The organism is Aquimarina addita (genome assembly GCF_039539305.1).
Taxonomy (GTDB): Bacteria; Bacteroidota; Bacteroidia; order Flavobacteriales; family Flavobacteriaceae; genus Aquimarina; species Aquimarina addita.
In genome coordinates, this window is sequence record NZ_BAABCW010000009.1 from 1 (window position 1) to 205,501 (window position 205,501).

The 205,501-nt window shown below is 33.4% G+C and carries 153 protein-coding genes, 8 tRNA genes and 1 pseudogene; 61 read left to right on the forward strand and 101 right to left on the reverse strand.

Annotation, left to right across the window (positions count from 1 at the left end; genetic code table 11):
- The 11 genes from ABD816_RS11920 to ABD816_RS11970 form a co-directional block, all read right to left on the reverse strand.
- On the reverse strand, nt 1–119 hold a 119-nt coding region (locus ABD816_RS11920; protein WP_344926186.1), incomplete at its 3' end, for a transposase.
- Nucleotides 120–321: 202 nt separating this feature from the next.
- A complete protein-coding gene (locus ABD816_RS11925) occupies nt 322–1,110 on the reverse strand; it encodes an SDR family oxidoreductase (protein ID WP_344927628.1) in 789 nt (262 codons plus the stop codon).
- Between the two features lie 206 nt (nt 1,111–1,316).
- Nucleotides 1,317–1,538 carry a hypothetical protein gene (locus ABD816_RS11930; RefSeq protein WP_344927630.1) on the reverse strand — a complete coding sequence of 74 codons (222 nt, stop codon included), beginning with the start codon at nt 1,536–1,538 and terminating at the stop codon, nt 1,317–1,319.
- Nucleotides 1,531–2,400 carry a DUF6268 family outer membrane beta-barrel protein gene (locus ABD816_RS11935; protein WP_344927632.1) on the reverse strand — a complete coding sequence of 290 codons (870 nt, stop codon included), beginning with the start codon at nt 2,398–2,400 and terminating at the stop codon, nt 1,531–1,533. The genes ABD816_RS11930 and ABD816_RS11935 overlap by 8 nt, the downstream gene beginning before the upstream one ends.
- Nucleotides 2,397–2,768: a DUF2147 domain-containing protein gene (locus ABD816_RS11940; protein ID WP_425549117.1), complete on the reverse strand. Its 372-nt coding sequence runs from the start codon at nt 2,766–2,768 to the stop codon at nt 2,397–2,399. The genes ABD816_RS11935 and ABD816_RS11940 overlap by 4 nt, the downstream gene beginning before the upstream one ends.
- A 26-nt stretch (nt 2,769–2,794) precedes the next feature.
- Nucleotides 2,795–4,558: a CocE/NonD family hydrolase gene (locus tag ABD816_RS11945; protein ID WP_344927636.1), complete on the reverse strand. Its 1,764-nt coding sequence runs from the start codon at nt 4,556–4,558 to the stop codon at nt 2,795–2,797.
- Between the two features lie 69 nt (nt 4,559–4,627).
- Complete coding sequence (locus ABD816_RS11950; RefSeq protein WP_344927638.1) at nt 4,628–5,206, reverse strand: Crp/Fnr family transcriptional regulator; 579 nt, start codon at nt 5,204–5,206, stop codon at nt 4,628–4,630.
- Nucleotides 5,207–5,211: 5 nt separating this feature from the next.
- Nucleotides 5,212–6,126 (reverse strand): DAPG hydrolase family protein, encoded by a 915-nt coding sequence (locus ABD816_RS11955; protein WP_344927639.1) that lies wholly within the window; start codon nt 6,124–6,126, stop codon nt 5,212–5,214.
- A 187-nt stretch (nt 6,127–6,313) separates the two neighbouring features.
- Nucleotides 6,314–6,868: an HXXEE domain-containing protein gene (locus tag ABD816_RS11960; protein WP_344927642.1), complete on the reverse strand. Its 555-nt coding sequence runs from the start codon at nt 6,866–6,868 to the stop codon at nt 6,314–6,316.
- Between the two features lie 414 nt (nt 6,869–7,282).
- Nucleotides 7,283–8,122, reverse strand: coding sequence for a LytR/AlgR family response regulator transcription factor (locus ABD816_RS11965; protein ID WP_344927644.1), 840 nt, complete (start codon nt 8,120–8,122; stop codon nt 7,283–7,285).
- A gap of 178 nt (nt 8,123–8,300) precedes the next feature.
- Nucleotides 8,301–8,756 carry a GAF domain-containing protein gene (locus ABD816_RS11970; RefSeq protein WP_344927892.1) on the reverse strand — a complete coding sequence of 152 codons (456 nt, stop codon included), beginning with the start codon at nt 8,754–8,756 and terminating at the stop codon, nt 8,301–8,303.
- Between the two features lie 139 nt (nt 8,757–8,895).
- Between ABD816_RS11970 and ABD816_RS11975 the strand changes: the two genes are divergently transcribed.
- The 7 genes from ABD816_RS11975 (at nt 8,896) to ABD816_RS12005 (ending at nt 18,625) form a co-directional block, all read left to right on the forward strand.
- The gene (locus tag ABD816_RS11975; RefSeq protein ID WP_344927645.1) at nt 8,896–9,312 is read left to right on the forward strand and encodes an HYC_CC_PP family protein; all 417 of its coding nucleotides are present in this window, start codon (nt 8,896–8,898) and stop codon (nt 9,310–9,312) included.
- A gap of 124 nt (nt 9,313–9,436) precedes the next feature.
- Nucleotides 9,437–13,171, forward strand: coding sequence for an efflux RND transporter permease subunit (locus ABD816_RS11980; protein WP_344927648.1), 3,735 nt, complete (start codon nt 9,437–9,439; stop codon nt 13,169–13,171).
- Nucleotides 13,172–13,302: 131 nt separating this feature from the next.
- Entirely contained in the window at nt 13,303–14,562 is a 1,260-nt protein-coding gene (locus ABD816_RS11985; RefSeq protein ID WP_344927649.1) for a TolC family protein, read from the forward strand.
- A gap of 235 nt (nt 14,563–14,797) precedes the next feature.
- Nucleotides 14,798–15,361 carry a DUF3347 domain-containing protein gene (locus ABD816_RS11990; RefSeq protein ID WP_344927650.1) on the forward strand — a complete coding sequence of 188 codons (564 nt, stop codon included), beginning with the start codon at nt 14,798–14,800 and terminating at the stop codon, nt 15,359–15,361.
- Complete coding sequence (locus ABD816_RS11995; protein WP_344927651.1) at nt 15,358–16,092, forward strand: heavy metal translocating P-type ATPase; 735 nt, start codon at nt 15,358–15,360, stop codon at nt 16,090–16,092. The genes ABD816_RS11990 and ABD816_RS11995 overlap by 4 nt, the downstream gene beginning before the upstream one ends.
- Nucleotides 16,089–17,810, forward strand: coding sequence for an efflux RND transporter periplasmic adaptor subunit (locus ABD816_RS12000; protein WP_344927653.1), 1,722 nt, complete (start codon nt 16,089–16,091; stop codon nt 17,808–17,810). Before ABD816_RS11995 ends, ABD816_RS12000 begins: the two co-directional genes overlap by 4 nt.
- Before the next feature lie 44 nt (nt 17,811–17,854).
- A complete protein-coding gene (locus ABD816_RS12005; RefSeq protein ID WP_344927654.1) occupies nt 17,855–18,625 on the forward strand; it encodes a M15 family metallopeptidase in 771 nt (256 codons plus the stop codon).
- 236 nt (nt 18,626–18,861) lie between these two features.
- On the opposite strand, the gene aceA is transcribed toward ABD816_RS12005, so the two are convergent.
- Together aceA and aceB are read right to left on the reverse strand one after the other, a co-directional pair.
- Nucleotides 18,862–20,139, reverse strand: a complete 1,278-nt coding sequence (gene aceA, locus ABD816_RS12010; RefSeq protein ID WP_344927655.1) for an isocitrate lyase — start codon at nt 20,137–20,139, stop codon at nt 18,862–18,864.
- A gap of 142 nt (nt 20,140–20,281) precedes the next feature.
- The gene (gene aceB, locus ABD816_RS12015) at nt 20,282–21,880 is read right to left on the reverse strand and encodes a malate synthase A (RefSeq protein WP_344927657.1); all 1,599 of its coding nucleotides are present in this window, start codon (nt 21,878–21,880) and stop codon (nt 20,282–20,284) included.
- 208 nt (nt 21,881–22,088) lie between these two features.
- Here aceB and ABD816_RS12020 point away from each other — a divergent pair, with 208 nt between their 5' ends.
- Nucleotides 22,089–23,570, forward strand: a complete 1,482-nt coding sequence (locus ABD816_RS12020) for a helix-turn-helix domain-containing protein (protein ID WP_344927894.1) — start codon at nt 22,089–22,091, stop codon at nt 23,568–23,570.
- Between the two features lie 141 nt (nt 23,571–23,711).
- Here ABD816_RS12020 and groL read toward each other — a convergent pair whose 3' ends face one another.
- The 7 genes and pseudogenes from groL to miaB form a co-directional block, all read right to left on the reverse strand.
- On the reverse strand, nt 23,712–25,349 hold the full coding sequence (groL, locus tag ABD816_RS12025) for a chaperonin GroEL (RefSeq protein ID WP_344927659.1): 1,638 nt from the start codon (nt 25,347–25,349) through the stop codon (nt 23,712–23,714).
- Nucleotides 25,350–25,445: 96 nt separating this feature from the next.
- Nucleotides 25,446–25,721: a co-chaperone GroES gene (locus ABD816_RS12030; protein ID WP_344927661.1), complete on the reverse strand. Its 276-nt coding sequence runs from the start codon at nt 25,719–25,721 to the stop codon at nt 25,446–25,448.
- 223 nt (nt 25,722–25,944) lie between these two features.
- Nucleotides 25,945–26,172: pseudogene (gene secG, locus ABD816_RS12035) on the reverse strand (preprotein translocase subunit SecG); the annotation flags it as partial.
- A 4-nt stretch (nt 26,173–26,176) separates the two neighbouring features.
- Nucleotides 26,177–27,085 (reverse strand): hypothetical protein, encoded by a 909-nt coding sequence (locus ABD816_RS12040; protein ID WP_344927663.1) that lies wholly within the window; start codon nt 27,083–27,085, stop codon nt 26,177–26,179.
- An 85-nt stretch (nt 27,086–27,170) separates the two neighbouring features.
- Nucleotides 27,171–27,677, reverse strand: a complete 507-nt coding sequence (locus ABD816_RS12045; protein ID WP_344927665.1) for an LptE family protein — start codon at nt 27,675–27,677, stop codon at nt 27,171–27,173.
- A 49-nt stretch (nt 27,678–27,726) separates the two neighbouring features.
- Nucleotides 27,727–28,986, reverse strand: a complete 1,260-nt coding sequence (locus ABD816_RS12050; protein WP_344927666.1) for a sigma 54-interacting transcriptional regulator — start codon at nt 28,984–28,986, stop codon at nt 27,727–27,729.
- Between the two features lie 154 nt (nt 28,987–29,140).
- Entirely contained in the window at nt 29,141–30,586 is a 1,446-nt protein-coding gene (gene miaB / locus ABD816_RS12055; protein WP_344927668.1) for a tRNA (N6-isopentenyl adenosine(37)-C2)-methylthiotransferase MiaB, read from the reverse strand.
- A gap of 132 nt (nt 30,587–30,718) precedes the next feature.
- Between miaB and ABD816_RS12060 the strand changes: the two genes are divergently transcribed.
- The 8 genes from ABD816_RS12060 to ABD816_RS12095 all read left to right on the forward strand — a co-directional run bounded on the left by ABD816_RS12060 (nt 30,719) and on the right by ABD816_RS12095 (nt 41,113).
- Nucleotides 30,719–31,510 (forward strand): hypothetical protein, encoded by a 792-nt coding sequence (locus ABD816_RS12060; protein ID WP_344927670.1) that lies wholly within the window; start codon nt 30,719–30,721, stop codon nt 31,508–31,510.
- Nucleotides 31,511–31,617: 107 nt separating this feature from the next.
- Nucleotides 31,618–34,146: a type I DNA topoisomerase gene (gene topA / locus ABD816_RS12065; RefSeq protein ID WP_344927672.1), complete on the forward strand. Its 2,529-nt coding sequence runs from the start codon at nt 31,618–31,620 to the stop codon at nt 34,144–34,146.
- A 3-nt stretch (nt 34,147–34,149) separates the two neighbouring features.
- A complete protein-coding gene (locus tag ABD816_RS12070) occupies nt 34,150–35,313 on the forward strand; it encodes a formimidoylglutamase (RefSeq protein WP_344927673.1) in 1,164 nt (387 codons plus the stop codon).
- 110 nt (nt 35,314–35,423) lie between these two features.
- Nucleotides 35,424–36,791, forward strand: a complete 1,368-nt coding sequence (gene porK / locus ABD816_RS12075) for a T9SS ring complex lipoprotein PorK/GldK (RefSeq protein ID WP_344927675.1) — start codon at nt 35,424–35,426, stop codon at nt 36,789–36,791.
- A gap of 83 nt (nt 36,792–36,874) precedes the next feature.
- A complete protein-coding gene (porL, locus tag ABD816_RS12080; protein WP_344927678.1) occupies nt 36,875–37,501 on the forward strand; it encodes a type IX secretion system motor protein PorL/GldL in 627 nt (208 codons plus the stop codon).
- A gap of 52 nt (nt 37,502–37,553) precedes the next feature.
- On the forward strand, nt 37,554–39,101 hold the full coding sequence (gene porM, locus ABD816_RS12085) for a type IX secretion system motor protein PorM/GldM (RefSeq protein WP_344927680.1): 1,548 nt from the start codon (nt 37,554–37,556) through the stop codon (nt 39,099–39,101).
- 16 nt (nt 39,102–39,117) lie between these two features.
- Nucleotides 39,118–40,008 (forward strand): type IX secretion system ring subunit PorN/GldN, encoded by an 891-nt coding sequence (gene porN, locus ABD816_RS12090; protein ID WP_344927681.1) that lies wholly within the window; start codon nt 39,118–39,120, stop codon nt 40,006–40,008.
- 67 nt (nt 40,009–40,075) lie between these two features.
- On the forward strand, nt 40,076–41,113 hold the full coding sequence (locus tag ABD816_RS12095) for an NAD(P)/FAD-dependent oxidoreductase (RefSeq protein WP_344927684.1): 1,038 nt from the start codon (nt 40,076–40,078) through the stop codon (nt 41,111–41,113).
- Nucleotides 41,114–41,124: 11 nt separating this feature from the next.
- Here the strand turns inward: ABD816_RS12095 and ABD816_RS12100 are convergent, their stop codons facing one another.
- A complete protein-coding gene (locus tag ABD816_RS12100; protein ID WP_344927686.1) occupies nt 41,125–41,511 on the reverse strand; it encodes a DUF983 domain-containing protein in 387 nt (128 codons plus the stop codon).
- Nucleotides 41,512–41,568: 57 nt separating this feature from the next.
- On the opposite strand from ABD816_RS12100, the gene ABD816_RS12105 reads away from it, so the two are divergent.
- From ABD816_RS12105 to ABD816_RS12140, 8 genes are all read left to right on the forward strand, one after another.
- A complete protein-coding gene (locus tag ABD816_RS12105; protein ID WP_344927689.1) occupies nt 41,569–43,488 on the forward strand; it encodes an ABC transporter ATP-binding protein in 1,920 nt (639 codons plus the stop codon).
- A 267-nt stretch (nt 43,489–43,755) separates the two neighbouring features.
- Nucleotides 43,756–44,916: a hypothetical protein gene (locus ABD816_RS12110; RefSeq protein WP_344927690.1), complete on the forward strand. Its 1,161-nt coding sequence runs from the start codon at nt 43,756–43,758 to the stop codon at nt 44,914–44,916.
- 270 nt (nt 44,917–45,186) lie between these two features.
- Nucleotides 45,187–45,642 carry a MarR family winged helix-turn-helix transcriptional regulator gene (locus ABD816_RS12115; RefSeq protein ID WP_344927692.1) on the forward strand — a complete coding sequence of 152 codons (456 nt, stop codon included), beginning with the start codon at nt 45,187–45,189 and terminating at the stop codon, nt 45,640–45,642.
- A 370-nt stretch (nt 45,643–46,012) separates the two neighbouring features.
- On the forward strand, nt 46,013–47,170 hold the full coding sequence (locus tag ABD816_RS12120) for an efflux RND transporter periplasmic adaptor subunit (RefSeq protein WP_344927694.1): 1,158 nt from the start codon (nt 46,013–46,015) through the stop codon (nt 47,168–47,170).
- Complete coding sequence (locus tag ABD816_RS12125; RefSeq protein ID WP_344927696.1) at nt 47,170–50,379, forward strand: efflux RND transporter permease subunit; 3,210 nt, start codon at nt 47,170–47,172, stop codon at nt 50,377–50,379. The genes ABD816_RS12120 and ABD816_RS12125 overlap by 1 nt, the downstream gene beginning before the upstream one ends.
- Nucleotides 50,363–51,727, forward strand: coding sequence for a TolC family protein (locus tag ABD816_RS12130; protein WP_344927698.1), 1,365 nt, complete (start codon nt 50,363–50,365; stop codon nt 51,725–51,727). The genes ABD816_RS12125 and ABD816_RS12130 overlap by 17 nt, the downstream gene beginning before the upstream one ends.
- Before the next feature lie 4 nt (nt 51,728–51,731).
- The gene (locus tag ABD816_RS12135; protein WP_344927700.1) at nt 51,732–51,914 is read left to right on the forward strand and encodes a CPXCG motif-containing cysteine-rich protein; all 183 of its coding nucleotides are present in this window, start codon (nt 51,732–51,734) and stop codon (nt 51,912–51,914) included.
- 60 nt (nt 51,915–51,974) lie between these two features.
- Nucleotides 51,975–53,903, forward strand: coding sequence for a tetratricopeptide repeat-containing sensor histidine kinase (locus ABD816_RS12140; RefSeq protein ID WP_344927703.1), 1,929 nt, complete (start codon nt 51,975–51,977; stop codon nt 53,901–53,903).
- A gap of 146 nt (nt 53,904–54,049) precedes the next feature.
- Here ABD816_RS12140 and leuB read toward each other — a convergent pair whose 3' ends face one another.
- The 4 genes from leuB to leuC form a co-directional block, all read right to left on the reverse strand.
- Nucleotides 54,050–55,108: a 3-isopropylmalate dehydrogenase gene (gene leuB, locus ABD816_RS12145; protein ID WP_344927705.1), complete on the reverse strand. Its 1,059-nt coding sequence runs from the start codon at nt 55,106–55,108 to the stop codon at nt 54,050–54,052.
- A gap of 110 nt (nt 55,109–55,218) precedes the next feature.
- Nucleotides 55,219–56,742, reverse strand: a complete 1,524-nt coding sequence (locus ABD816_RS12150) for an alpha-isopropylmalate synthase regulatory domain-containing protein (RefSeq protein ID WP_344927707.1) — start codon at nt 56,740–56,742, stop codon at nt 55,219–55,221.
- A gap of 191 nt (nt 56,743–56,933) precedes the next feature.
- Nucleotides 56,934–57,530 carry a 3-isopropylmalate dehydratase small subunit gene (gene leuD / locus ABD816_RS12155; protein WP_344927708.1) on the reverse strand — a complete coding sequence of 199 codons (597 nt, stop codon included), beginning with the start codon at nt 57,528–57,530 and terminating at the stop codon, nt 56,934–56,936.
- Nucleotides 57,531–57,586: 56 nt separating this feature from the next.
- On the reverse strand, nt 57,587–58,996 hold the full coding sequence (gene leuC, locus ABD816_RS12160; RefSeq protein ID WP_344927710.1) for a 3-isopropylmalate dehydratase large subunit: 1,410 nt from the start codon (nt 58,994–58,996) through the stop codon (nt 57,587–57,589).
- A 400-nt stretch (nt 58,997–59,396) separates the two neighbouring features.
- Here leuC and ABD816_RS12165 point away from each other — a divergent pair.
- From ABD816_RS12165 to ABD816_RS12175, 3 genes are all read left to right on the forward strand, one after another.
- Nucleotides 59,397–59,469: transfer RNA gene (locus tag ABD816_RS12165), tRNA-Met, on the forward strand.
- Between the two features lie 67 nt (nt 59,470–59,536).
- On the forward strand, nt 59,537–60,097 hold the full coding sequence (locus ABD816_RS12170; protein ID WP_344927712.1) for a fused DSP-PTPase phosphatase/NAD kinase-like protein: 561 nt from the start codon (nt 59,537–59,539) through the stop codon (nt 60,095–60,097).
- A gap of 316 nt (nt 60,098–60,413) precedes the next feature.
- On the forward strand, nt 60,414–61,394 hold the full coding sequence (locus tag ABD816_RS12175) for a Gfo/Idh/MocA family protein (protein ID WP_344927714.1): 981 nt from the start codon (nt 60,414–60,416) through the stop codon (nt 61,392–61,394).
- A 45-nt stretch (nt 61,395–61,439) separates the two neighbouring features.
- On the opposite strand, the gene ABD816_RS12180 is transcribed toward ABD816_RS12175, so the two are convergent.
- The 15 genes from ABD816_RS12180 to ABD816_RS12250 all read right to left on the reverse strand — a co-directional run bounded on the left by ABD816_RS12180 (nt 61,440) and on the right by ABD816_RS12250 (nt 70,769).
- Entirely contained in the window at nt 61,440–62,201 is a 762-nt protein-coding gene (locus ABD816_RS12180; RefSeq protein WP_344927716.1) for a DUF481 domain-containing protein, read from the reverse strand.
- Nucleotides 62,202–62,264: 63 nt separating this feature from the next.
- A complete protein-coding gene (locus ABD816_RS12185) occupies nt 62,265–62,696 on the reverse strand; it encodes a hypothetical protein (protein ID WP_344927719.1) in 432 nt (143 codons plus the stop codon).
- 228 nt (nt 62,697–62,924) lie between these two features.
- Complete coding sequence (locus tag ABD816_RS12190) at nt 62,925–64,025, reverse strand: slipin family protein (protein ID WP_344927720.1); 1,101 nt, start codon at nt 64,023–64,025, stop codon at nt 62,925–62,927.
- A 709-nt stretch (nt 64,026–64,734) separates the two neighbouring features.
- Nucleotides 64,735–65,061, reverse strand: coding sequence for a DUF6331 family protein (locus ABD816_RS12195; protein WP_344927721.1), 327 nt, complete (start codon nt 65,059–65,061; stop codon nt 64,735–64,737).
- Nucleotides 65,062–65,134: 73 nt separating this feature from the next.
- Nucleotides 65,135–65,311 (reverse strand): hypothetical protein, encoded by a 177-nt coding sequence (locus ABD816_RS12200; RefSeq protein WP_344927722.1) that lies wholly within the window; start codon nt 65,309–65,311, stop codon nt 65,135–65,137.
- A 249-nt stretch (nt 65,312–65,560) separates the two neighbouring features.
- A tRNA-Gln gene (locus ABD816_RS12205) sits at nt 65,561–65,631 on the reverse strand.
- 5 nt (nt 65,632–65,636) lie between these two features.
- Nucleotides 65,637–65,708: transfer RNA gene (locus ABD816_RS12210), tRNA-Pro, on the reverse strand.
- A gap of 9 nt (nt 65,709–65,717) precedes the next feature.
- Nucleotides 65,718–65,790 (reverse strand) — tRNA-Asp (locus tag ABD816_RS12215).
- A 6-nt stretch (nt 65,791–65,796) separates the two neighbouring features.
- Nucleotides 65,797–65,880, reverse strand: a tRNA-Tyr gene (locus ABD816_RS12220).
- Between the two features lie 179 nt (nt 65,881–66,059).
- Nucleotides 66,060–66,134, reverse strand: a tRNA-Lys gene (locus ABD816_RS12225).
- A gap of 968 nt (nt 66,135–67,102) precedes the next feature.
- Nucleotides 67,103–67,174 (reverse strand) — tRNA-Cys (locus ABD816_RS12230).
- A gap of 66 nt (nt 67,175–67,240) precedes the next feature.
- A tRNA-Asp gene (locus ABD816_RS12235) sits at nt 67,241–67,313 on the reverse strand.
- Nucleotides 67,314–67,319: 6 nt separating this feature from the next.
- On the reverse strand, nt 67,320–68,690 hold the full coding sequence (locus tag ABD816_RS12240; RefSeq protein ID WP_344927724.1) for an SDR family oxidoreductase: 1,371 nt from the start codon (nt 68,688–68,690) through the stop codon (nt 67,320–67,322).
- 10 nt (nt 68,691–68,700) lie between these two features.
- Entirely contained in the window at nt 68,701–69,411 is a 711-nt protein-coding gene (locus ABD816_RS12245; RefSeq protein ID WP_344927726.1) for a hypothetical protein, read from the reverse strand.
- Entirely contained in the window at nt 69,387–70,769 is a 1,383-nt protein-coding gene (locus ABD816_RS12250; RefSeq protein ID WP_344927727.1) for an RtcB family protein, read from the reverse strand. The genes ABD816_RS12245 and ABD816_RS12250 overlap by 25 nt, the downstream gene beginning before the upstream one ends.
- A gap of 163 nt (nt 70,770–70,932) precedes the next feature.
- On the opposite strand from ABD816_RS12250, the gene ABD816_RS12255 reads away from it, so the two are divergent.
- Nucleotides 70,933–71,949 (forward strand): helix-turn-helix transcriptional regulator, encoded by a 1,017-nt coding sequence (locus ABD816_RS12255; protein WP_344927729.1) that lies wholly within the window; start codon nt 70,933–70,935, stop codon nt 71,947–71,949.
- Nucleotides 71,950–71,972: 23 nt separating this feature from the next.
- On the opposite strand, the gene ABD816_RS12260 is transcribed toward ABD816_RS12255, so the two are convergent.
- The 5 genes from ABD816_RS12260 to ABD816_RS12280 form a co-directional block, all read right to left on the reverse strand.
- Complete coding sequence (locus ABD816_RS12260; RefSeq protein ID WP_344927732.1) at nt 71,973–72,545, reverse strand: RNA polymerase sigma factor; 573 nt, start codon at nt 72,543–72,545, stop codon at nt 71,973–71,975.
- 242 nt (nt 72,546–72,787) lie between these two features.
- A complete protein-coding gene (locus tag ABD816_RS12265) occupies nt 72,788–73,456 on the reverse strand; it encodes a DNA-binding response regulator (RefSeq protein WP_344927734.1) in 669 nt (222 codons plus the stop codon).
- Nucleotides 73,457–73,468: 12 nt separating this feature from the next.
- Nucleotides 73,469–75,493, reverse strand: coding sequence for a tetratricopeptide repeat-containing sensor histidine kinase (locus ABD816_RS12270; protein WP_344927736.1), 2,025 nt, complete (start codon nt 75,491–75,493; stop codon nt 73,469–73,471).
- Between the two features lie 32 nt (nt 75,494–75,525).
- A complete protein-coding gene (locus ABD816_RS12275; RefSeq protein ID WP_344927738.1) occupies nt 75,526–75,681 on the reverse strand; it encodes a hypothetical protein in 156 nt (51 codons plus the stop codon).
- A 564-nt stretch (nt 75,682–76,245) separates the two neighbouring features.
- A complete protein-coding gene (locus ABD816_RS12280; RefSeq protein ID WP_344927740.1) occupies nt 76,246–76,482 on the reverse strand; it encodes a hypothetical protein in 237 nt (78 codons plus the stop codon).
- Nucleotides 76,483–77,339: 857 nt separating this feature from the next.
- Here ABD816_RS12280 and ABD816_RS12285 point away from each other — a divergent pair.
- Nucleotides 77,340–77,561, forward strand: coding sequence for a hypothetical protein (locus tag ABD816_RS12285; RefSeq protein WP_344927741.1), 222 nt, complete (start codon nt 77,340–77,342; stop codon nt 77,559–77,561).
- Between the two features lie 129 nt (nt 77,562–77,690).
- Here ABD816_RS12285 and ABD816_RS12290 read toward each other — a convergent pair whose 3' ends face one another.
- Nucleotides 77,691–78,512, reverse strand: coding sequence for a dolichyl-phosphate beta-glucosyltransferase (locus ABD816_RS12290; protein ID WP_344927742.1), 822 nt, complete (start codon nt 78,510–78,512; stop codon nt 77,691–77,693).
- A gap of 186 nt (nt 78,513–78,698) precedes the next feature.
- Between ABD816_RS12290 and ABD816_RS12295 the strand changes: the two genes are divergently transcribed.
- Genes ABD816_RS12295 through ABD816_RS12310 form a run of 4 tightly spaced genes read left to right on the forward strand, consistent with a single transcriptional unit; the run spans nt 78,699 to nt 85,120 of the window.
- Nucleotides 78,699–81,818: a hypothetical protein gene (locus ABD816_RS12295; RefSeq protein ID WP_344927743.1), complete on the forward strand. Its 3,120-nt coding sequence runs from the start codon at nt 78,699–78,701 to the stop codon at nt 81,816–81,818.
- A gap of 54 nt (nt 81,819–81,872) precedes the next feature.
- Nucleotides 81,873–83,051, forward strand: coding sequence for a hypothetical protein (locus tag ABD816_RS12300; RefSeq protein ID WP_344927744.1), 1,179 nt, complete (start codon nt 81,873–81,875; stop codon nt 83,049–83,051).
- Nucleotides 83,048–84,607, forward strand: a complete 1,560-nt coding sequence (locus ABD816_RS12305) for a cellulase family glycosylhydrolase (protein ID WP_344927745.1) — start codon at nt 83,048–83,050, stop codon at nt 84,605–84,607. The genes ABD816_RS12300 and ABD816_RS12305 overlap by 4 nt, the downstream gene beginning before the upstream one ends.
- Nucleotides 84,608–84,667: 60 nt before the next feature.
- Nucleotides 84,668–85,120 (forward strand): DUF1569 domain-containing protein, encoded by a 453-nt coding sequence (locus tag ABD816_RS12310; RefSeq protein WP_344927747.1) that lies wholly within the window; start codon nt 84,668–84,670, stop codon nt 85,118–85,120.
- A gap of 117 nt (nt 85,121–85,237) precedes the next feature.
- On the opposite strand, the gene ABD816_RS12315 is transcribed toward ABD816_RS12310, so the two are convergent.
- Nucleotides 85,238–86,455 carry a glycosyltransferase gene (locus ABD816_RS12315; RefSeq protein ID WP_344927749.1) on the reverse strand — a complete coding sequence of 406 codons (1,218 nt, stop codon included), beginning with the start codon at nt 86,453–86,455 and terminating at the stop codon, nt 85,238–85,240.
- 94 nt (nt 86,456–86,549) lie between these two features.
- Nucleotides 86,550–87,791 carry an MATE family efflux transporter gene (locus tag ABD816_RS12320; RefSeq protein WP_344927750.1) on the reverse strand — a complete coding sequence of 414 codons (1,242 nt, stop codon included), beginning with the start codon at nt 87,789–87,791 and terminating at the stop codon, nt 86,550–86,552.
- A gap of 1,237 nt (nt 87,792–89,028) precedes the next feature.
- Between ABD816_RS12320 and ABD816_RS12325 the strand changes: the two genes are divergently transcribed.
- Nucleotides 89,029–91,107: a tetratricopeptide repeat protein gene (locus tag ABD816_RS12325; RefSeq protein WP_344927752.1), complete on the forward strand. Its 2,079-nt coding sequence runs from the start codon at nt 89,029–89,031 to the stop codon at nt 91,105–91,107.
- Nucleotides 91,108–91,156: 49 nt separating this feature from the next.
- On the opposite strand, the gene ABD816_RS12330 is transcribed toward ABD816_RS12325, so the two are convergent.
- From ABD816_RS12330 to bluB, 13 genes are all read right to left on the reverse strand, one after another.
- Nucleotides 91,157–95,119 (reverse strand): DUF6923 family protein, encoded by a 3,963-nt coding sequence (locus ABD816_RS12330; protein WP_344927754.1) that lies wholly within the window; start codon nt 95,117–95,119, stop codon nt 91,157–91,159.
- A 151-nt stretch (nt 95,120–95,270) separates the two neighbouring features.
- Nucleotides 95,271–96,074: a dolichyl-phosphate beta-glucosyltransferase gene (locus ABD816_RS12335; protein WP_344927756.1), complete on the reverse strand. Its 804-nt coding sequence runs from the start codon at nt 96,072–96,074 to the stop codon at nt 95,271–95,273.
- A 1,035-nt stretch (nt 96,075–97,109) separates the two neighbouring features.
- Nucleotides 97,110–98,483, reverse strand: a complete 1,374-nt coding sequence (locus tag ABD816_RS12340) for a glycoside hydrolase family 99 protein (RefSeq protein WP_344927758.1) — start codon at nt 98,481–98,483, stop codon at nt 97,110–97,112.
- 690 nt (nt 98,484–99,173) lie between these two features.
- Complete coding sequence (locus ABD816_RS12345) at nt 99,174–99,884, reverse strand: LytR/AlgR family response regulator transcription factor (protein WP_344927760.1); 711 nt, start codon at nt 99,882–99,884, stop codon at nt 99,174–99,176.
- Nucleotides 99,885–99,897: 13 nt separating this feature from the next.
- Nucleotides 99,898–100,218, reverse strand: a complete 321-nt coding sequence (locus tag ABD816_RS12350; RefSeq protein ID WP_344927762.1) for an Hpt domain-containing protein — start codon at nt 100,216–100,218, stop codon at nt 99,898–99,900.
- A 3-nt stretch (nt 100,219–100,221) separates the two neighbouring features.
- Complete coding sequence (locus ABD816_RS12355) at nt 100,222–101,277, reverse strand: sensor histidine kinase (protein ID WP_344927763.1); 1,056 nt, start codon at nt 101,275–101,277, stop codon at nt 100,222–100,224.
- A 2-nt stretch (nt 101,278–101,279) separates the two neighbouring features.
- On the reverse strand, nt 101,280–102,413 hold the full coding sequence (locus ABD816_RS12360) for an FIST signal transduction protein (protein ID WP_344927765.1): 1,134 nt from the start codon (nt 102,411–102,413) through the stop codon (nt 101,280–101,282).
- Nucleotides 102,410–103,633 carry a sensor histidine kinase gene (locus tag ABD816_RS12365; RefSeq protein WP_344927767.1) on the reverse strand — a complete coding sequence of 408 codons (1,224 nt, stop codon included), beginning with the start codon at nt 103,631–103,633 and terminating at the stop codon, nt 102,410–102,412. The genes ABD816_RS12360 and ABD816_RS12365 overlap by 4 nt, the downstream gene beginning before the upstream one ends.
- The gene (locus tag ABD816_RS12370; protein ID WP_344927769.1) at nt 103,633–104,172 is read right to left on the reverse strand and encodes a heme NO-binding domain-containing protein; all 540 of its coding nucleotides are present in this window, start codon (nt 104,170–104,172) and stop codon (nt 103,633–103,635) included. Before ABD816_RS12370 ends, ABD816_RS12365 begins: the two co-directional genes overlap by 1 nt.
- A gap of 8 nt (nt 104,173–104,180) precedes the next feature.
- A complete protein-coding gene (locus ABD816_RS12375) occupies nt 104,181–104,597 on the reverse strand; it encodes a response regulator (RefSeq protein WP_344927771.1) in 417 nt (138 codons plus the stop codon).
- Nucleotides 104,598–104,876: 279 nt separating this feature from the next.
- Nucleotides 104,877–105,692 carry an SDR family NAD(P)-dependent oxidoreductase gene (locus tag ABD816_RS12380; protein WP_344927773.1) on the reverse strand — a complete coding sequence of 272 codons (816 nt, stop codon included), beginning with the start codon at nt 105,690–105,692 and terminating at the stop codon, nt 104,877–104,879.
- 121 nt (nt 105,693–105,813) lie between these two features.
- Nucleotides 105,814–106,395: a hypothetical protein gene (locus ABD816_RS12385; RefSeq protein WP_344927775.1), complete on the reverse strand. Its 582-nt coding sequence runs from the start codon at nt 106,393–106,395 to the stop codon at nt 105,814–105,816.
- Between the two features lie 36 nt (nt 106,396–106,431).
- Entirely contained in the window at nt 106,432–107,088 is a 657-nt protein-coding gene (bluB, locus tag ABD816_RS12390) for a 5,6-dimethylbenzimidazole synthase (RefSeq protein WP_344927777.1), read from the reverse strand.
- Nucleotides 107,089–107,355: 267 nt separating this feature from the next.
- Between bluB and ABD816_RS12395 the strand changes: the two genes are divergently transcribed.
- Nucleotides 107,356–107,856 (forward strand): rhodanese-like domain-containing protein, encoded by a 501-nt coding sequence (locus tag ABD816_RS12395; RefSeq protein ID WP_344927779.1) that lies wholly within the window; start codon nt 107,356–107,358, stop codon nt 107,854–107,856.
- Nucleotides 107,857–107,992: 136 nt separating this feature from the next.
- On the opposite strand, the gene ABD816_RS12400 is transcribed toward ABD816_RS12395, so the two are convergent.
- Entirely contained in the window at nt 107,993–109,150 is a 1,158-nt protein-coding gene (locus tag ABD816_RS12400) for an SIS domain-containing protein (protein WP_344927780.1), read from the reverse strand.
- A gap of 200 nt (nt 109,151–109,350) precedes the next feature.
- Here ABD816_RS12400 and agaR point away from each other — a divergent pair, with 200 nt between their 5' ends.
- Nucleotides 109,351–110,136 (forward strand): transcriptional repressor AgaR, encoded by a 786-nt coding sequence (gene agaR, locus ABD816_RS12405; protein WP_344927782.1) that lies wholly within the window; start codon nt 109,351–109,353, stop codon nt 110,134–110,136.
- Between the two features lie 340 nt (nt 110,137–110,476).
- Here agaR and ABD816_RS12410 read toward each other — a convergent pair whose 3' ends face one another.
- From ABD816_RS12410 to ABD816_RS12435, 6 genes are all read right to left on the reverse strand, one after another.
- Entirely contained in the window at nt 110,477–111,355 is an 879-nt protein-coding gene (locus tag ABD816_RS12410; protein WP_344927784.1) for an EamA family transporter, read from the reverse strand.
- 141 nt (nt 111,356–111,496) lie between these two features.
- Nucleotides 111,497–112,864: a vanadium-dependent haloperoxidase gene (locus ABD816_RS12415; protein WP_344927785.1), complete on the reverse strand. Its 1,368-nt coding sequence runs from the start codon at nt 112,862–112,864 to the stop codon at nt 111,497–111,499.
- The gene (locus ABD816_RS12420) at nt 112,857–116,156 is read right to left on the reverse strand and encodes a VCBS repeat-containing protein (RefSeq protein WP_344927787.1); all 3,300 of its coding nucleotides are present in this window, start codon (nt 116,154–116,156) and stop codon (nt 112,857–112,859) included. Before ABD816_RS12420 ends, ABD816_RS12415 begins: the two co-directional genes overlap by 8 nt.
- Complete coding sequence (locus ABD816_RS12425) at nt 116,153–119,683, reverse strand: VCBS repeat-containing protein (protein WP_344927789.1); 3,531 nt, start codon at nt 119,681–119,683, stop codon at nt 116,153–116,155. The genes ABD816_RS12420 and ABD816_RS12425 overlap by 4 nt, the downstream gene beginning before the upstream one ends.
- A gap of 337 nt (nt 119,684–120,020) precedes the next feature.
- The gene (locus tag ABD816_RS12430) at nt 120,021–121,595 is read right to left on the reverse strand and encodes a RagB/SusD family nutrient uptake outer membrane protein (protein WP_344927791.1); all 1,575 of its coding nucleotides are present in this window, start codon (nt 121,593–121,595) and stop codon (nt 120,021–120,023) included.
- Nucleotides 121,596–121,607: 12 nt separating this feature from the next.
- Complete coding sequence (locus ABD816_RS12435; RefSeq protein WP_344927793.1) at nt 121,608–124,730, reverse strand: SusC/RagA family TonB-linked outer membrane protein; 3,123 nt, start codon at nt 124,728–124,730, stop codon at nt 121,608–121,610.
- 544 nt (nt 124,731–125,274) lie between these two features.
- Between ABD816_RS12435 and ABD816_RS12440 the strand changes: the two genes are divergently transcribed.
- The 7 genes from ABD816_RS12440 (at nt 125,275) to ABD816_RS12470 (ending at nt 135,385) form a co-directional block, all read left to right on the forward strand.
- The gene (locus tag ABD816_RS12440; RefSeq protein ID WP_344927795.1) at nt 125,275–126,546 is read left to right on the forward strand and encodes a class II D-tagatose-bisphosphate aldolase non-catalytic subunit; all 1,272 of its coding nucleotides are present in this window, start codon (nt 125,275–125,277) and stop codon (nt 126,544–126,546) included.
- A gap of 33 nt (nt 126,547–126,579) precedes the next feature.
- On the forward strand, nt 126,580–127,524 hold the full coding sequence (locus ABD816_RS12445) for a carbohydrate kinase family protein (RefSeq protein WP_344927797.1): 945 nt from the start codon (nt 126,580–126,582) through the stop codon (nt 127,522–127,524).
- A 3-nt stretch (nt 127,525–127,527) separates the two neighbouring features.
- The gene (locus ABD816_RS12450) at nt 127,528–128,400 is read left to right on the forward strand and encodes a class II fructose-bisphosphate aldolase (protein WP_344927799.1); all 873 of its coding nucleotides are present in this window, start codon (nt 127,528–127,530) and stop codon (nt 128,398–128,400) included.
- 4 nt (nt 128,401–128,404) lie between these two features.
- Complete coding sequence (locus ABD816_RS12455; RefSeq protein ID WP_344927801.1) at nt 128,405–129,466, forward strand: amidohydrolase family protein; 1,062 nt, start codon at nt 128,405–128,407, stop codon at nt 129,464–129,466.
- Nucleotides 129,444–131,549 (forward strand): glycoside hydrolase family 36 protein, encoded by a 2,106-nt coding sequence (locus ABD816_RS12460; RefSeq protein ID WP_344927803.1) that lies wholly within the window; start codon nt 129,444–129,446, stop codon nt 131,547–131,549. Before ABD816_RS12455 ends, ABD816_RS12460 begins: the two co-directional genes overlap by 23 nt.
- A gap of 478 nt (nt 131,550–132,027) precedes the next feature.
- Complete coding sequence (locus ABD816_RS12465; protein ID WP_344927805.1) at nt 132,028–133,377, forward strand: Gfo/Idh/MocA family protein; 1,350 nt, start codon at nt 132,028–132,030, stop codon at nt 133,375–133,377.
- A 169-nt stretch (nt 133,378–133,546) separates the two neighbouring features.
- Nucleotides 133,547–135,385 (forward strand): sodium:solute symporter family protein, encoded by a 1,839-nt coding sequence (locus ABD816_RS12470; protein ID WP_344927806.1) that lies wholly within the window; start codon nt 133,547–133,549, stop codon nt 135,383–135,385.
- A gap of 144 nt (nt 135,386–135,529) precedes the next feature.
- Here ABD816_RS12470 and ABD816_RS12475 read toward each other — a convergent pair whose 3' ends face one another.
- The 6 genes from ABD816_RS12475 to ABD816_RS12500 form a co-directional block, all read right to left on the reverse strand.
- Complete coding sequence (locus ABD816_RS12475) at nt 135,530–136,522, reverse strand: amidohydrolase family protein (protein WP_344927807.1); 993 nt, start codon at nt 136,520–136,522, stop codon at nt 135,530–135,532.
- A 599-nt stretch (nt 136,523–137,121) separates the two neighbouring features.
- Nucleotides 137,122–138,120 (reverse strand): aldo/keto reductase, encoded by a 999-nt coding sequence (locus ABD816_RS12480; RefSeq protein WP_344927808.1) that lies wholly within the window; start codon nt 138,118–138,120, stop codon nt 137,122–137,124.
- A gap of 90 nt (nt 138,121–138,210) precedes the next feature.
- Nucleotides 138,211–138,777: a Crp/Fnr family transcriptional regulator gene (locus ABD816_RS12485; protein WP_344927810.1), complete on the reverse strand. Its 567-nt coding sequence runs from the start codon at nt 138,775–138,777 to the stop codon at nt 138,211–138,213.
- A gap of 88 nt (nt 138,778–138,865) precedes the next feature.
- Complete coding sequence (locus tag ABD816_RS12490; RefSeq protein ID WP_344927811.1) at nt 138,866–139,615, reverse strand: LytR/AlgR family response regulator transcription factor; 750 nt, start codon at nt 139,613–139,615, stop codon at nt 138,866–138,868.
- Nucleotides 139,616–139,624: 9 nt separating this feature from the next.
- Entirely contained in the window at nt 139,625–142,663 is a 3,039-nt protein-coding gene (locus ABD816_RS12495; protein WP_344927812.1) for a sensor histidine kinase, read from the reverse strand.
- 398 nt (nt 142,664–143,061) lie between these two features.
- A complete protein-coding gene (locus ABD816_RS12500; RefSeq protein ID WP_344927814.1) occupies nt 143,062–143,628 on the reverse strand; it encodes a hypothetical protein in 567 nt (188 codons plus the stop codon).
- Between the two features lie 351 nt (nt 143,629–143,979).
- Here ABD816_RS12500 and ABD816_RS12505 point away from each other — a divergent pair, with 351 nt between their 5' ends.
- The 4 genes from ABD816_RS12505 (at nt 143,980) to der (ending at nt 151,925) form a co-directional block, all read left to right on the forward strand.
- Nucleotides 143,980–145,341, forward strand: coding sequence for an alanine/glycine:cation symporter family protein (locus tag ABD816_RS12505; protein ID WP_344927816.1), 1,362 nt, complete (start codon nt 143,980–143,982; stop codon nt 145,339–145,341).
- 161 nt (nt 145,342–145,502) lie between these two features.
- Complete coding sequence (era, locus tag ABD816_RS12510) at nt 145,503–146,384, forward strand: GTPase Era (RefSeq protein ID WP_344927817.1); 882 nt, start codon at nt 145,503–145,505, stop codon at nt 146,382–146,384.
- 364 nt (nt 146,385–146,748) lie between these two features.
- Nucleotides 146,749–150,246: a collagen-binding domain-containing protein gene (locus ABD816_RS12515; RefSeq protein ID WP_344927818.1), complete on the forward strand. Its 3,498-nt coding sequence runs from the start codon at nt 146,749–146,751 to the stop codon at nt 150,244–150,246.
- Between the two features lie 371 nt (nt 150,247–150,617).
- Nucleotides 150,618–151,925 (forward strand): ribosome biogenesis GTPase Der, encoded by a 1,308-nt coding sequence (gene der, locus ABD816_RS12520; RefSeq protein ID WP_344927819.1) that lies wholly within the window; start codon nt 150,618–150,620, stop codon nt 151,923–151,925.
- Nucleotides 151,926–152,195: 270 nt separating this feature from the next.
- Here der and ABD816_RS12525 read toward each other — a convergent pair whose 3' ends face one another.
- A complete protein-coding gene (locus ABD816_RS12525) occupies nt 152,196–152,345 on the reverse strand; it encodes a hypothetical protein (RefSeq protein WP_344927820.1) in 150 nt (49 codons plus the stop codon).
- Between the two features lie 435 nt (nt 152,346–152,780).
- Here ABD816_RS12525 and ABD816_RS12530 point away from each other — a divergent pair, with 435 nt between their 5' ends.
- A complete protein-coding gene (locus ABD816_RS12530) occupies nt 152,781–153,293 on the forward strand; it encodes a hypothetical protein (RefSeq protein ID WP_344927821.1) in 513 nt (170 codons plus the stop codon).
- 119 nt (nt 153,294–153,412) lie between these two features.
- On the opposite strand, the gene ABD816_RS12535 is transcribed toward ABD816_RS12530, so the two are convergent.
- From ABD816_RS12535 to ABD816_RS12545, 3 genes are read right to left on the reverse strand one after another with little or no spacing between them, the layout of a single operon-like run.
- The gene (locus tag ABD816_RS12535) at nt 153,413–153,742 is read right to left on the reverse strand and encodes a MerR family transcriptional regulator (RefSeq protein ID WP_344927822.1); all 330 of its coding nucleotides are present in this window, start codon (nt 153,740–153,742) and stop codon (nt 153,413–153,415) included.
- Between the two features lie 2 nt (nt 153,743–153,744).
- Nucleotides 153,745–154,863, reverse strand: a complete 1,119-nt coding sequence (locus ABD816_RS12540) for a CapA family protein (protein ID WP_344927823.1) — start codon at nt 154,861–154,863, stop codon at nt 153,745–153,747.
- 5 nt (nt 154,864–154,868) lie between these two features.
- Nucleotides 154,869–155,846: a peptidoglycan DD-metalloendopeptidase family protein gene (locus ABD816_RS12545; RefSeq protein WP_344927825.1), complete on the reverse strand. Its 978-nt coding sequence runs from the start codon at nt 155,844–155,846 to the stop codon at nt 154,869–154,871.
- A 190-nt stretch (nt 155,847–156,036) separates the two neighbouring features.
- Here ABD816_RS12545 and alaS point away from each other — a divergent pair, with 190 nt between their 5' ends.
- The 4 genes from alaS to ABD816_RS12565 all read left to right on the forward strand — a co-directional run bounded on the left by alaS (nt 156,037) and on the right by ABD816_RS12565 (nt 161,160).
- A complete protein-coding gene (gene alaS, locus ABD816_RS12550; protein ID WP_344927827.1) occupies nt 156,037–158,673 on the forward strand; it encodes an alanine--tRNA ligase in 2,637 nt (878 codons plus the stop codon).
- Nucleotides 158,674–158,726: 53 nt separating this feature from the next.
- Entirely contained in the window at nt 158,727–159,674 is a 948-nt protein-coding gene (locus ABD816_RS12555; RefSeq protein ID WP_344927829.1) for a GSCFA domain-containing protein, read from the forward strand.
- Between the two features lie 222 nt (nt 159,675–159,896).
- Nucleotides 159,897–160,415, forward strand: coding sequence for a GNAT family N-acetyltransferase (locus ABD816_RS12560; RefSeq protein ID WP_344927830.1), 519 nt, complete (start codon nt 159,897–159,899; stop codon nt 160,413–160,415).
- 82 nt (nt 160,416–160,497) lie between these two features.
- A complete protein-coding gene (locus tag ABD816_RS12565; RefSeq protein ID WP_344927832.1) occupies nt 160,498–161,160 on the forward strand; it encodes a haloacid dehalogenase type II in 663 nt (220 codons plus the stop codon).
- A 562-nt stretch (nt 161,161–161,722) separates the two neighbouring features.
- On the opposite strand, the gene ABD816_RS12570 is transcribed toward ABD816_RS12565, so the two are convergent.
- From ABD816_RS12570 to ABD816_RS12580, 3 genes are all read right to left on the reverse strand, one after another.
- Entirely contained in the window at nt 161,723–162,262 is a 540-nt protein-coding gene (locus tag ABD816_RS12570) for a hypothetical protein (RefSeq protein WP_344927834.1), read from the reverse strand.
- 191 nt (nt 162,263–162,453) lie between these two features.
- Complete coding sequence (locus tag ABD816_RS12575; RefSeq protein ID WP_344927836.1) at nt 162,454–163,149, reverse strand: hypothetical protein; 696 nt, start codon at nt 163,147–163,149, stop codon at nt 162,454–162,456.
- A gap of 1,040 nt (nt 163,150–164,189) precedes the next feature.
- Nucleotides 164,190–165,932 (reverse strand): LuxR C-terminal-related transcriptional regulator, encoded by a 1,743-nt coding sequence (locus tag ABD816_RS12580; protein ID WP_344927837.1) that lies wholly within the window; start codon nt 165,930–165,932, stop codon nt 164,190–164,192.
- A 429-nt stretch (nt 165,933–166,361) separates the two neighbouring features.
- Here ABD816_RS12580 and ABD816_RS12585 point away from each other — a divergent pair, with 429 nt between their 5' ends.
- A complete protein-coding gene (locus tag ABD816_RS12585) occupies nt 166,362–166,913 on the forward strand; it encodes a hypothetical protein (protein ID WP_344927839.1) in 552 nt (183 codons plus the stop codon).
- 597 nt (nt 166,914–167,510) lie between these two features.
- Here ABD816_RS12585 and ABD816_RS12590 read toward each other — a convergent pair.
- On the reverse strand, nt 167,511–169,271 hold the full coding sequence (locus ABD816_RS12590) for an aromatic amino acid hydroxylase (protein WP_344927841.1): 1,761 nt from the start codon (nt 169,269–169,271) through the stop codon (nt 167,511–167,513).
- Nucleotides 169,272–169,791: 520 nt separating this feature from the next.
- On the opposite strand from ABD816_RS12590, the gene ABD816_RS12595 reads away from it, so the two are divergent.
- On the forward strand, nt 169,792–170,361 hold the full coding sequence (locus ABD816_RS12595) for a TetR/AcrR family transcriptional regulator (protein WP_344927843.1): 570 nt from the start codon (nt 169,792–169,794) through the stop codon (nt 170,359–170,361).
- A 118-nt stretch (nt 170,362–170,479) separates the two neighbouring features.
- Here ABD816_RS12595 and pckA read toward each other — a convergent pair whose 3' ends face one another.
- The 4 genes from pckA to ABD816_RS12615 all read right to left on the reverse strand — a co-directional run bounded on the left by pckA (nt 170,480) and on the right by ABD816_RS12615 (nt 180,796).
- A complete protein-coding gene (gene pckA / locus ABD816_RS12600) occupies nt 170,480–172,099 on the reverse strand; it encodes a phosphoenolpyruvate carboxykinase (ATP) (RefSeq protein WP_344927845.1) in 1,620 nt (539 codons plus the stop codon).
- 390 nt (nt 172,100–172,489) lie between these two features.
- The gene (locus tag ABD816_RS12605) at nt 172,490–177,070 is read right to left on the reverse strand and encodes a TonB-dependent receptor plug domain-containing protein (protein WP_344927847.1); all 4,581 of its coding nucleotides are present in this window, start codon (nt 177,068–177,070) and stop codon (nt 172,490–172,492) included.
- Between the two features lie 3 nt (nt 177,071–177,073).
- A complete protein-coding gene (locus ABD816_RS12610; RefSeq protein WP_344927849.1) occupies nt 177,074–179,929 on the reverse strand; it encodes a hypothetical protein in 2,856 nt (951 codons plus the stop codon).
- 186 nt (nt 179,930–180,115) lie between these two features.
- Complete coding sequence (locus ABD816_RS12615) at nt 180,116–180,796, reverse strand: tellurite resistance TerB family protein (RefSeq protein WP_344927851.1); 681 nt, start codon at nt 180,794–180,796, stop codon at nt 180,116–180,118.
- Between the two features lie 398 nt (nt 180,797–181,194).
- Here ABD816_RS12615 and ABD816_RS12620 point away from each other — a divergent pair, with 398 nt between their 5' ends.
- Nucleotides 181,195–182,058, forward strand: a complete 864-nt coding sequence (locus ABD816_RS12620) for a bile acid:sodium symporter family protein (RefSeq protein ID WP_344927852.1) — start codon at nt 181,195–181,197, stop codon at nt 182,056–182,058.
- Between the two features lie 16 nt (nt 182,059–182,074).
- On the opposite strand, the gene ABD816_RS12625 is transcribed toward ABD816_RS12620, so the two are convergent.
- From ABD816_RS12625 to ABD816_RS12660, 8 genes are all read right to left on the reverse strand, one after another.
- A complete protein-coding gene (locus ABD816_RS12625) occupies nt 182,075–182,902 on the reverse strand; it encodes an ATP-binding cassette domain-containing protein (RefSeq protein ID WP_344927853.1) in 828 nt (275 codons plus the stop codon).
- A 5-nt stretch (nt 182,903–182,907) separates the two neighbouring features.
- Nucleotides 182,908–183,678 (reverse strand): ABC transporter permease, encoded by a 771-nt coding sequence (locus ABD816_RS12630; RefSeq protein ID WP_344927855.1) that lies wholly within the window; start codon nt 183,676–183,678, stop codon nt 182,908–182,910.
- A gap of 98 nt (nt 183,679–183,776) precedes the next feature.
- The gene (locus ABD816_RS12635; RefSeq protein WP_344927856.1) at nt 183,777–185,591 is read right to left on the reverse strand and encodes an OmpA family protein; all 1,815 of its coding nucleotides are present in this window, start codon (nt 185,589–185,591) and stop codon (nt 183,777–183,779) included.
- Between the two features lie 31 nt (nt 185,592–185,622).
- The gene (locus tag ABD816_RS12640; RefSeq protein ID WP_344927858.1) at nt 185,623–186,741 is read right to left on the reverse strand and encodes a TMEM70/TMEM186/TMEM223 family protein; all 1,119 of its coding nucleotides are present in this window, start codon (nt 186,739–186,741) and stop codon (nt 185,623–185,625) included.
- Nucleotides 186,742–186,751: 10 nt separating this feature from the next.
- On the reverse strand, nt 186,752–187,495 hold the full coding sequence (locus ABD816_RS12645; protein WP_344927860.1) for a hypothetical protein: 744 nt from the start codon (nt 187,493–187,495) through the stop codon (nt 186,752–186,754).
- Between the two features lie 221 nt (nt 187,496–187,716).
- A complete protein-coding gene (locus ABD816_RS12650) occupies nt 187,717–188,217 on the reverse strand; it encodes a hypothetical protein (RefSeq protein ID WP_344927862.1) in 501 nt (166 codons plus the stop codon).
- A 47-nt stretch (nt 188,218–188,264) separates the two neighbouring features.
- Nucleotides 188,265–189,755 carry an AAA family ATPase gene (locus ABD816_RS12655; RefSeq protein WP_344927864.1) on the reverse strand — a complete coding sequence of 497 codons (1,491 nt, stop codon included), beginning with the start codon at nt 189,753–189,755 and terminating at the stop codon, nt 188,265–188,267.
- 82 nt (nt 189,756–189,837) lie between these two features.
- On the reverse strand, nt 189,838–191,199 hold the full coding sequence (locus ABD816_RS12660; RefSeq protein WP_344927866.1) for an acyl-CoA dehydrogenase family protein: 1,362 nt from the start codon (nt 191,197–191,199) through the stop codon (nt 189,838–189,840).
- A gap of 205 nt (nt 191,200–191,404) precedes the next feature.
- Here ABD816_RS12660 and ABD816_RS12665 point away from each other — a divergent pair, with 205 nt between their 5' ends.
- From ABD816_RS12665 to ABD816_RS12685, 5 genes are read left to right on the forward strand one after another with little or no spacing between them, the layout of a single operon-like run.
- A complete protein-coding gene (locus ABD816_RS12665) occupies nt 191,405–194,167 on the forward strand; it encodes a DEAD/DEAH box helicase (RefSeq protein WP_344927869.1) in 2,763 nt (920 codons plus the stop codon).
- A 12-nt stretch (nt 194,168–194,179) separates the two neighbouring features.
- Nucleotides 194,180–194,671, forward strand: a complete 492-nt coding sequence (locus ABD816_RS12670) for a hypothetical protein (RefSeq protein WP_344927872.1) — start codon at nt 194,180–194,182, stop codon at nt 194,669–194,671.
- Nucleotides 194,668–195,222 carry a hypothetical protein gene (locus ABD816_RS12675; protein ID WP_344927874.1) on the forward strand — a complete coding sequence of 185 codons (555 nt, stop codon included), beginning with the start codon at nt 194,668–194,670 and terminating at the stop codon, nt 195,220–195,222. Before ABD816_RS12670 ends, ABD816_RS12675 begins: the two co-directional genes overlap by 4 nt.
- Before the next feature lie 38 nt (nt 195,223–195,260).
- Entirely contained in the window at nt 195,261–196,232 is a 972-nt protein-coding gene (locus ABD816_RS12680) for an MFS transporter (protein ID WP_344927876.1), read from the forward strand.
- A 35-nt stretch (nt 196,233–196,267) separates the two neighbouring features.
- On the forward strand, nt 196,268–196,999 hold the full coding sequence (locus tag ABD816_RS12685) for a hypothetical protein (protein ID WP_344927878.1): 732 nt from the start codon (nt 196,268–196,270) through the stop codon (nt 196,997–196,999).
- Nucleotides 197,000–197,076: 77 nt separating this feature from the next.
- Here the strand turns inward: ABD816_RS12685 and ABD816_RS12690 are convergent, their stop codons facing one another.
- From ABD816_RS12690 to ABD816_RS12720, 7 genes are all read right to left on the reverse strand, one after another.
- Entirely contained in the window at nt 197,077–197,628 is a 552-nt protein-coding gene (locus ABD816_RS12690) for a 3'-5' exonuclease (protein WP_344927879.1), read from the reverse strand.
- Between the two features lie 65 nt (nt 197,629–197,693).
- Nucleotides 197,694–198,239, reverse strand: coding sequence for a hypothetical protein (locus tag ABD816_RS12695; RefSeq protein ID WP_344927881.1), 546 nt, complete (start codon nt 198,237–198,239; stop codon nt 197,694–197,696).
- Nucleotides 198,240–198,325: 86 nt separating this feature from the next.
- Nucleotides 198,326–198,859, reverse strand: coding sequence for a tetratricopeptide repeat protein (locus ABD816_RS12700; protein ID WP_344927883.1), 534 nt, complete (start codon nt 198,857–198,859; stop codon nt 198,326–198,328).
- A 4-nt stretch (nt 198,860–198,863) separates the two neighbouring features.
- Nucleotides 198,864–199,559, reverse strand: coding sequence for a peptide chain release factor H (gene prfH / locus ABD816_RS12705; RefSeq protein ID WP_344927885.1), 696 nt, complete (start codon nt 199,557–199,559; stop codon nt 198,864–198,866).
- A gap of 77 nt (nt 199,560–199,636) precedes the next feature.
- Nucleotides 199,637–201,028: an RtcB family protein gene (locus tag ABD816_RS12710; protein ID WP_344927887.1), complete on the reverse strand. Its 1,392-nt coding sequence runs from the start codon at nt 201,026–201,028 to the stop codon at nt 199,637–199,639.
- Nucleotides 201,013–201,702, reverse strand: a complete 690-nt coding sequence (locus ABD816_RS12715; protein WP_344927888.1) for a hypothetical protein — start codon at nt 201,700–201,702, stop codon at nt 201,013–201,015. Before ABD816_RS12715 ends, ABD816_RS12710 begins: the two co-directional genes overlap by 16 nt.
- Nucleotides 201,703–202,614: 912 nt before the next feature.
- Nucleotides 202,615–203,490: an aldose 1-epimerase family protein gene (locus tag ABD816_RS12720; protein ID WP_344927889.1), complete on the reverse strand. Its 876-nt coding sequence runs from the start codon at nt 203,488–203,490 to the stop codon at nt 202,615–202,617.
- Between the two features lie 957 nt (nt 203,491–204,447).
- On the opposite strand from ABD816_RS12720, the gene ypfJ reads away from it, so the two are divergent.
- Nucleotides 204,448–205,347: a KPN_02809 family neutral zinc metallopeptidase gene (gene ypfJ, locus ABD816_RS12725; RefSeq protein WP_344927891.1), complete on the forward strand. Its 900-nt coding sequence runs from the start codon at nt 204,448–204,450 to the stop codon at nt 205,345–205,347.
- Nucleotides 205,348–205,501: the final 154 nt, after the last annotated feature.

Here is a 205,501-nt window from a genome sequence, read left to right on the forward strand (position 1 = left end):
TGGGAAGGATGAATGTCAAACTTTGAGGCGATTTCCTGCAGAGTAAGTTGATCTTTGATAGCTTCCAAAGCAACCTTTGCTTTGAATGCAGAACTAAATTTTCTTCTCGATTTTTTCATATGTACAGTTTTAAATTTACAATTTAAATAGCTGTCTTAAAAATGGGGAGTATTATACTCTTTGGATTTACATTCATTGATTCTCATCTAATCTGTTGTAAAGAAAGATATAGAGTAGGCTAGGCTGGTTTATTAATTTTAGATGCACGTTAACTTTATATAAGCTTCTATAACGGTTACTTTTTTTAATCTTGCATTCCCATTAGGTAACCTTTTGGTTCACAATAATCTTGTCAAATAAAGAAGGAGACAATCGCTTCAATAACATAGCCATTTTTTCTTTATATCCTCCAATATATACGTAGGCTTTACGCTTATGAATAGAAGCCAGTGCTTTTTTTGCAAATACGTCCGGTTGAAGTCCTAAATTGTTTTGACTGTTATGTGTGATTTTATAAGTGGTTCCTATGGCATTTTTAACAATATTAGTAGCAATAAATCCAGGTAAAATAGTCAACACATTGACTCCCTCTTCCATCATTTCTAACCGTAAAGATTCAAAGTAGCCTATTACGCCATGTTTAGCCGCTGCATATGCAGTACGATATTTAGTGTTGATTTTACCCATCACACTACTAATAACCACAATTTGTCCTTTCTGTTTAATGATTTCTGTAAGAACAGCTTTAGTCAGAGCAATGGTCCCAATTAAATCCACTTCAATCACTGTGAGTTCGTCTTTAAAGGAGGTGTCTTTGGCAAGGCTACGTTGGCTTATACCAGCATTGTTTACCAATATGTCTATTCTGCCAAAAGCTTTAATGGCAATTTGAGCAATAGTTTCTGCTTCATTATATTTTTGAACGTCAAAAGGTATTATTATGGATTGGGCATCACTATTTGTAAAAGAATTTTTTACTCTTTCTAATTCTTTTACATTTCTAGCGGATAAAATAACATTTGCTCCCTCAGCATTGAAAGCTCGTGCCATAGATTCACCGAGGCCAGAAGAAGCTCCTGTTATCCATATAACTTTGCCTTTAAATCTCATTTGATGGTTACTTTTCTAATTATTTATTGCTATAACATAATGAATTCTTCGCTATTCATCAAATTGATGATCATCTTTTACTTACCCTTGTGTGGGTTGTATACATTTTTTACTAATAAAATCAATCAAGTGTAATATAAAAACTTAAATTTTTACTAAGAAATATAAACCTATGTAGCTCGATCTTAATTCCTTTAATTTTTACATTAGTCTAGCAATTCTTCAACAAAAAATCCTATCCCACTGAGAAGTTTTATAACTTTATCGGCAATAATTGCTTCACTTTCAATTCTAAGAATATTATCGCAATCTTCTAAATCCGTATTCCAATTAATTATAGAATCAATTTGATTCAAAACCGATGACAGTTTTATTAGCTCCTTTTCACATATAGAAGTCTTAAATACAGAAATTACTATATCAGTCATTTATATCAGGTTTAATCACTAATCCAAGATTAAAGAAAGCTTGAGTAGGCAATGTTGTCTCTATCACATCCTCATTTTCCTGTACCAGATTGTATCTACGGTTAGTACTAATGCCTCCTGTAAGTTCAAGAGTTATTTTTTTTTTTGGTTTGTAATATATCACAGGCCCTATATTAGCTCTGGTGTAATTAACTTTATTAACATCATCAATTTGATTTGAAAACCCTGTAAGATTAAAGTTCGCTCCATTCACAGCGGCTTTTATCCCGATATCAAAATTATGTGTTGCTTCATAGGCATATAATACTCTTGTAGGAAGCAAGGCATTTATTCTATGCTTATTTGAATTGAACTTTATCGGCATAACAGGAATCACCATAGGTTGTCCAAACCTCGTACTATAGAGAAGACCGGCACCTACGTTAAGTTTTGTGTTTATTGTTTTAGAGGCTATTGCCATAGACTGAAGAACCAAATCATCAGAAGATAACGAAGATTCAAAATCAGAAGCTAAAGTAGGTTCTAATACTCCAATAAAAGCCCATTTTTTATTAAATTTATGTAGCAACATAAATCGATAACTAATTGAGTGTAGTACTAATTCCTGGTCTATGATGGATATGTGATTTTTTAGATCATTGATCCGAACTTGCCCATAAAAGAGACCATTGATTAATATCGTTTTATCATTTTTAAGCTTAGTGGGGATGTTTATAAAAGCTCCAAATTCTTGTATAGAAAAGTCGTTGCTATCAATAGCAGGATAATTTAGATATTTAATTCCTGCTAACTCAAAATCTTGACTGAAGATGGTTGAAACAAAAATAAATAGAGAATACAGAGTAAGTCTTAACGATTTCATCCTTTTGTTTTTTTCCATATTAAAGTCTTACTAAGAAAACCAACACTTACTTTTAATTGAAGCACGTTGTCTTGAGGAGAAATCTCAACATCATACCATTCTTTACGTTGGTGAGCATAGATGCTGCCTACCCACGTATTATCTTCTTTTTTCAGGTCTTTTAGTATAACTTTACCTAATTCAATATCCTTTTTATCAGAGGATTTTATTTTTCCTACGATTGTTCCGTTTGATTCTGTGACCTCAATCATAGTGTTATCTTTACCTGAATTCCAAATGCCTTGTAAAGTGTACTGAGAGAAAAGTTCAGTGGAAACAAACAGTAAGGATATTATACATATCAAGTTAATTGAATTTTTGTCGAACATATTTTTGAAATTTTATAATGAAATAATTAGTTAGGAATAACCGGAATCAATATGTGTGAATCAAATTTATTTCCTGTATGAATCATATGTGTTCCTTTGTTAACCGAAGAGTTATGGCCTAAAGAAGGATGGCTAAAGAAGTCTTTTCCCTGAATAACTACCTGAAAGGATTCTCCTTTTTTGAATAAAGTACTACTTGGCAAGATTTCAATCTCTACAGGTACAATCTCGTTTCTATTTATTTTTTGAGTGTTTTGATGGGTTAAAACAGGTTGCCAGGGAGTAGATTTTATTGGATCTAACTCACGCTCCGAAACGCGCAACCAGCCCAAAGAAACAGGGCTTTTATTATGACCAAGTTTTCCATAGAAATGAACTTCTTTACCTAAGGTATTAAGTTTTTTTATAGCAACAAATAGATCCATATCAGAACCTTTGCTTGTAGAAACCCAAAGTTTTAGTTTCATATTGCCACTTAATTCTGTGTCTTTATCAAATGTATATGTAAAACTTACATTACTTTCAAAGGGTTGGTAATCAACAGTTTTGTTATTGCTTACAGGTTCAGTTTGAAGCATATTAGAGTTTCCGTCTAAATACATTTTTCTATATTCAGTTCCCTCAATTGGCCAGGAATCTTCGTAGCGCACTTGATACTTTTCTAAGTTTTCTCTTACTTCCAGACGAACTGCAGGAGTACTATCAAAGCCATTATCAATACCTTTTAAGAAATAATCAAAAAAGTTTTTTTGATACGTAAGTGCATCTTCACTATAATAAACTGCCCATTTAGAACGTCCGTGAGTATACATCCATTTATTTTTTGAAGAAATCTTTTTATATGCTTCAAAAGAACCGCGCGAATGCAATCCTTGATCAGACCAAGTAGCACAAACCAAAGCAGGGACTTCAACAGTATTTAAATGAATGAATGACCTAGACGAAATCTTTTTTAAGAGCTTTGGTGTTTTTTGTGCCTGTTTAAAAATAAAATATGAAGGAAGAGGCTTTTTTTTATTAGCCCAATTATTAGCTCTTTTCATCCAGAATTCAGTAAACACTGTTTCAGGAATTCCACCATGATATAGTACTTCTCGGTAGGGATCTGTATTACCTTCCCACGGTATGATAGCTTTTAGATAAGAAGGAGGATTTTTACTGGCAGCAACCCATTGAGCAATCGATAAATACGATACGCCATTTAGTCCCACATTGCCATTACTCCAGGGCTGTGTTCCTGCCCAAGTAATAGCTTCATGGAAATCCTTAACATTTTGGTCATCAAATAGAGTAGCCGCTCCTTCAGATTGATGATACCCGCGAGAATCTACCTGAATTACGGCATATCCATGTTTTAACCAAAACGCTGGATCGGGTGCTTCCCACATGGTCCAGGGACTAACTTCAAAAGGCCCTAGGGTAAAATCATCTGTATATTCAGCTTTTAATACAGCTGGATACTCCTCGGGACCTCTGTCTTTGCCGCGTGCTGTAAATGACATTACAACGGGATAACGTCCTTCTGTTTTAGGACGGAATACATTTGCATATAAGGATACACCATCACTCATAGTAATAGGAATGCCTTGCTCTACAATGGTCACCTCTTCTAAAGAATCAATATTTAGTATGGATACGGGATATACATCCGAATCAGAAGGTTCAAAATCTTCAAATGAAATTTTTTTATTTGATTTCACATTTTCATAAGGATGTAATAGAGCGCATGCATTCATTGTAATTGTTAAGATGATCAACGACAACAGCGTTCTTACTTTTGTTTTTTTCATTATTCTCCTTTTTTGTAGAGACAAAACTAATGTCGAGATATTAGAAAAATCTCGACATTTGTTGAGAAATCAGTTTTTTATATTTTTCCTTACGCGGCTTAATTGTGTAGGAGTGATTCCAATCATAGAGGCAATCAAACGAAGAGGAAATTTTTTCATCAAAGTCGGATAATTATTAAGAATAAATTGGTATCGTTCTCTGGAGTCACTTGTGAGGAATAATAAGTGTCTTTTACCTAATGCTACCACTATTTCTGAAATATGCTCTCTAATTAAGATATTAAAAGTTAAGTTTTGTTTCAGTAACCTATCCATAGCAACTACTGAAGTAACAAGAACAGAAGATGTCTCCAAAAACTCTATACTCACTGCAGTTGGTTTGTGTGTTTTTATACTGATCAAATCAATCATAAATTTATTTTCCTGAAGAATATTTGCAGTCGTAATACTTCCATTTTTATGCGTTATCAAAACCTTTACACTACCACTTGTAATGAATCCAAGTTTTTTGCTAATTGTATAGCTCTGTTTAAAAACATCCCCTTTTTCAAATACTTTTGTCTCAAAAATATTTAGTATTGCTCCAATTTCCTTTTCATTATGATTGAAAACAACTGACCGGATAAAGTGTTCTAAGAGATGTTTCATATGTGTTAATTTTTTGGACCATATACTGCATAAAGCTCTGGTAAAAAACCGGCTAATTGACTATACTCAGTAGCACAATGAAATGCAAGTTCTTTTGGAGCGTAAGAAGGCATTGCTCTCCGTTTTATAAATTGATTATCCGCTAAAAAAGCAGCTAGCCCCAATCCTCCAGACATAGGTTCTAAATCACGAGCCATCCAAAACCTGCTTCGCATTTCAACTCCACCTTTAACCGGACGTATGTAATGTATCATATCTGTATGCTTAAATAACCCATTAGCCAATCCAACTCTAACTGTCACAATTGATGTAGAATCAGGTTCTTCATTGAAACCAAACTCATCAGGAGGTACAAAATCCAATCTTATTTGACTTACACCAAGCCCGACATCCTCTACAGGAAACCTGCTTTTGCCCCAATTTTCTTTTCCATTAGGATGTTTTAATGTATTCGGTGTATCAATTTCAGCCATTGAATAATGAGCTCCGGGATACCAAATTTTATATCTTATATTTTCTTTTTGTTGAGCCCAGACAAACCACCAGTCAAGCATTTTGGCAGTAGCATTTGGAAAAAATGTTTTGACAGCAACGTATCCGGATCCATCTTCTAATAAACACCAACCATTTTCAACTTTTTGATAACCAGGATTTGATAATTCTAAGCGATTTTCCCATGCTAACATATCCGATGGAATGATAGGACCCTTACGAAGACTCTCTAATACCACTGAATCTGGTTTAGTGATTTTATACCAGTATTTTGCAAGTGGATGTTGTTGCTCACGTTCTGTAAGGTAAGCATGCCAGTTTTCTGATGGCGAAGCAGGGGGTTTACGATAATCAAATAAATAGATAATAACGCAAACCAATAGTATTCCGGTTCCAAATACAACTGCTATTTTACCAATTAATTTCATCTTTATTTTTCTTTTTCTATGATTCATTAAAGGAATAGTATACATCGGTTAAGGATTATAATCTAGATTAAAATCGTTTGTAATCTTGTTGATTGTTATCTGTTCATAACTTTTATTCAATTTTAATAACAAGAGTATTTGATTTATAACATTGCATAGTACTCTACCTAAGAAAAATCTTTTGTGGTTATTGATTTTTTGAAATTCTGGTTTCATGAATTATCAGATATATTAAAACCATTATAAACAATCCCGGAATTGCTAATCCACCAACTAATTCAAAGATGCTAAAGCCTATTAAACCTAATGTTATAAGAATATATGCGGTTTTTTTAGAGATCCAATTTTCTGTTCTTGCTTTATGTAAAATTAATAAGTTGATGGGTATATACAACAGTATTGCTGTTACTGTTCCAGGGCTATAGTCCATAAAAAAAATACCTGCACCAATATGAAAAAAGGCATTTATAAACTGTGACATCATAAAAAATATAACTACGACATTTGCAGTAGGCTTGCTTTTTCGAATTGAAAATAAAAAAATAAATAATATTGATATAAAGGTGATTACAATAAAAACGTATTCTGTAGTAAGTGGATTATTATTAAGAAAGTATTTTGCTCTCCAAGTTCTAAAGTTTCCTTCTTTTTCTTCAAAATGATGAATACTATAGGCTAAAGGAGCCAAAAGTAAACTAGATGAAAAAGTTAATTTTTCTAGTTGATTTTTTATAATACTCATATAAAAATGATTTTAATCTAATAGATGAATTAATTTATAATACATTATTTGTCAATAAAATAAGTTGATTGCTCTATAAAATCTCGATTATAAGAAATATGGCGTCTCATCGAATTCATATACATTTTTATTTTTACTGTTTTATAACATATGGTGAAAAGACATAAACTCGACAAAATAAAAACTAGGTAGTTTTTTTGCCTTCCATCTTCTTAGTGATATGGAATACAAGTATCCGAATAATTATAATTAGGAAAGCAAATTAAATTTTGAATTGAAAAAAATTATGAATGAGTGGTACGTTAAAAAAATGAATGGTACATTATCATAGTTGAATAGTACTCTAACATCGCTTGTATGGAAAAGTGTATAGTGTTTTAAACTATTTGAAGTTTGATAATCTAATTTGGGTTATTAGGTATTAGAGTTATACCATTCTATGAAATCATTGACATTTGATCGGCTAACAATAATATCAAAATCTGTCGGGATATTTACAAGTATCTTTAGTCTTCTGTCATCTAACCTTATCATCTCTACCACGCTTTTTCTATGAATAATACTTTGTCTATTTATTCTAAAAAAATTAGAAGGGTCAAGTTCTTTCTCTAGTTTATTTAGTTTTTTTTGGAAAAGAAATTTTTTGTCATCAAAAGTAAATAAGAATAAATTTCCGTGTTCTAAATGGAAAAAGGCAATGTTTTCTGAAGCAATTGGAATGATCTTATTACGAAACAAGACAAGAAAGTTATATGTATACTTTTTAGTCGTCTTATTTTCTAAAATATGGTTAGAATTATGTACCGTGGCATCCAGAAATTGATTCTGTAGTTTATTGTATTTGTTTTGAAGATCCTGGTTTATTGTCCTGTAATTCAGGTAATTTAAAACGATTAATGTAGGGATGATGACAAAAAGATGTCTTAAGACAAGATAGAGACCATTTTCACTTGCAATAACACCAAATTTTGGAAACAAAAACATTCCAAGCCAATATGCAACTATCGTATTTAATCCATTCAGTATGATAAAAATAAAAATGAATGTTAGCGTACTACTAATTTTTGGTTTAACAATATATAGAAGGTAATAATTGGTAATCCAAACCAGAAAAGCCTTAATAAAAGTCGCTAAAAAATGGGCAACAATTTCCCAGAACTCAAATGAACTCGTTTTATCACCCATAATAATGGAGAAGAAACCAAGTAGCATGGAATAATTAATCCCAATTAATGAATATTTTATAAGATTCATTGACAATTATAATTATTTCTTGTTCTTAAGTTATTATTATTTTTTAATAATAACTATTCTAATATAGTACTACTATCTACAAAAAAAACAGTAATTCACAGAAAATTATAATAGTTGTCAATAGTTTAAAATATCCAATTTAATTAAAAAACCGGATGCTTACTATTGAGTTTTGAATCTATAAGATCGTTGCTACTTCTTGATTCACAAATTCCAAGAATCTTTCATCTTCTTCTGTAAATGGATCGCGTGAATTCGAGTCGATATCAATCTGGCCAATGTTTTCACCATCCTTGAATAAAGGAATTACAATTTCTGATTTAACACTTATACTGCAAGCTATATAGTTATCTTGTGCCTGCACATCAGGTACGACAAAGTTTTTATTGGAGACTGCTACTTGACCACAGATTCCAGCTCCAAAAGGAATAATCTCATGAGATGTTTCCTCTCCTACATAGGTGCGAAGTTTAAGTTCTTCTTTATCCCCATTTTTAAAGTAAAATCCAACCCAGTCGTAATAAGTAATAGTATCTTTAAGTAATTGACAAACCTCATGTAACCTATCAGTTATGGATGTGTCATTCTTGCCAAGGATTTTTACAACCTCGGGCTTTAATTTTTCAAATAGCATTCCTAACAATTTTTCGAGTAAAAGTATTTATTTTTTTTTGAATAGGCTTGTTTTTAAAATGGTATTGTTTTGTTAAAAATCCTGAAGCAATACGGTAATAATTAACTAAGTTCTATTTATTGTTTACTTTTGTATACCTATGCAATCCACGTTTCAGAAAATAGCATCTTTACTTTTGGCATTTTTGCTGGTGTTTTCTACTGTATCCTTTACAGTAAAAAAACATTATTGCGGTAGATTTTTAGTTGATATAGCTGTGTTTTCTTCGGCTAAAGATTGCGGAATGAATAAGATGAATTCTTCAGATCATCTGGAGATGGATTTTGAAAAAGCATCTTGTTGCAAGGATGAGGTACAAACTATAGAAGGTCAGAATGAATGTAAGTTTTCATTTGATCAGTTAGAAATACCTCAACAGCAGTTTCTAGCCGTTTTTTGTAATTCTTATACTATTGCATGTTTAACACGGGAACGAATAGCTTTTGGTTATGAAGAATATGCACCTCCCGAACGAATTCTTGACATACAAGTTCTTTACGAGACTTTCCTTATTTGATGCAGTGACTCTTGATCACTTTATCTCATAGATATTATATGTCTATTAGATATAAAACCTTTGCGTGTTTTCGCTAGAAAATATACAAATTAACTTTGATTAATAGTACATAAGTTTAGATATCATGCTCAATAAAAGCATCAGGTTTTTAATAGAAAACAAGCTCGTTGCAGTCCTTCTTTTATTTTTTTTAACAGGATGGGGACTGATACATGCGCCGTTCAAATGGGATATTAATTTTCTTCCCACAAACCCGGTTGCGGTAGATGCCATTCCGGATATAGGGGAGAATCAACAAATTGTTTTTACTAAATGGGATGGCAGGTCTCCTCAGGATATAGAAGATCAAATTACCTATCCGTTAACCACCTCTTTATTAGGAATACCCGGAGTAAAAACCATTAGAAGTTCTTCTATGTTTGGGTTTTCTAGTATTTATATCATTTTTGAAGAAGATATTGAATTCTATTGGAGTCGTAGCAGGATTCTTGAAAAAATAAATGCTTTACCCGCTGGATTATTACCGGATGGAATACGTCCTTCTTTAGGCCCGGATGGTACTGGATTAGGACAAATTTTCTGGTATACCTTAGAAGGACGGGATGCGGATGGACATGTAACCGGAGGGTGGGATCTGCAGGAATTGAGAAGTATTCAGGATTATTATGTTAAAAATTCATTAGCTGCTTCAGGTGGAGTTGCTGAAGTAGCATCTATTGGAGGGTATGTTAAAGAATATCAAATAGATGTAGACCCGCTGGTGATGAAGGAGTATGGTGTCGATTTACAACAAGTAGTAAAAGCGGTAAAAGAAAGTAATCGAGATATTGGAGCACAAACCTTAGAAATTAATCGGGCAGAGTATGTAGTTCGCGGTTTGGGATATATACAATCAATAAAGGATATCGAACAGTCAGTGGTTGTATCCCAGCAATATACTCCTATTAGGATACAGGATATAGCAAAGGTATCATTGGGTCCTGCGGTAAGACGTGGTATTCTGGATAAAGAAGGAGCAGAAGTAGTTGGAGGGGTTGTAGTAGCACGCTATGGTGCAAATCCTATGGAAGTAATTACGAATATAAAAAATAAGATCAATGAAATAAAAGAAGGATTACCTTCTAAAATATTAAAAGATGGCAGGAACTCTCAACTCACCATTGTACCCTTTTATGATCGTACAGAATTAATACAAGAAACATTAGGAACGCTTAATGAAGCTCTGATGCTAGAGATTCTGATTACCATACTTGTGATCATTTTAATGGTTTTTAATCTTAGGGCATCTGTATTGATTTCTGGATCATTACCCGTAGCGGTTGTCATGGTTTTTATAGCAATGAAACTTTTTGATGTAGATGCTAATATTGTAGCATTATCAGGAATTGCAATCGCTATTGGTACGATGGTAGATGTAGGAGTTATTCTTTCCGAAAATATTATACGACATCTGGATGAGTATAAGGATAAAGCATCTATTAACACGCTGGTGTATAATGCAACAACAGAGGTGTCAGCAGCTATTATCACAGCCGTATGCACAACTATTATAAGCTTTATTCCTGTTTTTACGTTAACTGGAGCAGAAGGAAAATTATTTCGTCCGTTAGCATTTACAAAAACAGCAGCACTCATAGCTGCTCTGATCGTTGCCTTATTTTTAATTCCTCCTTTTGCAGCGTATTTGTTTAAAAAACGAGATGTCAGAAAAAGGATGGCATACCTTATTAGCTTGTTGCTTATTATATCCGGAATAGTAGCTGTCTATTTGGGGGTTCTTATTGGAGTAGTTCTTATCATTTTTGGGAGTGTTCAAGTATTGAAAGTAAGAGGTAAAATTTCAGAGCATAGAACAAAAATTATATACATCAGTGTTTCAGCGTTTACACTACTTTTACTACTAGCATCATATTGGAGGCCGCTTGGCATAGATGTGGCTATGGGGTGGAACTTTCTTTTTGTAAGTACTATTTGTTTAGCATTACTAGGAATTTTTATGCTATTCAGAACTTATTATGGGCAGATATTAGCGTGGGCATTGACTTATAAAATGGTATTTCTATCTATACCTGTTACCATTATAATATTGGGCTTTCTGATTATGAGAAATACAGGTAAGGAGTTTATGCCTTCACTAAATGAAGGTTCCTTTTTATTGATGCCTACCTCTTTGCCACACGCAGGAATACAAGAAAATAAAAGAATTTTACAACAATTGGATATGGCCGTAGCTACCATTCCAGAAATAAAAACAGTTGTAGGTAAAGCAGGACGGATAGAATCGGCATTAGATCCTGCACCATTATCAATGTATGAGAATATCATACAGTACCAACCAGAATATATGCTGAATGAAAAAGGGGTTCGACAACGATTTAGAGTAAATGATCAAGGTCTTTATATAACTAAAAATGGTGATTTTGTTGCGAACCCAAATACTACCAGGATTAATAAGAACGCTGTCGAGAATTCCATGGGATCTAAACTGGAGAAGGGTAATAGTTTAATTCCTGATGATACCGGTGAATATTATAGAAATTGGAGACCTCATATAAAAACTCCAGATGATATATGGCAGGAAATAGTAAGTGTAACTAAATTACCAGGAATTACAGCTGCACCAAAATTACAACCAATAGAAACCAGGCTTATTATGTTGCAAACTGGTATGAGGGCACCTATGGGGATCAAAGTAAAAGGTCAGAATTTAGAAGAAATAGAAACTTTTGGACTTCAGTTAGAAACCGTTTTGAAACAAGTGAAGGGTATAAAAAAAGAGGCCGTTTTTGCAGATAGGATTGTAGGAAAGCCATATCTCATAATTGATATAGACAGAGATAAAATTGCACGTTATGGAGTATCTATAGAAGATGTTCAACAGGTGTTACAGGTAGCTCTGGGGGGAATAGAGTTAACCCAAACAGTAGAGGGACGAGAACGATATGGGGTTAGAGTACGATATCCCAGGGAACTTCGTGATAGTCTGGAGGATATCAAAGATATTTATGTTCCGGTGTCAAACGGAAATTCAGTCCCATTAAGTGAATTGGTGACCATTAAATATGAAGAAGGACCACAGGTAATCAAAAGCGAAGATACCTTTTTAACAGGGTATGTATTATTCGATAAGTTAAATGGTTTTGCCGAAATGGAGGTGATAGAAAATGCACAAGTGTTAATAGATCAGAAAATTAAAAATGGAGGATTAGTACTTCCTAAAGGGGTCAATTACCAATTTACCGGAACTTACGAAAATCAAGTAAGAGCAGAAAAAACGCTTTCTGTAGTAATCCCGTTAGCAGTATTCATTATTTTTTTGATTTTATATTTTCAGTTTAAGTCCGTGGCTACATCTGTCATGGTTTTTAGTGGGATAGCAGTAGCCTTTGCAGGTGGGTTTATAATGATTTGGTTATATGGTCAGGATTGGTTCTTGAACATTACATTCTTTGGAGAAAATTTACGAACTCTTTTCCAGATACATACAATTAACCTAAGTGTAGCTGTATGGGTCGGTTTTATAGCTTTATTTGGTATTGCGACAGATGATGGGGTTGTAATGGCAACGTATCTGACTCAAAATTTTGAAAGAAATCAACCAAAAACAGTAAAAGAAATCCGAACTTCTGTAATAGAAGCAGGTGAAAAAAGAATTCGTCCTTGTCTAATGACAACAGCAACTACATTATTAGCTTTGTTACCTGTGCTAACAGCTACAGGAAGAGGTAGTGATATTATGATCCCTATGGCAATACCTGGTTTTGGAGGAATGTGCGTTGCATTGATAACCTTGTTTGTAGTTCCTGTATTATTTAGTTGGAAAGCAGAGTTGGTATTAGGGAGAAATGGTACTAGGTAATGGTGGCTAAGTAGTATGTTTGTAAATAAACAAAGTAGTGTCTTTTGCAAAAAGAAATTATAAAAGTCGAAGACGATTAAAAATTAGTGGATACAATGATTGGTATAGAAAAATCAAATACTAAAAGGACAATGAAGTTACAAAATGATACAGGTATACAATGGTTTAGTTTTATGTACGGTAAAAAAGTGTTTTTTATAGCTTCCTTTTTGTTTTCGACACTGGTTCATAGCCAAACGTTAGCAGATTATATAAATGAGGCAGAGCAAAATAACCCTGAGCTTAAGGCAAAAAAGTATGAATATGAAGCTTCACTAGAAAAAGCGGAAGAAGTGAGAAGCTATGAGAATACTTCTTTTGGAGCAGGTTATTTTATAAGTGAAGCAGAAACAAGAACAGGTGCACAGAAAGCAATGTTTAGCGCGAATCAAGCCATCCCTTGGTTCGGAACGCTAAAAGCCAGAAAAAATAAAGAAATATCTACTAGCGAAATTTATAAAAATGAACTCGATGTTTTAAGTAGAAAAATAGCATTGGGCGTCAAACAAAAGTATTATGAATTATATGGATATAGAGCTAAAGAAAAAATTCTAAAAGAACAAAAACAACTCATAGAGAATTATAAAGAAATCCTACTGTCTGAAGTGTCAAATAATAAAACTTCTGCGGTAGACGTCCTTAAAATAGAGATTGCTTTAAATGAGCTGGATAATACGATAGAAATACTAAAAGGTACAATGCTTAATACAGAGACAGGTTTTAATACGATTTTAGATAGAGACGGTTTTGAAGATTTAATCGTACCAGATAACCTAATTATCCCTGATGAAGAACCTACAATGGTTATAGACGATATTTTATATCACCCGGAATTATTAAAGTATGATACACTTGATGAAATGATGAATGCACAGAAGAAAGTAAATACAAAAGAGCGTATGCCGGGATTAAGTATAGGATTAGATTATGTAATTGTAGAAGAGCGTCCGGATTTGACCTTTGATGATAATGGAAAAGATATAATTATGCCAAAGGTTTCTGTTTCCATCCCTTTGTTTTCCAGAAAATATACATCCAGAGATAAACAGTTCGAATTACAACAGGAAAGTTATGTGCTACAACGTGAATCCGCACAAAATGAGTTAGGAGAAACCTTAGAAAAGGCAATAAATAATAGAATAACAGCAAGAATAAATTTTGATACACAATTGAAAAATAAAATTCAGGCAAAACAAGCTGAAGAGATTGCACTATCAGGATACCAAACAGGACAAGCAGCATTTGGCGACCTTTTGGAAATTCAGAAGATGTTACTGGATTTTGAAATAAAACAAGTAGAAGCAATTCAAGAATATTTTATTCAGACAGCAATTATTAATTATCTGAATTAAAGAGGAATCCCAGTTCTATTTTTATAATAGGCTCAAATAACTTGAATAATTTTTCGCTAATTTGAATTATAAAATTTTAACATAATCATAATAACGGTCTAATTTTCTAATGAAAAATAATAGAAAAAGAGTTGAGTTATTAGTCCGGTATAAAGGTGAAAACAGTATTAGTGTCATGTATAGAGTGATTAGAAAACGAATTAAAAAAATATAAACGATTATAAACAATAAGAAGATGAGAACAACAATAATTAAGACAGCAGTATGTGTAATAGCTATAACAACACTCCTTTCATGTGGGAAAGAGAAGAAAGCAAAAGAAACCACTCTCAATGAAATGGAGCAATCAGTAGATAAAAGTATCGATATTAATAAGACGGATACTAAAAGCGAAGTGCTTTTTACCAATGATACTATTAATGCTATATATCATCAATATCTTGCTATAAAAGCTGGTTTAGTGAATTCTAATAATGAAATAACCAGAGCAGAAGCAAAGAAAATGGAGACGCTTATACCAAATGAAGAAAAATATAAGCAGCTAGGTGGAGTAACTAAACTCATTGCACTGAATAAGAATATCGATAAACAACGTGATTTTTTAGTGACCCTTACAGAAGAGACAGAAAAATTAATCAGTGATGCAGCGATCACATCAGGAGAAGTGTACAAGCAGTTTTGTCCTATGGCTTTTGATGGTGCTGGGGGATATTGGTTATCTGATTCTAAAGAAGTTCGTAATCCATATTATGGAGATAAAATGTTGACCTGTGGTAGTGTAGAAAAGACAATAAAATGACACATAGTTATAAAATTTCAGATATGACCTGTAATGGCTGCAGGGCTCAGGTAGAACAAAAACTAAATGAGATTTCTGGAGTAGTAAAGGCTACAGTAAATCTGGAGGAAAAAGAGGCAAGTATCCAAATGGAAGAACACCTTGCCATTGAAACGTTACAACAAGCATTGCCAGAAAAATATACGATTACTCCAAAAGCAGAAAAAAATATCTTTTCTGATGGGATCACCAATGCTGTTACAGACGAAAAAGGTGAACTGCAACAATTAATTCCTTTGTTTCTGATATTCGGGTATATCAGCATAGCATCCGTATTGTTGAACTATGATCCTTGGCAAACTGATAGTTTTATGTTAGATTTCATGGGCTTGTTCTATATCGTATTTAGCTTTTTTAAAATGTTGGATTTAAAGGGGTTTCCGCAATCTTTTGCAATGTACGATCCATTAGCAAAAATAATCCCTGCTTATGGATGGATCTACCCTTTTATAGAGACAGCACTAGGTATTTTATTTTTAATGCGGATTCAAATTGAACTGGCATTAATTACTACGATTATAGTACTCGGAATTACTACTATTGGAGTAACAAGGTCTTTAATAGGTAAAAAAACAATTCAATGTGCTTGTTTGGGTACTGCGTTAAAACTTCCTATGACTAAGGCAACATTTATTGAGAATTCAGTGATGTTAGTGATGTCCATCTATATGTTAATAACAATGAGTGTATGAAAAAATATAGTGTATATCTAGGTTTGGTAGCAGTGGGTTTTTTTATCGGATACCTCATATTTGCGACAAAGAATACAGGAAAGAAAGCAGATAGTATTCTTAAAGTTGAGCAATCTGATACGCAATGGACTTGCGCAATGCATCCCCAGATTATGATGCCCGAACCCGGGGATTGCCCTTTATGTGGTATGGATTTAATTCCGGTAGATGCACAAACAGAAGGCCTCAGTACAGACGAATTTAGAATGACAGATAATGCAATGGCACTTGCCAATATACAAACGACGGTTGTAGGAGGAGAGCAAATAGGAGAAACAAATTCATTAACCCTTACAGGTAAGATTGTTGAAAATGCGGATGCCACAGCAACGCAACCTGCCCATTTTAATGGTAGGATAGAAAAGTTGTATGTCACTTCATTAGGAGAAGAGGTAAGGAGAGGACAAGCGATTGCACAGATATATGCTCCAGAATTAGTTGCTGCTCAGCAAGAGTTATTAACGGCTTATAAAACCAGAGCAAGTCAGCCTGCACTATATAATGCAGTCAAAAATAAATTTAAAAACTGGAAAATTACAGAAAAACAGCTTGAGGAAATAGAAAAAACCAGAGAGATAAAGACAAATTTGACTGTGTTTTCACATGTTTCTGGTGTTATTACAGAAATTTTGGTGAATGAAGGGGCACACATTATGGATGGTTATCCTATTTTTAAAGTTAGTAACCTCAATACTGTTTGGGCTTCATTTGATATGTATGAAAATCAAATCTCTCAAGTAGAAAAAGGTCAAAAATTAATTATTAGAACAAATGCATATCCCGATAAAGAGATTGATGCAGTAATTTCATTTATAGATCCGATAGTAAATACCACAACCAGAACAATTTCTATTCGTGCGGTGTTAGATAATAAAAAGAGCATCTTTAAACCAGGAATGTTTGTAGAAGGTATCGTAGTAGGAATTAATAACAAATCAGAAGGTAGTATTTCTATTCCTAAAAGTGCAGTCTTATGGACAGGAGAACGGTCTGTAGTATATGTAAAAAAACAAGGAGCACCTATTTTTGAAATGAAGGAGGTTATGTTAGGGAATTCAGAAAGAGATATGTATCAAATATTAGAAGGATTAAATATTGGAGATGAAATCGTTACTAATGGAACATTTACGGTAGATGCTGCTGCTCAGTTGCAAGGTAAAAAATCTATGATGCATCAGGATAAAAACAAATGGTCAGGTTCAAATATTGATGACAAGAATCAAAATGTGAGCTTGAAGCTACCTGAAGGTTTTCAACATAGTCTTGTAAAAATATTACCAACATATTTTTTATTAAAAGAAGAATTACTCTCAGCTGATATAGCAGGAGTAGTGGATTTTTCTGAAAAGATGGAACGCCAAATGGATGCATTGAAAACTCCGGATGTAGGTAAAGCAGAAAAAGAATTAGTGGATAAGAGTATACAAGTCCTAAAGGCACTCGTTAAAAATAAATCATTAAAAGAGCAACAACTTAATTTTATAAGTTTAAATGAATATTTAATTACACTTGTTAAAAATATAGATAACATTGCTCATCCTTTGTATGTTCAGAAGTGTCCTATGGTTCATACTAATGGTGCCAGTTGGCTCAGTGAAGAGAAAGAAATTAGAAATCCTTATTTTGGTGGTAATATGATTGCTTGCGGCAGTGTAATAGACACATTACGAACTCACTAAAAGAAGTGTTGTTAACGGAGAGGTATAAATGTAAATAGATTTTTATGAAAAAATATCAATGCTTTTATTGTGTATGGCTAATGATGTTGTTTTTTTATTCTTGTAAAGATACTGCTGTCATTCAAAGAAGTGAACCTGCAGATCAGAAGGTGGTTGAAGAACGATTACAAATAGAGGAAAATCTTCTGAAGGAAAAAGAAATTGCTCAGAAAAAGAAAGATCTGGAAGAGCGATATCGAATCAAGATTGCAGGATTAGATACAATCTCAGATAGTGATTTTGTAAATATAGAAGAGTATTCGGGTGATTTTATGTTAGATATGAAATATGCTACACCAGATAATTTTTTAAAAGAAGCGGTATATGACTGTGCAAAATGTTATATACGTGTTCCGGTAGCTAAGGCATTACTAAAAGCAAACGACACATTAATGAAGCTGGGCTATCGCCTTCGTTTTTTTGATTGTTATCGCCCTTATAGCGTTCAGAAAAAGATGTGGAAAATATTTCCTAATCCAGGGTATGTAGCAGATCCAAAAGGAGGCTCTATTCATAATAAAGGAGCAGCAGTTGATATTTCTTTGGTAACATTAGACGGCAGCAGCATAGATATGGGAACTGAATTTGATTTTTTTGGAAAAGAAGCACATCACTCCTATACCAAGTTATCAGCAGAAGTATTGGCACATCGAAAATTATTAAAAACAATCATGGAGAATCATGGTTTTAAAACGATTAGAACCGAATGGTGGCATTACAATTTTACAGCTGGCAGAAAATTTAGAATATCAGATTTCAGGTGGGAGTGTGAATAAAAAATGACACCCCATTGTAATAGGGTGTCATTAAGAGCACAATTGTAAAAATCGGAAAAAAATTAGAATTGTGAAGTATAGACTCGTCAGGTTTTTTAAAAGCCCAACAGGTCTTATTGAATTAGCCTTTATAATGAACTACCTTGACCTAAGGGAGTGAAGGTAATAGAAACAAGACTTCCTATATCTGGGTTCTATTCACTACACCCGAGGTAAAGGCTGGAGAATGCTATTGATCAGAACTGTTCAACCTCTGTACTGCCTTCCATAGCTACTGTAGAAGATCTCCCGGCAGTTACGGTATTTTGTACCGCATCAAAGTAGGTAGTACCTACAAAGCCCTGATGTTTTACAGCACGGAATCCATCTTTTTGTAACGCGAATTCTCTTTCTTGCAACTCAGAATATCCTGCCATACCTCGCTCTTTATATGCTTTTGATAGTTCAAACATACTGGTGTTTAAAGCATGGAATCCTGCTAGCGTAATAAATTGAAATTTATATCCCATGGATGCCAGTTCTTCTCGAAATGTTTCCATTTCAGTTACTGAAAGTTTTGCCGCCCAATTAAAAGAAGGGGAGCAATTATAGGCTAACATCTGATCAGGATATTTAGCATGGATTGCACTTGCAAATCTACGCGCTTGTTCCAGATCAGGGTTGCTGGTTTCCATCCAGATGAGGTCTGCATAAGGAGCATATGATAATCCACGATCAATTCCTTGTTCAATTCCATTATTTACATGAAAGAATCCCTCATCGGTGCGTTCTCCAGTAATAAATTTTCTGTCCCGTTCATCTACATCACTGGTTAATAAATTAGCAGCATCTGCATCTGTACGTGCTACAATTAAGGTAGGTGTTCCCATTACATCCGCAGCCAGACGGGCAGCAACTAATTTATTAATAGCTTCCTGAGTGGGAACCAATACTTTTCCGCCCAGATGACCACATTTTTTAGCAGAACTCAACTGATCTTCAAAATGTACACCACTGGCACCTGCCTCAATCATAGCTTTCATTAATTCAAAAGCATTTAGATTACCCCCAAAACCAGCTTCTGCATCTGCCACAATAGGAACTAAATAGTCTTTTTGATCAGGTGCGCCATTTACTACCTGAATTTGGTCAGAACGTAATAAGGCATTATTAATCCTTTTTACTACTAATGGAACACTGTTTACAGGATACAGAGATTGATCCGGATACATTTGTCCGGCAACATTGGCATCTGCTGCTACCTGCCATCCGCTTAGATAAATAGCCTCTAATCCCGCTTCAACCTCCTGTACCGCTTGGTTTCCGGTTAAGGCGCCTAATCCTGCTACAAATTGCTGAGTGCGCAGTTTCATCCATAGTTTTTCTGCACCTTGTCGTGCAATGCTATGTTCAATTTTATAGGATCCCTGTAGTTTAATTACTTCTTCTGCCGTGTAAGGACGTTCTATATTTTTCCATCTGGGATTGGTAGTCCAATCAATGATTAACTCTTCTATTCTCTGTTCTGTATTCATGGCGTTTGTATTTTAAAAATTTATGTTAATTGATGATACGTGTGTATAGTAATCAGTCAATATTGTGAATAGAAAACCGGATAATATCTTTGATTTAAAAGCAGTAATCTCGATTTTCTAACTCGTTATATTTTACTATTGTTTATAAATATGGATATGCTTTTGTTGTCAAGAATTCTTCAAATTCTTCTGCGATGACTAATTCTTTAAAAATGTTAATCGCATTTTGATAGTTTTCAGTGATAAAGAGCTTGTTTCCTACCTGTTTTTTGATGATTTTTAATTCATTAGCAAATAAAACATCAAATAATTCCTGAGTCATGATACGATCGTCCTCCAGAGTTGCTTCTACCTTTAACCATTGCCATAATTGTGTACGACTAATCTCTGCGGTAGCGGCATCTTCCATTAGATTGTATAATGCTACAGCACCATGTCCGTTTAGCCAGTTTGCAATGTAGTGGATGCCAACATTGATGTTTTTTCGAATCCCTGTTTCGGTAATCGTTCCTTTAGGTATTTCTAAAAGATCTTCCTCTGTCACCAGAATATCATTTCTTTTGACATCCATTTGGTTAGGTTCCTGCATATGCATGTCAAAAACTTGCATGGCTAGTGGTACCAACCCTGGATGTGCTACCCACGTGCCGTCATGACCATTTTTTACCTCACGTTCTTTATCCGCTTTTACCTTAGCATAAGCGATAGCATTTTTACCTACATCATCTTTAATAGGAATCTGAGCTGCCATACCACCAATAGCTAAAATGTTTCTTTTGTGACATCGTTGGATAACACGTTTACTATATGCATCCATAAATGGACTTGCCATTGTTACCTGATCCCGATCAGGTACTACAAAACCTTTGTGGTTTCTAAGTTTTTTGATGTAACTAAATATATAGTCCCATCTTCCGCAATTAAGACCTACGATATGATCTTTTAGTGCATAAATGATTTCATCCAATTGGAAACTCGCAGTAATCGTTTCTATTAAGACAGTTACTTTTATAGCACCGTGATCCATACCTAGATAAGATTCTGTAAAATCAATTACATCATTCCACCAGATAGCTTCTGTAAAATGCTCTAACTTAGGAATATAGTAATAGGCACCAGTTTCATTTTCCTCTAATTTTTTGTGATTATGGTAGGCGTATAAAGCAAAATCAAATATAGAAGCGCTGATTTCTTTATCGTCTATGAATAGATGTTTCTCTTCAAGATGTAAACCTCTGGGACGTACGATGAGGGTAGCGACCTCTTCTTGAAGCAGGTACATTTTGTCTTTTTTAGCATCGTAGTGCGAAATCGTTTTATTGATGGCATCTTTGAGGTTTTGTTGACCCTGTAGACAATTTTCCCATAGAGGAGCATTACTGTCTTCAAAATCTGCCATAAATGTTTTGGCGCCAGAGTTTAATGCATTAATGACCATTTTTCTATCAACAGGTCCTGTAATCTCTACTCTGCGATCTTGTAGATCCAGTGGGATAGGAGCGGCTGCCCATTCGCTATTGCGAATTTCTTTTGTGTTTTCTGGGAATACCGGGCTGGTTTCCATATCAAACAAATGTTGTTGTTGCTCTCTGTTTCGCAACAATGCTAATCGCCTTTCTTCAAAACGATTGTGTAAAGCTTCTAGAAAAATTAAGGCACCATCCGTAAGAATCTCTGGATGATAATTTTTAACCCCTTTTGCAAAGCTAATTTTTTGACTAAGAACTGTTTTGGTTTCCATCGAGTTAAGATTTAAGTGATTCATAAATTGCAATACTGAGGATTGCTTAGCAAGGATGTAGTATGAAGTATTTGATCAGAATTCTTAGAACTATATCGTTTGAGTGTACAAACCTATAAAAAAGTTTTTTACAAAACAAGCGAACGTTCGCTAAATTTGATAATTTTTTATTTTGGGGAATTACGCGAAAAATATTATTTTTGATATTATGGCAATAGCAGAAGAATATATTAGGTTAATTTTTGGTCTGAAAATCAAGCAGATACGTACCGAAAAAGATTTATCGCTTTTTGGGTTATCTAAGTTAAGTGGACTTTCGAAATCGTATTTAAACGAAATAGAAAAAGGAAAAAAATATCCAAAAACGGATAAAATTATCAAATTAGCAGAAACATTTGAGGTGCCGTATGATAGTTTGGTCTCCTTAAAACTGGATAAAAATCTGGCTCCTATTGGTGAAATTTTGCAATCGGGCATATTGGATGAGATTCCGTTAGAGCTGTTTGGGATTCAACAGAGTGATTTGATTGATATCATTGCGAATGCACCTTCTAAGGTTAATGCTTTTATTAGTACCATTATAGAGATTGCTCAGCATTATAATATGAGTAGAGAAGGTTTTTATCTGGCATCATTGCGATCTTATCAAGAGGCTCAGAATAATTATTTTAAAGATCTGGAGGAAGCTGCAGTTCGTTTTGCTAATTCATATCAATTAGACTTGTCTGGCACTATCAAAGCAGACGAATTAGAAGAGATTCTTAAAGAAGAATATGGATATACCATTAATGAAGCAGGAATACCAAATCAGGAAGAATTAGAGAATCTGCGTTGTGTTTTTGTGCCTTCTACAAAAACGCTATTATTGTCAGATCGAGTAGATGAAGCTCAGAAAACATTTATCTATGCTAAGGAATTAGGGTATCAATATTTAAAAATAAAAGAACGACCCTATACTTTTTCATGGATTAAGTATGATAACTTTGAAGAGGTGTTACATAATTTTTATGCTTCATATTTTGCTGGAGCACTTATTATTCCGAGAAATCATCTAAAAGAAAATTTAAAAAATCTTTTCACAACCAAACGTTTTTCTGAAAAAGCATTTCATAAGATTATGAAATCCTATAATGCTTCTCCAGAATCTTTTTATCAACGATTGACTAATATTCTGCCTAAGGATTTTGGTATGCAAAATGTATTCTTCTTAAGATTTACACATAAAAAAGGAATGGATAAATTTAGTTTGGTCAAAGAGCTGCATATTACGCATCAGCAACAACCTAGAGCTAATGAACTGAATGAGCACTATTGTAGGCGATGGATGGCAGTTAAAACATTGCAACGAACTGCTACTAATGATCTGGACTATTCATTTGATATACAAATTTCGGATTATGCAGATACTGATCAACAGTATCTGGTGTTTACATCGGCAACAAAAGATCCTTTTAGAAAAGAATATTATCGCAGTATAGGAATTGGTTTTTTAATTTCACCTTCGCTAGAAAAAAAGATCAGCTTTGTCAATGATGCAAAAATACCTACGGTTAAAGTAGGAGTCACTTGTGAGTCGTGCTCGATTACAGATTGTGAGGTAAGAATGGCACCTCCAAAAAGACTACTAGTCAAGCAAAAATATAAGAAAACAGCGGCACTGGTTGCTAATATTGTGAAGGAGTATTCTTAAATTGAAGAGATCGGTGTGAATTTTTAATAACACCTGGGTCAAAAACAAAACCCATTTCGGAGAATCCGAAATGGGTTTTTTATAACTTCTGATATAATTTTATTTACAATAAGCTATATTAATTAGCTATTGTGATACGACTTACATCATACCTGGCATACCTCCCATTGGTGGGTGTGCGTGGTCTGCACCGCCGCCAGCTTCTTTAATATCAATTAGAGCACATTCTGTAGTAAGGATCATTCCTGATACAGAAGCAGCATTTTCTAGTGCGATACGTGTTACTTTTTTAGGATCAATAATTCCTGCTTTCAGCATATCGACATATTCTTCAGTCTTAGCATCATATCCAAAATCATTTTTCCCTTCCAGTACCTTAGAAATTACAACAGAACCTTCTCCTCCAGCATTTTCTACGATAGTTCTTAGTGGAGATTCTATAGCACGGTTTACGATTTGTACACCCGTTGCTTCATCTGCATTCTCAGTTTTTACTTTATTTAATGCGGCTTTAGCTCTTACAAGAGCAACACCTCCACCAGCAACAATACCTTCTTCTACCGCGGCACGTGTAGCATGAAGTGCATCATCCACACGATCTTTCTTTTCCTTCATTTCTACCTCAGAGGCAGCACCTACATATAATACAGCAACACCACCGGCTAATTTAGCCAGACGCTCCTGTAATTTTTCTTTATCGTAGTCAGATGTTGTAGTTTCAATCTGCGCTTTGATCTGATTCACTCTGTTTTTGATTAGATCATCTTCACCTGCACCGTTAACCACAGTTGTGTTATCCTTATCAATTGCAACTTTTTCTGCGGTACCCAGTAATTCGATTGTAGCATTTTCTAATGTAAATCCTCTTTCCTCAGAAATAACAGTACCTCCTGTAAGGATAGCAAGATCTTCTAACATTGCTTTACGTCTGTCACCAAAACCAGGAGCTTTTACCGCTGCTATTTTTAAAGCACCACGTAATTTATTAACTACTAATGTGGCTAATGCTTCTCCATCTACATCCTCTGCAATGATCAAAAGGGGCTTTCCTGTTTGAGCTACCGGCTCTAAAACAGGTAATAAATCTTTCATAGCAGAAATCTTCTTATCGTATAATAAGATATATGGATTCTCCAGATCCGATGTCATTTTTTCACTATTAGTAACAAAATAAGGAGAAAGGTATCCTCTGTCAAACTGCATTCCTTCAACTACGTCTACATGAGTATCTGTACCCTTAGCTTCTTCTACAGTGATTACACCTTCTTTACCTACTTTCCCAAAAGCTTTGGCAATTAAGTCTCCAATAGTTTCATCATTATTAGCAGAAATAGACGCTACTTGCTTGATTTTATCAGAAGAACTTCCTACTTCTTTCGTTTGCTTTTCTAGATCTTTGGTAATGGTTTTTACTGCTTTATCAATACCACGTTTAAGATCCATTGGATTAGCACCAGCAGCAACATTTTTAAGTCCTTCTTTAACAATAGCCTGTGCTAATACAGTAGCGGTAGTCGTACCATCACCAGCAAGGTCATTAGTTTTAGAAGCTACTTCTTTTACCATCTGAGCACCCATATTCTCTAAGGTGTCTTCTAGTTCTATTTCTTTAGCAACAGAAACTCCATCTTTAGTCACCACAGGTGCTCCAAAAGATTTACCAATAATCACGTTACGACCTTTTGGTCCTAAAGTTACTTTTACTGCATTTGCTAATGCATCCACACCGCGTTTGATTCCATCACGTGCTTCTATATCAAATTTTATGTCTTTAGCCATAATAAATTATTTTTTTGATTTTCGCATACCTATACATAGCAGTAGCGAAATTTTTTAAATTAAGGGTGAATTAACTTGTGTTTTGTAAGCGTGGTATTAAACAATTGCAAGAATCGTTTCTTCTCGCATGATTAGATAATCTTTACCATCTAATCGTAATTCGTCTGGACCATATTTCGCATAAAGTACGGTGTCACCAACTTTAACAGTCATTTTTTGGTCTGCTTTACCGCCACCAACTGCTACTACTTTACCTTTTTGTTGTTTTTCCTGAGCTGAATCAGGAATGAATAATCCTGATGCTGTTTGAGTTTCTGCAGGAAGTGGTTCTACAACCACGCGATCTGAAAGAGGCTTAATATTTACTCCCATTATGATTAGTTTTTATTTTTTAAGTTAAAATGAATTATATGTAGGATGCTATTTCAGAAATTATGCCAGTGGAAAGATACTGACAAATTGAAACAAAAAATGCCGACTTTATGACAAGTCGACATTTTTACAGTATATTTTAGAATAAATTAATAAAGTAATGTCATCATGAACTTATAGTAGCACTACTTTAAAAATTTGATAGAATTCTTTATGCAACTTATATTAGCATATTAGATAATAGTATCAATACTAATAAAAGTGTAGCAAGTGCCCAGGTACTTTTATCTAAAAAGTCTGTTGTTTTCTTAACACCTCCTAATTGTTGAGATCCACCACCGCCAAAAGAAGATGATAATCCGCCACCTTTAGGATTTTGAACCATAATTACTACAATCAGTAAAAATGATACGATTACGATAAGTATTAAAAATATTGAGAATGTAGTCATTATATTAGTGTTTATTTTCTTGTAATTTTTTTATTGCTCTAATTTGGTCTGCAAAGAAACCACTTTTTTCGGGATTTTTCAAAATTAATATTTTGTATGCCTGAATTGCATTTTTGTATTTCTTTTGAGTCAGATATACGCGAGCTAGTGTTTCTGTCATCAATTCATCTGGAGCCACAGCATGTTCTTTAGCTAAATTGCGAGAAGAGGTGCTTTTATCTGCTGGTTTAATTTTTGGGTTTTCTTTGATAAACTTACTGATTAAATCAAATTTATGTTCTTTTTCAGAGGGAAGTTCGTTTTCCTCTTTGAGGCTTTCAATAGAAGATGAAGTAGTAGGAGTAGGAGTTTCTTTTTTAGCGATCCTGTCAATAGGTTGTATGTTAGATAGTTGAAGCCATTCTTTAAACGAGTGCCTTTCTTTTTTGTCAAAATTTAATGGTTTGTCAATTTGCAATACTATTGCTGGATCATTTTCGGTATCGGTTACTTTTATAGCCTCCGGATGATTCTTTTCTGCTTGTTCGATAATAGTTTCAGCAATAGTAATATTTCTGGGAGTCTCATTTTTTTCTTTTGTATGGAACAAACCAGGATTTAGAACATCTTCTGCTTCTTTAATTTTCATGGCAATAGCATCTTCCATTGACATTCTTTCGAGCACATTTATTTCTTCTGCGCCAATGACTTCTATATCATTTTTATTCTTTTTCTCGTGAGTATATTGATCTGTACTCTTATCAAAAACGGGAGAGGTAATAAAGTCGAATAAGACACTTCTATCTGCAGTATAGGCAGCCGTTGTCTTAAGCTCTTGATTGTATCTAAAGCTTTCCTGATCTTTTAACCCTTTTAATAATAAGGCTTTAATAGGTTGAAAATAAGGGAATTCCTTACTGAGTTTTTCTAGCATATCAGTATGTTTCCTTTGTATTTCAGAAGGAGTTTTGAGTAGATATGTTAGCTCTTTAGAAGTCAAAATAAGAATGAGTTAAAGGTTACCATTTTGCTAATGTAGCATTAAAAATATCTTGAGTAATTCTTTCAAAAATTTCATCTAATGCAGTATCACGAACATCAGATTCTGATTGCGTTGATGCAAAATCATAAAAGAATGAAAATCGCTGTTCTAAATCTTGTGTGGGATCTTTACTGTCATAAAATCTCACGTTGACCGATATAGTTAGTCGGTTTTGTGCAGCTTCATTATCAGAAGTAGCGGTTGTAGGAGCGACACGATCCTCCGTAATCTCTCCCTCATACACAAGGTCTCCATTAGAAGTTACTAGATCAAGATTAGTCTGATTAAGAATTAAATCCTGTAGCTCATTAGTAAATGTTTGGTCAACACCCGGATTGACAAGAGGGGCTTGATTTTGAAAAAAGTTGACCTGAAAAGTTTTGGTTTCTGGAGAAATAGATATTCCACTAAAAGAATATGCTCCACATCCTTCTAATATAAATATCCCTATAATTGTTATTAATATATATTTTAAATTTCTCATGAATTATTAAATTTTATTCCCAATTATACAAACATCAGTTGAAAAGTGATTAAAGCTCGTATAATTTGATTTTTCTGTATAAAGTGCGCTCGCTGATTCCCAGTTCATCCGCGGCCGCTTTTCGTTTACCTCTGTGTCGCTCTAATGATTTTTTAATCAATTCGAGTTCTTTATCTTGCAATGATAGTGTTTCTTCTTCTTCAATTTCTTCAGCAAAATGGTATTTATCATCTTCGTTTAGCGAAGTAGAAGAGGGACCATCTATTTGTAAGACTTCTCTACTGGAGGTTTCTGGTTCATCAAAACCAATTTCATCTTCCTCATCTTCTCGATAAATTTTACGAATTAATCCTTCGTGTTCTTTTTGTACTTCTGTTGAGTTTCCACTTTGCATTAACTCCATAGTGAGCTTTTTAAGATCATTAAGATCATTTTTCATGTCAAAAAGAACCTTATATAAAATTTCTCTTTCATTACTAAAATCGCTATCCTTTTTATCCGAAATTACAGCAGGCAAATTAGATCCTGTATTTGGTAAATAGCCTTTTAGAGCCATAGAAGAGATATTTCTATTTTGTTCAAGGACTGAGATTTGCTCTGCAATGTTGCGCAATTGTCTAATGTTACCACTCCATCGATATTTTTCTAACAATAAAACAGCATCATCGCTGAGTCTGATGGTTGGCATTTTATATTTAATGGCAAAATCCGAAGCAAATTTTCTGAATAATAAATGGATATCGTCCTTACGATCACGTAAAGGCGGTAAGAAAATTTCTACAGTACTTAAGCGGTAATATAGATCCTCACGAAATTTTTCTTTCTTAATGGCCTCAAACATATTGACGTTTGTAGCGGCTACAATTCGGACATCAGTCTTTTGTACCTTAGAAGACCCTACTTTGATAAATTCTCCATTTTCTAATACCCTAAGTAATCTTACCTGAGTGGTTAATGGTAGTTCTCCTACTTCATCTAAAAAAATGGTCCCGCCATCAGCTACTTCAAAGTACCCGTTTCTGGTCTGAGTAGCGCCAGTAAAAGCACCTTTTTCGTGTCCAAAAAGTTCACTATCGATAGTTCCTTCCGGAATAGCCCCACAGTTAACAGCAATGTATTTACCATGTTTACGATGTGATAAAGAATGGATGATTTTTGGTATACTTTCTTTACCTACACCACTTTCACCAGTAACCAAAACAGATATATCTGTAGGAGCTACCTGAATTGCTTTTTCTATAGAACGGTTAAGAATGGGGTCATTACCAATAATCCCAAATCGTTGTTTTGTAGCTTGTACTGATTCCATAAGCCCCGGACCCTAAAGAGGGAGATTTAAATGGTTGAACAATATTGTTTTTATGTATAAAATCATTTTAATATATCTTTTCCTCATTGAATTTCTAATATTCTATCGAATTGTTTTTTAGCTATTCAAAATTTTGCTTTAAAATTAAAAAGCTTTAGTTATTGTCTGAAAACCCTACTGCTTCTCCTAATAGCGTAGCACTGGTACACTGATCAATTCTAACAAGTACAAAATCACCTATTTTATAGTCACCTTTTGGAAAAATTGCTACTATGTTTTTTGTTGTTCTTCCGCTCCAATGCTGATCTGATTTTTTAGATTCTTTTTCTATAAGCACTTCAAAAGTTTGTCCGATATAGGATTCATGCCAGTATGCACAATGTTCACGTTGTAAGGTGATCACTTCTGCCAATCTTCTCTTTTTAACTTTTTCCGGAACATCATCATCTAGTTTTCTTTCTGCCAGTGTTCCAGGGCGTTCTGAGTACGCATACATGTAACCATGTTGATATTTGATGTGTGCTAAAAGGGATAGTGTATCTTGATGATCTTCTTCAGTTTCTGTAGGAAAACCAATAATCATATCCTGAGTAATTGAGCAATCAGGAATAATTTTTTTAATATTATCGACTAGTGTTATATATTCTTGTCTCGTATGTAATCGGTTCATTTTTTTTAGAATACGATCACTTCCACTTTGAATAGGTAAATGAATATGTTTGCAAATATTTTTATGATTTGCCATAATCTTAATTACATCCAGAGTCATGTCCTGTGGGTTGGATGTAGAAAAGCGGATGCGGAGTTTAGGGTGTTTTAGAGCTACCATATCCAGTAATTTTGCAAAGTCTGTAGCTGTTGCTTTCTGAAAATCACTAGCATTGATAAAATCCTTCTTTAAACCACCACCATACCATAAATAACTATCTACGTTTTGGCCTAATAAAGTAATCTCCTTATAATTTTGAGATACTAGGTCATCGATTTCTTGTAAAATACTTTGAGGGTCACGACTACGCTCCCTTCCTCTCGTAAAGGGGACAACACAAAAAGTACACATATTGTCACAACCTCGGGTAATGGATACAAAAGCAGACACTCCATTAGTTTGTAAACGTACAGGAGAGATGTCACCATACGTTTCCTCTTTAGAAAGAATGACATTTACAGCATTTCTTCCAGCATCGACTTCCTGTAATAAATTAGGGAGATCTTTATAAGCATCTGGACCAACAACCAAGTCTACAATTTTTTCTTCTTCAAGAAATTTACTTTTTAGTCGTTCTGCCATACAACCCAAAACACCCACTTTCATTGTAGGGTTGATTCTTTTTACAGCATTGTACTTCTCTAAACGTTTTCTTACAGTTAATTCTGCTTTTTCACGAATAGAACATGTATTTACCAGCACTAAATCTGCATCTTCTAAATGCTGAGTAGTATTAAATCCTTCATTGGCTAAAATGGAAGCAACGATTTCACTGTCACTGAAATTCATCTGGCATCCATAACTTTCTATAAAAAGTTTTCGCTGATTTCCAGCTTTTTGATCAAGATCAAGTGATTGTCCTTGTTTACTTTCATCTATTGTCTTCTCCATGTATCGTAATATCCTTACTGTTTTAATTCAAATAGTGTGCAAAGATACACTTTATCAGGGTATATGACAAAGTGGCAGAGTGATATTTAGCTATTTTTTTTACCTTTATCATTTTGTTAACGAATCAAGTATATGAACAATACAGATGCTAATCAACTCTTTAAGAAAATAGAAAACAGCAAAGCCGTAGATTTTGGAGATATCTTTACTAAGAGTATAGAGCTTTTTAAAAAAGTTTGGGTACAGGGATTTGTTCATTTATTAATCACCTTTGCTGCTGCGATTCCATTACTACTAATTATCTATATCCCGCTTTTCGCAATGTTGGGTATGGAAGGGTTGGAAAACGATTTTGATGGATCTCCGCATCCAATCGAAGAATTATCTATTGGTTTTCTTATTCTATTTGTGCTATTGGTCATAGTGGTTATGATCGGTATGATGATGCTTCAATTTGCTGTTACTGCTCATTTTTATAGAGTTTGTTATCAAGTGGATATGGAGGAGCCTGGGAACTCCGGTTATTTTATGTTCTTCAATAAACAATATTTTGTAAAAACCTTTGTGTTATCAATATCAATGGTCGGAATTTCATTATTAGCAATACTTTTATGTGTTTTTCCTTTGTACTATGTGATGGTGCCAATGCAGTTGCTATGGGTGATTTTTGCCTTTAATCCTGATCTAAGTGCTTCTGACTTGATAAAAGCAAGTTTTAAATACGGAAATAAAATTTGGTTAATCGCTTTTGGGTTAATCTTTATCTCCTCTATGTTGGCTCAATTTGCAGGGTTGATTTTGTGTTATGTTGGTTTGTTTTTTACGGCTTCTTTTGCAAGAATACCAGTCTATTTTTTATATAAAGATGGCTTAGGTTTTGAAAGTGAAGATTCTTTAGATGAAAAAGAATTATTTATTGAATAATGAGCTTGAAAACCCAAAGATGTGTAGGTTTTTTTTAGATTATTTCCTACAATGAATTTTGTTATCAAAAAAATCGCATACTTTTGTTGTCTGATAAAAATAGGATTATGGCTAAGAATTTAGTGATCGTAGAGTCACCGGCAAAAGCTAAAACGATAGAAAAATTTCTTGGAAAAGAATATACTGTCGCCTCTAGTTTTGGACATATAGCGGATTTGCCATCCAAAGAATTGGGTGTTGATGTAGAAAATGGTTTTAAGCCAAACTATATAGTCTCCAGTGATAAGAAAGATGTTGTTAAAAAGCTGAAAAGCCTTTCCAAAAAAGCGGAAATGGTTTGGTTAGCTAGTGATGAGGATCGAGAAGGAGAAGCAATTGCTTGGCACTTGGCAGAAGAATTAGAACTTGATAAGGATAAAACCCGTAGAATTGTTTTTCACGAGATTACTAAGAAAGCAATTCTCAAAGCAATAGAGAGTCCAAGAAGTATTGATTACAATCTGGTAAATGCTCAGCAAGCGAGACGTGTGTTGGATCGTTTAGTAGGGTACGAATTGTCACCGGTACTTTGGCGTAAGGTAAAAGGAGGTCTTTCTGCAGGACGGGTGCAATCAGTTTCTGTGCGTTTGATTGTAGAAAGGGAACGAGAAATTTTAAATTTTAAATCCGTCCCATCGTATAGAATTGATGCTGAGTTTGCGAATGAAAAAGGAAAATCTTTTAAAGCAAAGCTTCCTAAGAATTTTAGCACTAAAGCAGAAGCAGAAGCTTTTTTAAAGAAAAGCATGGGAGCTATTTTTAAAGTAGCAGATCTTACAACTAAACCTGCAAAAAAATCTCCGGCACCACCATTTACAACTTCGACTTTACAGCAGGAAGCATCCAGAAAATTATATTTTTCTGTGAGTAAGACCATGACTATGGCGCAACGTTTATATGAAGCGGGATTGATTACTTATATGAGAACTGATAGTGTAAATCTATCAACAGAAGCACAAAATGGAGCAAAGGCTGAGATTCTCTCTGCTTATGGAGAAGAATACAGTCATCAAAGACAATACAAAGGAAAAGCTAAAGGAGCGCAAGAAGCACACGAAGCAATCAGACCAACTGATTTTTCTAACCATACGGTGAATGTAGAGTATGATCAACAGCGATTATACGAGCTAATTTGGAAAAGAGCTATTGCTTCACAAATGAGTGATGCAAAATTGGAGCGAACCAATGTAAAAATTGAAGCAAATACTTACAAAGAACAATTTACTGCAAATGGAGAGGTAATAAAGTTTGAAGGATTTTTGAAAGTCTACCTGGAAGGAACAGATGATGAAGATGAAGAGCAGGAAGGTATTTTACCAGCTATGAAAAAAGCAGAAAACTTATTTAATAATTACATTTCTGCAACAGAAAGATTTACCAGACCACCCAGCAGATATTCTGAGGCAGCGTTAGTAAAGAAACTAGAAGAATTAGGGATAGGAAGACCTTCTACATACGCACCTACAATTTCTACGATACAAAATAGAAAATATGTGGATAAAGGAGCAACAGAAGGCGAAGAACGATCATATATTCAGATGATTCTTACCGGAGATGATCTTAAAGAAAATAAACTTACTGAAAAAGTAGGTAGTGATAAAGGAAAATTGATTCCTACAGATGTAGGAATGGTTGTTAATGATTTTTTAGTAAATCATTTTTCCTCGGTGCTTGATTATAATTTTACTGCAAAAGTAGAGCAGGATTTTGATGAAATAGCAGAAGGTTCTGAGGATTGGTCACAGGTGATGAAGGGGTTTTATGATGAATTCCATCCTAAAGTAATAGATGTAGCAGAAAATGCAGAACGTGAAGTAGGAGAGAGAATCTTAGGGGAAGATCCTGAGTCCGGAAAACCTGTAAGTGTTCGATTAGGAAAATTTGGCCCCATGGTTCAGATTGGTTCTGTAGAAGATGAAGAAAAGCCTAAGTTTGCAAGTTTAGGACCAGGGCAGACCTTAGCGAATATTACCTATGAAGAGGCGATGGATTTATTTCAATTGCCAAAAGAATTAGGAGTGTATAAAGGAGAGACTGTTGTAGTAAGTAATGGACGTTTTGGACCTTACGTTCGCTTTGGTGAGAAATTTGTTTCTTTAGATAAAGGAGAAGATCCTTTAGGAACATCGCTTGAAAGGGCTATAGAGCTCATCGATGCAAAAGAAAAAGCAGATGCTCCTATCTACACATATGAAGATTTACCAGTACAAAAAGGTACTGGGCGGTTTGGTCCATTTATTAAATGGAAAGGAATGTTTATCAATGTCAATAAGAAATATGATTTTGATAACCTTTCTGATGAGGATATTATTCAGCTTATAGAGGATAAGAAACAGAAAGAAATCGATAAGGTATTGCATAATTGGGAAGAAGAAGGAATTAGGGTAGAAAAAGCCAGATGGGGAAGGAGTAATGTGATCAAAGGTAAAATCAAAATAGAGTTGCCCAAGACTGTTGATGCTACCAAACTGACGTTAGAAAAAGTGCAGGCTATTATTGAGAAAAATGCACCTAAGAAGAAAGCAACTGCGAAAAAGAAAACTACGGCTAAAAAGAAAACGGCTACAAAAAAGAAAACTACAGCTAAAAAGAAATAATATATGTCTTTTGAATTTCTTTCACCGGTTTCAGACGCAGTAGTAGAACATGCGATATCACTTTCAGACCACACTATTGGTAAGCAAATAAAAATTCATACATTACAACAAGGCGTTCCGGATTTAGATGAAGTTGATATTGCTGTTATTGGTGTCAGAGAAAATAGAAACGGGGTTGATTATGTAGATGAAAAACTCAGCTTTGATAGTGTTAGGAAATCTTTTTATGAACTGTTTCCAGGAAACTGGAGTACCACTCTTGTAGATCTTGGTGATATTCTTCCTGGTGAAGAAGTGAGTGATACTTATTACTTAATGCAGGAGATTTTGTCCACATTGGCACAGAAAAATATTATTCCGCTCATATTGGGAGGTACTCAGGATCTGGTATATGCTCAATACCGTGCTTTTGATATTTTAGAAAAGATGGTCAACCTTGTCAATGTAGATAGTAAGTTTGATTTAGGCAATTCTACAGAGCCAATAACAAATACTTCGTTTGTAGGTAAAATTATAGTAGAAGAACCGTATAACTTATTTAATTATAGTAATATAGGATATCAAACCTATTTTAATGCGCAGGAAGAGATTGATCTTATGGAGAAGTTGTATTTTGATGCATACAGATTAGGAAATGTAACGTCAGATGTCACCATTGTAGAACCAATAATGAGGGATGCAGATATCGTTACAGTAGATCTTAGTGCTGTAAATGCGACTTGTGTAAATTACGATAATGCTTCACCTAATGGATTTGATGGACGCGAAATATGTGCCATAGCCAGATATGCGGGAATCAGCGATAAAGTTAATAGTTTTGGAGTTTATGAGTTCAGGAATTCCAGATATGAAAAGACAACCTCATTGTTAATCGCAGAGATTTTATGGTATTTTATTGAAGGAGTTAATTTCAGATCAAATGAATTAAATATAAAGAATGATAATGGTACGCTTCATTATAATGTACCCGTTGAAGATGAAGTTCTGTCATTTTATAAGAGCCATAAAACGGGGAGATGGTGGATTGAAATACCTTTTATTTCATCAGGTAATAATAAATTGAAAAGACATACGTTATTACCTTGCACATACAGCGATTATGAGAAAGCTTGTAATCAGGAAATACCTGAAAGATGGTATAAAGCGAAACGAAAAAACGAAGTTTAACATTTTAATTAAGAAGATTTAAGGTTTTTTTTGGAAAAAAATTGTTTTTCTGGAAATAAATAAATAGGTTTACCAACTTGAATCTTAAAGATCTTAACCTAAAACACGTTATGAAGAAATTTGTATCACTCTTTGCTATTTTAGCAATGCTCTATAGTTGTGGTGGTGGAAGCCGCGGAGAACTAGTAGGAGTCAAGGGTAAAAAATGGCATCCGGAAAAACCGTATGGAATGGCACTCATCCCAGGAGGGTCTTTTATTATGGGAAAATCCGATGATGACAAAGCTGCAATTGCAGATGCCCCTACCAAAACAGTAACTGTTCGATCCTTTTATATGGATGAAACGGAAGTTACAAACAGTGAATATAGGCAGTTCGTACATTGGGTTCGTGATTCTGTGATCAGAATGCGATTAGCAATTATGGCGGATGAATTGGGTAAAGCACCCGGTGATGATGGTATCGGAGAATACGCATTTCTTGATGCTAATACCGAAGACATGTCTGTGTATGAGAAGTATATGTATGACAACTATAGCGGAATCGGTGAAACTGGTTACGAAGGTAGACGTTTAAACAGAGATGTTGACATCGAGTGGGATGTGGAGGATTATCCAGATGAATTCTATACAGAGGTAATGGATACGTTATATATTCCTTTAGAGGAATCTTATAATGGTAGACGTACTTTTGATGTAAGTAAATTTCAATTCAGATTTACTTGGATGGATATTCAGGCTGCAGCTCGTGCTCGAAAAGGAGGAAGAAAAGAATTTGTAAGAGAAGAAGTTATTCCTGTATATCCTGATACTACTGTGTGGATTAAGGATTTTAATTATTCCTATAACGAACCAATGCATAATGATTATTTCTGGCACAGTGCTTATGATGATTATCCTGTAGTTGGAGTATCGTGGGAACAGGCAAAAGCATTTTGTACTTGGAGAACTATTGAGAAGAATACACACCAGAAGGAAAAAGGTAAAGAATTTGTAAATTACTTCAGATTACCTACAGAAGCTGAGTGGGAATATGCTGCCAGAGGTGGTTTAGAATCAGGAACATATCCATGGGGAGGACCTTATGCATTAAATGACAGAGGTTGTTTCTTGGCTAATTTTAAACCTTTAAGAGGAAACTATGCAGCGGATAATTTCTTGTATACAGTAGAAGCTAAGACATTTGATCCTAATGATTATAACCTGTATAATATGGCAGGAAATGTTTCAGAATGGGTGCAGTCTTCATACGATCCAGCAGCATATGAGCGTGTTTCATCGATGAACCCAAATGTTAATGACGATCAAAATAAACGAAAAGTTGTGCGAGGAGGATCTTGGAAAGATGTTGCTTATTTCCTACAGGTAAGTACCAGAGATTATGAATACGCAGATTCAGCTAGAAGTTATATTGGATTCAGATCCGTACAGGATTACATGGGTACAGATGTGACAGGAGAAAATAACACTCAAAATTAGAATAAGTCCCAAAATTTTCTATCAAACTTAATTACTAACCTTTTTTAAATTACTATTTTTAAGAAAAACTAAACACATTTATTATGGCAAATTCAAAATCAAGTAAAAAGTTAATGAACATGGTATACGGTCTGGGAGCAGCCGTTGTAATCCTTGGAGCATTATTTAAAATTATGCACTGGCCTTTTGGTAATGAGATGCTAATTGCTGGTCTGGTAACAGAAGCATTGGTATTTACGGTGTCTGCATTCGAACCAGTAGATGATGATCTAGATTGGTCTTTGGTATATCCAGAATTAGCTGGAGGAACCAGTTCAGGAAAAAAAGAAGTATTAACTCCAGATGGTATGTTATCTAAAAAATTAGATGAAATGCTTAAAGATGCTAGAGTTGATGCTAATTTAATGAGTAGTCTGGGTGATAGTATCCGTAACTTTGAAGGAGCAGCAAAAGGAATCGCACCTACAATAGATTCTATCCAAGGACAGAAAAAGTATAGTGAAGAGATGACAAAAGCGGCAACGTCATTAGAATCTCTTAATAGTCTGTACAAAGTACAATTAGAATCTTCTAGCAAGCAAGCTGAAGCAAATGCTGCAATAGCAGAAAATGCAACGAAGCTTAAAGAACAAATGCAAAGTCTTGCTAGTAATTTGTCTTCTCTTAATGGAGTATATGGTGGTATGTTAAGTGCTATGAATAAAAGCTAGTATTTAACCAAAATTAATTAATTTAATTATTTAACTACCAAAATATAACAATATGGCTGGAGGAAAATTATCACCAAGGCAGAAGATGATTAATCTTATGTACTTGGTATTTATAGCAATGATGGCATTAAACATGTCAAAAGAAGTATTATCCGCTTTCGGTTTAATGAACGAAAAGTTGGTTGCTTCTAATACAATTGCAACAGAAAGAAATAGTGCTTTTATGACTGGTCTCGAAGCAAAAGTAGGTGAGCAGCCTGCAAAATATGGACCCCTAAAGGCTAAAGCAGATACTATAAGTGCATTATCTGATGAATTTAATGCATATGTAGAATCAATAAAAGCAGATATTATTAAATCTGCAGATGATCCTGAGGATTATGAGACTATGGATAAACCTGACGCGTTAGACACTAAATTCTTTGTTAGTGGTAAACCTACTGCTGCTGCTGGTGAGTTCTTAGAAAAAATCGCTACCTATAGAGAAGGAGTGGTTGGAGCAATCAGATCTGTAAAAGAAGTAGATGGACAAGTTGCTACAAATGTAGAAACGATATTCAATACAGAAGACGTTAAGGACAGAGATGGAGTTTCTAAAAATTGGCTGAACTATAATTTTGAAGGTTTTCCATTAGTTGCTTCTTTAACAAAGTTGACACAAATGCAAGCTGATGTTAAGACAACGGAAAGTAAAGTTTTATCTGCTTTATTAGCAGGACAACAGACTTTAGATGCTTCTGCAACAAATTATAAGGCAGTTGTAGTTCCGGATAAAACAGCTTTCTTTAGTGGAGAAAAATTTACTGGAAAAATTGTATTAGCTCGTTTTGATGCAGGTTTAAAACCTACAGCTGTAGAGGTGAATGGAAAAAGTGAATTTGAAGTTCAGAATGGTCAGATTGTATTGGATTTCCCTGCAGGAAATGTTGGGGAAAGAGAGATCAAAGGAGAATTACAATTTAAAGAAGGAGATTCTATTGTAAAGATTCCAATTGAAAGTTCTTATGCAGTTATTCCTAAACCAAACTCGGCAGTAATATCAGCTGATAAAATGAATGTTGTCTATCGTGGGGTAAAGAATCCTATGACAATTTCGATTCCTGGTGTACCTTCTGTGAGTGCTAAAGCTCCGGGATTAAAGAGTGTCGGTGGAGCAGGAAAGTACGTTATGGATGTAACAACTGTTAGAGCTCGTGAAGTTAATATCAGCGTAAGCGGAAAATTACCAAACGGTACTAGCGTTAGTGATAGTAAGAAATTTAGAATTAAAGATATTCCTAGACCAATTGGTACGGTTAGAGGAGAAGATGGTGCAATAAAAATGTCTAAAAGTGGTTTAGATAAAGCATCAATCGGAGCAATATTACCAGATTTTGAATTTGATATTAAATTAAAAGTAACAAACTTTAAGTTTAAAGTGGAAGGTCAACCTACAATTCCTGTTAATGGAGGTAGATTGAATTCGAGAGCTAAATCTGCGCTTAAGAAAGCTAAGAGAGGATCTTCTGTTCAGATAATTGATATTAAAGCAAGTCTGGCTGGCAATAGCGGATATAAATTGAAAAAGATTTCTCCGGTAATTGTCGAGTTAACAAATTAAAAATAAAGTAATGATTATGAATTTGAGAAATGTAGGATTAACCATTTTTGGTCTATTCATAGCTGTATCTTCTTTTGGTCAGGATAACATTTTAAATGCTGGTAGTCCTGATGATATTGGAAAAAAGACGTTAGAACAGATTACTGCTGATAATGATCGCCCATTAGAGTATGGGTATGTAGATAAGCGTGATGTACTTTGGGCAAAAACAACCTGGGAGACAATCGATCTTGATGAACGTATTAATTTTCCATTATACTATCCTATAGATACTGTAAATATAGGTTCAGAGAGACGTGCACTTTATGATGTTTTATTGAGCAACGTAAAAAATGGTAGAATTGAGAAAATTTACTCAGATTCATATTTCACAGAAACACGTACGTTATCAGATCTTGAGTCGACTTTATCAAAAATTGATACCTTAGATTTAGGATATGAGCAATATAATGCTGGTGAAGTTGTAGATCCACAGTATATTGAAATAACTACTATTAGTGCAGCTGATATTTCTGAATATAAAATTCGAGGATATTGGTACTTTGATAAGCGTCAGGGAGAATTAAGATACCGTTTATTAGGGATCGCTCCAGTGGCACCAGATGTTAATTTCCTTACAGATGATGAGCCGGATATGGTTCCTTTGTTCTGGGTATGGTATCCGGATGTGAGAGAAATTCTTCATAATGCTCAGGCATTTAATAGAAAAAATACATCGATGCCATTTACGTATGATCACATATTAAATGCTAGAAGATTTAGTTCGATTATTTATAAAGAAGATAACATACAAGGAGATAGAACTATTGCAGATTATGTAATTGACAATGCCCTTATGCAACTTCTCGAAAGTGAAAGAATTAAAGAAAGTATTAGAAATTTCGAAATGGATATGTGGAGTTATTAAAACTCGCACTTATAATAAATTCTTCAAAACGCTCAACAATAGTTGGGCGTTTTGTTATTTTTGAGATATGCTAGATTATATGATCGTTGGTTTTGGATTGGCTGGACTTTCTTTTGCAGAGCAATTGGAGACAAACAAAAAATCCTATATTGTTTTTGAAGATGCTTCCCAAAAGTCATCCAGAGTTGCAGGTGGCTTATTTAATCCCGTTATTTTAAAGAGATTTACAGCTGCTTGGAGAGCAACAGAACAGCTTGATGCTGCCATACTTTTCTACACTGCTTTAGAGCGTAAATTAAATCAATCGTTTATTCATAAATTTCCAATATTAAGAAGGTTTAATTCAATTGAGGAGCAAAATACTTGGTTTCAGGCTTGTGATAAGCCAATTTTGAATAAATTTCTTTCTTTTGATATAGTTAAAAATACATATGTAGGTTTAGATATTCCTTTTCATTTTGGAAAGGTAAATCATACTGGGAGAATTGATATAACAAAAATGTTAGCAGCTTACAGCAAACATTTAATTGAACATCAACAGTTAATTACGACTTCTTTCATACACGACAAGCTTAGAATAGAAGATACATATGTCGAATATGAAGGGATTAAAGCAAAGAATGTCATTTTTACTGAAGGTTTTGGAATGATAAATAATCCTTTTTTTGAATATTTACCATTACGAGGTAATAAGGGAGAGTATGTGCTGATCAAATGTCATCAGTTAGATTTAAAAGAAGCAATTAAATCTTCTATATTTATTATACCTTTAGGTGATAATATATATAAAGTTGGAGCAACTTACAATAATAAAGACTCTACTGCTAATCATACGCAATCAGCCAAAGAAGAGTTAATAGAAAAGTTAGATACATTTTTAAAATTTCCTTATGAAATTGTAGATCAGGTTGCCGGAATTCGACCGACAACAAAAGACAGAAAACCTTTTATAGGGACGCATCCTGAATATGCAAATATGCATTTATTGAATGGATTAGGCAGTAGAGGTGTTTTAATAGGACCTTATGTTGCTAAAAAGTTATTTGAATACCTAGAGTATCAACAACCTTTAGATCGCGAGATAGATATTCAACGTTTTGAATAAAGCTAATAGAGCTAAGTGGTTTCTTTCTCTTTTTTATAACTCATAAAAAAGTTGATCCATATATTTCTGGAGAGACGAAGAATAATTGGCAAAAATAGAATCATGGTTGCCGAAATAATAAAAAAAGTGGTTAATAGACTTAATTTGAATAATAAATAGCTAAATACAAAAGCAGCAACTGCAAAAGCAATCCCAACAGGATAACTTACGTACATAGCTCCATAAAAGAATGAAGGCTCAATTTTGTATTTTGTGTTGCAGTGACTACAACGTTCATTCATTTTTAGAGTTTCGCTTAATTTATAAGGATTAGATTCTTTGTACATAGATTCTTCGTGACAAACAGGACAACTGCCAGTAATCATACTATAAATTTTGTTTCCTTTTAAGAAGTTCATAGTTCCTTTTATTCTAACACAAAATTAATCATCTTTGCACAAAATATTCAAAAGTACATGTTAAACATACATAACTTATCAATTTCATTTGGAGGAGAGTATCTTTTTGAAGAGATTGCTTTTAGATTAGATGCAGGAAACCGAGTAGGTCTCGTAGGGAAAAATGGTGCAGGGAAATCTACCATGCTCAAAATTTTATCAAGGGAGCAGGAGCCGGATTCAGGGCATATTGCGATGGATAAAGAATTAAAAATCGGCTTTTTAAAGCAAGATATTGATTTTGTGCAGGGACGCACGGTATTAGAAGAGGCATACGAAGCCTTTACCGAAATTAAAAAGGCAGAGCGAGAAATTGATACTATTAATACACAGTTAGCAGAACGAACGGATTATGAGAGTCAATCTTATAGTCAATTAATCACTGATTTGAGTGATATTACTCATCATTATGAAATTTTAGGAGGATATAATTATCAGGGAGAAGCAGAGCGTGTATTACAAGGACTTGGTTTTGAAAGAGAAGCCTTTAATAATCTCACAGATACTTTCTCTGGAGGTTGGCGTATGAGGATTGAATTAGCTAAGTTATTATTACAAAATAATGATATTTTACTACTGGATGAGCCTACAAACCACTTGGATATAGAATCAATTATCTGGTTAGAAAGTTTTCTGAAAACCTATACAGGTGTAATCGTAATTGTTTCTCACGATAAAATGTTTTTGGATAATGTAACCAATAGAACCATAGAGATTTCTTTAGGACGGATCTACGATTATAATAAGCCGTATTCTAAATATCTGATTCTTCGTAAGGAGTTACGTGAACAGCAATTAGCAACCCAAAAAAATCAATCGAAGCAGATCGAACAAACGGAAAAACTGATTGAAAAATTTAGAGCCAAAGCATCTAAAGCGTCTATGGCACAATCACTGATCAAAAAATTAGATAAAATTGATAGAATTGAGGTAGATGAGGATGATAATGCCGTGATGAACATTAGTTTTCCAATAAGTGTACAGCCTGGTAAGGTAGTAATTGAGGCAATAGACACAGGAAAAAGTTATGGGGAAAAAGAAATTCTAAAAGGGATCAATTTGTTGATAGAACGTGGTTCTAAAACCGCCTTTGTTGGTCAGAATGGTCAAGGGAAATCGACCTTGGCAAAAATGATTCATAATGAAATCCCTTACACAGGAGAACTTAAATTGGGGCATAATGTGCAGATTGGTTATTTTGCTCAGAATCAATCAGAATATCTGGATGGAGAATTGACAGTACATGATACAATGATTCATGCGGCTAATGAAAAAACACGAAGTAGAGTACGTGATATGCTAGGTTCCTTTTTGTTTAGAGGAGAAGAGGTAGATAAAAAAGTTAAAGTGCTATCTGGTGGAGAGCGAAACCGATTGGCATTATGTAAATTGCTTTTGCAGCCTTTTAATGTACTTGTGATGGATGAGCCTACCAATCATTTAGATATTAAATCCAAAAATGTATTAAAGAAAGCTTTGAAAAATTTTGAAGGAACACTTATTATGGTATCTCATGATAGGGATTTTCTACAAGGGTTGACGAATACAGTGTATGAGTTTAAAAACAAACAGATTAAAGAATATCTTGGAGATATTGATTTTTATTTAGAACAAAGAAAAGTTGATGATCTCCGTGATCTGGAGAAAAAAGAAAAACAGATTAAGGATGTTTCTACTACCAAGGAAACAGCAAAACAATCTTACGAAAATCAAAAAAAGCTAAAATCTCTTAATAATAAGCTAAGCAATGTAGAGTCTAAAATCAATAAATTGGAGCGGGAAATCAAAGAGATTGATGTAGAGTTAGCCATAAATTACGATCAAACGATAGCACAACCTAATTTTTTTGATACTTATCAAGGTAAAAAAGATACGTTAGCAAAATTAATGGAGGATTGGGAGCAAGTGCAAGAAGAGCTAGAGAAATTTTCTTCTTAATTTGCCAGTTAATTAATACGTTTAACTTCTCTAAATCTATATAAAATTTATTTTTATAGGGACTTATTCTTGTCTACAGAACTCTATGTTGAGAACATTAGACAGGTGTGACATAGATTGTTGTTTCTTATTTTTTTAAATATTCCTTCTGATTGGGTTTCATTCCTATTTTAGATATCATTTTCACTGAAAACAGGGTATTATAATCCTTGGACCATTTTTAATTTTACTTTTTAAATAACCGGTAACATAAAAAGAGATTGTGATATGGCTTGGATGGAAGAAACAGAGAAAGAATTAACAGAGGTGTGTAAAAATTTTGTTTTAGCAAAGGGCAAAAAAATTCACGGATTAATTTTATTTTTCTCACAGGATAACTTTAGTATTTATTGTGATTATCAGATAAAAAGCAACCTCGCTTTATGGGAGACTGATGATTGGTCTGAAGGCGAAGAATGCTATATAGATTACGAAAATGAAGATATTTATTTTTATTTAGAGGAATATGAAGAAGAGGAAGACGAAGTGCTGGATTTAGGATGGTTACTACTCTCAATTATATTGAGTAAAGTATTAGTTAATCTTAAAAATGATCCGGAATTGAAAAATAGTTTTTCTGAAGATCTTAAGATAGGTATGGATCTGGATGAAACGAATCAAAAACCAACCTTCCACGGTAATTATTTTGGAGGGTATAAGCCCAATGCTAAAATTGTAGCAAGTATTGTTGAAGAGTATGTGGAAGATGAACATAACAAAGAATTGATTCTGGACCTATTAAAAGAAGAACCTACCGGAGCCGGATTGGAACTGTGGACAAAACTACATGGACAACATAGTACGGCGCCATCAGAGAAAAAGCTCATCACTTGGTTTAATAAATCGTTAAAATGGTATAAAAAAGAAAAATATCAGAAGATTATTGATAAGATAGAACCCGGAATTTTAGTCATGGCTAGTGAACAAAACGATTCGTTAGCGTTAGTACAATCAGATTGCTGCAGTCAGGTTGGGCTTGCTTATCTAGAAATAGGCAATATAGATAAAGCTTTTTTTTGGTTCAAAAGAAGTTATAAGCTAAAAGACTTTAGTTATGGAGGGGTTAACCTTGGTAGAGTGTATCTTGATTATCATAAAGATTATAAGGCAGGATTAGAATTAGCTACTACTTTAAAAAAACATATGAATAAGTTAGCTCTTGTAGGGTATCCTTATAAATTTTGGAATTTAACCAATCTTTTAAAAGGAAATCTAGGTGTAGGTAATAAAGAGGAAGCAAAATTAGTGGCTAAGGAATTTTCTGAATTTTTGAAAGAAAATAATGATGGTGAAGGAATGGCTAAGACAATAGCGTTTATTTTCGCTTATCAACAAGATGGTATAGTGTCACCAGAAACGGTTGCAGAATTAATGCCACTGTTTTGTTAAAAGTTTTTTTAATATATATATATATATATATATTCCTATTTTGTTCTAATGAAAGAATATACCAATATAAATTTGGTAAAACTATTGCTTTCTTTTAAGTAAGAACAGTTTGGCTATAAATATTTGTTTTTATAATCATTAAAAATGGGCGGGTTACCTAAGAGTTAATATTAAATATATTTTGTCATTTTTTAATATTTTTAACCCGATTATCGGGTGCAACTAGAATTTTATAGATATTTTTGCAACGGAAAATTAAATTTATTATGTATGAATGATACGAAAGCCATTGATTTAAACGCCCATGCCTTATCTTGGATTGGTAAAATTCATTATGATTTTGGGTTTTTAGTTCAAAAAGCCTTTAGCGAGCATGGATTAGATCTTTCTAAAGAGCAATGGAGTGTTTTAAAACGACTGAAGGTAACTGACGGACAACCACAAAATGATTTGGCTTTTATTACGCATAGAGATAAAACATCGATGACCAGATTAATCAATACGATGGAAGATAAAGATCTGGTAATGCGTGTAAGCGATGAGAGTGATAGAAGAGTGAATAGAATATTTTTAACTGCTCATGGAAAGAGTGTGATTGAAAAAGTAACTCCTATTATGTATGATTTAATACCTGCGGTACAAGAAAGTTTAACCGATAAAGAGATTGAAAATCTAATCGCAACTCTCAGTAAAATTAAAGCTAAAATTGCAGAGATAGCTGATTAAAAGAAGTAATATATTATTTATAAAAGAGATATTTGATTGGTATCAAATGTCTCTTTTTTTGTTTAACCTTTATGGGTTATTGCAAATATATGTATATAATTAGATGAATTATACTCAGTTTAAGAATATGTAATAATGAGTAATTTATTTTGATATAGAGATGTTTTTAAAACATTCTTTTATATTCCATAGATGGACTTTCTCGGTCATATGTGTTTTGTCATATATTCAGGTTGTAAAAGTTAATCTTATGTGAGCGTTTTACTTTTGTGAGTTCTTTAACGGCAATCTAAATTTCTTGTTGATAGTTTTGAATTTACTTATGATTACTATTTTCATTGCATGAGTAAGTTAGATATCAGTTTTATTTATGAGAAATATAATACTTTCAATCCTTGGTATTTTGCTAATTGTAGGTGCGGTATATGGAGCAATAATTATTGCTGGAAATAAAACCAAACCTAAGTCAAAAATATCAAAAGTAGTGAATACTGTTTTTGTGGATACTGTTAAAAATGGTTCAATTCCCATTCAGATTACCGCAAATGGCAATTTAGTTGCAAAAAGAAAATTAGAGTTGTATGCTGAAGTAGAAGGCGTTTTTAAGGTAGGCCCCAAGCTTTTTAAAACGGGGCAGCAATATCAAAAAGGACAAACTCTAATTTCTATCGATGCGTCAGAATATTATGCTTCAGTGCAATCTTCTAAGAGCACTTTGTATAATTTAGTAACTTCAATTATGCCAGACTTGCGCCTGGATTACCCAGAGGTGTATGAAAAATGGCAAAAGTATTTAACTGATTTTGATATGAATAAGGTAACACCAGAATTGCCAGAAATTTCATCAGATAAAGAAAAATATTTCATTACCGGTCGTAATATCTATACTACTTATTATAATGTGAAAAATCTGGAACAACGGCTGTCCAAGTATCGGATTTGTGCACCATTTTCCGGAATACTTACAGAAGCTTTAGTGACAGAAGGAACTTTAATACGTCAAGGTCAAAAATTAGGCGAGTTTATAGACACCAGTCTATATGAAATGGAAGTAGCAATTAGCAAAGAGTATTCGGATTTACTAAAAGTGGGAGGTTCTGTAGCACTCACCGATCTTAATAAAATAAATACTTATACCGGAGAGATTATTAGAATAAATGGACGTGTAGATCAAGCATCACAAACAATTACTACTTATATAGAGTTAAAAGATCATGTGTCGCTAAAAGAAGGGATGTATTTAGAAGCAAATTTACAGACTAAAGAAGAAGATGATGCTATTGAGATTGATAGAAGCCTCTTGCAGGAAGATAATAAAATTTTTGTAGTACGAGATAGTATTTTGGATGCACTGGATGTACAACCTGTATATTTTTCTGACAAGAAAGTGGTATTAAAGGGAGTTCCGGATGATACTGTCATTATCTCAAAGAGTATACCGGGAGCATATTCAGGAATGTTGGTTTCAGTATTTGACGAGAATAAGGAAAATGCACAATCTGGCGTAAGATCTAAAGCTGCTGAATAATGAAAAAAATAATAGCGTATTTCATTAAATACCATGTGGCAGTGAATGTCATAGTTTTGGCAATTTTTATTTTTGGGGTTGTAGGGGTATTATCATTAAAATCCTCATTCTTTCCGCTTGTTGACTCTACTATTATCAGTATTAATATTACATATCCTGGTGCATCGCCTCAGGAGATAGAAGAAGGCGTAGTCCTGAAGATTGAAGATAATTTAAAAGGACTGGAAGGGATTGATAGGGTCACCTCTACTTCTGCAGAAAATAGCGGGACTATTACAGTGGAGATTGTGAAAGGTAGAGATATTGATTTTATGCTATTAGAGGTTAAAAATGCTGTAGACAGGGTGCCTTCGTTTCCTACGGGTATGGAACCTTTGGTCGTAGGGAAAAATGAAGAAGTACGAGAAACAATCAGTTTTGCTATAAGTGGGAAAGAAATTCCTCTTTCAACTTTAAAGCAGATTGGAAGACAGGTAGAAAATGATCTTCGTGCATTGGATGGAATCTCACAGATAACAGTTTCCGGATATCCTGAAGAGGAAATAGAAATAGCTGTCAACGAAAATAGTCTGTTAGCTTATAATTTGACTTTTAATGAAGTATCACAAGCAGTAAGTAATGCTAATATTCTGGTAACAGGAGGAAATATAAAGACAAATGTAGAAGAGTATCTGATTAGAGCTAATAACAGAGCTTATTATGGAGACGAACTGTCAAACTTAATTGTCAGAGCGGATCCCTCAGGCAGAACGGTTAGATTAAAAGATGTTGCCTTAATTAGAGATCGTTTTTCTGAAACACCAAATGCCTCCTATTTTGATGGAGATCTTTCTGTAAATGTTTCAGTAACAAGTACTAATAGTGAAGATTTGATTTCTTCTGCTGATAAAATAAAAGAATATGTTGCAGATTTTAATCAGAAGAATAATAATGTAGAGCTCAATGTAGTAAGAGATCGTTCTATTACTCTAAATCAAAGAACTGCACTGCTAACAGAGAATGCTATTATAGGTATGCTACTGGTATTAGTTTTTTTATCAGTTTTCTTGAATACTCGATTGGCATTTTGGGTAGCATTTGGATTGCCTATTGCCTTTTTGGGGATGTTTATATTTGCGGGGCAATTTGATGTAACCATCAATGTGTTGTCCTTGTTTGGGATGATCATTGTTATTGGGATACTGGTAGATGATGGTATTGTCATTGCAGAGAATATTTATCAGCATTACGAACGAGGTAAAACGCCGGTACAAGCTGCAATTGATGGAACTATGGAAGTGATTCCTCCGATTTTATCTGCAATTATCACGACAATTCTAGCGTTCTCTACTTTTCTGTTTCTAGATGGAAGAATAGGTGATTTTTTTAGTGAAGTTTCTACCATAGTGATTCTCACACTTGTAGTATCTCTGGTGGAGGCCTTAATAATCTTACCTGCGCATTTAGCTCATTCTAAAGCTTTACAGCCCAATGTTAAAAGCCCAACAACCGGAATAGGACGCTTCTTTGCTAAAATGAGAGTGGTTAATACAGTAGGAGATAAGATCATGAGTTGGTTACGGGATACGGTATATAGTCCCACATTGAGATTTACGTTGCGTAATAAAATCTTAACATTTGGCATTTTTGCTGCGGCATTGATTTTAACTATTGGATCTATAGGAGGAGGGATTATAGGAGTAACACTGTTTCCTAGAATCGCCAGTGATCGTGTTTCTGTAGATTTGGCAATGCCAAATGGTACCAATGAGAAAGTAACCGATTCTATTATTAGTATGATAGAAGAAAAATCCAAAGAAGTAAATAAGGAATTAACAGAAAAATATTTACAAGGATCAGAGTATAAAGGCAAAGAACTTTTTGAAAATATTATCAAAAACATTAGTTCATCATCTAGTGCTTCGCTGAATATTAATTTATTGCCAGGAGAAGAAAGACCAGATGTTTTAAATGCTGCTTTGGTAACTAATATGCTAAGAGATAAGGTAGGACCGGTTTTTGGAACAGAACGACTGATTTTTGGATCTGGGGGTAATTTTGGAGGGAGCCCTGTATCGGTATCCTTATTAAGCACAGATATAAATGAATTAAAAGCTGCAAAAATTGAATTAAAAAATCAACTGATAGCTGACCCCAGATTAAAAGATGTTGCAGATAATGATCCTGCAGGGATTAAAGAAATACGATTAGAGCTCAAGGATAACGCTTACTTACTTGGGATGGACCTACAAGCTATTATGGTGCAGGTGCGTTCTGGTTTTTTTGGAGTTCAGGCGCAGCGATTCCAGAGAGGACAGGATGAAATTAAGGTATGGGTACGTTATGATCGAGACAATAGATCATCTATTAATGATCTGGATAAAATGAGAATTGTCACACCTGCGGGTGATCGAATTCCTTTACAAGAAATAGCATCATACACTATCGAGCGTGGAGATGTTTCTATTAACCACTTAGAAGGACAACGAGAAATACAAATCTCTGCAGATGTAAAGGATCCTGATCAAAGTGCTACAGATATTCTGGATGATATACGCAATATTATCATGCCTGATATTAAGGCAAAATACCCTACGATCACAGCATCATACGAGGGGCAAAACAGAGAAGCTGCAAAGATTTCTAGTTCGGCAGGTGTAGTCTTTCCAATAATTTTCTTTTTAATTTATGTAACCATTGCTTTTACTTTTAGAAGTTATAGTCAGCCCTTATTGCTGCTTTTGTTGATTCCTTTTAGTTTAACAGCCGTAGGGTGGGGTCATTTTATTCACGGATTTCCAATCAATATATTATCTGCTTTAGGGATCATAGCGCTCATAGGTATTATGGTCAATGACGGATTAGTCCTGATTGATAAATTTAATAGTTACCTGAGAGAAGGATTGCGATTTGATGATGCTTTATATGAGGCTGGGAAGTCCCGTTTTAGAGCTATATTTTTAACATCATTAACTACTATAGCAGGGTTAGCTCCCTTAATTTTTGAAAAAAGCAGGCAAGCACAATTTCTGAAACCAATGGCAATTTCTATTGCTTACGGAATTGGTTTTGCCACTATTCTTACATTAATAATGCTGCCATTATTTTTATCATTTAGTAATTATATTAAAGTAGCAGTAAAATGGTTAGTTACAAATAGAAAAGTAACTAAAGAAGAGGTAGAACGTGCGATAAAAGAACAAAAAGAAGGACATGAAGAGCATATATAGTAAAAACAGGTCTATTTTGAGTTTGATTACTCTGTTGTTTTTAACCTCAGTTACTTGTGTAGCCCAGCAATTGACAAAACAAGAAGCAATACGTCTTACATTAGAGAATAACTTTGGGATCTTGATCGCAACTAATAATATAGAAGTAGCTAAAAACAATAAGAACATTCTCAATTCTGGTTATTTACCTACATTAACCGGCAATGCCGGAGCAGATTATGAACAATCCACTACTATTGTCTCATTTGATGGAGCTGTGGATGATCAAGGAATCCCCATTCCTGATAATGAACAAAGAGGGGTAGAAACTAAGAGGTATAATGCCAGTCTCAATTTGGCATACACTTTATTTGATGGATTGGGTAGGTATTATAACTATAAGATATTCAAAGAACAATATAATCTGAGTGAGTTGCAAGCCAGAGAAACCATAGAAAATACTATATTACAGCTCTTTAGTGTTTATTATGAGGTGGCTCGACTATCAGAAAATTTGAATATCTTAGAGGAAACATTGACGATTTCTCAGGAACGTGTGATCCGGGCAGGGTACTTATTTGAGTATGGACAGGACACAAAATTAGGAGTGCTTAATGCACAAGTGGATGTAGCCAATGATAGTATAAATGTACTTAATGCCAGGCAACAGTTAATCAGTGCAAAACGAGACCTTAATGTTATTCTCAATGAAGAAATTGAAAAAACTTTTGAAGTAGATACCATAGTGCAATTCGTTTCTGGTTTACAACTGGATGAATATGCAAGTTTATATGCTAAAAATAACGTCACTTTGTTACAAAATGAAACGAATCAACGAATTAGTGATTATGATATCAAAGTGAGTAAATCTGGTTATTTGCCAACGGTGGGATTAACGGGTTCTTATGGGTGGAATGAATCCAGAAACCCTCAGGGAGCCTTCTTTCCGTCAAATATTAATGATAATATAGCATTGTCTGCGGGGATAAGTTTATCGTGGAATCTCTTTGATGGAGGAGGAACGATCACTGGAGTCAAAAACGCAAAAATCGCTTTAGAAAATCAAGAGATCGCTAAGAAGCAGGTCGAAGCAGAAGTGAAAAGAGATGTTGCTAATGCTATAGGAGATTATGAAAATCTTTTAACTATTTTTAAAATACAACAACAAAATGTACTAACCAATCAAAATAATTTTGAACGATCTAAAGAACAATTCAAATTAGGACAAATTACCTCGATAGAATTCAGACAGGCACAAATCAATCTGATCAATGCACAGACGAATCTAAATTTTGCTAAATACAATGCTAAAATCTCAGAGTTACAATTATTGCAGCTCACAGGGCAATTACTTAATGTAGAATTTTAAAAATATGTTTGAACACTTTTTTCAATGTCCGTATTGTTGGGAAGAGATATCCATGTTGCTGGATCCATCGGTATCTTTTCAGGTCTATGTAGAAGATTGCGAAGTATGTTGCAATCCAATAGAACTTCACCCCAGATTTGAAGAACAAGAACTAGTAGCTTTTGAAGCTCTTGACATAGAACAGTGATTTGTTGTTTTTTTTTCTTAATTTAACAATTAGTCTATAAGAAAAATCAAAATCACACTATTGAAATTTTCAACTAAGTATATTTATACTTTATCCATACTACTTTTAGCTTACTGTACTACAATCTCGTCTCAATCAAATACTGCAGTCGGGATAGAAAAAAAATTAAAAATTTCTAAGGATTTTCTACAAAAAGATCTCGACAGTGCTTTATATTATGCAAAGGAGTCCTTACGTCTCTCCCGAGATATAAATAATGATTCACTAATAGGTAAGTCTTTATTACACATTAGTAGTACGTTGATCTGGCAGCGTAACTACGTAGCAGCAGATTCTATTATCCGATCGAATCTTACTAAAAACTTGCTTCCAGAGACTGAAGGTATGATGCGGCATAATCTGGGTGTTATACAACATAATCAGCAAAACTATGAGGAGGCATTAGTTTTATATTTTAAAGCAGTAGAGGTATTAGAGAAGGCTAAGAATACAAATAAAATTGCAAACACATATACTAATATAGGAATACTCAGTACAACTTTGGGGTATTTTGAAAATGGACAAAAATACCTGAAAAAAGCATTGGCTTTATGCGATGATAACAACATACTCAAAATACAAGCAACAGTAAATTTAGCTAATCTGTTTTATAGACAAGAATTGTATGATAAATTTTTGGAGACTTCGTTTGAAGTTGAAAAGTTATGTATTCAACAAAATGCTAAAAGTTTACAAACGGTTATTTATAATAACTTATCGAATTACTATACTCATAAAGCAATGGATTATGATAAAGGGTTGCTGTATGCAAAGAAAAGTGTTCGATTAAAAAAAGAACTTGGTTTCACTTCAAAACTTGGGCAAACCTATAAGATTATAGGTGAAAGTTATTTTAAAAAGAAAGAATATCAAAAAGCTATTTTATATCTCGATAGTGCATTACAAAAGAGTAATAGAGTTCATAAACCCGGGGTATATGAGTATTTGAATTTAGCATATGCAAAATTAGGAGATCATAAAACAGCATTGCATTATGCAGACTTAAGAAGTAAAATGAAAGATTCTATAACTAATGAAAAGCAAGAAGAAAAAGTAGCAGAACTGATAGAAAAATATGAGTCTCAGAAAAAAGGGCTGGAGATTAATAATTTACTTAAAGAGAAAAAAAATCAGCAACAAATAGTAATGCAAGCTAAATCGTTAAAAAACCTGTATCTATTCCTAACTATTGTTTTATTTATTTTGTTTGTAGGGAGTATATGGGCATTTAGAAGGCTAAAGAAACAACAAACAGAACTTGCTCGGTTAAATCAATTTAAAAGTAGGCTGTTTTCTATTATAGCACATGATTTAAGAGGGTTAATAATTCCATTCCAGCGATCTGGCAAGATTATGAAATATCATATTGATAAAGAAAATTATCAACGTACTATAGAACTTTCTATGGAATTAGAAAAGAGTTCACATTTACTGGCAAATACGCTGGATAATTTGCTTCATTGGTCATTAGCGCAAATGAATGGATATAAAATTGATGCTAAAGATATGTTCTTTGGGAGAGAGATTAAAGAAATCATCGCCAACTACCAACAACAAGCAGATTTTAAGAATACTAATATCCATCTGGAATATGAAAAAGATATTGCTGTTCGTTTTGATAAAGGAATATTTCATGTGATTTTTAGAAACTTGTTAGGAAATGCATTAAAATATACAGAAAATGGAGCTATAAATATTAAGTTTTTCATAAAAGCTGATCGATTAGAATGTATCGTTATTGATGATGGAGTGGGCATGTCAGTCAAACAAGTAAAGGATGTTTTTAATGTAGAAAATAAACAAACAACTATAGGTACCAAAGGCGAAAAGGGTACAGGAATAGGTTTAAATCTTGTAAGTCGTTTTGTGGATCTACATAAGGGCACTATCAAGGTTTTTTCTGAAAAAGCTAAGGGTACTCGCTTTGAATTAAGCTTTCCTATAGAATAAGATATAAATATTCTAATAGTACAATGGCAGAGAACTACACGATAAAAAATAAAACAAGAAATATAAAAATCCCGAAGAAATATATTCCTTCGGGATTAGAGATAAGATATTGATTCAATTTTAAAATAGTACCAAAAGTTGGTGGTCTAGATGTTAGCTACCAACCAATCACCAATTTCACTGGTTTTGTAAGCTTTTTTACCTTCTGCCAAATCTTCTGTTACGATACCTGCATCCAGCGATTTATTTACAACCACTCTAATTGCTTCAGCTTCGTCCGTTAATCCAAAAGCAGTTTCAAACATCATCGCTGCTGATAAAACTGTTGCCAATGGATTTGCAATATCTTTTCCAGTTGCTTGTGGATAAGATCCATGAATCGGCTCAAATAGCGAATTTTTCTCTCCTAAAGATGCAGAGGGCATCAATCCCATAGAACCAGAAATTACCGAAGCTTCATCAGTTAGGATATCCCCAAATAGGTTTTCTGTAATTAGTACATCATACGAGTTAGGCCATTGCACCAATCGCATAGCAACTGCATCTACAAATTCGTAGCTTACTTCTACTTCCGGATACTCTTTTTCCATACTCTGTACAGTTTCTCTCCATAGACGAGAAGATTCTAATACATTAGCTTTATCAACACAACATAGTTTTTTACTACGAGCCATAGCCGTCTCAAATCCTTTTTTTGCTAAACGAGTCACTTCAGCTCGTGTATAGGTACAAGTATCGTATGCAGTATTACCATCATCTTCTCTTCCTCTTTTTCCAAAATAGATACCACTGGTCAATTCTCGTAAAAAGACTAAATTGGTACCCTCGATACGTTCTCTTTTTAGTGGAGATTTATCAATTAATGATGGAAAAGTAAAAGTTGGTCTTACATTAGCAAACAGCCCAAGTTTTTGACGCATTTTTAATAACCCTTGTTCTGGTCTCACTTTTGCAGAGGGGTCATTGTCAAACCTGGGATGACCTATAGCTCCAAATAATACGGCATCTGCTTTTACACAAATCTCGTGTGTTTCATCAGGATAAGGATCTCCTACGGCATCAATAGCAGCTGCTCCGGTAAGGGCAGCTGTCCAATTGATCTTATGATTATACTTTGTTGCAATTGCATCACAAACTTTTACAGCTTGGTCAATAACTTCTGGTCCGATTCCATCTCCGGCAAGTAATGCTATGTTTAATTCCATTAGTACGTATTATATATTTTAATTATTTTATAGTAAGCTGAGCAAGTAAAAAATTATATTATATTTCAAATTGTTCGACAAGCTCAGGCGGACAATTTGAAAAGAGATATTTATAATTCTATAATATTCAGCATTTTTTCGGTGGCTTTGATAGCAGAAACAGTTTGGTCAGAGTTTAATCCTCTGGTTACAAATTCTTTTTCTTCCGTTTTCCAAGTGATTATAGTTTCACATAAGGCGTCAGAAGTACTTCCTGGTGGGATTCTAACGGCATAATCAATCAATATAGGAAGCGTTTTCTTTTTCTTTTTATAAACCTTGCCTAATGCTTTCATAAAAGCATCATATTGTCCATCGCCTTGTGCGTGTTCTTCAATTGTCTCATCCTCTATTTTAATAGCTACTGTAGCAGAAGGTTTTAACCCTCTGGCATGGTTTAATACATAGGATTTTATTTTTACAGTGTCTTCATAAGACTTACTGTCCAGCACATCTGATATAATGTAGGGTAGATCTTCTTGTGTAACTACCTCTTTTTTATCTCCTAACTTAATAATGCGTTGGGTAACTTTTTTGACATCTTCGGGGCTTAATTTTACTCCCAGTTCCTGAAGGTTTTTTTCAATATTGGCCTTTCCGGAGGTCTTTCCTAAAGCGTATTTACGTTTTCTGCCAAAACGCTCTGGCATTAGGTCATTAAAATACAAGTTATGCTTATTATCACCATCTGCATGAATTCCTGCGGTTTGTGTAAATACATTTTCTCCTACTACTGGTTTATTTGCAGGGATTTTGAATCCTGAAAAGGTCTCTACCAGTTTACTTACTTTATATAAAGCTGCTTCTTTTATATTGATGGATACTTCTGGGAGGTAATCATTGATTACTGCGACCACACTTGCGAGAGGTGCGTTCCCTGCACGTTCTCCCATGCCATTCATAGTAAGATGTAATCCATTAACTCCTGCTTTTAGACTTTCTAGTACATTGGCTACACCCAGATCATAATCATTATGTGCATGAAAATCAAAATGAAAATCAGGATATTTAGTACGTAAAGAGGTTAAGTATTCAGAAGTTTCTGAAGGGATCAATACTCCTAATGTATCAGGTAATAATATCCGTTTCACAGGCTGAGTTGTGAGGAAATCAAGAAATTGATATACGTACTCCGGAGAGTTACGCATCCCGTTGCTCCAATCCTCTAGATATATGTTATTGATAAAGCCTTCTTCTTTTGCTTGTGAGAAGGTATTTGCAATTTCTGTAAAATGTTGTTCTGGCGTTTTTTTTAGTTGGTAAGTGAGGTGATTTAAAGATCCTTTGGTTAATAAATTTTGAACCTTAGCTCCTGTATTTTTCATCCATTGGATTGATTTACCACCATCTACAAATGTTAATATCTCAACTTGATCAATATATCCATTAGCTTTTGCCCAATCAATAATACTTTTCACAGCATCAAATTCTCCTTCGGATACACGAGCAGACGCCACTTCTATTCGATCTACTTTTAGTTCTTCAATTAAAAGACGAGCAATAGTTAGTTTCTCTGAAGCAGAAAACGAGATTCCGGAGGTTTGTTCACCATCCCGAAGCGTAGTATCCATGATCTCAATAGGTCGCTTATTCATTTTGTATTATCTGTTCAGCTTTGTTTTGGAAACCTAACAGGTTTTTATAACCTGTTAGGTTTATAAGTTATCTTTTGCATATGGGATTGTAGTGAAAATCCCGCAAGCCTGATCCTGATTACCATAGGGAGAAGTATGAGGAATTGTAACGAATAGCTCCTCCAAACGCTCCAATTAGTTATGTAATAGGGTTAAAATGGACGTGCAGCTGCAAATTCCTGAATTTCTGATTTCATTTTAGTCAAATAATCAATATCATCATATCCATTCAGCATGTTTTCTTTTTTGTAACTATTGATATCAAATGATTCTGTTGCTCCAATACTTTTTAAGGTAATTGTTTGTTCTGGTAAATTAACTTCTAATTGTGTAGTAGGATCTGTCTCAATAGCATTAAATATTTTCTCCAAAAACTCTGGGCTTACCTGAACCGGAAGCACCCCTATATTGAGGCAATTTCCTCTAAAAATATCAGCAAAAAAACTAGAAACTACACATCTAAAACCGTAATCATAAACAGCCCAGGCAGCATGCTCACGTGATGATCCTGAACCAAAGTTTTTACCTCCAACTAAGATTTGACCACTATATTTAGGATTATTAAGTGCAAAATCTTCTTTAGGATTATTATCACTATCATATCTCCAATCTCTAAAGAGATTATCTCCAAACCCCTTACGCTCTGTCGCTTTTAAAAAACGAGCAGGTATAATCTGATCGGTATCTACATTCTCTATGGGTAAAGGAACCGCAGTGCTTGTAAGTATATTAAATTTATCGTATGCCATTTTTATCTAATTAATGATTCTGAATCTTTCTATTATGAATTAGGCTCAGAATTGTATTATGCTATTGCTTTTTCTAATAAAGTTCTTGGGTCAGTCACAACTCCGGTTACCGCAGTTGCAGCAGCGACCAGTGGACTTGCTAATAAAGTTCTTGATCCAGGACCTTGTCTTCCTTCAAAATTTCTGTTAGAAGTACTTACTGCTAATTTTCCTGCTGGGATTTTATCATCATTCATAGCTAAACAAGCAGAACAACCAGGCTCTCTTAATGTAAATCCAGCTTCTGTAATGATGTCAAGAATTCCTTCATTTTTGATAGCGGCTTCTACTTCATGGGATCCCGGAACTAACCAGGCAGTAATGTTTTGAGCTTTTTTCTTACCTTTTACTATAGAAGCAAATGCTCTAAAATCCTCGATTCTTCCGTTTGTACAACTTCCTAAGAATACAAAATCAACTGGTTTGCCAATCATTGAATCTCCTTCTAAGAAATTCATGTAGCTTAGTGATTTTTTATAGGTTGCTGATCCTCCTTCAAGATCTTCAGCGTTTGGAATAATATTAGAAATACCTATTCCCATTCCAGGATTGGTACCATAGGTAATCATCGGTTCGATATCAGCACCATTAAAGTTTAACTCTTTGTCAAAAACCGCATCATCATCTGTAGAAAGTGTTTGCCAATATTCCATCGCTTTGTCCCAAGCGTCCCCGGTAGGAGTTAATGCACGTCCTTTTATATATTCATATGTTTTTTCATCTGGTGCAATCATACCACCACGAGCTCCCATCTCTATACTTAAGTTACATACCGTCATACGACCTTCCATAGTCATATTTCTGAATACATCACCAGCATATTCTACAAAATATCCGGTAGCTCCAGAGGTAGTCAATTTTGAAATGATATATAATGCTACATCTTTTGGTGTTACTCCAAAACCTAAGGCACCATTCACATTGATACGCATCTTTTTTGGTTTAGGTTGCATAATACATTGCGTAGACAATACCATTTCTACTTCAGAGGTACCGATACCAAAAGCAATAGCTCCAAACGCTCCATGTGTAGAAGTATGAGAATCTCCACATACGATTGTAGCTCCAGGAAGCGTTATTCCGTTTTCTGGTCCCACCACGTGTACGATACCATTTTTTTGATGTCCTAATCCCCAGTGAGAAATACCCCATTCTGCGGCATTCTCTTCTAATGCTTTTAATTGATTAGCAGATAGCGGATCCTCTACAGGAAGATGCTGATTGATAGTTGGTGTATTATGATCGGCTGTAGCAAAAGTTCTTTGAGGATATAACACACTGTTATTTCTGCTTTTTAGTCCTAAAAAAGCTACAGGACTAGTTACCTCGTGAATGAAATGGCGATCAATAAAAAATACATCAGGTCCATCTTCAATTTTTCGGATTACATGTGAATCCCACACTTTGTCAAATAATGTCTTACTCATTTTATATACTTTTAACGATCATTCAATTTTATTTCTTTATATGGAAAAGAAAAGGATGCAAATTTACAAAATTATGGGGGTAACTGCTAAAGAAATCATAAAAGCGCTTTAGTTTTGATTATATCTCAAAAGATGGCATATCTGTTGCAAATTCTATAATTGATAGATGGGAATATGTACTTTTACTGATTTTTTTTCAATAGCTATTTGTTGTGTAATCAATAGATAAGCTAAAATTTTGTAAAAATTAGCTATTTAAATTTTAAAATAGCTTGGCTAAGTTAAAAAAGGTTGTATATTTGCGCTCCGATAGCAAGGTGTTTATCAAAAAAACAATTGTTATTAAAGTTTGTCAAGTTCATAACTTGAAGGTTTAATTACCAAGTAAACTAACATATATCGCGAGGTAGAGCAGTAGGCAGCTCGTCGGGCTCATAACCCGAAGGTCACTGGTTCGAGTCCAGTCCTCGCTACTACATAGCCATCTCTTTTTGAGATGGCTATTTTGTTTCAATAGATTTTAATTTCTGAATATATCATATGAATCATTATATCGTGAATAGTATTAATTTACTATGTTTGGGTTTACTGTTTTTTGCTATGAAAAGTAATGCTCAAGAAAAAGAATATCAAAAAATTGAATCCAGGTATTTTAATAATCTTTATCAAATTAGTGATTCTATATATCGCTCAGAACAGCCAAGTAGAAGAGGCTTTACAGAGTTAGAAGAAAAAGGCTTTAAAACTGTCCTGAACGTAAGGAGATTAAGAGAGGATATTAAGAAAGCGAAGCATACTAGTTTGAAACTAGAAAGAATTCCCTTAAAGGCAGGACTGTTAAGTGAAGATGATCTAGTCCAAGCGCTACAGGTAATTCATACTTCCAAAAAGCCTATACTTATACATTGTTGGCATGGTTCTGATAGAACAGGAGCGATAATTGCAGCATATAGAATTGTAGTAGAAGGTTGGGAGAAGGAAAAAGCCATACGTGAATTTAGAATTAAAGCTTTTGGTTATCACGAAAAATGGTATCCAAATTTAATAGAACTACTCAATAATCTCAATGTACAGAAAATCAAGACTCAACTAGCTATTTGATCTTTAGAATTCTTGTAGACTCTGTCTCAGCTGTAGTTTAACATAATCAGAATAAAACAGTCTTACCTTGTAATTCTTGTAGTAAACCGGTCTTGTTTTTATTTCTAATCGACTAATTAATAAAGATTCTCTTTACAATAAAAGGGTTTTTAAAATGTCGTTTGCAGATGGTTAATTTATAAAGTCGTGCGAGTTATTTTTAATAAATCATACCCAGATTTTCTTGTATCTTTACTTTAGTAAATAAGCGATGAGTTTTTAGTTTTATAAAAACTAAAAATTAATCATCAATACAGATAAAGTAACCTAATTATTTATGAAACAAATCAACTGGGGAATTATAGGATGTGGTGATGTTACAGAGGTAAAAAGCGGTCCTGCTTTTCAGCGTATCACAAACTCTAAACTTATTGCTGTGATGCGACGTGATGGCGCTAAAGCTAAAGATTTTGCAGTACGCCACGGAGTTCCGGAATGGTATGATGATGCCACAAAAATTTTATATCATAAAGAGATTAATGCAATCTATATTGCTACACCACCTTCTTCACACATAGAATTTGCTTTAAAAGCACTTGATATTGGAAAAGATATATATCTGGAAAAACCCATGGCTATGAATGCCGAGGAGGCACAAAGAATTCATGATGCTGCTCAGCGAAGTACCGGGAAACTGGTAGTAGCGCATTATCGGAGAAGACTTCCTGTGTTCAGAAAAGTGAAAGAACTTTTAGAGCAGAATGCCATTGGAGCAGTATCATTTGCCGATATCACATTACTACAATCCAGAAATACCGAGTTTGATCAGAATACTGAACAAAACTGGCGATTACAACCCGAAATTTCGGGTGGAGGCTATTTTCAGGATCTTGCACCTCACCAATTGGATATTATGTATCACTTTTTTGGTGGAGTGACTAATGTTATTGGTTTTTCTAACCGCAGACATACAACTGATGGTGTTGCTGATATGGTAAATGGAATCATACACTTTGAAAATGGAATTCAGTTCAGAGGAATTTGGAATTTTAATGCCGCTGTGCAGGATCAAAAAGATGAATGTACTATCTACGGTTCTGAAGGAACTATTAGATTTTCCTTTTTTTCTGGTTCTTCTGTATCTTTAGTATCACAAAAAAATACAGAGGTTTTTAATTTTGAAAATCCAAAACATATTCAAGAGCCTATGATAACAGCTACTGTTGATTATTTTTTAAATAAAGATGAAAATCCTTGTCCTTCTGCAGATGGAGCATTTGTCATGAATCTGATGGATAAAATCTCTCAGAATGACTAGAGTCACTATGCTGATTTGTGTTTTTTAAATACTAAAAATTACAAATTATATATTTAAGGTAACACCTATACTAAGGTTAGAAGCTTCATCGTCCTGTAAATCTGATGAAAAACTAGTACGGGAATAATTATATAGTGCAGAAAGGCTTATTACATCTGTAAGAGGAATCTCTGTCTTTAACTGGCCTAAAATTCTGTGATTCGCTATATCTGTATATAATGGCTGAAAATATAGTGTAGCTATAATATCCAAATTAATTTTTTGTACAGATTGATTAATAGAAAGATAACTACTGTTTCTGTGGTTATAAAATTGTTGATCGGTTGCATCGATTTCTTCTGCTTCATACATATAAGAATTTCCAAAATAGATGCTAGTGGTCGCTTTTGAGATTAGTTTTAGTCGAACCCCTGTTCCTATTAAATTTCTTTGAGTAATAGTAAGTTGCGTGTTGTTTTGATTTTGTATAAAGGCTTCTAGAGACCAGATAGGAGATAATTTTTGATTATATCGGGTATGAAAAAACCAGGAATTCTGAAAATCCATCTCATTGGTACGAATGAGGTTATAATTAAGGATCATAAAATAATTTTTCTGAAAATCCTTTGATTTATATTGGGTAGCAAGATTAGATCCGATCTGCATTACGTATTCTCCGTTGTTATCTGTATAATTAAAAAGCAAATCACTTTTTAATACAAATCGGGTAGAATCCGTCTGCATGCGCTTTGATTCTATATTGACTAATTGTGCTTGAGAATTTAAAAAAAAGAGTCCTGCACATATTACAGCAATCGTTAATTTCATTATTAATTTTTAAGACAGCAAAGATATCAATATTTACTATCAAAATATCTTGTTGTATGAGCCTTAAATAATTTCTGAGAGCTCATCTATGTATTTATGAAAAGTACCTTGTCTGAATTTGATGTATAAAAGTTCTATTTCAGATTCAGAAAGGTCAGAAAAAAGCAATTGATATTCTTGACGTGTAAATTGTAAAAACTCTTTGAAATTTTCAGATTTCAGAACACTTTTTCTTATAAATTGAGTAAGCGCTTTTTTAGAAAATAATTGATCCCCTATTAGATACGTATTTGGTGATTTTTTAGCGTTACTTAAGAACTGTTTGTATTTAAAATTAGTAGTATTAAGTATTTCTGCAGTAAACTTAGAAGGTTGAGTATGGAAATCATATGTTTTGTAAAAAGTATAATTTTCGTTAACAGCCAAAAAACCTTCTTGTGAGATCAATGTGTTAGTAAGGATCAGTATAAATAAAGTGGTGAATATAGTTTTCATAATACTTTGTTTTAAGTGTGAGATGCAAAGGTATATAGAAGGACGCATTGATATCATGTATAAACTTCCCATTGTGTTGCATATTTGACACGATCATCTGTCTGATAGCTGATTGGTTTTTCTTTATGACTGCAATGATCATAGAATTCCTTTCTAATGAATTCAGAGTCTCATTCAATTGATAACAAAAAATGCGCTAGTTATTGAGAACTAACGCATTTGGAACACCTATTTACTCACAGAGAAAATATCTTTTAATTGTTTGACCATACCGCCATTACCTGAAACTGTTATTTCACCGATTTTGTCAGCAATTTTCTCTACATACTCCATTTCTTTGAGCTTGTAAAGCATTTCATTATCTTCCATAAGTTTTGCAGTATTTAGCAAACTACGGGTAGAAGCGGTCTCTTCACGGCGGGTGATAATATTAGCTTGTGCCCTTTTCTGAGCAACCAATACCTGATTCATGATCTCTTTCATTTCACCTGGTAAAATGATATCACGAATACCACAGTTGAGAATACGTACACCTAGTTTAGTAGCTGTATTTTTTGTGTCTTCTAATACTGTTTGTGCCATACTTTCTTTACGATCTAACAACTCATCTAATGTATAGGTACCTACATATGCTCGTAATACGAGTTGCATTGCTATATACAACTGCTTCTCATACTCTTTGTTATCGAGCAAAGCTTTCTCAATATCAATCACCTTATACTGGGTATTAAAGTTGATACGAACTGCCGCTTTATCTTTAGTCAACAACTCCTGACCAGCGATTTCCAATTGCAATTGACGTACATCAACTTTTGCAATCGTAATTGAAGTGTCATTTCTCCAGAAACGGTAACTACCACTCTCTAGTGTTTTTATATATACGTCATCGACAATCAATACTGCTTTTTCGTATGCAGTTACTTCAAAAACTCGAATGTATTTTGTCAATGCATAGTGACTAAACAGAGAGGTGTCAATTTTTTCTGTAATATAGATTTTACTCAGATCGGCAGTAGTAAACTTATAATTGATCAAACCTTTCCAGTACAAGTAACGACCTGCTGCTAAAATGGTTTTAAAATTATGATTTTCATATACTAAAACAATCTCATTATCTTTTACTTCGATTACGTGCAGCATTGCTTCTAATGTTGCATCTTCAAGTAAGAGGTCTAATGCTATTGGAGCCACAAAAGATTGTGTAAGATCATATTGTATTACACGTTCACCAAAGCCTAACCAATAGGTGCCTTTAGTAATTATACGTTGGTAATCACCTTTATTAAAGATTAAACCTACTTTGCCCGCATTAATTCTTACTCGTTTCATTTTTTTGGTTTTTAATTATACATATATTGATGACAACTCTGGTCATAGTAAGTTGTCTACTCCTGTCTGGAACCACGGGTATAGCTCTGTATTGAAGTATATTTTTAATCCGATTATAAAAATCGGGTTGTTTTTTGTTTAAAAAAACAGTAACAGCAAATCATCTATCAGGTACGGTAATAATAGCAGGATATTTTTTCGGCTATTCGTTTTAAGTAAAGAGATGAAAGAGGATAAGATGCTGATATGATCTTATGTCTCAGAAATCTGAATACAAAAAAGTAATAGTTTCTAATGATAACAATACTAATATTTCAAAGTACTTTTAAGACTGTTGATATAGCAAGAGTACTACAGCAACTGATCTGCTATCACGGTTTCTATCATATTTAACAGCGTGACAGGCTGGAGATCAGTTTAAAAAGATGATCAGCTTTAGAAAAAGACATTTTGAGTGTCTATTCGCCAGAACCCTAATCTGGTGCGTCTACCAATTTCGCCATCCCAATAGCTATCGGGAGTAGGATTCGAACCTACATGAATTATCTGTCGTTCTATCCACTAAACTACCCTGAGTAATCAGGGGTGGGAATCGAACCCACATTTACAGAATTGGTGGCATTTTTTTTGGAAAAATAGCCGATAAACCTTCAAGTCAAGTTGTATATGAAGTGATGATACAAATAATGCAATACCTCATACAATGGTGCTATACAGAAACACGCAACAAGACCAGCTTGATATTTTTAAGGAGTTCAATAAATTTTTTCTGTGAAACACAATGATTCAATATGGAACTACTTATTAATTTTCCTGAACTGGTATGGATCCATTCTATAGATTGATCTATGTCAGTTATAATATGCTGGATATTATAAAAGGAAACTGTTTTTTTAATATGTTCTTTAGAAAGATCAAGAGCATCTACACCACAACATTCAATGACACAAAATGATTCCAGACCCTTCCAGAATCCTTTGTTGTTTTCTAGGAATTGATCTATTCTTATTATATTATTTCTGCTCATGTCGTTCATAACTCTCTTGCTTTTTAAATCTGATACAAAAATGAAATCTAACTACGCAACTATTATGCGTAGGTAAATAACATTATTTATAGTATGTGTGAGGTCTATCATTTTTATCCAGTATCGACTTTGATTCAGGAGGGAATAATAAGGTGCTCATCATCGTAATGTAGCTTGATATCCACTCTGGCAACTTACTGGTGATTATCGATTTTTTGTATTTTGTTTTTCTTTTGGTACTGGTTAATTGAGTTTTCATAATCATAGGATGAATTGGTTGAACGTTGTTTTAAAAATTAGCAGGAACAGCCCGATTGCTCATATATTTGTTATTGTTTTAGGAAACCGTAAACAAGGAACGTTTTAGAACCTGCTTCTTTGGGGTCGTAACCCAATTTTCTGCCCAATAGAACTATATTCCTGATGTTGGTTGACTTGGGGATTTAAGTGCAGCTCCCCCTCATTCATATTGAGGTATTTTAATAAATAAACTAAAGCCACTATTTTGATGACCCGAAAGGATTTGAACCTTTACACCAAGAGTCAAAGTCTTGGATGCTGCCATTACATCACAGGTCAGTTTGTCTGGGGAACAGGACTCGAACCTATAACCTCCCGCGTCCAAGGCGGGTAAACTACCATTGTTATATCCCCAGATATTAGTGCAGTACCGACGGGATTTGAACCCGCGACCTTCCGAGAGACAGTCGGGTGCACTAACCATTGTGCTACGGTACTAAATTGTGGGAGTCATAGGATTCGAACCTACTCAGTCTTTCGACAACGGTTTTACAGACCGCTCCAGCTCTCCAACGCTGGCGAACTCCCATAAAAGAGATAAGAATTAGATTCAAACTCATGTATAATATATTTGCAGTCTGTAATCTTAACTCTGCAGCTATCTTGTCGTTGCTCTATACATAAGGCATGAACCTTCATTATCCTGGGACGCTCACTTATTTAACAAACAAGTGCAACAATCCGATAGTTGCTTATCCTTCTTGTCGTTGACGTAGTGAGACTTGAACTCACATAACCTCGATTAAAAGTCGAGTGCTTTTATCCAATTAAGCTACACATCAATGTATTTAGTTTTCAATATGTCAGTGAACTATAGGCATAAAAAAAGACGCCTTGTTTGGGCGTCTTCTTATATATGGATGGATGAATACGTTATGTTATCATCATCTTTTCTATAAAATAGACGCCAGTATTATTCTTATCAGAACAATATTCTCTTTGTTTATTAATGAAGCGGACTATACTATGTAGTGGGTTATTCGGTATCATTTTATTTGTTTTTTATATGCCTATCGTATGTAAGGTTTGTAGTTTGTTAATACAATTGATTGCGATGCAAAGATGGAAACATTTTTTTAATTTACAAACATTTTATTAAATTAATTAATTGATAATCAATTAGTTATATTTAAAATTAGAAATGGGTCATCCTGTTCGTTTTTCAACGAATATTGGATTTTATTGCAATAGTCTGTCTCCCTGATGCTTATCTTCCAAGTACTGTTTTCTATGTGTTTAGTGTTTTTTCAATAATTTTTATTTTTTTTTCAAATAAAAAGCGTCCAATTTCTTGGACGCTTGTTAGTATACTGAGTTTTTTAATTTATATCATGCTAAAAAATGATTAAAACTGTTACATAACGTCCTGTTTCGCCCGGATGATTCTACTATCCTGCGAAAATCACACTGAATATACAGCGGTTTTAATACGATATGTTTTTTGTTTTTGCTCATTATATATTGCAAATATGGTATAAACCATGTTGAAATCAAAATGTAGACTTATTTTTGTAATGCGAATATTATTTTATTACTTAATTCTGATAATAGTCTCTACAATACAGAAAAGCGTATAGATGCAATAGAAGGAAGGATTATCTTTAACTCGGAAAAAGGCTTTACTGCTATGATAGAAATTCCTGTTTAAAATGATGTGTTGGGTTATAATAGGAGAATAGACTTAATCAGTTTACTCTCTTTTGAAATGAGTTTTTATGTCTGTAATACAAAGAATGAGCATTTTGAAAAGGAGCATGAACAAGATTTGAACTTGTAACTATGGGTTTGCAGCCCACTGTTTTTCCAATTAAACTATCACGCTCCCTAATTTACAATGTACTTTTTTGATAAAAAGCCACCAATGTTTTTAGTGAAAGTTCTATTTTTGTGGAGTGTATGGGTTTTGAACCCACAACCTTCTGATTGATGAACAGACGCTCTTCCAATTGAGCTAACACTCCGGTATTTTACCAATTTTCTACTTTATAATTTTTAAGCAATTTACCTACCTGAAGATTACAATTCTCTATTCCTTCTATAATCGGAATAAGAATTCTGGAAGCTCCGTCTACAGGATCTAAAGGTGGTATATATCCATTGCTAAACTGTCTTTTTCGTAATTCTTCTCTGGCACCAGTAGATACCCAGCCGACATCTACCGAGTTCATATAAATATGGTGTTTTTTATAAGCTTCAGCAGAAGTACGTGTTAACATGTTTAGAGAGGCTTTTGTCATATTGGTATGTGGATGAAAAATTGATTTGTTAAGATAACTAAATTGCCCTTCTGATGAAGTAACATTTAGTATAAATTTTTTATCAAAAGAAGAATCTTTTAATAAGGGAGTGAGTTCTTTTATTAGATAGTATGGAGAGATCTGATTGATAAGATTTACCTCCAAAAGTTCTATCATATCCACTTCTTCTAATGTAGAATTCCAACTGTTTTTTTCTCTTTTGTCAACAGGTTGTCCAAATCGATTTATTTCTAGATTTTCTTTATCTTCTATATATGTTAACGATTTTATTGTTTCGGTAACAGGGGTTTTGTTTTTTATAATATTCTTGTGATCAGTATAACTTATTAATAGTTTCTTTTCGTTTTGGATCAATGGGAGGTAATATGCTTCATCATATTTTATAGTTTGCGCAGCATTATTTACCAGAATATCTAATGTATCATAGTTTAGTCGATAGTATGTAATAAAAGCCTGTACTTCTTTTAGTTTTCTGAGGTCGAGCCCATATACAGTGAGATTGCTTTTCCATTGTTCATAATCAGATTCTTTTTTAAACTGATTTAAGGCAATACTGGGAAAGCGTGTCGTAATTATTACATTGGCATTACTTCTCAAGAATTTTAAAGCAGTAGCATATCCAATTTTTACTCTTCCTCCCGTAAGTATCACATTACGATTTGAAAGGTCTATGCTTCTAAAACGATTAGCGTAATTTATCTTTGCGCAAGATGGACACAATCGATTATAGAATGAATGTGCAATATCGAAGGATTGATTACAACAATAACAATTTTTAGGAATTGCTAAGGGTAGAAAATTTTGGTGCTTCTGCTGTTCTTGATTAAAAGAAGTCGTATTGCGCAGTGCTTTTTTTGAAATCTCTGAATTGTTAACGGTTTTAAGATCTTTTTCTTTTTTCTGCTGATAACTTTTTATTCGGTTACTTTTTTTAGCTTGTTTATAAATCTTGGTGATTAAAGAGGCAATATGAGTATTGTTAGGATTATGAAATGGATCTTTTTTTAGGGAAGATAATACCTTTAAACATGCATTCCATTCTTTTTCTGTAAAGCCATATTTTTTTGTAAAATTTCCCATAACTTTTTATTCATAAGAAGGGTTCTAGAAACCCAATTAATCTTGTACCTTTTCTATTCCATCTAATTCCATGACCACTTGGTACTCTAATTTCATATACTAATCCGTGTTTATAATGAAAAAAAATATTCCACCAAGTATGATTTTTAATCATCGTAATAACTATATTTTTTACCTTTTTTTCTTTCTCCTTTGGTCCTCCTTTAACTTCACCCCAAAAATTATTAGCAGATCGTCCTGCATGTTTTTCCCAAGCTTTTGTGGCTACAAGAATTTGCTCATTTAAAGAGGTAAAGGCACTTTTGAGCAATAGTACTTTTGCCGGAGGCAATGCAGCTTTACCTTTACTACTCGATGCTGTGTATCTTTGGCCCATTAATATCATTAGATACTCAAAAGTAGTGTTTTCTATGGCAATTGCCCATAGTTTTGATACATCGGTAGTAATTGCACCTCCGTTGTTTCTTGTGATTTTTATTACTTCTATAAAGTGCCGTATTACCTCTGATAAAGCAGGCGTTTTTTCATCATTACATAAGGGCAACGGATACGTTTCCGGAATTCCATCATATAGATATGTTTCCATTTTTTTAGCAAATAAATCTATATATTCCGGAATTAGAAAATCACTATTAGATGCCTTCCAACGATCTGAAAGAAAAGGAATACAATTAGATATGATTTCTGAAACATACATCATTTTCTTCTTCTCTTTTTCCAAGGTGCATTTTTTTGCCAGTCTCCAGCCATAATAGAACCATAAGGCATCACCTCATCAATGACAGTACCGAGTCCGAATTCTTCCATTTGGTTTCTTACGGTTTCTGCATTTTTATAGGCACTCGGCAGTTCTGTAATATCAATCTCATTAGAGAAAAACCGAATATCTAAACCTTGAGTTTCCTGGTTAAAAATTTCCTGAATTGTTCCGGTTTTACTTTTTCTATGCTGTGTTCTGCTCATATTACGCCCTGCTCCGTGCGGTGCAAAACCTAAATTAGTTATAGAAGTTTTTCCTTCTACAATCAAAATCGGTTTTGCCATATTAAGCGGAATCAATCTTGGTCCGGTAATATCCGGCATAAATTTAGGGTCTAGTGGTGTAGCTCCTTTAGCATGATAAAACAAATCACCATCTTTAAAAACAAAGTTATGTTCGTTCCAGTACCGATCCTGCGCTTCTACTTGCAATGCTTTTAGTGTAGCATCATGGATCACCTGATGATTCGTTTTTGTCCACTTTCTAATAATCTGTAGTGCATCCCAGTAGGTTTCTCCTTCCTCTGTATCAAAAGGAATCCAGGCATTCTGTTTCAGCGTATCCGGAGACAATTCTTTTCTATACCGTTCTGCAATTTTCATCCCTTGTGTATATAAATTAGCTCCGGGTCCTCTGGATCCGTGATGAGTCACCATCATTGTATTGCCCGTCTTTTTGGATTTCCCTATAAATAAAAAGTGATTACCATCTCCTTGTGTTCCTAAATGAGATCTTGCTGCCTGAATCATTTTTTCATTATTCAACATATAATTACCTTCAAAATCTTCTAATAATTCATCAGGGAACCGATATTGCGAATTTCTATCTCTTCCTCCCGGACCAAAATGTGTATTGGCATGCGCTGCATCCAACACTTTTTTAGGATCTGTTTTTCCGAAATCAGTGAGCATTACCGAACAACAAATATCAGCACTATGCATTCCCGGATGAATAGCATTCTTAGCAACAGCGACACCACCCACAGGTATAGTTCCGTTAGGGCCCGTAGGACAAGCATCTGGCATTACCGCTCCATGAACAAGTGTTGGCGTTTTCATCAACGTATCCATGGATGAGATTACAGAATTCACATTGGTTTCTTCTAATTCGTTTTCTGCTTTGATATTAATAGCAAACGGGATCGGTTCTGTATGCAAATCTACTATAGGAGGTGCTTTAAATTGGGCTAAATACTGTAGCATCGTTTCTCCTTCTAATTGGTTTGTGTTGATATGATCGATCGCATCTGGAAACCACTTTCCTGATCTAAACCCTAAACCGATTAATGTTTTTCCTGTAATTTTTATTTTGTTTTCCATTTTCTGTTTTTTTTTGAGCGCTGTCAACTCCTCGTTCGACAGCGCGTTACCTACAACCGATGTTTATTAGTTTTTTATAATACTGATACAAATATGTTTATTATCTACGCAATTATTTTGCGCAGTTAAAAAATAATATATATTTTCAAAAAAAATAGTTGGTATGGCATTAAATAAAAATGCATTAATTCGTTATAAAACCATTGATAAGTGTCTTCAAAATAACAACCGGCAATGGATGTTGAATGATCTGATAGCAGCTTGTTCTGATGCTTTACACGAATATGAAGGTCGGGATGTTAATGTAAGTAAACGCACAGTGCAATTGGACCTGCAAATGATGAGAAGTGATAAACTGGGCTACAATGCACCCATAGAGGTATATGATAAAAAGTATTACAGATATGCTGAGGAGCAATACTCAATCACCGATATCCCGGTAACAGAAAATGATATGCATGTTCTTTCTGAAACGGTTGAAATATTAAAACAGTTTAAGGATTTCTCATTATTCTCAGAATTGGGTGGGATTATACAGCGTCTGGAAGATAAGGTGTATACAGAAAAGACCCATCAGTCTGCAATTATCCATCTGGATACAAATGAAAATCTAAAAGGACTAGAACATCTGGATACCTTATATCAGGCAATCTTAAAAAAAATTGTGCTAAGAATTACGTATCAATCTTTTACGGCAAGAGAAGCATCAGAGTTTGTATTTCATCCATTTATTCTAAAAGAGTTTAACAACCGATGGTTTCTGGTTGGAAAATCAAGTGCTCAGAAAAATCAGCGCATAGTAACCTTAGCATTAGACCGAATGCTTCACATAGATTTTGACCTGCAAATACCTTACACTACTGAACCGTTTAATGGAGATATCTATTATCATAATACCATAGGAGTAACGGTGCTTAATGATGCGCAATTACAGGAGGTGGTTCTAAAAGTGGACCCAAGCAATGCTCCTTATGTAATTACAAAACCATTTCATCATTCTCAGAAAATTATAGAACGTACAGAGGATGGTAGTGTCATCATTACATTTTATGTTCATCTAAACTTTGAACTGGAACGTATGATTTTAGGATTTGGCGATACTATAGAAGTGTTACGTCCCAGATTATTAAGAAAAAAAATTAAAAAGAAGTTAGAAAAAGCATACCGTTTATATAATTAATTTTTGGTGTACATCTTAGAGTATTAGCTTACTGCTCTTAATTCTGTATATATAGGATCTTTTTCAATCATTCTAAACAATTGTTGTTTGACGGTTGTTTTCTTTTTACGTGTATATCCTTCTGAGTATCCTGTGATTTTTGAAACTTCTTTAATAGATTTACCGTCAAAAAAAAGACCTAATAATCTTTTATTGTTACTACTTAACTTTTGAAAATATTTTCTATAAAGTTGCTCTCTTTCTTGTTTTTCGATATCAATGAATAAAGAATCATTGGTTTCTATTGTAATTTGATGCAGGTTATGTTCATTTGAAACAAATTTCTGTGATCTTCTTAATCGATTTCTCCAAAGGTTTTTACAGATTCCATAAAAATATGTTTTTAAAGATCCTCTTATCTCTGTAACACTTGATCTTAATTTTTGATATAGTATAACCAGCGCATCCTGAAATATATCTTCTACATCTTCCATATTTCCGTGATTATGAAGAATATATTTCTGGACATACAAGATATTATCCTTATAAAAACTTGTAAGTATTCGTTCATCTCCATTCATAATTCCAGTTATGAGTACCCGATCTTTATTCATCATTATAGTTAGTTTACATCTTTATAGTGTAAAATAAGCTGCTTTACATCCCTTACTTATTATTACGGTACAAACATAAAATGACTACGGCTGATGTCCTTACAGATTTCTGTAATTGGTGCGATTTTTTTGATTTTTTCCCCTTCTGCGTATTTTTAGGATGTTCAATAATTATTTGTCAGAAGCTTTTTGACAAAAAAGAGAAAGGTGATGAAGGAAACGAACTGATATGGATAGAACTTTGGTTATACCAGCCCTAAATCTTTTACAATAGCTACGAGATGTGTACTGTTTTTAGCTTTAAAATAATCAAAAAGCCTACTTACTCTCTTATCGATAGCACTCTCACTATTAGGCGATATTTTTTGTTTTTTTAGTTTGATTCTGATTTCTTTTTTGGTAAATCCTTGCGCTAACTCTTCTAATAAAATCATATCCAGATCATCTAATTGAATGGTCATACTGGTATGAGATGAATTTATCAATTCTGGTGGTTGCATGATTTTACCTTCATGTACGCCATTAATGCATGTGATTAACTCTTTGACCGCTTGCTGACCTTTACAAACATATCCATTGATATGGAATTTATTGAATAGCATATTGATTTTATCTGGTCTGTTTTCCTGAGAATATACAATCACTTTGATATGCGGCTGTATCGATCTTATATCTTTTATCAGTTCGATACCAGAAGTTCTCGTCTGGATTTTATGATCTTCTTTAAAAGAAAGGTCTGTGATTAATAATTGAAATTCTTCCTGATCCTGATGCGCTTTTCTGAACTTTAGATAGGCATCATCACAATATTTAGCTTCCTGAATATTATGAATATCAAGTTTTTCATTTAGAATTTTTATAATACCCTGATTGGCAATTTCATAGTCTTCTGCTACCAGTACCTTCGTAAACATATGGTTACTTTTTTAATTAGGAATTCGCATCTCAGCCTTAAATCCTCTGTTTTGGCGGAGCTCCTCACCTGATTTACTGACAGATGAAGTGGAATCCTCTTTTTCTGAGTCAAAGATAAGTGTTCCTCCTATGGCATGAATACGCTTTTCTGTATTGCGAAGACCATTTGCCGATTTTAGATGTGCTATTGTCATCCCCACACCGTTATCCACATACTTAATTATGAGTGTATGATCAGTGTTAGAAAATTTTAATGTTACACGGCTGGCACTACTATGTTTTTGCATATTGGTCATTAGTTCTTGTAAAACTCGGTATACCGTTATTTTGATATTCGTTTGCATGAGGTTCCAATTCACGGTATCAAATCGCACCAAAATTAATTGAATTGTTTGCTGTGCGTAGTTCTGTAACATATTTTTTAATTCTTCCGCATAGGTGTCTCCGGTTTCGAATTCGTTATTTTCTCGTGAGATATCGCGTGCTCTGATATAAGCTTTATTCAGTTTGTTTTTAATTTGCGGATCATGAGGGTTATTTTGATACTGCATCATTGCCTGAAAAATGTCATTCCCTAGTTCATCATGCAGTCGTTTAGAAATCCTGGTTTCAGTTTCATAACTTGCCTCAAACTGAATTATTTTATTCTGTTGACTGAGATGAAGGGTGCGTTGTCTAAAGAAGTAGACTACAAATCCGATACCAGTGAGTAATAATAAGATACCCAGTAGGTACATAGTGTTCTGATTGCGAGCGGATCTAATTTTAGTATTTTTTTCTTCGTTTTGTTTTAGTAAGTTTTCGTTTTCAAAACGAGTAGGCGCATAGATTTCTCTGGTTTGTTTGCGTAGTTGCATCAATTTAAGACTGACATCTTTAAATCGTTGATGATCCGCTAACGAATCAGGGTTCAATTCGGTAATTAGTGTTAATATTTCTAATAAAGCTTCGTAGTCTCCAAAATCTTTTAAAACCTCATAGGTCGCATATCCATAATATTTTGCCTTTAGAATATCTTTATTTTTATAATATTTGGTGAGATGTAAATTACTGGAAAACAAACCAAATAAGTCATTTTCTTGTTGCCTGATGGCGAGTGCGTTTAAAAGCATGGTTTCGCTCTCTGAATTCTCAGGGTTTTGAAGAAACTTAACATACCCTAGATTACTTAAGATTTGTGCGTATTGTGTTCTTTTTTCAATTACAACCTCTTCAATTAATAAGGATTGAAAAATATCAATACTTTCTTGATATTTTTTTCGCCTTGCTAAAATATTAGCTTTTGTATTTTTAAAAATGGGGAGGTTGTGAATTCCAATTTTGTTTTTAGCAATTGAATCATTAAATAGGTTTAAGATTTTAGTATTCCAAAATAAAGCCTTTTTGTAGTTTCCCAATTCAAAAAATGATAGTGATATACCATGATATAATCCTGAAATGGTTTTGAATTGATTAGAATTTTCTACATAGTTCAATCCATCTGTAGCCGAAGTTTTACCAGCATTATAATCGCCTAATGCTCTTTGTATATTGGACATTGCCATCAAACATTTTCCGGCACTCACACTATCTTTTAAATTTCTTTTAATCTTAAATGATTCATTATAGTATTGAAAAGCTTCTAAATAATTATCTAGTTTTTTATTATAATAGCCAAGTCTATAAAGTGCCTTACCCATATAAAAACTATCCTTATTTTTTTTAGCAAACTGTAATAATAAATAGGATTGATCGATCGCTTTTTCCGGACCTTTGTATTTATTGAAAAGCTTTGCTTTGAGATAAAGACCTTTATAAAATAAAGAGTCTATTTCTAGTCTTTTAGATCCTTCTAAAAATCGATTCAAAGCGTTTAATCTCTTTTCTTCTGAATAAGAATTATTGGAAGCAATAGTATAATCGTCATTTAAAGAATCAACATTTTTTTGTAGTTCACTAGGAATTGGATTATTTGTTGAATTAGTATTGCGAGAGTTAATAAAAACACCCGTACAAACCAATAAAAAAATGAGGGATAAAAGCGTCAATCGTTTCACCCCTCAAAAATACTAAATTATAATGAATGTGATTATTCTTCATCTTCTTCTCCTAAATCACCATTTTCTCCTTTAGAAGCTACCACTTCTGTGTTTTCGGGAGTGTAATCTTCTAGGCTATCAGGAGTACAAGAAACCAGATTAGCAGAAAGGAGTAGGCTCAATAATATATATTTTAAAGTTCTCATGTCGTTGTGATTTTTGTATTACAAGTAGTTAGGGTAAGCCCATAGGTGTTAACCCCAGATAGATATGTGTGCCATACCTGTACCTATGGAAAAAGATCAATTGGTAACGGGAAAGTGTAATCCTGTACAGTTACGATACCCTACTTTCCCTTTTTGGGTAGCAGCAAACTGTAGCTTGGATCTTGGTGTGAATTCGGTATCCTTTATTTTCTGTGATAGTGTGTATCAATACCCAATGTTAAGATTGGGATCTCTACTTTTGATATTAGAGGTATATAACTATAAGGTCTTAAGAAAGATTTTTCTCAAAAACAGCATAATCAGATACATCAGATTATTTACTAAAGAAAATGGGATATATGATTCGTGATATTACGTTTCAATGTGGTAATCAGCTAGTATGAGATAAAAAATAACAAATAAATGATTCCTATTGATGACAGTCTTTTTAGAATAGTAGTTTCTAATCAGAAATTGTTACCATCTTATTATGGAATTATTTTTTGCTATTTCGGTATGAAGTGTATGCACTTCATTTATCCCTTATGATCACTTTATATAAGTTTACCAGAAGCAAACTTTGTATGCAGTGTGACTGGATTTGATTGCTACATCAGAACGCTTTTCATTTCTATTCGGAAATATTGTGATGAATAGATGAATGCCTATGATATCAGTTATCATTTTTAGAAGAGGATTAACAACCGAAGTATATAACCCTTCACTAAGGATCCCGAATATATCGAATAACAGGTGACTTCTGTCTTCCTGTCCCTTTTTAGAAAATTTGTTATACTTCATTGTTATTAAATTAGTTATTACTTATAGTGCAAATATTTAATTTTTTTTTGAATCTGCAAAATTATTTTCAATTTATTTAATTGATAATCAGTAAGTTATATTTATATTTGGACAGAGTAATCCCTGCTCGTTTTACAACGAATTTTGGAGATTTTAGCAATCGTTTATTGCTCAGATGCTTACTTTCCAAAAACTATTTTTTTATATTTAATTACCATCTAGTCATTTATGTGATTTTTTTATTCATTTATTTAATTCAATAGTCTAAAATTTGTCTGATTTTGTTCAAGTTTAGTATTATGCCATGGTTCTTTCAATTATTTTTGAAGTATCTACGGTACTTTTAATCAAAAAAAATCAATAAAAAAAGCGTCCAATTTTTTTGGACGCTTTTAATTCTATATTAGTTTGCTATTTTATCTCATCTTATAAAATGATCCAAATAGTCATATAGCGTCCGGTTTTGCGAGGATATTTCATTAATCCATCGACAATCACTTGTATTTATACTAAATTTTAACTGCATATATGTACTATTTTTTTTCACTACACAAATATTAATGATTTTAACATCATTTTCCAAATTTAGGGATCAATAAATTTATCTTATGACCATTTATATCCTGTACAGACTTCACATACCTTAGTCTCTTACTCATATTTATGTATAGTAATACAATAGGAATAAATAAAAATTTCCCTCATATTAAGACTTTGATTTTACCCTTACTTCTACAGAAATCAACTATTTTATTCCTGTTTCGACCTAGTTTTTAATTTTTATGAGCATATTTGCAAAATTTTAGAGGCTATTCTTAGCAAATTATTATATTTATAAAAAATAAAACGATAGAGGTATGGATATTATGAATGAAGCGCTTGATTTTGAAAAAGCTAAAATGAGTAATATGTCAACTAGTGATAGAGTTGTAGCTTCAAGAGAAGCTAAAAGATTAATTCTTGCACTTAATGAAATATATAAGGAAACCAAAGATGATGATATCATGGATATGATGAAGCGACTTACTGATAAAAAGAAACGTATAGAAAAGAGATTAAAAGGACTTCCTCCAACATAATACTGGATGCTAAGGGAGTTAAGTAACGTATAAGTTGCTCCATAGTTACATATTCTAGTTCACTCATCTTTTGTGTGATCCATCTGTAAAACATTTTTCCGGATATATACGATACTATTATTTAGACTATTATGCAGCAATTGTTACCATAGGCGTTTCATAAATTTTTGCAGTATGTTCCAGGCTAAATTCTGTATAAGAATTGGTTTTAGGTTGTAAAATAGTATAGTTAAGCCAGATGGATATGAGTCTGTAGGGTATTTCCAAAGAATCTTTTATACCAAGCTTAGAGTCATCCATGTGTATCCATTTTTTTAAGGGTTGTTCGTGAATTTTATTCATGATTTCTTTTTTCCCAAAGTACTCTTTCATTTTAATAAACATTTCAACATCGAATAACCACTTACTAATAAAATTGTTGTCAAATAATACAGGGACTAAATTTGAATTAAACACTTTAGCGCCACATTGAGTATCTTTTATAGAGAGACCAAGGATGGTGACAATTAGGATATTGATTACTTTAGATATAAAGGCTCTTATTATATTTTTTTCTATAGTTGTAGAAACATCTTTAGCTCTGGATCCGAATACAAAACTTAATGATCTATTCATTTTTAATGTTTGTACTAAGTCTCCAAAATCTTTAAAATCAGTTGATAGGTCAGCATCAATGAAACCGATATACTGGATGTCACCTCTGTTATATAAGTATCGTGCACCAGCGCTAACTGCGGCTGCTTTGCCAGCATTTTTCTTTATATCAATTACGCTTACTTTATGGGGATTTACTTTTTGTAATTGTTTTAGAACTTGAATCGTATTGTCTTTACTACCATCATTTACAAAACACACATGATATTCATTTTCTTGATTGATAAAGTGCGAGAAAGCAGCAGTGTTTAATCTTTTTTCTTCATTATAGCAAGGTATGATTATTCCAGTTTTCATGATATATTATTTGGGGTTACACTGTAAATGTAGTGTGAGATTACGGCTATTGAAGGCATAATTCGGTGACTAACAGGTCGCTGTCGGTGAATGGTTTTTGTTGCTGGATATGCAATTCGTCGAAACTAAATGCTTTGTTGTATATTAGATATATAATTCCCCGTGAGATAGACGGTATAATACAATATGATATCAGAAAAGTACGTGATAGAAATAGATAAGCAAACAACAAACAAGTATCTAATAAGTGCACTCTGTATTGGCATTGCTTTTCATGGCACTAGTATTTTCTTTACTTTAGAGTCTACATACGATGCCTTGATTCATTTGTTTTTTGCCGATCATTATGCCAATAGTTGGTTCGAACCCTGGAATTATAAGTGGTATACTGGATTTACCGTGATGGGGTATCCACCATTAGTACATCAGAGCATTGCCCTATTCTCTTATATAGGGGGATTAAAATTTGGATTATTTACCGTTGCAATTATTGCCGTGATACTTTTTATAACGGGTGTTTATCGGTTTGCACTATTGATTACCTCGAATCGCACCGTAGCAGGATACGCTGCAATTCTAGCTGTATTCTCATCGTCCTTTTTAGAAACACTTCATATATTTGGTCAATTGCCAAGTATACTTGGGATTTCTGTATTAATGCATGCATTACCAGATATCTATTTATGGATTAAAACAGGTCGATACCGTTATTTGCTCACTGCGTATAGTTTATTAGCTGTAACTGTCACATCTCATCATGTAACTCCTATTTTTGGGATGGTCTTTTTTATTTTCCCTTTAATCGGAATGGTTATTATGGATGCGGCGAGGGAAAAGGTAACCACGATTAAAGAAGTTACTTTTAGCGTCTTTTTCAAGACATTTTTAAAACTGTTTTGGAGAATTGTGGGTTTTGGTATAGGTTCTCTTTTCTTGATTATTACCTGTATTTTGCCTTATTGGATTAATACTAAAAATAATCCAATAACTCAGGTTCCTATTCCTCACGGGTCGCGGGATAATTATTTAGAAGTTACTTCCTCAGGGTTGGTATTCTTTCTGATTCCGTGGGGTATTTTATTATGTATACTCCCTTATATATATTATAGATATTATAGTAAGCGTTATTTGTTTTTTGGGTTATCTATCACAATTCTTACTATTTTAGGTACTGGAGGGACTACACCCATTCCGATAAAAATCTTAGGAGAAAATGCGTTTAATATTCTAACACTAGATCGGTTCACGCTCTGGGCTTCTATTATGAGTTTACCCATTTTCGGGGAATTTGTTTTTAGATTTGTTGAGGGAGATTTAAAACAATGTATTCAAGATAGATATGGGAGCGCCTATCATAAAATATTAGGTGGATGTTTAATTAGTGGATTTATTTTTGTGTCAATTTTCACTATGAGTTTAGGGTATTTTAGACCTTCTCAGCCACAGAAAATAAAAATGCTGCCTATTGTTAATTTTTTGAATCAAGATCAACATGATCATTGGCGATTTTTACCGTTAGGATTTGGGGATCAGATGGCTTGGCTTTCTACCCAGACTAACGCTATGACGGTAGATGGGAATTACCACTCTGCAAGAAGGCTTCCGGAACTAACAACCAGAGCTGTAGAACGATTAGAAAATTCTAAATATCGAGGAGTAGAAGGAATCGGTTCTTTACAACAATTTCTTACAGTACCAGAAAAATATAACCTTAAGTATGTTTTTTCTAATGATAAGTTTTATGACCCTATTCTTTATTTCTGTGGATGGCAGCGATTACGACAGTTGGAAAATGGTATTATGGTTTGGGAAAAATTAAATATCCCTCCTTTATCAACAATACTTCCCAAGGATGAGGTTCCGCTTTTTCAAAAATTACTATGGGGAACTATTCCTGTATTGACTGTTTTGATTGCATTTCTTATTAATATACAGCAAATTTGGCAACGAACAATACGCTCAAAAAAGCTAAGAACATCTGAATATCTTTTTTTTAAAAATGACTATACCAGATTCAGAAATAAATTACTTGGATTTTCTCATCTATGGGTCGCATTATTAATACTAGTATTTAGTATTGGTATGTATAGCTTTTATGTGAAAAATACGAGTCAAATTAGTCCAATAAATGTGGTCAAAGCGTATTATGATGCATTGGATTTTAAGGAGTATGAACGCGCATACTCCTATATAGACCCAACCAGTCATAAAACAAAGGATCAATATATGTTAGAAATTTCGGTAACGGATGGATTGCTTAGTTCTTATGCCAAGTTAGACGAAATCAAAATATCAATACTGACACGTACAGATAGCTTAGCAAAAGTAAAGGTAGATACCTATTGGATCACTCCCTTAGAACGTGTGGATAAAACATATTTTCATGAAATAGTTAAGTATGAAGGGAATTGGTATATCAAACCTCTGGGATATGATCTGGATATTCCTCCTGATCAGTTTTTTTCTAATGTGGAACCGCAATTTTATAATCATGGGAGGCGAAGGATCACTTCTGAGCAGACTGCTCATGAGGATGTATTAAAGCAGCCTGTATTAGAAGTGTTGAATGCAAAGTTGCTAATGCATGACGATAATTATGCCATTATTGGTGAACTACAAAATGTAGATAATGTACCAGCAGATGTAGTGATCAAAGGTACTTTGTATACAGATCTCAATGCGCCTTTGGCAACGTATAATGTAAAACATCAGATGAATCATAAACTAATGCCTAAAGAAGTCACTAGTTTTAGAATTAATTTTGAAGGGACTGCCTGGGATGATAGTTCTTTGAAAGCACCTAATACATTTAATCCAGATGAATTTACCACTATAGAGCTCGAAGAACGTCCATCATTATTTAACCTACAATGTTCAGGGAATGTAGCGACAACAGATTTGTATAAAGGATTGTCAATAAACGACTTAGAGATCAACGATCAAGATCTAAGCGGAGTTCTTTTTAATACTGGTTTACAAGAAGTTACTATACCACAACTATTAATATCCTACTATAATCAGGAGAAGCAACTCATCTGGGTGGATCATCATTATATTAGAGAAGGAGTAAAACCGCAACGTAAGCAGTTTTTTAAGTATAAAATAAAGGATCTTTCTGGGGTTGAGGTAGTCAGTGATCAAATGGATTTTGTATTTATTAATGGATTGCCCAATGCAGATATTAGCGAAAAAGTTGTCCCGAATAGAAATATAATACATGAATTATCTTCACTTTTGCCTATAGAAGGAAAAGGGGTGAAGTATCTTAAAATAGAAACAAATAGTTATGTTGGTAATCCTAATTAACAAATAAGATTGATACTAAAAAAGCGATATATAATTTTACTATTACCCTTGTGTATGATAGGTATAGGTTTTTCTATCTTCTCACGAGCTACGGTAGATATTCCTATTACTTTACAAACTAAGCAAACGATCTTTAAAGCAGGAGATAATATAGTTTTGAGGTTTACTACAAATGAACAAGCTGTACGATTGTATTGTCATAGTTCTTATGGGGTCTCTATACTGGATGCTAATAAAGACGGAAAAGACGTCATATTTACAATTCCGGATCATTTCACCTCAAAAAAAGGAGTGTTGAATTATAAGCTAGTGCATACAACTAAAGTTGTTTTTGAAGGGGTAATTACTATAGTAGCAAATTCAGAAACAACTACCCAATTAGAAACATATATAGGTCCTCCTGATATTACTGCCGGGGGAAAGAATCATACAATGATGGTGGTGATACCAACAGATTCTTATGACAATCCAGTAGAAGATAGCACTTCTATCAAAATGAAACATCAGTTTTTGGATACGGAAAAAGAAACCATACAATTTAGTAAAGATTTTATTGGTTGGGAGCGTATTTTTTCCTTTGAAAGGTCGGGCAGAATTCTGGCTTCGAATGAGGTGAATGGTACTGCATCAAAGGAGTTTGCTATAGAAGTATTTTCAGCAAATGCAGTAGATTTTGAAATTAACTATCAGAGAAAACATGGATATGCTGATGGCAATCAGATCACTACGTTTACCACATCAGTCATAAAAGATATGTATGAAAATATCATCAGTGATGGAACCTTAGTGACTTTTTTTGTCAGAAATGCAAAAGGGATGATTTTAAAAACAAATGGAACCACGGTAAATGGTATTGCGAAAGGGAAATTATTGCATCCTGATCATATGGACCAATGGGAAGTCAAAGCTTATATTACAGGTATTGCAGAGAGTACCACTTTATCTCTGATATATGAACAAAGCACAGCGGATTTTGATGTTAATTTTCAGAATAAAAACAGAAGAATCCGGGTAGGACCTTTACAAAGTTTTATGGGACAACGAATGCCTGATGGTGCTGTTATTACGTGTCTTATCTATAGAGAGGGTAAGTATCTGGAAACAAAAACTAAAACCTCTTCTAATGGATTTGTTGATTTTATAGTAGATGAAGGGTTTTACCCCGCTGGAAGTTATAATTTTAAGATTGAAGGACTTGGAATACACAAAGAATTTAAGGATGTAGTATTATGACAAAGAGTTTAAAGAATAAGAATCTATATCGCACTCTTATAATTGCATCTTTTATTGCCTTAAATATAGGTATTCTATTTGGGATTAGTCAGGTGTTATTATATCTCAATACGGGGGCAGATCGTTCCTCTATCTTACATCTCTCGGTACAAAATGAAGAAGTGTATCTCCCTAAGGTTATTTGGCAAGACACTACTAATCCGGGAAGACCCATTACAAGGCATACATTAGAAATGATACAGTCTGATTATCTTAAAGCGTGGTATGTTAGAAATGTGGCGTATATGAGTAATGATCCTTATGGAATTGATGATTTCTATACAGAAAGTGCCAGGGAAAACATATACAAAACCATAGCATCACATGTGTCCGCAAATATTCAGGTTTCTGCAACAACATTATGTCATCATCTTTCGCTGGATTTTTATAGTGAAGATGGACAATTAGCAGTTTTTACGGATGTCAATACCAAGCAGTATCAACGGGTTTATAAAGACAATGTATTAGAATTAGAGCATCAGATAGAGGCAAGTTATAAAGTGGTCGTATTACTAGAGGATGGCTTCTGGAAAGTTAGGCATATGGTTAAAGAATTAAATCCTGTTATAAAGGATACTATATCTCCTTATGAAACGCCTTTGATTACGGTTAAGCAGAACAAGATTTATATCGGGGAGAATCTTTTTAAGATGAAAGGAATCAATTATTATCCACAACAAACACCTTGGGATATGTTTGGAGATGCTTTTGATATTGATATAATTTCAGAAGATTTTACGATTATAAAGGAAGCTGGGCTCAATACCATACGTGTTTTTGTGCAATATGAAGATTTTGGTAAAGCAAAAGTTAAGTCAGAAAAAATAGAAAAGTTACAACAGGTCTTGGATCTTGCAGAGGTCAGAGGATTAAAGGTGATCGTTACTTTATTTGATTTTTATGGTAATTATGACGTTTTAGATTGGACAATGACACATCGCCATGCAGAACAAATTGTATCATATTTTAAGGAGCATCGCGCAATTTTAGCTTGGGATATAAAAAATGAGCCAAATTTGGATTTTGAAAACCGAGGAAAAATAACAGTATTGGCTTGGTTACGTGAAATGATAATTCAGATCAAACAGTATGATCCAAATCATTTAGTAACCATTGGTTGGTCTGATATTGAATCTGCCTTATTGTTAGAAGACCAGATTGACTTAGTTTCATTTCATTATTACCAAGGTTTAGAGAGTTTTGAAGAAAAATATGGATCATTAATAACTAAAACAAATAAACCAATAATACTACAAGAATTTGGGTTGTCCTCTAATCAAGGATTATGGAATCCCTTTGGCGCTTCAGAGGAATCACAGGCAATATATTATGAAAACTTTCAACAAATTCTAAAAAAGAATGATGTACATTACCTTACGTGGACACTATATGATTTTGAAAATGTGCCAACGGAGGTTTCTGGCAGCATGCCATGGCAAAAGGATAAACAAAAATATTTTGGTTTTATTGGTATAAACGGAAACAGGAAAAAAGCCTTTAAATTTATTAGTGAGTGATTTTTTTAATTTTGAATAGTTAGGAAGATTTTAGTTTAATAATAGAATAAATTTGCAATAATGAAAAATATATTCGATAGCTCTGTTGTTCAAGAAGTAATAAAGCGTATTAATACACTTGATAGTAATTCTACAGCTCAATGGGGAAAAATGAATATCGGACAGATGCTTGCACATTGCAGTGTTACTTATGAGATGGTATATGAGGATACATATCCAAAACCAAAAGAACTAAAAAAATGGATGCTTAAAAAATTTATAAAGCCTGTGGTTGTGGGAGAAAAGCCATATAAAAAAAATGGTAGAACGGCTCCTCAGTATTTAATAACAGATCAAAAAGAATTTGAAAAAGAGAAGAAGCGACTTATCGATTTTATTTATAAAACTCAAGAATTAGGAGCTTCTCATTTTGAAGGTAAAACTTCTCATTCATTTGGTCCATTAACCACTAAAGAATGGAACATCATGTTTTATAAACATCTGGATCATCATTTGCAACAGTTTGGTGTGTAGCGGGGGAGGCAAAATATCAATTTTATACAAGTATTTCTTATAATCGTATATAGATGTAATTAGGTGTTAGATTTACAATATGGCAGATGGGTTGTAGAAGTATATGCCTGCATTTGATTAAATGCTAGTACTGTGTATTGTTTTTTGTGATTTAGTGCTTTTTTTATTTTTGATAGCTTTAAAATTGTTCAAATACATTTCAGCAATTTTACTCATTGGCAATGCAGTAGCCGCTTCATAATTTTGCCTTCCCAACTGAGTTCTGTACGTTGTATCTATAGTAAGCTTTTCTATAGCATCTGCCAGACTAGTTACATCTTCCGGAGTAAAAAATTCACCACGGTATCCTTCTTCTTTTACCAGAATGCTTAGGTCTCCCAGATCTGGCATAATAACGGCCTTGCCATAACTTCCAGCCTGATGTAATACACCAGAACTACCAGTAGTGGAGGTATATGGAAATACTACCATCGCACTCTCTCCAAAAATGACAGGTACATCTTCTTCTGCTACATATCCGGTAAAGGTAAGCTGCGGCACGGTTGCATATTTTTCCTGAACTGAGGCCAAGTATCCAGAAACATTAGGATTGTCTGTACCTGCAATTACTATTTCTAAATCAGCATCAGTTCTGGATCTGACCATTTCTACAGCTTCAATCATAACTTCTACTTTCTTATACGTACCAAATTTACCAAACGTCATTACTTTTACAGGACCTTTTGGGATTGTATATGTTGGCTCCTCCGGAATTTCGAATGTTCCATGCGGAATAAGTGTGACATTATCAGCATTGTATTTTTCTTCTAAAATCTCTACATATTTACTAATGGTAACAGCTACTGTATCAGCGGATAAAATAAAACGAGTTAAGGTCGTTCCAATAAAATTATAGACTTTTTGGGTCAATTTATTTTTTGTAAACCCAGCACTTTCTAAATCTACTTGTTCTAAGATGTTATGCAGTAACGCAATAGTAGGGATTTTTTTTAAGGTACATAGTTTGGGTAGTAATAATCCCAATGCTGCTGGTATTTTTTTGTCCCCAAATTTCATGAATTGCAAATTAAATAATATAGCATCAGGTTGTACTGTTTTTACTGCTTTCATCACAGAAAATATATTCATATAGCTATTAAAATTCCAGCAATGTTTTACTATGATTTTGCAACCATCCTCTTCAAAATTAATATCGGCTTTCTCACCGGCGACATCAGTTAATAAAATGAGTTCTGTAATGTTTTTATTTTGTCTAAAATGCTTTACCAAATGGTATGCATATTCATTTAGGGTTACTTTACTAGGAGGATATGCTGTTACGATTGCTAGTTTCATACTCTTTTTTTTATGTTATTGTTACAAACATCTATACGAATTAATGTGTTCTCCTTATATTTTATCGTAATGATATTTTGTATTGATGAATAGTTCATGAGTTAGGTTTAGTATTAAAGCCAAAAAAGAAAATCAATTGAACTATTAGTAAAATTGTCATTGCAATTATCTGAATGATGACTACCTCTGATAAACTGCCATGAAAAAATATAATAAGGATTACTTGAGTAATTCCTAGTAGCCCGGATAATATTACTGGTATATATTGATCTAATGATAAAAAATAGTATGCGAATATATTAGAGATCGCAAAAAGTGAAGTTGCAATGGCATATTTCCAGAGTAATGGAGCTATACTAATATATGCTGATCCGAACATTAGGTCAATTACCAATTCGGGAAATAGATAACATCCCAATACAATTAGAGAAGACAGTATTGTAATATAAACAACATATTTAGAAAGTATAGGGGTTGTTGCTTCACCGTTTTTATGTTTTGTTACTACTTTGGGTAACAATAACATCACAAACATCCAGGCAACAAAATATACCACGCGACCTATCAGTGCTAAAGAGGCATATAAGCCAGCTTCATATCCTTCAAAATAATGCTTTACGAGCATGATATCGCTATTGTTAATAATGATTTGAGTCAGTTCATAAAAAGCAGTAAGGATGAAGAATTTAGTTACGTGTTTTTTATGTTTTGATGGAAGGGGCTTTATTTTACTAATTGAAATATTCTTCAAATGAAAAGGAAATAACCCGAATATTAACGATATGGTTATGCCAATGGCAATGAGTATAGAGGATTGTATATTCAATAATAGTATGAGACCGATAGTAATAACAAGTCTACTAATCATTTCGGTCTGAAATGTTGATGCCAATTTGTTGAATTTATTACTTCCCTGAAATACACCTCTGTTAATACTCATGATAAAATAGATAGGGATTCCAATACCAAAAATGATAAACATAAACTGAGATTGTGTACGGAATGTACCTTGCAGGGTTTTAGAAAAAATAATGACCAGTCCTCCTAGTACTAATCCGATCATTATAGCATATTTGTAAACGAGTTTTATGAAATTTTGTAAAACCTCTTTTTCAAGAAGCACTGAAAATTTAGCTGTGGCTAATTGAAATGTCATAGCAACAAATGAAAGTACTAATAAGAAGGTAATGAGTATTGCTGCATCTGCAAATTGCTCTGGTCCTAAGATTCTTCCCAAAACCAAATTGTACAAATAGTTACCTGCATTTACTAATAATGCACTTATCATAAATTTATGCTCTGCAGATAATTTTTTTAATGTTGTACTAATAATCATTTTTAAAAATATGAAGGGAGTGCGTTTGTATGAATAGTCAAATAGTTTTTTAGTGTGTTTTTTCGGATATCAAGAATTTTACTTTTATTGGAAGCTTACGATATCAAGTTTGTAAAACTATGATAGTACTTATGTTGTTGTTTTATCTTTTTAAACATATAATTACTTCTGCATTATAATCAAATACATGATTGAATAGGTCTTTTACTAAGCTACTACTTTCTTTTGTAAAATTTCCCTTAATTTAGGAATACATTTTTTATTTATGATTTATAAATCTTTGATTGAATAGATATCAAAACCTATATTGTAAATAAAACCCAGAGTCGCTAGATAGTTGGATACAGATTGCACCGATACTTCATTTTCATTATTAATAAAACATACATAATAGTTAGAATTTTCTTTTAAGAAATTATAAAAGGTATATCCTTGTCTAGTCTATAATATTTATTATAGCATGGAATTATAATTCCATTAATTTTCATATTTAAAGTTTTTAGTATTCTTCAGTGTGATACAGTAATCAGCTTGAAGATTTTAATTCATATGTACTTAATCAATTTACCGTCTTAAAAATGTCCGGATGTTTTTAAAAATAAGATTATAAGTCTCAGGTGTATCGATAGGTACCTGTTTATGGTAAAGATAATAGATGATCCTTATCAAAATATACGGCAAGCCGTAATTGAAATACGGTTTTAGTAAAAAGTATGTATTTCATCTATTTAAAGTGTTTTGTAATGTACATTTTAATATTTTGAATTATAAAAAAGAAGGAAATAGGCTACTTCTTTTGTCGTTGACTATGATTTTACAGTTTTTTAGCTGTATGTCTGGGGGATTTATTTTATTTTTTTATAAAAAGATGCGCGTAAATTATTTTATAAGAGTAGATTACTGTAAAAAAAGTGTTTTTGAATACTCTTGTTGTTGATTCTTATAAGAAGTTATGTGTGTTTTGAAGGAGTTCACCTATAAACTAGCGTATCAAGAAATGGATTTTAAAATTTAGAAAACAGCAACCAATATTCGTTAATCTTATAATGAGGATGATAGTAATTGGTGATTTTTATATTTATTAACGAGTAGTGGATTATTTTAGGAGGGTGATTTTTGAGGTAAAATAAAGTATAATTGTTGCAGAGAAAAAGAGATATTCACCTTGTATTACCGAATAAAATGTTCTAATTTCGGGGAAATTAGAATTTATTCGATAGTTTTTTAACCCACACATATGTCCCAAAAATTATATTGTATACTCTTATTTTTGATAAGTTTTACTTCTTTTGGTCAGGAGATGCAACAAGGTTTCAAGTATTTAGAAACCGGCAAATATAAGGAGGCCGAACTTTTTTTTGAAAATGTTCTTAAAGAATATCCGGATAATAAAACAGCAAAATTATGTTATGGACGTGCTGTAGGACTTTTGGGGAATCCTGATAAAGCAATTTTGATCTTTACAGAACTAAAGAAGCAATATCCTGAAGATTTTGAGATAAAACTAAATTATGCAGAATCATTATTATGGGATAAACAATATCTTAAAGCTGAAACATTTTATGGCTCATTATTAGAAGAAGATAGTACAAGTTTTTCTGCAGTTTTAGGGTATGCAAATACGTTATCAAATTTAAAAAAATATAAAGAAGCATTAGAATATGTAAATCAGGCACTCCAGATTGATACAGGGAATGCTAATGCAATGATTTCCCGAAAATATGTGAGATTAGGATATGCAAGTGAGTTATCCCAAAATAAGGAATATGAAAAAGCATTACAGTTATTAGACAAAAACTTGATTGATTTTCCAAATGATCTTGACACCATGCTTAATAAGGCGAATATTTATTTAATTACTAATGATCTGGTATTGGCAGAAAATGTCTATGCCAGTTTGTCCAAAAGTACGGTGGATAGTATTATCTCCCTAAATGGGCTAGCATTAGTAGCTCATAAAAAACACAAAGAGAAAAAAGCTTTGAAGCTTGCGGGATTAGCAAAAAATAAGGTAGAAAACCTTATAGAAAAGAAAGCGTTATACTTATCAACGTACGAAAGATATATCCAAGCATTGCTATGGAATAGGAAATTTATGCTTGCCAGTGAAGAGATAAAGAGTTTAGAAACTAAATATCCTGACAATACAAGAGCCTGGAGCCTGGATGCAACTCACGGGATGTATACTAGTGGTTTTAAAAAAAGCTTAGAAAAATACACAGCAATTCTTGAAGACGATTTAGGTTCATTTGATGGTAATCTTGGAATCGCTAATGCATATAGAGCAGTAGGAAATGACCTAAAATCATATGAATATGCGTTCAAAACTTTACAATATTTTCCAAAACAACCTGATGCTGAAACATTAATAAAAACATTAAATACTTCTCACACACCTTTTATAGAACAAAAAACGGCCTTTACTTTTGATAATGGAGATAACGAGGCGGTTCATGCTTCTTTATCTGCGGAGGTTCCTTTTTCTACCAAGTTTAAAACAAAAGTAGCGTACACCTATAGAAATACAAGAAATACAGTGACTAAAAATGAAGCATCTACAAATGAATTTGCATTGTTTTTTGGATATAAATATAATGGGAGTTTATCGTTAGAAACTAAAGGTGGAATTAGTAAATCTAATGCTTTTACTAATGATTATACCCAGTGGACTGGTGAGATAAAATTAAAAACAAAACCATTTAAATTGCAAAATCTGGATATTGGGTATCAAAGAGAATTACAAAACTTTAATGCAGACCTTATTGATCGCGAGATTGTGATGAATAATTACGCACTAAATTATAACTTAAGTACCAATATAAATTTAGGATGGTATACCCAATATATCTACACCTCACAGACAGATGATAATAGCCGTAATTTATTGTTTACTTCCTTGTATTACACAATTTTAAACAGACCATCAATAAAAGTTGGGGCTAATTATCAATACATGACTTTTGAAAATCAGGTGCCTATAATTTATTTTAGTCCGAGTAGGTTTAATGTAGTAGAAGCCTTTGCTGATTTAGTAAGTAAGCAAAGTGGAAAGTGGTTTTACAGAGCCAATGCGGCGGCAGGATATCAGTTTATAGAAGATGATCCCGGATCCACTACATTTAGATTAGAAGGAACACTTGGATATCAAATATCTGATCGTTTCTTAAGCACGTTATATGGCAAGTACAGTAATATTGCATCAGCTACAGCAGCGGGTTTTGAATTTACTGAATTTGGATTTATATTAAAATGGTATTTTTTAAAGAAGCCTATTTTTGATAAAAAGATTATGAAATTAAAAAAAGTAGCAGAATAAATACAATGTTTATTCTGCTACCCAGACAAATTACTAAAGCTTACTATTGTTATCGTATCATAAAACTTCCTTGATGATTATTATTACTATCATTAATAATGTATTTATACATTCCTTGTTTTAATCCATTTGCACTAAATTCTATAGTGTTTGTGGTAAGGTCTACTTTTTTGTTTTCATTTCTAATAATTCTTCCAAGCATATCCGTTACTGTTAGTTGTACTTCTGTATTATTGGTATTAGGTAAATAAATTGTAGTTACGGTACTAAAAGGGTTCGGATAATTTTTAATTATATCTGATTCGGTAATACCTTCATATTCATCTATATTTAATGCCGCTGTATTGGTAAAAGCAAGATTAGATATATTGATGTTAAATGGTTTAGGACTACTATAATCTCCTTGTATAGAGAACACAATACTTCTGACGTCCACAATAGTATTCTGCATAGATTTTCCGTTTGTGAAATCCGATAATGCTATGGTGTATACCTTATTTTCATTATTTGCTGGTATTATGTGTCGTAATCTATTATTCCAATCGGTAAGATCTTTTGTCACCACAATTACCTCTACCTCCTGATCCGTATTCATTTCAAATTGTAACATATCATATTCTGATACATTTAATGTAAGATCTCCAGCAAGAAGGTTTCTGAATATATTTAAGGTTTCTGTAATTTCACCTGATACCGCGACACTACGTTCTATGGTATATTGCTCTTCTGTTTTATTTTGTACATGTTCTAGTACTTCAAAATTGCTAACCGCTGCTCCTTGTTCTTTATAATCGATACCCCATGGTCCATCAGCCAGGTATAAAGCATCTAATCGTGGAGAATACTCACCTACTAATGAAAATCCTATATCAAATAAATGATCAGTCTCAATTATAACTTCTTCATAATAATCCCCGGATAGACTGACAGTATTTGATATCTTTTCTTCTTCAGACACTTCAGTTTTTCTAATGTTTCCAGTAAAATTAATCCATTTAGATCCTAACTTATTGATGATGTTTAATGTTAATTTTCCATCTTCATAGGAGCCGTTTTCTACAAATACCGTTGGTATTCCTGTAGCTACCTGATGGCTTCTTAAAGGTTTTTCTGAAAGAAAGCTATCAATAATATGATTCGCAAGATTAGCAACCTGAGGTATAGAACCTCCCCATATCTGGAAATTCACATAATCTCCTTCCGGATAGTCATCAATATTCCATAAGCTATAGATTTCATTTTCTGATTCACTCTTCTTAATGGAGAAGGTTAGGGCATATTCGATCTCTCCAGTCGCTCTTTCTATTTTTGTATTGATAACGGTATGGTTTCTAACGACAAGTGTTCTTACATCTAATAATTTAGAGCTATTTAGTCTATCACATATCGTTTTAGAATGGTCGTAAATTGATCCCTTTGTTGAGGTGGCTAATGCTGCGGCTACTCTCTTTTCTTCTTGATAGTAATCTACAGAAAAAACAGAATTAGCATTTGTAATAGCAATTAAATCATCCGGAGTTGATACAAAGGTAGTTTCTGTTCCAAAAATTCCGGTTTCTGGGAAATAAGTACTTAGATCCTCATTAGCACTAGATTTATATGAGGTTGTTTTAGGCTGGAATTTAGTTTGAGATTTTTTAGTATCAAAAAAGGCATTCGCTTTTGTTCTATTAAAATTTCGTTTAGCAATTAAACTAGCTAAATCACCATTACTCTCTAAGCCACCATTATTAGCAGAAGTTACATCTGTTGCGCTATTAATATCTGCATAATTATCATTTGATATTGCAGTATATGGATTCGCAGTAATATAAAATAAAGCGTCATTAAAATCTTGATCACAAGAAGGGTAATCTCTTCTAATATCTTCAAACCCTAATATAATTCTTTCATTTGTTGGATCAGAAAGTAATACATTATGATATCTTAATGAAGGGTTGGTTTCTGGATTATAATCAGGTTGAGAATGTAATTGCCAGTTTCCAGTTCCTACGCAACCGTCAGCCCATGCGTTTGCTAATAATACCCATCCAATTCCTGTATTAGGAGAAAAACGACCAATATTCACTTTATCACCTATTTGTAAACTACCTCCGCTTCCTGCGGCAGATACATTTGGAAATATAATTGTAATATCTTCCGGTGCGGGCATTGATGGAGATGGATTGTTAATGTCATAGGTATAAAATCCTAATGTATTTTTGTAACCCGCTCCTTCTCCTAGAAAGGTTACCCATACATCAGCTGTTTCTGTGATTTTAATATCTGTATCGTATCCAGATGAAATATAATGTGGGTTAAAATCAGGTACTGGGTATCCTTCTGGTAATGCATCGTTGACTAGATCGATAGTTTCTTGTGAAACAATATCCCGATCATCTAAATATAATGGAGTGCCATCTGCAGAAAAACTACCTAGATAATTATATCGGTCACAGATCTCTGGTACAGGAAAACTATCAGGAGTTTGCCCTGCATTATCAGGACTAAAGCTGCTTTTTCTTAAATCAAAATTATCATCTAGTCCATCTTTATCATTATCGATACCAGAAGCTGTTGTTTCTGCAATACCATCTTCATCGTAATCATATGCCTCTGTGCTATCTAATATGCCATTGTTATCAGAATCAATATCTAAGTGATCATAGGTATCGGTTCCATCAGTATTGACCAACCCATTTGTTGTTCCTCCATAATCAGCATCAAAAGCATCATCTAGTCCATCTCTATCTTCATCTACACCAGATAGCGCTATGAATGTAGCCTTTTCCTGACCTTCTATGACATCCACAATTCCATCATTGTCAGAGTCAGTGTCATAACAGTCATAGATGGTATCATTGTCAGTATCTAAAGGAATAAGCTCACTCCCTCCTTGATCTGTATCAAAGACATCTGCAATCCCATCTAAATCAGTGTCTTGGAAGCCAATATCAGCACTGTTATAAATTCCATCATTATTTGTGTCTTTATCACCGTGTCCAGCTTCGACAATATCGTAGATGCCATCATTATCAGAATCGATATCAAAGAAATCAGGTAAACCATCTCTGTCTCTATCGTAGGCATCTTGTACAATATTATCTCCGTTACCACTGATGTCATTATCTAAGTAATTATACATATCATCGCCATCATCATCTCCATATGGATTAGCCCCATTACATTCTACAATATTTGTTATTCCATCACCATCACCATCCATGTCCATAGAATCTAAAGTGCCATCCTGATCTTTGTCCACAGGAGAAATACCATTAGCACACTTAAATCCATCATTAGAATTTGTTGTTTCTGTTAAATTTAATAAAGTTGCTGTAGGAGTAGCACTTTCATAATTATTAATTAAATATAAGCCTCCATTGTTGTCAGACAAATACAAACGGTTATTTGCATCTGCATATGCAGCTCCAAAAGTACTATTAGGTAAATCGGTGACCGATACACTAGAAAATACAGGAGATCCTGAAGAGAGATCCCATTTGTATAGTTTTCCTCTACTACCACCATATATCGTACCGTTAACGAATGCAATATCTGCGCAAGTACTAGGGGATGCCTGATCTGCTTCAATTATTTCAAAAATCGGAGAAGAAGAGCCATCATATTGGTATAGGTTTGTTATTTTATGAAAACTCTTTTTATCGGTATTTTGAAAAGCCCAAAGATTTCCTTCTGAATCTACATCTGCGGCATATCCTCCTCCAAATGTTGTTGCCCCAGATGGAGTAACAGCTCCAAGATCGATTACCATATCTTTGGCGATTCTAAGAAGGTGTTTGTCACTACTTTTTATAGCATATAAAAAGTTGTCTTGTACATTATATCCTCCTGCATTGTATGAGGAATAGCTATGCAATGATTCAGAGTAAGATCCTGTAACTGGGTCGTATGCTTTCATTGATCCTGAGATGACTTGGTAAAAATTACCATCATCACAATCAAAAGGTTCTTGTGCAGTGACTAAATTCACTGTTACCATTAGTATAAGTAGTGTAGTTATTTTTTTCATAAATGTATGTGTTTATGTTTCTTTGTTGTGAAATTAATTAATAGGAGAGGGTGTAGTTGATGTTTTTCGATGAATAGCAATTTGCTTTGGATGAATGAATCATAATCGCTGTAAAAATTGCATTGATATCTTTATAAAGATGAAAGTAGTTTTATACCATATTGCTGTTTGTTTCTAAATTAATAATAGTTGTCGTGGGTTTTGTTCTTGACTTCACTGTTATATAATTCATCCATATCAAGATTAAATTTATAGGGATAAGAAAAGAGTCTTTCAGCGTTATTTTGGATCCTTCTATTTCAATCCAGCTATCTAATGGTTCTTCACTAATATGGTTTAATAAGTCATTTATACCTATATGCTTTTTCAGACGTAGAAAAATTTCGATATCAAATAGCCATTTACTAATAAATTTTTTAGTGTAGATATTTTGAATAACATCTTTTCTGAAAACCTTGGCTCCACATTGTGTGTCTTTTATAGGAAGTTGTAGAACAAAATTTATAAAAAATGCCATAAAACTGGATAATAGATGTCTAAGGTTACTTCTTTTTATATTCTTAGATGTATCCATTTTTCTGGAACCAAAAACCATAGCCAATTCTGGGTTTGCATTCAGCTTTTCTACTAGGTTGTGCATTTCTTCTAATGAAGTAGAGAGATCTGCATCAAGAAAAGCGATATTATCAATGTGATGAAGTGTTTTCAGGTAATTAGCTCCGGATTGTACTGCTCCGGCTTTACCTTGATTTAATTCAAGATCGATTACAGATATGTTTTTAGGATTCAATTCGGATAACTGATGAAGTGCTGCTGAAGTGTCATCAGTACTTCCATCATTTACAAAACATAAATGATAATTAGATTTTTCTTTTAAGAAGTTAATAAACTTGTCTTGTTCCAATCTATCATACTCGTTATAGCATGGAATAATAATTCCTGTAGTTTTTTTCATATCAGTTTTTTTATATTTGATAATTAAAATAAGGTGGTTGAAGGGGGCTACTTTTTTTGGTCAGGAGTGTAACGACTTTTTTAATTTTGTTAACTATTCTTTAGGATAGAAAGAAGTAAAGATTTTTTTGAATCGTAGGTTCTTTAATGTTCTTGTATTGGATAGTTTCTGAGTGCTTATAGTAATTTTTTTTCATGTTATATTATTGATTATTAGATTCTTTATATTGTCTTTATTTCGATATTGTAAAGATACTCTAGAGAATTATCCCTTAATTATGGCAACCCGTAAACCAATTACGTTAATTCCAAAAAGTGTGTATTTCATCGATTTTATGTTACTTTTTCGTTAATTTTAACAAAAATTTAACTTAATTTATGTAGTAATAGGACTACATTTTTAACAATCTTAGTTCAATTGTAGAATTTTTGTTAGAGGAATTTTCCTCTATTCTGCATTTTTTTAAGGAGTGTGATCCTTTAGAAGTTTTAAAGACTTCTTTTTTAGTCTTTTAATGACTATTTAATTTTAAAATGTCAGATACCAGGTAGCATTCTTTTTTGGTTAAAAAAATGTAAAGCCACATGTCTATATTTGATCTTTTTTAGACAATCATAAAGTCATATAAAAAGATGTTTTATATAAATTGATAGGATGAAAACAAAAAAGAAGCTTATAAAAAGTGATGATTATACAGTTTTTCTGATCGTAAGTTACGTGTATCAGATTTTGTTACATAGTGGTAGTATTTAGAAAAATATTGATACCATTTTTGAGATAATCTTTAGGTTTTTGTATCCTGATAGAAGTATTTCTTATTCATTTACTTATAAATGATACTACCTGATGTAGATTATGTAAAGGATATCCATATAAATGTTTACAAGGAGTTGAAACATAAAAAAGTTTACCGTATGTAATAAAGAGGTGGTTAAGTGAACAGTTTGATAGTCAGTTTAACTTGTATGGGTTTATAATATATATCTAATAACAGATATTCGAAGATTTGTAATAAATGATAATCAACTAAAGGATTTAATAAAACCTCTTAATGGCTTGTAGTATTTTATGGACGCGTTTTAGGTTTAATTGTTTTATATATTGGTATGACTGATCCAGTAGTTGTTGTACTTCTGGATTTTGTTTGTATTTTTTTCTCATTTTGTACAGGTTCAAAGCTATCCGTAAGTCGTTTGTAGTATACGGAACCTGTGTATATTGTTGTAAAGTCTTTAAGTAGGTAAACCCAAATTCTTGTGTAGGTTCAATCATAGTACCTTCCCCAAAATCGTTCCAAGTAATAACTTGTATAAAATCTGAAAGCTCATGATGCGTATAATTAAGTGTCTCAATAAATGTCCTACCTTTATTACTATCAATACTCCAATTATTTATTCCATTAAACCAGCCCCCTTCGCTATAAAAGCTTTTGAATCCAGGATAAGATGATCCAACGATAATTTTTTTATCGTCATATAGTTGGTTGTAATAGTAATGCTCGTGTGCTATTAAATGATCTTTGTCTACCCATAAAAATTCCCCGGTAGCATTTGCTCCTACTTGCTCGCTGGAGTTCCATAAAGTTAGGAATTCAGGGCGATCTTGGGCGGGTAGAATATTAAAAATTTGATCCCAGGCAGACGGAGTTTTTATATAATTAGGACCAAAAACAAACAATAAATTTTTACCATTAAATTTCATATATTCCGGACTTGAAAAATAGGTAGAATTAATGTAAGCTAAATCATTTTGCGCATTTTCAATAATACCAGAGGACTCTGATACAGATTGGAAAGCGACACGATCTTCATACATAATTGAAAATTGAAGGCCTAAATCTTCCAGAGTTCCCATAAAAGTTTCTGTGGCATCTTTTATCAAACCATAATCGTGTAAATCTCGGGTGCCATACCAATTAAATATCACACCATCAATCCCAGAAAGTTTCATCATTAAAAAATGATATTCCTGAAGATCAGGGTCAGCAGAAGAGTAGGGGCCAATAAGAGGGTAGTAATAAGATGCGATTTGATGTTTCTCATTTTCATCTTGTATATCAGGGTTTTGAGTGTTCATGGTCCAATGTTGTCCCCAGAATCCATCATACTCCTTACTTTGAAACCAAGGCATATAGTGAACATACACTTTCTTAGGATTTTCTTTAACTATATCCATACCAGAAATATTCCTGTTCCTTTTTCCATTTCCTGATTTCAAAAAATCTAATTCTTCTTCTAAAACCTTTTTTAATACAGCGTCTGTATATGTAGTATCTATTAATGATTGAGTAACAATTTGTTGTTCATTTTGCAGCTGCTCAATTTCAACCAGATCTTCATCTTGTTCACAAGAACAAAGAATAATCATTACTGCTGATAGAAGTATAAAAGGGCGTAAAAATGTAAACATAGCTATGTGTTAAATTAAAAAATTATGTATCGAATCAGGAGTTTATTAATTACTATTATTTTTATATAATTAACGAGTACCCATTCTCATTATGATCTTTTACGATATTATCAAGAAATCAAAATCAATAAAGATGTAAGTCTTTTTTTGTGTTTTTAAGATACTATCAGAAATATATAATGAGAGTATCTTATTGGTTGTTTGTTGATTGCTGAACTCTTTTGAGGTTTTCCTGTCTTTCTGTAGTAAAGGTACTATAGCAAACTGTTACTTGACTATGCTAAGCCACAATGAAACTATGGTTTAACCGTAAACACTTATTTCAAAAGCTTAAAACAAAGATGAAAATATTTATTTAACACTAATTTAACTTTTTAATGTAGGTTTAAAGCTACAAACATAGAAATTAAATCTCTAGAATTATTGTATGGAGGTATCTTTTTTATAGTAACTTTAATCACTTTTTGTTTTTTGTAGTACAAGTTTTCTCAGAATATAGAGTGGATATATTGCAGAATGCAAAAGGAAAAAATTGATCTATATTAAAAACTAATTTTAATTAGATCCTGGATACGGTATGTTGAGTCATTCACGAGAGTCACTCTTGTTAATATCCAGCATATGATGAAGAATTTCAGAAAGTATTTGAGTAGATTTGTGCATCGTATGCTTTATTTTCAGGACTTTATATTATAATAAATTCAATCTTTTCATCAATTCCGGACGATTTGATCGGCTTACCGGAATAACATCCTTTGCGATCAATACACTATTGTCTTCAATGTCAATGATTTTTTGTGTATTTATTATAAAAGAACGATGCACTTTCAGGAAAATGTGTTTTGGTAGTTTTTCTTCTATTTTTTTTAAAGTAGAATGTACTGTGTAATTTTTCTTTTCTGTTTTTACATGTATGTAATCACCTTTAGCTTCTATCACGTAGATACTTAAGAAATCGATTTTTATCAATCGCCGGTCAATATTCACATATAGATTCTTTTCTTCTTTAGGTGGGGTATCAGTATTCTTATGATCTGTAGGAATAGGGTTGATAAAAGTTTGAGCTTTTTGTATAGCCTTAAGGAATCTAGGTAGTGTAATTGGTTTAACCAGATAATCAACAATACAATCATATTCAAAAGCTTCTAATGCAAAGTTTTTATCAGATGTAGTTAATATAATTTTGGATGGGTTTTTTAAAGTTTGTATAAAATCAAATCCTGTAAAATCGGGCATGTGAATATCCAGAAAAATAAGATCAACTTCTTGTTGATTTAAAAATTTTATAGCTTGAAGCGCATTTGGGAAATCTTCAATTACGTTTAATTCTTCTATGTGTAAACAAAGTTGTCGTATAATAGCTCTGGCAGTTTCTTCATCATCGATAATAATACAATTCATGCAGCAAATAATTTTATAATGTATCTAAAAAAGTTTCAATGGAATCTAAAATTACTATAAATTTTGGAAACAGAGAGGGATTATTCTCCTTTAATCCTTCCTCAAAATCTATGGCAGTCTGATATCCGATTTCAAAACCCAGCATTCCAATTTTATGTTTTAACTTGTGTACATTCTCTGCAGTTTTTAAAAATTGCTTATTATTGAAGTTATTGAGAAATTCTTTTTTTTCTTCTGGAAATTCACGTTGTATGATTCCAACTATTTTTTTTTCAAACTCAGGATCTCCTGCTGATAGTTGTTGTATATAATTCTTATTAGGCTGTTCTATCATAGGTTAACTATTTTTAAGAGTAAAATAAAAAGTAGTCCCTTTACCAAGTTCAGATTTTATCCAAATAGCGCCTTGGTAAGAATCGATAATTTTTTTAACAATAGATAATCCTATTCCTGTAGTTTCTTTGTTATCATCCAAGGTTTGAAAGATTTCAAATATCTTTTTGTGGTATTTTTTTTCTATTCCAGTTCCATTATCTGTAATAGAAAAAGTATGATAGTCATCTGCTGTTTCTGAGGCAATAGTAATTATTCCTGCCTTTTTTCCAATACTCGCTATGGCATTGGTTATTAAATTTTGAAATAATTGTTTTAATCTAAATTTGTCAATAGCTAAATATGGTAACGTATTGGTAATTGTAATATGAGTTGTTTCTGATTTTGGTTGCAGGGCTATTATTTCTTCTACTAATTCTTGAGTGTTTACATTAATGATGCTATCTGTTTTTTTGCCTATTACAGAATATGCTAATATGCCTTCGATAAGATTGTCCATTTTTTGAATATTCTTATCAATCAGATGCATATGACCTTTTGCTGCATCATTAAGCACGTCCGGGCAGTCTTCTTTGATCCAATTCATAAGTGTATCAATAGTTCTTAGTGGAGATTTAAGATCATGCGATACTACATGCGCGTATTCACTAAGCTCGTGATTACTTTTTTGTAAATCTTTGAAGATTTTTTCGCGTTGCTTTTCTATTTTTGAAATTTGTGTTGCTTGTTGTTCTATAAGATTAGCGAGTTCGATGCCTGTCAGTTCTTTTGTTTCTTTTACTTTCTTGTCTACTGGGATAGATACTGATCGTAAAATTTTTGTAGCATCTTTAAGACTTTCAATTACATTACGTTGTTGTTCTGCTTCTTTTTTTAATTGGATATTAGCATCAAATAATTCCTGAGAGCTTATAGACATAGCACGCTGTAACATACTAAATTGATCTTCATAATTTTCATATGACTTATGAATTGTATTCAGAAATGAGGTGAGCCGAGGATCACTTTGTAATTCTTTACTGAGCGTTTTTCTAATTTGTCTTGCAAGCAATGAGTTCATGATTATTCGCTAAATAAGGTTAGTGTCATTGTCTGATTATGTAACTCACACGTTTTATTTCCAGAAAAAGGAGCTAATTCTCCGTAAGAGTAAAATCCACTTATGGTAGATTGATTACCAATAATTTCTGAGACTTCTTCAATTTCTTCTTCTACCCGCTGATCCATTACAAGTTTTCTGCCAATACAACTAACAAGTAGTGCCAGTTCTGGCTTGCTTTTTCTATTTTTCATGCTGATTTCTGCCGCTCTAAGTGCTCCTTCAGCTATTTTATCAATATTAGCCATCATAAGTTGTACTACAGCTCCTTCTGGCACATCTCCAGCAAGTGTCATCGTATTTGTTTGCTCGTCTACGGATAGAATGGTACGTACAATAGATTCTTTTTTCTCTTTTTGTTTAACACTTAATGGATACAACAATGCAGATTGAGGCAATTGATTAGCTTTATCACCTAAATATTTTTTATAAAGATCTAAGGCTGGTTTATTGTCAAGTTCAAATAATACATTTCCCGAGGATTTTGTAATCATTCTTTCGGGTCCAAAAGGTGTCCAGCCACCAAATTGCCCATAACTTATTTCCAGAGTTTCTCCATAAAATCCAATAGCAAGAATTTCCCCTTCTTTAGGCGGTTCATTAAAACCAACAATTGTTTTTTCGAATCGGGCATCATCACCACACAAACCTCCTGTTAGCGCAGTCATGTTTTTTTCTTTTTCAAGCCCTTCAATTAAAGCTGAGCCATTCACAAAACTGCCTTCAGAAATAATAAATGTATGTTTTAATCCTTTTTGAGGGAGTTTTGAAGCTAATTTCACACCTAGTTTTGTTGCATCTTTTCCGTGATCAAATATACTTTCCCTTTCAATGATGTAGTTGCTTTTTTCAAACTCTATAGCAGTTAATGCTATAGAGTCATTTTGTACACTCTCACCAATGATTTCTCCCGCACTAGATCCTGATATAATATTGCCATCAGGAAACATAGCTCTCACCTCTTGATATATAGTTGGATCTTCTAGTAAAAAACGGTTCCCAAAAACAAGGACTAGTGGAGATTTAAGTGCTATCTGAGAAGTAGACAATAATGTCCACGATTGATCTTTTCTTTTTTCGAACTGTTGAAACTTCATATGCTTTGTTTTTTTAGGCTAAAGAAAACTGTAGTACCCTTTTTGAGTTCGCTTTCTAACCAAATTTCTCCTTCATATAGGTCCACAATTTTTCTTACAATAGAAAGGCCGATTCCGGTTGAATTTTTAGTATCTCCTAGTGACTGAAAAATTTTAAAGACTTTTTCGTGATACTCTTTTTCGATACCTATTCCATTATCCTTAATTGAGAATAAGTAATGAGATTTTTTGTCTTCAACATCTACTTCTATTATACCTTGATCTTTATCTATATACTCGACAGCGTTACTAATTAAGTTTTGGAATAGCTGTCTTATTTTTGTTTTATCTCCTGTGATTATGGGTAATGTTTTTTTAGTGTGAATTTTTATATGTGAGGGGATAAAAATAGTTTTTCGGATATCATCAATGGTAGTGTTGATATCTATTTGTTGTTCTTTTAATGCGTCTTTATTACCTGCACTGGAGTAGCTTAGGATACCATTAATCAATTGTTCCATTTTTTCTAATGTCTGCTCAATTAGTTTGATATTGTTTAATCCATCACCTTCTAATACTTCTGTATAATCATTTTTTAACCAGTTTACCAGTGCGTTAATACTTCTTAAAGGAGATTTTAGATCATGAGAAACAATGTGTGCAAAGTCTTTTAATTCTTGATTGCTTTTTGCTAATGTGTTTAGTAACTGTTGGCGATGTTTTTCACTTTCCAGTTTTTCGGTGATATCTCTAACAATGCCTTGCGCAGCGACGGGTTTTTGTTGATCATCCAGAATGAGACTGGCATTAATATGAACCGTTCTAATTCCTTTGTTTTTTGTATACACTCTTGCTTGGTAATCAGAAAAGGAACCATTATGAATTAATTGTTTAAAAGAATCCATTGCATATACATAATCTTCCTTGTAGATTAGAGTTACGATATTGATTTTTTCATTTTTAATATCATGGCCAAACAATTCGGTTGCTGCATTATTCATTTTAATTACCCATCCAGAAATATCCATAAGAACATAGGCATCCACTAGATTATCAAAAACCCCTTGTAGCTCAGTAGTGCTTTCTGTTAACCCTTCTTTTAACTGTCTATTTGCTTTTTGAAGTTCTTCTGTGAGCTGAAATAATTCTCTTGATTTATCTTCCAGTATCCCTTCAGCTTGTTTTCTTGAAGCTTTTTGTCTCTGTAATGCTCTTTGTAATATTTCTATTTCACTCTTCATTAATTTTTTGTGATGCTAAATTTTACCTCGGTGCCATCTTCTTTTATTTTTTCCAGAATAATAGTTGCGGAGCTCTTATAATGTTCAAAGGTTTTATTCATTAAACCTAATCCAAAATTATACATAGCTCTACTGGATTTGTAGATCATTACAAGTGTAGTTGATGTTTTGTCAATAACTTCAAAAGTAGGTAACTCTGCATCCGGATATATTTTTTGTACTTCGGTATGAATGTGATTTTCTATAGACGAAAGTAATTTTATAGGATCATCATACTTATCAATTAATCCAGGGTAGCTATCTGCCAACACTTTAAAAAAATGTTCTGCATAGGTAAGCAGGAGAGCATCAATACTAATTTTAGAATGATCACTTAGGTGTGTAAGTAAACTAAGCATTTCTGAAAAATCATAGGTTCCTACGGCTGTGTATGCCCCTCCTGATGGTAGTTCTGATTTTTCAATGATTTCATCTACAACTTCTAACCCAAATTTGTCTTCAACTAATTCTAAAAATTCAGTAAATACAATGCCTTTCATATAATTAGTTAATTTTTAAACAATTCATTATGACTCCAATAAGTTAATAAGCTATTAATTTTTGTAGTATAATCTTCATACTTAAGGGGCTTCATTATATAACCTGCGATTCCTGTTTTATAGCTTTCCATAATATCTTGATGATTACTTGATGTGCTAAGTATGACTGCAGGAATGAATTTTAAAACCTCATCTGCTTTTAAAACTTTAAGAAATTCTAAACCGTTCATTCTTGGCATATTTAAATCTAATAATATTACATCAGGTAGATTGTTTGTGTCTTTTAGCTTTTCTAAAGCCTCCTCTCCATTTTTTGCTTCTACCACTTTATGGCTTTGCTTATTTTGCTTTAGAACTCTTGAAAACTTCATTCTTTCAATTTCATCATCTTCAATTAGTAAAAAAGTTAAGTCCATTTTTTGCATGTATTAATATAAGTTAAAAAAGTTTTATATAGTATAAAAGTCGAATTTTTTAGGGGAAAAAAGAGGTTTTTTTCGTTAATGAGAGAATTTACTGTAGACGAATGGTAGTTTTGTATAGACGAGTAGTGTCACCCTATTTCTACTTAATTACTGGCATACTAAAATGAATGTTTTACTTCAGGATAAAACTTAGACATAGTTCAATATAAGTAATTGGACAGCTCTTTTTTTTTAATTACGTCTGGGTATTTTAAAGTTGGTGCAGATTAAAGATTTTCTTTATACGCCACTAAACGCGCTAAATCCGCCATCAATAGGAATCACTATTCCCGTGACAAATGAAGATGCCTCGGCACATAGATAATGAATAATTCCATTTAATTCATCTGTATTGCCAAAACGTTTCATAGGAGTGTTTTTTATAATAGTTTCTCCTCTGTCTGTATATGCACCGGTTTTTTTATCGATTAATAAATCCCGATTCTGATTGCCGATAAAAAAACCCGGAGCTATCGCATTAACACGCAGACCATCTCCAAATTTAGTTGCAAATTCTACTGCCAACCATTTGGTGTAATTATCTATAGCAGCTTTAGAAGCAGAATAGCCGACGACTCTGGTAATCGCACTTTGCGCTGTCATAGAAGAAATATTAATGATAACACCTTGCGCACGCTTAGCCATTTCTTTTCCAAATACGATTGATGGAGTAATGCTCCCGAACAAGTTAAGGTCTACTACCTTTTTAAAATGATCCATATTTACATCAAAAATATCCTGATGTTCTGCGATAGTTGCTCCCGGCATATTTCCACCTGCAGCATTGATCAATACATCAATTTTTTTATGTTTTTTGATAATGATGTCAGCTGTTTCCTGTAAACTTTTTTCTTCTAAAACATTACATACGTAGCCTTCTGCCTGATCATTGATCTTTCTGAGTGCAGTAAGAGCATTAGCTACTGTTTCTTTTCTATGTCCTAATATAATAGTTATGGCGCCGTTTTTTAGTAAATAAGAAGCCATAGCACTACCAAGAACACCACCACCACCAGTGATAAGAATTATTTTATTTTTAATATCGAATAAACTCATGTTTTAGTTTTTGTGAATAGAACAAAACTTCTCAGAATAAAAAGCTTAAGACGAATATAAACATTTGGATAGTATAAATATCGTTACTAACCTGAGTTTAATGTATAAAAGCGGATATGAATTATCGATATTGTAAAAAATGCTTATTAAAATTGAATACGATAGATATTTGATGATTTGCAACCTGCGGAAAAGGGTTGTTACGTGTAGAAAAATTATATCCATAAAAAATATTGACATCACCAAATATCCCAAAACCTAACTTTGGTGTGATGACAATATCATTCTTGTCAAAATCGGTTTGGTATTTTATTTCGAATCCAGTATTTAATAAAAATATAAATGTGTTTGCTTCGTATCCTATTTTTATACCGTAAATATCCTGATTGGGTACCCATTCTATAGCGGTATAAAAATCATTAGAAAAGAAGCCTACATCACTATAGTTACAGGTGTGTAATGCTAATCCAAACTCAGTATAAAAAGAATCTTGTAATCCAACACCAGCTCTAACCGAAATCTGTTTTTCTGTTCCAAATTGTGCATTTTTCTTTAAAAGAGGAGTTAAAGAGTCTTGTACTTGCCCAGGTGTAATCTGAGGTTTAAAATTTTGTGCCTGAGAAAAATAACTGCATAGGGCAAAAAATGCAATACATACCCATTCGATAATTTTTTTATCTATTGTATGTTGTAGGATATACATTTAAAAAATATTCACAGGTGATTTTAAACAATATGATTATTTATATTTTTCTTCTATAACCACCTCTTCTTGAAGTTTTTTTCGATCCCATTTTTTTAATTCTAATTCTGGTTGATTGTAAAACATATCAGTATAACCAAAACAAAGATATCCTATCAATTGGTTTTCTTTTGGTGCTTTAAGTACCTGTTTTACTTTTTCAGGATCCAGTATGCTTACCCATCCCATGCCTATATTTAGAGATCTTGCCATTAACCACATATTTTGTATGGCACAGACTACACTGTATTTTCCCATATTAGGCATACTGGTTTGTCCTAAAACGGGGCCTTCTTTTGGTTTGTAAAAAACAGCCATATTTATGGGAGATTCTAAAATTCCCTCTAATTTAAGTCGGATGTATTCCTGTTGTTTTTCATCTGCAAATTGAGATGCTGCACGTGCAGTTTCTTCAGAGAATGTTTGTTTTACAGCTTGTTTTGTTTTTTGATTTCTAATAATTACAAATTCCCAAGGCTGTGAAAACCCTACAGAAGGAGCAGCTAAGGCGGCCTCGATAATAGTGTCAATAGCCTCTTGGGAAATAGGAGTTTTTAAAAAACGATTTCCTCTAACATCGCGACGATGTGCAAGTATTTCTTCTAACAATTGTTTTTCTTCTGCACTAAAGTTGCGTTGTGATTGCTCGTCCATAGCCTCCTAAATCAAGTTTAACTTCTGTTCTCGTAAATGTAGTATTAACAATAACCAGAACAAAATTACTTTGCTCTGATTTATGACTCTAATACAAATAATTGATTATTTGATAGATAATGTCGTTATTGGTATTAGAAATCAATAAGTATCTCATTAAAAAACGACCATATTGTTTTTTTTAGTATTGCGATTGGTAGTTTTTTGTTTGTACTAAAATTAAGGACTATGCTATCTTTACTATCATAAAATAATAATAATTTAAAAATGAAAAAGCAATATTTTTTTTTACTTGCATTTACCATTACTTTATCTACGATTTTTTCTCAGGAAAAAGTTATGGATATCGCATTTGATACCATGCTGCGGGACTTATTGTCTCATACCGTGCAAGAGGTAGTGCCTGAAGATATAAAAGGAGAATATAATATTCTTTTTTTGGATGCCAGAGAAAAATCAGAATTCAAAATCAGTCATATAGAAAATGCCAAGTGGGTGGGGTTTACTAATTTTAATCTTGCCCAAGTAAAAGATGTGTCTAAAGATCAAAAGATCATTGTGTACTGTTCTGTAGGATACCGAAGTGAAAAAATTGCTGAGAAATTAGAGAGAGATGGGTTTACTGATGTATCTAATCTATATGGTGGAATCTTTGAATGGGTTCATCAGGGCAAAAATGTTTTTGATAAAAAAGGGGAAACAGAAAAAGTACATACTTTTAATAAAGAATGGTCCCAGTGGTTACAAAAAGGGGTTAAAGTATATTGACAAAAGAGTAGTTGTTAAGGCGCTACTTTTTGACCAGGTCTACTAATTATTATTTAGTTGTCGTGTCAAAGAAGTAGTATATCTTGCTCCTGTTGATATAATAAATATTAAAGTTAATTTACGAATTATCTAGTATTTAGTAAATAATTACACCTTTGACCACACGAGATATTGCACCACTTATAGAGGGAGTGTCTGGCTGTAAGTTCCTTTCTAAGGAATTAAAAAACCCAAGTAATTGTCCTAAAACAATATTACATACAGCAAGGTAAGCTTCATCAATTTTAAAATCTTCTTTAGTCTCTTTTAGTATAATAAGCTGATCAATAGTAATGTCTGTAATTGCATTTTCACTTAGTCCTATTTCATATAAAGGCTTACTTCCTTGATCCATCGCATTCACTAAATCTTTCTCATAGCGCAAGGCTTCTGCGTTATTCGAAAAATAATATACCATGAGCGTGTTTTGGTCAACAACTGCTTTTGGTCCATGTCTGAAACCCAAATAGGAGTCATTTTTACAGATCACTTGTCCGTCTGTTAATTCCTGCAATTTGAGATGTGATTCCATAGCAGTTCCATATTGAGGACCTGATCCAAGAAAAACTGCCCGGTTAAACGGAAGTTGCGCAGCCTTTTTGATGGAAGCTAAATGATCAGTTAATAGCGCAGTTCCATAGTTTTTAAGTTGAGCTATAGTCTGTTTTAAAGAGCCAATATTTTTTATATCATTTATAAGCAACGCAGATAATAACATCCCGGAATAACTTCCGGTCATAGCTAAACTTTTATCATCTGCCTCTGGAGGGAGGATAAAAACATAACTATTATTTTTTGGAGCCTGTTTTGCTAAACTGCCATCAGGATTGCATGTAATTATCAAATGATAACAATCCTGGATGTGTTTATTAGCTAATTCTATAGAAGCAACACTTTCTGGGCTATTGCCAGATCTGGCAAATGAAATTAATAATGTAGGTGTAGAAGGTTCAAAGTAATCTTGTGGATGAGAAACTAAATGTGTAGTTGCTACCGAAACAGTAGTAGTTTTGTTTTTTCTTTGAATATTCCCTTCTACTGAGTATGCGATGTAGGCACTTGTACCAGCACCTGTAAGAATGATTTTCTTAACTTTTTTAAATACGGTATCTAAAAAGAATTCAACTTCTTTTTGTTCAAAAATTAACTTTTCAAAGATAGCTTCCCATAGTTCAGGTTGACCTGCTATTTCCTTTGCAGTATGTATAGCACCATTTTCCTTTAGAGTAATTTCATCAATATTAAGATACTTCATGCTTTTGATTAGTTATTTATAATTTCGAATTACTTTCGAAACATTATATTACAAATCTACAAAACTTATTTAAACTTTCAAATATAATTATGTGGTTTAAAAATATTTAATTTTGTCTTCTTGTAATAGATCTTTGTGTTTTATAGTTGCGATGTTGTTATAAATCGTTAATTTAGTGGCTTAATTAGTTGTTCAAGGTTATGAGTAAAGAAAAAACCAAACGCCACACGGTAGAGCGTCGTAAAAAAATATTAAATATGCTTAATGAGAATGGGCAAGTATTTGTTCATGAATTAAGTGCTGAATTTGGTGTGAGCGAAGTGACTATAAGGAATGACCTTGATTTGTTTGAATCTAAAAAACTATTAATTCGTTCTCGTGGCGGAGCAATGAAATATGAGAATAGTGTAGGTATTGATTATCAAATATCTGATAAAGATAAAATTCACTATTCAGAAAAAATTAAAATAGGGAGTAAAGCTGCAAGTCTTGTTAATGAGGGAGAAACTATCATTATCGACTCTGGAACTACAACTATGGAGATTGCCAAGCATTTGGATGTAGATACATCAATTAATGTAATCACCAATGCATTTAATATTGTTAATCAACTGATTAATTTTCAGAATATCAATATTATAGTTCCTGGGGGAACTTTACGCAAAAATTCTCATTCTCTTGTAGGGCCATTGGCAGAAAAAAATCTTCGTAACTTTTATGTAGATAAAGTATTTATTGGTGTAGATGGATTTGATATGACTATTGGGGCATTCACTCCTAATATCGAAGAAGCATCTTTAAACCAAATAATGATTGATATCTCTAAGGAGGTTATCTTAGTTGCTGATTCCAGTAAGTTTAGCAGAAGAAGTCTTGCTTTTATTTGTCCGGTAGATAAAGTGGATGTAATTGTGACCGATGAGAATATTCTGAAAGAGGATTTGAAGAGATTAGAAGATCTTGGTATTAAGGTAATTATTGCATAAATAAACTTTCTTAAGATTCATACCTGCTACTAATGGCTTTTAAACTCCAAAAAAACAGGAGTAAATCCTTACTGTTTTCACTCATGCTTCGTATCAGTTAACCTCTGTCCTGTGATTACGGTAAGTAATCCATATTTTTAGATATGTAAGTAATAATTTGGACACTATGGTTTAGCGGGTATTTAAGCATTATTTTGATAAGATCCTTTCCTGCTATATAGAGGTAAAATTTTCATTCTTAATCTATAGGTGGTTATCGTATTTTTCTCAAAATCACATATTCATTTTTTAATGCTCATCATAGGTTTTTACAGATCCCGAAGAGAATAAAGGCTTTAGATTAATTCTCTTCAGGATCTATTGCTAATAGCACAGCTGCAATAACTGCTAGTATAATTCCTGCAATTTTGTATCCATTAGGGACAAAGCCAAGGATAATCATGGATATAATTGCAGTAATCAGGGGTGCGCCTGCATTTGTTAATGGCGATACCACCATTGCTTTGCCATATCTGAATGCAAAAACGAGGCATAATGCACCAATAGAATTTAATATCTGTATACCTGCTGCTAACCAAGGACCATCTGCACCATAGTTAATAGGCTTGTTAAAATCAGTCATAAACCAAGCAACGGGTATTAATAAAAGACCAGTAAGCATCATGTAAAAGAAAATGCTTTCTCCATTCATAGTGGCATTGGCCAGTTTCATAAAATAAGCCTGAAGACCCCAGGCGAGTAATATAAAAATTGCATAAATAAACCATAAATACCCATAATCAGTGTCGCTTTCTCCATTAGAATACTCGAATAAGGGTAATGCTACAATGGCCAATATGATACCTATGGTTCCTAAAATCCCTGTTCGTTCTTTTAAAAAAGTATAGGATAAAATAATTGTAACCATGGGTGATAATGATATAATAGGGAAAATAAGATAGGTAGGTCCTACGGTCACCGCATGGAATAAAATCATTTGCCCTCCCGCTCCAAGAAGTCCGATGATGCTTCCATACATAATCGCCTTTTTATCATATTCTAACTTCCAGTTGTTTAGTTTGAGAACTATTAAAGCCGGCGGAACCATGGTTATAGCCCAAACGCAATAAATTAATGTATCAGGAAAGCCGTTCTCAGCAGGAAATCCTGTAAAAGCTCCCCAAATCCCCCAGGATATCGTTGTAATTAATGCGTAAATCAACCATAATTTAGATTTCATAGAAAGCGGTATTATTTAATAAAAATTTATGAATTACTATAATTATTTGTAAATATAAGAAAGTTTTTGAAAGTTAAAAACTTTCGTTATGTTATGTTGTAAGATGTGATGGTGATTAAAAATAAGCCCTTGAAAAAGCTCTTAATTGAAATGTAAGTTGGTTACCACGTAATTTCCTATCTGTTTACCTTGTTCGACACCATTAGTGATAGCGGGCATATAATGGATACCACCATACAATCGGCTAATTGCTGCTTCTGCTGCGGCATCATTAAAAGAGTTAAATGATCTGGCAGGCAAGCCATACGGTATTTCTGTCGAATCAGTAAATGCATAGTTTTCTCCAAAAATACTTGTGAGCATAGTAGCCGCAGCTGTGGAGGCTACACTATGACCACTAGTATATTCTGGAAACGCTGGAGTTTGTAAAATTGGTTTCCAATCAGGGTCTATATAGGTGTTGATGTAGGTTTCAGGTCTGATGACACTGGTTTTATATTTTTCACTCCAGCAGCTTATAAACGCATCGGCAATAGAAATACCTACTTTTGATAATACTTCACTAGCTTTTAGTGGAGATAGTTTTTCTTGTTCTATAACCTGACAAGCAATCATCATCCAATGCCCACCAGGTGAAATTTGTTGTTTAAAATACATGATATGCCCCTTAGTATAAGAAATATTAGGATTGCAATCCCAAAACTTAGCTTTGGCAAGATTTTCTTGTTCTAGATTTTTTACTGTTTCATAAACCTCCTTAGTTTCTTTGTAAAATTGAGATGAGGGTATGGTATCAAATGCGGTAGGAGTACCCGGAGAAAATTGATTGGCAGAATCCAGCACAAAGGTTCTTAGTGTGTTCCAGTTGGGTTCAATTGCTTCCATATAATCGGGTGGTGTAGGTTTCCAACTTGCGGGATCGTTAAGTTTTATTTGATAACGTGATAATGCAGATCGTTCTTTATATCCATCCTTATTTGCCCAATCCAAAATATGATTCCCTACAGATTTTCCAAAGGTAATAGAGTTGCTAAGTAGCGTCGGATCTATGCCCGTTTCTTTTACTTTCTGTATAAACTCAGTTTCATAAGTCTCCAGCATCTCTCGATTATAAATAAGTGATTTGCTAACCGTAGAAAATGATATAATAGAAGCTATTGGATAATTGATTTCTTGATTAACATCTGGTTTTGGTATTGGTGTTAAATCATTTAAGGTTGTTGCAAAAGAGTGATCAGTGGCACCTGCAGCATTCATTACTTCATATGCAGCAATATTAGGGTATGCATAGATTCGACTGGCAACAGGAGGCGTAAACACATCAGAAATCATAATTTCTGTTAGCTTTTTATTCCATGCTACTAACTGGACATTAGTATATATATCTAATGCTTCACTGTCATACTCTTTCTTACAACTTATAATTATCAACATAACAAACGCAAGTATACACGATCGCAGTATTTTCTTTGAATTAGATAGCTTTTTCATAGATATATCTTTACTCATTTGTTTTTAATTTGAAAAGCTTAATTGCGTCAGCATTAGAACTTATCAGCATATATGTCTCTTTATTTATAGTAGTAATTTCTGCGATATCTTTTGCATCAGAATCTATGAAAAACCCTATATCACTTCCTGAAATTGGCTCAAAATTACCGCTTCCATCACCTAATAAACAGAGTCCGGTCATAGCGTCATAATCCCCTACTGATGCGTCACCAGATAAATTATTACCTACCATCAATGCATCAAGATGGCTATCATTATTAATATCCATAACTTTAATTGCATTAATAGGCGCGATTTGTGCTAAAATAGGCAAGGGGTGTATTTTAAATTTTCCATTTCCCATATTTTCAATGTAAGAACTTAAAAAAGTTTCACTTTTCACAACATGAGCTTTTTCTAATTCTTTATTTGTAAAAGCTTTCTCAAAAGGCACATTCGCATAGCTTTCATATGTTTTGAACCTGCTTCTCATCCCGTTGATTTGATCAATCATAGCGTCTCTGGGAGCAGCAAGATAATTTTTACCCTGTATATAAAAACACATTACAGGATCTATGCTACCATTATTGTCATAATCACTGGCATAAATGCAAAGCGGTTCTGATACCGTTGCTTTATACCTGCTGTTAGTACCCAAATTACCTGCCAGATAATCCATATCCCCATCCTGATCAAAATCTCCTTCGGCTAAACTATTCCACCAACCATGGGATTCCTGAAGCCCTGCTTCTTTGGTAATTTCTTTAAAAAACCCGTCTTCATTCCTAAAAAAACGAAGTTGCATAAACTCTCCGGTTATTATAAGATCCGTTTTTTGATCACTATTAAAATCTGTCCATAGAGCAGCGGTCACCATACCTGCTTTTTGGAGATCAGGGCATACTGAAGCGGTAGTATTTATAAATACCCCATTGTTGTTAGTGAGTATATAGCTTTGTGCCGGCATAGGATAAGTTCCCGGCAGAATCCTTCCCCCTATAAAAAGATCAAGATCGCCATCCTTATCATAGTCATTTGCCTCAACAATGGCTCCGGATGCAGTAATTATTGGCAAGGCTTTCTGATCTTTGCTGAAATTTCCCAAACCATCATTACGATAGAATCGGTCTTGATATGCAGCATCTTGTTTTGGGAATTCAGTACCGCCACTCACCACGTAAAGATCAAGATCGCCATCCTTATCTGCATCAAATAAAAGGGCATCTGTGTCTTCATTCTCTACATCCAGATTTAAGAGTTTTTCGTCAAATTTTCCAAGTTCATTTTGAATAAAGAATGTACCGCTATACCCGTGCGCTCCTCCTATATAAAAATCTTCTAATCCATCTCCATTAATATCACCTACAGTTAGTTTTGGGCCTAGTCTGGAATGCATATGAGGCAAAAGAGGTTGTTGTTTGAAATCAATAAATTCATTTTCTTGATGGTGAAAATTTATTTTTTGGTCCTCAAGTGCTTCTGTAAAAAACTTTTTCTGTATAATTTTTGTCTTTTTTAGTAGTACTGGTTTTGCATTTTTATGATAAATATTTATTAAAGTATCTATAGGAACGTTCACCAACACCTCCGTTTTGTCATCGGCCCAAATAATGCGAATACTATCAATCTGAGTATCTTTTTTTAGACCAAAATGAACTTGTTTATCTACACTTGATAGATATCCTCTGCTTAGATAATGTTGATAAAATTGATGATTCCCGTCAACACTCACTTGTATTTTTGCTCCGATCCCTCCTGGATTAGTAAGATTTCCCGTTAATGCTAATGCTATAAAGTGATTGTCAGGTTTTTGATCGCTGTTGTTTTTTAAGACAGATACTTTATTATTAATGTTATTTACTATGAGATCTAGATCTCCATCATTGTCTAAATCTGCGTATGCAGCACCATTAGAGAGGCCAGGTTTATTGACACCCCATTTCTCTGAGGTGTTGGAGAAGGTTAAATCTCCATTGTTTTTAAAAAAATAATTAGATATTGAGGCGCTAGGTAATTCTTTGATTGCCGCCAATTTATTATCTTTTTTAGTTTTTTCAGTACCAAATTGCTGTCGGTTTTTTTGTTGATAATGAATGTAATCCAGATCCCCCAGATCACGCCTAAATCCATTGGTTATAAAAGCATCTTTATGACCATCATTGTTATAATCAGCTAGTAAGATACTCCAGCTCCAGTCTGTATTGCTAATGCCAGCCAAATAACTGATCTCACTAAAAGAATTATTGCCGTTATTGAGTTGTAAAGTATTGCGGGTGTATTGTTTTTGATAGTCTTTGCTGGTTAATAATCTAAATTTGTCATAGCTAGTGGCAGGTATAATCATTTTTTGCCGCTTGTTATCTTCTGGAAGCATATCCAGCACAAGTATATCTGTTAAGCCATCATTATTTATATCTGATAAATCATTACCCATGCCGGCAAAACTAGTATGTTTTAACCATTGATGCGACTGATCTGTAAAGGTTCCATCCTGATTGTTGATATACATAATGTCATTTGTTAGGAAATCATTAGAGATATAAATATCTGGCCAATGATCATTATTGATATCACTAATGCCTACTCCAAGGCTATATCCTTCTATTAAGATTCCTGCCATAGTAGATACGTTTGTGAAAGTTCCGTCGCCATTATTACGATATAGTTTATCAGTACTTTTTGCTTCACCGTTTATTTTTCTGGGTCGAATGGTGTTTACCGATGATAGAGAATAATCTACGGGATTCACTATAAGGAACATATCTAAATCTCCATCACGATCATAATCAAAAAATGCAGCCTGAGTTGATTGTGCATTATCATCTAGCCCATACATGGCAGCGGATTCCTTAAATGTATTATCTTTTTGATTGATATACAGTAGGTTTGTAGTGCTTTTTATATTTGGATTACCTGAGACAGAAACATATACATCTAACCATCCATCCTGATTAATATCAATCATACTTACTCCCGTACACCATTGATCATTTTCTAAACCTGCTGTTGTCGTAATATCTTCAAATTTGAAATCTCCCTTATTTAAATATAGCGCATTAGAGACCATATTTCCTGCAAAAAAAAGGTCTGGTAAACCATCATTATTAATATCTCCTATGCCTACGCCTGCACCGGTATATATGTTCATAAAATTATACATATTATGATGCTCATCTTCTTCTATGATATTAGAAAATTGAATGTTTGTATCCGATGCATCCAATGTTATGAATAAGGTGTCTTTATCTTTACAAGAGCTTGCAGATATTAAGTAGATGAGACTAATATATATAATTGGATGGATTTTCATGGAGTTTTATTGGTGTTCAATATTGATATTCTTTCATTTCCCTGATAGGAAATAAATTTTATAGAATCTACTTTGGAACGATCTACTTCTATATTTCTTGTAGATTGACTTAGGTACCCACTACCATAATTAAATTCATGTTTATAAAAACGATTACCTTTTTCGTAAATAAGAGCATAGAATTCATCTTTTTCAGGCGATATCAGTAACATATTTTCCTTCTTTTTAGTTTTAATATACGACTTTAATTTACCTGAGTTTTGTGATATTAAGTATAATTGATTCTTATTACTTAAGGATAATTTTACGGCAGATTTAGCATCTCCCTTTATAAAAAGACCGCTTTTTGAAGCAGATAAAGGGGTAAAGTTACCTTTGCCATCTCCCATTAATAATTGTCCTATTGATGCGTCGTATTGACCGGCTAGCACCTCAGTACTGTACATATTGCCAACTATAATAATATCCAAATTACCATCATAGTCTATGTCATCTGTAATCATTCCATAAATCGGAGCAAACTGGGCTTGTATAGGTAATGGTTTGTGTCTGAATTTACCATTTCCTAAATTTTCAATATAACTGCTTTTAAAATCAGTAGCTTTTAGTATATGGCTGTCTTTTAGTTCTTCTGGCAACAATGAGCTTTTAAAAGGAGTAGTGGCAAAAGATTCATAAGTTCGAAAGCGAGCTCGCATTCCATTTATTTGTTGGATAAGTACATCTCTGGAATATACTATCTGTTCTTTTCCTTCTCTATAACAACTAAGAATAGGGTCTATAGAACCATTTTTATCAAAATCTTTAGCATATAATGTGATAGGTTCTTCTGGACTGGCTTTTAGATTGCTATTGAGTCCTAAGTTGCCAGCGATATAATCCATATCACCATCTTTATCAAAATCTCCTGATACGATACTATTCCACCATCCAGAGGTATTTGTTAATCCTGTATTATCCGATATATCTATCAATTTTCCCTTCTGGTTTTTAAAGAATTTGATCTCCATAAATTCACCAGTAACGATTAGATCTATCCAGTTGTCATTATCAAAATCAGTCCATAAGGCGGTGCTAACCATGCCAATATTTAATTCATTGTCAAAAACCTCTTTTGTACTGTCAGTAAAAGCTCCTGCGTTATTGTTGAGTAAGCAGCTGGAGGGTGTTTGTGGATATTTTCCAGGGATTAGGCGGTTTCCAATAAATAGATCCATGTCACCGTCTTTATCATAATCCGCTGCAGTAATAACAGATCCACTTTGCCCTTGATTATAAGTAGCGTTTTGCGAGAAATTACCTAGACCATCATTTGTGTATAATAAGGTATTATAGCTTGTGTCTTTTTTGTTAGAAATACCGCCATATACCAGTATTAGGTCAAGATCATTGTCATTATCTGTATCTATCAAGAGGCTTCCCATGATATCATATTGACTTTTTATGTCTAATTTTTTTTCTATAAAACTATTTTCTTTTTGTTGAATAAAAAAACTTCCCTGCGCTCCAGTACCATTACCGATAAAAAAATCTTCTAAGGTATCTCCATTAATATCTCCCACCGCCATGCCAGGGCCTAGTTTGGAGCGCATTTGGAGTAATAAAGGTTCTCTTTTAAAATCAATGAAGTCATCTTCTGTATGTGTGTAATGAATAGCTGTAGAGTCTGGGATTGATGTAAAAAAAGGCGTTGTTGTAATGTGTTCTTTGTTTATCTCTATAGCATCTGCATATTTTAATGTTAGTATTTGGTTAGGTACTACATTATATAATAACTGCTGTTCTCCGTCGGGCCAGATTACTTTTAGCGTGTCTGTTTTTGAGCTTGTTCCCAGTCCAAAATGTAATATGTTTTCTACAGACGATAGATAGCCTCTTGTGGTTGAGAATATTTGTTGTTGCTTAGTAAATGCATCTTGTACAATTACCTTTGTTCCTTCTGGGTTAGGGTGACCAGATAATTTGATCCGTAAGTAGTTGTTATTACTAATTGTATCTTTTGTAATGGTATTAGTTTCATTTTTAAAAATAAAGGCGGTATCATCAATATTATTGACTACAATTTCTAAATCACCATCATTGTCTAAATCTGCGTATATAGCACCATTAGAATAGCTGGGTATATCTAAACCCCAATCTTTATTTACTTTTTTGAATTGTAAATCTTTGGTATTTTGGAACATATAATTGGAGAGTTTAATCTCTGGTAAGGTGTTCAGTTTTTCTAGTTTTCCCTTTCTTAATGCCTCACGGGTGCCTATTTGCGAAGATTCTCTACCGTAGTTAATAAAATCCAGATTGGTGACATCTCTTCTGTACCCATTGGTAATGTATATATCTTTCCATCCATCATTATCAAAGTCTGCAATTAATGGAGTCCAGCTCCAATCTGTATTGTAGATGCCAGATAGTTGACCAATCTCGCTAAAAGAACCATTACCATTATTAAGTTGTAAGGTGTTTCTAACAAATTGTGGTTGGTATCCATACTGTGTATTGATCAGGAATTTATCATAGCTAAAATATCCTACGGTTTGTTTTAAGCGTGTATTATTTTCAGGCAACATGTCCAATACAATAATATCAGATAATTTATCATTATTGATATCAGCTATATCCAGCCCCATTCCATTATAACTTTGGTGTTGTAGATAGGAGTCAATTTTATTGGTAAACGTTCCGTTTTTATTATTGATATATAAAATATCATTGGTGAGAAAATCATTAGAAATATAAATATCTAACCAGCTATCGTTGTTTAAATCACAAATAGAAACACCTAATCCAAATCCTTCTATTAAGATGCCGGCATCTGTAGAGACATTAGTAAAAGTGCCATCTCCATTATTTTTATATAATTTGTCAGTACTTTCTGCCTCTCCTTTTTGTTTCTTGGGGCGAGAGCGATTACGATTAAAATCTACCAAGGCATTGGTGAGTAAGTAGAGATCCTTGTGTCCATCTTTATTGTAATCAAAGAATATCGATTGTACACTATATCCGGTATCATCAATTCCATATTTTTTTGCTTGCTCAATAAAAGTGCCGTCACCATTATTAACAAAGAGTAGATTGGCTATATCTTCAGGTATCGTACCTCTGGGACCTCCACGACAGACATATATATCAGGCAATCCATCTTGATTAATATCTGTAATAGATACACCATTAGACCACCCAGTGGTCGAGGTTTTGGAGCGTACGGTTTGATCTTGAAAGGTTAAGTTTCCTTGATTGATATATAATTTATTAGAAACCTGATTTCCAGTAAAATATAAATCTAACAGACCATCTACATTAGCATCGAGTACTGCTATGCCTCCGCCATTAAACATATATTCAAAATCTAAAATATTAAGAGAATCACTAAAAGTCAGCTTGTTTTGAAAAGTAACACCACTTATAGCGGGATCTAGAAGTGTGAACGTTGTTTTTTTCTTTTCTTTTTGACAACTAGTTAGTAACACTACTGCTAATACTCTGAAGAGAAATCGAAATGATGATTGTATGTTTCGGAAGATTATCATGCAGTTTTTAAATTGATTTACTAAGTAGTATCCTCATAACTTTTTTCTCACACATGTTGATTCATTTGGTATTTAGCTATGTGACTTAAATTTTTCAAAACAATATAAAAGTTAACCAATAGTTTTGCAAAAATTTAGGACATAATTTTTACATTAAATAATTTAAAGTAAATGAATCGAATGAATATGAAAGTTTTACTTTAAGGTAATTATACTATTCCTGTTTAACTATTAATTCAATGAGCTTAATATTTACAGCACAAAAAACACCTTTACCTGACGAGGGATCAGATTAAAGGTGTTTTAAGAACATTACTAAACTAATTCAAACAAATTCTTATAAGCCCGGAATTTGAGTTAAAACTCCGCCGCTTTTATCTATTTCTCCTTGTGGTATTGGAAATAAGCCATTAGCAGTTTTTGTGTCCCATGTGTGGGTAGTTACTTCAGCTGGATCCTCTGTAGCATCAATAGCATCAAAAGTTTGTTGTGCAATTCCCCAACGAACCAAATCAAAATAACGATGTCCTTCAAAAAATAACTCTAATCCTCTTTCGTTACGTAAGGCTTCAGTTAGATCTGTAGCGGATAAGCCACTAGCAATAGGAGTGGCGCCAGGATAAGATCTTAAGCGAACTTCATTAATCAGATTTGTTGCTAAAATAGGGTCTCCTCCGGTTTCAATTAATGTTTCTGCATACATTAATATTAAATCTGCAAAACGAAATACGCGTTCATTATTGTAATCAACAGCACCATTGCTAGGTGCCATTTTAGGTACATTTTCACCTCTGTATTTCTTTATAAGTTTATCTGTCGTTCCCACCGTAGAGTCAATCCACTCTAATGTGAATGTGCCAAACGCTTCATAATAAGTATCACCAAGACTATATATGTTAGTGGATAATCTAGGGTCTTCATCAACATCTGATACTTCAAAATATTTAGGAGAAGGTTTATATCCTGCACCAAAAATACCAATGTCAGATTCTCTATTAAAGCCCTGAGTAGCTTTGAAATTTTCTACGTGAAAATCATCTAATACCCATCCATTATCATCGGAGTTACCTGCAAACTGAATTTCAAATATAGATTCGGTATTGTTTTCTTGGGATACATCAAAAACAGCATCATAGGTTGGCATTAAACTGTAAGGGCCATTATTATATACTTCTCGAAATTCTGGCAGTGCATTAATAAAATCTTTATTGTACAGATGAGTTTTACCTAAGTAGGATGCTGCAGCCCAAGCTGTTGCTCGTCCTAGATTGGCATCGTCCCATGATTCAGGTAAATTGTTCTTAGCAAAAGTAAAATCATCTATAATAGCATTTATAGTGGCTTCTGGAGTAGAATTTCCTACAACAAGATTGTTAATGTCTCTTGTGGTTTCCAGCATTAAAGGAGCATAACCTCCCCATAATTTATAACTCTGAAAATGAAACCATGCTCTTAAGTATTTTGCTTCTGCTTCATATAATATTTTTTCCTCAGCAGTTAGTTCATTTTCTGTATCTATTTTTTCTAAAATTAGATTGGCTCTATGAATCCCTGCATAAATAGTTACATAGATATATTGAAAAGAAGGATCTGTTGCTAGAAATCTAAATTTACTAAAATTTAGAAGATTAAAATTCCAGGAATATGTATTCACCATGTCTGAGGTTGTATAACATACCTTGAACCACTCATTGAAAGCAGGATAATTTTGTTCTGTAGTAGCAAAAAGATTTTGCATTGAGGAATAAGAAGCTAATGTTGCTCCTTTAAAATCAGTTTCTGTTTCAAAGAAGGCATCTTCTGTTACCGCATCTAATGGTTGCAGATCTAAGTCTGTACATTCTGAGGTTAAAGCTAATATCAAAACTAAAACCAGAATGAATTTTAATCTGAATATATTTATTTTTTTCATAGTAATTTAGTATTAGAATGTTATTCTTGTGCCAAATTGAAAAGTAATAGGTTGAGGTGTGGCATATCCATCGTCTATTCCTGTTGCTAAAGCATTTTCTCCTTTGATAAAACTTTGCGCTCGTGTTACTTCTGGATCTAATCCCGAATATCCGGTAATCAAAGCTAAGTTTTGTCCAGCCACATAAAAACGCACATTGGAAATGATGTCTTTAGTAGCACTTTTTAACCATTCTGAATCTAATGTATATCCTATCTGCACATTTTTTAATCGGGCATAAGATGCATTTTCTATCCATCGATCAGAGAAGCGATCATTATTATTTGCATTATTGAGATCAATTCTGGGGATATCATTACTTGTACCTTCTCCTGTCCATCTCCCTAGAACTGCAGTGCTTTTATTCGTAATTGAATTTAAACTTTCTAATTGTTGTTTTGTGTAATTATAAACGCTATTTCCTCCAACACCTTGTATAAAGATAGAGAAATCAAAATTCTTATATGATCCACCTAGTGTCAGTCCATAATAATGTGTTGGTATGGGGCTACCAATTCCTGTTCTATCATTTTCATCAATAACACCATCATTGTTAACGTCGACAAACCTGATATCTCCGGGTGCTCTGCCATCAGAATTAAATGCAAGATTATCAACTGGTGCATTAGCGAGTTCTTCCTCATTTTGATAAATCCCATCAGTAACATATCCAAAAAATTGACCTATAGGCTCTCCTTCTATAGTTCTACTCGTAGTTGTAGCTACGGCATCAGCAAATAAATCGTTGCCGTCTAGAGATTCTACATTGTTTTTCAAAGTAGAAAAATTTCCAGAAATGTTGTATGAAAAATCTCCAATCTTATCTTGATAATTAAAAGAAAGTTCTATACCCTTGTTAGATACTTCTCCGAGGTTAACATCTGTAGGAAAGGTAAAACCAGAGGTTGCAGGTAGTGGTATACTTACTAAGATATCTTTTGTGTTTTTCTCATAATACTCAGCCGTGAAGCTAAGTTTATTGTCAAATAAACCTAGGTCTAAACCTATATTACTTTGGTAACTCTCTTCCCATTTAAGATCCTCATTTGCAAACACTACTGAGGTAGGAGCTATAATTACATCTTGATTAGAACCTAGAACATATCCGGGTGTAAAAACTACTTGATTTGAGTAAGCAAAATTAGCTCCTGTAAATTGGTTTCCTACTATACCCCAGGAACCCCTTAACTTTAATTGATTAAATAATGTTTGACTCTCCATAAAGGGTTCATTGGCTAAATTCCAACCAACTGCTATCGATGGGAAATAATCAGTACGATTAACTGGGCTAAATCTGGTAGTTTCGTCTCGTCTTATGTTAAATGTTAATAAATATCTGTCGTCAAAAGAATAATTAAGTCTACCTAAAAATCCTCTTAATGCCCATGGATCAGTTTCTTCTCCAGCCGTCGTTGATGTAGCAGCGTCTACTAATCTAACATCTGTATTAATTAAATCTGAGCCTTGTGATCTTAATTTGGTATATTGAAAAAGTGTTTCTTCATGTCCAAGCAGCATAGAAATATTGTGTTTTCCTATTACTGTATTATACGTTAGAGTATTTGCTAAATTTGTAGTTAGTTCAATCGGACGTTCTTTTATTAATAAACTGATTTCAGTATTATTTGCGTCATTTTCTCCATAATTATACACATTTTGAAAAAATTCTCCTTCACCCGTAGTATAATCGATACCACCAGACGATTTAAAAATAAGTCCTTTTAATAGCTCAACCTGACCATATACATTACCAATAATTCTTCGGGTTTTTACTCTCGTTTCATTGAGATCAAGATCATTAAGTGCCAATAATTGTACAGGTTCATCAGTACCATTCGCTAGATCTCCTACGTTATCTGAATTCATTACCGCATATCCAAAAGGATCATTTGCATCAAAAATAGGAGCAAATGGTTGATTTAATGCAGATCTTAGGGTTGTGCTTCCTCCTGGTTCTGAAGCGACAAGTCTGTCTGTAAAACCTATATTTACAGATTCTCCAAATTTAAATAACTTCCCTACTTTAATATCTGATTTAGCACTAAAAGAATAACGTTCAAAATTTTGAGCAAGTGTAATTCCTTTTTGATCTAAATATCCTGCTGAAAGACTAAAATTACTTTTTTCATTACCTCCACTTACACTTAGATTATGACTTTTTGTTATACCAGTTCTGTTTATAGCATCTTGCCAATCATAAGTTGGGTCCCCTCTAAATTCGGTAAAGTCTATATTTGCTCTTCCTAATTCATCCATGACATCCAGATATTGTTCTGTATTTAATACATCATAGAATTTTCTTCTATGGGCAAAAGTGGTGTAGGTATCGTAATTGAATTGAGTTTTCTGTCCTCTCTTTCCTCTTTTTGTTGTAATAATAACAACGCCATTAGAAGCTCTTGATCCATAAATTGCACCAGCAGATGCATCTTTTAGTACAGATATAGATTCTATATCATTAGGATTCATAGAGGCTAAAGGATTACTTTCTGTGGCAGAGGAAGTATTTACTGTTTGATTTGATGTTTGTACCAGAGGGACTCCATCTACAACAAACAATGGTTGATTGTTTCCCGTAGTACCTACTCCACGAATTCTTACGTTAATAGGTGCAGCAGCATCACCACCTCGATTCGCAATAAAGACCCCTGCGGTCTGTCCGGAAAGAGATTGATCTAAAGAGACAACAGGTGTTCTTGTTACATCTTCTGCACTTATGGTTGTAATAGCACCTGTTAAATCTGCTCGTCGTTGTGTTCCGAAACCAATAACCACAACCTGATCTAGTGCAGCAGCACTTTCTATTAAGGTAACGTTAATGGTTTCCTGAGACCCTATCGCTATTTCATTATCATAAAATCCGATATATGAAAATATCAAAGCTGTAGCATCTTCTTTTACAGTGATCGAATATCCTCCATCAAAATCTGTAGAGGTTCCTGTATTAGTCCCTTTTACTAATATAGTAACCCCAGGCAAAGGCTGATCGTCTTCAGTTACAACGGTACCCGTAATCGTCTGTTGTGCGAACAATGATGTTGCACAGAATAGAGCAAGTGTAACTCCAATTAGTTGTTTAAAAATAGTGTTCCCCATTGGTTATATTAATTTAAGTTACTATTGAAATAAATTGACACTATATAAGTGTGTGTTATACAAAGTTATATAATATAATTTTCTTTCACAAAGTTATTTTTATATTTTTTATAACTTTCTTTATGTTTCGTAATAGTTATTTTTCTTATTTATATGTGTAATTGTTGTAATTTATTACGTGGTAACCTTCATAAATAGAGGGTTTTGCGTATAGTTGAAAATTAAGTGTAGTTAATTAAGATAGTGGTTTTATTTATCTAAATTTAAGTGAATAAAATTAAAATTTTAACATAATTATCATTCTATATAGTAATATCATTAATGGATTTATTATGTTTTTTAACAATTATATCTTCTTTTAATGATTAGTTGTCTTGTATTTGTTTATGATAAAAAATAAAAAGATTAAAAAAGATTTATTTTTAGATAAGAAAGGTTTTGTAAGTTTATTGTATTTTCATAGATTTGTGTCTGAAATAAAATTGTACCTATATATGAAGGTATGGTTTTATAAAATTTCCATTAAAATAAAAGATCATAAATAATGAATAAAAATCTTAGGATGCATGCGGAGAAGTCTAATCTTTCTTTATTAGATTACGTGCTTAAAAGAAACTCGGAGATTGCAAAAGAAACCGGTGTTAACAGAACTATTTTTGCAGCATGTCCTAATTCTATGGCTGTGATTAAAGCAGCATTGAATTCTGCTAAAAGGTGTAATGCTCCAATAAAGTTTGCCACGACACTTAATCAGGTTGACCTGGATGGGGGGTATACTGGACTTACGCAATATGAGTTTGTGAAGAAGGTAAAGCAGGAAGCAGCATCCATTAATTTACAATCACCAGTTATTATTGCAATAGATCACGGAGGTCCTTGGTTAAAAGATCAGCATCGTAAAGAAGGAATGAATTATGAGCAGACTATGCAAGCTGTTAAGGAATCTTTTGAAGCAGCTATAGCAGCAGGGTATGATCTCATTCATGTGGACCCAACAATAGATACCACCTTGCCTAAAGGAGAAATTATTAGTATAGAGGTTGTGGCTGCTAGAACAGTAGAGCTTATTAAACATTGCGAAGCCTACAGGGTTGCCAATGGATTTCCTAAAATAGCTTATGAAGTAGGAACAGAAGAGGTGCATGGTGGATTAGTTGATTTATCGGTATTTAAGTCATTTTTTGAATTATTGAAATCTGGACTTAAAAAAGAAGGACTTGAGGATGTTTGGCCTTGTTTTGTAGTCGGCAAAGTAGGCACAGATCTTCATACTACAGAGTTTGATGCAGGTGTTGCTAAACTTATTGTTGATATTTCTGCAGAATACGGAAGTGTGATCAAAGGACATTATTCTGATAATGTAACCAATCCCGAGGCTTATCCGGCATCTGGTATGGGAGGGGCTAATGTAGGACCAGAGTTCACAGAACGTGAGTATGAAGGTTTGATAGAGTTAGAGACAATAGAAACTCAATTATTTGAAGAAGGTAAAGTGCCTAAAAAGTCTGAGATTAAGCAAGAATTGTGGGATGCAGTGATCGCTTCTGGACGATGGGTAAAGTGGTTAGAAGATGATGAAAATGCAGATGATTTTTATGCCAATGACGCGGATAGACAGTTGTGGCTCATAAAAACAGGATGTAGATATATATGGCAGAACCCAGAAGTAATTGCCTCTAGAGTTGCATTATATGAGAATTTAGAAAATAATGGAGTGAAAGCAGAAGAAATATTACTTTCTCACATTGAAAAAGCAATGGATAAATATTTTTATAAATTTAATCTGGTAGATGTTAATGATTTATTGATTAAATAATGGGGTTGTAAGAAAGCTAAAAAAAATAAATTAATGAAAGAGTTTGATGTGCTAGTTGTTGGGGAGCTCAATGTGGATGTTATCTTAGATAATATTCAGGGTTTTCCCGAAATAGGGAAAGAGATCATAGCTGATGAGCTCACGATTACTTTAGGTAGCAGCTCTGCGATTTTTGCGAGTAACCTAAGTTCTCTAGGAAATAAAGTAGCCTTTGCAGGTAAAATAGGGAATGATAGTTTTGCTAAATTAGTAAAAGAATCATTACAGAATAAAAAGGTTGATACCACGCATGTGATCAGTTCACCTCAATATAGTACAGGGGTTACCATGGTAATGAATTATGATATGGATCGCGCTAATGTAACGTTTCCGGGAGCTATGGAGCATATGACGGTAGAGGAGGTGACTGATGCTATTTTAAATAAAGCAAAACACCTTCACGTAAGTTCTATTTTTTTACAAACAAGTCTTAAGAAAGATGTAGTACAGCTTTTTAAAAGAGCAAAAGATTTAGGACTTACAACTTCTATGGATCCTCAGTGGGATCCATCAGAGAATTGGGATTTGCAGCTTCAGGATTTGCTGCCTCATATTGATGTTTTTCTTCCTAATGCTACAGAATTTATTCATATAACCAAGAGTATGGATGTGAATTCAGGGATAGAGAAAATAAAATCATTTTGTAATACGATTGTGGTTAAAGATGGTGAAAATGGAGCTCATCTTTGGGAAAATAATGAGTTTAAGACAGCGCCTGCATTTTTGAATGAAGAAGTGGCAGATTGTATTGGAGCAGGGGATAGTTTTGATGCAGGATTTATTAGTGAGTATATTAAGGGTAAGGCATACGAACACTGTATGGAAGTAGGTAATATAACAGGTGCAATTAATACTACAGCATCCGGAGGTACGGCAGCATTCGAAAATTTTGAAACCATAAAAAGCATTGCTAAAAAAAGATTTTCATATCAATTTTAAATTATGAGATTACAAGAAAGATTAGCTAAGAATAAAAATGAAGGGAAAGCATTATTAGCCACCAATTTTTATAATTTTGAAACATTATCTGCGGTATTGAGAGCTGCAAAAAACACCAATTCGGATATTATTTTACAGGTGTCAGAAAGTTCTATAGATTATCTAGGAGTCAACGTAGCCAAAGATTTGGCTAAAAGTGCTTCAGAACAATATGGAGTAACTACCTGGTTACATATGGATCACGGTCAAGATGTTACCCTTGTTAAAAAGTGTATTGATGCAGGGTTTGATTCTGTAATGATAGACGCAAGCGAAAAACCGTTTGAAGAAAATGTAAAGATCACCAGTGAGATTGTAAAGTATGCAGAAAGTGCGAATGTCAATGTAGAAGCCGAACTAGGATATATTTCAAAATTGGGACAGGATCAGAAGATGGTTTATACACAACCCAAAGAAGCAAAACAATTTGTAGAGGCTACAGGAGTAAACGCTTTAGCGATTGCGGTGGGTTCTGCACATGGTTTCTATAAAGAAACACCAAAATTACAAATTGACCTGATACAGGAAATTAATGAGGTAACTCCAGCAGCCCTAGTACTACACGGTAGTTCAGGAATACCAGATGACCAATTACAAAAAGCTATTAAAAATGGTATTACTAAAATTAATCTGGCAACAGAGATTAAGAATATTTTCATGAAAAGCTTGCGAGAAGAGTTCGTGGCAACAGATGGAATTGATTTACGTGTGATTTTTCCTAAAGCTACGGCTAAAGCTACTTCTTTAGTAGAAGACAAGCTGAGAGCAATCAACCATAAAAATGTTCAGGATAAATTAAAGATGATCAACTTTATAAAGGTTCACAATTTTAGCTAACTATATGAAAACATATTTTATTACCATTTTTGTTGCATATGTACAGTTAGTAGTTGCACAGAACCCTATTTTACTTAAGGATTATGATCCGGTTTCTATTTATAAAAGCACAAAAACGAGTATAAAAAAAGCTAAATTTCCTATTATAGATATGCATTCTCATCCATACGCTATGTCAGAGATAGATATTGATGTTTGGGTAAAAACAATGGATAAAAAAGGGGTTCAGAAAACCATTATACTTACCTATCAAACAGGAAAAGCATTTGATAGTATTTATGCAATGTATGCTAAGTACCCCAATCGATTTGATATCTGGTGTGGTTTTGATTTTACAGGGTATGATCAAAAAGGATGGAGTAAAAAAGCAGTAAAAGAGCTGGAACGATGTTATAAAGTCGGTGCAAAAGGCGTAGGAGAATTAGGTGATAAAGGAGAAGGACTACTATATTGTAAGCCTACTCCTGCCTATGGGATGCATATAAATGATATCCGTATGAAGCCATTGATAAAAAAATGTGGTGAATTAAATATGCCTATTAATATTCACGTCGCAGAGCCTTATTGGATGTATTTACCGGCTGATGTACATAACGATGGGTTAATGAATGCAAAAACCTGGGGAATAGATACAACAAAAGCCAATATGCTATCTCATCAGGAATTGATCAATACATTAGAGCAAGCAGTAAAAGAAAATCCGAAAACTACCTTCATAGCATGTCATTTTGCTAATTGTAGTCACGATCTGAGTATTATTGGGAATCTTTTAGAAACTTACGATAATCTATATGCGGATATTTCTGCACGTTATGCAGAAACCGCTCCTGTGCCAAGGTACACTAAGGCATTTTACCAGAAATATCAACATAAATTATTATATGGAACAGATATGGGTATGAAATCGTCTATGTACGATGTAACGTTAAGAATTCTGGAAACTGAAGATGAACATTTCTACGAGAAAGAATTATTTAATTATCACTGGTCGTTATATGGATTAGGACTTGAGGATACGATACTAAAGAAAATATATCATGAAAATGCGAAAAAAATTATTGAATAAAAATACTAGTATTCAGTCAGCTTTACCTATCTGTATGTTCCTGATGGTGATTTTATGGGGTAGCTGCAGTTCAAAGCAAGAAGATGTTCAGACAAGTGTTCTCAAAATTGAACATGGAAATTTATTATACGAAGTGAATGATCAATTGCAAACAAGTTTTTCGGTATCACTTCCTGATACAAAGCCTGTGATGAGCGGTTTTCAGGCTTCTGAAAAAATAGAAATTAATCATAAGATAATCGAAGTATTTAATTTTAAAGGCGTTGAAGAAGAAAGCTTAACCGGTGTGCTTTCCGGAAAAAAGTGGAGCATAAAAGGAAGTTATACTGATAATGACATATCTATAGACAAAGAATTAATTTTAATTGCCTATGATGCATATCCTGATTTAATAACAACCAAAGTCATCTATACCAATGCTAAGGAGGATGAGGTGTACGTAGAAAAATGGATAAATAATGAATATAACATCCATTCTCAAGGAGATACACCACTTTTTTGGGCATTTCAGGGGAGTTCTACACAGAAGAGATCTGATTGGATCAAACCTTTAGAGCCTGGTTTTTATCAGAAAAATTTTATGGGAATGAATGATACTGATTATGGTGGAGGAATTCCTGTGACATCGGTTTGGCGAACAGATATTAATGTTGCGGTCGGACATTTAGCGTTAGTTCCAAAAATAGTAAGTCTTCCTACAGAAATCCTCTCTAAAGGCACTGATGTAAAGGTAGCGGTTGCTAAAGATTTTAAAGAAAGAACTGTTTTCAAAGGACGAGAAAATATAGAAACACTTGAGACCTTTCTATCAGTAACTAAAGGGGATTATTTTGCCAATTTAGAGCGGTATTCTAATTTGATGCAGGCTAAAGGTATTAAAATGGTACCACCAGAAGATGCAGCTTTTGAGTCTATCTGGTGTGCTTGGGGATATGAGCGTAAATTTACATTAGACGAGATCATTAAAACGTTACCTAAGGTTAAAGATCTTGGTATCAAGTGGGCGGTACTGGATGATGGTTTCCAGATTGCAGAAGGGGACTGGGATGCTCATCCAGAGAAGTTTCCAAAGGGTAATATAGAGATAAAGAATCTAGTAGATAAAATTCATGATCAGGGGTTGAAGGCAAAAATATGGTGGACACCACTTGCGGCTGACCCCCACAGTGATGCTCTGCAAAAAAATCCGGAAATGCGTATCAGACAACGAGATGATGCACCTCAGTTTATTACTTGGTGGGATGCTTATTACCTTTCCCCATCTAATCCCAAAACTATTGAACATACGAAGGAAATTATAGAGTTGTTTATGGGGGAATGGGGATTCGATGGGCTTAAAATGGATGGACAACATATGAATGCTGTTGGCGCTGATTATGGATTAGAAGATCCTGATAAAGCACCAGAAGCAGTGCCTGCCTTTTTTGACATGATTTATGAAGAAGCAAGAAAAATAAAACCTCACGCAGTAGTAGAGCATTGTCCCTGTGGTGCATGTATGTCGTATTTTAATATGGCATCTACAAATCAAGTGGTTTCTTCGGATCCATTATCCAGCTGGCAAATAAGACATAAAGGAAAAACATATAAAGCACTTATCCCTAAAACTGCTTATTATGGTGACCATGTAGAACTTAGTGACAACAAAAGTGATTTTGCCAGTTCTTTTGGGGTTGGAGCCGTTTTAGGAACAAAATTTACCTGGCCCAAAGACAATCAATATGCTTCTGAAAGCTTTTTATTGACTCCGGAAAAAGAAAAAATTTGGAAAAAATGGTTTTCCCTGTATGATGATAAAATGTTGTCTAAAGAACCTTATTTAGGCAGCTTATATGATATTGGGTATGATAAACCCGAAACACACGTAATTAAAAAGGAAGATGTATTGTATTTCTCATTCTATGCAAAGAAATGGAATAATAGTATTGAATTAAGAGGGCTTGATGCTAATACGGAATATATAGTTAAAGATTATTTTAACGAAATAGATTTAGGTAAAGTAACATCAAAGGATACAACTGCGACAATCAATGCAGTATTTGAAGATTTTCTTTTGTTGGAAGTTACTCCGGTTAAGAAGTAAATAGCTGATCTGCGGATAATCTAATGATTTGTGATTGATTACAGTAACTAAGATAAATTTACTTAATCAGCCGGTTGTGTTTATATAATCTAAAGGTATCGATCTTATCAGTGAGTTGTAACCACGATAAGTAATAATAATTAGCTATATTCATTAAATAAGTTAAAATCTTTCGTATTATTTCTTTTTGATAGTTTTTAACTTATTTTTTATTATATTTACTTGAATTTGATGATGGATTTACAGCTTGATTGTCAGTGCTTTTCTTTTTTGATGAAATGAAGTTGAGGAGAAAATCAAGAGTAAGGGCATTTTTTGTAAAACAATTTTTGAGATGAGTTTAGAGTCAAATTTGTGATGGTTTAGAAATTTATTATTTACACACACATATAAATTTAGTTTTTAAGGGATTACCTTTTCGATTTTGAACGTAAAATTGAAATAGTAATAGATTTTTTTTCATTTGAAATTAGTTAAGATGAGTACGAGAAGAAAGTTTTTACGAGATACATCGCTATTAGGTGCAGGGCTATTAGTTGCACCTCACATGACATACAGTTTCAGTCAAAATGATAAACTGAATGTAGGAATGATAGGAGTGGGGCTGAGAGGCACTCATCATTTAACTAATTTATTGCTACGCAAGGATGTTAATATTACCGCAGTATGTGATATAGATCAGAAACGTATTGATCTTACTTTAGATGCAATCGAAAAGGCTGGAGGTCAAAAGCCAAAGGTTTTTGGAAAAAATGAGCTCGATTATAAGAATTTATTAGAGTTAAAAGAAGTTGATGCTGTTATCATTTCTACTCCGTGGCTATGGCATACTCCTATGACAAAAGATGCGATGCTGGCTGGTAAGTATGCAGGAGTTGAAGTCTCTGCTGCCAATACTATAGAAGAATGCTGGGATTTAGTCAATACTCATGAGCAAACGGGAACACATATGATGATCTTGGAAAACGTGAATTATCGCAGAGATGTCATGGCAATTCTTAATATGGTCAGAAAAAATATCTTTGGGGAATTAGTACATTTTAGATGTGGATATCAGCACGATTTAAGAGAAGTAAAATTTAATAATGGGAAACAACCCTATGGTGGAGGTGTAGAATTTGGAGAAAAATCTACTTCTGAAGCGCAATGGAGAACATTGCATTCTGTAAAAAGAAATGGAGATGTATATCCTACTCATGGCATTGGACCTATTGCTGCCATGGCAAATATTAATAGAGGTAACCGTTTTGTATCTATGAGCAGTAATGCGAGTAAAGGTATCGGTCTTCATAATCATATTGTAAAAGGAGGAGGAGAAACACATCCTAATGCTAAGGTAAAATTTAAGCAAGGCGATGTGATTACTTCTATGATAGAAACCGCAAATGGAGAGACGATTATAGTCACTCACGATACAAATCTACCAAGGCCTTATTCCTTAGGATTTAGAGTGCAGGGAGCTAATGGACTTTGGGAGGTAGATGGTAATAGAATGTATATTGAAGGGAAATCAAACCCCCATGAGTGGGACGAAGCTACCAAGTGGTTAGAAGAGCATGATCATCCTTTATGGAAAAAATACGGAACCTATGCAGAAGGTGCGGGACATGGGGGCATGGATTTCTTTGTACTTCAAGCTTTTGTAGAATCAGCAAAACAAAAAATAGCACCTCCTATGGATGCATATGATGCTGCCGCCTGGAGCTCTATTACTCCATTGTCTGAAATTTCTATAGAAAAAAATGGTGATCCTCAGGATTTTCCTGATTTTACAAGAGGTAAATGGATCAATCGCGATCCTTATAACTGGATTAAAGACACTTTTTAATCATTGTTTTATCTTTAATTGAAGTTTCTGTTAAAAAATCGGGAAGAGTTGCCGGGATTTTAGTTTTCTTTAAAGTATTTTTGGTAACCAACGCAAAATGCTGAAGTATTGACTTGACAGAATCCTCATCATAAAGTTGTCAAATCAAAAGGGCACAAATAATATTTATATGGTATTTCTAAATACACTCGACTACACTTTAATTTTCGGACTTTTTGCAATTATTCTAATAGTGGGTGTATACACCTCAAGAAAAGCTGGTAAAAGCTCAGAAGAATATTTTTTATCTGGCAGAAATATGCCTTGGTGGTTGCTTGGTCTATCTATGGTTGCGACCACTTTCTCTACGGATACGCCTAATTTTGTAACTGGGATCGTTCGAGAAAAAGGAGTATCAGCAAATTGGGAATGGTGGGCTTTTTTGATTACCGGTCTGCTTACCGTATTTGTATATGCTAAACTTTGGAGAAAATCAGAAGTGGGAACCGATATGGAATTTTATGAATTGCGATATGGAGGGAAACCTGCACAATTTTTAAGAGGATTCAGGGCTGTTTATTTAGGGGTGATTTTTAATGTAATTGCGATGTCTGCGGTTACATTGGCCGCTATTAAGATCGGACAAGTAATGCTAGGGATTAGTCCCGAGATGATGGTAACCATCGCAGGAACTATAACAGTCGTTTTTAGCGCTATTGGAGGCTTTAAAGGGGTTGTTTATACTGATTTTATTTTGTTTTTTGTAGCTATGTCCGGAGCGATAGGAGCGGCTTATTTTTGTATTAGTTTACCAGAAGTAGGTGGCATGGATGGCTTAATGTCTCATAATAACGTGACTAATAAATTAAATATTTTACCAGACTTTTCTGATAGTGAAGCGATCATTACCTTGCTTATTATACCATTAGCTGTACAATGGTGGAGTTCTTGGTATCCGGGAGCAGAGCCAGGTGGGGGTGGTTATATAGCACAACGAATGTTAGCCGCAAAAAATGAAAACCATGCCATAGGAGCCACTTTCTTCTTTAATATCATGCACTATGCATTACGTCCATGGCCATGGATTTTGGTAGCATTAGCCTCTTTAATTGTTTTTCCGGATATAACCAGTATACAGGAAGCATTTCCTAATATTAGTGAAGATAAATTAGGACAGGATCTTGCATATTCTGCTATGCTAACTAAGTTGCCTAATGGTCTATTAGGGCTGGTTATGGCATCTCTGGCAGCTGCATACATTTCTACAATTTCAACACATCTTAATTGGGGTTCCTCATACATTGTGAATGACTTTTATAAGCAACAGGTAAATAAAAATGCATCAGAAAAGGAATTAGTAAATGTAGGACGAATTGCTACAGTAATATTAATGGTATGTAGTGCTTCCTTTTCATTGGTGTTAACAGATGCTACGCAAATATTTAAGATTATTTTGATGTTTGGGGCAGGAACTGGATTGATATTTATTTTGAGATGGTTTTGGTGGAGAATTAACGCATGGAGTGAAATTACTGCGATGTTTAGTTCTGGTATTATTTCAATACTTTTTAGCTTTACTTCTGTAGGGACGTATTTTTTTGATCATACAGATACAGTGACCGGAAATCTGGTTTCAGGAGTATTACCGGCTTGGTCTAAGTTTCCAATTGTAGTTCTGATTACTACTGTTGTTTGGTTAGTCGCTACTTTTGTAACAAAAAGGGAGAAGAAAGAGGTTTTATTTAAATTTTATAAGAAAATTCAACCAGGAGGTCCGGGATGGAATAAAGTTATAGAAGAAGCTAAAGAAGAAAATCAACATATAGTTACTGATACTGCAAAATGGAGTGTGCCTAATGGAATTATAGCCATGCTATTAGGATGTTTGTTTATCTATGGATGCATGTTTGCAACAGGGTATTGGATTTATGGATACTATGATAAAGCAATTCCTATTACAGTTATGACCATAGTCGCAGGAGGTCTGTTGATAAAGCTTTGGTCTAAAATTAAAGTAAATGTACTATAGGTTTTTGATAGTATAATCAATTGATGTGCTATAGGAATTAAAAGTTAGACTAAAAATGCTTACTCATTACTTTTTGTAAAATAGAAGTCGCCGTATAAAACTATAATTTAGCAAGCTTATCTTTTGTGGTAGACAGTGATTATGCTATAACTTATAAGTATTTAAAGCGTTATCGTGGTATATTTTTTTGATCACATGATCCGGTAATCCTAGACCTTTAAATTGTCCTGTAACTTTAGGTGCAGCCATATGATTGTTTTTTGTAAAAAACTCCCAATGCATCTTATAGCGTCCATCCATATAGTGAAGAAGTTCTTCATCTGTTAAACTGTTATCATCTATCACATCCGAACCATAAATAATTCTATCTTGATATTTGATAAAGAAATCATACACTTTTTGCCAATTTGTGACCGCCTGATGCTGAACATGGCATATTCTTTCTGCAAGGTCTACCATAGCATTAGGATACGTATCCAAGAATAATGCCACTTCGTTAGTTTCCCATTCCTGACTAGAAAGGTGTAATCCCACAAAATTAAGCGTTGGGTGTTTTGATAATACGTTGTTTCTTGCGTTAAGATGATCCTGATAATCCGGATATTCCGGATGCAGGAACATATGATATTCCGGATGTGAAGCAAAATATTTTCTGTCTTGATCCACCGTCATTTCATCTAGTGGTAGCCAACAGTTTTTAGGTTCTCCAATATGACCAAGTAAAACCAGGTTGTTTTCTGCTATAAAATTAAATATTGGATCAAAAGAAGGGTGGTCTATTTTTATATAAGTGCCTTGATTATCCTTAAGACTCATTCCTATATTTTTCCATACTTTGATACCTAAGGCACCTTTATCAATTGATTTTTTAATGCGATCTATACTATTTTTTAACCATGTTTCAGAATTCCACTGATCACAAGAAAAAGTAGTGATATAATCCAGATGATCCTGGTATTCTTTTTTTAATGCTAATATTGCATTTTCTTGATCATCTATAGAAGGAAAAAACGGAATATCTGTATTAATTGATAAAAAACGGATATTATTTTTTTTTCCATAGGATAGTAAAGGAGTCCTTATGGTATTAAAATGAACATGTGCATCAATTTTTGGTATATTCCAATCTATGGACATAATATTGGTTTTAGTATATTAATGATGAATCAAATATATGAAATAATAATATTACGAAAGTTATATTGTTAAATAAACAATGTTGTGAAATTTATTTTTGAATGTAAATAAAATCAGAAAGTGACAATAACGTAACTACATATCAATTTACACACACTTTTATGATGTCTCTTAGACAATAGATGAAACTTCTTAATTTTCCTTTTTCATTTCTTACTATTGCTCTCCATGCTTTTTAGTAGTTGTTCTAATAGCGACGATAGTAATTCTAATTGTTCTTCTCATAATCCTTTAGAACATTTGGATTGGTGAAAAGAAAAATTAGCAGAAATTGAAAATAATTCTAGTACAGAATTTATAAAGTATGAATATATCAAACAGGCAGATTACGAAGTAGTCTGTATATTTATTATAATAATTGTGATCCGGTAATAAATGTAAAGCCAGATGATGAATCAGAGCAAGCCTTAGCTAATCGATTTATCTGTACATTTTTATTTTTTTTATTTATAAAAATCCAAGACTACTGCAAAAAGTAAATAACCCTTTTGATCTGACACTGAACTTTGCTGTGATTTTATATGATTTTACCAGCTTTTTTATCTTTCTCCAACCCAATGAGGATAAAGAGGAGCTTGTTTTGAAACTGTATTTAAATCATTCATTTGTTGTGCAGATAATTTCCATTCAACTGAATTTAAATTTTCTATAAGTTGTTTTTCGTTTCTAGCTCCAATTACAATATTTGAAACTGTTTTATTTTGAGCTAACCAATTGATAGCAATTTGCGGAATACTTTTTCCTGTTTTATGTGAAATATTATCTAATACATCTACTACATCATATAAAAATTCATTTTGAACAGGAGGTGAGCCAATATCCCCACCAGATTTTATTCTTCCTTCTAAAATGTGTTGATTTCTTCTAATTTTACCAGTTAATCTTCCCCAACCTAAAGGACTCCAAACCATCAATCCCATTTCTTGATCTTCTATAAGAGGCATTAATTCTTGTTCATAATCACGACCAATAAGTGAATAGTAACCTTGATAAATCACATATTTTTCTAAGCTATGTCGTTCTGAAATAGATAATGATTTCATTAATTGCCAAGAAGCAAAATTTGAACACCCAATATATCTTACTTTTCCACTTGAAACTAAAGTATTTAATGTTCTTAATGTTTCTTCTATAGATGTGTTTACATCAAAACCGTGTATAAAGTAAATGTCTACATAATCTGTGTTTAAACGTTTTAGACTATCTTCACAAGCTTGAATTATGTGGGAACGAGAAGAACCTTTGTCATTTATTCCACTTCCCATTTCAAACGAGCCTTTGGTTGAAATAATTGTTTTTTCTCTTTTTCCTTTAATAGACTTTCCTAAAATTTCTTCGGATGCTCCTCGAGAATAAACATTAGCTGTATCAAAAAAATTGACTCCTCTCTCTATACATATATCTATTAACCTTGATGCTTCTTTTACATCTGTCTGACCCCAGCGTTGAAAGAATTCGTTTGTACCTCCAAACGTTCCTGTACCTAAGCTTAATAATGGCACTTTTAATCCTGATTTTCCTAAATTTCGATATTCCATTTATCATTAGTATTTAATACAGCTAATTTGGAATAAAAAAAGGAAGGGTTAAAAGATAAACCTCACAAATAAATTGTGATAAAAGTCACACTAATTAATGATGAGCCTACTTAATGTTTCTCTCGAAACTCCGAGATATGAAGCAATCATTGTCTTTGGGATTCGTTGAATTAGAGATGGGTATTGTTTGAGCAAATCTTCGTAACGGTTTTTAGCATTATTACTTATCAAACATAAAATTCTTCTTTGTAATAGGATATGTTCTTTTGTCGTTTTTTTTCTAAAGAAGGATTCCATTTTATGCAAACTATTACACAATTTTTCTTTGTTCTCCAATGTAATAAATAAACTATTTCCATCCTCTAGACATTGAATGTTTAATGTCGCTATTGTTTGATTGTTATATGCTTGAGGGTCTGTTATCCAGGAGTTTTCTGTTGCGAATTGTAAAATATGTTCTTTGTTTTCTTCATCTCTATGTGAAGCTTTTAAAAGTCCATTAAGTATAAAAAAATCATTATTTACATAATCTCCTTCTTGTATAAGGAATTGGTGTTTCAAAAATTTTTTGAGACTAAAATGAGATAGAACAAACTCAAACTCTTCATCTGTCAATGAGATGATTTTCTCTATATGTTCTCTAAGTATTTCACTCATTAATGGTTAGGTGATTTTAGCCGAATATTCGTTAAGGGACAAGGTTTGCACAAGCTAAAGATTAAGATCACTAAATTAATTTTTAGCCTTATCGATGCATGCTATCCAGAATTTCCATTACTTCTACTTTCTTCCTGACAGACACGGGTACATTTTCACCATTTTTTAGCATTAGATATCCACCGTCAGCTTTGATAAAAGCACTAATGCATTGTAGGTTGACAAGGTGACTCTGATGTACGCGTAGAAACTGATAATTTTTTAGCATATCAGCAAAGTATTTTAAAGTTTTTGTAACAAAAATCTTTTCACCGTCATGCAGATAAAAAATTGTATTATTACTATCAGATTCGCATCGTACAATGTTATCAAGATTGACAATAATAATTTTGTCTAAGGTATGTAGTGATATTTTATCTGGTTTTTGCTCAGGAGCAGATAGGGTGTCCTTGAGAATACTTAATCGTTCTCTATTAGGTTGTATCTGTTCTTTTGCTTTAGAAATGGCTTGTGCTAATTCTTCATTCGAGTATGGTTTTAAAACATAGTCGATAGCGGCAAACTTAAATGCTCTGATAGCGTATTCATCACTAGCCGTTACAAAAATAATTTTAGATCTTAGTTCTGGTAATATCTCCAAAACGTCAAAACCTGTGCCATCTCCAAGCATAATATCCAGAAATAAGATATCGGGTTCATTATTTCGTATTGCTTTTGCAGCTTCCACTACACTACGTGCAGTATCAACAATTTGTATTTCGGAATGATTGGTTTCCAGGTCACTTTTCAATAACTGAAGCGCATCTGGCATATCTTCTACTATAATGGCTGTTAACATAGGTGTGTATCAATAATCAGTTTGTAATGGAATCCTAAAAGTAATCTGCGTTCCTGCCACAGATGAATCTGGATTGATCAATTCTTCTATTTGTAAAGCGTCTTTTCCCGAAATAGATTCTAATCTTTCGGTAGTTACAGTCAGTGCCATAGATTGATGATCAGTTTTAATTTTTTCTTTCTGGGATTGAAAAATCCCCAATCCGTTATCTAATATCTTACAATGTAAGAATTCTTCGCTAGTATTAAACGCTACTTTTAAAATTCCGTCTCTATTTCCTTTTAAAATGCCATGCCTGATTGCATTTTCTACAAAAGGCTGGATAAGCATAGGCGGTATGAGAACCTCTTCAGGATCATATTCTGAATCTACAACAATATCATATTCAAAGCATTTATTTGCCATTAACTTTTCTACTTCCACATAGTTTTTCAATGTTTTCATTTCCTGATGTAATGTAATATTGTCTTTTCTGGAATTATATAATATTTCTCTAAGTAAAGTAGCAAAAGTATTGATGGTAGTATTCATTTTATCAGGATTACTGGTTCCCATTGCTTTGATACCATTTAGAACATTAAAAATAAAGTGTGGATTCATTTGCAGACGCAACGCTTTTTGTTCTAGAGATAAGAGGTGATTTTGCATCTGGAGACGCTCCCGTTCTTCTTCATTCTTTAGTTTTACTTTTCTAATATATGAAAAGGCAATAGCAGTGATTAATAATATAATAAGCAGTATTATTAATAATTGAAACCATATTTTCATGTAAATAGGACTATCAATAAATAATCGAAAAGTAATAGGGTCACTCTCATCCCACCGATAATTTCTGGATTGGGCAGAAAAAGAATGATTACCATATGCTAAACCGGCTAAATTTTGTTTATTTTCTGATGACCACGGACTCCAGGCAGTTTTGTTTAATCGATAACGATATTCAATATCATTAGGGTGATCGAGATCAATTGTTTTGTAACTAAAAGAGATTTCTGTTTGTTCAGGGGCTAAGGGAAGTACATTTTGATTTTCAGCCCAAATATTAGGGTTTATAGAGTCTAGGCTTTGATAAGCAATCTCGACATTTTCAAATTGTATTTTTGGTTTTACTTCAATTTTTTTGATTTCACCCGGTTTATATGTCGTCAATCCATAAATTGCACCAAACCATAAATTACCTTTTTTATCTTTAGTGATAGCATTAAGACAGGTTTCTATACCTAAAAAGCCATCATTCCTACCATAGTGAAATACATCTACAATCTGATTAAGAAGATTGATTTTAATTTTGTCAACACCACGTTCTGTTCCTACCCATAAATGTTCTGTGTTATCAAAGATCATTTGATAGATATTGTTAGAATACAATTTCTTCTCACCTTTTAATTTTTTAAAAGAAAGATCTTTACCTAGTTCTGACCACCATATACCTTTACCAGCAGTTCCTATATATAATTTTTTATTTTTAAAGATGAGCGTGTTAATAGCAACCTTCTGATTCAGGATATTAGGGAGATGAGTTACTTTATTCTTTCTTATATAGCCAATATCCCCATTTTGAGTGGCATACCATAAAGTGCCTCTGGGACCAGGTTTCATGTCACTGATATCTAAATCCTGAATACCATTTTTTTTATTGAATTTTTTTATTTTTTCAGGCTTGTTCTTTTTGTAGTCATAAGTAAAACGATTAATCCCGGATGAATAAGAAGCAACCCAGACGGTATCCTTATGGACATAGAGAGATCGAATCCAGTCAGAAACCAAACCATCTTTTTTATTTATAATATAATTTTTCAAAACAGTTTTAGTGGTTGACTTCTTTTTTGGTTTGTCTGGATTAGTGCTGTCTACAACAATAGTATCTTTTAATTTAATTTGTTGATAAAGCACTCCTTTTCCTTCTGTTCCTGCCCAAATATTTCCTCTTTTGTCACTTGTGATAGTTCTTATTTTAACATCAGCAATTCTTCTGTCCTGACGAATTTTCTGAATCCCATTAGCATCTATTTTTACAAGACCCGCTTCAGAATTAGAAGCCCAAATCTGATTATTAAGTGCGTGTACGGCATATACCCGATCTCCTTTTAGCCCGGTATCCTGATCATAGTGAGTAAAATTATTTTGAAAATATTTATAAAATCCACCTCCAGATGTAGCGATCCATATATTGGATTGACGATCAGTAAAGGTCTTTTTAATATGTGATACTGTTAAGCCATTTTTTTGATTGATTTTCTGCTTTAAGGTATACTTTTTTGGATTTAATATGTAGATTCCTTCATTAATTGTAGAAAACCATAGATGTTCATTATTCACAGAGATACTATTAACACTTTGTGGTCTTTTTATCCAATTATTACCGTAACTTTTGGCATTCGTATTCAGTACTAAAATGCCCTTATTTGCTGCCGCGGCAAAAATCTTTTCTTTGTAATAAAATGCTGCAGTAAAACTATAGGCGCTATGTCGTTCTTCTATAGTAGCATCTTTATGTAATTTATTTAATTTCCAAAGTCCGTTATTAGTAGCAACCCAGAATAATTTACCATCATATGCAATATCTCTGATGATACTAGAATTAATTTTAGAATCCAGTATTATCTTCTTTAATCCAGTATCCGGTTCATATATGTGAATTCCCAGATTTGTTGCGAGATACGTTTTGTTGTCTTGTCTAAAGATTTTGTTGATTTGTATGCCCTCTATATTATAGAATTTTTTTTTAGTTTTAATAGAGAGACCTCTTTTTGTGCCAATAAAGAGACTGTCGTTGGCAAAGGATAAGGAGTGTATGTAATTAGATAATAGTCCATCCTCTTCATTCCAAATATTAAATTCTTCTCCATTAAACCGGCAAAGTCCTCCTCCATTAGTTCCAAGCCATAAATATCCAATATCATCCTGAATGAGATCATATACCTGAGATTGAGGAAGACCATCTTCCAGAGTGTATCCTCTAAGTCCGTTTTTTTGTGCAGATAATGAATGGATAGAAATCCAAATGACTGCAATTAATGAAAAGTAGGTAAAACGGATTGAAGTCATGAAAAAGATACTGGTTTGAAAACAAATATAATCAAACTGATTTTCTGATTAGTTAAACTTATAAAATAGTTGTTGGAAATGAGAGGAATTAAGCTGATGATCTCCATGAATTATTATTATAGGTATTAAAAATGAATTTTTTAATACCTGTAGGTCTCGTGGTTAGTTTGCTATTAAATTAGATTGTATCAAGTGAATAGAAAAATGAAGCTATTAACCATACACAAGCAGGCATTTTTTTTGGGAAAAACAATTGGGAATAATTGTGTATGCCTGCTGTATATATTGGTTTATTTTATAAGAAAATAGTGCAGCTTAGGATGAGCATAAAAAAGAACAAAATAACACAGTATGATAAAATGATGCCATAATACAAATCAATTGTTCTTACCTTCTTTTTAGTATCCGGTAAGTGCAGTACTTTTTGAAGAATCGATTTTATCATTATTCAAAATAAAGCTTTGTTGTAAACTCACATATTTAATCTCAGTAGACTCCGAGTATAGCGTTTCTGTTTGGACAATTTTATTTTTAATACCAAATAATTGATTAGGAAACGTATATTGAGAATCGGTATCAGAATTTTCACAATATATATTTGTTAATTCAGGAAGGGAGATAAGCTTTTTTTGATCTGTAACCATAAAATAATAGGTAACTACCTCAGCACAACAGGTTACAGATTCAATATCCATCTTGATCACCTCAGAGATCCCTGCCAGACCGGGATTCTCCAAGGTGGTGATAAAGATGTCCTCAAAAGGTTCTGAATCGTTAATAGCAATCGTAGTTAGCTTCTCTGGAAGTCCCCCCGAACGAACCAAATTGACTAAATACGTAGGTGATTGCAAACCATTTTCTTTAATGTCAATGGTAGTTGCATACATTTCAGTTTTTTCAAAACTCTGAGCTTTCATAAACTGAAATCCTATTAACAAAACGAAAAAAATTATGATATTCTTCATAATTATATATTTTGAGGTTAATTATTTTTAGTAAAATTAACAACTTGATAGGGTATGATTAAGATGTTTTTAGTATTCGTGATCATCCGTGTAGAATTCGTTATGTAAGATTTATTGTATTTTTAAAAGAAGGCTTATTCTTACAAATACTAGCTGAGAGGATACGTTTTTCATTTCTGATTATGAATTTGAAAGAGGGGATTTATCTTCTTTTTATAGTTTCTTTATCAGGTAAATATGCAGATATGAAAATATGGCATACCATGTAAGTTGGATTGTTGATACTTTTAGGTATTTTAGGTTTTTATTATAATTTAATTAAACCATAATGATAATCCATCTGTATATAATATGATGCTCTTATTAGAAACAATAGAAAAAGCAATAGCTGCATTTAGTTCGAGGATCGATTGGGTTACACTTATTTTATTGATTGGGGGTGGTTTGTTTTTTTTAATTCATTCACGATTTACTCCGTTCTTATATTTTAGACATGCCATTAGAATTCTTAGTGGAACTTATGATAAGGATAAGGTTCCTGGTCAGTTAAGTCATTTTCAGGCATTATCCTCTGCTATTGCGGCAACAGTAGGAATGGGTAATATCAGCGGGGTAGCAATAGCACTTGTTGTTGGAGGGCCTGGAGCTATATTTTGGATGTGGATTAGTGCATTGATTGGGATGGCAACTAAGTTTTATACATGTTCATTAGCAGTAATGTATCGATCCCAATCTGAAAAAGGTACGGTCCAGAGCGGACCTATGTATACTATTACTAATGGTTTAGGTAAAAAATGGAAACCCTTGGCTATTTTCTTTGCTTTGGCGGGTCTTATAGGAACATTACCGGCTTTTACGGCGAATCAACTAACCCAAACGTTAGTAGATGTTATGCATTTTAAGGATAGTGATAAGATGTATATCGGTATTGTACTCGCTATAATAACTTCTTTTGTAATTCTTGGAGGTATTAAAAGAATAGGGCTGGTAGCAAGCAAACTAGTTCCTTTTATGGTGGTATTATATTTTATAATAGTACTTACAATTCTGGTTTTACAGATAGATAAAGTTCCTGCCATTTTTATGATGATTTTTTCTGATGCCTTCTCTGGGGATGCAGCAGCGGGTGGAGCCTTAGGATACTTAATTAAAACAGGAGTCAAACGAGCTGCTTTCTCTAACGAAGCAGGTATAGGTACCGCTCCCATGATGCATGGAACTGCAAAAACAAATGAACCTATACGAGAAGGATTAGTAGCGATGCTGGGCCCGGCCATTGATACCTTGTTAGTTTGTACATTAACCGCATTAGCTATTCTGTCTACAGGAGTAGTACAAAATTCTGATAAAACCGGGATATCACTTACACTAGAAGCTTTTAATTCAGTATTGCCTTATGGTATAGGGGATGTAGTTGTAGTCATTATGGTATTAATTTTTGCATTTTCTACTTTGTTTTCCTACTCATATTATGGAGTCATTTGTTTAGGTTTTTTAACTAAACCAGCCTATGGGAAGTATTATAATTATTTCTACATCGGCTCTATAATTGTAGCAGCAATGGTCAAAATAGAATTCGTATTAAATCTTATCGATAGTGCATTTGCTTTAATGGCGATACCAACCATGCTTTCTGGGGTGTTACTTTCAGGAAAGGTACATAGTAGCGCTAAAACTTACTTTGAACAATATCATAAAAATAAGATGAGCTAAAAAGTTAAGTTACTTTTCTTAACTCCAAATTTTAGTCTTGGATAGGATAATAGTTTATTTATAAACGAGTTTGTCAAATACGTAGTATGAAAAAGAACAATTTACATCAAAATAGATAGGATGTAGAATATTGGCTACCTTTGGGGCTAAAATTAAAAACGATGACACATAGAGCTGGTTTTGTTAACATAATTGGAAATCCTAATGTAGGAAAATCAACATTGATGAATGCTTTTGTAGGAGAAAAATTATCTATCATTACTTCAAAGGCACAAACGACGAGGCATAGAATATTAGGGATTGTTAATGGTGATGATTTTCAAGTGATCTTATCTGATACTCCTGGGATTATAAAACCAGCATACGAATTGCAGGAATCTATGATGGGGTTTGTGCAGTCAGCTTTTGAAGATGCAGATATATTAATATATATGGTAGAAATTGGAGAGAAAGAACTAAAAGACGATGCTTTCTTTGCTAAAATTACAAATGCGAAAATTCCTGTGTTTTTGTTATTAAATAAAATTGATCAATCTAATCAAGAACAACTTGAAGAGCAAGTTCAGTTTTGGGCAGAAAAAGTACCTAATGCAGAAATATATCCCATTTCTGCATTAGAAGGATTTAATGTCCGGGTTGTATTTGATAGAATTGTTGAGTTGTTGCCAATATCACCTGCTTTTTATCCTAAAGACCAATTAACCGATAAACCAGAACGGTTTTTTGTAAATGAAGCAATCCGTGAAAAAATATTAGTACACTATAAAAAAGAAATTCCATACGCAGTAGAAGTAGAAACGGAGGAGTTTACTGAAGATGAGAATATTATCAGAATTCGATCTGTTATTATGGTAGAACGGGATTCTCAAAAAGGAATTATTATTGGTCATAAAGGATCCGCACTTAAAAGAGTAGGAATGGAAGCTCGCAAAACACTTGAAAAGTTTTTTGGGAAACAAATTCATATAGAATTATATGTAAAAGTTAATAAAAACTGGAGGAGCAATGAGCGCCAACTAAAACGATTTGGATACAATAAATAGTAATCATTATACTACTTTTTTGGTTTGTTAATTCGTAAAAGGTGTATTTCAAAGTCAAAAATAGGCTCTTTAACGTTTTTGTTAATTTTGGTATAGCTACTTTCATATCAATAAATTAAATTTGTAATCCAAATCTTTATAAACCAATTACATATGATGTAAAGTTTTACTTTCTCTCCACAACCATTTTTTAATAAAGGCTTAAGTTAAAATATAAATGTACCAGAATAGAAGTTAAATGTAAAAGTTTGATTAGCATTCAGTACTACTTTGAAGTGATCGTTTATTAAATTAAAATTCAGAATAATTGATTAATCAATATTAAAAATTGAATCTTAGATTCAGCTCTAAACCCAAACAAACTATGTTTAAAACTACTACTAAAACTATGATTTTAACCCAAAAACCAGATAGGCAGAATGTCTTATCCATTGCTTTTGGATGTGCCCTGATACTTCTATTTTTAATTACATCAGGGTTCAATACTGTTGATGAAGAGAGTAATGATTCAGCAACAATAGATCCAACATGCGAAAACCCGCTTGCAGATGCACTGGGATACAATGCATTTGTACGTTATGCAGCTTATCTTGGCGGCGGAGACACAGAAGGGCCTATTGCCTTAGGTGGAGACTTAACAATGAATGGTATTATTACTGTTGCAGCACAAACACCAGGAATCAATTTTTTTAATGGAGACGATAAAGCTTCTTCATTAGTAGTTAATGGTAAGGTTCAGTATGTGTCAGGACAAGGAATACAATTGAACCAAGGATATGCCAAAATCGGAAATCTCAATGGCTCCTCTATTTTCGATAAAGATCTTAATAACGCCTCAGTAAATACAAGAGCAACTGCTGGTGGTTACGGCGATATGCCAAGAATTCAGGTGCATACGCAACAAGATGCTGATTCGGTCGCTCAAGGTGATTTAATAGATTTTGAGGCTGCTTTTGCTGGATTCAATGCGCTTTCTTTAGCATATAGTTCTCTTGCACCCAATGTAGTATTATCTGATGATTATAAAGTCACTCTCATACAAAATGAAATCAATGTATTAAATGTAACAGGTGCAGAACTTAAGAGTTTACCATATGTAACCTTTACCAATACACCCAGTAAAGAAACTCCATTAGTTATTAATGTTGATGCTTCCGGAGATTTAGAATGGGATATATTCAATATAGCAGGTATTGGAGATCAACAAGGGTCTTTTATTATCTGGAACTTTTTTAATTCTTCAAGTATTACACTTACGGGTGGAGGAACAATTATAGGAGCTGTTTTAGCGCCAGCTGCAGATGTAATAAAAGATTCTTCTGGTAATATTAATGGTCAGGTGATAGCCGCCAATTACTTTCATAATGAAGGGGAGCTACATCAACATGTTTTTGATTCTTGTATAGATATAGAAGAAGGAAAATGTGAGCTGGCTGTAGATGCTGGAGATGATGTAGAATTTTGTGGAGAAGGAGAAGCGACACTAACTGCAACAGTTTCCGGAGCTTCAGAATGTGTTGATTGTCTGGGAGTGTATGGAGTAGAAAACACAGATTTCTGTACTCAGAATAAGCAATACGTGATGTGGTTTGAAGGAGGAAGGTTTTTCTCCAATATAGATCTGGAGTGGACTGAACTTACCAATGGTTCTGCTACTTTAATCGGAACGGTATATGATGCTGCTAATCCACAGGATACGTATGAAGTAAATGCATTGTTTACAGGAAAAACTATAAACGCTCCAGTAGATAGTCCTAAAGAACATTCTTGTAATGATGAAGCTACAAATGATTGGGTATATTATACAGGTTTATCTGGTAGTGTAACAGCTACTGATGGTTCGTGGTCAGTAAATGTTTCCAGAAGAGGTCCTGCTTTTCAAATAGGTAACGGAGCTAATGTTTCTGAAAAAGAGACAGGAAAATATGGTGCTTGTGGTTGGTTTGACGCAACTGGGAGCGATACTATTGTTGGTGATTTTAACTTTAACCCTGGAGCGTGTGTTTCTACAACTTCTACTACAGAGGTATCTTATCTTTGGTCTACAGGAGAAACGACTCCTTCAATTACAGTAACTGAAGAAGGGATGTATACTGTGACAGTTACTGATTGTGAATCTTGTGAAGCAACAGATACGGTAGAAGTCATACTTAATGATGCTGCAAATGTAGATGCTGGTGATGATCAGGCTATTTGTTTAGGAGAAGAAGTAACACTTACAGCACAGGTAGATAATGAAGAAGGATGTGTAGATTGTACAGAATACCAGGTAGAAGGGACAGATTATTGTTCTGGAAATCATGACTTTGTTATTTGGTTGACAAATCAGGACAGGACTGATAAAAGATGGTATTCTAATGTGGATTTGGTTTGGGAAGAATTTGAGAACGGAACAGCAAAACTTACAGGTACTGTTTTAGATTATACCGTGACAAATGAAACGTATGAAGTAGATGTTACGTATTCAGGAAAAACGACAACTCCACCTACAGATAGTCCTAAGACTCACAACTGTAATGATGAAGATACTACAGGATGGACATATTACCCTGAGATGAGTGGAACAATTACTAAAACTGATGGATCCGAAGTGATGGAAATTACCAGGAGAGGAGAAGCATTTCAAGTAGGAAATGGTGCTAATGTGTTTGAAACCGCAGTAGGTAAAAATGGTGCTTCTGGATGGTTGAACGTAACTGATAATTATTTTGCTTATGGAGATATTAATATCAACTTTGGTGATTGTATTGATCAGGATGCTAAAAGCATTGAGTATTTATGGTCAACAGGAGAAACTACTCAGAGTATTACCGTATCACCAACACAAGAGACCGTTTATACAGTTACCGCTACTAACTGTGTAGGTTGCGTAGATGAAGATTCTGTAACGGTATCTGTAAATACAGCATCTGCAGATGCTGGTGATGATCAAACCATAACTGCTGGTGAAGTGGTAGTACTTACAGCAACTGGTGGAACATCATTCGAGTGGTCAACGGGAGAAACTACCGCAAGTATTGAAGTCTCTCCAACAGAAACGACAACATATTCAGTACAGGTTTCTGATAATGGGTGTCAAGCTACAGATGATGTTACCGTTTTTGTAGAAGGTTGTACTACATCAGTGGATGCTGGAGTCGACCAAACAATTTGTGAAGGTGATATTGTAACTTTAACAGCTATTGGTGACGGAGCTTTTATGTGGTCTACAGGAGAAACCACAGCAAGCATTGAAGTATCCCCTTATGAAACAACGACCTATAGTGTAAGTATTATGAATGGGGATTGTGTAGCGTCTGATGAAGTGTTGGTCACTGTTAATTATATAGAAGTAGATGCTGGAAGGGATCGTATTATTTGTCCAGAAGAAGAATCCAGAACAGAAAGAATGAGTATACTGGAGGATATCGTTTTGACAGCGTCCATAGCTGATTCATATCTATGGTCAACAGGAGAAACTACCCAAAGTATTACGGTGTCTCCAGGTGTAACCACAACTTATACGGTTACAGCTACCATTGGTGATTGTAGTGCAACGGATGATGTTGTAGTATATGTAGATGAAGGTTGTTCAGAAGATGAAGATTCTTCAGCATTTTCGTTGACGGTATATCCTACACTTTTAACACCAACAGATGAGGTAACATTAGATTTTTATGCAAATAAGGATCAGAACGTAACTGTATCAATACATAACTTATCAGGTAAAAGTGTTGGTCCAGCGGTCAGTAACAAAGTGATAGAAGGTGATACTATGGTAGCGTATGATCTGAAGAAAATAGGAGGGTTAGCTCAAGGTATTTATTTAATTAGAGTTCAAACGGCTGATGAAGTGAAGACGAAGAAGATCATCATAAAATAATATAAATTTATATTTCATAATGAGAAAAGCCTTCCACAGTACGGAAGGCTTTTCTTGTCATAAGGATGAGATTATTTCTTGTGGGTCATAAAACATCCATAGAAATTTTGATGTTTAACAGTAACCGACCTGCTATTAATTGTAGCTATATTTACACTAATAATTTCACTGACTATCAATTATGAAAAAAGTTCAATAGGTTTTATACCTGTTGAGCTTTTTCTTTTTGTACTATTTTTTTTATTATGTTTTTGACTATGGTTGAGTTTAAAAAAATTTAATAATTAGCATTATTGCTCTCATATTCAAACTTCAATAGTTTTCCTAGAATAAAAAGACTAATTTTGCAGAAATTTTAGAAGTAAGAAACGATGAGTAATATAGTGGCCATTGTAGGGAGACCTAATGTAGGAAAGTCTACTTTTTTTAATCGATTAATTCAGCGGAGAGAAGCAATAGTAGATGCAGTAAGTGGGGTTACCCGTGATCGTCATTATGGTAAAAGTGATTGGAATGGTAAAGAATTTTCTCTTATTGATACGGGAGGATATGTAGTAGGAAGTGATGATGTTTTTGAAGCAGAAATTGATAAGCAGGTAGAACTGGCTATTGATGAGGCTGATGCTATTATTTTTATGGTTGATGTAGAATCTGGAGTAACCGGGATGGATGAAGATGTAGCAAATCTCCTTCGTAAGGTAGATAAACCGGTATTTCTGGCTATTAATAAAGTTGATAATGCAAAACGAGATGCTGATGCAGTAGAGTTTTATTCGCTTGGATTAGGAGAATACTATACAATTGCCAGTATCAATGGGAGCGGAACAGGAGAGTTATTAGATGCTTTAGTAGCTGCGTTACCAGAAGTTGAAGAAGAGGAAGAGTCAGAATTACCTCGTTTTGCTGTAGTAGGAAGACCTAATGCTGGTAAATCATCATTTATCAATGCTTTGATTGGAGAGGATCGGTATATTGTAACTGATATAGCGGGAACTACGAGAGACTCTATTGATACCAGATATAATAGGTATGGATTTGAATTTAATTTAGTGGACACGGCAGGTATAAGACGAAAAGCTAAAGTAAAAGAAGATCTGGAATTTTATTCAGTGATGCGCTCGGTACGTGCTATTGAACATAGTGATGTATGTTTAGTCGTTGTAGATGCTACACGAGGATTTGATGCACAGGTACAGAATATTTTTTGGTTAGCAGAGCGCAATAGAAAAGGGATTGTTATCCTTGTTAATAAATGGGATCTGGTCGAAAATAAAGAGAGTAATACGATGAAGGAGTTTGAGAGGCATATCCGTAAAGAGATAGAGCCTTTTACCGATGTTCCTATTGTATTTATTTCAGTACTGACAAAACAACGGATTTTTAAAGCTATTGAAACGGCAGTGGAGGTATATAAAAATCGTTCTAAAAAGATTAAGACCAGTGTCATGAATGATACGATGCTGCCTATTATAGAAAACAGACCGCCACCAGCATATAAAGGTAAATATGTAAAAATAAAGTATTGCATGCAACTACCTACACCTCAACCTCAATTTGCGTTTTTCTGCAATTTACCTCAGTATGTCAGAGAGCCTTATAAGCGTTTTCTGGAAAATCAATTGCGCAAGGAGTTCGATTTTCACGGAGTTCCTGTATCTGTTTATTTTAGAAAGAAATAAAAAGATGTGTTTAGGTAATAGCTGATGCTCACTATTGTTTTTTCTAAAGAGATTTAATCTGTAGAATTTTTCTAGGTTCTGCCTCTCGTGTAGCGCATAGAGTTAGGATATAGAAGCCTTATTTGCTGATTTTTGTAAAGAAGTGGTCTTGTTTTGATACCTCACACTCTTCGGTCGAGGTAATCTATTAGTAAATAGTATCCAATATTTAATTATATAAATAAATTTCAAGCACATCTTAACGTAAGATGTGCTTGAGAAACACTTCATTTATTCTTTAGTTTTGTAATCATCATCTGTGTGTCTTGGAAGGTCTTGAGGGTCATTACCTGCTGGATTACGCAAGCTACCTCCGCTAATACTGTGTTGTTGCTTTTTGTTAAGTGATTTTAAACCATTTAATTCTGCTAAACTTTTCATTTGTTAAGTTTTTTAAGATGATATTCTTTGAACATTTATAGACACTCAAAGTTTATGTCTGTATATATTGATACCATTAGTACTATAAATGTTACGTTATTTTTACTTGATTTTTTAAGCATTCTAATAAGTAAACCTTACAGAATGTTTAAAAAGGTTTATTTCCTGTTTTAAAAAGGAATTTATCCCCTATCAAACAGGATAAAATCCTTTTAGAAACAGGGCGAAAGACTGCAGTTATCTTGTTGTTTTATAAATAGATTTGTGTTCATATTTAGAAACCTCACAAATTCTTTAAGACATGATTTACTTAAAAATAAAGCCGGCAAACTATTTTGTTGTACTTCACAAAAAAGATAAAAGTTTCTAGAGACAGATCATTTCTTATTGTCTGTATAAAAAGAAATAAGATGTCATTCTTAAAATTTAATTATCATGAAAAAATTATTGTATGTATTACCATTAGTAGGAATTTTGATTTTCTCATCGTGCGATCGGGATGATTCAAATCAGTCCGAAGAAACCATAGTAAAGGACGCTGGTTTTTCTATACAAGATGCTGGGTGGGATTATAACTATCCTATTGCAACAACTACAAAAGAGTTATCCTTATTAATGGATGACCCAAAGGCAAATATTGTAAGAAGTGAAGCTGATTTTAAGCGATTTGTAGCCTCAGAGCCTTTATTAAAGAAGGTGTTTTCTGATGTAGAACTATATAAAAAAGTAGTCGGAAGTATGAAATTTAATGAGAGAGGTTTAAAAACGTACTCATATGAAGCTGTACGTAAAGCATATCCAAATGAATTCAGAAGGATTATAGCAGCAATAGGTTTTGGTTTTGGCTTTGATGAAACCTTAGGGATTGATTATGATGGCAAGGAGTGTTCTTCTCCAGCAACTTGTACTTCTAAACAGAGTGCGATTTGTATTGGAGATAATTGTTGATATAATCTGGTTTACCTCCTTTTTTTGATTGTAAAACTAAGTTGTATTATAAGTATATACCTTCTTAAAAAGAAGTGGTTGAAATCACCTAAAATAAATTTTTTGGGTGATTTTACTGATTATAATTGCTCTTTAATCTTCAGCAACTGCCCTCTGATGGATTCTAATTTTCTTATAATATCAAAATTGTCTAATGTCTCTTGTTTTTGTTCTTTGAGATGTACTTTAGCACCGTCTAGTGTGAAACCACGCTCTTTGACCAAATGATAAATGAGTTCCAGGTTTTTGATATCTTCGGGAGTAAATTTTCTATTGCCTTTAGCATTTTTTTTAGGTTTCAGAATGTCAAATTCTTTTTCCCAAAAACGAATGAGAGAAGTGTTAACACTAAACGCGTCTGCTACTTCACCGATACCATAGTACATTTTTTTAGGTAAATCAATATACATGTTTAGTTCTCTTTATTTTGGATAAAAGTTCCGTCTTCTTTAAAGACCAGATTGCTTTCAGGAAAATCTTCCTGTGTGAGTTTCTGAATCTCTTTTAGTGCTCTTTTTTGATCATCCATAAATGGATATATTTCGTCTATCTGTTTAGCAGAATGTAATTTTCCTTTTATAAAATTACCTTCAAGGTCAATATCAATTTCTGCAATAGGGGCGTATCCTTTAATTCCACTCAGATTAAATCGTGAATAGGTACAAAAATTCCCTAAGCTATAGGCGATAAACTTATTATTATATACTTCAAATGCTCTGGATACGTGAGGTCCATGACCTAAAATAATATCGGCGCCAGCATCAATCAATGTATGTGCAAATAAATATACGTTACCGCGATCTTCACCATAAAAACGTTCTGTTTTTCTTGTTACATGGGTGTGGTCAGAACCTTCAGCACCCCCGTGAAAAGAAACAATGATGATATCAACTTTTTCTTTTAACTCTTCAACAATCCTTTTTGCATTTGTTAAGTTATGAATTTTCACACAATCTTTGTTAGGAGCAAACGCGCAAAATCCGTAGGTAATTCCGTTTTTCTCAAAAATTGTAGATTCTTGAGCAAAAATTCCTGCATAGGCAATATTATGTTTTTCTAGAGTTTTAGCAGTATTTTTGATTCCAATACTACCAAAATCACCTATGTGATTATTAGCAATACTCATCACATCAAATCCCGTTGACTCCAGATATTGACCATATGATTCTGGGGATCTGAAAGAATAGCATTTTGATGGGTCAGAGCAATGTTTCGCATTTTTGCCTTCGTCTGTGAGTGTGCCTTCTACATTTCCAAATAAGATGTCAGCTTCTTTTAATACACCTTCTACTTTTTCAAAAGGATTAGTGCCTTCTGCAGGCATATAACTGGCATTTGGGAAATTGGTTGCCATCATAATATCGCCCACTGCCATAAGCTTTATAGATTCAGGAATCGCTAATTTTTCTAATGCCAACTTTGTGGTATTGGCAATAATAACCATTGAATCAATTTCTTTAGCCGAATATTTTTGTGCGTGTATGGTAAAACTAAAACAAAATAATAGAATGGTAAGAAGTATTTTGTGCATAGTTTTTAATCTAGAGTTTCATTAATTAGTGAGGAAGCTTTTAGCATTTCATTGAATTCTTCAGAAGTTAAACTTCCATAATAAAAGTTTCGTGGATTGATTCGATCTCCATCTTTAAAAATCTCATAATGTAGATGTGGAGCGACCGATCGACCTGTGCTTCCTACATAGCCAATCACATCTCCACGTTTTACCTTATCTCCTTTTTTTACATTATACTTACTTAAATGTGCATATAGACTCACATAATTAAAACCGTGATCAATTCGTATATGATTGCCATACCCTGTAGAATTAGCATCAGCACGGGTAACAGTTCCATTACCAGATGCATATATAGGAGTTCCGGATTCTGCTGAGAAATCCATGCCATAATGAAATTTTCGAGCTTTCGTAAATGGATCACTTCTCCATCCATATCCAGAAGCCATTCTTTTTAGATCAGAGTTCTGTATGGGTTGTATAGCGGGTATTGTAGATAACAATTCTTCCTTTTGCTCTGCCAGATCTTTTATTTCGTCCAGTGATATAGACTGTATCGCAATTTGTTTGGTTAGCTTGTCTATTTGTTTCTTGCTTTCAATAATAATTTCAGAATTATCATACCCTTCATATCCCTTGTATCTGTTTACACCTCCAAACCCTGCATCTCTGACCTCACTAGGAATGGGTGGAGCACCAAAATATAATCTGTAAATATTATCGTCTCGTTGGGCAATTTCTTCAAGTACAATATGATCTTTCTTCAATTGGTCATTCAATAACTTGTATTGAAGTTGCATATTTTCCAGCTCCCGTTTGTAAGCTTTTTCACGCGGTGTCTCTAATTGAGGAATGTTAAGGTATATAATCAGAAGAATAAGACCTGCAAAAAAAGCTCCAAGAACACCTAAAATAGCAAACCCAAATTTGCGCCCTTTCTTTTTCTCAATTCTTCTATAAGATAGTGTATCGCTATCGTAATAATATTTAACCTTTGACATAATCTAAAATATGCTATTTTTGCAGGATATTTGCCTAAAAAAGGTAGTTCATATCCACGTGATAGAACAAATATAATAAAATGTCGTTAAGTCTGTAGAAAACACAAGCATATCCATAAGATATCTTATGTTTTACTTATAAAAAGACAGGAAAAAGGATGTTTTTTAAAAACAAATAATTTAAAAACGAATGAAATCCCAGGAAATAAGAAAACAATTTTTAGCATTTTTTGAATCTAAAAAGCACAGTATTGTTCAGTCAGCCCCTATGGTTATTAAAGATGACCCGACACTGATGTTTACGAATGCCGGGATGAATCAGTTCAAAGAATATTTTTTAGGAAATGGAACTCCTAAGAATAGTAGAATTACAGATACTCAAAAGTGCCTGAGAGTAAGTGGTAAACACAATGACCTGGAGGAAGTAGGAATGGATACGTATCATCATACGATGTTCGAAATGCTGGGCAACTGGAGTTTTGGAGATTATTTTAAGAAAGAGGCGATACAATGGGCATGGGAGTTATTAACGGATGTGTACGGAATCGATAAAGATATATTATATGTCTCAGTTTTTGAAGGAGCTGAAGAAGATGGTCTTGGGATGGACCAGGAGGCGTATGATCTATGGAAGGCTATTGTGCCAGAGGATCGCATCATTATGGGTAATAAAGATGATAATTTCTGGGAAATGGGAGATCAGGGACCGTGTGGACCTTGTTCAGAAATTCATATTGATTTAAGATCCGAAGAAGAAAAAGCAAAAATTTCTGGAAGGGATTTAGTAAATCAGGATGATCCATTGGTCGTAGAGGTTTGGAACCTGGTATTTATGCAGTTCAATCGGAAAGCAGATAAATCATTAGAAAAATTACCAGCACAACATGTAGATACCGGAATGGGGTTTGAGCGATTGTGTATGGCACTGCAAGGAGTGAAATCTAATTATGATACGGATGTTTTTACACCACTAATCAGAGAAATAGAAACCATTACTAACTCTCAATACGACAAGCATAGTAAGCCTAATGAGGATAATGGAAAAGTAAGCGTAGCAATAAGGGTCATTGCAGACCATGTAAGAGCCGTGGCATTTTCTATAGCTGATGGTCAATTGCCAAGTAATACAGGTGCAGGGTATGTAATCCGTAGAATATTGCGAAGAGCAATTCGGTATGGATTTACATTTTTGGATACCAAAGAACCTTTTATATATAAGTTGGTTGAGACATTAAGTAACCAAATGAGCGATACTTTTCCAGAATTAAAGTCTCAGAAGAATTTGATTTTTAATGTAATCAAAGAAGAAGAACAGTCCTTCTTAAGAACATTGGATAAAGGTTTAGTGTTGTTAGATACAGTGATTAAGAACACCAAGGCAAAGATTGTTTCTGGAGAAAAAGTATTTGAATTATATGATACGTTTGGTTTTCCAGAGGATTTAACAGCTTTGATTCTTAGTGAACAAGGGTATGAATACGAAGAAGAAGTTTTTACAGCAGAATTGCAAAAGCAAAAAGATAGAGGTAGGGAAGCTTCTAAGGTTTCTGCCGGAGATTGGGAGATATTAATTCCTGAGTCAGAAGAAGTGTTTATAGGATACGATACCACTACGGCAGATGTAAAAATCTCTCGATATCGCAAAGTAAATAGTAAAAAAGAAGGAGAAATGTATCAATTGGTATTTGATCAAACTCCCTTTTATGCAGAAGGAGGAGGGCAAGTTGGTGATAAAGGATATTTAGAATCTACTAATGGAGATGTCGTGTATATTATTGATACCAAAAAAGAGAATAATTTAATCATTCATTTTACTAAAAGTCTGCCTAAAAATGTCACTAGCAGTTTTAAAGGGGTGGTAGATACTAAACAGCGTTCCCGATCAGCTTCTAATCATACGGCAACGCATTTATTGCATCAGGCATTGCGAACTGTTTTGGGAACTCATGTGGAGCAAAAAGGCTCCATGGTACATAGCGGATATTTACGATTTGATTTCTCTCATTTTTCTAAAGTTTCTTCAGATGAATTGCAAGAGGTAGAGGATTTTGTAAACGCAAGAATCAGAGAAAGTTTACCCTTAGAGGAGCGACGAGGTATATCTTATAATCAAGCAATTGAAGAAGGAGCTATTGCATTATTTGGAGAGAAATATGGAGATGAAGTAAGAGCAATCAGATTTGGAGAATCTATGGAACTATGTGGAGGAATCCATGTAGAGAACACTGCTGATATATGGCATTTTAAAATTACTTCAGAAAGTGCTGTTGCTGCAGGAATTAGACGTATCGAAGCGATAACTTCGGATGCTGCAAAAGAATATTTCACATCGCAGTCGGAAGCATTTGGAGCAGTAAAAGCCGTGTTGAAAAATGCAAAGGATCCAGTAAAAGCGATTTCCGCATTACAGGAGGAAAATACGGGTCTTAAAAAACAAATAGAAAAATTACTAAGAGACAAGGCTAAAAACTTAAAAGGAGAATTGGTATCCGATTTTGAAGAAATCAATGGAATTCATTTTCTGGCAAAGAAAGTAGATTTGGACGCTTCTGGAATTAAAAATTTATCATTTGAGTTAGGAGGGCAGATGGAGAGTGCTTTTATACTTTTTGGTGCAGAAAATGATAATAAAGCATTATTGTCTTGTTATATCTCTAAAAACCTGGTTGAAGAAAAAGGACTAAATGCGGGTCAGGTAGTCCGTGAACTAGGCAAGTATATCCAAGGCGGTGGAGGAGGACAACCCTTTTTTGCTACTGCGGGAGGCAAAAATCCAGCTGGAATAGCAGAAGCTTTAGAACAGGCAAAACAATATGTAAAACAATAATAATCGTAAAAAAACTTATCATTCTCCTGTAGAAAGATAAGTGATTGATCTCTATGAATTTACAAACTAACATACCTATACAATCTCAGGAACCTAAAATTAATTATGAATCCGAAGTCCTGTTATTGGGATCTTGTTTTGCAGAGAATATAGGTGATAAATTTGAGTATTTTAAATTTAAAACACAGGTCAATCCTTTCGGAATTCTTTTTCATCCTAAGGCAATTGAAACTTTTCTGTGGATGGCAACACAACAAGAGAAGTATACAGAGACAGATATTTTTAATCATAATGAACAGTGGCATTGTTTTGATGCGCACTCCAGATTAAGTGGAACTGATAAATCACGAGTACTTCATTCACTGAACGAAGCTTTGGAAAAAACCCGTGAGAAAATTCAAACGGCGACACATATATTCATAACTTTAGGGACCGCATGGGTATATCGATTAGAATCACTGGATATGATCGTTGCCAACTGTCATAAAGTCCCTCAAAAAGAGTTTAAAAAAGAGTTACTGTCTATTGAAGAAGTTAATCAATGTTTACAAAACAGTATACATTTTATCCAGAGTATTAATAAGAAAGTTAAGATTGTGTTTACCGTATCTCCTGTAAGACATCTTAAAGATGGTTTAGTAGAGAATAATAGAAGTAAAGCCCATTTAATAGCTTCAGTTCATGAAGTTATTGCAACTGCTAAACAGTGTGATTATTTTCCGTCATATGAGTTAGTGATGGATGAATTAAGAGATTACAGATTTTATGATACTGATATGACACATCCCAGTAGTTTGGCTATTGATTATATATGGCAATACTTTAAAAGTACCTGGATTGAAGAAGCCGCTTTAGATACAATGAGAAAGGTTGAAGAAGTGCAGAAAGGCATGGCTCATAAACCCTTTAATCCAGGCGGTAAAGAGCATCTTTCCTTTTTGTATAATCTGGAGCAAAAACAATTACAACTAAAGGAAATACATAGTTTTATTGAGTTTTAATTGCTAGAGTTAATGAGTTTCTTATTATTAGCTACAAAAGCTAAATTGCAAGTCTTTAAGAAGACTTTTTAGCCAATTTCACTCTAAGAATTAAGAATGTTAGTTATGAGCGTGTTAATGTGATAGAAACAGGATGTTTTAATATAAAAAATCTTAATTTTCTTTCTTAACGTATTCAAAGTCTAAATGATATTAGAAAAGTAGTATATAAACTAAGTGGAAATGATAATATTAGTAACTAAAAGACTTCTGCTTAAAAAAGCTTCGCCTGGGGATGCTGCATTTTTTTTAACCCTTTTAAACAGTCCTAATTGGATTGAATTTATTGGTGATAGAGAAATTAGAACAACAAATGATTCTATTAAATATGTAGAGGATAGTTTGATTAATTCGTATAATAAAAATGGCTACGGTTTATATATAATGTATCTGAAAGATAGTGAAAAACCAATTGGGATCTGTGGATTTATAAAACGTGATTATTTGGATAGTGCTGATATTGGTTTTGCAATTTTACCAGAATATGAAGGCAAGGGGTATACTTATGAAGCATCAATAGCTACTATGGAATATGGTAAATCTCAATTAAAACTAGATATAATATTTGCTATAACAACAGAAGAAAATAAAAAATCTCAAAATCTCTTAGCTAAAATAGGGCTTACAAAAACAGGAAAAATTACTCCTGAAAATACTGAAACAGAATTTTTGTTGTTTTCGAATAGTAAGAAAAAGGTTTAAAAGATTTCATTATTTTTCATAACCTATATCAATGTTCGTTCCTAATTTATTGGACTGTTTTTTAAAATAAGATATACATCGTATGACAATAAAAGCTTGTGTATTTGATGCCTTTGGAACATTGTTTCAACTAGCGCTACCATCAACATTAATAAATGATGACAGGGCTATAAATGCCTTGAATATTTGCCGACAAAAGCAATTAGAATATTCCTGGTTATATAGTCAGATGGGGGCATATATTCCTTTTGAAGAAGTTACTAAAAAAGCGTTAGCATATGCATATGCTAAGTTACAGATCACAGACAGTAAATTTAAAGAACAATTGCAAACTATTTTTTTGACACCCAATTACTATGATGACGTTCTAGAAACCTTAAAAGAACTACAACAAAATGATATTACATGTGGTATACTATCTAATGGTTCTCCAAAGATGTTAGAGGGTGTATTGGATTACACGGGACTACAAAATACATTTGACTTTGTGCTATCAGCCGATACTGTAAAAACGTTTAAGCCTAATCCTAAAGTGTACCAATTGGTAGTAGATCATCTAGGTCTGATAAAAAAAGAACTACTTTTTGTGTCCTCTAATCAGTGGGATATAGCGGGTGCTAATAATTTTGAATTTAAAACGGCTTGGATTAACAGACAGAATATTACTAAAGAACCTATAATTGAGCATACGAATCATCGGGAGCTTAAAAGTGTTATAGATGTTTTAAGAATCGTTTGTGATTAAATGTATAGAATATACAATTGTAATTTATTAATAAAATTTCTCCTTAGGGTTTGTAATATAGGCATGAACGATGAATTTTTAATGGTTTGTATTGCCCATTAAGGCTTAGTCTTAGATGAGATTTCACAATCTTTTGTCGTTTTTGGGTAGTGCACATTAGTCCAAGACTTTCTTTAAAAAATCATTCTCAACTTGCAACTGACCAATTTTACTATAAAGAGAGTTCTTTTCCTTATCCGTTTCTTCAATTTTAGTCTTGGAATCAAAAGCTTTGTAAGAATTTTCTATAAACTCTCACTTCTAAGTGGATATTTGGGTAGGATAGATATCAAACTTTGAGCTAATTTCCTGTAAAGTAAGTTAGATACTTAATCGCTTCTAAAGCTATTTTAGCCTTGAAAGATAAACTAATTTTCTTCTCTAATTTTTCATATGTACATTATTAAACTTACAATTTATATTGCTGCCTTAAAAATGGGGAATATTATATAAAACAAGACCGCCTTGTTTTAAGACCGCCTTGTTTTAAATTCTTACTATTTATTTTGATTATAGAAATAGTTTAATCGTCATCACTGACTACATAAAATTCAAGTTCGACTGCAACATTTCGGTTTTCAACATTAAGATTAGTAGCAGACCAATAGTTATCTTCTAGTCCATCATTATTTCTTGTAACTACAAGTGGATACAACAGGGATCTATTTTCATTGTATAAAAATACAGCGCATCTACTATTTTCTCCAGGAGGTGAATCACCCACAAGAACGTAACTTTCTACTCTATTTTGGATTGTTACTGAAAAAGATCTACCATCAATATCCTCTGTATATTCTTCAACCCAAACACTATAGCCAAAAATTGCTATTTCATTATCATAGTTTATATCATCAAATAGTGAAACCCACATTAATGCTCTTCCATCAGTTTTGTTGTTACCATTAGATTTTATTTTTTCAAAACCTTTTTGGAAATCATTCGTATTATCATATATCATAAGAACATCTTTTGAAGAGTCTGATGGTTCAACCATATCAACATATTGAGTAACTCCATTAGTATAGGCTTCAAATAATTCTGGAGAAGTTAATACTTCTGACATGGAATATTCAACGTCATTGTATATTACTTTGGCGTATAAATTGAGATCAGATTCATATTTAGAATCAATTAGATTTAAAGTTTCTAAATCGTTATTTTCTTCGTTTTGGCAGGAGTATAAAAACGATATACAAATGCCTAATATTACTATGTAATTTTTCATTATTTATAATTTAAAAAGGTTAATTAATTTTAATCAGCTCCATCTTCACATATACCAAAATCTCCAGCGCAATCAAATACTACTCCGATTTCCGCAGCTGCAGCTGCAGCAACACAATATCGTCTATGTCCCTCCAATACATTTTCATCCTTTATAAATTGATAACAAGTAATGTAGGTGCCGGCTCCAGTTAGTGCGCTGCCTTTCAGGAGACAACCAACTAATTTTGAGGCACAAACCCATATGCCATATTTTTGCTGCACCTGGCTATTTGCATCTTCTATTCTTTCAATAAAATCTGGATCGTTAATAACTGCTATCATTATTTGGTCTATTTCAGACTGATCAAGAAGAAACAACTCAGGATATTCTTCGTTTAGAGCATCTAGCGCTTCTATGGTTTCATCTATGTATTGACGCAAGAGAACTCCTTCAGGAAAAGTTTCATCAGGATCATTATGCTGCAGTAAGTTATCAAATTTAAAGTCAAATTCATTAATTTCCTCTACAGTTAAATTTGACTTGGCAGCTATTGATTCTGTTCTAAGCACTAAATCTTTTTGGATTAGAAAAAGAAAATTATCACTTTGTTTTAGATTATTGATCAGTTCTTGTGAAATGTCTGGTGTTTCTTCTTCTTCTGTGTCGTCATCGTTGCAACTGATTATACCAATGCTAAAAACAAATAGGATAAACCAATAATGGTATATTTTAAATTTTTTCATAATAAGTAATTTTATAGTTTGTATTAAAAATTAATTGTTTTACTGCTCTTAGTGCAGCCTAGTTTTATTAAACCTTCAAGTTTTGTGTTTCATGCCATTTTAGTATTTAATGAGCCCTTAATTTTTAATGTAGGCATTTAGGGGGTTGCCTGATTTGCGTGTTGAAAATTATTTGATTTAAAAAAGTTAATAAGAAAGAAAGGACAGTGATTATTTTTAGGTAAGCAAAAGGTAAGCCTATGTTGGTTTAGAGGTAAACAATAGGTGGACATGAGTTTCATTTTTTTTGAAATGATGGGTTGCCGTAACTTAGATGGAACTTTATGATAAAAGGATGTACGGTTTGTCTAGTAATTTTAACATAATGAACCTGTAATTATTTTATATACAAGTAGTTTATGTTTAGGTAGTTAAGTGTGAGGTTGACTTTTTTTATATATTATTGATTTAATTACTATCTACTAATATTTGTTTATTAACACAAGTTTAAGAATTAGTGTGTTTATTATACCAATAAGTCTTTTTTTTATGATTTTGAGCTAATATTTCGATAATCTAAATAAAACACAATGTTTTTTATACTTTCTTTTGGCACGATACAACTTTTTTTTTATTTTATTATAAATTATTTTATAGTTGCTAACCTTTGGAGTACCTATTTGATTACATCAAAAAGGTATAAATAGCTATAAAACGACAGTTTTTGTGATTTTAACATATTACTTTGATTATTTTAGATTGGTATATGTAGTGTGAGCTACTTTAGTTTTGGAAATATAGAGTGGGTTTTCGTCTGTTATGATGGACAGAAAATCAGATGTATTAAAATAAGCACATTTACTTGATTCCTGTGTTTAGGATTCATTTTGTAAAGTTTAGAAAGTGTATGGAGCCTTTCTTTATATTTTTAATTAAAAACAATGTAGTTTAAGGCTGTGTAGATTTTGAATAAATTTCTGCTTATTTTGTATATTTAAGAAGTAGAAGTGCGAATAGAGCCTTTATTTTGAGGTACGAAGACTTATTAGTAATAATTTATCTTAGAAATGATATTTAAGATACGTTTTTAAAGTAAGTGAAGGTGCAAGTTTCATTTTCTTTTTAATTCGGGTTCGAGCTGTTTTTACAGTATTTTCACTCACATTTAGAAAATCAGCGGTTTCTCGAATAGATTTACCCATTTTTGTAAGTAAACAATATCGTATTTCAATGCGCGAAAGTTGTGGGTATAAGATTTCAAGACGAAGCTTAAAGTTAATGTCCTTATCATTTATCTTTTCTGAATCAGATAATGAGCAATCAGCAGAATCTAGTAGATGATCTATTTTTGTTGCTATGGGATCTAAGTCAAGTGGATGTGTTGTGTTTAAATCTTTAATTTCATCTTTTAAGTCAATCATCATCGTCTTTCTTTCTTCAATTTTTAATTGTGATACCTCTAGTTGATTCTCTCTCAGTGTTATAGTTTCTCGTAGTAATCTTTCTTCATTTTTTTTTAAGTTTTTTACTTCATTTTTTTGAGAATAATACTTTTTATACACTAATAATGATGTGAGTAGTAACCCTAATATTAAGGACAAAAAGAGAATATATAGTTTGCGAGCTTTTGCTTCAGCCTTTAATATACTGTTTTCGTCTTGTATAGCTATGTTATGAGTCTTTTGATCTCTTAATTTATTCGTTATTTTTTTGTATGCTATATGTTGATTAAGATCATTAAGTGCTAAGGTGTCTTTTGTTTTTTCTTTTTCTTCATATAAATCAGCGATTATTGTATAGTTTCCTTTGGCTTTATGGCATGCAATTAATTGATCATATACGTGAGGGAACTGTTTTGTTTCTATCGTATAGGTTAATGCATCCTTATAATATATAATGGCTGTATCTATATCGCCTGTTTTTTGATAGAATTTCCCCAGATATTTTGAGTTAGTAAATAAAGCAGTTTTATTGTTAGATTGTTGCAGATAGAGTTCTCTAAGGGTTGTTGCCATGAGAATGGCTTCCTTGATGTTATTTAACAAAAAGAGATCATAACTTATCTCATTTTTTGCATGTACTAAGTAACTTGTGTCTTTGTTTTTTTCTGAGATGGTAATTATATCTTTGTGTAATTGATAACTTTGCCTGGGACGATTATATAATTGATAACACTTGGCTGTTTCTTTTAGTAAAAGTAATCTTTGTTGTAGATCCAGACTTGTAGTGTCTTGAATGCGAGGCTTTAATATCTGGATAGCCTTGCCGTAATGTTTTTGTTGTCTGTGATTTTGCGCTCGCAATACATCGAAAACAGTACCAAAGTTAATGTCATCCTTTTCTATAAAAGGATAGGCTTTGTAGTACGATTGAAGGCCTTCTTCCAGTAATCCAAAATTAGTAGAAAGAATTGCTCCTTTTTCTAAATAATGATTTAATGTTACTGTCTTATAAATAGCATCGAGGGTACCATCTTTTGTTAATTCTGCTATTTTAGATTCTAACCGATCAAAATAGTAAATGACGCTATCAATGTTTTTATGATTTATTTGGCTATGATATTTAGCCAAAGATTGATAACCCCTGAATTCTTTTTTAAGATCAGAAAAAGTGATGGCTTCTTTTAGGGATGTCAATTCTTTTTGATAATATAAAGAATCATTTACATTTTTATGAAGTCCAGGCGTATTATACTTTTTTGAATACACTGAAGAATCAATAGTGATTTGAGATATTCCAGGCAAAAAATACAATAAAATGAAGAAGCTTGAGAAATTTACGATAAGGTATCGAATTAATTTCATGGGTATAGGTTTTAGGTTTTAAGAATAACGCAATCGTATCCTTTTAAAAAGTACGGCTAACGTATAGTTTTGTGGTTGGATGCTATCTGAAAAAGTATTCGTTATATAAAGGAGTTAAACTTACTATAGTTTTTAGTGTTTTAGAGTATTGTAACAGAAAATTTTATATAACTGAAACACAATATAAGTTAATAAGATCAACAAATAATGGTTGTGAACTTTAATATAAACAAAATTTAAATAGAAAAGGGGAATATTCTGTGTATTGACGTACCTTTTCAGTGAAATTAAAGAATATGAGGTAGATAATTAAATATTTATTAAATAGAAGTGTAAGCGCTTTTTTGTTTATTAAAAAGCAAAATGAATTCTTAATAATTAGAATTTTTTTTAAACTGTCTTAAGTATATAGAATAAAATAACCACATTATGAAACACTATTCAAACCTATTCGCAAAAACTCTTATTTTGATGACCTTTTTATCTATGATGTCATGCACTAGTCAGAATAAGCTGGTAGAAATTGAAGATCATAAGAAACGTTACAAAATTAGTATTCCTGAAAACTGGAAAACCGAAGAAGATCAAGAATCTTCATCATGGTATATGGAGCATCCCATCCTTAATGAAAAATATACTTTATCGGTGCAATGGAATGAATCTAAAGGATTTGTATCTGATAAGGAGTTAGATGATTTCATTATAAAATATGGGGATTTGTCAGAAGTGATTAGAATGTTTAATACAGAGATCGTTATGAAAAGTAAAGGCTGTAAAGTGTTTAATACCTTACAGGTTTGTAGAATGGATAGCCGCGGTGTAGATATAGAAAGTAATGCTTTTATATCGTCTGATTATTATATCTCTCATCCCACTAAGGCTATACATTTACTTCTTTCTGTAAGAGTGAGTAAAAAAGAATTTGATGAGCATGAAAAAGAACTAACAAAGCAGATATTAGAGAGTGTTGTCTTTTTATGATATTGACTTTCATAACCTCTTTTATACTATTAATAATTCAGTCTAAAATTTACTTTAATTAGGGTGTAAATTGATCCCACTGCTTGTATATCAAATGTTTTAATCGTGTTTTAAAGATTCTATTTAGTTACAGAGAGATTTTATTTGATGACTAATCGCGACTTTAGTAAAATCTTGATAATTAATTTACTACATAACATATTTTCTGTTGCGTTCATAGTAAAGGAGCCGTAATCTCAAAATTCATATTCGTTTTCTATAAGAATATATTTCAGTTTTATGGGAAACACTTAGGATATATGGTTTTAATCTAATACGAAACTAAATTGATAAAATTAAAGAATATTTCTTCATCCACTTGTTAACCTTTCTCTTTTTACCAACACTAAATTATAGGATAGGTACAAAAACTTTATTGTGAGGTTTTTTACGTGAGATCGGGTTTTACTATGTAACAGTAGTATATCCGATCTCTTTTTTAGAAATGTTTTAAAAAAAACAGGAAAATTACTGTATGCAATTTAACTTGAGCTTTTTTACAATGTAGTCATTAGATTTGCTCATATGTATACGTTTTTAACTACGTAAAGAAATGATTTAGATAGTAACGACCTTTGCTAAAATAATCTCAATACCACTTGCTATCAGGTGAGCGACTGCAGGTTTTTTTGATTTACATTCCTCTAAGTGGTTTAATATCTGCTGAGAAAATTGTTCATCTTTATGATGTACAAGTTCATAAATCTCTATAGAAAGTAACCAGTCATCGGTATGATCAATTGTTAGTAATTCAAAAACAGCTTCTAATGAAAATTTAGTGTTTTTACCTTCTCTTATATTTCGAACAGACTCATATAATTCTAGTAGTTCTTTTTGTTTGGGTGTATACGTTTTTTTTACAGTATTCATTGCAGGATGATGAGTAATCAGGTCAAAAGAGTAATCGTCTGCAGGGCCAGAAAATGCAGATACGATATCTTCTCCTATAGCTAGATCATAGTTGCCCCACTCAGGTCTGAACAGGTATTCATCTTTATACTTGATCGTACATTCCTTAAATTGTATGATGATAAGTTCACCTTTTATATTTCTGGTTCCTGTTATATTAGTTCCTGCCACTGTAATACCACTCTCAAATTCGAATTCTATAAATTCACCATCATAAAAATTATAAGCTTTCAGATCCCTTGGAGACATATTTTCAATAGCAAGGTTACTACCTTTTAGTTTTCCTATTGGTGATCCGAATCCTTCTGCGTGTGTTGCAATGCCATGACCTATAAGTTCTTTTTCTCTATAGGCTAATGCTGACGGACCATTAGTTTCAAAATAAATAACCTTATTATCTTTATTCTTGATCATCCTGGTAAATACGCCAGAGATTTGCAATCCTGTGCATAATTCTATAGTACCCAGATTTTCAGAAGCAATCAATTTTTTTAACCCACGATGTCCTCCTTTACGTAAAGCCATAGTATTAGCAAATTCTTCTAATACTTGACATAGATATGCAAAATCAGGTGTTACAAAAAGCTGAGGTTGCGGTTTTGTGATATCAAAATCCTGATAAGCAGCTTCTGGTGAATAGGGAAGTTTTTTTACCTTATCTGTAATGCACCATTCACTTTCTCCAATAGAAGAAAGCAGTCCAGCACCATAGATTTGAGGATTACTTACCTCGCCAATTAAGCCATATTCTACAGTCCACCAATGCAGATTGCGAATTAAAGCCATTTCAGAAGGTTTAGATTTTTGGTTTTGTAAAGTTTCTACTTGATTTTCTGCTTCTTTAATAGTTTTAGGGTCTGTATTAGGAGCTTCTTTTAAGATAGAAAGCGTCCGTACCGCTTCATACATCTTATAATCTTCTTTTGAAGAAATTGCTTTGCAGCCAATTTTTCCAAAACGTCTTAGATATTCTGCATACTCAGGATTAGCGATGATAGGTGCGTGACCTGCTGCTTCATGAATGATATCCGGGGCAGGCGTATACTCTATATGTTCCAGTTGTCTTATGTCTGAAGCAATTACCAGAATATTATATGCCTGAAACTCCATAAAGGCGTTAGGAGGGATGAAGCCATCAACAGCCGCAGCTGCCCATCCTATTTCTTTTAATATTCTGTTCATCCCATACATATTAGGAATGGTATCTACAGAAATCCCGGTTTTTTGTAATCCGTCCAGATATGAATGGTGTGCAATTTTGCTTAGAGAAGCTACATTTTTTCTCATAACATATCTCCAGACCGCCTGATCAATAGGTGTATATTCATCATAATCCTGAGGTTTAATGAATTGTTTAAGATGAGGTGGTAACCGATCAATTAATGGATTTGTCTGTATTTCTTTTGACATAATGGGACAATAATTTTAAGAAATCATCATTTAAGGTATGAATTTACTGGTTTTATGATAAAAAAATAAACAATTAACGAACTTTAAGTATATGATCAATAATATTGAGTAGTTGTTTTAATTAGCATGTTTATCCTGTATTAGCTACTATTTATTTTTAGAATGCCTCTACAATCTGTCTGGAGTATGAGCATTCTGATAATCACATTACAAAAAAAATAATAAATAAAAGATCCGGTTTGCTAAATCTTATTGGCAAATCGGTATGGATTTAAATACGCTAACAGCTTTGCTTTAAATTCGTTCCTTTATGTAGGTTTGCTATACTACATGCGTTTTTTTGTTAAAGCTTTTTTGAAAGTGTTTAAAAGTATAAATGATTACCTTATTTAATTTTGTATCCTATATATTTATTATATTTTGGTTACATCTTTTTTAAGTGATTTAACATATTCTGATATAAGCTGTTGATTTTTTTAAATAAGACGAGTGCAACCTAACAACCTAAATACAATGATTTATGAAACCAGAAGGTAGAAAACAAGAAATAATACAGGCAGCGGCGATTCTTTTTAAAGAGAAAGGCTATAGTGCTGTTACGATGAGAGATCTTGCAAAGGCTATGGGGATTAAGGCAGCGAGCTTATATAATCATATCCAATCCAAGCAGGAGATTTTGTCTACAATTATTATTGATCTGGCAGAAGAGTTTACCTATGGGATGGGGCAAATCGTTTCCTCTGATGAAGGAGCTATTCGGAAATTAGAAAATATAATTAGTTTGCATATTGATGTAACCCTGCGCAATGCAGATGGTCTTGCTTCTCTGAACAATGATTGGATGCATCTGGAGGAAGAAAATTTACTGTATTTTGAAAAAATGCGTCAGGACTATGAGGAAAATTTTAGAAACATTGTAACTAAGGGTACGGTCGCAGGAGAGGTAAAACCTTATAATATTGAAATCATGGTATTCTCTACGTTGTCTACGCTGAGAACCTTATATCTATGGTATCCTAAACAGAATAACATTGATGCTGCAATTCTTAAAAAAGATATGATATCGGTGTTGCTAAAAGGGGTGATTTAGTAAATAATATCTATAAAATAAAAATCAGGAAAAAAGACGTTATATCTTGATTCCTGATTATTAAATAAAAGTATCCTGAATAGGATATTGTAAAAAGTTTTAAGTAGATAAAATTTTTTTAAAAAGCATAACGTTGCGGACCTCCTCTTCGGATTTCTTCATTAGCATAGGATTCAAATTTTTTGAAATTTTCTCTAAATGCGTTGGTAAGCTTAAAAGCTGTTGTATAGTATGCCTTGTCATCATTCCAGGTAGCTCTCGGACTTAATACACTTGTAGGTACTCCCGGACATTCTCTGGGTTGTGCTACGCCAAAAACAGAGTGAATATGATATTTGTCATAAGAGTATAGTCCTAGATCTCCATTAAGTACTGCGCGGATCATAGCGCGGGTATATTCTAATTTCATTCGAGTGCCTACCCCATAAGATCCTCCTGTCCATCCTGTATTTACCAGCCAAACATTGACACCAGCAGTATTCATTTTTTCGATTAACATTTCTGCATATTTAGCAGGATGTAATGGCATAAACGGAGCGCCAAAACAAGCAGAAAAAGAAGGAGTGGGTTCCACAACCCCAGCTTCTGTACCTGCTACTTTTGCAGTGTATCCTGAGATAAAATGGTAGGCTGCCTGACTAGGTGTTAATTTAGAAATAGGAGGGATTACTCCAAAAGCATCTGCCGTTAAAAAGAAGATATTTTTAGGATTCTTACCAATAGAAGGTTCTTGTATATTAAGAATATGATCTATAGGATAACTTACTCGGGTATTCTGCGTAATGGAAGTGTCAGTAAAATCTACAACACCAGTACCATTCATAATTACATTTTCGAGAATGGCACCTTTTTTAATAGCTCCATAGATCTCGGGTTCTTTTTTTGCAGAAAGATCGATTACCTTAGCGTAGCATCCACCTTCAAAATTAAAAACAGTATTTTCTTTAGTCCATCCATGTTCATCATCTCCAATTAGTTTACGCTCTGGATCTGTTGATAAAGTAGTTTTTCCTGTTCCAGAAAGCCCAAAAAATATTGCCGTATCACCATCCTTACCTACATTAGCAGAGCAATGCATTGGTAATGTTTCTTTAAAAACTGGTAGTATAAAATTGAGAGCAGAAAAAATTCCTTTTTTAATTTCACCAGTATATCCGGTTCCGCCTATTAGTACTATCTTTTTTGTGAAATTTAAAATGGCAAAATTATGTTGACGTGTACCATCTATAGCATTATCAGCCATAAACCCCGGAGCATTTACGATGGTCCATTCCGGATCAAAGTTTTCTAGTTCCTTATCATTGGGTCTAAGAAACATATTGCTTGCAAACATATTGGACCAAGGATACTCATTGATCACCCGGATATTCATTCTGTAATTATCATCAGCGCAAGCATAACAATCTCGTACGTATAATTCATTTAATGAATTACAATACGATATTACTTTGTCATATAGTGCATCAAACTTTTTAGGTTCAAAAGGGATATTAACAGGTCCCCACCAAACTTTATCTTCGCTAATATCATCTTTGACAATAAAACGATCCATAGGTGATCTTCCGGTAAATTCTCCCGTGTTTACAGCAAGCGCTCCAGAGGATGCTTCTTTCCCCATACCTTTAGCAATAGTAATTTCATGAAGTTCTGAAGGCGATAACTGATAATGAATGTGCTCATTTTTTATTCCATACGATTGTAATGAAATAGTGCTTTTTTTTCCTGTAGATGCATGCATATCTTATTGTTTTGCGTGTGTAACTAAATTCAGAAAACTTAAATAATGTGGTGGCGATTATTTATAAATTTCAGAATCTAAAAACTAAAAATCTATTTGGTTAGAATAGTTGGTCAATAAAATAATAATCCATTTGATGCTTAAAAATACTTTATATCTTCGTTTTTATGCGCGATCAATTTAATAATGTAACATTGCGTTTTTTAATCAAAAAGCGGATCGTTCGCTAATATATCAATTTTAATTTAATTCGATGGTATGAATCAAAGATATTGGTTTTCTATCGAAATAATAGGAATGATTCGGATAAAAAATACGGTATAATTGGTCAACCAGATTTACACTGCTAAAGGCTAAAAATAGTATATATGTGATTTAAAAATAATACAATTATTTTTCAATCCTAAGCGTGCTTCCTGAGATCCATTTTTTAAATTCATCCGCATAATAAAGATATACAGTACTCGCTGGTGCCTTATACGTTCCTGCAATATCCGCTTTGAGATCAAGACGTAAGGTTTTGGTTTCTGAAGGGCCAAATTCTCTCCAATAGAAGACCAGATAATTATCAAAAATCTCATAATAGGCAACTTTTTCCTGTTCTATGAATTCTTTTAATTGCCATGGTTGGGGAGTGGCCCCGGATGGGATACCAATAATCGCTGTTGGCATAGGTACACCTTCTTTAGTTATATTGGTAACTTCAATTGTAAGACTTACATTGTCACCTACTTTATACGTGGTATTTGGGATTTTGGTTTTTAAATCTAATCTGCATTCCTTAGATGAATCAGGTACTTTACTATCCCATTGTATATGAAATGAGTAAGGAAATGTAATTTCAGGATTAGAAAATGCGACAGCTACTTTTTGATGTCCATGTTTAAGGTATTGAGCAACGTCTGAGATTATAATTTTACCACTATCGTTAATTTTTAATGAGCGTTCTAAAGTATTGCCGTTAATCATTAACGCTACGGTATTATCACTATCAATAAATTTTCTTTTATGGTTTTTCGTATATGCTATTAATGCTTTTAATGCCATAGAAGTAGATTGGGTGGAACCAAACCTTCCTCCATTCCTTTTACTTAATATATATTCTATTCCTTGTGTAATTATTGCTTCATTGCTATTTTCTTCTTTCATCAATGCCAGAAGAGTAAATGCAGTAGTTTCAATAGATTTTGCATTTCCATATGATCTTGTAATAGTCTCAGCGACAGGTAATTTTTCGAAGCTGTATTCTCTTATGTTTTGTTTGATTCTATCAAGTAATCTGGTTGCATTCTTTGATTTATTTAATTTGTAACTAGCTAAAGCCAATAATGCCATTCTATAGGTATCATTGCTTTGTAAGGCTTCTTGATAAGTAGCATCGTACTCTTTCTGTATATCTGTATCAATTCCTGATTCACTGATAGCATATACAATATAAGCATTGTTTACAACTTCTGGTGCTGCAGAGAATCCGTATTTACCACGGTTTTGATTAAATCCTCCTTTGCCGTTTCTTCTGCTTAGCAACCAATTAATGGTGCGTTGAAGCATTTGCTGATCTACACCTTCATAAACGTCCTTCATTTCTGTAAATTCTAATAAACCATAAGCGGATAGTGCTTCATGAGGGGGAGTGTTACCATACCATTCGAATCCATGTTCACTAGTCTCATAAGCAGCCAATTTTTTATACCCTTCTTTAATAAACTCTAAAGCTTTACTCTCAATTTCTACATTACTTTTACCCGTCTCTTTTAAGTATTTTAAGATTAAAATGTTAGGATATGTACTGGAAGATACCTGCTCAAAGCATCCGGATGGATGACGAAGTAGAGATTCTATACCATTCATTACATCTCCTATGATATCCGTGTAGATATTAAATTCTCCTGTGAGCGTATTATGAACCACCTGATTGATGTCGAATTCAAAAGATTGATTATGAGATCCTGAAATAGAAACTTCTGTAGGGAAATAAGGACTTAAGATTGTTGCTTCTTTTTTTAAAGTATCACTATATTCTTCTGATGTTGCAGAGGCTTGGATTATAGTTTTTTTATCTTTCGAAACAGGAATGACTGCAATATTTTTAATTACAGAACTAGATGCCTTTATATTAACTATAGAATCTATTGTGCCTACAAGTTTAATACTTTCTGGTAGGGTTAGCTTTAGTGTTGTTTGTATAGATTTTGAAGATTCATTACGAATAGTTAATGGAAGCACTACAGTGTCGTGTAAGGTAAGATAGTTAGGGATTTTAAAATCAAGATTCAATAGTTTTTTAGTACTATAATCCTTAGTAGTTCTTCCCACTAACCCATTCCAACCGATTCCTTCTGCGGTTATTCTAAAAGATGTAATAGCATCAGAATTATAAAACTCTAGTGTAGCCGTACCTTGAGCATCTGTTTGTACGATAGGGTTCCAATAGATTGTTTTTCTAAAATCTGTTCGTTCAGCAGGAAGTTCTTTGCTTTCATATAAAGGAGCATAAAATTCTCTTGCATAGTAAGTTGTTGGTGCAGTAGCAGAACGAAAGTAAGTAACTACATCATAATTGTTAAACCTGGCAGAGTTTAATGTCTTTTTGTTCCAGTTATTAAAATTAGATTTCCCATTTTTGGTGGTAATTAGAATAACACCATTTCTTCCTGAATAACCATATATGGCAGTGGCTGATGCATCTTTTAATACTGTTATTAGATGTATGTTTTCAGGATTTACATTACCTAAGGTTTCTTGTACAGGTACTCCATCAATAATAAAGAGCGGCTGATTGTCACCAGAGATGGAACCTACTCCTCTAATCAGTATTTTAGAATCTTTAGATGGCTCCTCGTCCCCTGTGATTTGTAATCCTGCAATTCTGCCTTGTAATGCAGAAGTTATATTCTTTTTTGGAAAAGATTCAATTTCATTAGATGCTATTTTTGAAATGCTACCGGTCAATGCACTTTTTTTAGTGGTGCCGTATCCTATTACGATGGTTTCCTCTAACTCTGTATTGTCCCCAATAAGAGGTATAGATGCGATCTCTTTTAGCTCAACCTTTTGTTGTATACCTCTTTGTATATCCATAAGTCGCAAAGGCATATCAGGAACCATAGTTTCGACTTCTCTTTTACGTCTTAAATCCGGATAATAGTTGATGTTTGCATTATCTACTATGATTTGTACCTTTTCATGAACTTCGCTAAATGCAACTAAGGTATAGCTGTTTGCCTTGTTTATTTTAAATTTAAAAATACCATTTTCTGTAGGGTCTAATAATAATACCTGATTTCCTGTATCATCAAATACGTAGAGATGTGCTGCCGTAGGTTTGCCATTTTTATCTATAACCTTTACTATTTGTATTTCTTTTTGTTCGGGTTTAAAAGTGGCGTTATCGATATTGATTTTATCACTGTGAATATAATTTCTCCAACCATGGGTTAACATTACATAGTCTAATGCTTTACTGGCTTTTGGTTCATTTTTATCAAAATAAAAAACAGGTTTATGAATCTTGCCTTTTAATTCTGAAGACATAAACAAATAGGATTCGATATGATCTTGTTTATCATCTGCAAAGGATAATAGTTTGTTATCTGCAATACTTATTGATAAATTGGACGGAATAGGTGTATTTGTCATGTCGGTCGTTTTAACCGTTAGTTTGACTTTTTCTCTTGTTTGGTATATTTCTTTGTCCAGAGATACTTCTATATGTATCTTTTTTTCAGGATTCATAAAAACCAATCGCTCTGCTGCTATTACATTATTTTTGTCGTAAAGCGTAAGTTTTGTAATTCCCTTTGGGAAATCGCCGGATGGGATTGTTACTTGTTTTGTATGCGCTTCGATTTTTTGAGTATATAGAATTTTAGATGCATCAGAAATTTCTAATCGTAGCGATGATGGTAAGGTAGAGAACAATTTAATTACTGTAGCGTCTGTAGTTGTTTTTGTAGAGAAGGTAACGCCTTTAGTATATACAGTAGGTAATGTTATTTTTCTTTCAGAGACAAAGGGCTCCTTAATTTGAGCATAATACACAGTATTTGCAATAGCATTTAGCGTAAAACCACCCATTCCATCATGGTAACTAACAAAATCAGATATAAAATTACCTTGATCATCAGTGATGATTCCGGAAATGTCTGCCGGCTTCCCAAATTCGTTAATGGCTTTAAACGCAATAGTATTGGTTGTACCAGCAATAATTTTTCCGCTTTCAGGAAAAAATTGCACATCCATTGTATCTAATACTACAGGAACGCTACGCGAAATGGATTCTGTAGAGCCTCTATAGGGGATGAGTACATTTAGTACTACATCTGTAGTTGCAAGTGTTGCTGGTAAAATAAAAGAAGGTTTTGCTTTACCTTCTCCATCTGTTTTTATTTGTTCTGAACTGATTTTCTGCCCTTTGACCGTTACTTCAAAAGTAATTTCTTTATTGGATAACGGATTATTCTTAAGATTTTTTACTTCAAAATCAGCGATCACTTTTGATGATTTACCATATCCTTCTTTTTGAAATTTGAGATTTAATAAAAGTGTAGGTTCTACAATTTTCTGAACAGTAATTTTTTTGGTAAAAAAGATATTTTCATCAAAATTCCGCATCCATTGGGTGTACATTTTTAAGGTATAGATACCTCCAATCCAATTTTCCTGAATATCAAAATCACCATAAGAAGCTCCTTGTTGAATGGATAATTTTAGTGTTTTGATAACCGATCCTTTAGGTGAAATTAAATCGGCATACATAAATTCACTTAATGTAGAGGGTAGATTGTTTGTATCTGTAAGATAAGATTTGAACCATATAGTTTCACCGGGAAAATAAAATGGTCTGTCTGTTTGTGTGTATATTTTTTCAATGGGAGTATATGATGATTCGGGATTGCTGAATGAGGTAGCAATGAGCGTTACCATAAGGATACTAACGATTTTCCTGATTGTAGAGGTATATGATCCCATGTCTTATATTTTTATGTTTAATTGTATTCCTATTTCACTAATAATAGGGGTGTTGAAAAAATTGATTCCCCGTCCGGAGGTAGTGCCAAAGAGGCTACTATAAGGAGAAGCACCATCAAATTTTGACCAGGTAAAAAGGTTTTTTCCATAGAGTGCGATACGTATTTCTCTCATTAAATGTGAATCATCTTCTTTCTTAATATCGTATGCTAATTGTATTGATTTTAGATTAAGATAGCTGCCATCTTCAATAGCATCTTCTGCTACACCTTCAAGTCCATAGCGGACAAAACGATTGTTTAACACATCAGTATTTGGATTAGCAAAATCTACAGGTCTTGTGTTTGTTTCACCCTGTTGAGTAACTCCATTAAATATAAAACCAGTGGTATTTCTTTGTAGTGCCGATTGCTGAGAAGTTCCCAGATAATTAAGAACGTTTTGAGTTCCGTTCCAGATATCTCCTCCCTTTTGAAAATCAATTAGAAAATCTAAATGAATTCTTTTCCAGGTAAATGAATTAGAGAATCCCAAGTTAAAGTCGGGAATGGGATCACCTATAATTTTGTCTGTAGTTGCTACTAGAGGAAATCCTTCATCATCAATAATAATTTCATTGTTTTCATTTCTGGCATATGCAGATCCTACTAATACTCCTGCTGGTTGTCCTACAATTAAATTTTTAGAGACTGTAGAGAAACCTGCTATTGGGATTCGTTCTTTCTCATTTAATATACGAGTGACCTTAGTCCTATAGGTAGAAAACACAATACCAGGAGTATAAGAGAGCTCTCTGTATTTAAATAAATAGGCTGTCAGATCAAATTCAAAACCCTGATTTGTAATGTCGGCTACATTATCTAATTGAAACTGGTTTTGCTCATATACAGGAAAAACGCTTTTTTTAGTAAGATTGTTATAATAAGTAAGGTCAATATCAAATTGTCCGTGTAATAAGTTTATGGATGTATCGACACTTAATTCATAGTTTTGTTTCTCTTCTAATAAAACATCATCGGTGATAAACAGATCATTATTTGCGGTATATGAAAAACTGGTTTCAGGGGTAAATAACAAGCTATTATGACTTTGATTTTTGTAAAATAATGGGATGTCATTGGTGTCAAAAGAAGTACTTGCTGTTACAAAAAGTCTGCTAAATAAAGATGAATTGATGATCGGGTCTAAGTCTAATCTAACCAAGATTGATGGTTGAAACCATGTAGTGTTTTGTATCGAAGAAATAAAGGAGTGGTTGGCTAAAGTGACTGTGGTATGCAGATTATAATTTTTGTATTTTATTTTATTTTGTAGGTGAAATGTATTTCTAGTTAATCGTTGATGCTGAGTAAAAGTGGTTATAGGATTTGTAAAGGTGACCTCATCAAAACCCGTATTTTCAGTTAAGGAATAGGATAATTGATCATACTTATAATCAGTAATTGATGTAAAATGAATTTCAAAACCATCAAAATTTTCTTGTAAGCTAAAAGTGAGATTAGCATTAAAAGCGTCATTGTTAATTTGTTTGTCACTACTATATCCTTCTATAAATCCCACAGTATTCTGAAGTAGTCCGAATCTTTGATCATTTCTGGCATGAGTATAGTTAAGATTTGTTTTGATTTCTACACTACTGGATAGTTCAAAATTATTTTGAAGACTTCCTATTAAAGAGTTATTTCGTGTTTGATTACGATTTTTTTCTAGTAACCAATTGGGGTTGTTAAATTGATCAGGGCTAAAGCTTCGCTGTGTGTTATCTGGTAAGGTGGTTCCCTGTTGTATATCAAAACTTGCGGGAGTAGCCCATAGATTAAGCAATAAATTGTTCTGAAACCCATTGATGTTAGGTTGATTATCTACTACTTCACCATACTTAATAAAGGCATCCCAGAACATTTTTTTTGGGTTTCTTTTCTGGTGTTTGTAACGTACTTCAAACTGATTAAAGTGACTATTTTCTCTGCCATATAAATCCTGATTCCTTTCGTTTCTGTAATCAAAACCCAGAAAATTAGTATTGGTTGATATGTTAAAGAAAGCTCTATTAGAAATCTTTGTGGTAGTTAGAAATAATGTATTGTCATAAGGTTTTGCGGGTCCTGGATTGTTACTATTAGCAGGTAGTAAAGTGCCGTTCTGATCATAAATATTGGGAGTATTACTGTATGCTAAAGAAGCTATTGCCGGACCGTAAGAAAATGATTCGCCGGTTTGCGGACCAAAGTAGGTAAGCTGTCCATTAGAAGGTCGCCCCTGGCTATATGTATTCTGAAGTTGAGGTAGATTTTTTTGTTGAACAAATTGAAAATTTGTATTGGAAGTAGCTCCAATTTCATAAAAGATGTCTGGCGCAAAGTAAGTCAAGGCTACTGTGTCTTTTCTTGCTTCTAGATATTTGATTCTATTATATTGAAAGTTAAAAGGACCTTCATATTCTCTAGGGCTATCTTTAATATCCGGAACTGTATGAGTAGGTTTTGTGCTTTGTTGGATTGCTTTTTTATAAGCTGTACTGTAGATATTAGTTACAGGTTCTTGCCTATTAAAAGCCATGGATTTACCATGTTCAAATAAATCCAAAGAAACTTTTACAACTTTCGTTTCCATACCATAATGAGTGAATTCTAAAATATCTCCTACAGAACAATAAATGCTGTAGGCACCTTTTTTATCAGATATGCTAACTGCATTAAAATTTTCGCTGTTTATAGAAACTCCCGAGAGTGGTAAGCCATCAGGTCCCCTAAGTATTCCTGTAATTGTTCCTGTAATTGTTCCTGTCTGAGCAATCAGAGAGGAAGAAAAGATAAAGCAAAAGATGAAAATGTATTTTATGCAAAAATGATGGTTCATGAAGATGTATTATATTTTCCTGCTCAAATATATCTAATAAAAGCTGAGAGAGAATATAATAAATGAGGGAAAAGGTGTTTTGATTTAGGGAAGTGGTTAGACAAATTTTATTATAATCAAAAAAAGACAGCTAATAAATATTAACTGCCTTTGGGTAAGATACTTTATATAAGATGGTGGTATTTGTTAATTCAATTGCTCTTCTTTTAGTTTTGCCATATCTTTTAATTTTAGTTTCTCAATCAGTGTCTTGTACATTTCTTTAGGCAATCCGCAGGCAATTAAATATTCTTTCATCAGGTTTTCTTCTTCTTTTTCTATCGAACCATCGGCTAGTAATACTACAGCGGCCTGAGCAAGAATATTGATTAAAGTTTCTGATGATAACTGGCTTCGTGCTTCATTCAGGTAATTAAAAACCTGATTATTTTTATTACCATATACCTTTACATTTTCATAAATTTCTGTTAGTTCACTTTTCAATTCAGGAAATTTACTCATTACATCCATAATTTCGCGTTCTTCTTCTGGAGCAAAATCATTATCAATAATTGCCATATGCGTCATTGAGGCTATCAAAGCTTTTGCAAATTTTAGATTAGCTTGCTTTTGAGTCTCATTAATTTCACTCTGTGATTGCTGCAATATTGTTTTAATACTTTCATTATAAGCACTACTACAACGATCACATTCATAAAATCGATCTATCTCATCTAAGGGAATAGTTGGGATAAAAAATAAGGTAAACCATCTACGATATAGTTTATTTACGAGATTTCCTTTTGCACAACTAGGGCAGGAATTAGTTAATACCGGACTGTCTTTTACTGTGTGTTTTAGTCCTCTGGTTCCAAAAATAATGAACATAAGTATTTGATTTTTAAAGTTTAGGGAATTCAAATATATGTAAAATATCGATATAATATGCTTTTAATCGATAAATTAATAAGTAAAATGTTATTTTTGTCTTAATGATATTGACCGCGAAAGGTTAATTATAGTATAAATTCTCAAAGTAGTTGAGTTAGGATATTTTATACTTTGTAGGTTATGATTCCTGTTTACTTTTAGTATGCGATTAAATTAATTGTTAAAATTACTATATTGTCAACTCAGGATACAGTGAAATCGTAGATATAAGAAACAGTTTCTGATAAAGGCGGTTATTTTTTTGTTTCAAAGTCAAAGAAAAACTGGGGATGGCAGAGGTAATATATTGTAGGCTTGATATGAAAATACTTTTATTAATTAATAATTTATAACGTATGGATTCTATTTCTACTATTGTTTTAGCATTATCACTCATTATTATAATGCTTGGCATGGGATTATCACTGGTAGCTGATGATTTTAAAAGAATATTTATTTATCCAAAAGCAATAATAGTAGGATTAACAAATCAAATGATACTACTACCATTAGTTGGGTTTGCTCTGGCATCCGCATTTTCATTACCTCCGGAAATTGCAATCGGGATTATGATTATTGCTGCATGTCCTGGTGGGGCTACCTCTAATTTATTTTCTCATTTAGCTAAAGGAGATATCGCCTTATCTGTTACCTTAACAGCCGTGAGTAGCGTATTGACTATTTTTACCATTCCGTTTATTATTAATTTTGGATTAGAATATTTTTTAGAAGAGGGGAAAGTTATTCAACTTAACATTGTCAAAACTATTATCCAAATTTTAGTTATTGTGATTATTCCTGTGAGTATTGGTATGATTATTAGAAAATATAATGAAAGCTTTGCTTTAAGAATGGAGAAGCCAGTGAGACGCGCATCCGGAATCGTTTTGGCATTGGTGGTCACGGGTATTTTGATAAAAGAAAAGGATAATTTTGTTTCCTATATAGAACAGGCAGGGATCGTAACGTTGTGTCTTAATGTAGGGATGCTTGTTATTGGTTATTATTCTGCTAAATTGTTTAAGATTGGTCACAAAGGTGCAATTTCTATTGCTATAGAATCTGGAATTCAAAATGGAACATTGGCCATTACAATAGCTGTAACTTTATTAGATAGCACTCCATATGCGATTGCACCCGCAGTATATAGTTTTTTAATGTTTATTACAGGTGGTGTAGTTATTTATTTAGTGAATAGAAAGCGTAAAACAAAAGTTTAATCAAAACAGATAAATGCTAAGAGCTTAGCATTGCGGCTTTAATTTGTTTTACTACTTCGATATGATCCATACCAAAATCCTTCCATGCTAGTTGTAGTTCCTTCATATCAATATGTTTCACAATAGTTCCGTAGTCGTGTTGTTTACCATCAATCGTAGGATACCCTATCACATAGATACTGTCTGCGAGCTCTACTGCTAATTCAATATCATGGGTAGAATAAATAACTGTATTGTATTCGTGAGATGAAGTGATGAGGTCAAATGCATTTTTTACATCCTGAATATTACCAACATCTAATCCGGAAAATGGTTCGTCTAATACCATATAATGTCCTGAACAGAAGATTTGTTCTATAATTGCTGTTCGTTGTCGCTGACCTCCAGAAAGCTCATTAGGATATTGGTCTTTTGCTTTTTCCAGCCCCCAGTCAGCAAGATATTGCATAATCTGTGTATGTTTTGCCTCTTTGGTCATTTCTTTATTACGGAGAGCAAACATCAACGCTTGGTACACGGTTTTATTTCTAAAAAGTGTATACTTTTGATCCACAAAACCAATATCACCTTCTTGTACTTCTTTGGCATCGTTCTCTAATTCTGTAGCCACGTCTGCAATCAGTACTTTACCTGTGGTTGGTTTTACGAGGCCGGTTAACGCTCTGAATAAAGTGGATTTTCCACGTCCCGATCTACCTACCACTGCAATTACCTGACCCGTAACATCACCTTCTCTGATTACATCTTTTTCTACAAAGTTGATATCTTTTATTACTATTTTATCACCATAAGCAACACTTAAGTTTTCTACGTATAGCAAGGTGCTCTCTGTACTGTAATCCATATCAACTATATTTTGGAGTATCTAAAAAATGCTTTTCTAAGGTAATTTAAAATAAAATCAATGGATAAACCTACTGCTAATATGACGATCTGAAGTGCGATAATCCTACCATGATTCATAAATTTGTCAGAGTTTTTGATCAGGAATCCAAGTCCACCGGCTGCTACAAGGATAGATTCTACAGTTACTAACATCATCCATACAATCGCCAGATTTTGTCTTATTACCTCAATAACATGATCAATTCTACCTTTGATCACCACTTCCCATAATACTTCCCATCGACCACATTGTAATGATCTGGCATGATCAAATTCTTCCTGATCAATGCTGCTAATCATACTTAATAGAGAGGTAGTAAGATAGGTGCTCATAAATACCACTAATACCCACACTTGCATAGTTCTGGCATCATTAATTAGGATGGCCAGATAAAATGTAATCCCTGTGAGTGGAAGGTATCTCAATTTACTGAGTGTATTCGCAATTGGCTTAATCACCGGTATGGTGGATAAATATGTGAAGAATAGCGAAATAAAAACTGCGATGATAATTGCCTTTAAACAAAGCCATAACGAACTGGCAATATGAACGACCAAGCCTTCATTGTAAAGCTCTGTGAATCCGGTAAGTACTTGTTTAGGAGAAGGGAATAAATGTTTCTCCCCCATACTGGAAATAAACCAGAAACCAAGTATGAGTAGAATCCAGGAGCCTATAATAATGAGCCTACTGTTTTTGCCAATATCCTCAAATGGCTTAAATATATTCTTCATATATGACTATTCTTAAGGTAGACCAAAATAAAAAGGCTAATTCAAGTACAAAATTATTTTTGTTCATTTTGAAATAGCCTTTTTATGAGGGTATATTATTATTTCAGTAATGTGATGACCACACGTCTGTTCTTTGCTCTTCCACTGTTTGTGTTATTACTTTCTACAGGTTGATCCTGTCCTTTACCAATGACAGACTGAAAACGTGATTGTGGGATTCCTCTTTTTCTTAGGAAATTAACAACAGATTCTGCACGTTTCTGAGACAATGTATAATTTGCTTCTTTGTTACCTGTGTTATCTGTATGTCCTTCTAAACTAAGTTTAGTATCCTCTGCCTGTATTAGTAGATTGTAAATGGATTCTAATGTGCTTGCTGATGATCCAGAAATATTAGCACTACCTGTATCAAAATTAATATTCCACTCACCAGACGCTAATACTTCATCTGCCTCTTTTGTATAATCAGATTTGTATGCAGTTCCTGCATCAATATCATTGATGTTTTTAATAAAATATAAGTTTACAGCCTCATCATAAGGAACAATTCTTTTTACAGATTCATTAAACCCAAAAGGATTTAGTTCTTTAAGATAAGAGGATACCTGATTATAAACTGCCTTATAACGGTTAGTTCCATCAGTGATACCATAATATTGCATTACATCAGAATAGTTGAACACTCTGGATCCACCCATATTATAATCGATACCATTCTTGTTACCCTTTTGCCCTTTGAACATATCATACCAATATTTAGCATTCTCCAGATCGTATGTAGTAGCAACGGCTTCTGATGCTCTTACGCTCCAATCATCATACTGCTTCATCTGATTAGAAGCTGTTAATGCAGATTTTAATATGTTACTTACAATTTCAGGATGCTTCACTGCCCATTCCTTAACAGCAATAACTGTAGTTGCCATCTGGTTATTAAATTCTTTGGTAGAAATAATATCAGTAAACCCGCTTAATTGGTCAAAAACCATTTTGTCACCAGGAGTCCAGGTAGCACAACCGTCTACTTTTTTATTGATCGTTTTTCCTGTTAATTTACCATTTTTAACTTCTTTTAGAGGAACTGTCCATCCCGCTTTTTGAGATTTAATCAGTTCTTCTGCGGATTTAATATAATCATCATCCTGAGAAGGATAAAAATTAACGGCATCAGGATCATAAGTGGTTACATCAGGATTTACTTTTAAACCATTGGCAAAAGCATAGTTCAGTGCCGTTACCCAATCACCATCACCAAGAACAGCAGAAATCAAAGATCCTTTCATACTCTTAGGGTCTACTTTCCAACTTGGTGGTCCGATTAATTTATCTTCACCATAACTTAATCCTACAGCTCCTACTACTTGTACATGGTATTTATCTTTTCCATATTTATCATCTAATGCTTGCTGCATCGTACTAATATAAAATGGTGCACCATCACCCATCATCATAATAGCAAAAGCACTTTTATCAGCATCAGGAAATTCTTCCCCTCTATCAAATTCTTCGATGAATTTCATTTGCATATTTCGAAGTTCTGAAAGCCAATCCTGACGAATAATTTCCAGATTAACTCCATTTTTCTCCATTAAAGATCCTTTAGTTGTTTTAGGTCCTCCATTAGAAACAATGATACCTGATTGTGCATTCCAGGCGTATGCTGCAATCTTAACCAGAGGCTTATCTTTTACCTCACTCGAAAGGCTTGTGGATGGTAATGCCAGTTTTTCTGAATTAGTGACATTATTTACATCCTGCTTGTCCACATTAAGACCATCTAATACTACTGCTTTTCCTACCCGAAGACCAGGAGCAAAATAATATACAGCACCTAGAATACCTCCTAGCACAATGATCACAATAATTAATTCTGAAAATGTAGTTAATTTTTTGGTTCGTAAAATCTTACCCATTTTAATTCTATTTTAATTTCTAATTTTAATATTAATCAAACATATTTCCAAAACCACCACTTTCCTGCTTGTCTTCTGCAGTAAGTTTATAGTTAGGGTTGTTATACTTTTTAGCCTCAGGAATATAATCTTTACCTGTTCTGATATTATCTGCCAAGGTATCTAACTGAGAATACAATTCATCACTATCGATATCATATTTAGAGGTTAACATATCGATGTCAGATAAGTTTTCTTGAGTTCTGGCAATATCAATAGCAATTGTTTCTGTAATTACATCCAGTGCATATTCCAATTCCCAATCTTTTGTAAATAGCATAGCCGACTTTGCACTATCGGTAGCCTCTTTAGCACTTTTTGCAAATGCATATTCTTTTTCTAACATCTGAATAGTTACTTCAAAATCAGAAATTTTAATATCAATTGCTGTGCCTGCCAAGGTTAATTTGCGATCCAATTTACCCATGACACTGGCTCTACTACCATATTTTTGCACAAAATTCTTACTCTGTGCCAGCTGATGAGTTACCCGTTGTGATTGGGATAACTTTTTTGCCAATGCACTTTGTAAATCTACATACTCATCTGTGTCTTTACCCGCAGTTCCTTTTTCAGAAATGATACGTTCCATTTCTTTTTTGATTTTTTGGGCATGTTTTTGAAGTGAAATAACCTGATCCTGAAAATCTTTTGCTTCTTTTTCAGATTTTAAGGCTTCAGCTTCCATGTTGCTTTTCAGACCTTTAATTTTAGCCTTTGCATTTTTAAAGATTTTTCTGTTATTCAACATTTTTATACGCTGCTCCTCTAGTTCTCCAAAGGGATCGTGTTTAATCAAGGATTTATGAATTGATCTAGTAACTCTTCGCAGAAACTTAAAAATGATGGGAAGCATCATGACAAAGAATATCAGGAATACCGCAACACCTGCAATAGCTATTACTTGTCCTAATGCTGTAAACAGAGGAGGGAGCACATAAATCCATGCAGCATATCCCAAACCGGCAAACAAAGCAATCTTAAGAAAAGCATTTAATCCCTTTTCTCCATTTCTCCATTTGGTAGGATTTAACGATATCTCTCCTTTTTCATCATCAAAATGCTTAAGAATAGGAAGGTCTAATACGTGGCCTTTTGCTTCTGTATTCATGTAGTATTTTTTAAATATTATTTTTAATTCCGTCTACCACGGTCATAATGGTTTCTAAAATTTTTGTTCTTGCTGTGTCATTTGCAGCAATTTTTTGATCGATTTCAGCTACATTACCCATCTCACTGTCGATAGAATCTAATTGATTTCTTTTGTGCGCGATCTGTGTTTGGATTTCTAAAAGCTGTCGTTCTAAATCAGAAATTTCTGAAGTAAGATTGTCTTTTTGTGCTTTTTGTGCACTTACAATCTGAGACTTCTTACTATTGCCCTGTTTATGATATTGATTATGTACTTTTTCAATTTCTTTAATGTAATAATCTGCTTGTGTTAACAATACATCCTTACTTACCTTAGCATCGACGCTTTGCGCCATGGTAAAAGCCATTTTATACACAGCGGGATCGTTAGAACCCACTGCTTTTATTGCTTTAAAAAATTCATAAAAATCATATCCGGGCTGATTGAGTGACTCAAAACCAGCTTCATACATCTCGATCACACCGTTAAGAATAGAATGATTAATGGATGTGTCTAATGAAGGAGGTTGTCCTGAAGTTTTTGAGAACTGAGTAGTAGTTGACTTAGGAAACTTTGTACCTGTTGTTTTTGGAAACGTAGAAACAGTTTTGGCCGACTCAGGAAAAGAAGTAGCGGGTGCTTTTTCTATCTTTTTGTCTGGCGTTTTATCCTTTTTTGATGTTTCTTCATCATTGATAAAAAGCCCTTTCCAATTAAATTTTTCTTTAGACATTTAGAATATATTTGTAGCGTATGTTTCTTAAGTATTACTTCAAAAAGGTAAATTTATATAATTTTTATGATAATCATAGGGTTTCTTTTAGGTAAAGAACTACTTATTAGTACAATTTGTGACCGAAATGTTACATTTCAGTAGAATAATATAATAAAATTCTTCAAAAACTACTTAGACTAGAACTTATGAGGTGACCGATGGTTTACCAAAATCACCCCTCATTTTGTAAATCGTGACCAGGCAATTTTTAATAGCACCAACACGACAATAAATACAATAATAAGTTGTGAAAAACCACCTACAAAAAACACTCCAAAGAATGTGTTCTGAAGTACAAAAACAATCCCAAAGGCAATCCCAATCATAAGCATAAGTGCTGATAACCTTGAGAATCCGGGAATTTGATTCATCCTCACTTTTTTATTAAGGATCAGTAAGGTCGCAATCATGGCGATAATAGGCACGAAATAAGCAATTGCGTTTACATTTAATAAATTGGTTTTAATAATAAACAATGCATATAAAATCAGTATCACAGAGAGTATCCCAGGAATAGTCACTGCATGTACCAGAAAACTTAGAAAGTATTTAAAGGAGCCGATATTGTTTTTATTCACAATGACTACTGATAGAATTGTAAGGATCAAAATAGTTCCAAAATACCAGAGAATATGATTTTGATTACTACCAAACCAATTAATTAAATCTTGAATTGTCATGAAGTGTTCTGTTTGTTTATAAAAGTCGTGAAAATAACGATTCGGATTTATTCTTCTTCATCAAAAACCAGAATTTCTTTCACTGTTTTTAGTATTTCAGGGATATCTTCTTCTGTTAGCGTAATTAATAGCTTTTCTGTAATAGGAGTCATTTCTACAATTCTATTCGCTTGACGTTCTATAATTTTTTCAAATAAATTTCTTACAGTTCTTGCATTTCCAAAACCTCGATGCCTTTTTTCATATACTCTTTCCAGAATTTCTAACAACTTCTCTTCTGCATCCGGAGTCAGCATAAAATCTCCTTTTTTAGCAATAAGCTTACATATATCAAGCAGTTCATTTGCTGCAAAATGATCAAATTCAAAATATCGATTGAATCTGGATTGTAACCCGGGATTGGACTGTATAAAAACTTCCATCTCATCTGGATATCCTGCTACCACAATTACGAGATTTTTGCGATGATCTTCCATACGCTTTAGTAAAGTCTCTATGGCTTCCTTGCCAAAATCATTAAACCCGCCAGAAGTAAGCGAGTAAGCCTCATCAATAAATAAAACTCCTCCTAAAGCAGCTGTAATGATCTCATCTGTTTTGATGGCTGTTTGTCCTACATATCCAGCGACTAATCCTGCCCTGTCAGTTTCTACGAGATGCCCTTTTTCCAGATATCCTAAATGTTTGTAAATCCGTCCTAGCATACGAGCTACGGTCGTTTTACCAGTTCCCGGAGGCCCCATAAAAACAGCGTGCAAAGAATTAGTTGCTGTTTTTAAGCCTTTTTCCTCTCTTATTTTCTGAATTTTCAGGAAATTAGTAAGGTCTTCTACATTTTTTTTAATGTTTTCTAATCCAATTAATTCCTGAAGTTCAGCCAGTACAATTTCTAAGGTATCATCCTCGGGGATTTCTTCGTATTTAGAGGTGCCTATTACTATTTTAGGATTGTTTACCTTATCCGAAATCTGTTTTAATACCTCTTCTTCTTTTTCTGTAATCGTATCGTCAGCTTTTGCCATTAACAAAGCAATCCTGTTGATAGAGGAAGCAATGCTAACCGTTTGTTTGCTTTTAATTTTAGTTAGAATTGCGGGTAAGATAAATTCAGTTTCCATTTCCTCTTTAGCTTCAAAAAAAGAGGTTTCTCGTATCAGATTTATATTTTTATCAAACTGACTGGAATAAGGGAGTTCGTTAATTTTTTTTAGGTCATAAGTTTTACTTAAATCTCTGCCTTGTAGCTTTTCGTACAAATACACAAGTATGAATTTGGTTTTTATAGGAATCGCACCAAAATCATCATAGGTTAAAGAAAATGCTGTAAACACCTTAACAATATCCCGAAGTAAAATATGTTCGGCTTTATAGGTTATAGCAGCACTATCTGTCTTAGCCATTCCTGTAATAGCACTGGTGAATTTTTTGTCTGCATTAAGGTGTATACAACTCGTCCATGCTTTTGCTCCCTCTTTTTTGAGAATATCAAAATATTCTGCCGTGATAGGCTGGGTAGGCGTATTATTTTCTTTATTCATTACTTAAAAGATATGTAAGCGTATCTAACTAATCGTGATTCCTATAATCTACACAAATGTACATATTCATAATTAATTGGTTTTACACAAAGGCACTGTAGCCTGTAATGGCACGTCCTACAATTAAAGAATTAATTTCTTTAGTACCTTCATATGAATAAATAGCTTCTGCATCAGCTACAAATCTTGCTACATCATACTCTAATAAAATCCCATTGCCACCCATCACTTCACGAGCTCTGCTAACCACATCTCTGGTTCTCATAGAACAAAACACTTTAGCTAAAGAGGCATGTTCATCAGTAAGTAGTCCCTGATCTTGTAATTCTGAAAGTCGAAATACCATTGATTTCATTGCGGTTAGATTGGATAGCATTTCTACCAGATGATTCTGTATCAGTTGAAATTTTGCTATAGGTTTGCCAAATTGTTCTCGCTTCTTGGTATATTTTAATGCACTTTCATATGCGCCTCTCGCACAACCTACTGCTTGCCATGCAACTCCAGCTCTTGTCATTCTCAATACTTTTGCTGTATCTCTAAAGGAATTGGCATTTTGAAGTCGGTCTGCTTCTGTAATTTTACAATCGGTTAGAGTGATCAACGCATTCTGTACCGTGCGTAACGCCATTTTATTTTCTATCTTTTCCGCTTTAAACCCGGGATTTCCTTTTCGCACTAAGAATCCTTTTACCTGATTGCTTTTTATATCACGAGCCCAAATGATAATAACATCAGCAAAAGTAGCATTACCAATCCATTTTTTTTGTCCATTCAGTATCCATCCGTCTTGTGTTTCTTCACAAGTCGTTTCCATGCCACCAGCAACTCCGCTGCCTACATTGGGCTCTGTAAGTCCAAACGCGCCTATTGCTTCCAGCTTTTGCATTTTAGGTAACCATTCCTGTTTTTGTGCTTCACTACCACAAAGATAAATAGATCCCATAGCCAGACCACTATGTACACCAAAGAAGGTAGAGATAGATACATCTACGCGCGCAATTTCTTCTGCAATAATCCCCTCCATTACAAAAGGGAGTGCCGGGCAGCCATATCCTTCATAAGCAACGCCGCAAATATTTAGCGCTGCTAGTTTAGGAATGATCTGCATAGGAAATTCTGCTCTGTTCCAATAGTCATTTGCTATTGGTTCTATTTCTGTTTCCATAAATTGCCGCACTTTTAATTGGATAGCTCGATATTCTTGATCTAATTTTAGATCATATTCATAAAAATCACCATCAATAGGAGGTAGTTTATGCTGTCCTTTTTTAGCTTTTTCTGTCAACATTTTCATTAAGCCTTGAAGCTGTTGGTCATTAAGATCCCCTACAGATTTCATGATTTTTGGCAAGTCTATTTTTTCTGAAATTTTGCCTAACTCATTAAAATCTACTTCTTTCATTAAATGGATGATCTGTTTTATTTTATTGTAAAATTTCATAGCTTATTTTTAGTTTATAACAAAAACATCTCAAGTTAAATATTATTACCTTTAAAAACATAAATTCACGTTGCTTTTAATAAAAATAATAGAATTCTATAAGGATGCTGTTTATAAATCATATAAGTTTATCCTGTAAAAAAGTCTAAGAGATTTAGTTTTCATTGCTATGACTTTTAAACATATACTAAAACTAAAATAATATATGCGCATAGAAAATATTATCTCCTATTATCAAGATTGTTATAAACAAGAATTCAGGGATAGTAGTATCTTAAATTATTTGGGAACTAAGGTTGATGAACGTTTTTACTTTGAAAACGTAAAAAAGTTGTATCAAGAGAAAGATACAATTAGGATTGATCAAGGTTTAGGAGATGAACTCTACAAATATATGGAGATTCATAAAAAAGAAAAAGTGCTGGTTGCTTCTGGATTTTTTATCACCGGAAAAATGTCTTTTTTAGGAAAAAAACAAACTATTTGTGCACCTCTTATCTCCACACCTGTATCTATTGAGACGAACTCAGAAGGGTTGTATTATTTTAAATACAATTTTGCCGAAAATCGTTGTAATAGCACCCTTCTTAATTTGATCAAAAATAATTATGATCTGGCAGATTCTTTTGTGCTGGAAATAGAAAGTATGGTTAGTTCTGAAGCTCCGGAGTATCAGGATATAGTTGCAATAGCAGAGAAATTGAAGAATTATGTGGAGATTGATGTCGAGGAGCTTACTAAATTACCTGGATTAGTAGCGGATGCGCAGTTAAAAAAATATGCTAGAAAACAGGAGCTAAAATTATCTCCGGCTTTTTCTGTAGGAATTATAGAAAAATCAAAATCAAATAGAGGTGTATTAAACGAAATTGAAGAAATTAAAGAAAGTCATTTGTATAACGAATGTTTACGATCAGTTTTTTCTGGAAATAAAATTTGGACAGATACGGATATTGATAGAAGCGAACCGGTATATGTGCCTTCTAACCTTAGTGCACCTCAATTGGATATCATTCAGGGAGTAAAATCTTCTGATGTAAGCATTGTTATAGGACCACCAGGAACGGGTAAATCTTATACCATCGCATCTCTGGCAATCGATATGGCTTATCATAATAAAAGTGTATTGATTTGTTCTAAATCTGATCAGGCAGTACAAGTGTTACAAGAGAAGATTATACACGATTTAGGGATAAAAGGATTGTCTATTCGCACTGGTGTAGGACGTAGTTTAAAATCAGTTTTGAAAAAAAAGATAGAATCTATTTTACATTTTAAACGGCATAATAAAAGTAATCTTGATATAGAAAGAAGAAAGAAAGATATAGATGATGTTCAAGAAAGGATTAAGGAAATAGAAGTTGAAATAGCAAAAAGAGAACGTACAGAGTTAGAGCAAGGAGCTTTATTTGCGGAACGTAATCTTTCTTTTTTTAAAAAAATAAAAAAACGATATCTCTCTTATAAGGTATTGAGAGAACTTCCTTTTTGGTTACTTATAGATGTGCTGAATAATCAGGTTCATAAAAAAGCTACGTTGATAAAAAGTCTCATTTTATTACAATATAAAAAGAATGTTGTATCGTTGTTAGCTCATAAGAGAGATGTTTTTCAGGATTTATTAACGCTTATCAAATCTACTGATATAGCAACCAGAACAGGTTTATTTGCTTCTATTGATTTTGATGTTATACTACAATGTCTTCCTATATGGATCACAAAATCAGCAGATATTAGTGAAGTGGTACCGTTACAAAATGACATGTTTGATGTAGCCATTATTGATGAAGCTTCTCAATGTGATATTGCTACCATGATTCCTATTCTTGCCAGAGCCAAAAAAATTGTTGTGGTTGGAGATCCTAAACAGTTACGTCATGTATCGTTTTTATCTAAAGAAGTGTTAGAGAATACAGCTAATCTCTATGGTTTAACAGAAGGAGACGAGGTGCTTAATTATAGAACACATAGTTTTTTGGATTATTTAATGGATAGAGTCACTTCTCAACGTAATATTCATTTTCTTGATGAACATTACCGCAGTGTACCCAGTATTATTGACTATAGTAATCATAAATTTTATAATGGAAGCTTAAAAGTAATGTCTGATTTGCAGCTTCACAAAAAACAATCTGCTGTACACTGGATTTATTGTAATGGTCAAAAAGAAACAAATGGAGTCAATATAGTAGAAGCAGATCGAATATTACAAGATATAGAACAGTTGATAGAGAAAGAAAAAAACTTGTCGATTACTATGTGTTCTAGTATAGGAGTGTTGTCCCCTTTTAGAAATCAGGTAGCGTATCTTAAAAAGAAAATAGAAGCGTTTGATTTGTTGTATATCAAAAAACATAAAATAGCTATTGGTACTCCGTTTAGTTTTCAGGGAGAAGAGCGTGATGCTATGTTTATTACATTCACTATTGATAATGAAACGAGTGCATCTGTATTTCAATATCTGGATAGGGAAGATGTGTTTAATGTAAGTATAACCAGAGCAAAAAAGCAACAGTATTTATATCATTCTTTTTTGCCTAAAGGATTTAGAAACAAGCATTTATTGGTTGATTATTTTTCTGAAAGTCAAGCTTTTAATGTGCAGTATGATACTACAGAACATATAGATGAGTTTGCTGAAGAAGTGTATGCTGAGCTATTAGTGCTGGGGATAAAGGAAGAAGATATTCTGATTAATTATGTCCTAGCGGGTTATATAATGGATATAATTTTAACATATAAAAATAAAGTGATTTGTATTGACTTAGTTGGTTATCCTGGAGAGTTAGAGAAGACATTTTCTATAGATCAATACAAAACTATGTTCAGAACTAAAGTTAATATTATTGTGATTCCTTATGCATATTGGTTTATTAATAAGGAAGCTTGTGTGAGAGAAATAGCAAGGAAAGCGGATATAGAATTGCCAGAGAACAGTCTTAATTTGAAAAGAAAAGATAACTTATAAATCTTCTGATATATGAGAGCTTATTTGTCCTTGATACTTTTGTTTATCCCTGCTGTTTTATTTGGTATCTTGTTATTTGTTTTTAAGGATCATGAAAACCTTAAGATTATCAATAATTTTCCCTATCTACCCTGGCATTTTTGGGGTATGGTATTATTTGGTGGGGTGGCTACTGTAGGAGGTGTTCTTGATTGGCGTTATCACAGAAATCCATTACATATGAAAATCCCTAAAAAAGAAAGAGAAGCAGAAGCAGCAGCCTTAGGTTTAGGAGGAATTCCTATGTTCATTTTAATGTTTTTAGCAATGCTTAGTGCTAAGTCGACGCTTTTTTTGATACCGATTCTGATCATATTAATATATACGGTAGTCGCTATAAGTTACGATGAATTTGTTTTTCATAGAAAACGATGCGGTCCTTTAGAGAATGCCTATCATAGGATGTTGGTTTTTGGTAATGGTGTTGCCTGGCTTATTTGGTTTCATTTTATCTTTGTTGCATGAATGCAGGTACATTATTACGTTTAAGTACTGATGAGTTTGATAAATCACCTTATACGATCAAAAGTTCGTTAGGAATACGGGTTTTTGATGTTGGAGCAAAATGGATGTTTTTACGTCTCCATGATTTGCGACCTGATGAACAGATGAAATTTGATGATCATGTTGCATACAATTGGTATGGGTATATGAAATATGGAGTTTGCCTCTTTGCTTTTAGTAGTAGCGCAGTCCTGTTGTTTTTATATAATATATGGTTATTACCATTGACAGTGTTGCTTTTTTATCTGGTAGAAGTGCATTTTTTATTTTTGTTTCCTTTACTTATTGATAAGGTAAAAAAACCGCTAGTAACTAGTATAAAAATGGTTTATAGTATTGGACTTTTTTATACAGTGTATACGGTTTTTCGGATTGGTCTTTTTATGATGATTGGTCTTTTAAAATATAAGAATCCGTTTAGAAATTGGTATATTGGATGCTTAGCTATTGTGATCTGGTATCAAAAAGAGGTTAGAGGTACTACTCGTTTGGGACATGAAGAACATATATAAAAAGCACTTTTTGGTATTTTACAATTAATTGTTGATTTATGAAATTATTATTTGCAGTAACCTTTGCATCAATTTATGGTCTGGTGATTCGATTATTATATGGCTTTTTTTATGATATCTTAGAAATCATGAGTATAACATTCTTGATTCTTATTCCTGTGATTATAGGTTTTTTAACGGTTATTTTTTTATCAACAGATATATCAAAAAATTATGGAAAAGCTTTTCTGCTTCCCTGGATTACTGCTATTGTGATATTGGTGATCACTTTATTGTTTAGTATTGAAGGGGCAATTTGCTGGTTTATGCTTTTCCCTTTATTTGGAATTCTTTCTGGGTTTGGAGGGATGATTGCATATGCTATTAGAAAGAGAAAACATACTGATACGAATGATCGCGATCATATAAAAAACTCAACGCTAAGCGTGTCATTCGCACTGTTTATTCCTGTATTTTTAGGATATCTGGAAGGTGAAAAAGCATTATTTCCTGAAATAGTAACGGTGCAGAAAGAAGTATTGATTGAAGATACGCCATCCAATGTCTGGAAGCAATTGGTCACTACAGAGGATATAGTAATGGAGAAAGAAGAATCCTTTTTATTGGAGATTCTGGATTTTCCAAAGCACATGAATACGATATTAGATACAGCTGCGGTAGGAGGAAAGCGGATCGCAACCTATGAAAGAGGACTGTTTTTTGAAGAAACGATAACCACATATGATAAGAATAAAAAACTAGTATTAGAAGTGCATACAGATCCTACAAAAATACCCCCAACAGTGATGGATGAGCACATTCTCATAGGAGGAAAACATCTGGATATTCTGGAAGATACGTATACCTTAAAATTAATAGAGAATGGACATACGCAAGTTACACTTTCCAGTCGATTTTATATCAATACCCCCTTTAATTGGTATGCACGTATCTGGGCAGAATCGTTAATGGATCGTATCTTAGAAAGTGAATTAGAAAGAATAAAAAAGCAGGTAGTAGATCGGTCATGAGTAATAGGTATATCAGTATTAAATAAGATTGTGATATGAAACGATATGCTATAAGTGTAATCACAATCACAATTGTATTGTTACTAATCTTGTTTTTCTCTGTCAATACAGATGAAATGATAAGAAATAAGATTGAAGAAGGAGAAATAGTATATAGCAATGAACTAGGGTTTATAAATTGGGATCATGCGAAACCAGAAGGAACATTGCGTGCATTTAGAGAATTGCAGCGTTTAAATCGTACAATAACAAATACTGTAACTTTTAGTTATTCTCAACAAATGATTATTCGTGTTGGTTCTTTTTCTGCTGTGGCTGAGTATACAGAAGAAAGAAATATTCCTAGGCGATTAACATCAACAGAAGAACTCGTTTTTTTTCTGGAAATATTTACCTCTGTCACGGAGTCTTTTGAAAAAATGCAGGGAGAACTTCCGTATGGGATCATCCCACAGACTAAAGCGTCATCGTTTAGAGAAGGAGATCTTATGGGGAATTTATTGTCTTTTTACATAGCAGTTTCTGATGAAAATTTGAATGAAATACGAAGTGATTTAACGATCCTTACTACTACTGAAGCATATGAGGTCTATGAAAACTTAGATTTGTCTCATGATCAGCTAATCGATTGGAGCAGACTCCTGGCTCCTCTTGATGATTCTTTTAACATCGTATGCACACTTAAACAGATAATTGACTTATCAACAAAAATAGAGCAACCGCTATCAATAAAAACAGCAGGTAAGAAGCGTTTTTATTTCTTATGATTTTATACTAAAAACGGGTTCAACTTTACTAGTTAAACCCATTCAATTAGCTTATGTAAAAAAATAAAAACAAATAGTTACGGTCTGTTTTTTAGACACCAACTCATGATTTTTGCAATATTATTAGCATCATCAACACCTCTGTGATGAGTACCTTCTAGTGGAATATTAAGTATACCAAGTGCACCATTCATTCCTACTTTTCTTTTTAAACCTTTTGTGCTAGCAAAAAGCTCTTTTACATTGATATGATCCTGAGATAGTGGATAGGATATATTTCTATAGGTACACTGTTTTTTCATCATATTAAGATCATATTGTCCATAGCTAGCCCAAGTATGTTCATATCCATTATATGTTGTTCTCAGTATTTTACAGGCTTCTTCAAAAGAGATTCCTTCTGTATCTAGTAATTCTGGTGTGATGGTAGTCAACTCAGTGCAGAAAGGACTGACCTGAGACCACTCTGGTTTGATTAAAATTCCTTGTTTTTTAGAAATTTCACCTGTTTTAGTATCTAAAATGCAAATTCCGATTTCTATAATTTCATTGACTTGCCCTTTTGGTACCGGACCCTTCCAGCAAGTAGCTTCAAGGTCAATGATGAGTATTTTATTTGTTGTTTTCATGTTTTCTATTGTTTTAAAACTCCAAAAATTTCATGAATTTTGGAGTCTGTACGTTATTTTGTTTTTTATGTTGGGATAGAAACTAATTCTTCTCGATCTATAGGATCTATTTTTTGATCTAATAATTTGATAGAGGCTTGTACTGCCCAGCATTTGTCACTGGAATGAATATTACTATACAATCCTAATAAATAAGAAGGCTCTACAATTGTCCAACCTTTTACATTGCGATTAGGGATGTCAGCTTTTACAAAAAAATCAATAGTAATCCGTACTGATATATTTTCTTCTGTAATAATTGTTTTTTCATATCTCCTAAAGTTTTCTTCGCTTGGTAATTTGTCATACCGTGTCCAGGTTTTCTTAAATTCATTTTCCTGAAGTAAACACATTAACTGTGCTACGTTTTTGGGTTCTACAAATAGATCAATATCTTTATGATCATGTGCATGTTTATATTCAATATGTCCCACAGGGGATAAAAAATGCCATGCCCAACCTCCAGAAAGTATAATAAAATCACGTAGAGGTTCTAATGCAATTAGTGCATGATTGATTCTGTAGCTTGGCCATAGCTCTCCATATCGTTTTATGTTATGTGGTGCTCCCATAATTATTGTTTTTGTAGATCTTTCCAAAAGGCAGTTTCCTTATTCTTTTAATTACATTTTTTGTCTTTTAGAAAGATCTTGATTTGTTACTTCTTTTTTTTCTTTGATTTCTTAGAAGATTTAGATTTTTCTTTCTTCTTTTTAGCTATTTTATCTTTGATCCTTTGCACATCGCCTTCTATATCACTTATGAAATAGTTATTATAAGCGAATTCTTTGGCAGTTTTTAATGCTTGTAGTGCCTTTCTATATGCTCTTTTCTGTTCGAAAAGAATACCTTTTTTTAAGTATAGTACAGCTTTGTCAGTGCCTTTTAAGGTGACTGCAAAATCAATTAATCTTTCTGCTTCTTTATAATCTTCGTTCCAAAGCAATACATTAATATATTTAGGATATACATCCAGAGCGTACATGTCTTCTGCTAAAGCTTGCTGATAATAATCTTTTGCAGTTTCATAGTTCCGCAGGTTTTCTGCATATATTTGTCCCATTAAACATAATGCTGTAGGGTTCTTATCATCATAAGATAATGCGTAATTAAGAGATTCTACGGCTTCTTCCAGATTATAAGGATACGCATCCAATGCTTGAAATAGATATTTGTCTAATAAATTTCCCATAATGTTAGTTCTTTAATTCATTGCGTACATCTTTTTTTAATTGCTGTCGATTTGTAGTGTATGAATGTTTTTTATGCTGTTTCTTAAAATCAGTCCCCTTGAATATCCTGATGGGTTGACCACGTTCTATGTGGAGGTGATTTTCCCATTGATCAGTGATTACTTTTTTAATATTTTCTAACTGACTTTGGTTTACTTTTTCTTTTAATCGCTGTAAAGCAATTTTCTTGTTTTGATGTTGCGATCTGCTATCCATAACAAGCACCTGATCTCCTGTGGGGTGATAAGTTGCTCGTATGGCAGAGTTTACCTTATTTACATTTTGTCCGCCAGGTCCTGAGCTACGTATTGCCTGAAAAGAAATTTCTTTTTCTTGTACTTCTATGGTTTTGGTCTGAGTTACTTCATACACACCAATAAACCAGTTTTTTCGCTTATGATGTTTTCTGAAAGTAGAGGTGCCAATCCATTGTATAGTGCCTAACCAAGGTGTTAAAAAGAGGTCTAATTTTTCTCCTTGAATCCTGATAGTTACAGATTGTACTGTTCCATTTTCAAAACCTTTTTCTCTTTGCAATATGCTATAAGTCAATCCGGTATTTTTCACTTCATTCAGGAAGTATTTAAGTACCTGAGCAACTACCCAGCAACATTCTGAAGGGCCTCTACCAGCGGTTATTTGAATTATTTTTTGTTTCATTTTTGAATTGTTTAATTTTTAGTATCCAGCCATGAGCTTTTATTGTATCGCTAATAGCTGGATACTAGCTACAACATCTATTTGTCCATTCTGACAATTTTAGGAGTAAATGTTCCTAATACTTCTACCAATTCTTGTTGGTTAGCCATCACTGTCTTAATATCCTTATAGGCCATTGGTGCTTCATCAATCCCACCACCAATAAGCGTTACATCGTTTGTTTTTAATTGTTTTTTGATTTCACTTTTGGTGAATTTTTCTTTACATTTTCTTCTGGAATGTAATCTTCCAGCTCCGTGTGATGCGGATTGTAAACTTTCTGAGTTGCCTAATCCTCTCACAATAAATCCTGGTGCAGTCATAGATCCAGGAATGATCCCTAGTTCGCCTTGGGCAGCAGGTGTTGCTCCTTTTCTATGTACAATACATTCTTCACCATCTACTTGTTGTTTCCATGCAAAATTGTGATGATTTTCAATTTTGGCTATTGGTTTTGATCCCAGTAGTTTCGCAATTCTAAAATGAATATTGTCATGGCATGCTTGTGCATAGTCTCCTGCCAGATTCATAGCTACCCAGTATTCCTGTCCATCGTGTGTGTCCAGATCTAACCATGCTAATTGTTGTACATGTTTAGGAAGCGGACATTGTTTAGTTGCCAGATAGGTATAATGCTTGGCAATATTAGCACCCAAACCTCTGGAACCACTATGCGTTAATAACCCCACATACTCTCCGATATCCAGTCCCCAATCATTCGTTTTATTCGTAATATTTACAATCCCGAATTCTACAAAGTGATTGCCACCACCAGAAGTCCCCAACTGTTTATAAGCTTTGTCTTTTAATTTTTTTATTAGCGGAATCGTAGTGAATTCATTACGCTCAAAAATCTCATGATCATGCTTTATTTTATGAGTTTCATACATCCCAAATTTAGTATGTTCGGATAATATGTTTTCTAACTGATGCTTTTTTCCTTTTAAATAAGAAGTAGCAATAGGATAAATTGTTAAACACATTCTACATCCAATATCAACACCTACTCCATAGGGAATTACTGCATTTTTTGTAGCAAGGACACCTCCAATCGGTAAGCCATATCCAGTATGTGCATCTGGCATTAATGCTCCTGCAACTGCTACAGGTAATTTAAGCGCATCAAATAATTGATATTTAGCCTGCTCATCAATTTCGTTCTCTCCATAGATATGAAAAGGTGATCGTATTGTCTTTAATACATGCTTTTTTACCTCAACAGGTTTTAATAAACTTTCTGCAATCTTACCCCAGATACCATCCCCTTGATACGCTTCAGGATTTAGTAATACTTTTTTGGCTTCTATTAATATGTGTTCTTTTTTTACTCTTTTCTGATAGCGATTGATCTGACCCAGAGTCACATTAATACTATTGTTTTTTGGAAAACCTAATTTGATTAAGTCTTTTCCACTTAATTTCTTTCCCATAATATTTCTTCTTTTATAATTTCTTGAATAGTAAACTGTTTAAGTGCTCTAAGGGTACTATTCGTTTTTAATTTTTCTCTTTTAATTTTAGAAGTCTGCCAATAGTCTCTCCAACTATTATCTTTTTGAGCTTCTTCATAAAATCCGCTTTTTAATAACTGCTGATCAAGCAATGCATCCTCACGTTCTAATTGTGGGTCTATACGTTTGCTGTGAATAACATAAGCTTTGGTAAATTTGATCCTATACGTTCCTTTAGGAAGATTCACATAAAATCGTAATCTTAGTTTTTTCTCCTTTGTATAATATGTAAAGGGAATACATAATTGCTGTGCACCATCGCTTAATTTATTAAATGACCGTCGACTAATGGTAGGTAGTTCTTTATTAATTAAATATTTTGAAGTTTCCTGAAGCCACTTTTTTTGAGCTTCTTCTTTGGTTCTTCCCCAAAATGATTTTCTTAATTTCTCGTGTAACTCCAGGATGTATTTTTGATTTTTATAGCGTTCCACATGCCTAGTAATCACACATTCTTTAAACCAACCGTGACGTATGGGCTTTTCTAATTTTATATAGCCCAAGTTTCGTTGTTCTTCCCAAATTTTACGTTGTCTTTTACGAATACGAAGAACCACCTTCTGTCTTTGGCCTTTGATATGAACTGGTTTCATATATCAACTGTATGTTTGTATTATTCTTGATATGATTCCAGTGTCTCTTGATACCAGAATACCTAACTGAAATAGTGGTAAAATTTCATTTGATTATTATTTAAAAATTAATGTAAGTCGATAATTGTTTCGGAAAGATCTATTTGCCTGTAAATAAATATAGGTTTAGGCTGTCTGCAATAGAATTATTAACAATAAAAAGTCCGAAACTTTAATGGAGGCTTCGGACTTTCAATTATACTGATGATATCAGATTATGAATTGTATAAGTCCCGAAGCAAACTCATAAAAGAATCTAATTCTTTTAGAGCGGTGTAGTATGTTTTTGTAAAGGTCATAGTACTTCGGTTATTAATCATTAGTTATATATGTTTTGCAATCATTTATTGCGATGCAAAGATGAAACCTATTTTTGGATTACACAAATAAAATACCGATTTAATTATTTGATAATCAAATTGTTACAATATTTTTTAGGCAAAGAAAATCCTATTCGTTTGTTAACGAATGGTTCTCTATATAAGCAACTCGCTGAAAATCTTATGTATAACTTTCAAACAACATATATTTTGAAATCATAGATTTTTAAAAAAATAACATAAAAAAAGCGTCCAATTTTTTTGGACGCTTTTTTTATTTATATAGTTTTCTACCTATGTATTTGATTTGAAAACAACTTTGCAGCGTCCTTTTTTATGTACACGAAATAAATTCATAGATTAAAACTTGTTTTTTTTAATTATTAATGACACAAATATGAATTAATTATTAGTACACTTCCAAATTTTATAATTAATTCATTTTGATTCTAGATTAGAAATTAACTCTAGTTTAGAATAACAAAAATAATTTAAAATAAAAGTTACCTTAAAAAATATCAATTCCCTGACCCTTTATTCAAAATGAAAGGAATTAAAAAATAGTAATTATATAAGAGCTAGTATGCGTTTGTCCTGCTTCTAATTTTTGAATTCCTTCTTTGTCCTCTATTTGTTGATTGGTTTCTACCACATCAGCATATCCTAACCATGGCTCGATGCAAACGTATGGTGCATTTGGTTTTGCCCATATACCTAAATCTGGAAAATCAGAAAGATCTACCATGAGAACTGTTCCATTAGTTTTATGAACAAGTGAGGCAGTTTTTGCGTTTAAACCTTTAAAAATTAATGCATCATTGTTAAAAAGATCAGATGTTAACCAGATTTTGTCATCTTGAAAAACAGTACGCATATTCTGACTGATTAATCCATTTTTGTCCAATATATAACTGCCTGGTTTTTCTTGTTTTGTATCTATCTGGATGTAGTAATCCTCATAAGAATGTGATGAGTGTAGAGGGCAATTAAAGGCAGGATGACCACCTACAGAGAAGTACATAGGTTCATTTCCTTTATTTTTTATAGTGTGAGATATCTTTAGTCTATTGTCAACAAGCTCAAAATTAATATCAAACAAAAATTGAAATGGATATACTAAAAGTGTTTTTTTGTTACTGGATAATGAAAAAGTAATGGAGGTATCGGATATTTGCCTAGAAACAAGATCCTGGTTGTATCTAATAAATCCATGTTTAGGCAAGGTATATTGTTTACTCTTGTATATGTAAGTTTCTTTCTTTAATCCACCAACCACAGGAAATAAAACAGGCGCTTGGCTACCCCAAATTTTAGGATCTCCCTGCCATAAGAATTCTTTAACACTATTTTTTGATTTAATACTGGAGAGTTCTGCTCCAACTGAATTGATATGAATGGATAGCTTTTTATTCTCTATAGAGTGTATCATTAGGTAGTGTTACAAAGATTATAATTTTATAGAATACAAACTTAGATAAATAAAACGCATTGTAATAGTAAATACCTAATACACTATCATTCAATAGAAAAACATTAAAAGTAAGAATAAGACTACATTTATGATAGTTTTTGCACTTTTTTTTGTTAAAAATACTTTTTTTTACGATTAAATGCATAAAAAGTTTGTTTAGAATATATTTTACACTATCTTTACAGAGTGAAAATTTAGTTAGTGACTTTTATTTTTCCCCAAGAGTAAAAGTCTATAAAAGTTGAGTTTTAATTTTAGATTAAGCCCCTAAATTAAGATGATTTGTGTGAAGAAAAAGAGCGTGGAGACGCTCTTTTTTGTTTTAATCTTTTTAATCTGGTTTTAGTGCTGAGCGGCGTTTTAGTTAGTGGTTCCAGGATATATATCATTTTAGGATTTCATATTGCGATTAAGACTAATCTAAATTATAAGTTAAATTTTGAGAAACTGTTTTAGCATGTTGGGGGCATTATTTTCGTTAGGATTAGCAAACACCTTTCACTTTCTAATACAGATATTTATTCTTGAGGTTTTTTTATTTAGAAAAAAGTAGTTTTTACATTTATATGCGATTAACTGAAAACTTCTCTCTACGCCTGCTATAATTGGTTTTCTTGTCTATCACATTTTTAAATAATTACTGGAAATAGTTAGAATCACTAAAGAAATCTAGGTGTATTCCTAAAGAAAGAATTCTAGTTATAGCGAACACCTAATTTGTGGATGATCATTATAGAAAGTCGTGGATTTTATTTTAATAGTAAGCAAAGGAATCAAAAGAAGATGTTTTCCCGTTAATTTTATTCAAACCAATAGAATACTTTTACAGAAGAAATTAGTGATGCTACATTGATGGTATAGCGATCTTGAAAAAATAAGTATATTTAAAATTGAATATAACAAATACAAAATAGTATGAAATGGCAGGGTAGACGTAAAAGTTCTAATGTGGATGATCGTAGAGGGCAATCTAGTTCGAGAAGAGGGATAGGAGGTTTTAACCCTTCATTACTTAGCCCATTACTCAAGATACTTTTTTCTAAGACCGGTTTAATTATCGTTGGGCTATTTATTGTAATTTCTTTTGTTACAGGTAATAACCCTTTAAATTTGCTGAGCAACTTTTTTGTTGGTGGAAGTAATCAAACCGTATCTACAGGATCTTATCAAGGAACTGAAGAGGAGAATAAACAGGCTGATTTTAGTGCCACGATTTTAGCCAGTACAGAAGATGTATGGAACAGTATTTTAGATGATTATAGAGAACCGACTTTGGTGCTTTTTACGAATAATGTTTCATCTGCTTGTGGTTCTGCATCCAGTGCTACGGGACCTTTTTACTGTCCAGGTGATGAAAAGTTATACATTGATCTAAGTTTTTTTCAGGATTTAGAGCATCAAATGAATGCTCCTGGTGATTTTGCCCGAGCATATGTAATAGCTCATGAAGTAGGACATCATGTACAAAACCTCATGGGGATTACTGCTAAAGTAGATAACCTCAGAGGACAATTAAGTGAGACAGAGTTTAATAAGTATTCTGTTCGATTAGAATTACAAGCGGATTTCCTTGCAGGAGTTTGGGCAAATCGTTCTCAGCGGATGACTCAAATGATGGAAAATGGTGATCTGGAAGAGGCACTTAATGCTGCTAATGCCATCGGTGATGATCGTTTACAAAAGCAGTCAACCGGAAGGGTAGTGCCAGACTCATTTACACATGGAACTTCAGAACAACGAATCAGATGGTTTAAAAAAGGATTTGATACTGGGGATATATCACAAGGAGATACTTTTAGTGCAACTTCGTTGTAATAAACATAGACGTATAAATAAGAAAATGAGGCTGTCTAAAAAGTAATTTAGGCAGTCTTTTTATTTTGTATATTTTCAGATTTTAATTGTTGATTGTAAATTTTAGCGAAGATTTATGGGATTTTATAAAAGCAAGTTAGCTTTTATAAGGCTA

Bases quoted from the DNA above. Each gene is read 5' to 3' on its own strand.
- bluB (WP_344927777.1), bottom strand. From the start codon at position 107,088: ATGGACGAGCAATCACAACGCAACTTTAGTGCAGAAGAAAAACAATTG.
- ABD816_RS12465 (WP_344927805.1), top strand. From the start codon at position 132,028: ATGAGTACGAGAAGAAAGTTTTTACGAGATACATCGCTATTAGGTGCA.
- ABD816_RS12655 (WP_344927864.1), bottom strand. From the start codon at position 189,755: ATGAATAAAGAAAATAATACGCCTACCCAGCCTATCACGGCAGAATAT.
- ABD816_RS12435 (WP_344927793.1), bottom strand. From the start codon at position 124,730: ATGGGGAACACTATTTTTAAACAACTAATTGGAGTTACACTTGCTCTA.
- ABD816_RS12370 (WP_344927769.1), bottom strand. From the start codon at position 104,172: ATGAAAGGCATTGTATTTACTGAATTTTTAGAATTAGTTGAAGACAAA.
- topA (WP_344927672.1), top strand. From the start codon at position 31,618: ATGGCTAAGAATTTAGTGATCGTAGAGTCACCGGCAAAAGCTAAAACG.
- ABD816_RS12410 (WP_344927784.1), bottom strand. From the start codon at position 111,355: ATGAAATCTAAATTATGGTTGATTTACGCATTAATTACAACGATATCC.
- ABD816_RS12320 (WP_344927750.1), bottom strand. From the start codon at position 87,791: ATGATTATTAGTACAACATTAAAAAAATTATCTGCAGAGCATAAATTT.
- ABD816_RS12605 (WP_344927847.1), bottom strand. From the start codon at position 177,070: ATGGGATCATATACCTCTACAATCAGGAAAATCGTTAGTATCCTTATG.
- ABD816_RS12485 (WP_344927810.1), bottom strand. From the start codon at position 138,777: ATGAGTGAAATACTTAGAGAACATATAGAGAAAATCATCTCATTGACA.
- ABD816_RS11965 (WP_344927644.1), bottom strand. From the start codon at position 8,122: ATGAATCTTATAAAATATTCATTAATTGGGATTAATTATTCCATGCTA.
- prfH (WP_344927885.1), bottom strand. From the start codon at position 199,559: ATGAAACAAAAAATAATTCAAATAACCGCTGGTAGAGGCCCTTCAGAA.
- ABD816_RS12470 (WP_344927806.1), top strand. From the start codon at position 133,547: ATGGTATTTCTAAATACACTCGACTACACTTTAATTTTCGGACTTTTT.
- ABD816_RS12125 (WP_344927696.1), top strand. From the start codon at position 47,170: ATGAAAAAAATAATAGCGTATTTCATTAAATACCATGTGGCAGTGAAT.
- ABD816_RS11955 (WP_344927639.1), bottom strand. From the start codon at position 6,126: ATGAAATTAATTGGTAAAATAGCAGTTGTATTTGGAACCGGAATACTA.
- ABD816_RS12005 (WP_344927654.1), top strand. From the start codon at position 17,855: ATGAAAAAATATCAATGCTTTTATTGTGTATGGCTAATGATGTTGTTT.
- ABD816_RS12455 (WP_344927801.1), top strand. From the start codon at position 128,405: ATGAAAACATATTTTATTACCATTTTTGTTGCATATGTACAGTTAGTA.
- ABD816_RS12715 (WP_344927888.1), bottom strand. From the start codon at position 201,702: ATGAAACCAGTTCATATCAAAGGCCAAAGACAGAAGGTGGTTCTTCGT.
- ABD816_RS12105 (WP_344927689.1), top strand. From the start codon at position 41,569: ATGTTAAACATACATAACTTATCAATTTCATTTGGAGGAGAGTATCTT.
- pckA (WP_344927845.1), bottom strand. From the start codon at position 172,099: ATGCATGCATCTACAGGAAAAAAAAGCACTATTTCATTACAATCGTAT.
- ABD816_RS12060 (WP_344927670.1), top strand. From the start codon at position 30,719: ATGAACAATACAGATGCTAATCAACTCTTTAAGAAAATAGAAAACAGC.
- ABD816_RS11970 (WP_344927892.1), bottom strand. From the start codon at position 8,756: ATGCTATTTGAAAAATTAAAGCCCGAGGTTGTAAAAATCCTTGGCAAG.
- ABD816_RS12685 (WP_344927878.1), top strand. From the start codon at position 196,268: ATGAAACGATATGCTATAAGTGTAATCACAATCACAATTGTATTGTTA.
- ABD816_RS12710 (WP_344927887.1), bottom strand. From the start codon at position 201,028: ATGGGAAAGAAATTAAGTGGAAAAGACTTAATCAAATTAGGTTTTCCA.
- ABD816_RS12540 (WP_344927823.1), bottom strand. From the start codon at position 154,863: ATGCACAAAATACTTCTTACCATTCTATTATTTTGTTTTAGTTTTACC.
- miaB (WP_344927668.1), bottom strand. From the start codon at position 30,586: ATGGAGAAGACAATAGATGAAAGTAAACAAGGACAATCACTTGATCTT.
- ABD816_RS12020 (WP_344927894.1), top strand. From the start codon at position 22,089: ATGGCAATAGCAGAAGAATATATTAGGTTAATTTTTGGTCTGAAAATC.
- ABD816_RS12050 (WP_344927666.1), bottom strand. From the start codon at position 28,986: ATGGAATCAGTACAAGCTACAAAACAACGATTTGGGATTATTGGTAAT.
- ABD816_RS12355 (WP_344927763.1), bottom strand. From the start codon at position 101,277: ATGAACTCATTGCTTGCAAGACAAATTAGAAAAACGCTCAGTAAAGAA.
- ABD816_RS12095 (WP_344927684.1), top strand. From the start codon at position 40,076: ATGCTAGATTATATGATCGTTGGTTTTGGATTGGCTGGACTTTCTTTT.
- ABD816_RS12200 (WP_344927722.1), bottom strand. From the start codon at position 65,311: ATGAAAACTCAATTAACCAGTACCAAAAGAAAAACAAAATACAAAAAA.
- ABD816_RS12690 (WP_344927879.1), bottom strand. From the start codon at position 197,628: ATGAAAACAACAAATAAAATACTCATCATTGACCTTGAAGCTACTTGC.
- ABD816_RS11975 (WP_344927645.1), top strand. From the start codon at position 8,896: ATGCAATCCACGTTTCAGAAAATAGCATCTTTACTTTTGGCATTTTTG.
- aceA (WP_344927655.1), bottom strand. From the start codon at position 20,139: ATGAATACAGAACAGAGAATAGAAGAGTTAATCATTGATTGGACTACC.
- ABD816_RS12515 (WP_344927818.1), top strand. From the start codon at position 146,749: ATGTTTAAAACTACTACTAAAACTATGATTTTAACCCAAAAACCAGAT.
- ABD816_RS12350 (WP_344927762.1), bottom strand. From the start codon at position 100,218: ATGATAGAACAGCCTAATAAGAATTATATACAACAACTATCAGCAGGA.
- ABD816_RS12560 (WP_344927830.1), top strand. From the start codon at position 159,897: ATGATAATATTAGTAACTAAAAGACTTCTGCTTAAAAAAGCTTCGCCT.
- ABD816_RS12610 (WP_344927849.1), bottom strand. From the start codon at position 179,929: ATGAACCATCATTTTTGCATAAAATACATTTTCATCTTTTGCTTTATC.
- ABD816_RS12375 (WP_344927771.1), bottom strand. From the start codon at position 104,597: ATGCAAAAAATGGACTTAACTTTTTTACTAATTGAAGATGATGAAATT.
- ABD816_RS12040 (WP_344927663.1), bottom strand. From the start codon at position 27,085: ATGCTAGAAAAACTCAGTAAGGAATTCCCTTATTTTCAACCTATTAAA.
- ABD816_RS12595 (WP_344927843.1), top strand. From the start codon at position 169,792: ATGAAACCAGAAGGTAGAAAACAAGAAATAATACAGGCAGCGGCGATT.
- ABD816_RS12460 (WP_344927803.1), top strand. From the start codon at position 129,444: ATGCGAAAAAAATTATTGAATAAAAATACTAGTATTCAGTCAGCTTTA.
- ABD816_RS12400 (WP_344927780.1), bottom strand. From the start codon at position 109,150: ATGAAGTATCTTAATATTGATGAAATTACTCTAAAGGAAAATGGTGCT.
- ABD816_RS12635 (WP_344927856.1), bottom strand. From the start codon at position 185,591: ATGGGTAAGATTTTACGAACCAAAAAATTAACTACATTTTCAGAATTA.
- ABD816_RS12360 (WP_344927765.1), bottom strand. From the start codon at position 102,413: ATGAAGTTTCAACAGTTCGAAAAAAGAAAAGATCAATCGTGGACATTA.
- ABD816_RS12665 (WP_344927869.1), top strand. From the start codon at position 191,405: ATGCGCATAGAAAATATTATCTCCTATTATCAAGATTGTTATAAACAA.
- ABD816_RS12565 (WP_344927832.1), top strand. From the start codon at position 160,498: ATGACAATAAAAGCTTGTGTATTTGATGCCTTTGGAACATTGTTTCAA.
- ABD816_RS11945 (WP_344927636.1), bottom strand. From the start codon at position 4,558: ATGAAAAAAACAAAAGTAAGAACGCTGTTGTCGTTGATCATCTTAACA.
- ABD816_RS12500 (WP_344927814.1), bottom strand. From the start codon at position 143,628: ATGAAGAATATCATAATTTTTTTCGTTTTGTTAATAGGATTTCAGTTT.
- ABD816_RS12615 (WP_344927851.1), bottom strand. From the start codon at position 180,796: ATGTTCATTATTTTTGGAACCAGAGGACTAAAACACACAGTAAAAGAC.
- ABD816_RS11925 (WP_344927628.1), bottom strand. From the start codon at position 1,110: ATGAGATTTAAAGGCAAAGTTATATGGATAACAGGAGCTTCTTCTGGC.
- aceB (WP_344927657.1), bottom strand. From the start codon at position 21,880: ATGGAAACCAAAACAGTTCTTAGTCAAAAAATTAGCTTTGCAAAAGGG.
- ABD816_RS12675 (WP_344927874.1), top strand. From the start codon at position 194,668: ATGAATGCAGGTACATTATTACGTTTAAGTACTGATGAGTTTGATAAA.
- ABD816_RS11935 (WP_344927632.1), bottom strand. From the start codon at position 2,400: ATGAAATCGTTAAGACTTACTCTGTATTCTCTATTTATTTTTGTTTCA.
- ABD816_RS12300 (WP_344927744.1), top strand. From the start codon at position 81,873: ATGATAGGTATAGGTTTTTCTATCTTCTCACGAGCTACGGTAGATATT.
- ABD816_RS12445 (WP_344927797.1), top strand. From the start codon at position 126,580: ATGAAAGAGTTTGATGTGCTAGTTGTTGGGGAGCTCAATGTGGATGTT.
- der (WP_344927819.1), top strand. From the start codon at position 150,618: ATGAGTAATATAGTGGCCATTGTAGGGAGACCTAATGTAGGAAAGTCT.
- ABD816_RS12135 (WP_344927700.1), top strand. From the start codon at position 51,732: ATGTTTGAACACTTTTTTCAATGTCCGTATTGTTGGGAAGAGATATCC.
- era (WP_344927817.1), top strand. From the start codon at position 145,503: ATGACACATAGAGCTGGTTTTGTTAACATAATTGGAAATCCTAATGTA.
- ABD816_RS12260 (WP_344927732.1), bottom strand. From the start codon at position 72,545: ATGATGAATAAAGATCGGGTACTCATAACTGGAATTATGAATGGAGAT.
- ABD816_RS12530 (WP_344927821.1), top strand. From the start codon at position 152,781: ATGAAAAAATTATTGTATGTATTACCATTAGTAGGAATTTTGATTTTC.
- ABD816_RS12695 (WP_344927881.1), bottom strand. From the start codon at position 198,239: ATGGGAGCACCACATAACATAAAACGATATGGAGAGCTATGGCCAAGC.
- ABD816_RS12250 (WP_344927727.1), bottom strand. From the start codon at position 70,769: ATGGAAAACAAAATAAAAATTACAGGAAAAACATTAATCGGTTTAGGG.
- ABD816_RS12395 (WP_344927779.1), top strand. From the start codon at position 107,356: ATGAAAAAGCAATATTTTTTTTTACTTGCATTTACCATTACTTTATCT.
- ABD816_RS12640 (WP_344927858.1), bottom strand. From the start codon at position 186,741: ATGAATACAGAAGCAAAAGGCCACGTATTAGACCTTCCTATTCTTAAG.
- ABD816_RS12110 (WP_344927690.1), top strand. From the start codon at position 43,756: ATGGCTTGGATGGAAGAAACAGAGAAAGAATTAACAGAGGTGTGTAAA.
- ABD816_RS12545 (WP_344927825.1), bottom strand. From the start codon at position 155,846: ATGTCAAAGGTTAAATATTATTACGATAGCGATACACTATCTTATAGA.
- ABD816_RS12190 (WP_344927720.1), bottom strand. From the start codon at position 64,025: ATGAAACGAGTAAGAATTAATGCGGGCAAAGTAGGTTTAATCTTTAAT.
- ABD816_RS11995 (WP_344927651.1), top strand. From the start codon at position 15,358: ATGACACATAGTTATAAAATTTCAGATATGACCTGTAATGGCTGCAGG.
- leuD (WP_344927708.1), bottom strand. From the start codon at position 57,530: ATGGCATACGATAAATTTAATATACTTACAAGCACTGCGGTTCCTTTA.
- porM (WP_344927680.1), top strand. From the start codon at position 37,554: ATGGCTGGAGGAAAATTATCACCAAGGCAGAAGATGATTAATCTTATG.
- ABD816_RS12620 (WP_344927852.1), top strand. From the start codon at position 181,195: ATGGATTCTATTTCTACTATTGTTTTAGCATTATCACTCATTATTATA.
- ABD816_RS12480 (WP_344927808.1), bottom strand. From the start codon at position 138,120: ATGGAATATCGAAATTTAGGAAAATCAGGATTAAAAGTGCCATTATTA.
- ABD816_RS12000 (WP_344927653.1), top strand. From the start codon at position 16,089: ATGAAAAAATATAGTGTATATCTAGGTTTGGTAGCAGTGGGTTTTTTT.
- ABD816_RS12030 (WP_344927661.1), bottom strand. From the start codon at position 25,721: ATGGGAGTAAATATTAAGCCTCTTTCAGATCGCGTGGTTGTAGAACCA.
- ABD816_RS12535 (WP_344927822.1), bottom strand. From the start codon at position 153,742: ATGTATATTGATTTACCTAAAAAAATGTACTATGGTATCGGTGAAGTA.
- ABD816_RS12045 (WP_344927665.1), bottom strand. From the start codon at position 27,677: ATGAGAAATTTAAAATATATATTAATAACAATTATAGGGATATTTATA.
- ABD816_RS12585 (WP_344927839.1), top strand. From the start codon at position 166,362: ATGAAACACTATTCAAACCTATTCGCAAAAACTCTTATTTTGATGACC.
- ABD816_RS12120 (WP_344927694.1), top strand. From the start codon at position 46,013: ATGAGAAATATAATACTTTCAATCCTTGGTATTTTGCTAATTGTAGGT.
- ABD816_RS12450 (WP_344927799.1), top strand. From the start codon at position 127,528: ATGAGATTACAAGAAAGATTAGCTAAGAATAAAAATGAAGGGAAAGCA.
- ABD816_RS12295 (WP_344927743.1), top strand. From the start codon at position 78,699: ATGATATCAGAAAAGTACGTGATAGAAATAGATAAGCAAACAACAAAC.
- ABD816_RS12340 (WP_344927758.1), bottom strand. From the start codon at position 98,483: ATGTTTACATTTTTACGCCCTTTTATACTTCTATCAGCAGTAATGATT.
- ABD816_RS12415 (WP_344927785.1), bottom strand. From the start codon at position 112,864: ATGAGTAAAGATATATCTATGAAAAAGCTATCTAATTCAAAGAAAATA.
- ABD816_RS12630 (WP_344927855.1), bottom strand. From the start codon at position 183,678: ATGAAGAATATATTTAAGCCATTTGAGGATATTGGCAAAAACAGTAGG.
- porL (WP_344927678.1), top strand. From the start codon at position 36,875: ATGGCAAATTCAAAATCAAGTAAAAAGTTAATGAACATGGTATACGGT.
- ABD816_RS11980 (WP_344927648.1), top strand. From the start codon at position 9,437: ATGCTCAATAAAAGCATCAGGTTTTTAATAGAAAACAAGCTCGTTGCA.
- ABD816_RS12265 (WP_344927734.1), bottom strand. From the start codon at position 73,456: ATGTTTACGAAGGTACTGGTAGCAGAAGACTATGAAATTGCCAATCAG.
- ABD816_RS12555 (WP_344927829.1), top strand. From the start codon at position 158,727: ATGAATTTACAAACTAACATACCTATACAATCTCAGGAACCTAAAATT.
- ABD816_RS12570 (WP_344927834.1), bottom strand. From the start codon at position 162,262: ATGTCAGAAGTATTAACTTCTCCAGAATTATTTGAAGCCTATACTAAT.
- ABD816_RS12305 (WP_344927745.1), top strand. From the start codon at position 83,048: ATGACAAAGAGTTTAAAGAATAAGAATCTATATCGCACTCTTATAATT.
- ABD816_RS12290 (WP_344927742.1), bottom strand. From the start codon at position 78,512: ATGAAAACTGGAATAATCATACCTTGCTATAATGAAGAAAAAAGATTA.
- ypfJ (WP_344927891.1), top strand. From the start codon at position 204,448: ATGAAATGGCAGGGTAGACGTAAAAGTTCTAATGTGGATGATCGTAGA.
- alaS (WP_344927827.1), top strand. From the start codon at position 156,037: ATGAAATCCCAGGAAATAAGAAAACAATTTTTAGCATTTTTTGAATCT.
- ABD816_RS12175 (WP_344927714.1), top strand. From the start codon at position 60,414: ATGAAACAAATCAACTGGGGAATTATAGGATGTGGTGATGTTACAGAG.
- ABD816_RS11960 (WP_344927642.1), bottom strand. From the start codon at position 6,868: ATGAGTATTATAAAAAATCAACTAGAAAAATTAACTTTTTCATCTAGT.
- ABD816_RS12700 (WP_344927883.1), bottom strand. From the start codon at position 198,859: ATGGGAAATTTATTAGACAAATATCTATTTCAAGCATTGGATGCGTAT.
- ABD816_RS12325 (WP_344927752.1), top strand. From the start codon at position 89,029: ATGTCCCAAAAATTATATTGTATACTCTTATTTTTGATAAGTTTTACT.
- ABD816_RS12385 (WP_344927775.1), bottom strand. From the start codon at position 106,395: ATGTATATCCTACAACATACAATAGATAAAAAAATTATCGAATGGGTA.
- ABD816_RS12625 (WP_344927853.1), bottom strand. From the start codon at position 182,902: ATGGATTACAGTACAGAGAGCACCTTGCTATACGTAGAAAACTTAAGT.
- groL (WP_344927659.1), bottom strand. From the start codon at position 25,349: ATGGCTAAAGACATAAAATTTGATATAGAAGCACGTGATGGAATCAAA.
- ABD816_RS12495 (WP_344927812.1), bottom strand. From the start codon at position 142,663: ATGACTTCAATCCGTTTTACCTACTTTTCATTAATTGCAGTCATTTGG.
- ABD816_RS12645 (WP_344927860.1), bottom strand. From the start codon at position 187,495: ATGTCTAAAGAAAAATTTAATTGGAAAGGGCTTTTTATCAATGATGAA.
- ABD816_RS12660 (WP_344927866.1), bottom strand. From the start codon at position 191,199: ATGAAATTTTACAATAAAATAAAACAGATCATCCATTTAATGAAAGAA.
- ABD816_RS12365 (WP_344927767.1), bottom strand. From the start codon at position 103,633: ATGAAGAGTGAAATAGAAATATTACAAAGAGCATTACAGAGACAAAAA.
- ABD816_RS12430 (WP_344927791.1), bottom strand. From the start codon at position 121,595: ATGAAAAAAATAAATATATTCAGATTAAAATTCATTCTGGTTTTAGTT.
- ABD816_RS12255 (WP_344927729.1), top strand. From the start codon at position 70,933: ATGGCATTAAATAAAAATGCATTAATTCGTTATAAAACCATTGATAAG.
- ABD816_RS12575 (WP_344927836.1), bottom strand. From the start codon at position 163,149: ATGAAAAAATTTAAAATATACCATTATTGGTTTATCCTATTTGTTTTT.
- ABD816_RS12425 (WP_344927789.1), bottom strand. From the start codon at position 119,683: ATGATAATCTTCCGAAACATACAATCATCATTTCGATTTCTCTTCAGA.
- ABD816_RS11990 (WP_344927650.1), top strand. From the start codon at position 14,798: ATGAGAACAACAATAATTAAGACAGCAGTATGTGTAATAGCTATAACA.
- ABD816_RS12310 (WP_344927747.1), top strand. From the start codon at position 84,668: ATGAAAAATATATTCGATAGCTCTGTTGTTCAAGAAGTAATAAAGCGT.
- ABD816_RS11940 (WP_425549117.1), bottom strand. From the start codon at position 2,768: ATGTTCGACAAAAATTCAATTAACTTGATATGTATAATATCCTTACTG.
- leuC (WP_344927710.1), bottom strand. From the start codon at position 58,996: ATGAGTAAGACATTATTTGACAAAGTGTGGGATTCACATGTAATCCGA.
- agaR (WP_344927782.1), top strand. From the start codon at position 109,351: ATGAGTAAAGAAAAAACCAAACGCCACACGGTAGAGCGTCGTAAAAAA.
- ABD816_RS12505 (WP_344927816.1), top strand. From the start codon at position 143,980: ATGATGCTCTTATTAGAAACAATAGAAAAAGCAATAGCTGCATTTAGT.
- ABD816_RS12475 (WP_344927807.1), bottom strand. From the start codon at position 136,522: ATGTCCATAGATTGGAATATACCAAAAATTGATGCACATGTTCATTTT.
- ABD816_RS12180 (WP_344927716.1), bottom strand. From the start codon at position 62,201: ATGAAATTAACGATTGCTGTAATATGTGCAGGACTCTTTTTTTTAAAT.
- ABD816_RS12240 (WP_344927724.1), bottom strand. From the start codon at position 68,690: ATGGGAAATTTTACAAAAAAATATGGCTTTACAGAAAAAGAATGGAAT.
- ABD816_RS12115 (WP_344927692.1), top strand. From the start codon at position 45,187: ATGAATGATACGAAAGCCATTGATTTAAACGCCCATGCCTTATCTTGG.
- ABD816_RS12580 (WP_344927837.1), bottom strand. From the start codon at position 165,932: ATGAAATTAATTCGATACCTTATCGTAAATTTCTCAAGCTTCTTCATT.
- ABD816_RS12285 (WP_344927741.1), top strand. From the start codon at position 77,340: ATGGATATTATGAATGAAGCGCTTGATTTTGAAAAAGCTAAAATGAGT.
- ABD816_RS12170 (WP_344927712.1), top strand. From the start codon at position 59,537: ATGAATCATTATATCGTGAATAGTATTAATTTACTATGTTTGGGTTTA.
- ABD816_RS11950 (WP_344927638.1), bottom strand. From the start codon at position 5,206: ATGAAACATCTCTTAGAACACTTTATCCGGTCAGTTGTTTTCAATCAT.
- ABD816_RS12670 (WP_344927872.1), top strand. From the start codon at position 194,180: ATGAGAGCTTATTTGTCCTTGATACTTTTGTTTATCCCTGCTGTTTTA.
- ABD816_RS12130 (WP_344927698.1), top strand. From the start codon at position 50,363: ATGAAGAGCATATATAGTAAAAACAGGTCTATTTTGAGTTTGATTACT.
- ABD816_RS12315 (WP_344927749.1), bottom strand. From the start codon at position 86,455: ATGAAACTAGCAATCGTAACAGCATATCCTCCTAGTAAAGTAACCCTA.
- ABD816_RS12490 (WP_344927811.1), bottom strand. From the start codon at position 139,615: ATGTTAACAGCCATTATAGTAGAAGATATGCCAGATGCGCTTCAGTTA.
- ABD816_RS12590 (WP_344927841.1), bottom strand. From the start codon at position 169,271: ATGTCAAAAGAAATACAGACAAATCCATTAATTGATCGGTTACCACCT.
- ABD816_RS12100 (WP_344927686.1), bottom strand. From the start codon at position 41,511: ATGAACTTCTTAAAAGGAAACAAAATTTATAGTATGATTACTGGCAGT.
- ABD816_RS12330 (WP_344927754.1), bottom strand. From the start codon at position 95,119: ATGAAAAAAATAACTACACTACTTATACTAATGGTAACAGTGAATTTA.
- ABD816_RS12525 (WP_344927820.1), bottom strand. From the start codon at position 152,345: ATGAAAAGTTTAGCAGAATTAAATGGTTTAAAATCACTTAACAAAAAG.
- ABD816_RS12335 (WP_344927756.1), bottom strand. From the start codon at position 96,074: ATGAAAAAAACTACAGGAATTATTATTCCATGCTATAACGAGTATGAT.
- ABD816_RS12195 (WP_344927721.1), bottom strand. From the start codon at position 65,061: ATGAACGACATGAGCAGAAATAATATAATAAGAATAGATCAATTCCTA.
- ABD816_RS12150 (WP_344927707.1), bottom strand. From the start codon at position 56,742: ATGAATAAGCGACCTATTGAGATCATGGATACTACGCTTCGGGATGGT.
- ABD816_RS12650 (WP_344927862.1), bottom strand. From the start codon at position 188,217: ATGACAATTCAAGATTTAATTAATTGGTTTGGTAGTAATCAAAATCAT.
- ABD816_RS12280 (WP_344927740.1), bottom strand. From the start codon at position 76,482: ATGAAGTATAACAAATTTTCTAAAAAGGGACAGGAAGACAGAAGTCAC.
- porN (WP_344927681.1), top strand. From the start codon at position 39,118: ATGAATTTGAGAAATGTAGGATTAACCATTTTTGGTCTATTCATAGCT.
- porK (WP_344927675.1), top strand. From the start codon at position 35,424: ATGAAGAAATTTGTATCACTCTTTGCTATTTTAGCAATGCTCTATAGT.
- ABD816_RS11930 (WP_344927630.1), bottom strand. From the start codon at position 1,538: ATGACTGATATAGTAATTTCTGTATTTAAGACTTCTATATGTGAAAAG.
- leuB (WP_344927705.1), bottom strand. From the start codon at position 55,108: ATGGAATTAAACATAGCATTACTTGCCGGAGATGGAATCGGACCAGAA.
- ABD816_RS12420 (WP_344927787.1), bottom strand. From the start codon at position 116,156: ATGAAAATCCATCCAATTATATATATTAGTCTCATCTACTTAATATCT.
- ABD816_RS11985 (WP_344927649.1), top strand. From the start codon at position 13,303: ATGAAGTTACAAAATGATACAGGTATACAATGGTTTAGTTTTATGTAC.
- ABD816_RS12680 (WP_344927876.1), top strand. From the start codon at position 195,261: ATGAAATTATTATTTGCAGTAACCTTTGCATCAATTTATGGTCTGGTG.
- ABD816_RS12345 (WP_344927760.1), bottom strand. From the start codon at position 99,884: ATGAATTGTATTATTATCGATGATGAAGAAACTGCCAGAGCTATTATA.
- ABD816_RS12720 (WP_344927889.1), bottom strand. From the start codon at position 203,490: ATGATACACTCTATAGAGAATAAAAAGCTATCCATTCATATCAATTCA.
- ABD816_RS12275 (WP_344927738.1), bottom strand. From the start codon at position 75,681: ATGAGAACTTTAAAATATATATTATTGAGCCTACTCCTTTCTGCTAAT.
- ABD816_RS12380 (WP_344927773.1), bottom strand. From the start codon at position 105,692: ATGAGTTTATTCGATATTAAAAATAAAATAATTCTTATCACTGGTGGT.
- ABD816_RS12440 (WP_344927795.1), top strand. From the start codon at position 125,275: ATGAATAAAAATCTTAGGATGCATGCGGAGAAGTCTAATCTTTCTTTA.
- ABD816_RS12185 (WP_344927719.1), bottom strand. From the start codon at position 62,696: ATGAAAACTATATTCACCACTTTATTTATACTGATCCTTACTAACACA.
- ABD816_RS12070 (WP_344927673.1), top strand. From the start codon at position 34,150: ATGTCTTTTGAATTTCTTTCACCGGTTTCAGACGCAGTAGTAGAACAT.